The sequence below is a fragment of the Rahnella sp. PCH160 genome (assembly GCF_047784855.1).
GTDB lineage: Bacteria > Pseudomonadota > Gammaproteobacteria > Enterobacterales > Enterobacteriaceae > Rahnella.
This window is the reverse complement of sequence record NZ_JBLOGT010000001.1, coordinates 4,197,550-4,425,013: the sequence shown is the minus strand read 5'-3', so window position 1 is coordinate 4,425,013 and position 227,464 is coordinate 4,197,550. Positions and strand designations below refer to the sequence as shown.

Genomic DNA, 227,464 nt, shown 5'->3' with positions numbered 1-227,464 from the left:
TGAGTTTAATTAAAATAATGCATTATTTTAATCTTAAAAGTTTGATAATAATCAAATAACAAAGATAAAAATTAGCGTTCAATAAAACCCGAAAAGAAATTAACGCGAAAAGATTTTAATTGGTAATGATTAAGCTTAAATAAATAACTAAGTTATATGTGTTATTTCCCCATCCATTAAACGGACGTTTGTATCACTTATAAGGAAATAGGATGTCCCGATCAGGAACGCGTTTCACGTTTGAAATAGACGGTCTGCCAGCTGAGACCTTTACGGTGATGGATTTCCACCTTTCCCAGTCCTATTCCTCACTCTTTGCCCTTAATATCAGCCTTGCCAGCGCTGAACAGGCCATACCCTTTGAAGATATTCTTGATGAAACCGGCGTACTGACAATCTGGCAAGGCGAACAGCCTCAGCGCCGGGTAAAAGGCGTGGTGACCTGCTGTGAGCAGGGCGATACCGGCAAACATCAGACCGTGTATCAGCTGAGCGTTCGTCCGTTCCTGTGGCGGAGCAGCCAGCGCAGGAACTGCCGCAGTTTTCAAAACACAGATCCCAAAGGCATCATCGGCAAGCTTCTGACCGAAATGGATACCGGCAGTCATGATGAACTGTTTCGTAATCCACATCCGCAGCGTGAGTTTTGCGTACAATTTATGGAAACGGATTACGCTTTTATTTCACGCCTTGTTGCTGAAGAAGGGATCTTCTTTTACGAGCAGGAAAACCTGGAAGGCGACGATCAGCAACTTGTATTCGCCGACGACCGTGCGGGATTACAGATGCTGGAGCCACTTCCGTATAACCCCAACGCCGCTTCCGAAGCTGAAACGTACTGCATAAACTATTTCCGCCGCAATGCTCAGATCAGCCCGGCGAAGGCCACGACCAAAGATTATACCTTTACGGCACCAAACTGGCAGGCCGAGTACCAGCAGGTACCGGAACGCATGCCTTATCAACGCCCTGACTATGAGTTTTTTGATTATCCGGGCCGTTTCAAAGATGAACAGCATGGCGCAGATTTTGCCCGTTACCAGCTGGATGGCTGGCGTAATGAAGTGGATTTTGTCGTCGGTGCCTCTAACTCGCCGCAGCTCCAACCGGGCGTCTGTTTTCCCCTGACCGATCATCCGCGCGAGGATTTAAATGACCGCTGGCAGGTTATTTCGGTTGATATGCACGGGGAACAACCGCAGGCACTGATTGGGCAGGGTGGTCAGGGGACGACCTTAAATACCCGGTTTAAAGCGATCCCGTGGAGCCAGACCTGGAGGCCAGAGCCTTTGCCCAAACCACGTGTCGATGGCCCGCAAATTGCGCTTGTGACCGGCCCGGCGGGTGAAGAAATCTATTGCGATAAACATGGCCGCGTGCGGGTGAAATTCGCCTGGGACCGATACAACAACGCGGATCAATCAAGCTCATGTTGGGTGCGTGTTTCTCAGGCATGGGCCGGAACGGGGTTCGGTAATATCGCGATCCCCCGGGTGGGTCAGGAAGTCATTGTTGATTTCCTTAACGGCGACCCCGACCAACCCATCATTACCGGCAGAACGTATCACGCCGCCAACCGTGCGCCGGGCAATCTTCCCGCGACTAAAACGCAGACAGCCATTCGCACAAAAACCTATAAAGGCGATGGCTTTAACGAACTGCGTTTCGAAGATGCCCCCTCTCAGGAAGAGATTTATATTCACGCAGAAAAAGACATGAACCACATTATCAACAACGACAGAACCAGCCTGACGAAACGACATTCGGTCGATAAAGTGCAGGGGAACAGTGCGACGTTGGTGACCCAAAATAATGTAGTTCATGTGGATGGAACCCAAAATACTTTTGTCGGTGGCAACTGCGTTTGGTCAGTCGGTAAAGCTTTTGGAGACGGATTCCGAAATATGGATTTGTCGAAATATCACGATGGGGCTGCATATCATTTAAAAAATTTGGCGTTTTCTGCGGGTGTACATGGCATTGTGCCGGGAAGCGGAAATATGATTTTACGGGTAGAAGGCAGCCGGACCGAACACATCAATATGACTGATACGAGTTCAACATTAGGAGCCAAAACAGTCAATGCAGGAGGAATTATTACTCTGAATGCCGGAACAATGATGAATTTATTTTCCGGTGAGAATAGCAAAGAAGTATGCGGAGGAACAAAAATAATTAAGGCGAGTGAAAATATTGAGTTTCACGCAGGCGCTTCCTCAATATGTCTGGGTAAGGATGGGCACATTTCTATCAGAGGTCTCTCTATCTCAATTGAAGGTAGTGAAGTCATTATTTTAAAATCCAAAAAAATAGAATTGGAAGGATAAAATGGCGCAAATAAAAAAGAAAATTGCTTTAGTATTTTTTGTTTTATTTCTAGGCGTAATTTCTATCGAAGGCGGAATGAGGTTCGCCATATGGCGGTCTTTAAGAGAGGTAGTTCCTGAGAAGGCCTCATACACATTGTTGATAGAAAAGTTTGAAGTGCTGGACATGAGTATTGGTTGTATTACAAAAGGAGACTCTAATTATTTAGGTTTTTTTTATACTCCTTGGATACTATCAAGCCTCAAAGCGAAAATTATTTGCAGATATACTAGTGAACATATGCAACTTAGAATTTTTACAAATGAACGGGTTATAGATTATCACTGGAGTTTTTCATCACTTAGTTTCAAAGAAGATCTTTATAATTAAATTTGAGGTGGGTATGTTTAATATATTTAGTGAAAATAAAGATGGAGTTTTTGAAAATTGGATTCTTAGCATAGAACTAGATTATGGAGATGAACCTGCACCTAATAATTTTGACTTTGGTAAAGATCTAATCATAATAAACTACTGTTTGTATAACAGTAGTGAACATGCACAGAAATTCTCAGTAAAAATAAATATTAGAGATATAACTTCAATGAAAAAAAAACTCCATTATGTTCGACAGTCAAGGGGGACTTGCGTGGCAAATTGCTGAGCAATTCACCAACCCGCTTGAATTCCCCATCACTAAAAAACAATATGAAGAGGCTTATTCGTTAGTTATCTGGGCTGATCCCTTTGGGAGTGCTGCATTTTTTGGCAATGGTTACTGGAAAGGAGTGCAGATACTTGAGGGATTAAGTATTCACAAAACTGAAAAAACGATTGGTAGCAACAAGACTAATATTATTTCAATAAAATTAAAAGTTGCACAAAGTGTCATTTCCTACTTTATAGACCTGGTTGAAAAGTACACCACCTCAAATTTACCAGAACTTAAAAAAATACACGATGCTTATAAAAGTGGAGATAAGAATGCGCTAGGGAAATTAGGCGTAATGGGGCCTTCAATAGGTCAAAACGATAGCATTTATAAAGCATATAAGAATGATTCTGGAGAATTTTTTTTAGGAGAGACAGGGATTGATCTCTACGATAAAGATTACTGGCGGGAGGAAAGAAAACGAGCAAAAGACCACTCAGATATTAAATGGGGAGATTCCAATATTAGTATCTATGATTTCAAAGCACCGATTAAAAAACTCTACTCCGAAGTAATCCGAATTGGCAATGATAGCCGGATGTATAGTAATGAAGGCTTTTCCAATCTGAACTGGGGTATTGTCGGCTACCAGTTGGAACTAGGTCCGGAAAGAATGATTGAATTTGCGCATATGGATCCTTTTTCAGGCAATCAAGATCATGATGATGCAGCGACCCGGGACGGGCAACGTGCGGGTGAAATTGCTGGTGAGACTCAGAGCGACGTTACCGAAAACCAAAAAAGTTTCCCGAGACCACTAGATCGCAGGAAGCTATTTTTGTTTATCACAAAAGTCCTCAGTGAAAATGATTTATATACTTATCTTGGTGTTTTAATGCATCAAGAACATTTAGCTGAATTACTTCGTAAAAAAATAAGTGAGAATCTATTGAAATATGGAAACCAAGATTTTTCTTCGTTCTGATAATGAAGTTTATATTTCAATTGCAAAGGGTAAATATGCGTAAAATTATTGTAAAATCCAGCCCCACCTCCACCGGTGGTAAAGTAATAGAAGGTATTGAGACGATTACTATCGACGGTTTTGGTACAACGCTAATTGGTATGAAGGCATCATGTCCAGCTTGTTTGAAACGTGTAGGTAATATTGTTGCCAAAGGACCTCATCAGCAATTTATTATGGATATACCTATTGCACTTGAAGGGGATATCGTTGCCTGTGGATGTCCTGAGGGAGCGAACGTCTTGATACCGTTAACACCAACAGTCGGAGTGAAATAATAGGGGTTAGCGAATCGCTTTGTTCCAGTTGCTGTTGGATTATCGTTATCGGATTTGTTTTGAATAGATTTACTGTATGAATTTAAAATTCCCAAAGAGGATGTATGGATACCAGAAGGAAATGGAATAAATTTATAAAAATTATTTTGTCTGTCATTTTTATAATCGTGATTCTTTTAGAAGGTTCGATGAGGTTTGCCATTTGGCGTGCTTTGAAAGAAACGATCCCTGAGGGGGTTGAATATGAATTAAAGGTCTATTATGCAAACAATAGTGACTATTATTGCAAAATAGAGGCTCATGATAACTACATGACCTTTATTTACACAATAGGGATTTTAACCACTCTACAATCAAAGATGTTTTGTAAGTGGCAATCGGAACATATGACTCTTTATATCGATGATTACAATACTCCAACTGGGCGGAAATATCAGGAGAATTATTATTGGAGTTACCGCGCTTTGAGTTTTATTAAGTATTGATTTCAGTGACGTAAGAAAATTAAATGTGTTTAGTAACTGCAGTACTTAGAAGTTAGAGTATCGGATTTCTAAAAATCCCTCTGGGTGGTGGATAATAATTGCTAAATATTTTTCCTCCAAAATAAATTACATTTTAGTAAATTACAACATGAAAATAGATTAGCTAAAAAGTGACGTTAAATGTTCCTTTAACATTAAAAAATCTACTTCATCTAACTGCGAGGGCGTATTAACATGGAGTATTTCTTATAAAACGCACCTGATATTTTACTTGCCAATCACATAAAATATATTAAGAGACCTACTCTCTAATCGGGACAATGCCAGTTCACTTCACAACCGACACTGTCCCGCAATAATTACTTCACACTCACATCAATATCGCCGAAATATTTATTCGACAGCGTCTTCACTACGCCCTCTTGCTGCACTTTTGCGATGGCGGTGTCGAGTTTTTCTTTCAGCGCGGCATCACCTTTGCGCAGGCCAAATGCGATACCGCTGCCGAGGATTTTATCGTCGCGCACGGCGTCGCCGACAAAGCCGTAATCCTTGCCATCAGGACGTGACAGGAAACCGCTCTGGCCCGCCGGAGCCAGCACTAACGTGCCGTCCAGACGCCCTGAGGACAAGTCCAGATACACCTGGTTCTGATCCTGATACGAAACAATATCCACGCCCTTCGGTGCCCAGTGCGCCTGCGCGTAACTTTCCTGAATCGACCCCTGCAACACGCCGATGTGCTTGCCTTTCAGCGTTTCAACAGTGGGCAGCAGGCCGGAATCTTTTTTGGCAATCAGCTTCGTCGGTACGCGGTAAATCACGTTAGTGAAATCAATCGCCTGGCGACGTTTTTCGGTCACGTTCATGGCGGAGTTGATCGCATCGAATTTACGCGCCTGAAGGGCGGCAATCAGGCCATCGAAAGAGGTGTCGAACCATTCGCATTTCACGCTGGCGGCGGCGCAAACGGCGTTACCCAAATCGATATCAAAACCCTGCAATTCGCCGGTGGCACTTTTGGATTCAAACGGCGGGTATTGCGCCTCGAGGCCAAACTTCAGTGTGGAACCGTCTGCCAGCGCAGAAAAAGACGCCACGGCACAACCTAACAGCAATGCGATTTTCAATTTTTTCATTATTCACAATTCCCCTGCGGTATCAGAAAGTAGGTTCAGACGCGACACAAACGGCGCGCGCCTTCGTACAACGTGTCGTTATCTTTGGCAAAGCTCAGGCGGATAAGCCCGGTGGGTTTGTTATTACTGTAAAAGGCCGACAGCGGGATGGTGGCAATCTGGTGATCCCGGATCAGGCTCAGCACAAATTCATCGTCGGTCAGCGGGCTGAAATGACTAAAACGCGCCAGCATAAAGAAACTGCCACGGCTTGGGAGTAATTCAAAGCGGGATTCGCTGAGTGCGTCGGCCAGCAAATCGCGTTTTTGCTGATAGAAATCCGCCAGGCCGAGATAGCTTTGCGGATCGGCCAGCGCTTCGGCAAACGCAACCTGCATCGGCGTGTCGGCGGAGAACACCATAAACTGATGTACTTTGCGAATTTCATCCATCAGTTCCGCCGGTGCCAGGCAGTAGCCCACGCGCCAGCCGGTCACGTGATAGGTCTTGCCGAACGACGACACAATGACGCTGCGTTCGGCCAGTTGCGGATGGCAGGCCATGCTTTCGTGGCGCTCGCCGTCGAAAACCACGTGCTCATACACTTCGTCCGACAAAACCACGATGTCAGTGTCCTGAGTCAGCGCCGTCAGGCGTTCGATATCGAAATCAGTGAAAATCGCGCCGGTCGGGTTATGCGGGCTGTTGATGATGATCATGCGCGTGCGGCTGTTGATGGCGCTCGCAACCTGATCCCAGTCGATGCTGAAATCTTCCATCGACAGGCCGATCGCCACCGGTTTTGCACCCTGTAAGCGGACAATGGGCGCGTAGCTGTCAAACGCCGGTTCGAAATAAATGACTTCATCGCCAGGATGCACCAGCGCGCTGATGGCGGAATACAAGCCTTCGCTGGCACTGGCAATCACGGTGACTTCGCTGTCGGCGTCATAATGGCAGCCGTAAAGCGCTTCGACTTTGGCGGAGAGCGCATGGCGCAGCGCGGCCACGCCGCTCATTGGCGCGTACTGGTTATGACCGTCGCGCATGGCTTTGGCGACGCTGTCGATAAGCGCAGGCTGGCAGGAAAAATTCGGTGCGCCCTGCGACAGATTCAGGGCATTGTGCTCGGCGCTCAGCTGGCCAATCACAGTAAAAATAGTGGTGCCGACATCCGGTAATTTGGACTGCGGCGACATCGCGCTTTTCATAGCATTTTCCCCAAAGGAAACAGGCCGGGTGGCCATGAGAAGGTTAAAACGGGTGTTTAACGATTAAGCAGCAGTTCGCCTGTGCCGACAATGGAAAATTTGTCATACTCGCTATGATCAGCCGTCATGGCTCAATGCTGAATTTACCGGGGGCTCCGTGGCACTTTCGCCTGAATTGTCGTATCTGAATGCACTGAATTTACCGTCGCTCAACGTGCTCAAAACTTTTGCCGTCGTCGCACAAACCCTGAATCTGACGCATGCCGCCACGTTGCTGCACATTACGCAGGGTGCGGTCAGCCGCCAGATAACCGGGCTGGAAACGTCGCTGGGGTATCCGTTGTTTTTACGTCAGGCCCGCGGGCTGATGCTGACGCCGCGCGGTGCGCAACTATTACCGCCGGTGCAGCAGGCGTTATCGCTGATGGGTGATGCGCTGAAACGTGTCGGTTCGCACCCGGATACGCTGCGGATCAAATGCCCGACCTGTTCGATGCGCTGGTTATTGCCGCGTGTGATCCAGCTGCAAAACGACCGGCCTGATATGCGCATCGAACTGACGGCCTCGATTGCGCACGGCGTGGATTTTAGTAACGAGCATTTTGACGCCGCCGTAATTTTCGGGCGGCCACCGGAATCGCAGCGCCGCGCGCACCATCTGTTTGACGAAGTGCTGACGCCGGTTTGTACGCCGGATTTTCTGCCCCGGCACAAAGGGAAAACCGCCGTCGCCGATCTGGCCGATAAAACGCTGCTGCACCCGACGCGAGACCGCCGCGACTGGCTTCTGTGGCTGCGGGAAGAGGGCGTACAGGGGCTGCCGTCGGAGAAATCACAGCATTTCGATACGCTGGATCTGGCGATTAATTCGGCGCTTCAGGGGTATGGCGTGGCGATCGGCGATCTGACGTTAATCGAAGATGATTTGCAGGCGGGCAGGGTGATTGCGCCGTTCCCGCTGTGCGTGGCGAGCGGCGCGTCTTATACGTTGTTGTATCCGGAAAACCCGACCCCCGCGCTGAAAGTGGCGATTGATTTTCTCAATGAACAGGCGCGTCTCAGCCGGGAAAAACTGAGCGCGCTGCTATCGTCGTCACACCGGCTGGTCAGTGCCGTGTGATCAATAGAGTGCGCCGAGTGCGCTGGCAATCGCGCCGGTCAGTTTACGGAGATCTTCCGGCGTGATGATGTACGGCGGCATCAGGTAAATCAGCTTGCCGAACGGGCGGATCCACACGCCCTGTTCCACGAAATGTTTTTGCAGTTGTGCCATGTTGACCGGCTGGCGCATTTCCACCACACCAATCGCGCCGAGCACGCGGACATCGGCCACCGCCGGATGTTCGGCCAGCGGCAGTAATTCATTTTTCAGCTGCTTTTCGATGTTCAGCACCTGTGCCTGCCAGCGGTTTTCTGACAACAAACGCAGGCTGGCACTGGCGACCGCGCAGGCCAGCGGATTGCCCATAAACGTCGGGCCGTGCATGAAACAACCCGCTTCGCCGTTGCTGATCACTTCCGCGACATGTCGCGTGGTCAGCGTCGCGGAAAGCGTCATATAGCCGCCGGTCAGCGCTTTGCCCAGGCAAAGAATATCCGGCGAGATTTTCGCGTGGTCGCAGGCAAACAGCTTGCCGGTACGGCCAAAACCGGTGGCAATCTCATCGGCAATCAGCAGCACGCCGTACTGGTCACACAGGTTACGCACCCGTTTGAGATACAGCGGATGGTAAATCCGCATTCCGCCCGCGCCCTGAACCACCGGCTCTAAAATCACGGCGGCAATTTTGCGGTGGTTTTCATCGAGCATTTTGGCGAACGGCGCAATGTCCGCTTCGTCCCATTCACCGTCGAAACGGCTCTGCGGCGCGTCGGCAAACAGATGCTGCGGCAGGTATCCCTGATACAAACTGTGCATCGAATTTTGCGGGTCGCAGACCGACATCGCGCCGAAAGTATCGCCGTGATAGCCGTTGCGCAGCGTCAGCAACGTCTGACGTTTCTCGCCGCGCGCCTGCCAGTACTGCATCGCCATTTTCAGCGCGACTTCCACCGCCACTGATCCTGAATCCGCCAGAAACACACATTCCAGCCCGGCAGGCGTCATCTCCACCAGACGGCGCGACAGTGCGATGGCCGAAGGGTGCGTGATGCCGCCGAACATCACGTGCGACATTTTGCCAATTTGCTCCACCGCGGCCTGATTCAGCTGCGGATGGTTATAGCCGTGGATCGCTGCCCACCACGACGACATGCCGTCCACCAGCTCACGCCCGTCGGCCAGATGTAAAAGCACGCCAGACGCCGATTCCACCGGATATGCGGGCAGCGGTTTGGTCATGGACGTGTACGGATGCCAGATGTGGCGCTGGTCGAATTCGATATCGGCGGGGCTCATAAAGGATTCCTGCGGGCGGCAAGTTGTAAACTAAAAAATAATTTTAACGTTGACGGTAAACTAAAACAAATAAAGAATGGTTGACGGATGACGAAAAAAATTAAACCGAATACTCTTTGAAGGAGTCGCAATGACTACCCGCACCCCCTGGACGCTTGAAAAAACGCAGGCACTGTTTTCCAAACCTTTTCTTGAGCTGATGTTTGAAGCCCAGCAGGTTCACCGTCAGCACTTCGATCCGCGTCAGGTTCAGGTCAGTACGCTGTTGTCGATCAAAACCGGTGCCTGCCCGGAAGACTGTAAATACTGCCCGCAGAGTTCCCGTTACAAAACCGGGCTGGAATCTGAGCGTCTGATGGAAGTCGAGCAGGTGCTTGAATCCGCCCGTCAGGCCAAAGCCGCCGGGTCGACCCGTTTCTGCATGGGTGCAGCGTGGAAAAACCCGCACGACCGTGACATGCCGTACCTCGAGCAAATGGTGCAGGGCGTCAAAGAAATGGGCATGGAAACCTGCATGACGCTGGGTTCGCTGAATACGTCGCAGGCGCAGCGCCTGGCACACGCCGGTCTGGATTTCTATAACCACAATCTGGATACCTCGCCAGAATTTTACGGCAGCATCATCACCACCCGCAGCTATCAGGAACGTCTGGATACGCTGGCGGAAGTGCGCGGCGCGGGCATTAAAGTCTGCTCCGGCGGGATTGTCGGTTTAGGTGAAACCGTCAAAGACCGTGCCGGCCTGCTGATGCAACTGGCGAACCTGCCGGTGCCGCCGGAAAGCGTGCCGATCAACATGCTGGTGAAAGTGAAAGGCACGCCGCTGGCCGATAACGACGACGTCGATCCGTTTGATTTCATCCGTACTATTGCCGTGGCGCGCATCATGATGCCGCAGTCGTATGTCCGCCTTTCCGCCGGTCGCGAACAGATGAGCGAACAGACGCAGGCGATGTGCTTTATGGCCGGTGCCAACTCCATTTTCTACGGGTGCAAACTGCTGACCACGCCGAACCCGGCGGAAGATAAAGATCTCATTCTGTTTGGCAAACTGGGGCTAAACCCGCAGGTATTCGAAACAGAAATGGGCGATAACCAGCAACAGGCCGCGCTGGCCGAACAGCTGGTTCATGCCGATACCGCACAGTTCTACAACGCTGCCGTCTGAACATGAGCTGGCAAACGCGAATTAACGACGCCGTCGGCGCCCGTAAAGAAGCGGCGGCTTTTCGTGTGCGTCAGCCGAACAGCGGCGGCAGTGCGCGATTTCTGATTCAGGGCGACAAACGGTATCTGAATTTTTCCGGTAACGATTATCTCGGTCTGAGTCAGGACGCCGACGTCATTGCCGCGTGGCAGAAGGGCGCTGAAAAATACGGTGTGGGTAGCGGCGGTTCAGGGCACGTCACCGGCTACAGCGTGGCGCACGCCGAATTCGAACAGCAACTGGCGCAGTGGCAGGGCTATCCGCGCGCGTTGCTGTTTATTTCCGGCTTTGCGGCGAATCAGGCCATTCTTGCCGCGCTGATGCAGGGCGACGACCGCGTGCTGGCGGATAAACTCAGCCACGCTTCTTTACTGGAAGCCGCTGCTCATGCGCCTTCGCAACTGCGGCGCTTTCATCACAATCAGCCGGATTCCCTGCAACGTTTGCTGGAAAAACCGGTGGCCGGTGAAACGCTGGTGGTGACCGAAGGCGTGTTCAGCATGGACGGCGACGCCGCACCGCTGGCGGAACTGCATCGTCTGTCTCAGTTGCATGAAAGCTGGCTGATGGTAGACGACGCGCACGGCGTGGGCGTCACCGGTGAAGAAGGGCGAGGCAGTTGCTGGCAGCAGGGTGTGCGGCCTGAACTTCTGGTGGTCACATTCGGTAAAGCTTTCGGGTGCAGCGGCGCGGCGGTGCTGTGTGATGATGCCACCGCGGATTACCTGTTGCAGTTCGCGCGCCATCTGATTTACAGCACGGCGATGCCTGCGGCGCAGGTTTGCGCGTTACAGGCCGCGCTGGCACGAGTCCGGCAAGACGACGGTCTGCGTGATAAACTGGCGGCCAATATTGCCCGTTTCCGCGCCGGAGCCACCGGATTACCTTACCGGCTGACCGGTTCCCAAACGGCCATCCAGCCGGTGATCGTGGGTGAAAATCAGCCTGCTTTAGATCTGGCGGCGACATTACGTGAACGCGGGTTGTGGGTCAGTGCCATCCGTCCGCCGACGGTGCCTCCGGGCAGCGCGCGGCTGCGTCTAACGCTGACGGCGGCACACAGGCCGGAAGATATCGATTTTTTGCTGGAGTCCCTTCATGGGTGCAGTCACTGAATTAGTGAACAAACAAGCGGTGGCCGACGCGTTCAGCCGAGCCGCCGTCAGTTATGAAAACGCCGCACAATTGCAGCGTGATGTGGGTGAAACGTTGCTGTCGCTGGCAGAACCCTACCTGAAAGATGCAGGAAAAACGGTTGTCGACGCCGGTTGCGGGACGGGCTATTTCAGCCGTTACTGGCGCGCGCAGGGTAAAAACGTGATTGCGCTGGATCTCTCCGAAGGCATGCTGAACCGCGCCCGTGAACTGGATTCTGCTGATGACTATGTGCCGGGAGATATCGAGCGTTTACCGTTTGCCGATAATTCGGTCGATATCTGTTTCAGCAATCTGGCGGTGCAGTGGTGTAACGCGCTGCCACGTGCGCTGGAAGAAATGCACCGCGTCACCCGCAACGGCGGGCTGGTGATTTTCTCCACGCTGGCCGAAGGTTCGCTTAATGAGCTGGCCGCCGCGTGGATGAAAGTCGATGGCCGTCGCCACGTGAATCAGTTCCTGACGCCCGACAAAATTGCCGAAGCTTGCGCGCCGTATCGCCATGAAGTGACTTTCAGCGATTACGTCGCCGAATTTCCGGACGTGATGTCGCTGATGCGCTCGCTCAAAGGCATCGGCGCGACGCACATCAAAAATGGCCGCCTCGGTGGGCTCGGCGGGCGCGAGCGTCTGCAATTGCTGGAAAAACATTACGTCCGCCGCAACGGCGTTCTGCCGCTGAACTACCGGCTGGTCTACGGCATTTTGCAGGTGGAAGAACTCATTCCCTGCTGATTTACTCCTCCCTGGTTGAAGCAGGCACGATCAGCTCCCTCCCCTGCGAAGGGGAGGGTTGGGTGGGGTATTAATGGCAGGCACGTAGTCGTTTGTAAAACCCCCTCCCGGCCTCCCCTTCGCAGGGGAGGAGCAGGCCAAATCTCAGCACGGGTGTGGTTACCTAAACCAAAACCAGGCTTCAAATGAAAAAATACTTTATTACCGGCACCGATACTGAAGTCGGGAAAACCGTCGCCACCACGGCATTTTTACAGGCGGCAGCCCACGCAGGACACAAAACCGCGGGATATAAACCCGTGGCTTCAGGCAGTGAGATGACGGCTGAAGGGCCGCGCAACATCGACGCGCTGGCGCTTCAGGCTTACAGCACCGTCGGGCTGCGATATGACGAAGTGAACCCGTGTACGTTTGTCGAACCGACGTCGCCGCATATCGTCAGCGAGCTGGAAAATCGCCCGATTGATCCGCAGGTTTTATCCGCCGGATTGCGCCATCTCGAACCGCTGGCCGACTGGGTGGTGGTGGAAGGGGCGGGCGGCTGGTATACGCCGCTGACCGCTGACTATACCTTTGCAGACTGGGTGATCGCCGAACAACTGCCGGTGGTGTTAGTGGTAGGCATGCGGCTGGGATGCATCAATCACGCCGTGCTGACGGCACAGGCTATCGCGCAAAGTGGCTTGCATCTGGCGGGCTGGATTGCCAATGACGTGCAGGAAACGGGGAAGCATCATCAGGCTTATATGGCAACGCTCACGCGTATGCTGCCTGCGCCGCTACTGGGCGAGATCCCGTTCCTGAGTGCAGGTCTGGACGTGAATCTGGGGCACTATCTGCATCTCGAACGCCTGCTTGCGCATGAGGCGTAAAGCGCGGCGTCAGACCGTCAGATAATTTTTGATTAACGTCTCGTCGAGCTGCGCCAGCGTGCCCTGCGCCACGTCGCGCCCGCCGTCCACCAGACAAAACCGGTCAGCGACGCTGCGGATGAAGGGCAATTTATGCCCGACCAGAAGCAGCGTCAGACCGAGGTCACGGTTCAGACGGTGAATAATGTTGCCCATATTGGCCGCCATCGACGCACTCGTGTGCTCGGTCGGTTCATCAAGGATCAGCAGTTCAGGCTCCTGCACCAGGGCGCGGCTGATCGCCAGTTGCTGCTGCTGGCTCTCATCGAGCTCTCCCGCTTTGCGTGCGCCCATCTCCTTTAATGTCGGAAACAGGTCATACACCTGCTCAGGCACGCGCCGCGTCTTATTTCTGCTGGACATCATGGCGATTTGCAGGTTTTCATCAACACTCATTTGCGAAAAAATCTGCCGGCCCTGAGGCACATAACCAATACCGATTTGCGCGCGTTTTTCCACCGGCAGATTTAACAGGCTCTGAGGCTCTTCATCGCGTGATTGCCAGGAAATCGCCCCGCTTTTCACCGGAAGATGGCCCATGATGCAGTTCACCAGCGTGGTTTTTCCCACGCCATTTCGCCCTATAAGGCACGTACATTGACCGCGGTACAGTTCGAGATTGATATCCCACAGAATATGTTTTTGCCCATAATACTGATTAACTGATTTTACACTTAACATCAGACCTCCCTCCCTCACGGAGTATTCCGCTGAACTGCGCTTTGACCGCCATTGTCATATTTCTGACATTTATGTTCCGCTGCTAATGCCGTAACACAGAATTAAATCCCGTTGCTTACCGGCCAACCTCACAGCATCAATTACAGATAAACAGCCATTAACCAGTGATAAATGGGGTTAACCGCTTTTTCCTTGCATTAAAAATGACTTTGCTTAGCAAAAAACAGGGTAATCATCAGATTTCACTTTCAGGTTAAAAAAGCGATTCCGGCTGCACGAAGCGCTTCCTACAGTGACACTGCAACTCTCAGGCCAAGTTTGTGAAAGTGCCGGGGAAAAGAGAAGTTACAGAGGTGTTAACAGCGGGACGGGCGGGGATTTAGGATTATTCATTAGAGTTGTTGAGGATTTGTGATAAACAGTCCGACGCGGAAAAAAGGGAACTGCACTTTGCCAGTGCTGCTCTCTCTGATTTTGGTGCAAGCCGGACGACATCAGGACGCTAAAAAATCCTGACGAGATGTCCTTTTTGATTTTGCAAGGAACATCCGCCCGAAAATCTAGGCAAAATAGGCATAAATAAAGTCTGAAAAAAGGGAAAAAATAACTAAAAAAGATGCTGATCCCCTCTCCGGCGTCCGAAGTGCACTTTTTGCCAACTCCCGCAGCGCGGGGCGCGCTGAGACTTATCCACTATTCCTGTGGATAACCATGTGCATGAGCGTGAGAAAAGTAGCTACAGACGAGTCAGGGCGCGGGTTGTGCTTACTTTGCCCGTATTCGCAGCTTTTTAATGATGTCGTTTATAATCAGTCAGTTAGTTAAAAGCAATACGCCCGTGATTCGTTCGTCATAGTTGTGTCAGAATTCGTCAACCTGTGGTCAGAAAGTTAATGGATGAAAAATTTTGGGGATAATTGTCATCTGATGGTGAGAATTATTATTCGCAATAACCTAAAAAAGTGCAGATGTAGCAACCTGTTAAATCCCCGGCGATTTTTATCGATTGGAGGCTGGTTTTATATACAGTATTATAAGGCGGTAAAATCAAGGCTGGCAAAATTCACGGAGTCTTTCATACTGTTTTTCCGTGAGCGCCCGATGTCCGGCCTTATGCGTTTTCATTTCAGCCAGGTAGCCCGTCATGAGTAAAGAGTTCAAACTGCATTCTGAATTTCAGCCTTCAGGCGATCAGCCTGAGGCCATACGCCGTCTGGAAGAAGGGCTGGAGAACGGTCTGGCGCATCAGACGTTGCTCGGCGTTACCGGTTCCGGTAAGACTTTTACCGTGGCGAATGTGATTGCTGACCTGAACCGCCCCACGATGGTTCTTGCACCGAACAAAACCCTCGCGGCGCAGCTGTATGGTGAAATGAAAGAGTTCTTCCCGGAGAACGCCGTCGAATATTTTGTTTCTTACTACGATTACTATCAGCCCGAAGCATACGTGCCGAGTTCGGACACGTTTATCGAAAAAGATTCCTCGGTGAACGAACACATCGAGCAGATGCGGCTTTCGGCCACCAAAGCGCTGCTTGAGCGCCGTGATGTCATCGTGGTGGCGTCGGTTTCGGCGATTTACGGTCTGGGTGATCCGGATCTGTATCTGAAAATGATGCTTCACCTGACCAAAGGGATGATCATTGATCAGCGTGCGATCGTGCGCCGTCTGGCCGAGCTGCAATATGCCCGCAACGATCAGGCTTTCCAGCGCAGTACTTTCCGCGTGCGCGGCGAAGTGATTGATGTTTTCCCGGCAGAATCGGACGATCTGGCGCTGCGCATTGAGCTTTTTGATCAGGAAGTCGAGCGGCTTTCCCTGTTTGATCCGCTGACCGGCCAGGTTCAGCATGAAGTGCCGCGTTTCACGATTTACCCGAAAACGCACTACGTCACCCCGCGCGAACGTATTTTGCAGGCGATGGAAGAGATCAAAGTCGATCTGGCCGAGCGCCGTAAGGTGCTGCTGGACAATAACAAACTGCTCGAAGAGCAGCGCCTCAGCCAGCGTACACAGTTTGACCTCGAAATGATGAATGAGCTGGGCTATTGCTCGGGTATCGAAAACTATTCACGGTATCTGTCCGGGCGCGGCCCCGGCGAGCCGCCGCCGACGCTGTTCGACTATTTGCCCGCCGACGGTTTACTGATCGTCGACGAATCCCACGTCACCATTCCGCAAATCGGCGGGATGTACAAAGGCGACCGCTCGCGTAAAGAAACGCTGGTGGAATATGGTTTCCGCCTGCCATCGGCGCTGGATAACCGCCCGATGCGCTTTGAAGAATTTGAAGCGCTGGCGCCACAGACGATATATGTGTCCGCCACGCCGGGTAAATATGAGCTGGAAAAATCCGGTGATGACGTGGTCGATCAGGTGGTACGTCCGACCGGATTGCTTGACCCGATCATCGAAGTGCGTCCGGTCACCACGCAGGTGGATGACCTGCTTTCAGAAATCCGCAAACGCGTGGCCGTCAATGAGCGTGTGCTGGTCACTACGCTGACCAAACGCATGGCTGAGGATTTGACCGAGTATCTGGAAGAACACGGAGAGAAGGTGCGTTACCTGCATTCTGATATCGACACCGTCGAGCGCGTGGAGATTATCCGCGATTTGCGTCTCGGTGAATTCGATGTGCTGGTGGGCATCAACTTGCTGAGGGAAGGGCTGGACATGCCGGAAGTTTCGCTGGTGGCGATACTGGATGCAGACAAAGAGGGCTTCCTGCGTTCTGAACGTTCGCTTATCCAGACCATTGGCCGTGCGGCGCGTAACCTCAACGGGAAAGCCATTTTGTATGGCGACAGAATTACCAACTCGATGGCCAGGGCGATTGAAGAAACCGAGCGTCGTCGTGCGAAACAGGAAGCCTACAATCTGGAAAACGGCATTACGCCGATGGGCCTGAACAAGAAGATTTCCGATATTCTGCAACTGGGCCAGCCGAAGACCAAAAAGAACAAAGACAAACGCGATGCCGAAGCGGCGCAAACCTACAAATCGCTTACGCCAAAAGCGCTGGAGCAACGCATCAAGGAACTGGAAAGCAAAATGTATGCACACGCCCAGAATCTGGAGTTCGAAGAAGCGGCCAATACCCGCGACGAGCTCCACGCCCTGCGCGAGCAGTTTATTGCCCTGTCCTGAGTAAACCCCGTCATGCTTCGCATTGAAGTATGGCGGGAAGATTAGTGATAGACTGCGCGGCCAAATTTATAACGATGAGTGAGCCAATGACTGATACACCACAAAATCCCGGCGCGGCGAAAGATCCGCTGCACGGCGTCACGCTGGAAAAACTGCTGACAACGCTGGTGGATAATTTTGGCTGGCCAGCACTGGCCTCGCAGGTCAATATCAACTGTTTTAAAAGCGATCCGAGCGTCAAGTCCAGCCTGAAATTTTTGCGCCGCACGCCGTGGGCGCGCAAGGAAGTGGAAACGCTGTATCTGGATTTCATCGAAGGCCATTTGCGTTCCGACCTGACGCGCAGTAAACGCCGCACACCGTTATCCGCCGAAAAACCGCAGAAACCGAAAGTCAGCACCGCGACTCCTGCCGCTGACAGTCCGTGGAATAATCATCCGCTGACCAAAAAATAACAGCCGTTTCCACCGGTTTTTTGAACTGCGAAAAAGCCCCGCGATCTGTACAGTGAAGCGGGGCTTTTTCATTGTGCTGAGGGAAATGTGGCAGAACAAAATGTACTGATCGTGGTGGATATGCAAAACGGCGTGTTCGCGTCGCCACGTTATGACCGCAGCGGGCGTGCCGCGCTGATTAACCAGTTAATTGACCGGGCGGGGCGCACTGTATTTATCCAGCACGCCGAAGGTGAAATGACCGAGGGCAGCGAACACTGGCAGGTTTTGCCTGAACTTCATCAGCCGGCAGATGCCATTTCCGTCACCAAAACCGCCTGTGATTCTTTCTACCGCACCCGGCTTGACGATGTGCTGAAAGATCTCAATGCGACGGGCTTTACGGTGTGCGGTTGCGCGACAGATTACTGCGTGGATACCACCATTAAAGTCGCCGCCAGCAAAGGCTACGCGGTGACCGTTGCTTCCGACGCGCATACCACCGGCGACAGAACGCACGCCACGGCTCAGCAGCTGATTGGCCAGCACAACGAAGTCTGGCGCGAATTATCCGTGCCGGGAAACCCGGTGACCGTGAAAACCACCGCAGAGATCCTGGCAGACTGGTAATCAGTTTCGCATTTCGTCTGTAACAGCAAACGTAAAAAAGGCCGCATCGCGCGGCCTTTCGTCTTCAGGTTTATTAGAATCAGGTTTCTCATAACCCGATTTCTCCGTTTCAGTGCATCTTTTGCAGCGCTTCTTCTACCGCCAGACGCAGTAAATCGCGGTCATGACGGTAAGGAATATCGCGGGCTTCCAGCGGGCTTTGAATAATCAGATGCGCCTGGGCGCTGTCGCCCAGCGTCACTTTCGGGCCGACAATCGCCGCATCCGCGCGGCGGCCAATGCGTTTTTCAATCATGTCCAGTTTGTCGTCAAGCGTCAGGGACGCCGCCGCCACGCTCAGCTCTTTCCCCAGATTTCCGACATACACGATGTGCGCACGGCTGCGGCGCAGGGCGGTGGTGAGATCTTCCATCAGCAACAGGGGCATCAGGCTGGTAAAAAAACTGCCGGGGCCGATCAGAATAAGATTCGCTTCGGCAATCGCCTGTAACGCTTCGCGTGTGGCCGGAACCTGTGGCTCCAGCAGCAATTCGCGTGGGATCTGTGTCAGTTTATCGACATTCACTTCACCGTGAACCCGCTCACCGGCGGCATCAATCGCCGCTAAATCCACCGGCTGTTCGGACATCGGAATCAGCTCGGCGTCCACTTTCAGCAGACTGCGCACCAGATTGATCGCTTCAAGCGGACGGACGGTCAGGTGATCCAGCGCGCGCAGCATCAGGTTACCCAGGTTATGCCCGTCCAGTTCGCCCTGGCCGCTGAAGCGGTATTCGAACATCGCTGAAGCTAAACTTGGTTCGGTGATCAGCTGATTAAGGCAGTTGCGCATATCGCCCCAGGCAATGCCGCCCACCGAGCGGCGGATTCTGCCGGTCGAACCGCCGTTGTCCGTGGTGGTCACAATGCCGGTCAGGCGCGGGCCCAGCGAGGAAAGAGAAGACATCACGCGTCCCAGTCCGTGGCCTCCACCTAAAGCCACCACCCGGTCGAGGTCAGCTAATGTTCGATTACGCATAAAGATCCTTGTGAAGCGGCCAGAGGTGAGAGCAGAGCGTGCGTTGGGCACAATAAATAATGTAGCGGATAATAATTTTGCAGGGGGATTTTACCCAATTTTGCAACAGGATGTTATCACTTCTCAGCACGCTCAGCGCATTCAAAACCAAGCGCTTTTATCGTTGAAAATGCGCACTTTTGTCGCGAAAAAACGTTATATATCAAAATGCATAACGAAAAACCATCTTGGCGATCCGGACTTTGGAGCGCTAAACTGTAGGCCGTTACCCGAATTCTTCGTCGTTCTGCACTGAACGTGTTGAATCAACTCCTAGCCTTTGTTCCTAAGTTGCCTTTCTGACGTTGTTCCCACAGAAACAATATGGAGCTCTGGCCGTGACAATCAGTCACCAGGGTGCATGGCAGAAATGCCAGCATCTCCCGTATTTGGAAAGGTGTTTAGGTGCTTCAACTTACTGATGCTTTTGCCCGCAAGTTTTATTACTTGCGGCTGTCGATCACTGACGTGTGCAATTTCCGTTGCACCTATTGTCTGCCGGACGGTTACAAGCCGCACGGGCACAGCAATAAAAGCTTTCTTTCGCTCGATGAAATCCGTCGGGTCAGTCGCGCGTTCGCCAATCTGGGAACGGAAAAAGTGCGCCTGACCGGTGGAGAACCGTCGCTGCGCCGCGATTTCAGCGACATCATTGCCGCAGTCCGCGAAAACCCCTCGATTAAAACGCTGGCGGTGACCACTAACGGTTACCGCATGGCGCGTGATATCAGCAAATGGCGCGATGCCGGGCTGACCAACATTAACGTCAGCGTTGACAGCCTTGATGCCCGCCAGTTTCACGCCATCACCGGGCAGGATAAATTCCGCGACGTGATGGCCGGAATTGATGCCGCGTTTGACGCCGGTTTCAGCAAGGTCAAAGTCAATACCGTTCTGATGCGCGATGTGAATCACGCCAGCCTCAGCACCTTCCTCGACTGGATTAAAACCCGCCCGATTCAGCTGCGTTTCATTGAGCTGATGGAAACCGGCGACGGCGGCGAGCTGTTCCGCAAACATCATGTTTCCGGCGAAGTCCTGCGCGAACAGCTTGTCCGTCAGGGCTGGCAGTTGCAGATTCGCTCACGCAGTGACGGCCCGGCGCAGGTGTTCAGCCATCCGGATTATCTGGGCGAAATCGGCCTGATCATGCCGTATGAAAAAGACTTTTGTGTCAGCTGCAACCGCCTGCGCGTGTCCGCGACCGGCAATCTGCATTTGTGTCTGTTCGGCGAGCAGGGCATTCCTCTGCGCGATTTACTGGCCGACGACCTCCAGCAGGACGATTTGATGGAGAGGATCCAGGGCGGTCTCAGCCGTAAAAAACAGACGCACTTCCTGCATGAAGGCAATACCGGTATTACCCAGAACCTGTCGTTTATCGGCGGCTGAGTCCGGCATTAATCGTTTAAGGAGCAAACTGATGAGCAAAGCCAGCAAAGAATTTTTGCCTTTATCTGTCGCGATCATGACGGTTTCCGACCGCCGCACCGACGATGAAGACACCTCCGGCCATTACCTGAAAGAAGCCGTGACCGAAGGCGGCCACCACGTCGTGGCGCAGCAGATCGTTAAAGAAAGCATTTACAGCATCCGCGCCGTGGTTTCTGCGTGGATTGCAGATGAAACAATTCAGGCCATTCTGATCAACGGCGGCACCGGTTTTAATGCCGGAAATAATACGCCGGAAGCCCTGAAGCCGTTATTTGACCGTGAAATTGAAGGTTTCGGCGAGCTGTTCCGCATGGTGTCTTTCGAAGATATCGGCACCTCGACCATTCAGTCGCGCGCCATCGGCGGTATTGCCAATCAAACGGTGATTTTTGCCATGCCCGGTTCAACCCGCGCGTGCCAGACTGCCTGGGAAAACATCATTGAAGCGCAGCTCGATGCCCGTCAGGGTCCGTGCAATTTCACCCCACATTTGAAGAAATAAGCATGTCTGAATTAACCCACATTAATGCGTCCGGTGATGCCCACATGGTGGATGTTTCCGGCAAAGCCGAAACGGTTCGCGAAGCCCGCGCCGAAGCTTTTGTTGAGATGGCTGCCAAAACGCTGGCGATGATCATTAACGGCAACCATCACAAAGGGGATGTGTTTGCTACCGCGCGCATCGCCGGAATTCAGGCTGCCAAGAAAACCTGGGATCTGATCCCTTTGTGTCATCCGCTGTTGCTGACCAAAGTGGAAGTTAATCTGGAGGCGCAGCCGGAACATAACCGCGTCCGCATCGAATCCCGTTGCCGGTTAAGCGGCAAAACCGGCGTGGAAATGGAAGCGCTGACGGCGGCTTCTGTCGCCGCGCTGACCATCTACGACATGTGCAAAGCCGTTCAAAAAGACATGGTGATCGGCCCGATCCGTCTGCTGGAAAAAAGCGGCGGTAAATCCGGGGACTTTAAGGTGGAAAGTAAGGCGGAAAGTAAGGTGGAATTATGATCGACATTTTATTCTTCGCCCAGGTTCGCGAATTAACCGGGACGTCCAGCCTGCAACTGCCGGCTGATTTTTCTACCGTGGAAGACTTACGCCATTCCCTGACCGGACGCGGCGACCGCTGGGCGCTGGCGCTGGAATCCGGCAAATTGCTGGTGGCGGTTAATCAGACGCTGACCACCATGGCGCATCCGCTGACGGCGGGCGACGAAGTGGCGTTCTTCCCGCCCGTGACCGGGGGCTGAGATGGACAGGACAAAAATTGTTGTTGATGCCGCCCCGTTTAACGTTGGCGAAGAGTACAACTGGCTGGCGCAATCGAACGCCGACGGTGCGGTGGTGACGTTCACCGGTAAAGTGCGCAATCACAATCTGGGCAGTCACGTGACGGCACTGACGCTGGAACATTATCCGGGTATGACCGAAAAAGCGCTGGCGGAAATTGTCGGACAGGCGCGTGCGCGCTGGCCTTTGCAAAGTGTTTCTGTTTATCACCGCGTGGGCCCGATGTATCCGGGTGATGAAATTGTGTTTGTCGGTGTCACCAGCGCTCACCGCGGAATGGCGTTTGAAGCCAATGAATTTATTATGGATCAGCTGAAAACGCGGGCTCCGTTCTGGAAGCGCGAGGCGACGGAAGAGGGCGACCGCTGGGTTGATGCCCGTGACAGCGATAAAGCTGCGGCGGCGCGCTGGTAAATAGGGGGTCAACCGCACTGACTCCTCCCATGCTTTTCTCTGTAACTGTGATACGCTTTAAAAATCGGGAGGCTGTTATGGCCTCATTATTGTCCTCCATGCAAAAGGGTAATCATCATGGATCGATATCCACGTAGTAACGGTTCAATTGTTGAACGCGCAAATACGGGCATTCAGGCGTACATGGCGCAAGTGTATGGCTGGATGTTCTGTGGCTTACTGCTGACGGCATTTGTTGCCTGGTATGCTTCCGGCTCCGAAAAAATCATGAGTTTTGTTTTTTCCAGCCAGATTACGTTCTTTGGTTTGATCATCGCCCAACTGGCGCTGGTCTTCGTGATTTCAGGCATGGTGAATCGCCTGAGCGGGACGGTCGCCACCGGCCTGTTCATGTTGTATTCCGCCCTGACCGGTCTGACGCTTTCCAGCATTTTCCTGGTCTACACCGGTGATTCCATTTTCGGGACATTCATCGTGGCTGCGGGAATGTTTGGTGCGATGAGCGTTTACGGTTATGTGACCAAGCGTGATTTAACCGGCATTGGCAGCATGTTGTTCATGGCGCTGATTGGTCTGGTGCTGGCATCGCTGGTCAACATGTGGCTGAAAAGTTCGGGCCTTGCGAACATCATTTCCTACGCAGGTGTGCTGATCTTCGTCGGTCTGACTGCGTATGACACCCAGAAGCTGAAAAACATGGGTGCGCAACTGTCGGCAGATGACCGTGATAATTTCCGCAAGTATTCGATTGTGGGCGCACTGACGTTGTATCTGGATTTCATCAACCTGTTCCTGATGTTGTTACGGATTTTCGGTAACCGTCGGTAATTGTTTTTGATTTCAAACTTTTGAGAGGGGCGCTGATAAGCGCCCTTTTTTTATGACAGTGCCGGGCATTAGCGGCTTGGGGGCTGCGCCTGGGTTTAAAGCAGATCGAGAAAGTTTCGGTTTTTCAATGGCGGTGATCGCTTGACTCGCAGCGCCGAAACCGACCAAAAGAGGCCAGGACGGGCCTCTCTTGGATCTCTCGCGTCTTTTTACTACGCGCTATCGCTCGCTGGGGCGATGGACATGTTCTGGTAGATCGGCTCGTGGCGCGAAACCTTGCCGCTACGCGGTACCTTCCCTACGGGCTTCGAGCCTTGTGGTCTCGAACCCTCGGTCAGCAAAATTTCTGAGCGCGCCAGATAGTATTTTTCAAAGATAACAATCGATTGGTTTGCTCCTCCCCCTGCGAAGGGGGAGGTTGGGAGGGGTTTAGCTGGCAACTGAGTCGTTACAACCAACACCCCATCCCGGCCTTCCCCTCGTGAGAGGGGAAGGAGCAAATCAAAACCAGCCAGCATCCATCACCGCCATTGAAAAACCGAAATCGTCTCGATCAATTTTTAAATCAGAAAGTTTCACCATTTCCAAATGGCTCCAACCCCCGGTCACGGCATCCTCACCCTCCCTGTCGGGACTTGCCGGAAACTCCACCACACCTGCACGGTGTTAAACAGCACCAGAATCGCCGTTACGATAAACACCCAACGGAATCCGAACAGCGCGGAGGCGCTGGAACCAATCAATGGCCCGATAACATTCCCGAGGTACATAAACGACTGGTTATACCCAAATATCCGGCCGGTCACCTTATCGCTGCTGTATTTCACCAGCAACGCCTGTACCGCTGGCATTAACGCGCCATCGCCGAAGCCGAGCATGAAACGCAGAATGCCGAGCTGTATGGGAGTTTTGATCAGCGCCATCAGACAGAACAGCAGGAAACAAAAGACCAGCGCGGCAATGAGTATCCGGTGCGCGCCGATACGGTCGCCGAGTTTACCCAGTTTGGGCGCGGCGAGTAATGCCGAAACGCCGGGAACGGCAGCAATCACGCCGCTGATAAACGCGATATTGCTGGTATCGGAAGAAAGCTCGCGGATAAACAACGTCAGTATCGGGCTGATAGAGCCGTTAGCCAGCTGGATCATCATGGTGGTGACGAACAGGCTGACAATCAGCCACGGGTAGGGCAGCGTGGTAAACACGGCTTTACCGCTCAGACGGTTAGCCTTGGTGACCGGCACTACGCGCTCTTTGATCAGGAAAAAGGTAATGAGGAAACTGATAAACAACATGCCGCTGGTGACGAAAAACACCGTGCGCAGGCCGAGATGGTCAGCCATAAAGCCGCCCAGCAGCGGGCCGATAATGACGCCGGAAACCTGACCAGTTGAAAGCGTCCCCAGCGCCCAGCCGCTTTTATCGCGCGGCACCTGCGAGGCTACCAGCGCCATTGCATTCGGAATGTAACCGGAGGTCAGCCCCATCAGCGTGCGCAAAATGAAAAGCTGCCAGACGTTCGTCGCAAAGCCCTGCAACATCATGACAATCGCCATGCCCAGTGCGGCGCGCAGGAGCATCAGCTTGCGGCCTTTGCGGTCAGCCAGGCTGCCCCACAGCGGCGCAACAATAGCCGAAACCAGGAAGGTTCCGCTGAATACCAGCCCGGACCACAGGCTCAGGGATTCATGAGACGTAACACCCAGCTGTTCGATGTAAAGCGGTAGAAAAGGCAGGATTTGACTCATCGCCATGCCGGTAAAAAAACACCCGAGCCAGACGGAAATTAAGTTTATTTTCCAGGTTTCCATGTTACAGCGGTGCAGCCTTATGGACAGAAGAATGAAAGTGAAAGAAGCATAGCAAGCTAATCCAGGGATTGGGACGCAAAAAGTGGGAAGCCATTCATCAGCTTTATAATTGATTATCCTGTATCAAAGTTTCGGATTATTGCCGCAGATTATGCCGCCAAAAAGCGTCACAGAAGTTTGCTTTTGTCACGTCCGGTTACAGGCCGCAAGCAGATAACTTCGCGCGGCGCGGCGTTCTGTGCTACTATCCGCACAACTGGCGCACTGCAGTTTGTGCCGAATCCTCGTGGTAATGCCTCATTTGCCTCGTCTGATCATCCACTCTTGAAACTGCACCGAACCCCGTTCGGGTTAGAGTGGACTGGAGCTTTTCCTTATATGTCATTTGATTCCCTCGGCTTAAGTGCCGAAATTTTGCGTGCTGTTGAAGAACAGGGCTATCGTGAACCTACGCCTATTCAGCGTCAGGCTATCCCTGTTGTGCTGGAAGGTCGTGACCTGATGGCGAGCGCGCAGACCGGTACCGGTAAAACCGCTGGTTTTACACTGCCGCTGCTGAACATGCTCAGCCATACCAACGCGCAATTCAAAGGACGTCGCCCGGTTCGTGCGCTGATCCTGACCCCAACCCGTGAGCTGGCGGCGCAGATTGGCGAAAACGTCCAGGCTTACAGCAAATACCTGACCCTGCGTTCGCTGGTCGTATTTGGTGGTGTGAGCATCAACCCGCAGATGTTGAAACTGCGCGGTGGCGTAGATGTTCTGATCGCAACGCCGGGTCGTTTGCTGGATCTGGAACATCAGCGTGCTGTTGATTTATCCCAGGTTGAAATTTTAGTGCTTGATGAAGCCGACCGTATGCTGGACATGGGTTTCATCCACGACATCCGCCGCGTGCTGGCAAAACTGCCTGCCAAGCGTCAGAACCTGCTGTTCTCCGCCACTTTCTCAGATGAGATCAAAGGTCTGGCGAGCAAGCTGCTGACTAACCCGGCTTCTGTTGAAGTCGCGCGTCGTAACACCGCTTCTGAGCAAATTGAACAGACCGTTCACTTTGTTGATAAGAAACGCAAAAAAGAACTGCTGTCCCAGATGATTGGCGAAGGCAACTGGAAACAGGTGCTGGTGTTCAACCGGACGAAACACGGTGCCAACCACCTGGCTGAGCAACTGAATAAAGACGGCATCACCGCCGCTGCGATTCATGGCAATAAAAGTCAGGGCGCGCGTACCCGTGCACTGGCCGATTTCAAAGCCGGTTCAGTCCGTGTACTGGTCGCAACCGATATCGCCGCGCGCGGTCTGGATATCGATATGCTACCGCACGTCGTGAACTACGAACTGCCAAACGTACCGGAAGATTACGTTCACCGTATCGGCCGTACCGGCCGTGCAGAAGCCACCGGGGAAGCGGTTTCTCTGGTGTGCGTTGATGAACATAAACTGCTGCGTGACATCGAGCGTCTGCTGAAGCGTGAAATTCCACGCATCGCACTGCCGGGTTATGAGCCAGATTTGAGCATCAAAGCTGAGCCGATCATCAATGGTCGTCAGGGTAGCGGTGGCGGCGGTCGTGGCGCACCACGTCAGGGCCAGCGTCCGGGCGCACCACGCTCTGGTGCTCCACGTTCAGGCGCTCCGCGTCCGGGCGGTAGTGGTCAGCGTGCGGCAAACGGCACGTCTGAAAACCGCGGTTCCGGCGAAAACCGTCCGGCACGTTCGCGTCCTGCACATGCAGGCCAGCGTCGTACCGGCACCGGCGGCACTGGCAACAAATAAGATTTCTGAATCTTGAATCAACCGCCTTTACCGGCGGTTTTTTTTCGCCTGAAATCCGGCTAACGGATCACATATGCACAGCGGCGCGCGCCCTGCAAAATATGCTCGGTGCGCTCGACGTTTGCCTCCAGCACATCACGGAAAACATCCCGTTCGGCGCGGCAAAAACCCTGACAGGTTGTCGCGGCGGCGCAAATCGGGCAGTGGTTTTCGACAAACAGATAGCTGCCGTCCTCCTGCAATGTCCAGTCCGCCATATACCCTTCGCGGGTGCGGATGGCCGTCAGACGTTGCAGCCTTTCTTCCAGCGAACTTGCGCCACTCATGGCCTGCCGGTAATTTGCCAGCGTCTGGCTTTCCCGCGACGTAATCAACTGGTCCAATGCCGATTCGCCCAACGACGTGCGGATTAGCTGAAGAAGTTGTACCGTCAGATCTGCGTGCGCATCGGGGAAGTGCGCATGCCCTTTGGCGGTCAGTTGCCAGTATTGCGCCGGACGCCCGACGCCCTGCGATATCGCGTTGGCTTCCACCAGGCCGTCTTTTGCCAGCTTCACGAATTGCTGCCGCGCTGCTTCGCCGGTCGTGCCCAGCAGATGACCTGCATCGCTGGCCTGCATTTCCCCGCGGGTTTTCAGCAGCGTCATTAAGCGCTCAGCGACGCTTTGCCGGACGTCGCTTTTATTTTCCAAGTTGTTACTTGACATATTGCCTCGCCGGGTTCTAGATTATGTAAAACATATTCCAAGTTGTTTCTTGTTTTAATCATACCATAATCATAACGCGCTTCAATGTGCAGAAAACACAAACCAAAGGGACGAACAGAAATGTCGGAAAGTCAGAGCGGCTGGAAGGATTTATTCAGTGCTGAAAACCGGGGCAGCGCCATCACCCTGAGCGCCGGTGTCGCGCTTTACGCCACAAACAGCTACATCGTGATCACGATTTTACCTTCTGTCGTGCAGGATATCGGCGGGCTGGCGTGGTATGCGTGGAATACCACGCTGTATGTCGTCTGCTCGATTCTCGGCTCGGCGCTTTCGGCGCGGCTGATGCGGACCGCCGGACCGCGTGGCAGTTATCTCATGGCCACCGGTATTTTCATCGCCGGCGCTGCGATTTGTACCGTTGCGCCGAGTATGCCGGTGCTGCTTATCGGGCGTGCCTTGCAGGGGCTGGGCGGCGGTTTCCTGTTCGCGCTGTCTTACGCGATGATCAACCTTCTTTTTAAAGAGTCTCTCTGGCCCCGCGCGATGGCGCTGATCTCCGCCATGTGGGGGATCGCAACGCTGGTTGGCCCGGCGGTGGGCGGCATTTTTGCTGAACTGCACGCGTGGCGCTGGGCGTTTGGCTTGCTCCTGCCGGTCACATCGTTATTTGGTCTGTGGGTCTGGCGGATCCTGCCAAAATCTCAGCGCGATAAACAGCCGGAAGAGCCGCTGCCGCTGATGCAACTGGCGCTGCTGACCGGCGCGGTGCTGGTGGTTTCGGCGGGCAGCTTGTCTTCGCACGGCCTGGTGAATTTGCTCGGGTTTGTGATTGCGGTCGTGATGATGCTTATCCTGCGCCACCGCGAATTTACCGCCGACGTCAGGCTGTTGCCGCGTAATGCGCTGCGCCGCTCATCGCCGCTTTATGGTCTGTATCTGGTGATGTCACTGCTGATTATCGGGCTGGGCTGCGAACTGTTTGTGCCTTATTTGCTGCAACATCTTCACGGGCAGACGCCGCTTGCCGCCGGATATATCACGGCTGCCGCTGCGGCGGGCTGGACATTAAGCGAAGTGGCCAGCTCAGGCTGGACAGGGCGTCGGGCGGATAACGCGATTGTTTCCGGTCCGCTGATTCTGGCTATCGGTTTGCTGTTATTGCTGTTCACCGTACCGGTCGCTTTTGGTGTGCCGTGGCTGAATATCAGCGGTGTTGTGCTCGGGCTGACGCTGGCCGGTTTTGGTATCGGGCTGGGCTGGCCGCATCTGCTGACCCGCGTGCTGCAACAGGCACCGGAAGAAGATCGCGAAAAAGCCGGAGCGTCGATCACTGTCGTGCAGTCTTTCGCCGCTGCCCTTGGCGCGGCACTGGCCGGAACGGTCGCTAACTTCTCCGGCGTGAATCAGGGCGATACGGGCGCTGCCCACGCCGCATTCTGGATGTTCCTGCTGTTTGCTGTCCCGGCGTTTCTGGCGGTGTGGATTGCCCTGCGTTCCGTCAGGGCGCGGCAAAGAAATACCGGCGTGAATGAAACGTTAAACACCGATTTGTCACAGGGATAATTGCCCGAAGGCGAGCCTTGCGGTAATCTTGCGCGTCATTTTTAAGGGTTGAACTGCGATGCGCGTATTACTGGCTCCGATGGAAGGTGTGCTTGATCCTCTGGTTCGTGAACTTCTCAGTGAAGTGAACGACTACGATTTGTGCATCACCGAGTTTGTACGTGTGGTGGATCAACTGCTTCCCGTCAAAGTCTTCCATCGCCTGTGCCCGGAATTACTGCACGACAGCCGCACGCCGTCAGGCACGCGCGTACGTGTGCAGCTTCTCGGGCAATATCCTGAATGGCTGGCAGAAAACGCCGCCCGCGCCACTGAACTGGGTTCTTTTGGCGTCGATCTCAACTGCGGCTGCCCGTCGAAAATGGTTAACGGCAGCGGCGGAGGTGCGACGCTACTCAAAGACCCTGAGCTGATTTATCAGGGCGCAAAAGCCATGCGGGCTGCGGTTCCTGCGCATTTACCGGTGACGGTAAAAGTACGTCTGGGGTGGGATTCTCTTGAACGTAGTTTTGAAATTGCCGACGCGGTACAGCATGCGGGCGCGACAGAACTCACCGTACACGGACGCACCAAAGAAGACGGTTACAAGCCTGAGCGGATTAACTGGCAGGCGATTGGCGAAATCCGCCAGCGGCTGAGTATTCCGGTGATCGCCAACGGTGAAATCTGGGATTACGCCAGCGCGCAGGCCTGTATGCAAACGACCGGTTGTGATGCAGTTATGATCGGGCGCGGCGCACTGAATATTCCCAATCTCAGCCGCGTGGTGAAATACAACGAATCGCGAATGCCGTGGGCGGATGTGATGACGCTCTTGCAGAAATACACCCGTCTGGAAAAGCAGGGCGATACCGGTTTGTATCATGTTGCGCGTATCAAACAGTGGCTGAGTTATCTGCGTAAAGAGTACGAAGAGGCAACCGAGTTATTTACTGAAGTGCGCGTGCTGAAGACGTCGAAGGAAATTGCCGGACGCATTAACCGGTGACCTGAATCCATGTCTTCTCCACGCGGCAACGCTTAAAAATGGAGGAGTATCATGGACAATAAAGACATCGGCCTGAGCCACATTGCTTTTGCCGTTAAAGATCTCGACGCCAGTATCGCTTTCTATCAGCAATTCGCCGGAATGAAAGTCATCCACCGGCGCGGTGAAAAAGGCACCCACGCCCGGCCTGTGGCCTGGCTCAGCGATATGACCCGCCACTTTGCCCTCGTTCTGGCAGAAGACCCGCAATCCACCGACACTAAACTTGGCCCGTTCGGGCATCTCGGTGTTGCCTGCGCCTCGAAAGAAGCGATGGATGTCAAACTCGCCGAAGCGCGCGACGCGGGTGTTTTACGTCAGGAACCGACAGATTCCGGTGCGCCTGTCGGCTATTGGGCTTTTCTGGATGACCCGGATGGAAATACGCTCGAACTTTCTTACGGGCAGGAAATCGGTTATTTAATCGGCCATCAGTAATATTCAGATAATCTAAAAAATAAAACGGGCCGGGCGTTGAAACCCTGCCCGTCGTCGTTTGACTTCGCTCTCATCCTACGCAAGTGTTCACTAACTCGCCATTGCACGGCCTGCGTGTGGTTGTGACAGACTTTGTGACAAATAGATTTGAAAATTGCGAGTGCCAATCCTATTCGCGTCACTTATAATTCCGCCGCTGTCCCGACATAACTTCATGACAACTTTCTTAAATACAGAGCAATGCATGTGAAAATCCGTCTTCTGGTTCTGAGCTTATTCGCCTTAAATACAGGCATGTTGTCTGCACCTGCCGCATTCGCTGCAAAGCACGAGCAGGCGGTCGCCCCTATTGTTCAAATTGCTTCCGGCAGCGCCATGGTGGTGGATCTTAAAAGCCACGAAGTGATTTATTCCCGAAATCCGGATGAGGTGAGGCCGATTGCCTCCCTGACCAAACTGATGACCGCGATGGTAACGTTGGATGCGAATCTGCCGCTGGATGAAGTGATCAACGTTGATATCAGCAATACGCCTGAAATGCGTGGTGTATTTTCCCGCGTAAAACTCAACAGCGAAATTACCCGCCGCCAGATGATTCAACTGGCGCTGATGTCTTCCGAAAACCGTGCCGCCGCCAGCCTGGCCGCGCACTATCCTGGCGGCTACACAGCATTTATCAATGCGATGAATGCCAAAGCCAAATCTCTCGGGATGACGCGTACGCATTACGCTGAGCCGACCGGGCTTTCGCCACGCAACGTCTCCACTGCGCGTGATTTAACGCGTCTGCTGCTGGCTTCCCAGCGTTATCCGCTCATCGGCCAGCTCAGCACAACAGCCGAAAAAACGGCGGTCTTCAGCCATCCCGCCTACGCGCTGCCTTTTCGCAATACGAACCATCTGATCATGAACCCGTCGTGGAGCATTCAGCTGACGAAAACCGGTTATACCGATATCGCCGGGCATTGTCTGGCGATGCGTACCACCATTAACGGCAAGCCGGTCACGCTGGTCGTGATGGATGCGTTCGGGAAATTTACCGCCTTTGCAGATGCGAACCGTCTGCGCACCTGGATGGAAACCGGCAAAACCGTGCCAGTTCCGCAGATTGCGAAGAACTACCGTAAGCAGAAAGAGCAGCAGAAATCTCAGCCATCGATAGAAGAAGCTGACGATTGATCTAAAACGAAAAAGTCCGGCGCAGGTGCCGGACTTTTGTTTTGTGCAGGAACAGACAACGATGCTTAGAAAATCAGTTTAAACACCCCTGTCAGGGTCAGTAAGCCGACGATAAAGATGATGGCGATGATCCACAGAATAATTTTCATGTTTTCTCCTTATCACACCCTTTTGTCGTCATCAGCTAAGCTGGCTAAGCCAATGATTATTCACCTTCAGTATAGCTAATCCTATCATTTGCGCTTTTTCACCAGACTTAAACGGCAACGATCGCTCTCAGGCCGCATTCCGGGCTGGTGAAAGGTTTACCCCTTTGCGTGAACTGCGCCGCGCCGGTCATCGATGCCTGAGCCAGCACAACGGCGGCTGTACCCTCTGCGAATGCTGCGTCAGCCGCAGCGGCGACCGTCTGCAAATACCCTGCTAAATCGCCCTGCTTAAACTTTTCCCAGGCTCCGGCCACCAGACGCATTTCCAGTACGGCGTCGGGGTGTTTTTTCGTCTGTCTGAATAGCTGTTCAGTGGGCCCGAGCGTGGTTTCCACCGCACATAACACCACCACTTTTCCGGCCGTTTTCATCGCTGCTTCGGCCAGCGCCTGATCAACGCGCAAAACCGGCACCTGCGCGCTTTCTGCTGCGGCTTCAGCGGCAGCGCCGAGTGTTGAGCAGGTGAGCAAAACACGGTCGGACTCACGGCTCAGGTCGCGTAACACCTTCGCCGTTTGTTCAAGAATTTCCGGCGTCAGCCCGCCTGCCTGTTCTGCGGCAGCCAGTAAATCCGGACGGGAAATATGGCGGAACTCATGGTGATCTAACCCCAGCTTCTGTGCTGCATTTTCAAAAACCGCGATGTTGCTGTCTGCTGTGTGTAAACAGGTGATGCGCATGGACGTCTCCGGAAGGTGTGATGACTCTACGTTAACGATTTTTCCTTTCCCCGTAGAGGCTTTTCTGCCTGTAAAAATTTGTTAATGAGTGTGCTAACAAAAACCTGAGCGCTTTACCAAGAGTACCCGTAACGGAGCCGCGTAAGCGGCTCTTTTATTTGGTATTTATTCATTTTATCAATGCAATTCCATAAGACATAGATTCATAAATAATCACGCCTTGAACGAGAAAGAAATTGATTTGAGGTGTTTATTTATACAGTGCAGACTGCCCGCAGATTAAGGATGCCTAAACAAGGATTAGCTTACGTGAGGGACAACACATCATGTTTCAGCTCAGGATGCCAGATTGCTGGCCAGTCAACCCAATGCTGTATCTGCCCGGTGCCCTGACAGTGCCGGAAGACTTTAAGGGAGAATGGATTATGGAAGCGTTAATGCAAAGCCAGATTAACAGTATCGAAAAGCAGGGAATCAAAAACGGGGAGGAAATCGCGAGCCTTAATTTGCGGGTGGGAAAGGTTGAACAGCAAGTTGTTCAGCTGGCCGAGGTCGTTACAGATACCCATCTCCGTGTCGGAAAACTCGAACACCAGATGGTCACGCTCACCGATGCGGTGACGGACATCGGCGTTCGCGTGGGGAAAACGGAGGAAAGTATTGTTCGTATCGATAAGCATCTGGTCAGGATCGACGAGCATCTGGTGCAAATTGACGATCATCTTGTTCTCATTGATAAGAAATTTGACCTGGTAGATGAGCGCTTTAACAAAATGGATCTGCGTTTCGATAAAATGGATGCACGATTTAATTCCGTTGAGTCGCAGCTGGCGGTTATTCAGTCGAATTACATGACCAAGGATATGTTCCACCTCTATATTTCAAAACAGACCCATTGGATCATGGGCATGATGGTGGCACTGGCTGGGGTGGTGTTCACCGCAGCCCGTTATATCCACTGACCTTTTCGGGAAACCCCGTTCTCCGGCATCAACATCCTCTGCCACAGTGGGGTGTTGTGCCGCCAGCAAACCGCCCAATAACGACTATAATATACACAGGCTGCCACCTTCTCCTTGCCCTTGTGACCTTTATCAAACTGGCATTCCCGAAGGGTTTATCATCGTACGCCGCTGGCGGCTTTCGGCGCACAAGGGGGTGTTTCATGGCAAATCATATCTGGGGACTGTTATCTCATCCGGGTCCCGAATTGCAGCAAATCCAGCGTGAACGGGAAACCGTTTCACATGTTTATTCCCACCATGTTTTTCTGATGGCGCTGATTCCGGTTGTCTGTTCCTTTATCGGGACAACGCAGCTGGGCTGGAATTTCGGTGACGGCCAGAAGCTGATGGTTTCCATGTTCACCGCGTCCTACATCGCTGTAATCTTCTATGTTCTGATGCTCGCCGCCGTTGCACTGATGGGGCGAATTATCTACTGGATGGCGCGTCGTTATGACAGCCGCCCGACACTCAACAGTTGTATTGTGTTTGCCGGTTACGTTGCCACACCGATGTTCCTCAGCGGGATCGTTGCGCTTTATCCGATGGTCTGGTTATGCCTGTTTGTCGGGCTGATTGGCCTTTGCTACAGCGGATATCTGCTGTACCTCGGTATTCCAAACTTCCTCAACATTGACCACCGCGAGGGGTTCCTGTTCTCCAGCTCGACGCTGGCGATGGGAGTTCTGGTTCTTGAGTTGTTACTCGCACTGACCGTGTTGATGTGGGGTTATGGAACGAAATTGTTCTAACCAATGAGATGAGGTCGGAGTGACGTAGTATCCCTCCCCTGAAAAGGGGAGGGTTGGTCAGAGACACTTCGCAACGTTATTCCTGCCAGTTTTTCAGCTTACTGGTTTTCCCGATCCCAGGGTTAAAACTGTTGGTCGGGTCGGACTGCCGGTAAAATTCCTTAAGATGCGGTTTCGCAACATAGAGATGTCCGACGTTGTGTTCCGCCGGATATTCAGCGCCTTTTGCATCCAGCAATTCGAGCATGCGGTGTTTCAGCGCCTTGCTGTTCACACCTTTTTTAACAATGTAATCCTGATGGAAAACGTGGCACATAAAGTGGCCGTAATAGAGTTTTGCTACCAGCTGATTATCAATATCTTCCGGCAACGTTTCAAACCAGTCGCGATCGTTGCGGCGCAGTGCGATATCGAGCGCCAGAATGTCTTCGACTTCTTTCTCATGCACGGCGTGATAACGAATGGCGGCACCCGCCGCAGCGAAGCGGTGCAGGAAGGCCTTTTTGCCCTCGTCGGCTGAACAGATAAAGAAGTCACCCTGATTTTCGCTGAAGAAACGGGTCAGAAACGTTCTGGCCTCATCTATCCCGGGGCCTGACATTTTTAGCAATAAGTGATGCTCAAACCGGTCGCGATATTGCTTCATGCGGGGCGGTAAATGGTTTGGCAGCGCTTTACTCAGACACTGCATTACGCGGTCGCTGAAGTGTTTCGGCAGGAAAGGCACTTTGCTGGCGTGAGCGTCAAACTTCCCTTTGGCGGTAAACATGTCCGGCATTTTGTCGGTGCCGAGTTTGTCGATCATCAGGAACGTATCTTTGCCGTACACTTCGGTGATATCGAAAATATCCCGGTGCATGTATTCGCCTGCAACCGGCAGGTTCGTGAAATCCCGCAGGATCTGGCGACGTAATTCGGTCAGCACCGCCGTGTCGTTGGTGCCGATATAGAAAACCTGTTGCTGGGTTTCTGCCGGGAAAGTATCGAGGCGGACGGCGAAAACGGCCAGTTTCCCGGCACAGCCCGAGGCTTCAAACAGACGGCGCTCATCGGCGTTAAAGCGTGACGGCGTATCGGCATCCACTTCGCGGACACGCGCCGCATAATCATGGTCGGAAGCCAGTCGCTGGTCATGCAGAATATCGGCTTCGAGATAATCGCCTTTTTCCAGCCGCGTCAGGATCTCTTCCGGCGTCTCACCCAGATTGATCCCCAGATGGTTTACCAGCCGCAATTCTCCCAGCGCATCAATCTGCGCATACAGCGCCATTTCCGTATAAGCCGGGCCGCGTTTCACCAGTGAGCCACCGGAGTTGTTGCAAATTCCGCCGACGACGGAGGCACCAATACAGGATGAACCGATGACTGAATGTGGTTCGCGGTTATAAGGCTTGAGGATTTTTTCCAGTTTATACAACGTGCTGCCGGGGAAACCGATCACCTGATGGCCGCCGTCGAGCAGTTGGATCTGATCGAGTTTAAGGGTGCTGAAAATGACGATGTCGCGGTCGTAATCGTCGCCGCTGGGCGTTGAACCCTCCGTCAGCCCGGTGTTGGCGGCCTGCATGATGACAATTTTGTCGGCGGCGATGCAGGCTTTAAGCAGTTGCCATTGTTGCAGTAATGTTTGCGGGAATACCACCGCCAGTGCCTTGCCACCGCCGGAGCGGAACCCTTTGCGGTAGCGCTCGGTATTGCTGTCGCCAGTGAGGACGTGGCGGCTTCCGGCGATGTCTTTCAGCGTGGTGATGAGTGACTGGTTATCCATTTCATCTTCCTTTTTTGACGTAGGCTCTGCAATCATAGACTTAAATGCCAGAGAACAGGCTACAGATCATTCAGGATAAATACCGAGGGATTCCTCTTAAGTTGCTACATTTTTGTCATACGCAGTCCACTAAATCGTCATTGATGTGTCACAAAACTCGCGCTTAATGAACGCCAGATAACGAAAGCAACCGAGAGACAGCATCATGGCGCAAGCTCAACTTAAGCTGGCACAGGCTGAATATCCTCAGGCCGGGCCGCAACATCTGAACAAAGTACTGGACGTTAAAGGCCTGGTGAAATCCTATAAATCAGGTCAGCGTGTTCTTAATGACATCAATTTCGATCTTCACGCCGGTGAATTTGTTGCGGTCATTGGCCGTTCCGGTGCGGGTAAATCGACGTTGCTGCACGTCCTTAACGGTACGATCCCGTTAACCGACGGCAGCGTGGTGTGTCATTATGAAAACGGTGAGCAGCAGCAACTGGCAGGCCTGACCGGCAAACCGCTGCGTCGCTGGCGTTCAGGTTGCGGCATGATTTTCCAGGATTTCTGTCTGGTTCCGCGTCTGGACGTACTGACTAACGTGCTGCTCGGGCGTCTCAGCCATACCTCTACGTTCAAATCTTTCTTCAACCAGTTTGATGATGAAGACCGCGCCCGCGCCATATCACTGCTGGAATGGTTGCACATGTTGCCGCATGCGCTGCAACGTGCTGAAAATCTTTCCGGTGGCCAGATGCAGCGCGTGGCGATTTGTCGTGCCCTGATGCAAAATCCGAAAATATTGCTGGCGGACGAACCGGTGGCTTCGCTGGATCCTAAAAATACCCTGCGCATCATGAATGCCCTGAAAAAGGTCAGCGAAGAGAACATCGCGGTGATGGTTAACCTGCATTCCGTCGAGCTGGTGAAAGATTACTGCACCCGCGTTATCGGTATTGCGAAAGGGCAGATTATCTTTGACGGGCATCCGGAACAATTAACCGACGGGATCTTGCAGCAGTTATATGGCGAAGAACACGAAGCCATAAACAGTTAAACAAAAACGTTATTAATTTTGCAGTGCTTATTTCTACTTTCTCTCAATCTACACAAGGTCATCATTAAATGAAGAAGTTATTACGTCTGGCGGTCTTTGTTGCAGGTTCCCTTACCGCAATGCACAGCATGGCAGAAGATGCCCCTAAAGAATTGAATTTAGGTATTTTGGGTGGACAGAACGCCACTCAGCAAATCGGTGATAATCAGTGTGTAAAAGATTTCTTTGATAAAGAATTAAATGTGGATACTAAACTGCGTAATTCATCCGATTACTCAGGTGTGATTCAGGGGTTATTAGGCAAGAAAGTCGATATGGTATTAAGCATGTCGCCTTCATCTTTCGCGTCTGTATATATTAATAACCCGAAAGCGGTGGATCTGGTCGGTATCGTGATTGATGACACCGACAAATCTCGCGGTTATCACTCCGTTGTCGTGGTAAAAGCGGACAGCCCGTACCAGAAATTGTCTGACCTGAAAGGCAAATCCTTTGGCTTTGCTGACCCGGATTCCACTTCCGGTTACCTGATCCCGAACCAGACATTCAAGAAAGAGTTTGGTGGTAACACGGATAACAAATACAACAACTTCTTCTCCAGCGTCACCTTCTCCGGCGGCCACGAGCAGGACATCCTCGGCGTACTGAACGGTCAGTTTGAAGGCGCGGTGACCTGGACTTCCATGATTGGTGACCGCGAAACCGGTTATACCTCCGGTGCGTTCAACCGTATGATCCGCATGGACCATCCGGATCTGATGAAGAAAATTCGTATTATCTGGGAATCTCCGTTAATTCCTAACGGCCCGATTTTGGTTCGCAGCGATTTGCCACCGGCATTTAAAGCGAAACTGGTTTCAGCCATTAAGAAACTGGATAAAGACGATCATGCGTGCTTCGTGAAAGCCGTTGGCGGTAAACAGCATATCGGCGAAACGTCGCTGGCGGAATATCAGCAGATTATTGATATGAAGCGTGAATTGACGAAGGGTGGCCGCTAAGTCTTAGCTCCCTCCCCTGCGAAGGGGAGGGTTGGGGTGGGGTATTAATGGCAATTCAGTAAGCGAATGCTTTTATCACTATTGTCGTTTGTAATACCCCCTCCTGACCTCCCCCTTCGCAGGGGGAGGAATAATGATTACCTGAAACCGGAAATATTATTTTGAATAAAGACTTCAACCGTTATTACCAGAATATACGCGGTAAGCAAAAGCGCGAGGCGCTGATCTGGTCAGGGCTGATGCTGCTGTTATATTTATGGTCTGGCAATGTTTCCGAGCTTAATCTGAAAACTATTATTGTTTCAGCACCCAGTTTCTTTGATTATATCGGTCAGACGGTACCGGTTTTGCACTGGTCTTTATTATTTGCAGACGGGCACACCGAAGGTTCTCTGGCTTACTGGGGATACCGTCTCAATATTCAGTTACCGCTGATTTGGGAAACTATTCAGCTGGCATTGTCTTCAACGATTCTGTCCACCGCGCTGGCCGTGGTTCTGGCGTTTCTCGCCGCCAGCAATACGGATTCCCCGAAATGGGTGAAATTCAGTATCCGTACATTTGTTGCTTTCCTGCGAACCATGCCTGAACTGGCCTGGGCCGTGATGTGCGTCATGGCGTTTGGCGTGGGGGCGATTCCGGGCTTTATCGCGCTGACCTTACACACCGTCGGCAGCCTGACCAAATTGTTCTACGAATCTATCGAAACTGCGTCGGATAAACCGGTACGCGGCCTGAGAGCCTGCGGAGCAGGGCGCTTGCAGCGCATGCGTTTCGCCATGTGGCCACAGGTTAAACCTATCTTTTTGTCCTACAGCTTCATGCGTCTGGAAATCAACTTCCGCCAGTCAACCATCCTTGGATTGGTGGGCGCGGGCGGTATTGGTCAGGAACTGATGACGTCCATCAAACTGGATCGCTATGACCAGGTCAGCATGACGTTGCTGCTGATTATTCTGGTGGTTTCCGGCATGGATTACCTGTCGGGCAAATTACGCAAACGCGTGGTAGAGGGCACTTTCTGATGTTAACTGACGCGCTTGAACCTCATGTTATTACCAGCCTGAAACAGCAGCACGCGCATCTGTTTTCCGCGCAGCGCCGTTACCTGCGTTATCTGGCGATTCTGGCTGTTGTGATTGTGTTGTATTACGTCTATTTTTTCAGCTATTTCGGCATTCCGTGGAGCGAAGTTGTGCGCGGCACCCGAGAGGTCGGGCGCTATTTCCTGCGCATGTTCGTGTGGCATAACGTTTCCGAATGGCCGTTTATGTATTACTTCTCGCAGATTGCGATCACGCTGGCGATCGTGTTTGCCGGGACGGTCACCGCCTCCTTCCTCGCGCTGCCATTGTCATTCCTTGCGGCGCGAAATGTGATGACCACGCCGGTTCTGCGGCCGGTTTCACTGATTATCCGCCGCATTCTGGATGTGCTTCGCGGTCTGGATATGGCGATCTGGGGGCTGATTTTTGTCCGCGCTGTGGGCATGGGGCCGCTGGCCGGTGTGCTGGCGATTGTGATGCAGGATTTAGGCTTACTCGGCAAGCTTTACGCCGAAGGTCACGAAGCAGTGGAACGCTCGCCAAGCCGCGGTCTGCGTGCGCTGGGCGCTTCGCCGCTACAGACGCACCGCTTTGGCATCTTCACGCAATCTTTCCCGACCTTTCTGGCGCTGTCGCTGTACCAGATTGAATCCAACACCCGTTCTGCCGCCGTTCTCGGTTTTGTGGGCGCGGGCGGTATCGGTCTGGTTTATGCCGAAAATATGCGGTTGTGGAACTGGGATGTGGTGATGTTTATCACGCTGATTCTGGTGGCTATCGTGATGATGATGGACAAGATATCCGCGATGCTGCGCGCCAAATACATTATGGGCGAAGAGATTGACTTGTTTATGCCGGAAGAGCGGAAAATGAAGCCGCCGGTCGAGTTGTATAAGCCCTGATTTCAGTCGGTTATAAAATCTAAAAGGCGGCATCCAACGGATGCCGCCTTTTGTCATAAACGGGCAACAGAAATATTACTCGTCGAAATACCAGTAACCCTGATTCACCAGATCGGTGAACACGGCCATGAACGCCGGATCCTGCACGGCATCGCCCAGCTCTTTTTTACCAATCAGCATGAAACGGCAAAGCGCATCCGCCGCCTGATGTTGATCGGTTTCCAGCGCTTCACTGTTGACGAAGAAACGGTCGCCGACGTTCAGCACGCGCAGACCGCTCAGCCGGGTCAGACTGTCGCCCTGCATCAGAGCATCGACGATTTCGTGGGTTTCATACGGCGGCTCGGCTGGCGCGATGTCCAGCTCATGGCGCGGCGTTGTCGCGAAACGCCCGAACCACTGTCTGAAGGCTTCCGGCTCATTGATCAGGTCATGCATCATATTGCGCACGCGATCCAGCTCGTACTCTTCCACTTTGCCCACATGATCGCGCAGCGTTAAATCCGGGTCACTGTAGTGGTCGCCACCTAAATCTTTTTCCAGCGCGTAATCGGCAAAGCTGCTGATAAAGTCGCGGGTATTCGGGCCACGGAAACCAACGGAATAGTTGAGGGCGGTTTCATGGGTAAAGCCGTCGTGCGGGAAGCCCGGCGGAATATACAGAATGTCGCCCGGTTCGAGATCCTCATCGATGATCGGCGTGAACGGATCAACATGCAGCAATGCCGGATGCGGGCAGAACTGACGCATCGGTAAGGCATCGCCCACGCGCCAGCGACGGCTTCCCATTCCCTGAATGATAAACACGTCGTACTGATCGATATGCGGGCCAACGCCGCCGCCGGGTACGGAATAAGAGATCATCAGGTCATCGAGACGCCAGTCCGGCAGCACGCGGAACGGGCGAACCAGTTCAGCCGCGGGCAGATGCCAGTGATTCACCGCCTGTGCCAGCAGCGACCAGCCAGTTTCGCCCAGCCCGTCAAAATGCTCAAACGGCCCGTTGCTCGCCTGCCATTCACCATTTTTATGGCTCACCAGACGGCTGTCCACTTCAGGTTCCATCGCAAGGCCGGCTAATTCATCGGGAGTGATCGGATCGACAAAGTTTGTAAATGCTTTTTTTAATACAACAGGTTGTTTCTGCCAGTATTTTTCTAAAAATTCCGGCCAGTCCAGATTGAGTTCATATGCCATGTGATTTACCAGTGGGAAGACAAACGGGCCTGATTATAGAGAGGCTGGCGGGTAGGCCGCTTTGTCATGAATCAAGGGATCACAAAAGACAGGCAGAAGGCGAGAATTTCCCTCTCCGGGCGGAGAGGGAAGGTGTGTTGCGGGGAAGTACAAAACAGAAAACTTAAGACTTAGCGGCAAGCACCACCAGTTTTTGGTTCACAAACTCTTTGATCCCCAGATCTGACAGCTCGCGGCCAAAACCGGAGCGTTTCACCCCCCGAAAGGCAGCTCGGCGGCGGTATCGGTCGGTGAATTGACATACACCATCCCGGTCTCAATCTGGCTTGCCAGCTTACGGGCGCGGTTGAGATCGGTGGTGAATACCGAACCGCCCAGGCCGTAATGCGAGTCGTTGGCCAGTTTCACCAGTTCCTCATCGTTTTTGACGATATAAACCTGCGCGACCGGGCCGAAAAACTCCTCGAAGTAAGCCGGATTATCACGCGTGATGTGCGTGAGGATGGTTGGTTCGAAGAAATTGCCCGGATTTCCGCTGACTTTCTTGCCGCCGAAGTGCAGTTTCGCACCGTGTTTCACGGCATCGTCGACCTGCTTGCTCAGGGTTTTTACCGCGTCGGCAGAAGACAGCGGCCCCAGCGTGGTGGATTTATCCAGCGGATCGCCGATTTTCAATGCCTTAAAGTGTTCAGTGAATTTTTTCAGGAATTCATCGGCCACTTTTTCATGAATGATAAAGCGCTTGGCGGCGGTACAAACCTGCCCGGCGTTGGAAACACGCGCCTGAGCGCCCGCTTTGGCGGCGTGATCGATATCGGCATCATCCAGCACCGCGAAAACGTCATTCCCGCCCAGTTCGAGGGTGGATTTTTTCAGTTTCCCGGCTGCACGCGCTGCCACAATGGCCCCGGCTTTTTCCGAACCGGTCAGTGCGACGCCTTGCACGCGGTCATCATCAATAATTGACGCGACCTGATCCTGCGAAATAAACAGATTGGTATAGGCACCTTTTGGCGCACCGGCTTCAGAAACCAGTTTCTCAAAGGTTTCCGCGCAATGCGGCACAATGCTGGCGTGTTTCACCAGCACGCTGTTACCGGACGCAAGATTTGGCGCAAGCACACGCATCAGTTGGTAGAACGGGAAATTCCACGGTTCGACCGCAAGAATGATGCCAATCGGATGATGCTCAACCCAGGCTTCGCCGAGGTCAGATTTATACGGCACAGGCTTGAGAAATTCCTCTGCGTTTTCCGCGTAGAATTTGGCAATATCCGCGCAAATCTGCACTTCGCCACGGCTCTGACCGATGAGTTTCCCCATCTCCACGCTGACCACTTCTGCCAGTTCATCGACCCGCGAAGCCATCAGTTTGGACAATTTATGCAGCACTTTGACCCGCTGTTGGATATCTCCCTGCGCCCAGTCGGATTTATACAGGGCGTGCGCGGTGGTCAGCGCTTCTTCAACCTGCTTGTCATTGTGCGTCGGGTATTCTTTGATAAGCTTGTTATTGAAAGGATTGATCGTTTGATAGGGCATCTGTTGCTCCTTGTTTTGTGGCGCGCTGTGTAACGTCATCAGCGCGTTGGAATTGAGGTGCGTTCGCCTTACTGCGTTGGGCCAGTTTTATTCACTTGTTTCGTCACACTGCCAATAAGCATAGTCGATAAAACGTGAACTCTGTCTCACAGACATTTCATGCAACACATGCAATCCGGGCTTTTGAGCGGCTTGTTCTCAAGCCTTGTCAGCCGCGGGCTGCCGCCTGTCTCTAAGAACAATCGCCTTTACCTAACTTTGCGGCGAAAGTGTTTTTGAATTGTTTTCAGCAAGCGATTGATAAATTTACCGCTCACTTTTATGCTGGCTTTCCTTCCTTTTCCGACATTGAGAAACTCATGAAGCTTGATGCGATTCCTTTTTGCACGACCGACTGGAACGACGTGACACCGACACAACACCCCGGCGATGTCGGCATGGCGCTGTGGCGCACCCAAAAATTTGGCGATATCCGCGTGCGCGTTGTCGAATATTCAGCCGGATATGAGGCCGATCACTGGTGCAGCAAAGGCCATGTGCTGTATTGCCTTGAGGGTGAATTGCATACGCGCCTGGAAGATGGCCGGACGTTTACCCTGTCGCCGGGCATGAGTTATCAGGTGGCGGATAATGCCGAAGCGCACCGTTCCTCAACCCCTGTCGGGGCTAAATTGTTTGTCGTTGATTAGTCGTACACAGATAAATCGCCGCCAGCGTGATGCCGGCGACAAGGAGCAGCAGGTGAGTAAATTACGGGTAGGCATCATTTTTGGCGGTAAATCGGCAGAGCATGAAGTGTCATTACAATCGGCAAAAAATATTGTGGATGCCATTGATAAAGAACGTTTTGACGTGACATTGCTGGGCATCGATAAGAAAGGCGAATGGCATATTAACGATGCCAGTAACTACCTGATCAATGCTGACAATCCGTCACTGATTGCCCTGAACCGCTCGAATAATCAGGTCGCTCTCATTCCGGGGCAAACTGAAAATCAGCTGATTGAAACGCACAGTGCCAGCGCATTGTCGCAGGTTGACGTGGTCTTCCCGATTGTTCACGGCACGCTGGGCGAAGATGGTTCATTGCAGGGCCTGCTGCGCATGGCAAACATTGCGTTTGCAGGTTCCGGCGTGTTGGGTTCGGCCGTCAGCATGGATAAAGATGTGACCAAGCGTCTGTTGCGCGACGCGGGTTTGTCCGTTGCGCCCTTTGTCACCCTGACCCGTGCAAACCGCCAGAAATATACGTTCGCTGAAGTCTCTGAGCAGCTTGGTTTACCGTTGTTTATCAAACCTGCCAATCAGGGATCTTCCGTCGGTGTGAGCAAAGTGAGTGACCAAGCCGGTTTTCTGATTGCTCTGGAAAAAGCGTTCAGCTTCGACCACAAAGTGCTGGTGGAATCCGCAATCAAAGGCCGAGAAATCGAATGTGCGGTACTCGGCAACGATTATCCGCAGGCCAGCGTATGCGGTGAAGTGATCCTGCACGATGAGTTTTATTCCTACGACACCAAGTACATTAATGAAGCCGGCGCATCGATTGCCGTTCCCGCCGATTTACCGCAGGAAACGCATGATCGCATCCGTGCCATCGCATTGCAGGCATTTCAGGTGCTGGAATGCCGTGGTATGGCGCGCGTCGATGTGTTCCTGACCGAGCAGGGCGACGTCGTTATCAACGAAATCAACACGCTGCCGGGTTTTACCAACATCAGCATGTACCCGAAACTGTGGGCGGCCAGCGGTTTAAATTACAGTGATCTGATCACGCGTCTTATCGAACTGGCCCTGGAGCAACACGAGCAGGATAACCAGCTCAAAAGCTCAGCGAACTGATTTGTAAGATGTGCTGCAAAGAAAAAGCAGGGAGAAACCCCTGCTTTTTGCATTTAAAAACTTATTCGACAACCAGTTTTACCTGCTTGCCGGTCAGGCCGAGCATCATCACCAGCGCATCCAGCGTGAATTTATCCGTTTTCTTGTTTACGACGTCGGAAACCCGCGGGCGTGAGACTTGTAAAACTTTTGCAGCATCGCTCTGACGTAGATTCTGAAGGGCGATCCAGCTTGCGATTTCCGCCATTAGCTGTTCTTTAAGCGCAATCGTCTGTGCAATTTTTTGCTGTGATTCAGCATGCAAAGCCTGTGCTTCATCATCACTAAACCCCAGGTCGGCAAAAACATTCCCTCCGGCCGGGGTAATATGCCGTGAGGTAACATCAATGTAATCTTTCATTTTCTCTCCGTTGACGCTCTGTGATGATTTCCGCATATCGGGCTTTTATAATGGAAATATCTTTCGGGCTGGTTTGCTGCGTCTTTTTTTGAAAACAATGCAGAACGTAGATGGCTTCTTCAAATTTAGCGACATAGACCACCCTGAAGGCACCCGCCAATGCATCGAGTTTTATTTCAATCACACCCGATCCCCAGCTGTTAATCGATTTCCAATCTGTTGGAAAAAGATCTTGCTGAATTTTCTCAAGTTCAAAGCCTGCTCTTTTTCTGGCGTCGGCAGGGAATTCCCGCAAATCGCGTAACGCACTTCCGCGCCAGTCGATATTTTTAGCCACAGCCACTTTCCTTGTGTATAAAATTTTATACCTAATCGTTCCTCATACCAACGCTTTTATACGGGAAGCCAAATTTAAAAAGTCAGTTCGTTGAAATGTTTGCGAGACGCGCCGGAATAAAAGTGTTTTGACGGGATTGTGGGGGGAAAAGCAGGGAGGAATCCCTGCTTTTTGCATTTTAATTACTCCTGATAACGCCAGAATAAAATGGCGACGCCAGCCAGAGTGAAGAGTGAAACGGTATAAAGCGCATGCACTGCCCCCATATTTTGGGCGAGCAAACCAGCGATACCGGTCACGATTGTTGCGACGATAATTTGCCCCCGCCACGCCATCGCACTGGCGCCCGCAACGTGTTCACCGGGAAAATGGCGCAATACGCCATAAGTTCCCAAAGCAAAGACGACATTCGAGGCCATGTGCGCGCCGAAAATTAGCAGGAGCGCACCCGCCGTCCATGTGGAAAAGTGGGGTAAAAGAAAATAGCCAGCGAGAAAGAGCGTCAGGCAGAACAGTAAGCGGCAGTTGCCCGATGAATAACGTTGCAATTTTTCGGCGCTGAGCAGCAAAGGGCCGCAAAGTTGCCCGAGACTCCGGGCAAATAAGAGCGGTAACGCCAACCCGGTGATTTCATCCGGCCTGATTTGCTGGGCCAGTGCAGGCAGTAATGCCATCGCAGGGGAACCTACCGCAGCGAGAGCCGGCAGCAGTAATACGCTGCGTTTTTGTAACGGAGAAAAATTTCGCCATTTCGCCGGTGATTCCGGTGTCATCGGCCGCGTGGCGTTATGATGCAATCGATGAAACACTGCTGAAGTTCCCAGCAGTAAGCTCGCTGAAGCTGTAAAGCTTATTCCATCCAGAGCCAGAAGTGAGAGGGGTGACAAAACATCGAACAGCAAAATGCCTGCTCCCGTGCCGAGCAAAACCTGAGAAGCGAAGATCAGTGTTTCCATCGCCGTCGCAGCAGGCAGTTCTTCGGTGCTCAACCCGCGCTTAAATAAAAGTGTCAGTGCCGGATAGCTCATGCCTGTAAACAGCGCTTCGGCTGACTGCACAGCCAGCAGAGCGGGAATGTTTTGCGAAAGCAAACCATAGAGCGGGAAAATCAGCGCCAGCAATCCGAGCATTTCAGAAAGAATCAGTACCCTGACTGGTGGAATTCTTCTGCAAAGGCGTTCGCCCCACATACTGCCCAAAAAGCCCGGAAGCATTGCAAGAAGATAAGCCAGTGTGAGCGTTGACGGAGAGGCGTGCCAGCGAAGTAGCTGACCAAAAACCACCACTTGGGTCAGGCCGTTTCCCAGGGAAGATAAAATGAAGGCACAACCTAAAAGCCGCAGCCAGCGATGGCTACGCAGTGCGCGTATCAGCGCAATGAATAATGAATTCATGAACGGTATTCTCATCAAAAATAACAGAAATCTCCGTATTACCTGAAGGCAATGCAGAGAAGAAAAAACTGTCAGTGATGAGCGTTCATTACATTGGGAATGCACACTTTTTTGGAAAGAGAACAAAAATGTAGCACAAAGAGAAGGTCTTGTGAGGTCAATTCAAAAATTACCAAATTCCAGACATGAAAAAGGCGGCAAACGCCGCCTCTTCTGCTTACTGCTGAGTGTTCTTATTTGTACAGTTGAGCTGTTCCGTACAGATGGTTGTCACCTGAAGCACCGATGATGCGGTATGAGCTTGCACCGGCTTCACTGGCTTTTGCATTCAGTTTGTTCTGCAGGCTGGATAAATCGTTACCTGAAGAGGCGCTGACCACACCGATTGCTTGCTGACCGGCAGGTGCAGACTGAACTTCAGTCGCTGCCAGAGTCGAGAATGATGCAGTGGCCAGTGCGATGGCGGCGAGAGTCATAGTGATATTTTTCATGATAATTTCCTCGATTTCGTTTGTCTGAGCTTTGCCAGGCGTTGTCATCAACGTTCATTTAATGTGCAAAGCTGTCTTCTGTCCGATACAACATCTAGCTTATTAATCGTTAACTAAATGCCGCTTTACCCTTAATCAAATCGTACTTCGTGCTTATTTATACAGCTCAGCAGTACCGTACAGGTGGTTTTCACCTGAAGCACCGATGATACGGTATGAACTTGCACCGGCTTCGTTCGCTTTAGCGTTCAGCTTGTTTTGCAGGCTGGACAAATTATTGCCTGAAGAAGCACTTACTACACCGATTGCCTGTTGGCCGGCAGGTGCAGACTGGACTTCAGTCGCTGCCAGAGTCGAGAATGAAGCGGTAGCGAGGGCGATTGCAGCTAATGTCATAGTGATGTTTTTCATGATGCTCTTCCTGTATTTATCTGTTTATCAGCAGGTGGTTTAGGTCTGACGTTATTTGTTAACGTTCGATAATTAAATCTTAAACCTGGATCACATTCTGTGCAACTTAATTATTTATTAATCGTTAACTAATTGTGCGGAACAATCTGCTAACGAATGTCTCTGTGCTTATTTGTACAGCTCAGCAGTACCGTACATGTGGTTTTCACCAGAAGCGCCGATGATGCGGTAAGAGCTTGCACCGGCTTCGGTCGCTTTCGCATTCAGTTTGGACTGAAGTGTGGTCAGGTTACCGTTTGAAGAAGCGCTGACAGTTCCGATAGTTTGTGAGCCTGCCGGAGCTGACTGAACTTCAGTGGCTGCCAGAGCAGAGAAAGAAGCGGTAGCGAGTGTCAGGGCAGCGATTGTCATTGCGATAGTTTTCATGATTTGTATTCCTGTTCGTTAATTTTTGTCTGGGATGACGTTCCCGCCAGCCCCGTTATTCGGTCAACGTTATTTATTACTTAACGTTCGATAAGTAAATGGTAAAGGGTGTTGAGAGTTTGTGCAAGATGTTTTTTTAATGAGCGTTAACTAATTGTGCTGTGATGAACATCACACCAAAACGCATTGTTGTTTTTATTTTGTTAAATTTATGTTTTTAAAATGATTCGCGTGAAGGATAGAGTTCAGGCTTATCCAATATTGTGCTGAATGAATCTTTAATGATCGCTAAGTTAATGGTTGGTTCCGGCGGGAGAGGATGTTAAAACTAGGGTCGGCTTAGAAAAAGATAAGGCAGCAAATGCCGCCTTATCGTGATTCCTGCCGTGACTTTCGTCGTCAGTGGCCGGGTTTCCTTAATAGTAAATGGAAGCCGGTTTGTGACCTGAAGTCACCGGTGCAGGTGGCTGAGTCGGAGACGTGGAGATACGGCCCTGTTCGACTTTTTTGTTCGTACAGGTAGCCGGGTTACAGAAGTTACTGTCACCGGTCACATTGACCATCGCGACTTCCTGACTCTGTACTGGCATCATGATAACCTGCTGTGCGGCAACATTGGCAACCGGTACAGCGGTTAATGCCAGAACTGCAAGAAGGATTTTGAAGTTACTCATGATGTTACGTCCTGGGTATTTTGCTTTTAAAAAGCGCTTATAGCTGTGCAGCTTTGCGGGTGTGAGTGATTTTCTTATCGCTCGATAATTAAATCATAAACTCCGCTGGACTTGTGCGCAACTATTTTTAATAATGATCGTTAAGTTATTTCTAAAAACAATTTTTATAACCATTATCACAAGGGTGATGGAAGGAGGGTGTATGAGCACTGAACAGACGGCTTTGGTCCGGAAAAGTCGCGGTCGCCCAAAACAGTTCGATCGTGGAACTGCTCTGAGCAAGGCCCTGAATTTATTCTGGCGCCATGGTTACGAGGCCACGTCATTAGCCGATTTAGTCGAAGCAACCGGTGCAAAAGCGCCAACTTTGTATGCCGAATTCGGTAATAAAGAAGGGCTTTTCCGCGCAGCCGTTGAGCACTACGTTAAAAATTTCTACGAAAAAGGACGCTGTCTGCTGAGCAGACCTGATTTGTCCGTTGAGCAGGCGATTGACCAGTATTTGCGCGCCATCGCAAACCTGTTTACTGATTGCGATACGCCGAGCGGTTGCTTCATGATCAGCGCATCGTCCGGGATGTCTTCATCTTCTGCGGATATTGCCGAAATGCTGCGTGAGCACCACCTGTCGCAGGAACGGACATTGTTCGAATATCTCGAGAAACAGAAACAAAGCGACAACCTGCCCGCTGTCACCGACAGTGCCCTGCTGGCGAAATACCTCGCCTGTACCATTCAGGGTTTCTCTGTCCAGGCGCGTGATGGCGCAACGGCGGCTGAGCTTAATCGTCTCATCGACGTGGTCATGAACCTGTGGCCGGAGCTGACAAAAAACACCGTGCAAATTGCTGCAGCGCACTAACGGATGTTCGATTTTCGTCAGTTGTTAAGAAAGAGAATAGAACGCCAGGTGCTGAGTATTTCTGGCCTGGCGTTAGGCGGTATAGACTTCGAAAATCCGGCGGGCGATCCGGGGCTGTTTGGCCCTGAAAGTGTAACCTGGCGGATCCACGGAGACTTTTCTTCGATGCTTTGCGGCGGTGTCAGTGCCTTGCTGCTGCAAATGCTTCACCCGCTGGCGCTCGCCGGTGTCTGGGATCACTCCTCATTTCGCGAAGACATGCTCGGCCGCTTGCGCCGAACCAGCCAGTTTATTTCCGGTACCACCTTTGCCCCGACCCGTGACGCCACGGCGTTAATCGAAAAAGTGAAATCCATTCATCTGCACGTCACCGGCACCGATGCGTACGGCACGCCTTACGCCGCCAGTGACCCGGATTTACTGGTCTGGGTACACGTTGCGGAAGCGTACAGTTTCCTGCAATCACATCTGCGCTATCGCAATCCTTCGCTCAGTTCAGCCGAACAGGATCGTTATTATCAGGAGTTCTCCCGTGTGGCAGAAAGCCTCGGGGCGGCAAATGTGCCTGACAGCGTTGTGGCGGTAGAAACCTATTTGCAGGCCATGCGGCCACAATTGCGCTGCGATGAAAGAACGCGGGAAGTCGTGCGGTTATTGCGAAATGCACCTGCACCAAGCCGTCTGGCTAAACCCGTTGGCAGCCTGATGATTCAGGCCGGTATTGAGCTATTACCCGGCTGGGCGGCGGAACAACTGGGGATTTCCCTTTCCCCGGTTAAGCGCAAAACCATTCGTTTTGGCACCCGCCGCATTGCAGGCATTTTGCGCTGGGCGGTCAGAAACGGCTCATGGCACCGCGCGATGCGCCGCATGGGCCGCCTGTCTTCCTGAACTTATAAATGCGGATAAACGCCCGGTCCGATTGGTAAACCCAGCAGATACCAGCCAACCAGCATCAGCAGCCACACCACGAAAAACACAATCGGATAAGGCAGCACCAGCGAATAATAGGTGCCGAGTTTCGCCTCTTTGTTGTACCGCTGGAGGAATCCGAGGAACAGCGGCACAAACGGCGACATCGGTGCCAGCGGGATCACCGAGGAATCCGCAACGCGGAACACGATCTGCGCGAAAGCCGGATGGAAGCCTAGCAGCATAAACATCGGCACGAAAATCGGTGCGAGAATCGACCAGATCGCCGAGCCACTGGCGATAAACATACACAGCAGCGCCGACAGAAAAATCAGCCCGAGGAACGCCGGAATACCGGTCATGCCGAGATTTTCCAGCACATCCGTCAGCCCGATTGCCATAAATTTCCCCATATTGCTCCAGTTGAAAAACGCCACAAACTGGGAGAGCGGGAACACCATCACGATAAAACCGGCCATAGACTTCATCGGATCCACCAGCAAATCCGGCACATCGCTGGCGCTGCGGATTTGCTTCGTCACCATGCCGTAAGGCACCGAAATCACGAAGAAGAACATAATGATCAGCGGCACGATGCCCTGAATAAACGGAGAAGGGATGATCCCGCCGGTTTTCGGATCCCGCAGCGGCGCGGCTTCGGGCACCACCAGCAGCGCGACCAGTCCGATGAACACCAGCGCCGCAATTCCGCTCGCCATCAGGCCGCGGTTCTGTTCCGGCGTCAGCTTCTTCATCTCTTCGTTACGTTCGCCGCGATAAACAGGCAGACGCGGTTCGACAAATTTGTCCGTCAGAATGGCCCCGACAATTGTCAGTAAAATTACTGAGGCGGCCATGAAATACCAGTTATCGATAACGCTGACCTGAACGGCCGGATTAATCGCTTTCGCCGCCTCGGTACTCAGCCCGGAAAGCAGCACATCCGTGGTCACAATCAGCAGATTCGCTGTAAAGCCGCAGCCCACACCAGCAATCGCCGCCAGTAAACCGGCCACCGGATGACGTCCGACCGCCAGAAAAATCAGCGCGCCCAGTGGCGGCATCACCACCAGCGCGGCGTCGGACGAAATGTGGCTGAAGAAGGCGATAAAGATCACCATATAACTGGCGTAACGGGCATTCACTTTCGACGCCATTTTATACATCAGGCTTTGCAGCAGCCCGACGCGCTCCGCCAGACCTGCGCCGATCACCAGCGCCAGAATCGAGCCGAGCGGGGTGAATCCGCTGAAATTCTTTATCACGTTCGGCAAAATCCACTGGATACCTTCCACGCTCAGCAGATTTTTAACGTGAATAACTTCGCCGTTACTCGGATTTACCGCCGTAATATTCAGCCACGAAATCACCGCGCTGGCGACCATCAGAATGGCAATCAAATAAACAAATAATAAAAACGGATTGGGAATTTTATTACCTACACGTTCTACCCACTGGAGAAAACCTCCCGGGCTCTGGCCGGAGTCCTGTGCTTCAATACTCATCTCTTAACCCTCTGTCGTGTTTGATTTTTTATATTTATGCCGCCCGTCTCTGCCGGAACGGGGCATGAGCGGGCGGTTTACTCGTCGTGTTTTATTTCAGCGGCGAAGGTTTTATGCCCGCCGGAATAGGGCAGTGATACGGACGACGTTCACGCAGGATGTCGCGCTCTTTCTGGCACGCGGCGAGTAAATCCGGCTGGGTGAACAGTTCGATGGCCGTGGAGGACATCACTTTTGCCGCCAGACACATGCCTTTGTGCGCGATGGACGTGCGGCCCTGCGACACAATCTGCCAGGTGTGCAGTGGCGAACCGACCGCAAAACACGGGCTGAAACACTGCGCCGTCGGCACCAGCCAGCTCACATCACCGACGTCGGTTGAGCCGTAGAGAATATTGTTGTTCGGTGCATAAGGTGCGACGGCGTTGGTGAGGGGTGACGTGCGCAGCGTTTCGGCGAACGCTACCCCTTCCGCGCCGCTGGTGCGGGAGATATTCAGCAGATTGTTATCGATATCCTGGTCCGTCAGCGTGGCGTGAATCGACGCCGCAAACGCCTGCTCTTCTGCCGTGTATTTCGGTGTGCCAAACGCCTGAACGTACTGATACATCGCGCTTTCCAGCGTGCGGTTTGGCACGTAATTGGAACAGGCTTTGTCAAAACGCATCGACATCGTGGTGCCGGTCATCAGCGCCGCGCCTTTGGCGATATCCACCACGCGGTCGAAAATCCCCTGCGCCTGATCCATCTGCGGCGCGCGCACCAGATACAGCACTTCCGCATCGGCCTGCACCACGTTCGGTGAGATCCCGCCCGCGTTGGTGATGGCGTAATGCAGTCGTGCTTCCTGAATAATGTGCTCGCGCAGGAAGTTGGAACCGGTGTTCATCAGCGTCACGGCGTCCAGCGCGCTGCGGCCCAGATGTGGCGCAGCGGCGGCGTGTGAGGACACGCCTTTGAAGCTGAATGACGCCTGAATATTGGCCAGCGTCTGGTTGCTGAACATGCCGCTGTAGGTTTCCGGATGCCACGTCAGCGCGGCATCGACATCATCAAACAGGCCTTCGCGGGCCATAAACGTTTTGCCGGAACCGCCTTCTTCGCCCGGACAGCCGTAAAACCGCACCGTGCCCTGAATGTTTTCACGTTCCATCCAGGCTTTTACCGCCAGCGCGCCACCGAGCGCCGCCGTCCCGAGCAAATTATGCCCGCAGCCGTGGCCGTTACCGTTTTCGATCAGCGGTTGTGCAACGTCACATCCGGCTTTCTGGCTCAGCCCGGCCAGTGCATCGAATTCGCCGAGCAGGGCGATCACGGGTTTGCTACTGCCGAAGCTGGCGATAAACGCCGTTTCCATGCCACCGACGCCGCGCTCAACCGCAAATCCGCTGGCTTCCAGCTTGTCTGCCAGCAATGCTGAAGAGAACGATTCGGCGAAACGGGTTTCCGGGTGATCCCAGATTTCATCGCTGATTTGCGCCAGCGCCGGTTGCTGGTTATCGATAAAATCACTGATGAAATTGACAATATTTTGCTGCGCTGCCATCAGTTTTCCCCTTTGAATTCAGCGATGTTCAGCGCCAGCGCAGCCAGCGTTTTAATGCCCTGCATCATCACTTTTTCATCGAAATCAAACAGCTCGTTGTGATGCCCTGCGCTGAGATCGGTGCCGAAAATCACGTAAGAGGCTTCGCCGCCGCGCGCTTTCACGCGTTCCATCATGTAGGTGGCGTCTTCAGAGCCCGCCGCGCCTTCCTGACGGTCAATAATCTCTTCAAATTCACCGAGTTTTTCCGCCTGCTGATGGATGTAATTCACCCATGCGGCAGTCGGTTTGCTGCTTTGCGCCGCGCCCATCAGTTTGATGTCGAATTTCACCTGATGCATTTCGGCCGCGCCGGAAATCACTTTCAGCGCCTGCTGATAAATGAATTCGTTCACCTCATTGGTGGAACCGCGCGTTTCGACTTTCATCATGGCGGAGGAGGCCACCACGTTACGGCCGGTGCCTGCCTGCAATACGCCGACGTTGACCCGTGAACTGCCGCCGCTGTGGCGGGGAATGGCGTGTAGCCCGAGCGTGGCCTGCGCTGCCGCCAGCAGGGCGTTGCGGCCTTCTTCCGGTTTGCCACCGGCATGTGACGCCACGCCGGTGAAGCGCACGTCGAGCTTGGTGGTTGCCATGAACGTATCGTTGCCGCAGACAATATGATTGGCCGGAACGCCGGTGCCGATATGGACGGCGGTGAAGTAATCGACGTCATCAACCACGCCCGCCGCGACCATGGATTTCGCACCGCGCGTGCCTTCTTCCGCAGGCTGGAAAATCAGTTTGATCGTGCCGCAAAGCTTATCGCGCGCCTGCATCAGCACTTCCGCCAGGCCTAAGCCAATCGTGGTGTGCCCGTCGTGGCCGCAGGCGTGCATCATGCCGTTATTGGCAGAAGCAAATCCTTCGCGGAACGGGCGGTGCGCCTCGTCGAGCACCTCGTTTAAATCCAGCGCGTCCATGTCCACGCGAAAACCCATCACCGGGCCGGGACGTCCGGTTTCCAGCGTCGCCACAATGCCGGTGAACCCGCCGGAGAAATGCGGCATCCAGCGGGCAATTGCGCCCTGTTCCAGTGCACGTTGCTCGTGTTCGGCCAGCACGGCGGCGGAGGGTAAACCCATGCGCGAATCCGCATCGATGACGTCTTTACCCAGTTTCAGCGCGTACCCGAGTTTTTCCAGCCGGTCGGCTACCAGCGTGGACGTGCGGAATTCCAGCCAGCCGGATTCGGCGTATTTATGCAGGTCACGACGTTGCGTTTGCAGGGCAGGGAACAGCTGTTCGACGTGTTCAGAAATCTCATTAACCATCACGGACTCTCTTTTTTTACAGACATGCAGGCTTTCTGCCAGAAGCAGAAAGGAGGAAATCTCGTTTGGGGGAGTGCGCGCCGGAGCACGAAAACAGGCACAACAAACCCAGACCGGCGGGCGCGAAGCGCAAACCAGTAACCCGTAATTTGTTGCCGTTGGGAGGAAAAATCCGCAGGGAAAGGCCCGGCAGAAGGGACTGCATCGCGGCATTTTTGCCGTCGTATTGGTCAGCGTTTTATGACAAACGTCTGCCTTATGTGTTTTTCAATGTACACAAAGCGATCAGGGCATATAAGATGCCAAAATCTTCTTAGTGATAATCAGGGGTTATCAAAGAATCTCATGCCATCACAAATTAAAATGCATCAGCTGCGGGCATTTGTGTCCGTGGCGCGGCAGGGTAGCATTCGTGCCGCCAGCCGTTTGCTTAATCTTTCCCAGCCCGCGCTGACCAAATCGATTAAAGAGCTGGAAGAAGGGCTGGGCGCGAGATTGTTTGTCCGCCGCCGTCAGGGCGTGACGCTAACCGATTGTGGTGACGCGTTTTTTAAACGCGCGAGCCTGATTCTGGAAGAGCTGCGGGTGGCGCAGGAAGACATCGCCCAGCGCCTCGGCGGCACCAGCGGCAGGGTGAATATCGGCGTCGGTGCCAGCATTGCGCGCACCATCATGCCGGAAGTGATCGACCGTTTTCACCGGGAATTCCCCAATGTGAAAGTCCGTATCGCCGAAGGACAACTGGTCTCGATGATCCCCGAACTGCGTCAGGGTGAGCTGGATTTCACCGTCAATACCTACTATCAGGGACCCTTTGATAACGAACTGTTATATGAAAAACTGATGGATAAAGAGTACCGCGTGGTCGCCCGACGCGGGCACCCGATGCAAAATGCGCGCGCGATGAAAGAATTGCTTCACTGTGACTGGACGATGCCGACGCCGCGCGGAAGTTATTACAAACTGCTCAGTGAAGTGTTCAGCGAAATGGACGCAGAGCCGAATATCAGCGTGATTTGCGAGACGTTTATGTCCTGCACCAGCCTGATTGCCAAAACGGATTTCCTCAGCGTGTTATCCGTGGATGTGATTAACGATCCGGTGATCGGCCAGAGCCTGGTGGCGCTCGATCTTGACCTGCCGCTGCCGGCCGCGACGTTCTATCTCATTCAGCGGCGTGATACCACGCTGACGCCGATGGCGGCACATCTGGCGCAACTGTTCCGGCTGTATTGTCGGTAATCAATTCAGCCGGTAAAAAATATCGCCGGTAACCCACAGTATTCGCGAAAAAAGCGCGTCTTTTGATGATTTATCGGGGATTTTTGGGAATATTGCCCGTTATCGGGCTGGCTTATCCGTTCTACACTGACCATCACAGGGAATAATAAGCTTCCTAATATTGCCGAGGTCATATGCGCCAGTCCGACATTGTTGCTGAAGTCAGTAACGACAAACAAACCCTGACCGCGCTGGTCGAACAGGACAACCGCGTGGTGTATTTCTACATTTTTGCCCGCGAAGATCTGCGTGACCGCTTTCCGAAAATGCGTGCCTGCTGGGTGCGTAATCTGATCCCTGCGCCGCTTGGCGACGATACCGATGCGATGGCACAGGGGATTTCTCCGCTGCTAGCCGCGCCTTATTGCCGCAATCTGGAAGGCGAAGCGCCGCTGGACCCGTCACAGATTCAGATCCTGTGGAACGAAAGCGATGATGGCGCGGCATTGTGGTATCAGGGGTTGCTGCTGGCGGTGATCCCCGGCTGGAGTTTGTATATCGATCACTCGGTCTGTTATTCCGCCGGGTGCATCGCGCAGAATCCGCTGATTTTCCCGCTCGGTTCGGCCTCGACCAATATGCAGTGCGAGCTGGCGGAAAAGACCCGTTTATTCTGGCGTGACTGGCAAAACGAATTTACTAATCCGTGGCCGAAAATCCAGCGCAAGTTGCTCGAATCCTACGAAGATCGTTTTGGCCCGTCGTTAAAATATTATCTGATTAATCAGGGCAACTGGCCGCCGATGGCGATTTCGCAGCATGAAGACGATGAGAATTATTACTTCTTCACCGTCGGTATGAGCATCCGCCCGATGCCGCAAATCGACATCATTTTCAACGATGAAGCCGAAAAGCACCGCCGCATTGAACTGGCCTTTTCCGTCGGGAAAGAATACGTCACCGAAGAAAACGCCGTGCAGATGGCAAGTGCGCTTTCCGGTTACGCGCAAATCCCGTGGACCACGCTCAGCTGGCTCGGTGAGGGCCACACGCTGATGTCCCCGATGGCACCGTCAGGGTACGAAGGTCACGTCATTTCCTCCGCGCTGTGCGGCCCGGCGGATAAAATGGACCTGCCGGAAATCTACGGCGACCCGGTGAATCAGTTCTGGGTCAGCCCGATATTTACCAGTGAACTCGAATATGCGAAGGGGAAACCGAATGGCGGAATTGAGCTGGTGGCAGCGATGATCGGGAATGGAATCGGGGTTGTGTTTGCGCCGAGAAGCGCGGTGATCTGAAGTCGAAGGCCACGTCTTTATGGCTTTAAATTCAAAACCTTGGGTTGCCACCCAAACTGGCCTTAAGTTCAAAACCTTGGGTTGCCACCCAAACTGGCTTTAAGAGGCGCCTATCGCCGCGCCTCTTAAAAATCTCCGGCTCTTTCACTGCGCGCTACCGCTCGCTGGCTGTGTTCCAGCAACTCCGGCGAGTGCCGCAAACGCCGCCGCTACGCGGTACTTTCGCTTCGGGTTCGAACCTGCTCGAAAAAAGACTCTCGCCGTTTCTCACCGCTCGCTCAACGTCGTTTTGAAAGCGGCCAGTGGCTATGTAATTCGGAAGATTAATGCTGGTGTTTTTGCTCCTTCCCCTTGGCAAGGGGAAGGCGGGGATGGGGTTCGAAATGGCAACTTTAAAGCTGAGTTGTTTGCAAAACCCCCTCCCAGCCTCCCCCTTCGCAGGGGGAGGAGCAAACCAGCCGCTCATGAAAAACCGAAATTTTCTCGGTCTATTCTTTAGACGTCTCCGGGCGTAACCCGGCGCAATGAGCAGCGATTAAACCGCTGCCTCCGGTTTAATTTCCGGCTGAAAATCCTCTGCATCTACATCATACCCCGAAGGTTCCCACCGTATCGCCGTCAGCACGATAAGCCCCGCCAGCGGCGCTAACGCGATCACCCAAAACACACCTGTGCCTAACGCGGCGGAAAGCACCGGGAACAGGAACAGGGAAACCGTTGAGCTGGAGCGCATCAGCGTCTGGTTGAAACCGACACCCATGCCGCGCAGCGACGTCGGGTAGCTCAGCGAGGCAAAGGTCATGGTGTGCGAACCCGGACCGAAGCCCTGTCCGAACAGGAATAACGCCAGCATCGCGATGGAAATCGCCGCTTCAGCACCGTCAGCCGGACGTCCAACCAGCGCCAGGCCGATCATCGCGACGAGCTGACAGGCGTAACCGGCATAAGTCATTTTCCATGCGCCAAATTTAGACACATAACGCACGGCTATCAGGCCGCCGACAAACGCGAAGCACAGGTTCAGGCCGAGTGAGAACAAAATAGTGCTGATCATCGACTGTTGCAGGAAGCTCGACAGGATCACCGGCAGGCCAAACGCCACGGCGTTGTAGGCAAATGACGATGCGACGGCGGTCACCGTGGCCAGCACGGTGCGGCGCAGATAAACGCCCTGCAACAGCGTGCCGTAGTTTCGCCACGCGGCTTTACGCACTTTCACCTGCGGCGTTTTGTCTGCGTCATCCGCAACCACCGCATTGATGTTGTAGGATTTGCGCAGGATAGCCGCCGCGCTTTGCAGGTCGCCCTGATTCGCCGCCCAGACCGGTGATTCATTCATATAACGGTGACGGATGGCGATAATCAGAATGGCCGGAACCGCGCCAAAACCGAGAATTAAACGCCACAGCCAGTCGGTGTGCGTGGCCGGCAATACCGCGTAAAGCAGCAGAACCAGCAGGTAGGAAACGCTGATGGCGGCGTACCACGTCGGGCACCACATCGCCACGCGCGAGGCTTTATTGCCGCGCCCCTGGAGTTTGGAGAACTCCGCGAGAAACGCCATCGCGACCGGTAAATCGATACCGACGCCGAGGCCCATCACGAAACGTGAGCCGCCGAGCACCCATTCGTTTGGCGCAAATGCACAGGCCAGTGCGGCAATCACGAAGAAGAACATGTCGGCCATAAAGACGCGGTAACGGCCAATTTTGTCGGTCAGATAGCCACCGAACAGGGCGCCAACAATCGCACCGAAGGTGATCGCGGAAGCCACAAAGCCCGCGCCGGAAGGCGTCAGACCGAACTGACGGGTGATATCTTTCATCCCGAAGGCCAGCGCGCCGAGGTCGTAAGCGTCGAGGAAAACGCCGCCCAGTGCGATGGCAATCACGATACGCGCGTCGCTGATTTTGGCCGCGCCCCGGTTTACTAACTGAGTAATATCGGCAGCGGAACGAATCACCACCGGTTTGTCGGACGCAGATTCTGCGCTGTAATCCCCTGAAGAGGCGGCGGGAGAGGCCGCAATTGAATCAGACATGGTTGTGTTTACGCTTTTTGACAAAAAAACCAGCATAGGGGCGAGGTGACGCCGCTCACAAGTCCTGATTCAGAGATACTTAAAAACAAATGGCTATAAGATAAAACAAAGCGATCTAAGTCCGGGGCGCTGCGTCAGGATTAGCGAATTTTCACAAAAGCTTCCTACATTTATTCAGTTCCCGATTGTACCGCTGCCTGTTTTTATAACTCACCCTCCAATCCCTTACCTGAAATTGGACTATCCTTGTTAGCACGCTGTTTTCACTGATGAAAGCCAATTTGAAAGACCGTCGCGCAGCGACAGACGCCTAAAAAATCAATAAGAGGACTTACCATGACTGGAATAACAGGGCGGGTGCGGGGACTGACCGCCGCAATGCTGGCGCTTTCTGCAATGAGTTTTACCGCACATGCCGCAGACGATTCCGTGCGCGTTGGCTCGAAAATCGATACCGAAGGTTCATTGCTGGGTAACATCATTATTCAGGTGCTGGAAGCCAACGGCATTCACACCACCAATAAATTACAGCTGGGTACGACCAAAGTGGTGCGCGGCGCGATCACTGCCGGGGAAATCGATATTTACCCGGAATACACCGGTAACGGCGCGTTCTTCTTCTCCGATGAAAAAGATCCGGCGTGGAAAAATGCGCAGGCCGGTTTCGATAAAGTGAAAAAGCTCGATTACGACCAGAACAAGATTGTGTGGCTCAGCCCGTCTCCGGCGAATAACACCTGGACTATCGCGGTGCGTCAGGATGTGGCGAGTGCGCATGACCTGAAATCGCTGGCCGATTTGGGCAAATTCATCAGCAGCGGCGGGGATTTCAAACTGGCGGCGTCGGCGGAGTTTATCGAGCGCCCGGATGCGTTACCGGCGTTTGAAAATGCCTACGGTTTCAAACTGAATCAGCAACAATTACTGTCGCTGGCAGGCGGCGATACGGCGGTCACCATTAAAGCGGCCGCGGAAAAAACCTCCGGTGTGAATGCGGCGATGGCGTATGGCACCGACGGCCCGGTGGCCGCGCTGGGATTGCAAACGCTGGAAGATCCAAAAGGCGTGCAGCCGATTTATGCGCCTGCGCCCATCATCCGCGAAGCTACGCTCAAAGCACATCCGAACATTCCTGATCTGCTGAAACCGGTCTTTGCTTCGCTTGATACCAAAACCCTGCAAACGCTGAACGCGAAAATTGCGGTGGAGGGTCAGGATGCGAAGAAAGTCGCGGCGAAGTATCTGAAGGATAAAGGTTTCGTCAAAAAATAATCGGGCAGTGACGCCCGGAGCACGGCCTGCGGGTCGTGCTCACTGAAATCAGGTAACGTTTTGGCTCATCATTCTCCCGTTAAAAACCGCGTACTGCTGACGCTGGTTTTCCTGTTATTGCTGGCCGGTTCCGGTCTGGCCTTTCTCAGCCATGCGCCTAACCGGCTGGTGTCGGGGCAGGGCATTTCGCTGGCCTCGCTGCTACACGGCTACACCTTTTTTGTGCTCCTGCCAGTGGTGTTGCTGGTAATCAGTGCCTTTCTCACACTGTATGGCCGGAGTTATTTGCTGGTGATGTTGCTGGCAGAAATTCTGCTGGCGGCGCTGGTCTGGCTGGCCGGACACACCGCGGTGCAACTGACCGGCGGCAACGAAGAGAGTATTGCGCGCACCTCGCTCGGCGGTGGTTTCTGGGCGGCAGCGGCGATGTGCTTACTGATTGCCTCCGACGCCATTTCCCGTTTCACCCGCAATCATACCCTGCGCCTTTTGCTCAATATCCAGATGCTGATCCCGGTGGTGTTGCTGCTGTTTTACGGCCAGCTTTCGGAGCTGTCGCTGCTGAAAGAGTACGACAACCGTTCGGACGTTTTTAACGACGCGCTGTGGCAGCATCTGGGGATTTTGTTCGGCACGCTGGTGCCTGCAGTGCTGATCGGCCTGCCGGTCGGTTTACTCTGTCACCGCAACGCGCGCTGGCGCGGGCCGGTGTTGTCGGTGCTTAACATTATTCAGACCGTACCGTCGATTGCGTTGTTTGGCTTGCTGCTCGCGCCGCTGGCCGGGCTGGCAAAAGCGCTGCCGTGGCTGGCGGATCATGGGATCAGCGGTATCGGGCTGGCGCCGGCAATTATCGCGCTGGTGCTCTATTCCCTGCTGCCGCTGGTGCGGGGTGTGATTGCGGGGCTCGATTCCGTGCCGGAGGCGGTGACTGAATCCGCGCGCGGCATGGGCATGAACCGGAGTCAGGTTTTTTTCCGCGTGCAGATGCCGATTGCGCTGCCGGTTATTCTCACCGGCATCCGCATTGTGGCGGTGCAAACCGTCGGTATGGCGATGGTCGCGGCGCTGATCGGCGCGGGCGGGCTGGGGGCGATTATGTTCCAGGGCCTGTTAAGCAGCGCGCTGGATCTGGTGCTGCTGGGGGTGATCCCGGCGGTTCTGATGGCCGTAGTGGTCGACAGCCTCTTTAAATTCGCAGTCTCAATATTGGAAACTTCACGCAGATGATTCATTTCAAGCAGGTAAGTAAACACTTTGCTGGCAAGGCAGTCGTGCGTGACCTGACGCTGGAAATGGCGAAAGGCGAATTCACCGTGCTGATCGGCACGTCCGGTTCGGGGAAATCCACTACGCTGAAGATGATCAACCGGCTGGAAGAGCACGATCGCGGCGAAATTCTCTTTGCCGGTGAACCGATTGAAAAATTTCGTGCGCAGGATTTACGCCGCCGGATGGGGTACGCCATTCAGTCGATTGGCCTGTTTCCGCACTGGACGGTGGAAGAGAACATCGCCACTGTGCCGCAGTTGCTGAAATGGCCGAAGGCCAAAATCCGCGACCGCGTGACCGAATTACTCGGGCTGCTGAACCTGGATCCGAAACAGTTCCGCACGCGGTATCCGCACCAGCTTTCCGGCGGGCAACAGCAGCGTGTCGGCGTGGCGCGTGCGCTGGCGTCAGACCCGGAAGTCCTGCTGATGGACGAACCGTTTGGCGCGCTCGATCCGGTGACGCGCGCGACGTTGCAGGAAGAAGTGGCGCGTATTCATAAGCTGTCGCACCGCACCATTGTACTGGTGACGCATGACATCGACGAAGCGCTGGCGCTGGCCGACCGCATCGTGCTGATGAATGACGGACAAGTGGTGCAGCAGGGCACGCCGCTGGAATTACTGACCAAACCGGCGACGCCGTTCGTGCGTGATTTCTTCGGCGGCAGCGATATGGGCATCCGTTTGCTGTCCTTGCAGGAAGTCGGTTCGCGCACGCGGCAGGGCGAATTTTACGCGGGCCGCGAAAAACCGCTGATTGCGTCGATGAGCCTGAGTCAGGCGCTGTCAAAATTTGTCGCGCAGCAGGTTCAGCAACTGCCGGTGGTGGATGAGCAGGGGCAGCCGGTGGGCGTGCTGCATTTTGCGGATCTGACGACGACAGGGAACGGCCTATGACACGCGGTTTACGGCGAATCTTCATGGACCCTTTCCCCTGGGTATTGGCGCTCCTGCTGGCGCTGATTTTCGGGATGACGTCACTGGGCAGCCTGTTCCACTGGATGTTCCCCGAACTCAGCAGGCCGGTGTATCAGCAGGAGAGTTTCGCCTCGCTGGTGGACGCGCACCTGTTGCTGGTCGGTGTTTCCAGCCTGATAGCGGTGGTGATTGGCGTAGCGGCGGGCGTGGGCGTGACGCGTCCGGCGGGGAAAGAATTCCGATCGCTGGTCGAAACGCTGGTGGCGATGGGGCAGACGTTTCCGCCGGTCGCCGTGCTGGCGGTGGCCGTACCGGTGATGGGGTTCAGCGAAAAACCGGCGATTATTGCGCTGGTGCTTTACGGTTTGCTGCCCATTTTGCAGGGAACGATTGCCGGTATTGAATCTGTGCCTGCGTCGGCACGCGAAATTGCGCAGGGCGTCGGGATGAGCCGCTGGCAGATGCTGAGAAAGGTCGAAATTCCGCTGGCTGCACCGGTGATTATTGCCGGGATCCGCACGTCGGTGATCATTAACATCGGGACGGCGGCGATTGCATCAACGGTCGGGACATCCAGCCTCGGGTCGCCGATTATTATCGGTCTGAGCGGCTTTAATACGGCGTATGTTTTGCAGGGCGCGGTAATTGTCGCACTGCTGGCGATTTGCGTGGATATGCTGTTTGAACGCTGGAGCCGCTGGCTGCAACGGTGGCAGCAGCGGTCTGGCGGTGAATCAGTGCGCTGACGTCGAAGACGGCGCCGGAACTCCTGAAGGGGCGTCGTTATCGCTCACCGGTTTGGCGTCGTCCTGAATCACCACCGCATAACCCGCGACCATCACGCCGCCAATTGCGCCAATCGCCATCAGGCCGAACAGTGCGATAAATAATTTTTTGCCAAGCGAATTCATGTGCAGTACCTCGGAAATTTGAACGACGAATTATAAATTGTTTACCTCCTCCTGCAACACACTATTCATGCGCTAATTACGTTATCCGCTAACGCCTCTTATTTTTTGTCATATGCAGAAACTTTTTAGCAACATTTTGACGCGATCGCACAGATTCCCTTGCCGGAAATCAGGCGGATAGCGTTAACTGTTTGCCTTCGTTATCACGCTAATAAGTTATTACTATGACTGGTTCTGCTACCCGTTCCCTGCTGCCGTTAATCGCAGCACTGTTTGCGCTGTATTTTATCTGGGGTTCTACCTATTTCGTGATCCGCGTGGGCGTGGAAAGCTGGCCGCCGCTGATGATGGCCGGGCTGCGCTTCTTTGTAGCCGGATGCATTATGTTCACGTTTTTGCTGCTGCGCGGGCATAAAGTGCCGACGCTCAGACAGTGGATGGCTGCCGGTGCGGTGGGCATTTTACTGCTCTCGGTCGGTAACGGTCTGGTCACGGTCGCCGAACATATGCAGGTGCCGTCGGGCATTGCCGCCGTGATGGTCGCCACCGTTCCGCTGTTTACGCTGTGTTTCAGCCGTTTGTGGGGAATGCCCAACAGCCGCCTGGAATGGACCGGTGTGGCGATCGGTCTGTTCGGGATTGTGCTGCTTAATACCGGCAGCAATCTGGAAGGCAATCCGTGGGGCGCTGCGCTGATTTTACTGGCCTCATTAAGCTGGGCGTTTGGTTCGGTATGGAGTTCCCGCCTGACGTTGCCCGCAGGCCTGATGGCAGGTGCGGCGGAAATGATTATTGCGGGCGTGGTATTGCTGGTGGTCAGCCGGATAAGCGGTGAACATCTTGCTGCGGTACCCAAGCTGAGCGGTTTTCTGGCGCTGGGTTATCTGGTGGTTTTCGGTTCGATGATTGCCGTCAGCGCCTACATGTTCCTGCTGAAAACCGTGCGTCCCGCCGTCGCCACCAGCTATGCCTATGTCAACCCGATCGTTGCCGTTTTACTGGGCATCGGCTTTGCCGGCGAATCCCTTTCGCCGGTCGAATGGGTGGCCTTAGGCATCATTCTTTGCGCCGTTCTGCTGGTGACGCTGGGTAAATTGGTCTTCGGCCGCCGCAAAACGGTGATCAAGGAAGTGAAGGTTTAACCCCTTACTTCTTCTCAAAGAACAGCGTCACGCGCGCTACTTCGACGCCGAATTTTCTCAGCGACGTAATGTTAAACAGATGCTGTTCGTCCTGCTGGTAAATCCAGTCGTCGAAGGTCAGGCGGTACGTGCTGCCGCCTGATTTCACGTCCATGACATATTTCCAGTTGAACGCATTCCCCGCCGATTGCCCGGTTGCGGTGCCGATAATATCGCCCGCCGTGCCGGTATAGCGGCCGTCCGCGAGTTTACGGATGCGCCAGACGCGGGTCTGTTTCTCGCCGTCGTCATACACAAAATCTTCATGCAGCGTTAGCGTGTCTGCCACCACATCACCATGAATTTTGGCGGTAAAACGCCGGGTTTGTTTATGGCTGTAATCCTGCACCATGCCGTAAGCCACGGTATCACCGGCAAAATACGCGAAGATATCCAGCTTTGGCTGCGTTTGTGCATAATCTTTGATGCTGGCGCTGCAACTGGTCAGCAGCAGCGCACAGGCCGCCAGCAGGGGTAAAAGCATTTTGCGCAGGACAGTCATAAAACCTCCGGTCGGATAAACGTTAATCGGACGCCGTTGCGCCGATGAGCTTGCTGCGTAAATCAGGATATTGTGTGGCAGGCGAAAGCCATATCGCCAAAAATGCATCGCGGAACGCCGGAGTGAAGGGTTCGCCGATGGCCTGGAACAGCACGCTGTTGGGCGCGCGGCTGTAAAATTGCCCGCCGTTTTCATTGGCCAGAAAAACGATTCCGCTGCCGTTACTGACGTCCGGCCAGGTTTTTTCAACGCTGTTCAGCCAGTCATTTTTCCGCGCCTGTTCCAGCAACCCGAGCGCCTGCCACTGTTCTTCTGTGGCTTTGGTCAGTTCCTCACGGTCGATGCTGCGCAAATAGTTGATCACTAAAGCCTGCGGCCATTTCTGCGCCTGATAGTGCCCCTCCGGTGTCAGCAACTGCGAGTCATAAACGTCAAACGGCCCCCAGCTCAGCGTGGCGTGCCCGACCTGTCGCCAGTTATCCCACGGCGTGGCGGCGAAGGCCGGGAATGAAAACAGCAGCGCGACTGTAAGCATCAATAAACGTTTCATCGGGTTCTCCGCAGCCTGGCATTGGTGAGCAATACCGGCAGGCTGATCAGCGGCAGGAAAATGGCCCATCCGGCGGCAAGCGCCAGCCAGACGTAAACCGGTGGGGCAATAAGCTGCATCGCGCCGAACTGCATACCGAGGTAATACGCCAGCGGACCGCTGACCGCACCGAGCGGGATCAGCCAGTACCACGTCAGACGTATTTCGCCCAGCAGCCACAGCCACCAGGCGCTGAACCCCAGCCAGAGTGCCATCATCCACGGCGGCACGGCCTGTGAGCCCGTAAATTCAAACAGGCCGGCAATACACCACAACGAATCGAGCATGATGCCCAGCGTACAGGCGACCGCCACCCATAAACGGCGAGACGAAGGCGTGAACGCCAGCATCAGAAAACTGCTCAGCACCAGCAGAACGATAAACCGTTCGCGCCCCCAGACGGCCAGCGTCCACCAGACATCAAAGCCCAGCGTCATCAGCCAGAAGCGCAACGGTTTCATCCACGTCGCTCGGCGATAAGCTGCACGGTGCTGATGGTACGGGCACGGAATCCGGCCTCGCAATAGCACAGATAAAACAGCCACAGGCGGCGGAAATGTTCGTCCTGAACCCCATCCGGCTGGGTATTCCAGTAACGCTGAACCCGTTCGCGCCATTCGTGCAACGTGCGGGCGTAATCAAAGCCGATGTCGAACAGGTCGCGGACCACCAGCCCGGTACAGCGGGTCATGGTTTGATTCATGGCGGTAATGGACGGGAGAAATCCACCGGGGAACACGTAGCGCTGGATAAAATCGACGTTGCGGCTGTAGCTGGCATAACGCTGATCGGCAATGGTGATCGCCTGAATCGCCAGCCGTCCCTGCGGTTTTAACAGGGCATTGCAGCGTTTGAAGAAAGTCGAAAGATAGCGCTTGCCGACGGCTTCAATCATTTCGATGGAAACCAGTTTGTCGAACTGGCCGCGCAGGGAACGATAATCCTCAAACAAGACGGTGACGCGGTCGCTGAGCCCGGCTTTTTCAATGCGGTCACGGGCGTACTGAAACTGCTCGCGGGAAATGGTCGTGGTGGTGACTTTGCAGCCGTATTCCCGGGCCGCAAATTCCGCCATCGCGCCCCAGCCGGTGCCGATTTCCAGCAGATGATCGCCCGCATGCAGTTCGAGCTGGTCACACAAACGGCGCATTTTGGCTTCCTGCGCCTGTTCCAGCGTCATCTGCGTTTCCTGGTACCAGGCGGAGGAATAGAGCATCTTCTCATCCAGAAAACCCTGATAAAAATCGTTGCCGAGATCGTAATGCGCCGAGATGTTTTTGCGTGCCTGCGCCAGGCTGTTGCGACGGAAAAAGTGAATCATCTTGTTAAGCGGCGTGCTCAGCCAGCTCAGACGCGCTTCGATTTTATCCACCAGCTTCATGTTTTCTGCCAGCAGTTGCAAAACCGTGGTCAGATTGGGCGTCGTCCAGTCGCCATCAATAAAGCTTTCGCCTGCCGCAATACTTCCGCCGAGCAAAACCCGGCGGTAAGCGCGCAAATCATGGACTTCAATTTCACCCTGCAAAGGCGCGGTCGGGTCGCCAAAAAATACCGCGTCTTCGCCCGGTTCACGCAGCGTTAACCCTGCGCCATTCAGATTTTTTAATACGCCGAGAATCAGTGCGCGTGCAGCCTTGCTGCGCCGGTTCATCGCCCCCTCACGGACGAGTTGCACTTCGGGTTGGCTCATGGTCAGTCCTTATCAACAGGAGGATGAGAATAAATGGGGGCCCGTTTTAGCCACAGTTTTACCGCCTGCCAGTAAATGGTCAGGGCAGTTTTTGCAGTCATGACAGGCAGCCGCCACAACTGCTGGCGCAACGCATCGCGGGTGAGCGGGCGGGCGGTCAGCGACAGGGCAGCATCGAATTCCCGTTCTTTGCGGTGATTTTCGATAGTGATGTGTAATTCTTTTCCCGGGGGTGTCAGACGCCAGTGATAGACCATGTCCATCGGATTGAACGGCGACACATGGAAGGCTTTCGGAACCGGTTGCGAGCCGTCGGGCAGCACGGCGTAGGTGTGGCGTTCGTTCCAGGGCGTGTTTCGCACCTCGGCCAGCATCCAGCGCAAAATTCCGGTCTTATCATAAAGGTAGTAGAAATTGACCGGATTGAAATAACAGCCGAAGTAACACAGCTGGCAGAGCAACATAACCCGCCCGTCGGGACGATCGCCGGTCAGTTCAGCAATTCTGTCCTGCGCTTTGGTTTTGATATCGCCGCCGCCCAGATAGTCCTTGCGGCGAAAGCTGGCGGGAGAAAAGCGCTCAAGCTTAATCCCGACTTCCGGCAGTTGCTCCAGCTCATCGAGATCAATCAGCGGCATGAAAATGTCGTAATCGAAACGGTGATCAACCGGTGTAAACCGGCGATGGCGCACCGTGCCGACGTACAACGTGCTGTTCATGACGCCTCCCGTTCAGCCTGCCCGTGGGTACTTTCGCGGTAAAGTAGCAGGTTCAGTTGTTCGACCACGTCGCGGGCGCTGTTGACGCCATCTTCATGAAAGCCGTTGTACCAGTAAGCGCCGCAGAACCAGGTGCGGTTATGGCCGTTGATCTGGTATCGCTGCTGCTGCGCATGATGGCTGGCGACGTTCAGCACGGGATGCAGGTAAGTGGCGCTGAACAACACCTTGCTGGCGTCAACCGGCGTCAGCGGATTGAGCGAAACGCAGAAGGTTTTCGGCGCATCCAGCCCCTGCAAGATATTCATGTTGTAGGTCACGCTGGCGCGGCGGGTGTTTGATGGATTGCCGTCACGCATGTCCGCGCGCGACGCGGTAACCAGCGTATTGGGCAACTGATAATTCCAGCTCGCCCAGGCGCGTTTTTCGCGCGGCAGCAGGCGGGTATCGGTATGCAGGATCACGTCGTTGGCCTGATAAGGCAGTTCGCTGAGAATGGCGCGTTCATCCCTGGTGGCTTGATCACCCAAAATCGCCAGTGCCTGATCGGAATGGCAGGCGAAAATGACCTGATCGAATTGCGCTTCGCCCTGCGCAGAATGCACAACCACGCCGCACGAGGAGCGGATCACTTTACTGACCGGTGCACTGGTCAGCAGTTTCACGCGGGCGGGTAGCTGCGATTGCATACGATGGATATATTCCCGCGAGCCGCCGGGCACCACCATCCATTGCGGGCGGTTTGTGACATCCAGCAACCCGTGGTTATCGAAGAACCGCAGGAACATCGACAACGGAAAATTCGCCATATCGCCCAGCGAAGACGACCAGATCGCCGCGCCCATCGGCAACACATAATGCAGCGCAAAAAACGGCGAAAAGCCGTTCTGGTCGAGCAAATCGGCCAGCGTGTCCTCGTCATTGTGCGGGTTCAGCAGGCGCGCCTTGCAGAGTTTGTTAAAACGCAGAATTTCTATAATAAAGCGCCAGAATTTCGGCCTGAACAGATTGCGCCGCTGGGCGAACAAACTGTTGAGCGAATGTCCGTTGTATTCCAGTTTAGTCACCGGATTGCGCACGGAGAAACTCATTTCCGTCGGCTGGCCTTCAATGCCCAGTTCTTTGAGCAGCGCGATAAAATGCGGATAGGTGCGTGAGTTATACACAATAAAACCGGTATCGATGGCATAGGCTTTACCGTCCGACATCACATCCTGCGTGGCCGTATGTCCACCAAGGGTTGCCGACGATTCGAAGACCGTAATCTCGCAATCGGGCTGGCTTTTCGCCAGCATCCACGCACAGCTCAGACCTGAGATGCCGCTTCCTACGATCGCCACTTTTGTTGTCATCTTTTACCTTCTTTACGCACAGGCACCATTTTTCGACATAACCACTTTTGCAGGCTGACCGGCAGCAACGACGCCACCTTAAGGAAACCGGCGAAAAGGGGCGGGAAAGCAATTTCGCTGGCGCCGCGCGCCAGCTTTTTACGGATATGCTGTGAAGCCTGCGTGACGGTAATCATCATCGGCATCGGGAAATTGTTTTGCGCGGTTAGCGGTGTTTCCACAAATCCCGGCTGGATGAGCGAAATATGAATCTGACGCGAAGCCAGATCGACGCTCAGTGAACGTGCGAAAAAGGCCAGCGCGGCTTTCGATGCGCCATACGCTTCGCTGCGCGAGAAGGGCAAAAGCCACGCGGTGGAACCCACCAGCGCAACCCGGCTGCCGGGCGCTAAACCAGGAAGCAGGGAGTCGAGACAATTCACCGGGCCGATGAAATTGGTGTTCATGACGCGCATGACTTTTTCGGCTTCCACCACACCGTTATCGATGTACTCGCAGGTTCCGGCGCACAGAATCACTAAATCGGCCTGTACGCCCTGCAATGCCTGACGCGTGGCCTGTAAATCGGTGATATCAAAAGGTAACGGAACGATCAGCGGGCTGGCCGCCGCCGTGCTGATAAGTTTTGCCTCATCGCGCCCGCACGCCGTGACTTCCCAGCCTTCTGCGGCGTAATCCTGCGCCAGTTGCTTTCCGATGCCCGAGCTGGCACCGGTGATCAGTACGTGGCGCATTATTTCAACCTCGCTTTCACAGCGCGGACTGCGCCGCCGAGCAGCGGCAAATGTTCGTACAACATCGCGCCGAGGTCGTAATAATCGCGCTGATAAATAATGCGGTTGTCGCTCAGGCGGACATGGCTCGCACCGTGCAAAAACATGGCCTGTCCTTTTTTCAGTGACGGGTGCGAAAATTCCATCTGCCAGAACAGCGACGCTTCGTCGCCCTGCAGCAGGGGAGACTGAATTTCAAAACGGCAATAATTCACTTTCCTGAGCAACTGCGAAAAATAGCGTTCGAGCGCGTCCACGCCGTCGTAATGAGAAACCGGATCGATAAACACCACGTGCGGATGATAGATGCGCGAAAGCTGGGGCAACTGGCTCATTTCCAGATGACGATAAAATTCGCAAAGCCGCGACAGAACATCGGGCGCTATTGCGGGCTCAGGAAAATGTTTAATCATGATTTTTTCCTTCTTTGTGCAAAGGCTCCCTCTCAGGCGTTGCGAGGAGGTCAGCATGTCGTAAGGCCCCGGCGGCATTAGCGTGTTGGGATTCATTTTCTCCGGCGCTGAGAATAATCGCCGCGCTGCCCAAAAGCGTAATCGACAGGCCCTGTTCCACCCAGCCCAGAAGTCGCTGGCGCTGGATTTGCGTCAGTTTGCCTTCGGACCATAACAATATTTTCGAGCCGCTCAGATTTTCCAGGTGCGGCTCATCGAGCGAAACCGGCAATACGTCCACCTGCATGCCTTCTTCGCAACGCAAAATGGCTTCGAGCCACAGCTCAGTGCTGTCAACTTGCCCCCAGCCGGTGAGCGTTGCCGGCGTTCCGGGCCGTTTGCGTGCAGCATTCATACACATCACGGCGTGTTCAATAATCAGCCCGTCCAGCTGGCTGCGTAGCATCAGCAGCCGTGAATCCCCGCTCAGCCGTTCACGCAAAGGGCGCAGCACGTTATTCACAAACGAGGCGGCCGGATATTCCCGGCCCAGTTCGATAACCAACTGACGCACTTTGCTGCTGCGGCCATCCTGTAGCGCGGTCAGAAGACGGTGTTCCGCCTGCGACCAGCCGCCCGGTAACGCCTCAACTTTGCCTTCCAGCAGAGATTTCACCTGACCGACGGGAATGCCGCGATTGATCCAGCCCAAAATGGTGCGGATGGTATCGAGATCATCATCATTAAAAAGGCGGTGACCGCCTTCGGTGCGCTGCGGTTTAAGCAAGCCATAGCGGCGCTGCCATGCACGCAGCGTGACCGGGTTGATACCACAAATACGCGCGACTTCGCCGATGCTGTAAAGAGACATAGTTAAATCCAAAATATTCACACCACTTATAGGATAACTCTAGCGTCAGATCTGAAAGTTGTACAACTTTATTATTTCTGTACAACTTGGCTCATACTTTCTTCTTACACTCTTTTAACTTGCGAATTTCTCAAATGAGAGATATTTTCCCTTTATTGAGATTTTCGAGGGGCGAAAAATGGACGAAGGACAGGACAGTCACGATCTGCGTCTGGCCGAACGGCTGGCGGAATTACGCATCAGCCAGGGCTGGTCGCTGGAACAACTGGCGCAGCGCACGGGCGTCAGCCGGGCGACGCTGTCGCGTGTCGAGCGGGCAGAAACCAGCCCAACGGCGTCACTGCTGGGCAAGCTGAGTGCGGCCTACGGGCTGACAACATCCCGTCTGCTGATGGCGCTGGAAGACAACCCGCCGGAGCTTATCCGCGCCGCGCAGCAGCCCGTCTGGCACGATCATGAAACCGGTTTTGAGCGCCGTTCCGTTTCACCGCCCGCACCGGGTTTTCGCGCCGAACTGATTTCCGGCACGTTAAAAGCCGGTGCCACAATTGCGTATGACTCCCCGCCGGTGGACGGCCTCGAGCAACATATCTGGATGCTGGAAGGCATTCTGGAGTTCACGCTCGATTCCCGCATTTACCGGCTTGAGGCCGGAGATTGCCTGCGTTTTCATCTTCACGGCACCTCGTCATTCCACGTTCCCGGCCCGGCGGATGCCCGCTATGCCATTGTGATTTCACGTCCTTAAATCTGACAGAGTAAGGTTCATTTTTATGCAAAACGGCAACGATGTACCTGGAAGTGATGTAGTGATAAGTGAAGTGCAGGGCGGTGTATTGCCGGAGGCGGATCTGGATGCGCTGGCAGAAACCCTGATGCAGTCGGTGGCGCTGGGCGCAAGCATCGGGTTCATTCTGCCGTTCGGATTCGTGCAGGCGCAGGCGTTCTGGCAAAAGCTTTTACCGGCTTTTGAGCGGGGCGAAAAACGTCTTCTGGTCGCCCGCGAAGCCGGAAAAATCATCGGCACCGTTCAGCTGGTGGTCGGTCAGCCTGGTAACGGCATCCACCGCGGCGACGTGGTAAAACTGATGGTACATCCCGAAGGACGCCGTAAGGGCGTGGCGAAAAAGCTGATGGATGCGGTGGAAGCGCTGGCGCGCCAGGAAGGCAAAACGCTGCTGGTGCTCGATACGGTGACCGGCAGCCCGGCGCAGACGTTATATGAGAATCAGGGTTTTACGCTGAGCGGGGTCATTCCGCAGTATGCGATGTCGACGGGAGGCGTGCTGGAGTCGACGAGTGTGATGTTTAAGGTGCTGAAGTGAAAGGATTATTTACTCCTCCCCTTCGCAGGGGAGGGAGCTCAAAAGCTACCGCTTCTGTATGTACGTCAACGCCAGCGCCACCGCCAGCACCAATCCTTTAATAATATCCATCGCATAATACGGCACTGATAACATCACCAGCCCGTTCGACAGAACGCCCAGAATGACGGCGCCGAGCAGCGTGCCTAACGCATTCGGTTTGCCGGAACCGGCGAGGGAAAAACCGATATACGCGGCGGCGACGGCGTCCATCAGGTAACCGCCACCGGCGTTTACCTGTGATGACCCGATACGCGACGCCAGCAAAATGCCGCCTGCGCCAGCCAGAACCGAAGAGATTACATACGCAATCACGCGGTAACGCGCGGTGCGGATCCCCGCAAGGCGCGCGGCCAGCGGGTTGCCGCCGATGGCGTACATGCGGCGGCCATGCTTGGTCAGGGACATAAACAGTTGCACCGCGACTGTCACCACCGCCATCACGATCACAATCACCGGCACCTGGCCCAGCAGGCTGAACACCGCCGGGACAGTGCCTTCTGCCATATCGCCGCTCGGCAGCACCATGTTTTCTGTGATCGAACCGCCGTAGCTGTAGGTCATCGCTGCGCCCTGAATGACGAACAGGCTGGCGAGGGTGGCGAGCATGTCAGGGATTTTCAGGATAACAATCAGGAAGGCATTAAACAGACCGACCAGCGTACACAGCGCGAGCGTGATCAGAATGGCTTCGGTGGTGCCAAAGCCGTGCCAGACGAACATCGAAATCACCAGCGCATTGGCGAGTGACGCCGTTGAGCCAACCGACAAATCAAAGCCGCCGACCGAAAGCGAGATCGATACGCCGATGGCAATCACCGTCACGATGGCGATGGAACGCAGAATATTGATGATGTTCGACGGTTCAAGGAAGTTATCCGAGGCCACGCCAAACGCGGCGATCAGCAGCACAACCGTCAGCAACATGCCCCATTTATACAAAAACTCGAACAGCTGGTGACGCCAGGGCTGACCCGCTGCCAATGTACTTTCTTTACTCACCACGGCTTTGCTCACGCGGGGGTTCCTCCGGTTGAATAGACTAATAAGGTTTCTTCGTCGACGTCTGCGGCGTCCAGTTCGGCCACGATGCGGCCATCCCATAACACCAGAATGCGGTCGCATAAACCGACCAGTTCGGCGAACTCACCGGAAGCATAAATAATGCCTTTTCCCTGTTGCGCCAGGCCGTCAATCAGCCTGAACACGTCCGTTTTGGCCTTGATGTCTACGCCTTTGGTCGGTTCGTCAAAAATCAACACCTGACTCTCACTGCGCAGCCATTTTCCGATAGCCACTTTTTGCTGGTTACCCCCGGAAAGCCTCGCCAGCTTCTGCATCGGCCCGGAAGCGCGAATGCCTAAGCGGCTGATAATGTCTTTCGCCCACGACAGCGACTGGCGTTTACTGAAAATACTCCAGCGCGAAAACGAGTCATCGGCGGTGACGCTGAGGTTCATCGGGATATTTTCATCAATGAAAATCCCTTCCTTGCGCCGTTCTTCCGGCACTAACGCCAGACCTTGTTCCACGGAAAGATGCGGTTCTTTCGGTTTCCACGGTTTGCCGTTCAGCTCGCCGCTTTCGACCTGACTGGGCGTCGCGCCAAACAGTGCTTTGCACAGCTCGGTTTTCCCTGCGCCCGCCAGCCCGGCAATACCGAGAATTTCACCCCGGTGCAGACGCAGCGAGATATCGCGCAGTTTGTCTTTGTCGTGCATGCCGTGAATGTGCAGCAGCGTTTCTCCGCTGTGCGGCGGACGGCGTGGCGGATAAATATCATCGAGCTGATGGCCGATCATTTTCTCGATGATCTGCTCGTTGCTCAGGCCGTCCATGCTGTCATCACTGACCAGACGTCCGTCGCGCAGCACCGTCATGCGGTCGCAGATTTCGCGTAGTTCATGAATACGGTGGGAGATAAAGACCACCGCCATGCCCGCATTTTTCAGCTTGCGCACCAGCGCAAACAGGCGGGCGCTTTCTGCCTGATCCAGCGGCGCGGTCGGTTCATCGAGGATCAGGAAACGGCATTTATGCGATAACGCGCGCGCCAGCAAAATCAGCTGTTTCTCGGCCAGCGTGCAGTTTTCGATACGGGCTTTCAGGCTGATGTTCAGGCCAAGCTGTTCTACCAGCAACTGCGCCTGACGGTATAAACGCGGCCAGTTGTGCAGGTGACCGGGCTCGGAAAGCCGGTCCAGCATGATGTTTTCAGCAACGTTGAGCGTAGGCACCAGCGCGACATCGACTTCCTGCTGGACCAGATGAATGCCATGAGCACGCGCGTGGTGCGGGAGTTTGATGTTCACCGGTTCGCCGTCAATGGTGATCTGCCCGGTGTAATGATCGTGCGTGCCGGAAAGGGCAGCCATCAGCGTTGATTTTCCTGCACCGTTTGCACCGACCAGCGCATGGACGGATCCGCCTTCCAGCGTGAAATCGACCTGGCGAAGTGCGGGAAAACCGGCAAATGAAATCGAGATGTTACGCATCTCAAGACGGGAAGCGGTCACTGGACGTTGGCCTTCTAAACGGGGGACGTGGAGCTTCAGACGTTTAGCCGTCTAAAATGTGATGTAGCAGAGTTTTAACATATTGTGTGATTTAATCAACCAATTAAAAGATCTAAGAGATGCAGAAATCGGCATAAGCGCAGGAAGACATTTATTGACGGTGGCTTAACAAAAACATATCACCGTGCAGGCAACTTCACTATTATCTGGATGCCTTACAAAGGCTTATAGATGACAGGGTTATCAGGTTTCAATAATAAAGGGATATTATTTATGGACTTAAATCTCAAGGATCGGCGACCGATTGCCACCCGGGATAAACGTTGGGCCAAAAACAGCGCGGTCTGGTTAAAGAATAAAGGGTTACGCCCAACCAGATTTCGGTGGCCAGCATGGGTTTTGCGCTGGTGTCCGGGCTGTGTTTTCTGCTGGCATTTTATTGCGATACGGCTTTCTGGCGCGGATTTCTTCTGCTGCTGGCGGCGCTGATGATTCAGGGGCGGCTTATCTGCAACCTGCTCGACGGCATGGTGGCGGTGGAAGGCGGCATGGCCAGCCCGGCGGGGCCGGTTTATAACGAATTACCGGATCGCGTTTCCGACACGCTGATTCTGGCGGGTGTCGGCTACGGACTTATCGCGATGCCGGAGGCCGTCACGCTGGGCTGGATTGCGGCGCTGCTGGCACTGATGACGGCGTATTTGCGGTTACTGGGTGGCACCTGCGGGCTGAAACAGCAATTTCTCGGGCCGATGGCAAAGCAGCACCGCATGGCGATTCTGTTTGCGGGCGCGGTGATTGCGATTTTCCTGCCGTCGCAGTGGGGGCAACTTCTGCTGCTGATTTGTCTGGTGATCATTGCACTCGGCGCGCTGCTTACCTGCTGGCGTCGCGGTGCGCGTATTTTGCGTGAACTGCATGAAAAGGCCGGAACTGAGGGAGATAACGATGGAACCTCGCACTAAATTACCGCTGGATGGCCGGCTGGTGGCCGGTTTTCTGGTGCGACTTTGCCGCCTGCTGACCGGCGTCCGCGCCCGCTGGCTGGCACCGTTACCGGATAAACAGGCACGCATTTACTACGCCAATCACTCCAGCCATCTCGACGGCATGGTGATCTGGGCCAGCCTGCCCGGTCATCTGCGCCCGCAGGTTCGTCCGGTAGCGGCGGCAGATTACTGGCTCTCCTCGAAATTGCGCCGCTACATCGCGCGCCGGGTGTTTAACGCGGTGCTGATCAAACGGCGTCCTGCTGAAAAGCAGTCGGAACAGCCGAACAATGCGCTTGAACTGATGAACGACCCGCTGAGAAAAGGCCAGTCGCTGATTATTTTCCCGGAAGGCACCCGTGGCAACGGCGAGGAAATCTCGGCGTTTAAAAGCGGGATCTGGCATCTGGCGAAAATGAACCCGGATGTCGAACTGGTGCCGGTGTATCTCGAAAACCTCAACCGCGTGCTGCCGAAAGGTTCCCGGCTGGTGGTGCCGATCCTGTGTTCGGCGACGTTTGGCGAACCGGTTGAAAGTATCCGGGAAGGGGAAGAGAAAGCGGAATTTCTGCTTCGTGCGCGGGCTGCTCTGGAGACACTGGCACCATGAATTTTCAGGATAAATCGTTAGTTTATTTACTGTGCGGATTGTTTGGTCTGCTGCTGATTGCCAGCATTCTGGGCTATCTGATTGCGCTGGTGAAAGGTAATACGCCGGTCGTCGCCAACCTCAATGCCCGCATCCGCGCCTGGTGGATGATGTGCATTTTGTCGGTGATGGCGATGTGGTTCGGCCCGATCGGCTCGACGCTGCTGTTTGCCGTGATGTCGTTCCTGGCCTTGCGCGAATGCATCACGCTGACGCCCACCCGGCGCGGCGACCACGAAGCGCTGTTCTGGTGTTTCTTCATCATGCTGCCGTTGCAATATTTGCTGGTCGGCGAACGCTGGTACGGCACGTTTGCGATCTTCATCCCGGTCTACGCGTTTCTGTTTATCCCCACCCGTATGGCGCTTGCCGGAGACACGGTCAACTTCCTCGAACGCAGCGCGAAGATTCAGTGGAGCATGATGCTGGCGGTTTACTGCATCAGCCACGCGCCCGCCTTGCTGATGCTGAACATTCCCGGTTACGAAAACCAGAACATCAAACTGCTGCTGTTCCTGATGATTGTGGTGCAGATTTCTGACGTGTTGCAGTACGTGTTCGGCAAGCTGTTCGGCAAACGCCCGATTGCGCCGCGTCTCAGCCCGAACAAAACCCTCGAAGGCTTTGTCGGCGGGATCCTCAGTGCCACGCTGGTCGGGACATTGCTGTGGTGGATCACCCCGTTCGCTCCGTGGCAGGCCGCGCTGATTTCGCTGGTCATCACTCTGCTCGGCTTCGCCGGGGGTTTGTGTATGTCGGCGATTAAGCGTGACCGCGGGGTGAAGGATTTCGGCGCGATGATCGAAGGTCACGGTGGGATGATGGATCGCATTGATTCGTTGTGTTTTGCAGCGCCGGTGTTTTTTCACCTGATCAGGTTTTACTTTACGTAGTTTAATGCCAAGGTTGTGGGCGAGTCGGCCCACAGCGACTTTCGGTTTTTTATGTGCGGTGATCGCTTAACGAAGGTCAAAATCTTGGGTTGCCACCCAAACCGGCCTCAAGGGTGGTCTATCGCCACCACCCTTGAGAATCCCGGGCTCTTAAACTGCGCGCTGCCGCTCGCTGGCTATGTTTCAGGTGCCACCGCTATTGCCGCGAAAACTTGCCGCTGCGCGGTACCTTCACTCGGTGTTACTCGGCCTGCGGCCTCGCCCTTCGGGTCGTCACTTCGTGACGCTGTCTCGCTTCGCTCGGCTCGAGCCACAGGTCTCGAAACTTTTCGCACGGCAAGCTTCTGAAAGCGGCCACGACTATGTAATTCAGCAAGCTTCCGCGAACGACTGGTTTGCTCCTCCCCCTGCGAAGGGGGAGGTTGGGAGGGGGTTTTGCAAACAACTCAGCTTTAAAGTTGCCATTTCGAACCCCATCCCGTCCTTCCCCTTGCCAAGGGGAAGGAGCAAATCAAAACCAGCCAGCATCAATCTTTCGATTTACATACCCCCTGGCCGCATTCAAAACGACGTTGAGTGAGAGGTGAGAAACGGCGAGAGTCTTTTCCGAGCAGGTTCGAACCCGAAGCGAAAGTACCGCGCAGCGGCGGCGTTTGCGGCACTTACCGGAGTTGCTGAAACATAGCCAGCGAGCGGCAGCGCGCAGTTTAAGAGCCTGGGGGTCTTGGGGCGGCGGCGATAGGCCGCCCCCAAGTCGGTGTGGGCCGACGCCCACGACCTTGATGTTGATGTTGATGTTGAATTTATTCTTCGCTAAATCTCACCGCCACCCCCAGTGAATCCGCTGCGCGAACCAAAACCCGGCTGGTTAAGTCACTAAACGAAATTTCCCCCACGCGCAGGCTATTGCGCACGGCATCCAGCGACCTCGTCGCAAATTCTAACCCGATCATCCGCGCACTGCCATTTTCCCCCTCGGGCACGATCCCGAACTCGGCCTGCGCCTGCTCTGGCGTCACAAACCGGACGGTTGCGCGACCGGCGCGCAAAGTTACGCCTTCAGCCCCACTCTGCAAGGCTTCTGTGCCGAACAGTTCACCGTACACTTTTGCGGCGGCCTGCGGGGAGGCAGCGGAAATCACAAAACCGGTGATGTCCGCGACGCCGTTCGGGTGGTTTTGCCACTCGGTGCGCCACACCAGTTCCGGGGTCAGGTGCTGGCAGAAGAAACTGCGGCCATTGGGTACGCGGTCGGCAGCCAGCGGGACGGTGCGGAAACGGGCGTTGGGCGATGTGCCGTCGTTAAGCGCCACCGGACGGAAGAATTCTGCCGGTGCCGAACCCGCAATGTTTTGCTGTTGCAGATGGTCAAACACGGCGTTCGAATTCTGCGTTTTCCACACCAGACCGGTGAGGCCGAGCGGAGCCTGCCAGAGATCTTTACGCGTATGCGCATTGCCCGGCTCGAACCCGAGGAGTTCCAGATAGTTCTCGCCGAAAATCGCCAGATGATTGCTGGAACCGAGCGAATGATGGCCGCGCGGGGTGAGCTGGAAGCCGAGACGGCGGAACTGCTGCTCGGCACCGTTGAGCTGTTCGGCGACGTTAATCACCACGTGATCCAGCTGCGGAACCAAACGTTGAGAAGTCTGTGAATCAGTCATTAAACGGTTCTCCCAGCGTTAACATCAGGCGGTTTGCCCAGGCGAAGAACGCCGCAGACTGCGCCAGATCGACGATTTCCAGTTCGCTCAGACCCTGATCGCGCAACGCCTTAATGTGTTCCGGCGTGGCGACCGGCGGCGTGGCGGAGAGTGCGGCGGCGAAATCAATTTCAGCCTGCCAGCGCGGAGATTGTTCCTTGCTGAGAATGCCGCCCGGCGGGGTGTCGATCAGCCGCTGGACGTCTTCGGTTTGTTTGGAAAGCTGGCTGGCTTTGCGCGAATGCACCGACGCACAGTAAATACAGCCGTTGATTTTGCTGGCCACGGTGGCCGCCAGTTCGCGCTCTTTACGCGGCAGGCCGCCGGACGTGTAGAAAATGCCTTTGTCGGTCAGCGTGCGTTGCTCAAGCACCGGCAGGTTGCGGCCTAACAGACGGAAATAGTCGGAATCGGTATGGCCGAATTTCGCCAGAATTGCCTGCTGGGCTTCATCAAATTCCTCCAGTTTTTTGGACGGGATCCACGGTTCCCAGCCGAGTTCCTCCTGCGTGAAAGCCTGCGGCGCGTCACGGCCACTGTGGGTGTTCGGTTCGGTGCGCCAGAACGCGGCGCCCACTGGTTTATTGCTGCCGTTTTCCACCGGTTTGCCGCCAATCAGACGGTAACTGCGCAGCACGCGGCTCTGGAAACTGACGAAAGCAATCAGCTGCGAAATCGTGACGATGGCATCCACCGACCAGCCGGCTTTTTTGAGTGCCTGCAAATGCGCTGGCGTGGCGCTGGCGGGTTTGAAACTCAGGCGCTCGCCGTGGGTCAGCGCGGCGTCGAGACGGGCGGTTTCGTCGATATCCGGCAAATCCTGCAAACGCTCGGAATAGTGATTGGTCAGCTGCGAATCGCCGTGCCAGCGCGCGACGTTTTGCGCTAAACGCAGGCGCTCGGCCAGCGAGAAATCCACGCCGTCCTGTTCGGTAAACAGCGCATCGTAGCTGCCTTGCGCGTGGCGGGTCGCGGCGTCGCGGGTGTCGCGTGCCTGTTTCAGTTCAGAAGACGGCGCAATGTCAGCCAGTTTTTCCAGCAGGTCAGTCGAATAAGTGGTCATAAGTTGTCCTGTGTAGATGCAGCCTTTGAGAACGTAGGGTCGGCGGATGAGGTGGAAACGTGGCGCAGCGGCGTGCGGCGAACCCAGCCCAGGGCAGGTGCGACGTGACGCGCAATCAGTTCAATGGAGCGCAAAATGTACGGATGTGGCGGATCGATGGAATGCACCTGGAACGCCAGATCGGTGACGCGGGCCAGCGCGGTGTCGGCCTGTAACGTGGCGGTCACCTGTTCTGCGGTGCCGAGATGGACGTCAAACGTGCGGATGTAATCATCCAGCGTGTCGCCCAGAACAATCTGCCCGCTGGCACGGTGATTTTCCGCCTGACGGCGTAAACCTTTTTGTGCCAATTCACGGGCTTCGTCGCCGTTTTCAGTCGCGAATGCCGTGCGTGAGCCCATGATGCGTGGCGCAACGCCTTCCGGCAGCGCGTCGAGATAGGCATCGATAATCGGGTTTTGCAGTTCGTCGAGACGTAAATCTGGCGCATTCGCCGGACGTGGCTGGGTACGCGAAAGCATCAGCCCGTCGCCGGATTTCCCGGCCCGCGCGCCGCCGTCAACCGAGAATGTGGCCTGCCAGACGCGTTTTTCCAGATGCGGTGCCGCCGGATACAACCGGTTATCGGTGCCCGCCAGCGGTTCGCCGCGCCAGGCGGTCAGCAGGGTTTGCAGATTGCTGCCAAACACCGCGCCGCGCTCGCTGCTTTCAAACCCGAATGGCAGGAATGACGACGGCGTTCCGCCGGAGCCCAACCCGACTTCAAGTCGTCCGCCGGAGAGTAAATCCAGCACGGCGGTGTCTTCTGCCACGCGCACCGCATTTTCCATCGGCAGCGTAATAACGCCGGTCCCGAGACGGATAAAGCGGGTGTGTGCTGCAACCTGCGCAAGGAAAACCAGCGGGGCGGGCAGGCCGCCTTCCGCTTCGTGAAAATGGTGCTGCGCGACCCATGCGGAGTCAAAACCCAGCTGCTCGGCGTGAATAATTTGCTCGGTCGCCAGCCGGTAACGCTCCTGCGCGCTGGTGTTATCCAGAAGTCGGGTGAAAAACCCAAGACGTTTGCTGCTCATAATGTCCCTCTTTTCTTTTTCATGTGCTGACTCAGGCGGCGCGGTGGCGGCCGGGAATCGCATCGATCAGCTGCCGTGTGTAATCGCTGGAAGGCAGCGCAAACACGTCTTCCACGTTGCCGGAATCCACCTGTTGCCCGCGGTTGAGCACCGAGACGCTGTGGGAGATTTGCCGGACGGTCGCCAGATCGTGCGAGATAAATAAATAGGTCAGGCCGAGTGAATCCTGTAGCTGCTGGAGCAGGGTCAGAATCTGCGCCTGTACGGTGACGTCGAGCGCCGAGGTCGCTTCGTCGAGCACCAGTACTTTCGGTTCGAGGATCAGCGCCCGCGCAATCGCCACGCGCTGACGCTGGCCGCCGGAAAGCTCACGCGGTTTGCGCCCCAGCAGTTCTTCCGGCAGCGCCACGCGGCGGGCGATATCCAGAACGCGCTCACGGCGTACCGCTGACGGGGTTTTTTCGAAGTTCAGCAGCGGTTCTTCAATCACGCTGAATAAGGTCTGCGACGGATCCAGCGAGGCAAACGGGTTCTGATACACCAGCTGGATTTTACGGCGCACCTGACGCAACGCTTCGCCTTTGAGGCGGGTGATGTCCTGACCGTCAATCAGCACGCGGCCGCTGTCCGGTTTCTGAAAACCGAGCAGAATGCGCGCCAGCGTGGTTTTGCCCGAGCCGGATTCGCCGACCAGAGAATGTGTGGTGCCACGCGGAATGCTGAACGAAACATTATCGACAGCGCGGAATGCCGCCTGATTTTTGCCGCCCAGTGAGAAATCATGAATGATATTTTCGACCACCAGCACCGGTTCAGCGACGGCGGCGATGTGCGCACGGTGACGGCCTGAGAGGGCAGGGACGTCAGAAAACAGCTGGCGGGTGTAATCGCTTTTCGGCGCGTTCAGCACTTCCGCCGTCACGCCCTGTTCCTGCACTTTGCCGTTACGGAACACCAGCAAACGGTCGGCGCGTTCGGCGGCAATCGCCAGATCGTGCGTGACCAGCAAAACGGCGGTGCCGGATTCGCGGCGCAAATCGTCAATCAAATCCAGAATGCGTTTTTGTACCGTGACGTCGAGCGCGCTGGTCGGTTCGTCGGCAATGATCAGCGCCGGTTGCAGCGCAATCGCAATCGCAATCAGTACGCGCTGTTTCATGCCGCCGGAAAGTTCGTGCGGATACTGTTTCGCGCGCTGTTCCGGGTGCGTAAGGCCGACGCGGGTCAGCAGTTCCACCACGCGGGCGTCGCGCTGTACACGCGGCAGGCGCTGGTGGATATCCAGAATTTCGGCGACCTGTGAGCCGATGGTTTTTACCGGATCCAGCGAACTGGTCGGATCCTGCGGGATCAGGCTGATGCGTGCGCCGCGCAGGGCATCAAGGCGGCGCTGCGACCACTGGCTGATGTCGGTGCCGTTCAGGCGGATTTCGCCCTGTTCGATATGACCGTTTTCCGCCAGCAGGCCGATGATCGACTGCGCGGTAGTGGTTTTACCGGAACCAGATTCGCCCACCAGTGCCAGCACTTCGCCGGCATTAATGGAAAACGAGACGTTGTGAACGACCGGTGTGCCGTCGTAGGCAATCGTCACGTTATCCAGCTCAAGAACGGGTGCGGTCTGATGATTGAAAGTTGCCTGTGTGCTCATCGCGTTCTCCTGCGTAATGACTGGCTGATGCGGTTGGCGGATAGCACCACCAGCACCACGACTACGCCGGGGAAGGTGGTCAGCCACCAGGCGGTTGAAATGTAGTTACGGCCTTCGGCAATCAGCAAACCCCATTCCGGCGTCGGTGGCGGTGTGCCGTAACCGAGGAAACTCAGGGTGGAAATCGCCAGAATCGCACTGCCGAATTGCAGCGCAGAGAAGGCAATCACCGACGTCAGCGAGTTCGGCAGAATGTGCCGCCAGAGGATCGAGAAGAAGGTACCGCCGCTGCCGTACGCTGCTTCGACGTAATCGCTGTGGCGCACCAGCACCACTTCGGCGCGGGCGAGACGGGCGAAGTTAGCGACGGAGGTCACGCCGACGGCAATCGCCGCGTGAACCGTGCCGAAGCCGAGCAAAATGATAACGCTCAGCGACAGCAGCAGGCCGGGAATCGACAGCAACACGTCGTTGATGCGCATGACTACCGCGTCAACAATGCCACCGCTGGCACCGGCTGCCAGCCCTAACGCGGTGCCGAACACCAGCCCGAGCGCCACGGCGACCAGTGCGCCGGAGAGTGAATGCGACGCGCCGTAAACGATGCGGGCGTACACATCACGGCCGAGCTGATCGGTGCCCAGCCAGTGACCGGCCTGCGGAGCCAGACGTTGCGCGCCCGCAATGCCTTCGGTGCCGCTGTAACCGGTAAACCAGCCGGGCGCGATTGCCCATAAAATCACGGTGGCGATCACCAGCCAGGCGATGATCAGCCCCGGCTGTAAACGGGCAGGTTTCCAGCGGCGGCGCTGCGTGGCAGGCAGTGAAAGAATGCTTTTACCCAGCGGTAAGCTGCTCATGCGGTGGCTCCCTTTGAGTTTTTCGAGGCGTTCGCTTTAAGACGCGGATCAAGCAGCGGATAAAGCAAATCGACCAGTAAATTGATGCCGACAAAAGCGGCGGCGGAAATCACCACAATCGCCTGTAAAACCGCGACGTCCTGATTGTTCACCGCCTGCTGCGTCAGTTGTCCGAGGCCATTCAGGCCAAATACCGTCTCGGTGATCAGCGCCCCGGCAATCAGTTCGCCAAACAGTAAACCGGCGATCGTCAGCACCGGAAGCAGGGCGTTGCGCGCCACATGACGCCACAACACACCGCTGCGGCTGGCCCCTTTGGCGCGGGCGACGGCGACGAACGGCTGGGTCTGCACCTGATCAATGCTGCGGATCAGGATCTGCGCCAGCGGTGCGGAAATCGGCACGGCCAGCGTCACCACCGGCAAAATCAGCCCGACCCATTCACCCGGATTGATCACCGGGATCCAGCGCAGATGGAAAGAGAAAAACTGAATCAGCGCGATGCCGAGCCAGAAAGTCGGAATGGAGATAAACAGCGACGGCACCGACTGCAACAGGTTTTTCAGCCAGCCGAAATGCAGCAGGCTGGAAGTAAACGCCAGCACAAAGGCCACCACGGCGGCCAGTGCGAAGCCCATCAGCGCCAGCCGCAAAGTTGGCGGAAAGTTGCTGCTGAGTAATTCAGTGACCGGTACGCCAGCCTGAATTGAATAGCCCAGATCCCCGCGCAGGAAATTCCCCAGCGTATGCAGATATTGCTGCACCAGCGGCACATCCGCGCCGTAGGCCGCGCGCATATCCGCGATTTGCGCCGGGCTCAGCCCCATGTCCGGGTTCTGGAATTTAATCAGAATGGCATCGCCCGGCAGCACTTGCAGGAGAATGAAGGAGACGGTAAACGCCGCCCACAACACCAGCAAAGCCTGCCCAAAACGACCGCTAACGTATCGGTTCATGATTCACTCCTGCCTGTTAGTGCTTTTCAAGCCATGCGCCGTAGAAGCTCGGACGGCCAACGGCTTCGAAGCTCACGCCTTTGAAATAAGGTGCACCGGCAAAGACCTGTGGCTCTTCGAAAATCGGAATGACGTAAGCCTGATCGAGCAGGTAGTTCTGCACGTCACCGGCCAGTGCCAGACGTTTTTTCGGATCCACTTCGGCTGAAATCGCCACCAGCAGATCATTCAGTTTGTCGTCACGGAAGCTTTTCACCTTGCTGCTCAGGCCGCCTTTTTGCAGCAGCGCATCGCGGTTAGTGGGGTAGAAGGAGCTTTTGATGACGTCCGGATCGGCGCGGCCGACTTCAACCACGTTCGCCGGCGTTTTTTCCGGATCCAGGTTGTCCGCCACGCGGCTGCCCGCGTCACCGGCCAGAATGTTCAGCTTCGCGCCGACCTGATTCCACTGCTGCGAAACCAGCTGCAAGACTTCTTTGTTCTGCGGCTGCGGCAGGGATTCATAAATGGTCAGTGACAGCGTTTTGCCGTCTTTCTGGCGCAGACCGTTCGGGCCCGGTTTCCAGCCCGCTTCGTCCAGCAGCTTTTTCGACAGCGTCGGGTCGTAGGTCAGTTTGTTGCTCAGATCGACGTAACCGGCGGCGGTTTTGGCGATGACGGAGGTGGCCTGCGGATAGTTTGGCGAGAACAGCGTATCGACCACCTGTTTACTGTTGGTGGCGTGCAGCAGCGCCTGACGGACTTTCAGGTCAGACACCAGCGCGTTATCCGGACGGAACGAAATGCTGTCATTCACGCCTTTGGTTGGCGCGGCATAAATCGGGAAATTCTGGTCTTTGGCCTGTTTTTCGTCATACGCCTGAACCTGACGGATGAAATCTGCCTGACCGGCCAGCAGCGCGCCGATACGCACACTGTCTTCGCCGGTGACGATGACTTTGATGCCGTCGAGATTGGCGCGGCCCTGCTGTTTGAGGTTTTTCGGCCCCCAGTTGTAATCTTTGCGCGCCGTCAGATCGACTTCACGACCAAGCGTTTCCTTGCTGACCACGAACGGGCCGGAACCGATGATGTGCGTCGCATCGCCCAGCGCATCAAAATTCCTGTCCAGCGTGCTCAGTGACACCAGCCCGGAGCCGATGGTTGCGGTGCCTTGCAGGAAGCCCGGTGAGGATTTTTTGAAGTAGAACTTCACGGTCAGCGTGTCAACCACTTCGCTGTGGTCGTAGTTGTTAATCACTTCGGAAACCGGCAGATGGCGTTCTTTGTTGCCCAGCCCGTAGGTGTCGAAGTTTTTCGCTACGGCGTTGGCATCAAGCGGCGTGCCGTCGGAGAAGGTCACGCCCGGACGCAGTTTGAAGGTGTATTCGGTTTTGTCGGCGTTGAAGCTCCAGGATTCGGCAATCCACGGCTCGACTTCCAGCGTTTTGGGGTTCTGATAGGTCAGTTTGTCGGTGATCTGATTCAGGATGCCGCCGTTCGGGTAAAAGCCACCCGCCGGAGGATATAAATTGGTGTGTGCCTGTTGTTCGAGATAAACCAGTGTACCGCCCTGAACCGGCGTGGCGTCGGCGGCAAAAACGGCGGAAGAACTGGTGATCAATACCCCTAAAGCCAGTGCGCGTGTGACCGCGTTTCTCCGGCGAAGAATGTGCATAGTGAGACCCTTTTTATTTTTGGTGATTGCTGGCAGATGAATCACTTCCGGCATGCGTTAGAACGAAAGTGCTGGTTCCATAACAAACCAATTTAAAAGGGAGGTGAACGAAGGAAATGTGCATTGGTTAGCCGAAATCCAGCATAAGCAGGAAAAGGGGACGGAGGAGAGGTTTTTGGAGAAAAGAGATTCAGGAAACAGAAAGAAAAAAACCAGCGGTTACTCCGGACGGGTGGACCGGATAACCGCTGGCGATCATCAAAAATGATGAGCTAAGGAGAAACTGAGGTCGTCAGTGATCTTTTAATGCAGCTTCTGTGCCAGTTTTAATTTCCGGCTGTGTTTCTCCCGGTTTGCTGCGGCTGAGGAAGGCATTGAGCAAAATGGCGCCAAACGTCGCCGTGCCGATGCCGCCCATGCTGAAGCCGCCCAGACTCAGGGTAAAGTTGCCTGCGCCCAGTACCAGCGTGACCGCAACCATAATAAGATTTCCGTTAAGACCCAGATCCACCTGGTTTTGTACCCAGATGCGCGCACCGGCTACGGCAATCAAACCGAACACCACAATTGACGCGCCGCCCAATACCGGACCGGGAATGGTGTGGATCAGTGCACCAAATTTGGGCGAAAAGCCCAACACAATGGCAACAACCGCAGCGGCGACGAAAATCAGGGTGGAATAAATTTTTGTGACCGCCATGACGCCGATGTTTTCTGCGTAAGTGGTCACGCCGGTTCCGCCTGCGGAGGCTGACAATAATGTCGCCAGACCGTCGCCGACAAACGCGCGGCCCATGTACGGGTCGAGGTTTTTACCGGTCATGCCCGCGACCGCTTTAATGTGCCCGAGGTTTTCTGCCACCAGAATCACCGCCACCGGTGCAATCATCAGCATCGCGTGGGTGCTGAACACCGGCGTGGTGATGGTTGGCAGGCCAAACCACGCCGCCTGTGCGACGGCGGTGAAATCCACCGGCGCGCCCAACCCCATGACGTTCGTGACCAGCATGTAAATCAGATACGCCGCCACCAGCCCGAGCAACAACAGCAAACGCTGTACCAGGCCGCGGGTGAAAACGGCCACAGATCCAATACACAGCACGGTGACCACCGCCATCCAGCTGTCAAACGACGAGGCCGAGACGCTGTTAATGGCAATCGGCGCGAGGTTCAGACCAATCGCCATCACCACCGCACCGGTTACGACCGGCGGCATCAGGCGTTCAATCCAGCGGGTGCCGACGGCCATCACCACAAAACCAATCAGCGTATAAATGACGCCGCAGGCAATAATGCCGCCGAGCGCCACGCCGATATTCGGGTTCGCGCCGTGGCCGCTGTAGCCGGTCACCGCAATCACCAGCCCGACAAACGCCGCGCTCGACCCGAGATAACTCGGCACGCGTCCGCCGACCACCAGGAAAAACAGCAGGGTGCCGATGCCGGACATCAGGATCGCCATGTTGGCGTCGAACCCCATCAGCAGCGGCATTAATACCGTCGCGCCGAACATGGCGACGGTATGTTGCAGCCCCATAATCACCGTCGGCCCTAACGGCAGCCGTTCGTCCGGCGCAATCACGGCGCCATCCAGATTGCCTTCTCTTTTACGCCACTTTGGAAACCAGGAGGTATTGGTATTTGCCATGCTGCAATTCCCTAATCAGGTTGAGTTAACAGGCTGACTGCCGCATCAGCGGGTGATAGCGGCGGTCGAAATACACCAGTCCGTGGCGTTCGTCGTTGCGGGTGATCGCAACGGCTTCGCAAAACAAAATATCGTGGGTGCCGACGCGGGTGACTTGCGTGATTTTGCAATCAAACGACACCAGCGCATCGCTGAGGATCGGAGAACCGGTGGAAAGAGATGACCATTCGGCGGCGTCAAAGCGTTGTTCCATCGGCGTTTTTCCGCCGAATAAATTCGACAGCGATTCATGGCAGTCGGCCAGCGTGTTGACGCACAGTACCTGATTTTCGGTAAATGCCGGATACACCGACGCCGAGCGGTTCAGGCAAACGAGCAAGGTCGGCGGCGAGTCGGTGACGCTGCACACGGCCGATGCGGTAAAGCCCGCACGACCGCCGGTGCCGTCGGTGGTGATGATGTTAACGGCGGAACCGAGATGCGCCATCGCATCGCGGAACGCTTGTTTTTCGACGGACGGCATCGTTGAGGTGGCGGTTAATGTTTCGGCCATGTTGTCTCCGTGGGCAGTTGCCGGGAAGGCGCGGCAGGGTTTTGCGATGAATGCCGTTGCAGCCATTCCAGTAAAATCGGGTTAAACGTTTCCGGGTCGGTCACGCTCATGGCATGGCCGCCGTACAGCATTTGTGTGTGTTCGCCGTTCGGCAGGCGTTCGGCGAGATCGGCAGAACGCATCCACGGCACCAGCAAATCATCTTTGCAGCTGAACGCCAGCGTGGGCGCGATAACCTGCCCGAGGCTGGCGGTGAGATCGGACGCCATCAGCGCCTGAAGCCGGTGAAGCAGATTTTCCATCCCCTGAAAATGCGCCACCTGATGCTGGCGCTCTTCCTGAAGTAATGCGTCGTTGGCCGACAGCCAGTCGCCCGGATACAGAAACAGCGGTTGCGCCTGCACGTAGGCATCGACGCCGCTGTTGAGCAGTAAATTCTGGCGGACTTCAAAGCAGCGTCGCGTCTGGTTGTCGAGCTTCGCCCAGCCGTTGATCACCACCAGGCTTTGCAGCAGCGCGGGATAACGTAAAGCCAGATGCAGGCCAATAATGCCGCCGAGCGCGTGACCGGCCAGATGACAGCGGGTGATGTCCAGCGCGTTGAGCAGTCCGGCCAGCTCATCCGCCATGTCTTCCATGCGATAACCGGCGGGCACCGTGCCTTTGCTGACGCCGGTTCCCTGCTGGTCATAAATGATGACGCGAAAATGCGCGCTCAGCATCGCCAGCTGGGGTTGCCAGAAGCTGCCTGAACCGCCGAGGCCGGAGGAAAGCACCACGGTTTCGGCGTCTGCATTATTCTTACCCAATACCTTGTAATACATGATGTTTCCTCAAGGTTTTCAGGAGGGCGGATCCCGGTATTTTACTTGCCGATGTGCGCGATGGTGGCGATTTCAATCAGTGCGCCCGGTTTGACCAGCCCGCACTGAATGCAGAACCGCGCCGGTTTTTCGCCCGGAAAATAGTCGGCGTAAACCTGATTTACGGCGGCGTAATTCGCCCAATCGGTGATGAAAATCGAGTTCATGGTGACGTCATCCATTGTGCCGCCTGCGGTTTCAATCACGCTTTTGATGGTTTCCAGCACATGGCGGGTTTGCGCGGCGGCATCGCCCAGATGCACCACGTTATTGTCTTTATCAAAAGGCAGCGTGCCGGAGACATACACTACGCCGTCGGCCAGCGTTCCCGGAACAAACGGTGCCAGCGGAACGCCGCTGCCAGCCGGAATAATGGCACTTTTAGGCATATTTCTATTTCCTCTTTATAAAGCCGTTACGCGGCGTTTTGTTTAGCGTCATAACCCACGGCGTCGCAGAAATCGCGCACGCTGGAGACCCAGCCAAAGAATGTTTCGATGTTATAAATTGCTGCTTTTTGTGCGAATTCCGGGCCTGCCTGATGGGTGGCGTCTTCAAGCACCACGCCGAAATATTCGAGGAAGAAACCGTCACGCAGCGTGGATTCCACGCACACGTTGGTGGCGATGCCGGTAAACACCAGGTGGTGAATGCCGTAGCTGCGCAGCAGGCTGTCGAGCTGGGTGTTGAAGAATCCGCTGTAGCGCGGTTTTGGCAGCACGATGTCGCCGGGCTGTGGCCGGAGTTCATCCACCAGATCGTAATCCCAGTCGCCTTTTGCCAGTAATTTGCCCATCAGTTCCGGGCGCTTACGCATGGTTTTCAGCGCATTGGATTTGTGGAAATTCGGCGAACCGGCACCGCCAGCCTCGACGTACTGATTGTCCCAGCCGTTCTGGAAGAAGATCACTTTGATGCCTGCGGCGCGCGCGGCGGCAATCGCCACTTTGATGTTGGCGATCACCGGCGCGGTCGCGGAGACGTCAAAACCGGCTAAATCCAGATAACCGCCCTGCGAGGCGTACGCATTCTGCATATCCACCACAATCAGCGCCGTTTGCTGCGGTGTAAACGCAATGGCTTCCGGACGGGCCGTGAGAATGGTTTCCTCACCGGCGTTTTTCGGTTCACGGCGGACAACTGTCTGATTTTCAACAACGTTCATTACGCCACCTCTTTCTGTTGCGTTGCGATGTGCTGGCGGGTTTTCATTAATGGCTGGATGAAACGGCCAAAGTTTTCGATGCCTTCCACGAAGTCGTCGAAGGTCAGCAAAACGCCCCCTGCGCCGGGCACGGTGTCGATTTCATCGAGCATTCTGGCGACGCTGGCGTAGGAACCGACCAGCGTGCCCATGTTGATATTGACCGCCGATGTGGGGTCGGCCATCTGGCGGACATTGGTGTCAGCACCGGATTTGGTATCTTTGCTGCTCTGGTCGGTGAGCCACGCCAGCGCCTCGGCATCGGCACCGTCTTTATACAGTTCCCATTTGGCGCGCGCGGCGGCGTCAGTTTCATCCGCGATGACCATAAAGAGAACGTAAGAGGAGACGTCGCGGCCTTCGGCTTGCGCCGCCGTTTTCATGCGTGCAGCGGTGGGCGCAAACGCAGTGGGCGTGTTAACGCCTTTGCCAAAGCAGAAGTTGAAATCGGCGTGTTTAGCTGAGAACGCCATGCCTGCGTCGCTTTGTCCGGCGCAGATCACTTTCATTTCAGACTGCGGACGCGGGCTGACGCGGCAATCGTCCATCTTGAAGAATTCGCCGTCGAGCGTGCAGTGGCCGGTGCCCCACAGGTCGCGCAGGACGCTGACATATTCGGTCAGATAGTCATAACGGCGGCTGAAATAGTCATCGCCCGGCCACATGCCCATTTGTTCGTATTCCGGTTTCTGCCAGCCGGTGACGACGTTCACGCCGAAACGGCCATTGGAGATGGAATCAATCGTGGCGGCCATACGCGCGACAATGGCCGGTGGCATCACCAGCGTGGCGGCGGTGGCGTAGAGCTGGATGCGGGAGGTCACGGCGGCAAGGCCCGCCATCAGCGTGAACGACTCCATATTGTGTTCCCAGAACTCGGTTTTACCGCCGAAGCCGCGCAGTTTGATCATCGACAGCGCGAAATCGAAATGGTAGTGCTCCGCCTTCTGCACGATGGTTTTGTTCAGTTCAAAAGTCGGTTTGTACTGCGGCGCAGTTTCAGAAATTAACCAGCCGTTGTTGCCGATAGGAATAAAGACACCGATTTTCATAGCTCACCTCAGTTGAAGATTCATATTTCAATACAAGGGCTTGCGAAAATCTCTGCGCGGCTTGAGTGCGTCCTGCGGGTTCCGAATTGCACCGTGCTGAAATTTCCTAACGGGGTGAGTATTGCAAGGGCAGTGCCACTTTTTTAAATATGATGTTTATCAGCAGGTTAAAGGATTTTTCTTGTTTGTGGTGGAGCAATCGGTCTGTTTCAGACCATTTGGTCAAAACAAACTGCACATAAATCAGGCAGGAATGTCCGCAAATGGTGCATTTTTGTTAATCAATGCAATTGTTGTGGTTATTTATTTGTTGTTTAATTGACCTAACTTATAGCGATAGTCGCATTTATCCCTATTTGTTATGATTTCACCCTTGCTGTTTGTTTCAGGAAATCCTTGTGAAGCCATTGGTCGAACCTCCTCAGCCCGCCGCCGGGGAAAGCAAATCCCGCAACGCCGGGGTGAAAGCACCGACGCGCCGCTCGCGGGCGGTCGCCGCCAAACGTGGCAATATCATGGCCGCCGCGCTGGAGTTTTTCTCGCTGTACGGCATCCACGGCACCAGCCTGGATCAGGTCGCCGAGCGCGCCGACGTCTCAAAAACCAATCTGCTGTATTACTTTCCGTCAAAAGAAGATCTGTATATCGCTGTGCTGAAAGGTCTGCTGGATATCTGGCTGGCACCGCTGAAAGCGTTGCAGCGCGATCAGCATCCGCTGGAGGCGATACGCGAATATATCCGCCTGAAACTTTGTGTATCCCGCGATCATCCGCAGGCGTCGCGACTGTTTTGTCTGGAGATGGTGCAGGGCGCGCCGCTGCTGAAACAGGAACTCGGCGGCAGCCTGAAAACGCTGGTGGAAGATAAATCGGATGTGATCCGCGGCTGGATTAAAGATGAACTGATTGCGCCGGTTGACCCGATGCAGCTGATTTTTATGCTGTGGGCAACCACGCAGCATTACGCCGATTTCGGTGTGCAGGTGGAAGCCATCACCGGTAAAACGCTCAACGATCCTGATTTTTTCGAACTGACCGTGAGCAACGTGCAGCGCATTATTACCGAAGGCATACAACTTCGGGCTTAAAGAGGTCAGGATGGATTCGGTTTCACAATTAGTCTTGGGTGCGGCTGTCGGTATCGCGGTGATGGGCAAGCGGACGCCGGTGTGGAAATCCGCGCTGGCCGGTGCGGTTTGCGGAACGCTGCCGGATCTTGATGTCTTTTACGATCACGGCGACGCCATCAGCAATATGACGCAGCACCGCACGGAGACTCACGCGCTGTTGTATCTCACGCTGGTTTCGCCGCTGCTCGCCTGGATGATGGCGAAAATTTTCAGCGCGGGGCAACATTTCAGACACTGGTGGGGCACGGTATGGCTGGCGCTCATCACCCATCCGCTGCTCGATTTAATGACGGTTTACGGCACGCAGCTGGGCATTCCTTTTACGCATTATCCGTTTGCGGTTGGCAGCATTTTCATCGTCGATCCGCTGTATACCTTGCCGCTGATCATCGGCGTCGGGCTGGCGCTGTACCGCGAGCAACAGCGCGGGATTATGTGGAATAACGTGCTGCTGGGCGTGAGCTGTTTGTATCTCGCCTGCACGGTCATCGAGCAGCATCAGGTGACGGTGCACGTCAGCGAGGAATTGCAGCGGCAGAACATTGAAAGCACGCAGGTTCTGGTCACGCCGACGCCGCTCAACTCGCTGGTGTGGCGCGTGGTGGTGATGAATAAAGACAGCTACGGCGAGGGTTTCACGTCGCTGCTGCACCCGGATTCCCCGATTCGGTTCCGCTTTTATCCGCGCGGAGAAGCCTTGTATGAAGCGCATAAAGAGAATGCGTTTCTGGCCCGTGTCGCCTGGTTCAGCCACGGATTTTTCAGTGTGAAAGAGCAGGGCGGACACATTCTGGTGAGCGATCTGCGCATGGGCCAGGAACCGGATTACACCTTTGTGTTTGATCTTGGCGAGATGAAAGCCGGAGAGCCGCCTGAATTACCGGTCAAAGTGGCCTCGGCAAGACCGTCAGCGGTGAAGATGTGGCGACAGTTCAGACAGGCGCTGGAGGTTGAGTAGTCCAGACTCAGGAGCCGAAAAGGCTCCTGAGTTATATTTCCGACCTGGTTAAGCGCGGCGGCTCCGGCTGCGCAGCCAATACCCAATCCCCAAAACCACAAACCACAACGGCGTAACCATCAGCGCCAGTCGGGTGTCATCCTGCAACGTCAGCAGCACCAGCACGAAGGCGAAGAACGCCATGCATACCCAGCACATGATTTTACCGAGCGGCATTTTGTAGATGGACGCTTCGTGCAGTTGCGGACGTTTGCGACGGTAGACCAGATACGAGCAGAGGATGATGGTCCAGACGAACATAAAAAGGATCGCAGAAACGGTGGTGACCAGCGTGAAGACCGTCATCACGTTCGGGATCAGGTAAATCAGCACCACACCGCCGAGCAGGCAGATGCAGGAGAAAGTCAGTCCGTTAGACGGCACGGCGCGGGAAGAGAGTTTGCCGAACGCTTTCGGCGCGTTGCCTTCCTGAGCCAGACCAAACAGCATACGGCTGGTGGAGAAGACGCCGCTGTTGGCGGAAGAGGCAGCAGAGGTCAGCACCACAAAGTTGATGATGCTCGCCGCAGCCGGCAAACCGGCCAGAACAAACAGCTCAACGAACGGGCTTTTATCCGCAACAACGTGGCTCCACGGCGTCACTGACATAATCATGATCAGCGAGAAAACGTAGAACATAATGATGCGCAGTGGGATCGCGTTGATGGCACGCGGCAGCGATTTCTGCGGATCTTTAGTCTCGGCAGCGGTTGTGCCCACCAGTTCAATCCCGACAAACGCGAATACTGCAATCTGGAAACCGGCGAAGAATCCGCTGACGCCTTTCGGGAAGAATCCGCCATCGTTCCACAGGTTACTGAAAGCAGCGACGGTGCCCGTTGGCGTCTGGAAGTGCGTCAGAACCATCACCAGCCCAGCAATAATCAGCCCGACAATGGCGACGATTTTGATCATCGCGAACCAGAATTCCATCTCACCAAACATTTTGACGGTAGCAAGGTTCAGGCTGAGGAGGACCAGAACGCAGAGCAGCGAGGCGATCCACTGCGAGAGGCCGGGGAACCAGAACTGCGCGTAGGCGGTGATGGCAACGACGTCGGCGATACCGGTGACGACCCAGCAGAACCAGTATGTCCAGCCGGTGAAATATCCGGCCCACGGACCGAGAAGGTCAGCGGCAAAATCGCTGAAAGATTTGTATTCCAGATTGGAAAGCAGCAACTCACCCATCGCACGCATTACGAAAAACAGCATAAAGCCGATGATCATATACACGAAGATTATGGAAGGGCCGGCAAGACTGATGGTTTTTCCGGAGCCCATGAACAGGCCGGTACCGATGGCGCCGCCGATAGCGATAAGCTGAATATGGCGGTTAGAGAGGTTTCGCCGCAAACCTTCTGCGTTCTCTTCCCCTGCCTGACTGAGGATTTTTGACTCTTCTTGCATGTTGTATTGATTCCTGTTTTTGCTTTTTGCGTATGAACTCCGCCATATCGCTTTATTTATAAATTGAGCTACCGAGGGCTCTTTTGTCACCCCGTCTGGAACGACAGCGGGATGACCGGTGTAATAGTAATGTTAACTGCGCATTTATTATAACTGGCATGAAAAATGCCGCAGAAAAAAATGTATCGTATTTTTTACAACCTGGATAACTGAGTGTTAATTCATCAAATGTCAGTGAGGAAGGGGGAATAATACCGTTTTTCATCGTGACGGGCTTCACAATTCTCTCTGAAAATAACTGCAAAAAAAGTATGGATAAGCGTTTGACATCATCCCTTGAGAAGAGAATAATCCGTCCCGTTGGGTCGTTAGCTCAGTCGGTAGAGCAGTTGACTCTTAATCAATTGGTCGGCGGTTCGAACCCGCCACGACCCACCAACGTGTTATTAGAGAGTGATAATTTCTTTATTATCTTCTTGATAGATATAATTTTTTAATATGGACTTACTCCCGCCCAAGCTTTTATTGGAATACAAGTTGTAGAAAACCAGATGGAATTAGCCAGCTTAACTGCATATTCCGTAAAGTATGAACACGATATCTATTAATCCCGCCTTATTTACTTAGCTCATCATGCTGTATTTACATTACCCATTATTTTCCATTTTAATTTGGTTTATCTCCGTTGTTTTTTTTGCGTGACACGAGGTAAAAAATACTGTGTTGCAGAAATGCATGCGTTCATATAAAGAAAACAATATCATTGCCGGTTAATCAAAGCATAAGACGTAAGAAGCTGAAGTTACTGACATAATTTAACCGGTGAGTTAGGCTTTGAAGTTATACCTTGAGTTATCGTTAAGTACACAATTTTGTTACATCCTTTTCTCATTTTTCTGAAACAAATGGTTTCTTACTGTAAGTAAAAAATTACATAAAACTGACATTTATTTGCAATCCAATTAGGAGTATTCTTAACCGTAGGAACATATTTCTTTTAAATGGAGAGCGTGAAAGTGAGGAACAGGAAGATTTTTTTGTATGCAGCACCGCTATTGTTAGTTGCAGGTATTGCGTACGGTAATTTTAAAGGCGGCAGTGTACCAGACTATGTTCTGGATGCTCAGACTGCTGTCAGCAATAAAATGTCAAACAGTTACGGCATTACAAAATGTAAGGCCAAGGAACAAGAAGTTAACAAATGGGATATGTCCTGTGTATCTGAAAATACACCTGAAGTTCTCATTTTCTCTGTACAGTCCTCAAAAGAAGCACCTTATGATGTTCCCACATCCTTTTATTTGGTTGCCGGCAACGATGCAGCCAAAAAAGCATCAGGTGAAAGTTTACTGAGTTATCTGATGGTAAACACTAATGCGAAAACCGATGAGGTTCATCAGTTGGTTGCAAACTGAGTTTAGCTTATTCGCAGAAAACCCAAGTGAACCGAACCCTCTCCAGAGGGTTTTTTTAATGGCTTTGCAGACTAAACATATCGTTTTTTTCTGTTTTGCCGCGCCTGTTCAAGGCCCAAAAATCTCTCCTAAAAAGAGTCGGACAAATGCGCGCACGCTGCTATTATTCGTGCATAAACTCAGGGAGATAACGATGAAAAAAACTTTGGTGGCCTTGGCTGCTCTACTTTTAGCCGGGTGTGCGGGTAATCCTTATGAACCGACACTTCAGGTCAAATCGTCGTTCGCCAATGCCAGCACCACGCCGCCGGCGGGGCAGACGCACGTCAGGTTGCACCGAATCGATCAGTGGTCGGTGATACCTTTTGAAAAGACCTGCCCGCTGATTGTGATCGTAGATGGCAAGACCATAGCCTCGCTGCACTTTAATCAGTATGTCGATTTAAATGTGCCAAACGGTATGCGTACTTTTGATGTTCGTCTTGCCTGTGCGCTGACCAAAACTACCGGTTCAATTACTGTGGATGCGAACGGGAAGCCGATCAATCTGGAAACAGATCGCAGTTTCTTCGGCACGTATAACATCCGGCCTAAAACGGGCGAATGACCGAAATGAAAAACCCGCGTTGAAGCGGGTTTTTTTATAACTGTATTTACGCAAACTCTGCGCGGATAAGGATCAGGTGTAGGATTTCGACCATTCCAGTATCTGGTCGTGCTGCAACGGGCGGGAAAAGTAGAAGCCCTGCACGGAATCACAACGAAGTTCTTCCAGACACAGCAGCGTGTCGTTGTCTTCAACTCCTTCTGCCACCACCTGAAAGCTCAGTGCATGCGCCATTTCAATCATGGATTTGACGATCACTTTGCTTTTGCTGTCATTACTGATGCCCTGAATCAGTGACTGGTCCAGTTTCAGCGTATCCGCCGGAATTTTTTGCAGGTAGTTCAGGTTGCTGTAGCCGGAGCCGAAATCATCCAGCGCAATGCTGATACCCATTTGTCTCAGGGCGTCCAGCGACGCCACAGCATGCGGGTTATTCGCCAGTGTCTGGGTTTCCAGACACTCGATCTCCAGCATTGACGGGGAAACCTGATGCAGGATAAGCGCGGTATGAATACGCTGAACTAAATCCTGTTCCACCAGATTATTAGCCGTCAGGTTGATGGAAACCTGAATCTGCGCACCACGTTTTTGCCATTCGGCAATTTGCATCACGGCCTGGGTGATCACCCAGTTGCTCAGCGGCGTAATCAGCGGTGTTTTTTCTGCCAGAGGAATAAATTCTGACGGAGAAATGATCCCCAAAGTCGGATGCCGCCAGCGGATCAGCGCTTCCACACCCTGGAATTTTTTGTCGGCCAGCCGAATTTTTGGCTGATAAACCAGATGGAAATCTTCGCAGGACGCGACGGTCGCCATCAGGTCATTAAGCAGATTGAAAGCGCGTAACTGGATGACATCAGATTCCTGCTGATATGGCATCACCCGTTGGTTATTGCTGATGGCTTCGTGCAACGACGACATACCCTGGCGCAGGGTGGTTTCAGCGCAGGAGGAGGTTGACGAAAAGACGGTATACCCCGCGTGCAGCCGGACATTGATCGGGATATCGCTGGTAATGCTTCGCTGGATTTTAGTGGCGGCAATTTCCAGCTGATTGAAAATTTCTTTCTGCTCATCGAGCCGTTTGATCAGCGCAAAGCGCCCGAGCATCAGGCTGTAAACTTTGTCATTTTCATTGAGTTCGCTGCGCAGAAACGCCCCGACGTCTTTAAGAATGTTTTCGACTTTCGGAATGCCAATCGAGCGCCCGATGTCATAGGCATACAGCGTGTCGAGCGTATCAATCAGGATCAGAAGGTAAGACGTGTTATCCGGCGTTTTGATGAGCTGCGTAATGTCTTCCATCAGCCGCTGGCGGTTAGGCAGGCGCGTAACGATATCCACAAAGCTCATTGAGCTGCGTGACTCGATGATATCAATGACGATAGCAGCCAGATCCGAGAGCATATCCACTTCCTGTACGGAAAAATCTCTCGGCTGTTTGTCCGCCAGGCACAGGCTGCCGACCGCAAAACCCTCACGCGTGATAAGCGGGGCACCGGCATAAAAGCGCATTCCTTCATCCGCAGTGACCAGCGGGTTCTCACTGAAACGCGGATCCCGTGTCGCATCGTTGACGACCATGACAGACGAAGACTGGATGGTGTAATCACAAAAAGCGATGTCGCGCGCCGTGTATTGCGTCGCCATCTGGGTTTTGGATTTAAACCACTGACGATGTTCATCTACCAGAGTAATGATGCAAATGGGAATATCGAAAATTTGCTGAGTCAGCCGGGTAACCAGATCAAGCACTTCATCCGGATTGCCGTCCGTAATTTTGAGTTTTTGCAGCGCCGCAAGCCGTTTTTTTTCGTTTGGATTCAGAACCCTTTTCATTCTGTACGACCTCTGATCGCCGATCTGGACGCGTTTAGTTATGCACTATAGCGTGACTTTGATTCATTTATCATTTTCTTTTGTCCGTTTTGCGGGGGTGGCTGTCAGTTAGCAAGGCGCAGAAAGGTATCGTTTGCGTACCATGGAATTCACGGAGCACAGCAGCTCACTTTATTCCTCAGGAGAATCGTATGTTAAACGACCCGTCACAAAAATACCGTCCATTCCCCCGGTGAATCTGCCGGAGCGCCAGTGGCCGGGAAATACACTCGATAAAGCGCCGCAATGGTGTTCAAGTGATCTGCGTGACGGAAATCAGGCGCTTGCGGAACCCATGGATAATGCCCGTAAGCGTCAGTTTTTTGACCTGCTGGTCCGCTGCGGTTTTAAGCAAATTGAAGTGGCCTTTCCTTCAGCGTCGCAAACCGATTTTGATTTTGTGCGCGGGCTGATTGAAGACAAGCTGATCCCCGACGATGTGGTGATTCAGGTGCTGACGCCGTCTCGCCCGGATCTGATTGCCCGCACTTTTGAAGCGCTGAAAGATGTGCCGCGCGCCATCGTGCATTTATACAACGCTACCGCGCCGGTTTTTCGCGAAGTGGTCTTCAATCAGGATAAGGCCGCAACCCGTGAGCTGGCCGTTCGCGGTGCGCAGCAAATTCGCCAGTTGTGTGAGCAATATTCTCAGACGCAATGGACGTTCGAATATTCTCCGGAAACGTTCTGTTTTACCGAGCTGGAATTTTCACTGGAAGTGTGTGAAGCGGTGGCTAATGTCTGGGAGCCTGGCGCTGAGCGTCCGATGATTATCAACTTGCCCGCGACGGTGGAAGTCAGTACCCCGAATATTTACGCCGATCAGATTGAATGGTTTTGCCGTCATTTCAGCCGCCGTCAGCAGGTTTCCGTCAGCGTGCATCCGCATAATGACCGCGGAACCGGCGTGGCCTGCGCTGAACTGGCGATGCTGGCGGGAGCTGACCGCGTCGAAGGTTGTCTGTTCGGCAACGGCGAACGCACCGGGAATGTGGATATCGTGACGCTGGCACTGAACCTTTATACGCAGGGCGTAAACCCGGCGCTGGATTTCAGTAACTTGCAGGCGATTGTTGAAGCCGTCGAGGAATGTAATCAGTTGCCGGTGCATCCGCGTCATCCTTATGCCGGTGAACTGGTGTTTACCGCCTTCTCAGGTTCACATCAGGACGCCATCAAAAAAGGTTTTGCAGCGCAGAAAACGGCAGAAAGTGATGTCTGGCGTGTGCCTTATCTGCCGCTCGATCCCGCTGATGTCGGGTGCAGTTACGAGGCGGTGATCCGCGTGAACAGCCAGTCGGGAAAAAGCGGCGCGGCCTGGTTGCTGGAACAGAATCACGGGCTGAAACTGCCGCGCGGTTTGCAGATAGATTTCAGCAAAGCCGTGCAGCGCGAAACCGATACACATGGCAAGGAAATGAGCACCAGCGATATCTGGCGTTTATTCCGCGCGCGCTACGGTTTGACAGAACAACCGGTGGTGAAATTGCTGAGTTACGATATCCGCAGCGATGAGCAAAATGTCTGTCATTTCAGTGCACGCATTCGCTACCGCAATGAAGAGCAGCAAATTACCGGCAGCGGCAACGGGCTGTTGTCCGGCGCGGCCGATGCCCTGCGCCGCAGTTTTGACGTGGAACTGGAAATTGGCGATTACCACGAACATACGTTAGGACATCAAAGCCACAGCCGTGCGGTTGCGTATCTGAGTTGTCAGGGGCGTTTCGGTGAAACTTGCTACGGTGTGGGCATCGACAGCGATGTGTCGGGCGCTTCCGTGCAGGCGCTGTTTAATGCGGCTGGCGGGATTCTGACTGATTAAAATATTCACTGGGTGAAACGCCCAGTGAACGGCGGAACATTGCGCTGAAAGCACTCGGGCTGTCGTAGCCGAGTGCCAGCGCGACATCAATCACCGAAAGACCCGCCGCCAGCTGATTAATCGCTTCGAGCAATTTTGCCTGCCTGACCCAGTCGCTGAATCGCAGCCCGGTTTCGCGCTGAAAGCGGCGAGAGAGCGTCCGGCTGCTGATATTCAGACGCTGAGCCACATCTTCAAGCTCCCAGGACGTGCAAAGATCGGCACGAATTTGCTGGCTGATGGTTAATAATTCCGGTTCTTTGGGCTCAGGCAGGTATAGCGGCAACGTCGGTAGCAGGCGAAGTTCGTCGAGCAGCAATTCCATAATCCGTTCTTCACGGCCGCCGGGCAAATAGTCTGGCGGTATCGTCAGAGAGGTCAGAATCAGTTCGCGGAGCAGGGGGGAAATCTGGACCACCTGACACTGCGCGGGTAAATCGGCACGCGCAAGGGGATCGACAAATAACGTTCGGGCTTTTACACCGCCGATAAAACGCAGACTGTGTTCCACGTTTGCGGGCAGCCAGACTCCGCGACCGGGCGGCACCATCCAGGTGCCGAGCGCGGTGTAAACTTCCACAACGCCAGATAACGTGTGGATCAGTTGCGAGCAGTTGTGGCTGTGTGCCGCTTCGCTGTCACCGTGCTGATAATCAATGGCCAGCGGCGCAATGGCCTGATGCGGTGCGAGGAAGTTACGATGCATTGTTCAGTGGTGTTTTTGATTCTTGGCGTCTTCGACGGCCTTTTTGGCCTGTTCAGCTGCTTTTTCGATTTCTTCTTCCGTCAGCAGTTCAGACACTTCAATCAGCTCAGCCAGCCCGTCGCTGACATGCACTTCGTCTGCCTTGCTTTTGTTTTCTTTATTATTTTCGCTCATAACAGTTGTCCTGATGATGTGAATACAGGGCACTATTATAGCAGAATTTAGGTATAGCAGAATTTAAGGCAGAAAGCGCGGAGCCCGCCAGGCGGCAGACTCCGAAATAATCTTACTGGCGGTAGGCGAATTTGATTTGCTGCAGGGAGTTTTTAAAGACTTCGGCCTGTTGCTCATCTTCCATCTGCGCGACAAAACGTTCCATATTCAGCATGACTTTACCCGCATCAGCCTGACCAATTGCTTTCAAAATCAGGGTCAGAGTGGCTTTCAGGCAGGCAACTTCGCTCGCCAGTGTTTCAACGTTTGCTTCAGTCGTAAAATCGCAATTACTCATTATTTAAATCTCCTCAGACAGGCTGTCAGGCAGCACGCCGAATTCTGAACGGTAAAAAGAACAGGGCAAAAAAAGATCCCAGCCGCAATGCCGGGTGAAAAGTGGCAGCATTTTAGCATAGTTGGCATGTTTTAGTGCAGCGCAGGCTTGTTGCCGTTAAAACGGCTAAATAGGATTATTCATACAAAGTATTCGGGCGGTCGTAAAGAATACTAAACGTAATAGTAAACTGAGAACCTTTCATCCTGATAGGCAGACTTATTCATATAAACCATCAGCAATTCGTGCGATCTAAAATAATAATTGGATATATCATAGATATATGAAAGGGTCGCGGTGACGGATAAATAGCCAGCCTAAGAAAATGCCTGTTTTAAGCCTGAAATTTCCGATGTTATTATTTTTGTACTCTTGAAAAGATCGGACCTCTGATCAGCCCTTTCTGTTGATTAGACTGGTTTTTTTAATGAATTATTAATATAGGTGATGGCACTTCTCATTTACATTCAGCAAAGTAGTTTTTTTCAGACATTCCTTGGTCAGGACGGCATGATAGAGTAAAATGCTCTGGCTATAATAATGCTTTATGTCTTCCTGATTAAAACACTGCCGATGAGCGGTAGTAGGGCGAGTTTGTTAATGCTGGCCTCTGATTGCCACCTCCTCTTCGTTTATAAGCGGTCTGAGAACACTATTAATGTTCAGCGTGCATGATTACGTTAAGACCGGCCTGAAGAACCTGACGGTGTGTCGCCCTTATTTTTTGGAGAATTCTCTTTGATTAGCGTTCTTCTTGTTGATGACCATGAACTGGTGCGCGCAGGGATACGACGCATTCTTGAAGATATCAAAGGCATCAAAGTCGTTGGTGAAGTGCAGTGCGGTGAAGACGCCGTCAAATGGTGTCGCGCCAACGATGTTGATATTGTCCTGATGGATATGAATATGCCGGGTATCGGCGGGTTAGAAGCGACGAAGAAAATCATTCGTTTTTCGCCTGACATCAAGATAATCATCCTGACGATTTATACCGAAAATCCTTTACCCGCCAAAGTGATGCAGGCCGGTGCTTCGGGCTATCTGAGTAAAGGTGCAGCGCCACAGGAAGTGGTGAATGCTATCCGCCTGGTTGATTCGGGTCAGCGTTATATTGCGTCTGATATCGCTCAGCAAATGGCACTCAGTCAGATTGAACCCCAATCTGAAACACCGTTTGATTCCTTATCGGAGCGTGAGTTACAGATCATGCTCATGATTACTAAGGGGCAAAAGGTGAATGAAATTTCAGAACAGCTGAACTTGAGCCCCAAGACAGTTAACAGTTATCGTTATAGGATGTTTAGTAAACTAAATATCAGCGGCGATGTTGAGTTAACCCATTTGGCTATCCGACACGGCTTGTTCAACGCGGAGACTTTATCAGGCAGTGAGTGATGAGCATTTCGACCCTAAAGCTTTTCTGAAAACGGTCACCAGCCAGCCGGGCGTCTACAGGATGTATGACGCCAGTGGCACCGTAATCTATGTAGGTAAAGCCAAAGACCTTAAAAAACGTCTTTCCAGCTATTTTCGCGTCCAGGTTTCCAGCCGAAAAACGGAAACGCTGGTCAAAAATATCGCGCAAATCGATGTGACCGTGACGCATACGGAAACCGAAGCGCTGTTGCTGGAACACAACTACATCAAATTATATCAGCCGCGCTATAACGTTTTGCTGCGCGATGATAAGTCGTATCCGCTGATCTTCCTCAGCGCTGACAACCATCCGCGAATAACGGTTCACCGCGGCGCCAAGCACGCGAAAGGGGAGTATTTCGGGCCTTTCCCCAACTCTTACGCCGTGCGTGAAACGCTGGCGTTGCTGCAGAAACTTTTCCCTATCCGCCAGTGCGAAAACAGCGTTTACAGCAACCGCTCACGCCCGTGTCTGCAATATCAGATTGGCCGCTGTCTGGGGCCGTGCGTCAAAGGGCTGGTCAGCGATCAGGAATACAACGATCAGGTGGATTACGTGCGCCTGTTCCTGTCGGGCAAAGATCAGCAGGTTGTTACGCAGCTGGTAAACCGTATGGAAGAAGCCAGCAAAGATTTGCGCTTTGAAGATGCCGGACGGATCCGCGATCAGATTCAGGCCGTCCGTCGCGTCACTGAGCGTCAGTTTGTGTCGGGCAACAGCGAAGATCTGGATGTCATCGGCGTGGCCTTTGAATCCGGAATGGCGTGTCTGCACGTTCTGTTTATCCGTCAGGGCAAAGTGCTCGGCAGCCGCAGCTATTACCCGAAAGTGCCGGGCGGAACCGATCTGGGCGAAGTCGTTCAGACGTTTGTCGGGCAATTCTATTTGCAGGGTAGCCAGATGCGCACGCTTCCCGGCGAAATTTTGCTCGATTTCAGCCTGCCTGAAAAAGATCTGCTGGCGGAATCGCTGAGTGAAATGGCTGGACGCAAGGTCCAGATTCAGAGCAAACCTCGCGGTGACCGTGCGCGTTATCTGAAACTGGCGCGCACCAACGCATCCACCGCCCTGACAACGAAGCTTGCGCAGCAATCTACAATCCATCAGCGTCTGGCAGAATTGGCAAAAACACTCCATCTTGCTGAAATTAACCGCATGGAATGCTTCGACATCAGCCATACTATGGGCGAGCAAACGGTCGCTTCGTGCGTAGTTTTCGACGGTAACGGCCCCGTGCGCTCGGAATACCGCCGCTACAACATCACCGGTATTACGCCTGGCGATGATTATGCGGCGATGGCTCAGGTGCTTAACCGTCGTTATGGCAAAGCGCTGGATGAAAAGAAAATCCCCGATGTCATTTTTATCGATGGCGGGAAAGGTCAGCTCGGTATGGCACGCGATGTTTTTGACTCGCTGAATGTTGAGTGGGATAAATCTAAACCGCTGCTGATTGGTATCGCAAAAGGTGCTGACCGCAAAGCCGGGCTGGAAACTCTGTTTTTTGTGCCTGAAGGTGAGGGGATTGCGCTGCCAGCGGATTCTCCTGCATTACACGTGATTCAGCATATCCGCGATGATTCGCACAATCATGCGATCACCGGCCACCGTCAGCGCCGCGCTAAAGTGCGGACGACCAGTGCGCTGGAAGAAATTGAAGGCGTCGGGCCAAAACGACGTCAGGTTTTACTGAAATACATGGGAGGCATTCAGCCATTACTGAATGCCAGCGTAGAGGAAATTGCACAGGTGCCGGGTATTTCTAACGCATTGGCAGAAAAGATTCATAATGCGTTGAAACACTAAAGGCAATGTAGCAACATACTCATAATATCCACACCGGACAAACAGTTACCTTCGCTATGCAATTTAATATACCTACGTGCCTTACCCTGTTCCGCGTTGTACTGATACCGTTCTTTGTGCTGGCCTTTTATCTGCCTTATCCGTGGGCATCACTGGTTTGCGCGCTGATTTTCGTTTTTGCTGCAATTACTGACTGGTTTGATGGTTATCTTGCCCGTCGTCTGAAGCAAACAACGCGATTTGGTGCGTTCCTGGATCCGGTGGCCGACAAAGTTTTGGTGGCTATTGCGCTGGTGCTGGTCGCTGAATATTTCCACTCATGGTGGATTACGTTGCCTGCGGCAACCATGATTGCGCGTGAAATTATCATTTCTGCGTTGCGTGAGTGGATGGCGGAAATCGGTAAGCGAAGCAGCGTTGCGGTGTCGTGGATTGGTAAAGTGAAGACAACGGCGCAGATGCTGTCCCTGGTCGCATTATTGTGGCGTCCGGATAACATCGTGGTGGGTGTCGGTGTGGTCGCACTTTACATAGCCGCAGTGCTGACTTTCTGGTCAATGTTCCAGTATTTGAACGCTGCGCGCCACGATTTGCTGGAACCCTGATCAAACTGACGTAAAAAACGTCAAACGATCGCATGAACCTGATAATTTTATTGACTCAATCTGTCAGGTCAGTAGAATGCAACGCATCGGAAGGCAGCCCAGTTGTGCGCCAGAAGATAGTTAAAAAAATCAGTACGTTCTGATTAAAGCGGGAATAGCTCAGTTGGTAGAGCACGACCTTGCCAAGGTCGGGGTCGCGAGTTCGAGTCTCGTTTCCCGCTCCAAATTTTATTAAACTGGTTCATGAATTGGTTTAAGTGCAAGACAAGTAGTAAGATTTAAGGCGCGTTAACAAAGCGGTTATGTAGCGGATTGCAAATCCGCCTAGTCCGGTTCGACTCCGGAACGCGCCTCCAATTTTCCCGGAGCCCGGGTGGTGGAATCGGTAGACACAAGGGATTTAAAATCCCTCGGCCTTAGGCTGTACGAGTTCAAGTCTCGTCCCGGGTACCATGGAAAATTAGCTGAACAATCAAAAGCAATAAAGTAGTAATGTCGTTATAGCCACCTTCGGGTGGTTTTTTTATGCCTGAAATTCGGCAAAATGCGCAATGATGTTTTTGGTCCGGGAGGTTGGGGGAAAGAAAAAGGAATTAAAACAGCCCCGAGGGGCGTTTTTAGGGTCAGAATTCACCCGATGAATCAGTGTTGCTCAGTGCCCTGATAGATAAAGGCAGATGGTAGTTAGGCTGACTGGTGAAGAACGCCTGCAGGGCAACGCGTTTCTTCCTGTCTATAGAAATTTCTTCCATAGTTTTGCGGAAGATACTGTAACGGCCACAAGAAGTGCAGGTCACAGTGACAATTTTCGCCGACATATTTACCGACGTCTTATTCGTGCTTTGGCACAACGGACACTCGTCTTGAGCGCTTACAACTGGGGAACTCATAAAACCTCCGGTTTTACTTAGAGCGGGCAGTAGTCTAGCACAAAAAGGCGGCAGTTACTTAACGATAATTTAATTATCAGTGGATTTCAGTGCCAACTACGTGTAAAGAGCGCACAAACCGCTGATGGACGGTGAAAAGTTTCTTATTGGCCGCGTACATTCTTTCCTCCTTCATCTCATACGTTACACTTACAGAATTCACTGCTTTTATGGATTTCAGTTCTGTATGGCTCCTGCTTTGTATCAGCGTATCGATGGCTCGCTCTACCGGCATGTTTACGTCGTGGGAGATTTGCACGGATGTCTCAGCCTGCTGGAGCAGGGACTGGCGAAGATAGAATTCGATCCCAAGCGAGATTTGCTGCTTTCTGTCGGTGACCTTGCCGATCGCGGGCCTGACTGCGTCGGGTGTCTGCGGCTCATCAATGCGCCGTGGTTTTTCTGCGTCCGTGGAAATCACGAACAAATGGCGATTGACGCGATAAATGGAGAAAATGTTCCCCGCTGGCTTCGTAATGGTGGCGACTGGTTTTATGCGCTGGAAGATGAAGTTCAGGAGCAGGCGAAGGCGCTGATTTTGCAGGCAGACAAACTGCCGCACGTTCTCGAACTTACCACGCGCGAAGGCAGACGTATTGTTATCGCGCATGCGGATTACACCTCGGACGAGTATGTTTTTGGTAAGCGGCTGGAGAGTTATGAAATCATCTGGAACCGCGATCGCATCAACTATGCGCTGGCCGGGCGCTTTGGGCCTATATCTGGCGCAGATGCTTTTTATTTCGGACACACGCCGGTCGAACCTGTACTGCAATTCGCCAATCTGTTTTATATCGATACCGGCGCTGTCTTTGGCGGTTATCTGACGATACAACAATTGCAATAAACTCAGGCACCGGGCGGGTTTGCGGTGGTTGAGCGGCAAAGGTATAGTGAGCGGCTGCGAACGGGAAAGACGTGAGATAACACCATGGAAAATAAGCGTGAAGACAGGATCCAGCGTTTATTGCTGGCATTAAAAAAGACCGACAAAATTCATCTGAAAGAAGCGTCTTTATTGCTTAATGTTTCCGAAATGACGATACGTCGTGACCTCAACGCGGAACCTGCGCCTGTGATTTTGCTGGGTGGCTACATTGTGATGGATCCGAAGAACAGTCCGGCGACGCATTACTTTGTCAGCGAGCAGAAAATGCGTCAGGTTGCGGAGAAAAAGCAGCTGGCTGCGCGGGCTGCGAGTCTGATTGAAACGAATGACACGGTGTTTTTCGATTGTGGCACGACAATGCCTTACGTCATTGAAAGCATTCCTGAAACTCTCGCCTTTACGGCCATCTGCTATTCGCTCAATACCTTTCTGGCACTCCAGGAAAAACCGCACTGTGACGTGATTTTGTGTGGTGGTGCTTTTAAATCCAGTAACAGTATTTTCACGCCACTAGGGCGCAGCAGCGAACTGGATTATATTCGACCGGCTAAAGCCTTTATTTCGGCCGCCGGCGTTAGTATCGAGCACGGCGTGACTTGCTACAATTTTGATGAATTGCTGATGAAACATCAGGCGATGGAGCGTTCTGCGCAAAGCATTCTGGTGGCAGACAGCACGAAGTTTGATCAGGTGCGACCGGCGGCAATCGCACCACTTGCCCGATTCAATGTACTGGTCAGCGACGCTGAGCCACCGCGGGCTTATCTCGATTTTTGCAGTCAGTCTGACATTCCGCTTCTGGTCAGTGCCTTCTAGCGGATGGCGGGAATTTTCTCGACAGACTGATAAAGGACAACTTCCCAGATACCACTTTTCGAACCATCACTGAGATAATGTTCGAAACAGGCTTTTCCGTCCGGCCGGTAGTGTGCGCTGGTCAGCAATTGAGCATAAAAATCACGCCAGGCTTTCTCAAAGTTCCCGTCGGCAATGGTGGTGTGATAGGCCGCATAAGTGCCTCCTGGCAAGGTCTGCAGCGACAGGCCTTCCGCTTCATCCAGAATAAAATTATCGGCAACGCAGACGGAAGAATCGGCCCGCAAAGCCTCTGCTGGCGTGGTATCAGGGTTATCATGAAACCAGGTCAGCCATTCGGTGTGCGGTTGCTGATGCCGCGCAACCCATTTGGTCAGTTGCTGAAAGCCGCTGTGGATTGACTCCTGATAAGGACCGACAACCCGGTAGCTCACCAGCTTTTTGGCCGGTCTTTCTACGATTGATAATGCCACGATGATCTCCTTTTATCTGACATAGATTGGATAGTTTCCATGTGGGTAAAACGTCAATGCCAAAATTATCTATAACAGTTAACCGTTTTAGTAACGGTAACTGCTCTACGTGCTATAACAGTTGTCGTGATAAAATTATGTAATCAGATTGCATTATAGTCGTGACGCAGTGAGGTTATGAGATGGACGTAATCAAAAATGTATTAAACAGTGAAATAGATCGAATCAACCGTCAGGAAGGGCGTGACGGTAAGGCGCGCATCAACGGGGAGTTCTTTGTGAACCATCCGTGGTTGTGCCTGGCGATGCTTGTCGGCTATATCGCCGTCGGCGTGGTGATGTATTTTTCACCGTACATGGGCATCGGCTGGTTTATCGGCTTCACCGCATTCTTAGTGTTTATGTCGGCGATGCTACTGCTTGAAATCAAACCAGTTTACCGCTACGAAGACATTGGTGTATTAGATCTTCGTGTTTGTTACAACGGCGAATGGTATTTTAGCCGCGAATTATCTGCGGAGGCGGTGACGCAAATTCTGAGTGCCGGCAGCGTGAGTTCGTGGGTCAAAAATCGCATTGAATCGATCGTGCGCAACAAAGGCTCAATCGACTTTTACGATGTGTATGATCTGGCGCGTCTGGAAAGTCAGCAGCAAAATCCCGCCAGAACAGCACAGTTAGCTCACTGATCCCGCCGTTAAACATGGCTTCTGCCCATGACGTTACCCGGTATGCTCTGATAAAATAGCGGCTGGGTATCATTTTCGTGAATGAATCATACATACGAAAAATGATACCAGGCCGTTACAGGAGCGACAGTGGAACGAATCAAACTCACTATTCATCATCTGCACAAAATCATTTCGGGTGAAAAACAGGATGCACAGGCGACCGCGCGCATTTATGCTGGCGATGAACTGTTGCTGACTGAAACGATGACCGGGCAGGCGACGCATTTTGATCGCTTCATCAAAGCCGAAAATGACAATGGCAAACCCTTACGGGTGGAATGGGACAGCGACGGCAGTGCCGCAATGTCGGTTTCACGCGCCCAGGTGTGCCCATGCTGCGGTGGTGATCCGCTGCACCATTGAATCAATCCGGTCCTGACCGCATGTAAAGTTAAAGCCGAACAGGGGTAAATGATGAAATTTATCAGCAACGAATTTGAATACCGCCAGTGGATCATGGATGAAATATTCCAGGCAAGCGCGGTAGGCGAAACCTCGGAGTTTGCCGATCAGGAAGTGGAAGATTTTATCTTCGACGCCCGTCCGGTAGCTTATCCCTGCGTCGCGGTGATGATTCAGACGCCGGGAGAACCGGGCGTGTGCGAACCCCGTTTTTTCTATAAAGAACAGGTGTTTGAGTGGGCGCACAAAATGGGCTTTGGCTTCGACAGCTGATGCTCGCAGGCGATTATGGCCGTTGCAGGGCACAAAAAAACCGGCACCTTGCAGGAACTGTCTTTATACTGAACGCGATTTTGAACAATTAAGGTGATGAGAATGAGCGACGATATTTTTGATTTTGACATTGATGCTGCACTTGAAACAGCTGAAGTAAAAGCGGCTGAAAAAGCAGCAGAAGTGCCTGAGGCCGTTCAGGACGAAAGTGACTGCGAAGGTTGCAAAATCTGATTTTGCACAACAAAGCAGCAAACAGAAAACCGCTTCGGCGGTTTTTTTGTATCTGTCATTTATTCTTGCTCCGGCATTTTCAGCTGAATCTCCTTTGCTGACAGAGTGTTGCAGTGGCGGTGCCGGAAATCCGCATTGACGCAACTGTAAGGATCGCGTCAGGACATTTTTTTTGGGATAAATTCCTATAGAACAGGAAGATAGCCGGCGGTACTTTGTCATCACCTGATAAGCAGGTCGTGAGGTTCACAATGAAAAAACTGATTTTTGTTCTCGCCGTTTTGCTCACTTTGCCCGCTATCGCACAGGCAGACGTCGAGGTAGGGCTTAATATGCCGGGTCTGTCACTGCATATCGGTGACCGGGATAATCGTGGATATTACTGGGACGGTGGAGACTGGCGTCCGCCAGGCTGGTGGGATGACCATTATCGTGATGAAGGCCGCGGGCATTGGGTGTATTACGAACCGGCGCCGCCGCCGCCGCCGCGCTACTGGCATCACGAGCACTGGCACGAAGGCCCACCTCCGGGGTACTGGCACGATGGCCCTCCGGGACACTGGCGTGAAGGCCCGCCTCCAGGCCGCTGGTAATCACGTTTTGCAGAACAGGTAAGAGTCAGAACACGAAAGAACAGTAACGACAGATTGTGGGAACAGGGTTGGCAGTGGCGATGCGGGGCATCCTCAATGTCAGTTCTGTTCCTTTCGTTTTTAATCGTTTTTAAAACCTCCGCCACTGATAATTTCCTGCTAAATTAACCGCATGATGAATATTTAAAATACAAACTATTCATGGGGATTATATTTAAAGCCAATTTTTGTGAAGAATGACAATAAACACTTCTTTCATAAAATTTTAAGAGAAAGTGCTGCTTGCTAAGCGTGATTGTTGTGTTAATTTCTTGTTATATGAAATCAGCAATGGAAGGCCTGAACGCAATGCGTGCCTGATATCATATTGACTCGTTATGGATTTTTTACTCAGGTGCGCTATATGTCATTTACTGAGATTATCGATATGCGCCTGATTAATAACGATTTTGAGTTCCGTCTCTGGATGTTGGATGCCTATTTCTATCAGGATAAGATAGAAGGCGAGACGTTGCTGACCGACGAAGAAATGGATGATTTTTTATTTGAATGCCGTCCGCAGGAATATCCTTGCTTAGGTACGGTCACACCTTCCAAAGAATGCTCGCTGGAATTTGATATTGCCTTTTTCTATCGTGAGCACATCACTGAATGGGCAAAATCGATGGGATTAATGAATACGAAATAGTCCTTTTTCCGACATTTTAAAAGCGCCTTCTGGCGCTTTTTACATTTTTAGTTTTGCAGAGGGCAGAAAGTTAATTTCCCCGCACTTCCACCATCACCGGGCAGGGTGATCGTGCGATAACCTCAGCGCTGACCGAACCTTTCATGATGCGGCCAAATGCCGAAAGTTGCCGGTGGCCCATCACGATGACCGACGCCTTTCTTTTCACGGCTTCCGCTACCAGCGCTTCTCCGGCGTTACCCACAATGATATTGCCTTTGGCCTGAATTCCGGCTTCCGCCAATGTTTGCAATGCCTGGCCGACCACGGCGCGGGCGGTATTTTGCTCTGCTTCGGCAGGCGGATAATCGATCACTTCGCCGGGCATATCGCCGTTTTCTTCCAGGGCATAAGACTCATCGATACAACAGGTGACATACACCGTTGAGTTGTGGCCGCTGGCCAGCTGGCGGCTTAAATCCACGACAAATTCCGTTTGTCTCGAGCCATCTACGGCTAACAAAATGACGTCAAACATTTTCGTTCCTTATACAGCCTGATTTCTGAGGTTCGTGATTACTTACCAATTTCGCTGGTCAGCGCGTCTTTGCAGTCAAGCAGAGCGGTGCGGATCACGTCCTGTTTGGCGTCAAGGCGCGCAGTGGGAACCAGAACGGAAACCGAGTAGCGGCCCAAAATCGTGTCGATGGCAATCGCGACAGTGGAGACACCTTCCACAGTTTCGCCTGTTTCAATCGAGTACCCGACGCGGCGAACGTCGGCAATGATGTTGAATAACGCGCCAAGTGTGCTGACGGTATTTTTCGTCGCAGGCTCCAGAATTTCTCCGACAATAAGACGAACTTCCTCATCTGTTTTAAGCGCCAGCAGGGCACGGCCAGAAGACGTACTGTAAATCGGCAAATTAAGGCCAACGCGGGGAACAATACGTAATTCTTTTTCCGACACAATACAGTGAATATTGGCAATCTGACGGCCACTGGCGCGGCCAATGGCCACGGTTTCCCCGGTGATTTCGTTCAGCTGGCGAAGGAAAGGAGTGGCGATGGCGATCATGTCGGTGTGTACGGTCGACGCGAGTTTCAGCAGTGTAGGCCCGAGCCGGACACCGCCGTTGCCCTCTGAACGGACCAGACCTTCTTCTGCAAGCGCGGAAACAATACGCTGCACCGTGGAGCGGGGAAGATCCACATCATTCGCGATGGCTCCCAGGCTCATGCCCTGAGGGTGTTTGCCCAGTGCATTAAGAACCGATGCCGCACGCGAGATCACCTGGATCCCACCGCTGCGCTCTTCATCTGCCGGAATATCCTGCGCCATTCTTTTTCCTTATTCATTATCCGGTGTCATCCGCCAACACCCAGTCTTGCCAATGTAATGGCTGAACCGGTGAAAAACAATTCCTAATCACATTGCAATACACTGTACCGTATTATAGTATCTCGGCATGTATCACGATACGATGCATTGCATCGAAATAAAAGTGACGTCAATCACTTTACCCGTGCCTTTCCCGGCGCAGATCTGACTTCTCCCTCTCGGCGCAACATAAAGCGGCGAAGTTAATGAGCAAAATTATGAATCAGCCAATTGCACAGGCACCGGCCGCCAGCAGCGCCGGCACGTCCGGGCCGCCAACGTTTACCGCGAGGCTGGTCACCGGACTAGCGGGCGTTTTGATCGTCGCACTTTGCTCCGGCCTGAACGACCGCGTCACGGATATTGCGCTTGCCGATGTCCGTGGCGCATTAAGTATCAGTAACGATCCCGGTTCATGGCTGATCGGTTCCTATCAGGCGGCCGAAGTGGCGGCCATGATGATTGCGCCGTGGCTGGCAGTGACGTTTTCACTGCGTCGCTTCACGCTGTTCGTCACGCTGGGTTTTCTGCTGGTGGCCGCTGTTTTGCCGTATTCGCCAAACTTGCCGGTGTTTATTACGTTACGTGCCGTTCAGGGGCTCTTTGGCGGGGCAATGCCGCCTTTGCTGATGACGGCAGCGCTGCGGTTTATGCCGCCGCAATACAAACTTTACGGGCTGAGTGCGTATGCGCTGACCGCCACGTTTGGGCCGAATATCGCCACCTCTATGGCAGCAATCTGGACCGATTATGTGGGCTGGAAATGGGTGTTCTGGCAGGTGATCCCGCCGTGCGTGCTGGGCTATTGGCTGATTGGTTACGGATTACCGCAAGATCCGCAGCGTTTCGAGCGTTTCAAGCAGATGGATATTGTCGGTATGGTGACGGGGTGCAGCGGCATTTCTTTGCTGGTGCTGGTTCTGCAACAGGGTGAACGGCTGGACTGGTTCCACTCGCCGCTGATTACCGTCATGTTTTTCGTGTCGCTGGGGCTGTTAACCATTTTTCTGGTCAACGAATGGCATCACCCGTTGCCGCTTTTCAAATTGCAAATGCTGAAACGCCACAATCTGGCGCACGGATTAATCACGCTGTTTGCGCTGATGTCCCTGTTTTTATCCGGCTCGGCGTTGCCTGCGAATTTTATGGAACAGGTCGGTGGATTCCGTGCTGTACAGGTCGGGCCGCTGGCGCTGACCATCGGGTTACCGCAGTTACTTCTGGCCCCGCTGGTGGCGTTTTTCCTGACGTTCCGCTGGGTCGATAGTCGTTGGATTCTGGCCTGCGGGCTCGGGCTGGTGGGGCTTTCGTGCTACTGGGGGACGCATATCACCAGTGTATGGGCGCGTGACAACTTCTATCTGATTCAGATTATGCAGGCTTTTGGTCAGCCGATGGTTGTGCTGCCTGTTTTGCTGGGGGCGACCAGCGTCGTTCAGCCGCAGGAAGGGCCGTTTGCGGCGGCGATGTTCAACACGACGCGCGGAATGGGGAGCATTGCGGGAAGTGCGATTCTGGGCGTGATGGTCAGCGACCGGGAGCAGTTCCATTCCAACGTTTTACTCAATCACATTGGCGGGGTGAATTATCTGCTTTCCCAGCCTTATGGCGGCGGCAGCAGCTTTCTGGCTCCGCTGAACAGTGATGGCACGGCGATTTCAACCGAAGTCATTACGCAGTTTTCTACGCTGGTCAGGAAAGAGGCACTGGTTCTGAGCCTGGCGGATATCTATATGCTGATTATCGGTCTGGCACTTGGGCTGATATTGCTGGCCGCAATCCTGCCCAAACGCACTTATCCGCCTCAGTCTCTGGTTAAACGCCCCTGAATGAAGCATCACCTGAACGAATGAATTTCACTATAAGAAAGTACGAGAGAAAATCATCATGATAAAAACATCGCCTGTCCGCCTGAGCTGGCTGGTTGCCACCGTGGTGGTGGTATTACTGATTGTGATTGCCTTCTGGATGTTATCTTCGCAAAGCGCACCCGAGACCGATGATGCGTTTGTGTCGGCGGATTCCACGCTGGTTGCACCGCGAATTTCCGGCACGATAGCTGATGTGTATGTGCAGGATAATCAGAGCGTTAAAGCGGGCGATATGCTGGCAAAAATTGACGACAGAGATTATCGCAACGCCGTGCTCACCGCAGAGGCCAGCCTCGAAACGGCGAATGCGCAAATGCTCAGCCTGACTGCACAGTTAGCGAAACAGCAGCAGACTATTTTGCAGGCGCAGGCAATGGTCAACGCAGATTCAGCCAGCATTGCTTATGCCCGCCAGAGTGCTGACCGCTATAAACGGCTGCTGCAAAATGGGTCCGGTACCGCCGATGCACGCGATGAATCTGACGCTAATTTGCGGTCAAAGCTGGCTTCTCAGCAAAGCGATATGGCCGCTGCGCAGGCTGCTGAAAAGCAGGTTGATGTGCTGAAAGCCGAACAGGCACAGGCGAAAGCGGCGATTGATTCTGCGGCTACCGCGCTGGCGCAGGCAAAATTGAATCTTTCTTATACCGAAATTACGGCACCGGTTGACGGGGTGGTCGGTCAGCGTTCACTGCGCATCGGGGTTATGTCAGCGCCGGTACACGGGTTTTGGCCGTGGTGCCGCTTCATGATGCCTATATTGTGGCGAATTATCTGGAAACGCAGCTGGGTGATGTGCAGCAGAATCAGCCCGTTGATATCAAAATTGACGCATTGCCGGGTGTAACGCTGAAAGGAACGGTGGACAGTATTTCTCCGGCAACGGGCGTGACGTTTTCACCCATTTCACCGGATAACGCGACCGGTAACTACACCAAAGTGGTGCAACGTCTGGCGGTGAAGATTGTGCTGAACAAAGATCAGGCTGATGCGAAGCGGCTGAAAGTGGGGATGTCCGTGATCCCCGCCATTAATACCGCATCACGCTGATTTTCGTTCGTCAAAGTTCAGCCCCCTGAAAGCAAAAGGGCCATGCCTAACCGCACGGCCCTTTTTGTTTTCGTGATGCAAACAGCGTCAGGACGCCTGATTATGCGGCTGAATGGTGTCCGACGAATCTTTCTTCGCCGGATGCTGCGGTTTACCCGAGAACAGGAATCGCAGAATCGGAATGCGTTTGTGCACTTCGTAAAGCATGAACGCGATACCGAATACAAACACCAGACCCAGCCAGAACCCAAGCCAGTCGCTGTGGATCTTCGGCGTGATTAATGCCCCGTAAATCAGCGTTAACGGGTGGTGAATCAAATAGATAAACAGCGACGAATTCACCAGGTAAGTGATCCACGGTGCCTGGAAGTTGAGCAGGTAATGGCTGAACGAGAACACCACGTTAACCATCAGGATCCCCAGTAAGGTCGTGATGATGGCGTCGATTTCCATCGAGTACAGTTGTGGGGTATTCACATGCTGATTAAACATGTAAGCCGCGAACAGGAAGATGCTTACCACACCGGCCGTGGCTGAAGGCTTCAGGAACAGCTCTTTCAGCCAGGAGAATTTATAAGCAAACGCACCGATGATGAAAAATGGCAGATAAAACAATGTCTGCATAACGATGAAATTAAACGCACCGTTAGAAAGTAAATGAGGTGCAAAAAGATACAGCCCGCGGTTAAACGCCGCGTAAATTAAGCCGATAAATAAAAATAAAATTGAGAGTTTTCCTAGCGTGTTGGTTCGGCTTTTTATTAATTGAATACGATTAGTCTTAATTTCTTTAATGAATTTGAAAAGGTAAAAACAAATGCTCGTCAGAATAACGAGTGTTAACAGGAACCATAAATGGGACACTAATTCCCAGACGGTAATGTTAATCTTTTGATAGAAATCCATATTTCCCCAGTCGGAAAATTTATCCGTGAATTTCATCAAAAAATAAAGCTGTGGGAGGGTGATCAGTGGGAATGCAGCCGCCAGCGGGATGGCAACCCGCTCCAGGCGCACCTTGAGCCACTGGTGAGAGTCGTAGCGCTCGTACAGCATATAAGAAAAATACCCGGAGATGACAAAGAAAACCTGCATCCGGAAGGCATGAATAACATCATTGAATATTGTCAGTCCGTGCGAAGGTATCGCACTGTTTACCGCCCAGATATGACTGGAGTAAATCAATGATATATGGAAAGGAATACCCAGCAGCATCAAATATGCGCGGATAGAGTCCAGGAAAAACTCACGTTGTGGTTTTTGTGGTTTCATTACGTATCCATTGCAAGTGGCTCATCCTAATTTTAGAGCGTAGTTTGTCTTAGAGGTAATTTCTCAGGTAACCAAAAATGACAGTCGTTGACATTAGTTTAGTTTCTCACCTTAAAAGATGCATTGTTATAGGACAAGTTTCCATAGCCGGAGTTTCAACGAATTGATATCCTTGTACCCTGTTGCGCTTAAACGGTTCATCAATGGCTGAACCATCGACTGCTCAAGTTGTCGGAAACCTGACACTTCCCTTAAAATAGTTACAGTGAATGATTGAAGCGCGCAAAGGAGACAAAGTGTCGGATAAAAATTTTTCCATAGGGTCACGTATGATCAAAGTCCGTTTGCTAAGTGCCGCAGTGTTGATGACCATGTTCACCTCATCTGCCTGGGCTTTTTCTATAGATGATGTTGCCAAACAAGCGAAGGCATTAGCCGATAAAGGTTACGAAGCGCCGAAAAGCAATCTTCCGTCTCAATTCCGCGATCTTAAATTCGCAGATTACCAACAAATTCAATTCAATCATGACAAAGCGTACTGGAAAAACCAGAATACGCCTTTCAAGCTTGAGTTCTACCATCAGGGGATGTACTTCGACACTCCGGTAAAAATCAACGAAGTCACGGCTGACTCCGTCAAAGAAATCAAATACAACCCGGATTACTTTAACTTTGGCAACGTCAAGCATGACGCTGACTCAGTCAAAAACCTCGGTTTTGCTGGCTTCAAAGTGCTTTATCCGATCAATAAAGCAGACAAAGATGATGAAATTATGAGTGTGCTGGGTGCCAGCTACTTCCGCGTCATCGGTAAAGGTCAGGTTTATGGCTTGTCTGCCCGTGGTCTGGCTATCGACACCGCGCTGGCTTCCGGCGAAGAATTCCCGCGTTTCCGCGAGTTTTGGATTGAACGTCCCAATCCAGACGAAAAACATTTAATCATTTATGCTTTGCTCGATTCGCCGCGTGCGACTGGCGCCTATCGTCTGGATGTGTATCCGGGTAAAGAAGCGACGGTTGACGTGCAGTCACAAGTTTATCTGCGTGACAAAGTCGGAAAACTGGGCGTGGCACCGCTGACCAGTATGTTCTTGTTTGGGGCAAATCAGCCTTCTCCGGTGATGAACTATCGTCCGGCGCTGCATGACTCCAACGGTTTGTCTATCCATGCCGGTAACGGTGAATGGATCTGGCGTCCGCTGAACAATCCGAAACACCTTGCTGTCAGCCAGTTCTCTATGGAGAACCCGAAAGGCTTCGGTCTGCTTCAACGTGGCCGCAGCTTCTCCAACTTTGAAGATCTCGACGATCGTTACGACCTGCGTCCAAGTGGCTGGGTTGAGACCAAAGGTGACTGGGGCAAAGGTAAAGTTGAGCTGGTGGAAATTCCGACTGCTGACGAAACCAACGACAACATCGTGGCATTCTGGACCCCGGAACAATTGCCGGATGCCGGTAAACCGCTGAGCCTGAACTATCGTCTGCATTTCACCCGTGAAGAAGAAAAATTACATTCTCCTGATCTGGCGTGGGTTGAACGGACTATGCGTTCTACCGGCGATGTGAAGCAGTCAAATCTGATCCGTGAGCAAGACGGCAGCGTTGCCTTCCTGGTTGATTTTGTCGGTCCAAACCTGAAAGCCCTGAAAAGCGACACGCCGGTGGCGTCTCAGGTCAGCGTGGGTGACAACGGTGAACTGGTTGAAAACACTGTCCGCTATAATCCGGTAACCAAAGGCTGGCGTCTGACGCTGCGCCTGAAAGTGAAAGATCCGAAGAAGGCGATCGAAATGCGCGCTTCTCTGGCTAATGGCGATAAAACACTGAGTGAAACCTGGAGCTATCAGCTGCCTGCAAATGAATAAGTCAACGCACTCTACTCATGATTACGTAGAAGCTTTGCCGCTTACTGATGAACAGAAAGCGGCGCTCACTCAGCAGCTTCCCGCTGAAGATGAGCAGGCTTTTGCTACCGCACATCACCGCTTAGGCGGTGATGTGACAGCCTCTGCTAATGCTCCTGACCCCGACGCGCCTTTGCTGTCGGTGAAAGCGCGCGTCGGCGCAAGCTGGCCGGATGCGCTGGCAAACGGCTCTCTGGACGAAGTGGACAACGAAGGACGCACCATCGCCAGCGCAATGCCGCCGGTGAAGCGTTCGAGTATGTTCCCGGATGTCTGGCGTACAAACCCGGTCGGGCGTTTCTGGGACAACATGATGGGGCGCAGCGCGGTTGCCCGTCATACCGTTTCCGATATGCCGGAGTCAGAAAAACGCTGGCGCCATGCCGGTTCGGTGCGTCGTTATATCCTGCTGGTTCTGATGCTGGTGCAGACGGCGATCGCCACCTGGTATATGAAAACCATCCTGCCTTATCAGGGCTGGGCGCTGATCGACCCGAGCGATATGCTGAATCAGAACTGGTTACAGTCGGTTCTGCAACTGCTGCCATACGTATTACAGACCGGTATTTTGGTGTTGTTTGCCATTCTGTTCTGTTGGGTCTCGGCCGGTTTCTGGACGGCGCTGATGGGCTTTTTACAATTGCTTATCGGGCGCGACAAATACAGCATCACGGCGTCGACCAAAGGCGATGAGCCGCTGAACCCGAATAACCGCACGGCGCTGATCATGCCGATTTGTAACGAAGACGTGGAACGCGTTTTCGCGGGCCTGCGTGCCACTTACGAATCTGTTAAAGCCACCGGTGATTTGGATCAGTTTGATATCTACGTTTTGAGCGACAGCTACGATCCGGATATTTGTGTTGCTGAACAGAAAGCCTGGATGGAAGTGTGCCGCGACGTAGACGGTCATGGCCGTATCTTCTATCGCCGTCGCCGTCGCCGTGTGAAGCGTAAAAGCGGAAACATCGATGACTGGTGCCGTCGCTGGGGCGGGGAATATGCCTACATGGTTATCCTCGATGCGGACAGCGTCATGAGCGGTGAGTGTCTGACCGGTCTGGCACGTCTGATGGATGCGAACCCGAATGCCGGTATTATCCAGTCTGCGCCAAAAGCGTCGGGCATGGATACGCTGTATGCGCGTTGCCAGCAGTTTGCGACCCGTGTCTACGGCCCGCTGTTTACCGCCGGTCTGCACTTCTGGCAGTTGGGTGAATCCCACTACTGGGGGCATAACGCCATTATCCGCGTGAAACCGTTCATCGAGCACTGTGCGCTTGCGCCGTTGCCGGGTGAAGGTTCATTCGCCGGTTCCATCATGTCTCACGACTTTGTGGAAGCCGCGCTGATGCGCCGTGCGGGTTGGGGAGTCTGGATTGCTTATGACCTGCCAGGCAGTTATGAAGAATTACCGCCAAACCTGCTCGACGAGCTGAAACGCGACCGTCGCTGGTGTCACGGTAACCTGATGAACTTCCGCCTGTTCCTGGTAAAAGGTATGCACCCGGTTCACCGTGCGGTATTCCTGACCGGTGTCATGTCCTACCTTTCTGCACCGCTGTGGTTTACGTTCCTGGCGTTGTCCACGGCATTGCAGGTGGTGCATACGCTAATGGAACCGACGTACTTCCTGCAGCCGCGTCAGCTGTTCCCGGTATGGCCGCAATGGCGTCCTGAGCTGGCTATTGCCCTGTTCTCGACGACAATGGTTCTGCTGTTCCTGCCAAAACTGCTGAGTATCGTCCTGATCTGGGCGAAGGGAGCGAAGCAATTTGGTGGTGCATTCCGTCTGCTGGCTTCCATGTTCCTCGAAATGCTGTTCTCGGTGCTGTTGGCGCCGGTACGTATGCTGTTCCACACCGTTTTCGTGGTCAGCGCATTCCTGGGTTGGGAAGTGGTCTGGAACTCTCCGCAGCGTGACGATGATGACACGCCGTGGGGCGAAGCGTTCAAACGCCATGGCTCGCAGCTTCTGCTCGGTGCCGTCTGGGCTGCCGGTATGGCATGGCTGGACTTGCGTTTCCTCTGGTGGCTGGCGCCGATCGTCTTCTCTCTGATCCTGTCACCTATTGTTTCAGTGCTGTCGAGCCGTGCAACGCTGGGGATTAAGAGTAAGAAAGCCAAACTGTTCCTGATCCCGGAAGAGTACGATCCGCCGCGTGAGCTTGTCGCGACTGAAGAATATCTGGCGCTTAACCGCGAACGTAAGCTGCAAAACGGCTTTATGCATGCGGTCTTTGATCCGGGCTTCAACGCACTGGCGACGGCGATGGCGACATCCCGTCACCTGCTGCGTGAAACCGTAGAAAACGGTCGTCGCGCGCGTCTGGAACAGGCTCTGAAAACCGGACCAAAAGATTTGGGCAAAGCAGACCGTCTGGTCTTGCTGAGCGATCCGGTGCTGATGGCGCGTTTACACTCTGCGGTGTGGACGCAACCCGATCAGCAGGCGTGGAGCGCTTATTACGACCAGCTTCCGCGTAACGTACAGGCCTTCCCTGTGACGCAAACGCTGGAAGTCAAACCAGCCTGAGTGATCCCGTGAACTGAAAGGGCAGTATGTGAAAACATGCTGCCTTTTTTATATCTTCAATGCCAGGCGTCACAACGGTGATGCCGCCGGAAAGACAACGGGTGACTCTTTAACCCGCAGCGTATAAAGTTTTACTTCCCCTTAACATAAGGGAACACCACGCGCGTGCTAAGGTGAGAGCGCTGTTTAGCGCTTAAGAAAGCGCTTCTTTTGATTCGAATCGACAGGTTGGGTAAGTGATAAATCGGGTAATTCTTCGTGGATGTGTACTGGCGTTACTGGCGACCGTGCTGACAGGTTGCGGCAGCATTATCAGCCGTACCGTGCCGGGGCAGGGACATGGCAACCAGTATTATCCCGGCGTTCAGTGGGATTTACGTGACAGCCCGTGGCGTTATGTCACTGTGATTGATGTTCCGTTGTCTATGATCGTCGATACCTTCATGTTGCCGATTGACGCCCGCCACGGGCCTTACGAGTAAATCAAACAATCACGGTTAGTCGATATCCCGGCCGGGATAATCGTCTTCGTCATCCCATTCTTCAGCTGCGGCTTTACCTTCTTCGGTATCCAGTTGCGGCTCATGCTGGAATTCGCCTTCATCCCATTCGTACAGCGTCGCTTCTTCCTGCCATTCTTCTTCGAGCTCTATCTGATCGTAATCTTCGTCAAAGATAGCCTGCGCGGCCGCGCCACTGCGGAACGTCAGCGCATCGATGGCGTCGCCTTCATCGCTGAGAAATTCTGCCTGCCACATCACATCGCCATCCTGCATGATGTATTTTTGCAGGTTGAACTGATCCGGAACGGGTTCTTCATCGTTCTGAACTCTTTCCTGCGCGGCTTCGAGAAATTCTTCGCGGGCGGCATCAATAGCTTCTTCAAGCGTTGCGTACATGCTCATTGTTGTCTCCTGAGTTGAATGAGAGGGCAATCATCAATAGTCTTAAGAGTAAATAGCGTTAGGAATTAAGTAGTAACAGCCATCTGACAGTAAAAACTCTGATTAAATTATTGTTGTCGATAACTGACAGGATGCAAGTTTTCGGATGAAAAAACAGGCCGCCGTTCTTCTGCTATTCTCAGTGTTTAAATACAGGTGAGCGGTAAACGGAAGGAGAGATTGTTGTTATGGTTTCACGAAATGCAGTACTGAGGGTTGCCCGCCCGACCGATAATCTGGCGCAGATTTCGGCGATGTATACCGAGGGGCTGGGCTTTCAGGTGATTGGCAGTTTCAGCGATCATCAGAATTTTGATGGCGTTCTTGTCGGCCATCCTCATCATCATTACCATCTGGAATTCACGCATCATCACGGCACAACCGTCGGGCGCGCGCCGACGCAGGATAACTTGCTGGTGTTTTATATCCGGGAGGCCGTGCAATGGCAGTCGCAGTGCGACGCAATGCTGCGGGCAGGGTTTATTCCCGTGCCTTCGTATAATCCGTACTGGGATGAAAATGGCCAAACGTTTGAAGATTTAGACGGTTATCGCGTGGTACTGGCTTCGCGGGACTGGTGCGTTTAGAGAGAAGTGTCAGAAGAACTTCAGCTTTGCAAAGAGGGCGGTGGCAGAGGGTAAAAGTTTAGCAAACCGCCAATCCGGGGAGGTATTGACGAGTAGAGTGACGGTGAACTTTCAAGAATAAGGTTACTGTTATGAAGATTCTATCCCGTGCTCTGCTTATGCCACTCTGTGGTCTTGGCCTCTTCGTCAGCGTCGCCGGTATGGCGGCTGACAGCACGCATCCCCAACCGCCAATGGAAAATTCCCGGGGTATGCCGCCGTTCGACCATGAAGGCATGTTGCCTCCATTACCGATGATGATGGGTTTATGCCATCCTGGCGCATTATTCTGTGCAAGCGTGGCCAGCGATAATCCAACGGAAACCATTCAAAAACTGACTTCCGTGCTGCCGGCAACCACCGCAGGTAAACATTATGAAGTCCGTCTGGCCGTCGTTGAAGTGCCGGACCACATGCCGATGCCACCGCAGGCAGAAAAAGCCAAATAAGGTATGTCTTAACGCTGGCCGCGATTAATCAATCATTACCTGATGCGGCTTGCGTTGCAGACACCACCAGGAATACACGGCGTTAAACAGAACCACCAGCGCCGTGACGCAAAATACCGTACGGAAACCGTAGCTCGCCGAAACCGCGGCTCCCAGCAGGGGGCCCGTGACATTCCCGACGTCACGAAATGACTGGTTATAGCTAAAGACCCTTCCCGCCACCTGATTGGTGCAGTTATAAATCAGCAAGGTTTGCACGGCTGGAAGTAATGCCCCATCGGTCGCACCGAGCAGGAACCGCAGAATGCCTAATTGCAGCGGGGTTTGTACGAAAGCCATAGGGATCAGTAAAAGTACCGATAATGCCATCATCGCCACCAAGATCCTTTCAGGCCCGATTCTGTCCCCCAGTTTCCCCAGCCTCGGCGCACTCATCAGCGCTGCCACGCCGGGCACCGACGCAATCATCCCGCTGATAAACGCCAGATTCTGCGTATTACCGGCCAGTTCACGCACGTAAAGCGTCAGTATCGGCGCAATCGATCCGGTCGCCACCTGAATAATCATCGTGGTCACAAACAGACATAACACCAGCTTGGGATTTTTCAGCGAGGCAAAAACCTGTTTGCGGTTGAGCATGTCTTTCTTATTCACAGGAACAAACTGTTCCCGGATGCAGTACAACGTCATCACAAAACAAAGAAAAAGTACGGCTGCGGTGATGAAGAATACCGGGCGTAAACCGTAATTATCAGCCAGCAAACCGCCGACCAGCGGGCCCAGCAAAGCCCCGCTGACGCCACCTGTGGAGAGAGTCCCCAGTGCCCAGCCGCTTTTATTGCGGGGGATTTGCGTGGCGATCAGCGCATTGGCATTCGGCACAAAGCCGCCGAGTAAACCCAGCAGTGCGCGCAGAATCAAAAACTGCCAGATGTTTTGCGCAAAGCCCATGAGCATCATGACAATCGCCATGCCCAGCGCCGAGCGCAGCAGCATGATTTTACGGCCTTTACGGTCAGCCAGGCCACCCCAGAAGGGTGAAGCAATCGCGGAAAACAGGAAGGTAATGCTGAAAACCAAACCTGACCACATGTTCAGGGATTCATGGCCGGTGACACCCAGAGTTTCGACGTAAAGCGGCAGGAAAGGCATAATAAGGCTGAATGCGGCACCGGTGAGGAAGCAGCCAATCCAGGCGACATACAGATTACGTTTCCAGTTTATGGGTTCTGGTGCGGTTTCAGATTCAGGTGCCGGAGTCATAAATTACCGAAAAAAGAAGTCAGATTCGCTCTGGAATGGCCGTTGGGAACAAGGCAGAGCACAAGTAACAATCAATTGGGTGGATAATTATGCGCCTAATTATCATCCGCTTCAATGATGTTAATGAACTGTAACAACGAAAGTAAAATACCGTTTTATCGCGGCAGGCGTGATGAAGGAGATCAACTGAGGGGGCGAAAATGCAAAAAAAAACGGCCAGCGATGAGGCTGGCCGCGACAGACACAGAACTAAAATACAAACCAAAAGACAGACAGAGCAATAAAACAAGGTTTAACGCAGGGCTGCGTTTTTCATTACAGAATAACGGCCGCTGCCCAGGAACATAATCACCAGACCGCCGAAGAAGTACAGTGCTTCGCCTTCCAGACCCCATGCGCCAACCTCAGTGACGGTGAAGAATTTACCGGCAACCACCAGTAAAACTGCCACCAAAATGTTGAATGCCATCACCAGTGCGGCAGGGCGGGTAAAGATGCCCAGAATAATCAGAACCGGTGCAATCACTTCACCGATATAAGCGCCGTAGGCGATAAATCCCGGTAAACCGGCTGCCTGCAACATCTTGGCAATCCAGCCCACGCCATTTTCCATTTTCGCTACACCGTGGAATAAAATGAGAATCCCGAAAGTGAGACGCAACAGTAATTTACCAAAATCAGGATGGTCGGTAACGCGGGTAAAAGCAGTGTTCAGTTTAGCCAGCATGATGGTTTCCTTTTGAAGGTCACAAAGTGGCCACGCGGCTCCCAATAAGTGTGAGGGCAATCACGTGGAGAAATCATGGGGAGAGTATTGGCTTAAACGCGCTGGGATAAAATCTGATAACTTTGAAGAAGTCTGTCAAAAAAACTGTCTAAGCAAATCAAAAATCCGGTTCAGGGATCCTGAACCGGCATGTGAAATTACTCGCTGAGGGCTTTATAAAGCGAAGGCTCGCCCTGTGGACGGGTTTTGAAGCGGCGGTGCAGCCACATATATTGCTCAGGTGCCTGGCGGATTTCGTTTTCCACCACTTTATTCATGTACGCAGCGGCAACCACTTCATCATCGAGCGGGAAGTCAGCCACCTGCGGATGAACAATCATCTCATAGCCTTTTCCCCCGGCAAGACGACGCGGCGTAAACGGAATAATCGCCGGTTTACCCATACGCGCCAGCAGATACGTGCCGGTAGTCGTCGCGGCTTTCTCCACGGCAAAGAACGGCACAAAAACGCTGGCTCGCGGGCCGTAGTCATGGTCTGGCGCGTACCAGATAATGTCGCCCTGTTTCAGGCTGCGGATCATCCCTTTGAGATCTTTGCGATCTAACATCCCTTTATTTGAGCGCATGCGGCCTTTGGTTTGGATCCAGTCCATCAGCTTGTTGTCGTGCGGGCGATAAACGCCGACGCCCGGATTATGAATGCCGAAGATCCGCGCACCCAGTTCCAGCGTAAGGAAATGAACGCCAATCAGCAACACACCTTGTTTATTATCGCGGGCGCGCTGGATATGTTCGAGGCCGCTAACGTTAAACCAGCGCTCGATACGCCAGTCAGGCCAGAACCAGGCCATGCCGGTTTCAAATAATCCCATGCCGACGGATTCGAAATTTTTCACGATCATATCTTCCCGCAGTTCCGTGTGCATGTCGGGGAAACAAAGTTCGATATTGCGCCGTGCGATTTTATAGCGGCGTTTCAGAAAACGCATTGAGAACCGCCCCAGCCCGGTGCCTATGCAGTAAATAAGCGGGTAAGGCAATAATACCAGCGCGTACAATAACCCCAGACCTATCCAGGTAATCCAGTAGCGTGGATGCAATAACGAACGAGTAAAGGTAGGTACCTGAGTCATAGAATCTCTGCGTCAATGGGTCGAAGTAGAAAGTTTATAAGCTCTGTCTAATGCAGCAGCCTGCTACAGGAATATGTCCACATTCCGTTATTTTTTTGTAGCGAAGTGACACAGTGTGACACTTTTTTGGAATGAGGTGAAAACTCACGGCACTAATACCTCATTTTACTTATGGAACGCATGGATCAAAAACAATGTGATTCGTTCGTGAACACCTTTATGTTTTTCCGTTAGTCTCCGAATCAAATATTTGCAGAGAACGCCTTTTTGTCAATGAAACGGGCAGCCCGAGGGCTGCCCGAAATCACGTTTGTGAATTGCCCGGTATTATTCAGGCAGGAATAACCCTTTCACCACGTGGGGTTCGCTGCGCCAGTATTGTTTTGGCGCGCTCACTTTTGCCCCGAGTTTTGCAGCGGCGTGCCACGGCCAGCGAGGGTTGTACAAAATACCGCGTGCCAGGGCGATCATATCCGCCTGTCCGGTGCCGACAATGGCTTCTGCCTGTTCAGGTTCAGTGATCAAACCGACGGCGATGACCGGCATTTTGACGTGCTGTTTAATGCTGTCGGCGAAAGGCACCTGATAATTTGGCCCCACGGAGATTTTCTGGTGCTGACTCAGGCCGCCGCTGGAGACATGAATGTAGCTGCAACCCAGCTTATCCAGTGCTTTGGCAAGTTCAATGGATTGCGCCAGATCCCAGCCACCGTCTACCCAGTCGGTGGCGGAAATACGCACGCCTACAGGTTTGTCCGCCGGGAAGGCCGCGCGGATTTCCTGGAAGATTTCCAGCAGCAGGCGCATACGGTTTTCCAGCGATCCGCCGTACTGATCGGTGCGCTGGTTGGAAAGCGGAGACAAGAACTGGTGCAGCAGATAACCGTGCGCACCGTGCAGTTCCAGCAGGTCAAAACCGAGGCGGTCAGCACGACACGCGCTATCCACATACGCTTTTTTCAGTTCGCTGATGCGTCCGGGAGAAAGCGCCAGGGGCGCTTCTGTTCCTTCGGCAAAGGCTATCGCCGACGGTGCGACCGTTTGCCAGCCACCGGCGGACTGCGGAATTTGTGCGCCGCCTTTCCATGGTGCGGCGTGAGAGGCTTTGCGTCCTGCGTGGCCGAGCTGCAAACCGAGAGGAATGCTGCTGTTTTCGCGCAGGCCGTTGACGAGATCTTTCAGCGCAGTTTCCGTTTCATCATCCCACAGCCCCAGATCCTGGGCTGAAATGCGCCCGACGGCTTCCACGGCGGTGGCTTCGAGGATCAGCAACCCCGCGCCCGAAAATGACAACTGCCCGAGATGCGCGTGGTGCCAGGACGTCGCTTTTCCGTTGTCGGAGGAATACTGGCACATCGGCGCAATAACAATGCGGTTAGGAAGCGTCAGGCCACCTAAAGAAATCGGTTCAAAAAGCTTACTCATGTTTCCTGCCCCTTAAAAAATCACCGTGGTGGATATACCCGTCATACTTCAAGCTGCTTATGCGTTGGCTGCACCCGCTCACCCCAGTCACTTACTTGAGTAAGCTCCTGGGGATTCACGGCTTTGCCGCCTTCAAGCAACTTGAATTATTTTGGGTATAGATCACAAGTATGGATAACATCTCAGAACAGGTTAGCGTATTTAACAAAAGGGCAAGTTGCACCAGGTGTTTTTCTTGTCATGAATTTGCAACGGAAGATGTCGCAGGTGTTGCTTTAATGTATAATCTTGCCGCTTCAAAAGTAGCTAATGGGTTTTCAATAGTTAACCCCTCTGAAAGACAGGAAAGTACACCATGCCAGTGTTACATAACCGAATTTCTAATGAGGAACTCAGGGCGCGCATGTTGGCTGAAACCGAGCCGCGCACGACAGTTTCGTTTTATAAGTATTTCCAGCTCGAAGATCCGAAAGCCTTTCGCGATGCCCTGTATATCAGCCTGACACGCCTGAATGTGTTTGGCCGTATTTACGTGGCAAAAGAAGGGATTAACGCGCAAATTAGCGTCCCGCAGAGCCAGTATGACGCCTTCAAAACCGAGCTGTTTTCCAGCCATCCGGCGCTGGATAACATCCGCCTGAACGTTGCGCTGGAGGATGACGGTAAATCCTTCTGGGTTCTGCGTCTGAAAGTGCGTGACCGCATTGTGGCGGACGGTATCGATGATGAATCGTTTGATCCGTCGAACATCGGCGAGTACCTGAAAGCCGAGCAGGTCAACGCCATGATTGATGACCCGGATACGTTGTTTGTCGATATGCGCAACCACTACGAATACGAAGTGGGACATTTCGATAAAGCGATTGAAGTGCCGTCTGATACTTTCCGCGACCAACTGCCGATGGCCGTTGATATGCTCAAAGAAGATAAAGACAAGAAAATCGTCATGTATTGCACCGGCGGTATTCGCTGTGAAAAAGCCAGCGCCTACATGCTGCATAATGGTTTTAAAAACGTGTATCACGTTGAAGGCGGTATTATCGAATATGCGCGCCGTGCGAAAGAGCAGGGTTTACCGGTTAAATTTAAAGGCAAAAACTTTGTCTTTGATGAACGTATGGGCGAACGTATTTCTGACGATGTGATCGCGCATTGCCATCAGTGTGGCGCGGCGTGTGATAACCACACTAACTGCAAAAATGACGGCTGCCATCTGCTGTTCATTCAGTGCCCGACCTGTGCGGCGAAGTTCGACGGTTGTTGCAGCGAAATCTGTATGACTGAGCTGAAATTGCCTGTTGAAGAACAACGTGCGCTGCGTGCTGGACGTGAAAACGGGATTAAGATTTTCAACAAGTCCAAAGGGCTTTTGCAAACCACCATGCAAATTCCGGCACCGGAAAACGACTGAACCTCTGATCAGACGTAAAAAAGGCCCCGACGGTTATTTCCGTCAGGGCCTTTTGTTTTGGCGATGCGGATTACTTTTCCTGCACACCTTCCACCGAAATGATCAGCTCGACATCCTGCGATGCAGGCCCGAGATCGGTGGTGATCCCGTAATCCTTCAGCGCAATTGTGCCTGCAGCCTCAAACCCGGCGCGATAGCCGCCCCATGGATCCTTACCCTGACCCAATAACTTCGCCTGCAAGGTTAATGGCTTGGTCACGCCATTCAGGGTGAAATCACCGGTTACGGCCAGGTTATCGCCCTCTTTTTTCACCGATGTGGATTTAAATGTGGCCTGCGGATGCTTGCTCACATTCAGGAATTCAGCGCTGCGCAGATGTTTGTCACGCTCGGCATGGTTAGTGAATACGCTGGTGGTATTGATGGTCACGTTGACTTTATCCGCAGTTGGGTCTTTCTCATCGAACGTAAAGCCTCCGTCAAAATCGTTAAAGCTGCCGTAAAGCCAGCTGTAGCCCAGATGTTTGATACGGAACTCAATAAACGCGTGCTGTCCTTCTTTGTCGATTTTGTAATTCGCGGCGCTTGCCGTGCCCGCGGCCAGTAACAGGGACGCCAGTGTCAGGCTCAGCGTGGTTTTTTTCAGCATGGTTATTCTCCATTTATCCATTAAGTGAATCGCAAGGTGAAACAGTTCAGCGCCCCAGCATGCGGGTCAGCGTGCTGTCGCGGTCGATGAAATGATGTTTGAGTGCGGCCAGCGCGTGGAACGCAGAGATAATCACAATTCCCCACGCCATCCACAGATGCACGGTACCGGCGATATCGGCTTGTTGCTCCAGCCCGAACAGCATGGCCGGAATGTCAAACCAGCCGAAAATGCTGACCGGCTGCCCTTCGGCGGTGGAAATGAGATAGCCGCTGAGCAGGATCCCAAACAGGCCAGCAAAGAGCAGAACATGCGCAAGCCACGCGCCGAGGCGGGTTTTGGCACTGTAACTGTCCAGAGGTTTTGGGGGGGCGAAATAAAGCGCCAGGCCAGCCGGAATACCATGACGGCGAAAACCAGCACGCCGATACTTTTATGTATTTCCGGCGCGCGGTGATACCAGGTGTCGTAGTAGCCCAGTCCGACCATCCACAATCCCAGCGCAAAAAGACCATAAACGGCCAGTGCAACAATCCAGTGGATCAGAATAGAAATATTTCCAAAACGCAAAGGCGTATTTTTCCAAAACATAATTTGGTTGCTCATCGTGACAGTTATTTTTGGAAAATAAACATTTTGAAACATTCTGGCAAACTATTATTTTCAAAAGAGTCGAATAATTTAACTTATTCATTATTTTTGAACTTATTTTGATGATCTTGTTCAGTGTGTTCGTTTAAAATTAAGATGAATGTATATTGTGGTCGTAAAGCCAGTCTGGATAAGGGTTTGTCAGGTTTTGTCATTGACGGTAAAGATTACTGTGTTACTAAAAATTTGAGTAAAAAAATTAATTTCACCCGTGACTGTTATTTTTCAATGTTTATTGAAATGAATAGTTTTATCTATTTTTCAGGATGGGTCTGTTTTTGCTATTAATTCTAAATATTCCTTAAATATAACGTAAAGAAATTGCGGGATATTACTTCAGCTGACCGGGATCAGTTTATTGAAAGTCATGATCTCTATAATCTCCGAAAATTCTGATTAGGAATTTTTTTATCAACTGAAACGGATGTTAGCCGGTGCGTGCACTTTCCTGACTTATCAGAACCGGTATCCGACCTGAAATGGAGAGTGACACTATGTTTCCTGCAATGTACCGTCATGCAGTTTTATCCCCGCTGCTGACCCTGTTTTTATTCCTTCCTGTTGCCGCGATTGCGCAGCCTGTTCCGACAGTCACCACGTCGGCTATTACGACGCAAACCGATGGCGTCAGCCGGACTTATCTTGGTCGCCTGGAGGCGGTTCAGGCGGTCAATGTTGTCAGCCGCACGGAAGGTTTTATTTCCAAACGGGCTTTTCAGGAAGGTCAGCTGGTGAAAGAAGGGGATGTCCTTTATGAAATCGACCCGGCGTTGCATCACTCTGCGGTGGCGCAGGCCAAAGCACAGCTCGACAGCGTGAACGCCACCGCGCGACATACGCAGACGCATCTGAACCGCATCCAGCGTCTGGGCGACGCGCGGACGGTCAGCCAGTCTGATGTCGATACCGCACTCGCTGCGCGCGATACGGCCAGAGCCGCAGTGGCGCAGGCGCAGGCCGCGCTCAAAACACAGGAATTACAACTGAGCTTTACCCGCATTACAGCGCCCATTTCCGGGCGGATTGGCGTGAGCCATTTTCACACCGGCAGCCTGGTCAATCCGGCCAGCGGCGTGCTGACCGAAATTGTTCAGCTCGATCCGGTTCGGGTGGTGATCTCGGTGAATGAACGCGATGTACTCAGCGCCAGCCACAGCAGCGGTTCACTCGGGGATGCTTTTTCGGCTGAAAACATGACGCTTTCCCTGCGTTTATCGGATGGTTCGCCGTACCTGAAAACGCCGAAATTTGAATCCTTAGGAAACCGCATTGATACGCAAACAGGCACGCTGCCTGTCAGGCTGACCGTAGCCAATCCGGATCATCGTTTACTGCCCGGCGGAACCGTCAATGTGCTGGCCGCGCCGCGTTCCGGGCAAAAAAGTCCGGTTCTGCCTGCGGCGGCTTTACAGCAGGATGCCTCCGGCCACTTTGTTCTGCTGGTAAATGCGAAACAGCAAATTGAGAAACGCCCGGTCCGGTTGGGCGCGCAGACCGGGCAGGGGTATTTCGTTCTGGATGGTTTGCAGGAAGGGGAAAAAGTGGTCACCGAAGGGCTGCAATGGATCCAGCCAGGGATGAAAGTGAATACGCGGGACGATCCGGCGACGCCGGCAAATAAAGGTTAAGGAATAACGATGCTCGAGCAATTCATAAAAAGACCGCGTTTTGCGGTGGTCATCGCGCTGGTCACGGCGCTGATTGGTGCCGTGGCGCTCAAGGTGATCCCGGTGGAACAATATCCGGACATCACGCCCCCCGTTGTTTCTGTCAGCGCAATTTATCCCGGTGCCAGTGCGCGTGATGTTGCGGAATCCGTTGCTGCCCCGATTGAGGCGCAGGTCAACGGTGTCAGTAATATGTTGTATATGTCGTCGAACAGCGGCAATAACGGCAGTTACTCACTGACCATTACGTTTGCCAGCGGAACGGATCCTGATACGGCGGCGGTGGAGGTACAGAACCGTATTTCTCAGGTCAGTTCACAGCTTCCGCCGGAAGTGCTGAGTACCGGGGTTTCTGTGCGTAAGCAGGCGTCCAATATTTTACTCGGGATCAGCCTGTTATCGCCGAAACACAGCCACGATATGTTGTTTATCAGTAACTTCGCCAGCATTCAGCTGCGTGATGCCTTAGCGCGTATTGATGGCGTCGGGGATGTGAACGTGTTTGGTTCCCGCGACTACAGCATGCGAATCTGGTTAGATCCCCGGAAAATGGAAGCGCTGGATGTCAGCAGCACGGAAATCAGTTCGGCAATCCAGAGTCAGAATGTGCAGGCGGCGGCCGGTCAGGTTGGGGCTTCACCAAGCCCGTCAATGCAGCAACAAACACTGACCATCAGCGGAGCCGGGCGTCTGAGTACGCCGGAAGAATTCGGCAATATTATTGTGCGTAAAAACGCCAGCGGCGGAACGGTGCGTTTGCATGATGTCGCACGGATCGAGCTGGGCGCCCAGGATTATCAGGTCAACGCCACGCTGAATCAGACGCCTTCTGCCTTCCTGTCGGTTTATCCGGCTCCGGGTGCCAATGCGCTGAATGTCGCAAACGCGGTGCGCGCAGAAATGGAACGTCAGGCGAGTTATTTCCCTGATGACCTGACTTACGAAATTAAATTCGATTCCACCCAATTTGTCAGCGCAACGCTGGATGAAATTGCCGTTTCTTTAGCACTGACGTTCATCGTCGTCCTGACGATTGTGTTCCTGTTCCTGCAAAGCCTGCGGGCCACATTCATCGTTGCGTTGACCATTCCGGTCTCTTTGCTGGGCACCTTTGCCGTGCTTTATGTCTTTGGCTATTCGGCCAATACCCTGAGTTTGTTCGCGATCATTCTGGCGCTGACGGTCGTGGTCGATGATGCGATTGTCGTGGTAGAAAATGTCGAGCGGCTGATGGTCGAAGACCCGTCACTCGGGCGTGTGGCCGCAACCCGTCTGGCACTCAAACAAATCGCCGGACCGGTGATTGCCACCACCGTGGTTCTGCTGGCGGTATTTGTACCGATTGCCGTTTTGCCGGGCATTACCGGCGCGCTTTACCGCCAGTTTGCCGTGACGCTTTCTGCGGCTGTAGTGCTTTCCAGTATTAACGCATTAACCCTGACGCCGGCGCTGTGCGCGACTTTACTCAAAGCCCGTCCTGAAAAACCTGTGCGTTTTTTCCAGATCTTTAATGGCGGGCTGGACAGCGTGCGTGATGCCTATGTAAAAGCCGCGCGGGGGATCAGCAAAAATGTGCTGACCAGTGTGGTGAGCGTGATGGTTATCGCCGGTTTGTGTGTGTGGGGTTACAGCAGTTTGCCGAAATCCTTCCTGCCGGATGAAGATCAGGGCTATTTCTTCGTCAATGTGCAGTTGCCGGACGGCGCGTCGCTTAACCGTACCGATGTCGTTCTCGGGCAGATGAAGAGGATTCTCGGAAAAGACGATGCGGTAGAAGATGTCATTGCCATCAGCGGATTTAGTCTGCTCAGTGGCGGGAGCTCACCGAATGCTGCTTTTGGTATTGTTCTGCTGAAACCCTGGGGTGAGCGCAGCAGCGTGGATCAGGTGATCGGACGCTTACAACCGGCGATGGCGGGCATTCCTGCTGCGATGATTATGGCCATAAACCCGCCAGCCATTTCCGGGCTGGGTACGGCTTCCGGGCTGGATTTGCGCTTACAGGCGTTACGTGGACAATCACCGCAGGAACTGGCGGCGACCGGACAGGCGCTGATTCTGGCGGCCAATCAGGATCCGCAGCTGACCCGTGTCTTTACGACGTTCAGTGCGTCTGTTCCTGAAATTGCACTGAGCGTAGATCGCGATCGCGCCGCGCAATTGCAGGTTCCGGTCAGCCGGATCTTTGGCACTTTGCAGACGTCGCTGGGCGGGATTAACGTCAGTGATTTCATTATCAACAACCGTTTGTTTAACGTGCAGATGCAAAATGAGATGGAAGACCGCCAGCGTGCGGATCAAATCTCGACGCTGACTGTACGCAGCGATAACGGTTCGCTGGTCAGTCTGGGGAAAATGGTCAGCCTGACGCCGTCCTTAGGCGCGCCGTTTATTACGCAATATAACCAGTTTCCCTCGCTGGCGATCAGCGGTACCGCCGCACCGGGCTTCAGCTCCGGTGAGGCGATGGAACAAATGGAACATATCCTGAGCGAAAAACTGCCAGCCGGTTATGGTTATCAGTGGACCGGCATGTCGTTACAGGAAATCCAGGCGGGTGGTCAGGCTGTCCTGATTTATGCCGCAGCGCTGCTTTTTGCCTATCTGTTCCTTGTCGCGCAATATGAAAGCTGGAGCATACCTCTGGTGGTGATGATTTCAGTGATTTTTGCGGTGTTTGGTGCCATTGGCGGCCTGCATCTGGCCGGACTCAGTAACGACGTATATGCTCAGATTGGTATGGTGTTGTTAATCGGTCTGGCAGCGAAAAATGCCATCCTGATTGTCGAGTTTTCGAAAGCCAGAAGAGAAGAGGGCGCATCCATCCGTGAAGCGGCGCAGGATGGGGCGAAGCAACGTTTCCGTGCCGTCATGATGACCGCGATCTCATTCATTCTGGGGGTTTTGCCGCTGGTTCTGGCGACGGGGGCTGGCGCGATGAGCCGGCATATTATCGGTGTCACGGTATTTAGCGGAATGTTGTTGTCCACAACCGTGGGGATCCTCTTCATTCCGTCACTGTATGTGCATATACAGCGTTTGCGGGAATGGGTGAAATCGCGTTAAAAAACCGGTCCGCATCAGGAGGAGAATTTGCGTAAAAAGATCGTGACGACTCAGGGACTGAAAATCGTCGTAATGATGGCGATGCTGGTGGTGATTTTCGCGGGGATAAAATCTGCGTCGGACATCATCGTGCCGTTCATTCTGGCGCTGTTTTTAGCCTTTGTTTTGAATCCTCTGATTGTTCTGCTGGGAAAATGCCGGGTGCCGCGTGCACTCGCTGTTTTGCTGGTGGCAACAGTGGTGATTTGTCTGATGGTTTTCCTGACCACCAAATTGCTGGTCACGCTCAATGAATTTGCCCGCACGTTACCGCAATATCGGGGGCTGATTGTTGAGAAACTGAGTTATCTCGAGGCGTTATCCGGCCAAAACGACCTGAGGTTATCCCCGGAACAACTCGCCAGTTATATCGATCCGGCGGCGACGTTAAATCTGGTCAGTAAGTTAATCAGTTATTTATCCAATGCGATGGCGGGCTTGTTTCTGTTACTGATGATGGTGGCTTTTATGCTGCTTGAAGTGCCGCAACTGCCGTATAAAATTGAACAAATGTCGGATGAACCGGGAAAGGGAATGGCAAATGTGCAGCGTGCGCTCGACAGCGTGACGCGCTATCTGGTGATCAAAACGCTGATCAGCGTGGTTACCGGGCTGGCGGTTTGGGCGCTGCTGGCGGCGACTGGGATCCGGTTTGCATTCCTGTGGGGAATGCTGGCGTTTGCGCTGAACTACATCCCGAATATGGGTTCTTTTCTGGCGGCAATCCCTCCGGTTATTCAGGCATTTTTGTTCAACGGTTTCAGTGAAGGGATCATTGTGGCAGGCGGGTATGTTCTGATTAATCTTGTGTTTGGCAGTATTATCGATCCCAAAATTCTGGGGCGCGGGCTGGGGTTATCGACGCTGGTGGTGTTTATGTCCCTGATTTTTTGGGGATGGCTGATGGGGCCGGTGGGAATGCTACTCTCCGTGCCATTGACGATTGTATTGAGAATAGCGCTGGAACCAACCGCTGCCGGGCACAAGATTGCCGTGGTGTTAGGCGATGGAACCGCAGAAAATCGCTAAACCTTATTTTTCTCTTCGATGCGTACTGCATGCGTTTCAATGCTTTGTAAAGAGGCCATCAGTTGCTGGCGTGCGCGTAAATCCAGCCCGTCAAACAACGGGTCGATAGCATCCTGCTTCGGTTTTTTAACCTGCTCTAATGCCTGTTTCCCGGCTTCGGTTAATTCAAGTAATTGCGAACGGCGGTCTGTCGGATGACGTTTACGAACCAGCAAACCATCTCTGTCCATAGCATCAATCGCATCGGTGATGGTCCGGGGGGATTGCTGGAGCACCAGAGCCAGCTCCGCCGGGCGGCAGGTTCCTTCATGTGCAATCGCCGTCAGTAATTTTCCGCGTGCCAGAGAAAGGCCCTGTGCAGACATTGCGGCGTCCACTTGTTTACGCATCAGACGGATTACAGAAAGCAGAGTTTCTGTAATTTCTGTTGGAGTGACATCTTCAGATGCGGTGCGTTTCATTTTATGAGGCTGCTCAAGATAAGGCTGCTAATTTTAAACTTATTGTATGCCTCTGCCAGCAGAGTGCAACCGGGTAATGAACCGGTGCCGGAAAACGTGAAACACAACGGAAAGCAGGATGGCGGGAATATAAAAATGCCCTGATTGTTCAGGGCATTATGAAAACGTTTAGCTGTGTGCTTTGTAAATCATTAACAGATCGTCTTTAATCTGACGGCTAATGGGCGGCGCGGAAACATCGTCAATTGGCCAGAACAAATATTTTATCAGGTTGTAAATAAAACAAAATTCCAGCCGGTCCCTGACTTTTATTTTCTGCGCCAGATGACGCTTATGAACATAAACAGTACGGCTGCTGATATTTAATTTTCGGGCAATCCGGTAGTTCGGCATTTCCGACATCCAGTATCCCATCACCAGAATTTCCTGATCGCTGAACAATGTTCTTGGTATGCCGAAGTTATTCTCTGGCATGAAGGATTCTGGATCAGCGGCAATCTCTTGTAATAATTGTGTCAGTGACTGCTTATTGAGAACGAAAACTTCTCTGGTGATCGCAATAGGTTCATCGCAGTTAGGATAATTCGCATCAACATAACAGTATATCCGGGCGGTATGGCGAAATTCAAAGAAGGCCTTCAATTCCAATGATAATTCAGCGTTATGACAGTGCTGCGTCATATTCACAAGAATAACGTCTGGCTGAAATTCTGTCAGTGAAGTAAGTGCCTGCGAAATATTCACAGTATCAATAATATCGAGATTATTATTCTCAACAAGATAAGAAAAAATTCCTAAGCGGGTAAAGCCACAGGGTTCAATAATAGAGATTTTCATTCGACGTCCTTGTTCAAGCGTATCATTTACGCATTGGAAACCACTCCTGTGATTTCTGCGTGTAGCATAGGTTTTTTTCTATAATGCTGTCAATTCGGAAATACCGGTCTATTGATCTTGTTCAACGTGAAACTTAAAAATGTCTCCTCTGGAAATAAAATGACAACCGTCGAAAGAATATTAACGACGGTTGAAACATCTTTACATTATTTCAACCTGGAAAGGGAAAAAGGCCGGAGTTCGAAAGGAATAGGATGATTGTTAGCGAAATGCGTCACTATTTCACCTAATACGCTGGCAAATTTAAATCCATGACCGCTCAAGCCCGAAATGACCAGCGTATTGTCTCTGCCTGGCAATGTGTCGATAATAAAATCTTCATCGGTAGTCATGTCGTAAGTACATGACGCACCGCGTAAATTCACCCCGACACCCGGCAAGAAGTGGCGGAAAAAGTTGAATGATTCGGTACCGTCCTGGCTGAATCCGCCGAAAGGTTTGCGTTCATGAGGCTCTGTGATCCACTGACCACCATTATGTTTTCCGAGCTTTAAGGCATCTTTTACGGAAGGAAAACCGTAATACTGGTCACCTTGCTGGGTTTCGAGCGTAAAAGCCGGGAAGTGATTTTCTTCGCTGTAGCGGCCATCGGCATGAAACCACGCAAAAACTTTACGCATAGGTTTTACAGGCAGTTCCGGGAGAATTTTGGTTACCCACGTGCCCGCCGTCACGGCCAGTTTTTTGCCACGGTAAACGCCATCAATCGTGGAGACTTCAACACCGCCGTCAACCCAACGGATATCGTCTGCAGGGCAGTTAAACAATTGCGCGCAGCCCGCTTCACGTGCGAGGCGGATATAGGCGCTGATAGCCATCTCGCTTTGCAGATAACCTGACTCAGGTTCGAAAACGCCACAGTAGCCATCAGGCAAAGTGAACAACGGCCATTTCTCGCGGATTTCAGCCGCACTGAGAGATTGCGTATTCAGGTTGTAGGTTTCGGCGCTGTTTTTCACATTGCCGATAAATTCAGAGCCTTCAGGGCCAATATTCAGCACGCCGCTGCGGTGGAACACTTTCTCGCCGCTCAGTTCCGCCAGTTCATTCCAGAGCGTTTGCGCTCTCAGCAACATAGGAACATAGCGGGCTCCCTCGCCATATGCATGACGCATCAGTCGTGTCTCGCCGTGATGGCTGCCTGCCTGATGAGGAGGCATTGCGCTGTCTATCATCAGCACTTTCAGCCCGGCACGCGTGGCGTAATAGCCTGCTGCCGAGCCGACTGAACCGCTGCCGACGATGATGAGATCATATTCCATAACCAAAGCTCCTCTGCCGAAATTTTTTAACAAATTGACTACGGGCATGATAGTGAGTTTACGGCAGGGAAGGCAAGCGGAGCGGCGGCAAAGAAAAAGGCACCAGGATGAAATCGCTGGTGCCTCAGGCTGACAGGGTAAACTTAGTGTTTTCGGTGATCACTGTATTCGTACTCGTTAGATTCTATCTTTTCGATACCGGCTTCGAGAATGTTGATCAGTTGTCTGGCAACGTCGGTAGTTAACCATAAAGTTCTGTCTACCTGAGCATCCTCGGGCGTCTGGTCTTTAGAAGACAGGTAATGAAGACGTATCATCATGGCGTCATAAGAGTCGACGGTACTGATATCCCAACCAACAAGCGGGTGTGTCTGAATAACTTCATCATTTCTGTCCATATAGACCCCTTATTTTGTAGTGACTGACGTGAGTGACTATCTGAGGATCAATGCGGCTCATTATCAGGTGAGCTATTTCAGTATAAACAGTTAAATCATTTTATGGAGAGGTTTGAGGGGTTTTAATTGTAAATAATTTGTATGATTGTCCGTGAGTGAGAATAATCTGGGGATTAACCTAAATTATTTTTTCTTGTGTGTTTTTCATACAAAAAAGACAACGAAAAAACCGGACTGCGACGCCCGGTGAAATACGCAAATAGCCTTACGGCGGGTTTTAAAAAACCTGATTATTATTAATAAGGTATTGAATAAAATCGCGATCTGAGAAAATTCATGCGGTTACTCATCATTTTGATTTGAAAACCATTCATCAGCGCTTTCCCAGGTTTCCTGGAGAATTTCTTCGATAAGATCACGATCTGTTTTGGCTCCACCCAGCACGGACAGGCTATTTGCACCGGCATAGCGAACCTGAATTTTATTTTCGCGGTCGGAAAATTGTTTGTTAATTCTTTTACTCAATTCACCTGATAAGGCGTCTAAAGCGCCCACAGGCAGAGGCTTGGTTTTATCGATTGTGACTTCAACACGCATATGACCTCCTGAATAGATTTGACTGTATATTTATACAGTCAAATCCTGGTCTGTGCAATACAGAGTTGAAGAGAATCGTATTTTAGTACGACGTCACTTTCCAGTTGAGCGTCTGCCCTGCAAGGAATGGCACAACGCACTCGTCGCCCAACGCAATTTCTTCAGGCTGAGTTACCGGAGTACGTGTCAGTTCGATGAAGTCTTCATTGAGCGGTAAACCATAGAAACGCGGACCATTCAGTGAACAGAAGCCTTCAAAATGCTGAAGTGCGTTCATTTCTTCGAAAACCGTCGCGTAGGCGGAAAGTGCCAGAGGGGCGTTGAAGCAGCCCGCACAACCGCAGCTTGATTCTTTACGGCCTTTGGTGTGTGGCGCGGAATCTGTGCCCAGGAAGAATCGGTCAGCGCCGCTGGCAATCACTTCACGGAGTGCCTGTTGATGAACATTACGCTTGAGGATTGGCAGGCAGAACAGGTGAGGGCGAACACCACCGACCAGCATGTGGTTGCGGTTGAACATCAGATGCTGAGGTGTAATGGTCGCCCCGAGGTATTGATTGCCTGACAGAACATATTGCGCCGCTTCTTTGGTCGTGATGTGTTCGAATACGATTTTTAATTCAGGAAACTGGCGGCGTACCGGCTCCATCACTTCATCAATAAAGCGCGCTTCGCGGTCGAAAATATCCACATCGCTGTGAGTAACTTCACCGTGAATGAGCAAAGGCATGCCGATTTTTTGCATGCGCTCCAGCACCGGATAAATCGCCTTAACATCGGAGACGCCGTGCTGAGAGTTTGTCGTTGCATTAGCTGGATACAGTTTTGCGGCCGTGAAAACACCTTGCTCAAAACCTTGAGAAATTTCATCAGGATCCAGAGAGTCGGTCAGGTAGCAGGTCAGCAAAGGTGTGAAGTTATGCTCTTCCGGCAGTGCAGCCACAATACGATCGCGGTAGGCGATTGCCGCTGCGACAGTCGTCACCGGAGGCGTCAGGTTAGGCATAACAATGGCGCGGCCAAAGACTTCACTGGTGAAAGGCAACACGGTACTGAGCATTTCATCGTCACGAAGGTGAATATGCCAGTCATCTGGGCGGCGGATTTTCAAAACTTGCGGTGTGGCAGTCATCAGGCAAAACTCCGGCATTGAGAGACAAGATATTGGGGATCAGGTGCGGTAATGGGAGCATTAACGGCGGGGAACAAGAATAAGCGTAAAACCGTTGTGTTGCATCTGTTAAATCAAAGTTCGCATTGAAATCAACGTATCGAAAGGTTCATAGTGGGCGTAGATTTTAGTCGAAGTGCTTCCAGGTACTGTCAGGAAGCAAGACAAAAAACAACAGGAGAACCAGTATGGAAATCAGAGTTGTTGCCACAATTGTTGCTAAATCAGAGTTTAAAAAACAGGTAACTGAAGCTTTGCTTGACGTTATTGAACCCAGCCGACAGGAAGTCGGGTGCCTGCAGTATGAACTGCACGGGGATCTCGATAAGGAAGGGACATTTGTGTTTTACGAGCGTTGGGCTTCCGAGGACGCGCTAACACAGCACAACAAGACGGAACACTTCCAGCATTTCGCCCAAAGTCTTGAAGGTAAACTGGATGAGCTCACCATCCGCCGTCTGAAAACCCTGGCCTGAAAACGGCGTAATCAGCCAGTCAATATCATTCAATAATAAAAAACCCGCCGAGGCGGGTTTTTGTTTAAAGCATATTCAGCGCATTACTCAGAAGGCATTTCGGGTTTGGTTGCTGGCGCAGTCGCAGTGCTTACTGCGGCGTGACCACCAGCAGAACCTTTACCATCGAAGCCGAATTCAGGACGAACCCAGTCGCTTTGGCGTGCTGCCTCCTGGACATACTGAGGTGCTGGCGCTTTGGTCATCGGTGCAGTTGCATGATGTTTAAAGCGGGGTTCAGCAACAACCGCTTCAGCATTAACAGGCGTTTTCACCTCTGATACGGCTTCTGCAACCGGCTGTGCCGGGGCAACAGGTTCAGCGTTGATTTCTGCTGCTAACGGAGCCTGAACTTCAGGTTCCGCCACAACAGGCGCTGGCTCAACGACGACCGGCTCATGTGCTTGCGGTGCAACTTCTACACGTGCTGTCTCTTCAACTGGCTCTGCAGTTTCAGGTTCAACCAGAACAGGCTCTTCAGCAACAGGTTGTGCAATTTCCGGCACACCGTTTTCTTCTGCTTGCGGTTCCTGCTGAACTGTTTCTACAACAGGTGCAGCTTCAACCGCCTGGGTTTGCTCAACGGGCGCGGCTTCAACTTCAGTTGTTTCGTTCAGTACTGGCGTATTGGCCTGAGCGGTTTCAACCTGCTGTGTCAGCACTTCTGGTGCTTCAGTTTCTGCAAATTGCTGTTCAGAAGACTGCGCTACCGGGTAAGTGATCCAGACTTTACCTGATGCCATTTCCGGAGAAACAAACGCACCGGTCAGAGGCATTGGCGACTGAGTCGGGTAACGCTCATCACGGTAACGGCGACGACGCTGACCGCTTACGCGCAGGTGGCGTGGAGAACGACGTGAGCGACGCGGCATACCGTTTTCACGGTTGTTGTCGTTATGATTCTCTTCGCCTTCGGCAGTATTTGCCGTTTCAGCTTCAACAGGTGCCTGTTCAGCAACTGCCGGAGCCGCAGGACGGGTACCGGTGATCAGCAACTGTGCAGCAGCTTCTGCTTCGTGATCGACTTCTTCAGATTCGAAGCGAACTTTCTGCGTGAGCTGACGACGCTGGCGACGCTGAGCTGGCTGGCGATCTTCCTGGTCCACTTCGTCAAGAACTGGCGCGGCGATTGGCTCAGCAACAACTGCATCCTGAATTTTCTCTTCAGTCTGTGGTTTACGCTTATCCTCTGAACGACGGCGTGAACGCTCACGACGAGGTTGCTGCTGCTCTTCACGCGGAGCAGTTTCAACGTCTTCGCTACTGATTTCATTAACAACCGGTTCCTGGCTGTGGCGGTTGCGGCGTTGATCATCACGCTGCTCGCGATTATTTTCGCGGTTGTCACGGCTTTCGCCACGATTATCACGATTATTTTCACGACCTTCGCCACGGTTCCCGCGGTCAGTACGTTCACCACGTTCGCCGTTGCGATCGCGGCGTCCGCCCTGACGACGCTGGTTACGGCGTTCGTTGTTGCGACGATTTTCTGTTTCAGTGGCTTCAGCTTCTTTTGGTGCTTCAACAGGTTTAACTTCCTGTTGTGGCTCAGGTGCGAACAAGCTTTTCAGCCCGCTCAGCAGACGACTGACGAAACCAGATTTTTCAGCAGTTGGCGCAGCTGGAACATTCACTGTTGCAGTCAGGCTTTTAGCCGGTTCTTCAACAGCAATTTCCTGCTCAAAGCTGGACGGTGGCGCTTCACTTTGCAGAGCAAACGCGGCCAGAGCAGGTTGCTCAGGGCGACGACGCTCAGTTGGCAACTCTTCAGAAGGTTGCAGCATTTCTGCTTCGTGAATTTGTGGCAACAGATAGCTCAGTGCAGAGATTTCTTCGCCTTTGCGAACACGCAGAACGTGGTAATGCGGGGTTTGCATCTGATCGTTTGGCACGATCACTGCGCGCACACCACCCTGACGTTTTTCGATGGCATTCACCGATTCACGTTTTTCGTTCAGCAGGTAAGATGCAATGGGAACCGGAACGATCGCATGAACTTCTTTGGTATTTTCTTTCAGCGCTTCTTCTTCAATCAACCGCAGAATCGACAGCGACAGGGATTCGTTATCACGAACCGTACCTGTACCTGCGCAACGCGGGCAGATGTGGTGCGTTGATTCACCCAGTGACGGGCTGAGGCGCTGACGGGACATTTCCAGCAAACCAAAGCGGGAAATGCGGCCGATTTGAATACGTGCGCGATCCTGACGAACGGCGTCACGCAGACGGTTTTCCACTTCTCGCTGGTGGCGAACTGGCGTCATATCGATGAAGTCGATAACAATCAAACCACCGAGGTCACGCAGGCGTAACTGGCGGGCAATTTCGTCTGCCGCTTCCAGGTTGGTATTGAATGCGGTTTCTTCGATATCGCCACCGCGGGTTGCGCGTGCGGAGTTGATGTCGATAGCCGTCAGGGCTTCAGTGCTGTCGATAACAATCGAGCCGCCGGAAGGCAGACGCACTTCACGCTGGAAAGCAGACTCAATCTGAGATTCAATCTGATAATGACTGAACAGCGGAATTTCACCGACGTAAGGCTTAATTTTGCTGCTGAAATCAGGACGGCCAAGTGCAGCGATGTGCTCTTTTGCCAACTCGAGAACTTTCGGGTTATCGATGAGGATTTCACCAATGTCCGGGCGCAGATAATCACGGAATGCGCGAACGATAACATTACTTTCCTGATGGATCAGGAAAGGAGCAGGGCGGCCTTCAGCGGCTTTCTTGATCGCATCCCAATGCTTCAGGCGGAAAGTCAGGTCCCACTGCAGAGCTTCAGCAGATTTGCCGACGCCAGCGGTACGAACAATCAGGCCCATGCCATCAGGCAATTGCAGTGAAGAAAGCGCTTCTTTCAATTCTGTACGGTCATCGCCTTCAATACGGCGGGAAATTCCCCCTGCACGTGGATTGTTTGGCATCAGAACCAGATAACTACCGGCCAGACTGATAAACGTCGTCAGCGCTGCGCCTTTATTTCCACGCTCTTCTTTATCAACCTGAACAATCACTTCCTGGCCTTCGCGCAACACATCTTTGATGTTCGGGCGGCCATGAGAGGAATAGTTACTTGGGAAATATTCGCGGGAAATTTCTTTCAGAGGGAGGAAACCATGCCTTTCCGCACCGTAATCTACGAATGCCGCTTCCAGACTTGGTTCAATGCGGGTGATTTTACCTTTGTAAATGTTCGCTTTTTTCTGCTCATGGCCCGGACTTTCAATATCCAAATCATACAGTCGCTGCCCATCTACCAAGGCAACACGCAACTCTTCTTGCTGAGTTGCGTTGATCAACATTCTTTTCATCTTAACTTACTCATTATTATTCCATTATTGACAGAACTGCGGGCAAAATCACATCATGACCGGATAAACCGTTGGCCCCGAGTCTTCTCGCAAATCGTCAACCTCACGGCTGTCGCTTGCATAGGGGCGCATTATTTCGGTAAGTCTGCTTTTGCTGTATCAAAGACACCAGCGTTATGAAAGCAGCACTTTTATTAGGGGAATAGCTTCTGAATTTACGTTAACAGATCTCATTCCGTTTGCCGGCCAAGCTGCAACCCGCAGCCCGCTAATTGCTTGATTTCACATTACGTCTTACGCCATTGCTGCGCTTTTGTGCGATCAGGCAAATCTATAATTCCTGCGTTTTCCCTAACTTAAGAGAAACAACGCCGAAAGTGACTTCATTATTCCATTGCAGGCACTCTGATAGCAAGATGACTTTTCCCATGCGGGTAAGATATTTACCTCAATGAGATATGTGCCGCATTGTCTTAACTTTTGTATTCTTTAAAAACAGGTGCAGTGGGAAGGTTTTCCTCGGCAGTTACTGGTAAACTTAAAGTTAAGCACATAAAAATCAGTGGCGCGAACCGTGCCGGATATTTAGAATCGCGAGCCATGAAAACTGAGAATCCAACTGTACAATTAATCCCCATTTCTGAAGATGAAGCCGGTCAGCGCATCGACAACTTCCTGCTCAAAATCCTTAAGGGCGTGCCGAAGAGCATGATCTATCGCATCGTGCGTAAGGGTGAAGTCCGGGTTAATAAGAAAAGAATTAAGCCTGAATATAAGCTATTGGCCGGTGATGAAGTCCGTGTGCCACCTGTTCGTGTTGCTGAACGGGATGAAGCGCCTGTCTCCGCCAAGCTCGATAAAGTGGCCGCACTGACCGATTGCATATTATATGAAGACGATTACTTATTAATTCTGAATAAGCCTTCTGGCACCGCTGTTCACGGCGGGAGCGGTTTGAGCTTTGGTGTTATCGAAGGATTACGCGCGCTTCGTCCGGAAGCGCGTTTCCTGGAATTAGTTCATCGTCTTGACCGAGATACGTCAGGCGTGTTGCTCGTCGCCAAGAAGCGTTCTGCGTTACGTTCGTTGCACGAACAGTTGCGTGTGAAAAGCATGCAGAAAGATTATCTGGCATTAGTACGTGGCGAATGGCCGTCGCATTGCAAAGTCGTGCAGGCTCCTTTGCTTAAAAACATTTTGCAAAGCGGCGAGCGTGTTGTCCGGGTTAATGCAGAAGGCAAACCTTCTGAAACGCGTTTCAAAATTGAAGAGCGTTATGAGTTTGCGACATTGGTGAAAGCCAGCCCGGTCACTGGCAGAACGCACCAGATTCGTGTTCACGCCTTACATGCTGGCCATCCGATTGCTTTTGATGACCGATATGGTGAGCGTGATTTTGACGCAAAACTGACGGGCACAGGGTTGAACCGTTTATTCCTGCATGCAGCCGCCCTGCGATTCGAACATCCGAACACCGGTGAAACGATGCGCGTCGAAGCACCGATGGACGCTAAACTGCGCAACTGTTTAAAAATTCTGCGCAGCAAAAGCGCTTCACGCTAAAGTTTCTGCCCGTTATCACAAGGGGCGCACAGGTTGCGCCTCTTTTCATTCTTATTGACCTACAACAGCGGATTTACGCCGTGCGCGCGCAACAAATCCAGCAAGGCAATGAGCGGTAATCCTATCAATGTATTCGGGTCGCGCCCTGAGAGGCTGTTAAAAAGTGTGATGCCCAATCCCTCAGATTTAAAACTTCCGGCACAGTCGTAAGGCTGTTCACGATGCAAGTAACCAGAAATTTCCGCATCTGATAACTCCCGGAAGACGACATCGAATGTTTCGCACAGCGTTTGTGCCTGACGTTTATGGCTGTCGTAAAGGCTCAGGCCGGTATAAAAAGTGACAGTCCTGCCACTGGCTGCGCGTAACTGGCGGAAAGCATTTTCGAAGGTATGGGGCTTGCCGGTAATATGCCCCTCGATCACGCAGACCTGATCAGAGCCGATAATCAGGTGTTCCGGGTATTCATCGCCCAGTACTGAAGCTTTGGATTGCGCCAGACGTTTAACCAGTTCATCGGGTTTTTCACCCGCAACGGGTGTTTCATCAATGTTTGGCGATGCGCATGAAAATACGAGGCCGGTCTTGGCCAGAAGGGCTTTTCGGTACATCGAAGTCGAGGCCAAAAGTATTTTTTTCGAGAGTGTCTGCATAATTTTTTTTCACAAAGCGTAGCGTTATTCAATCGCACATTTTAAACTGTCGGCCGCTGTGGAAGCGAATATTGGTGAAAGGTGTTTTTTTAAGGCCTTTTTCTTTGACTCTATGTCGTTACAAAGTTAATATGCGCGCCCTATGCAAAAAGTAAAATTACCCCTGACCGTTGATGCGGTCCGCACAGCCCAGAAGCGTCTAGACTATACAGGTGTCTACACAGCAGAACAGGCGACGCGGGTTTCCCAATCAGTGGTTAGTGTGGATTCTGACATACAAACTTCTTTGTCGTTTGATATCGACAATCAGCGCCTGGCTGTGATTACCGGCCACTCCGATGTTGCTGTAACTCTGGAATGCCAGAGATGCGGTAAGACGTTTGAACATCAGGTTCACACAACGTATTGTTTTAGTCCTGTCCAAAACGATGAGCAGGCTGAGGCATTACCGGAAGCGTACGAGCCGATCGAAGTCGATGATTTTGGCGAAGTTGATTTGCTGGCAATGATTGAAGACGAAATTATTCTCTCTCTGCCTGTCGTTCCGGTACATGAATCTGAACACTGTGAAGTGTCCGACGCGGAAATGGTGTTTGGTAAACTGCCTGCAGAGGCGGAGAAACCAAATCCATTTGCCGTATTAGCGAGTTTAAAGAAAAGTAATTAAGGAGTAAGGTCCATGGCCGTACAACAGAATAAACCAACCCGTTCTAAACGTGGCATGCGTCGTTCACATGACGCTCTGACCACTTCCACTCTGTCTGTGGACAAGACTTCTGGTGAAACTCACCTGCGTCACCACATCACTGCCGACGGTTTCTACCGCGGTCGCAAGGTCATCGGCTGATAGTTGCCTGCAACTTATTCACGTGATAAGTGCTGGCAAGGCGATACCTTGACTCGTCTAACCGTCGCGTTAGATGTAATGGGCGGGGATTTCGGTCCTTCCGTCACAGTGCCTGCTTCATTGCAGGCACTGATTTCTAATTCTGAATTAGACCTTCTTCTGGTCGGTGATCCCGACGCAATCACACCTTTCCTAGCCAAAGCCGATCCTTCCTTAACAGAACGAATTCGGATAATCCCTGCCGAATCAGTGATAGCCAGTGACCTTCGCGCGTCGCAAGCTATACGGGCCAGTAAAGGAAGCTCAATGCGTGTGGCGTTGGAACTGATCAAAAGTGGTGACGCGCAGGCGTGCGTCAGTGCCGGGAATACCGGTGCGCTGATGGGATTAGCCAAACTGGTTGTAAAGCCTCTGGATGGCATTGAGCGCCCGGCGCTGATGAGCGTATTGCCCAATCAGCAGCGCAGTAAAACCGTGGTGCTGGATCTGGGGGCCAATGTTGAGTGTGACAGCACAATGCTGGTTCAGTTTGCCGTTATGGGTGCAGTAATGGCCGAACAGGTGGTGGGTATTACTCACCCCCGTGTTGCCTTACTGAATATCGGTGAAGAGGAAAGCAAAGGGCTGGATAACATCCGCGAAGCCGCTGCCATTTTAAAAAATACCGCTCTAATCAACTATATCGGCTATCTTGAAGGCAATGACCTTCTAACCGGTAAGACTGACGTGATGGTGTGTGACGGCTTTGTCGGTAACGTGACGCTCAAGACCATGGAAGGTGTAATAAGGATGTTTTTGTCACTGTTAAAATCCTCCGGAGAGGGCGGCAAGAAGGCCTGGTGGCTGAAATGGCTAGGTCGGATCGTACAGAAGAAATTGCTAAAGCGTTTTAGCCATCTCAACCCCGACCAGTATAATGGCGCATGTTTGTTAGGATTACGGGGCATCGTTATTAAAAGCCACGGCGGAGCAAACCAGCGTGCGTTTGCTGTTGCTATCGAACAGGCTGTGCAGGCGGTGCAGCGGCAGGTCCCTCAGCGGATAGCCGCGCGCCTTAAAGCTGTATTACCCAAGAGTGACTGATCGTACATGTATACAAAGATTCTCGGTACGGGGAGCTATTTACCCGTGCAAGTTCGGTCTAATGCCGACTTAGAAAAAATGGTGGATACCTCCGACGAGTGGATTGTCACCCGCACAGGTATTCGTGAACGCCGTATCGCTGCACCGGATGAGACTGTGGCCACAATGGGCCTGCACGCAGCAGAAAAAGCACTTGAAATGGCCGGCGTCAGCGCGAGCGACGTGGGTCTGATCATTGTTGCAACAACCTCATCTTCACATGCATTCCCGAGTTCAGCCTGCCAGGTGCAGAATATGCTGGGCATCAAGGATTCTGCAGCTTTCGATCTGGCCGCCGCTTGCGCAGGTTTCACCTATGCACTGAGTGTTGCCGATCAGTACATTAAAAACGGCGCCGTGAAATATGCGCTGGTGATCGGTTCTGACGTGTTGTCCCGTAAACTCGATCCTGAAGATCGCGGCACGGTGATCCTCTTTGGTGATGGCGCTGGCGCAGTATTGCTGGGTGCATCCGAAGAGCAGGGCATTATTTCCACGCACATGCATGCAGATGGCCATTACGGCAACCTGCTGACGCTGGCTTACCCAAGCCAGTCAGAGCCTGAAAAACCGGCTTACGTCACCATGGCGGGTAATGAGGTCTTCAAAGTGGCCGTGACTGAGCTGGCGCACATTGTCGATGAAACCCTGACGGCAAATAATCTCGACCGTTCCGAACTCGACTGGCTGGTTCCGCATCAGGCGAACCTGCGCATCATCACTGCGACAGCGAAAAAGCTGGGTATGGGGATGGATAAAGTCGTTGTCACCCTCGATCGTCACGGTAATACGTCAGCGGCTTCCGTGCCAGCTGCACTTGACGAAGCGGTGCGTGATGGCAGAATTCAGCGCGGGCAGTTAGTGCTGCTCGAAGCATTTGGCGGTGGCTTTACCTGGGGCTCGGCGCTGGTACGTTTTTGATTTAACAGGATGATAAAAATGAGAAAAATAGCAGTTGTTTTCCCTGGTCAGGGTTCTCAAACGCTCGGTATGCTGGCCGATTTAGCGACGGCTCATCCGATTGTTGAAGAAACATTTGCCGAAGCCTCTTCGGCGCTGGGGTATGACTTATGGCAGTTGGTGCAGCAGGGGCCAGCTGAAGAATTGAATAAAACCTGGCAGACACAGCCTGCTTTGCTGGCGGCATCTGTCGCTATCTGGCGTGTCTGGCAGCAGCAGAACGGCACTCAGCCTGTTCTGATGGCAGGCCACAGCCTGGGCGAGTATTCTGCGCTGGTTTGCGCGGGTGTGCTGGATTTCAAACAGGCCATTTCTCTGGTTGAACTGCGCGGCAAACTGATGCAGGAAGCGGTACCTGCAGGTACCGGGGCGATGTACGCCATTATCGGCCTGGACAACGATGCTATCGCTAAAGCGTGTGAAGAATCTGCGCAAGGCCAGGTCGTTTCACCGGTGAACTTTAACTCACCGGGTCAGGTTGTTATCGCCGGTAACAAAGAAGCCGTTGAGCGTGCCGGTGCTGCTTGTAAAGCCGCAGGTGCAAAACGTGCTCTGCCATTGCCTGTCAGCGTGCCGTCACACTGTGCATTAATGAAGCCAGCTGCCGATAAACTGGCCGTTGCGTTGGAAAATGTGATCTTCAGTGCGCCACAATATCCTGTCGTAAACAACGTAGACGTCAAAGTTGAAACGTCTGCGGATGCTATCCGCAGTGCGCTGGTTCGTCAGTTATACAGCCCGGTTCGCTGGACTGAATCTGTCGAATTCATGGCAGAACAGGGCGTAGAGCAGTTATTGGAAGTGGGGCCGGGTAAAGTTCTGACCGGTCTGACTAAACGTATTGTAGACACCCTGACGGCGGCCGCTGTGAACGATACGGCGAGCCTGACTGCGGCACTTGAGCAGTAATTAAGAGGATGAGTATGAGCTTCGAAGGCAAAATTGCACTGGTTACGGGGGCGAGCCGTGGCATTGGTCGCGCAATCGCTGAAAAGCTGGTTGCTGGCGGCGCAAAAGTGATCGGCACCGCGACCAGCGAAAAAGGTGCTGAAGCGATCGGCGAATATTTAGGCGAAAACGGCAAAGGTATTATGCTCAATGTGGTTGATTCTGCATCTATTGAGCAAGTATTGGCGACGATTCGAGCTGAATTTGGCGAAATTGATATTTTAGTTAATAATGCCGGCATTACCCGTGATAACCTTCTCATGCGTATGAAGGATGATGAGTGGCAGGATATCCTGGATACGAATCTGACTTCTGTGTTTCGGCTGTCAAAAGCTGTCATGCGGGCTATGATGAAGAAACGGTGTGGACGGATTATTACAATTGGTTCCGTTGTTGGCACCATGGGTAACGCAGGGCAGGCGAACTACGCGGCGGCTAAAGCTGGCTTGATTGGTTTTAGTAAGTCTTTGGCACGTGAGGTCGCTTCACGTGGCATTACTGTTAACGTCGTCGCTCCCGGCTTTATTGAGACGGATATGACAAGGGCGTTGACAGATGATCAACGCGCAGGCATTTTGTCATCAGTTCCAGCCAACCGGTTGGGCGATGCAAAAGAAATTGCCAGCGCCGTTGCTTTTTTAGCCTCTGACGAGGCCAGCTACATCACGGGTGAAACATTACATGTCAATGGCGGCATGTACATGATTTAAAAATTACGAAACTATTTGCGTTTTTTGCGGTAAAAACCGCAAAATAGAGCAAATTCGTGGTTTGACCAGCCTGGATTTAGTTGCATCTTTTTCAACATTTTATACACTACGAAAACCATCGCGAAAGCGAGTTTTGATAGGAAATTTAAGAGTATGAGCACTATCGAAGAACGCGTTAAGAAAATCATCGTTGAACAGCTGGGTGTTAAACAGGAAGAAGTAGTGAATGCTGCATCTTTCGTAGACGACCTTGGCGCTGATTCTCTCGACACCGTTGAGCTGGTTATGGCTCTGGAAGAAGAGTTTGATACCGAGATCCCTGACGAAGAAGCTGAAAAAATCACTACTGTTCAGGCAGCTATTGATTTTATTAACGCTAGCCAACAGTAAGCGTATAGGCTTTAAGTTTAGATAGTTAGGCGGTCATTTGACCGCCTAAGTTTTTTATATCCCACGGTACTACTATTTTTCCCTCCCTGGAGGACACACGTGTCTAAGCGTCGAGTTGTAGTGACTGGACTGGGCATGCTGTCTCCTGTCGGCAATACTGTAGAGTCCACTTGGAACGCTCTCCTTGCCGGTCAGAGCGGCATTAGCCTAATCGACCATTTTGATACTAGTGCCTATGCAACGCGTTTTGCGGGCTTAGTGAAAGGTTTTAACTGTGAAGACTTCATCCCACGCAAAGATGCACGCAAGATGGACGCCTTTATTCAGTATGGTATTACTGCCGGCATTCAAGCGATGCAAGACTCCGGGCTTGAAGTAAATGCTGAGAACGCGACGCGCATTGGTGCGGCGATTGGTTCCGGTATTGGCGGCCTTGGTCTGATTGAAGAAAACCATACCTCACTGGTTAACGGCGGACCTCGTAAAATTAGCCCTTTCTTCGTTCCCTCAACCATCGTTAACATGATTGCCGGTCATCTGAGCATTATGTTTGGGTTGCGCGGGCCGAGTATTTCTATTGCCACAGCCTGTACTTCTGGCGTGCACAATATTGGCCATGCCGCACGTATCATTGCTTATAACGATGCTGACGTCATGCTGGCCGGGGGCGCGGAAAAAGCCAGCACTCCGCTGGGTGTAGGTGGATTTGGCGCTGCACGTGCGCTTTCAACACGCAATGATAACCCCCAGGCGGCAAGCCGTCCGTGGGACAAAGATCGCGATGGTTTCGTGCTGGGCGATGGCGCTGGCATTATGGTGCTTGAAGAGTACGAACATGCCCGCAAACGCGGTGCGAAAATTTATGCTGAGATTGTGGGTTTTGGCATGAGCAGCGATGCTTTCCATATGACTTCACCGCCGGAAGATGGTGCGGGTGCGGCTCTGGCAATGGAAAATGCACTTCGTGATGCCGGTATTTCTGCTTCCCAAATTGGTTATATCAACGCGCACGGAACCTCTACTGCTGCCGGTGATAAAGCGGAAGCGCAGGCTGTTAAGTCTGTCTTCGGTGCGGATGCTAAGAAAGTGCTGGTCAGCTCGACCAAATCCATGACCGGCCATTTACTGGGCGCAGCAGGCGCAGTGGAATCTATCTTTACCTTGCTTGCTCTGCGTGATCAGGTCGTTCCACCTACCATCAATCTGGACAATCCCGATGAAGGTTGTGATTTGGACTTCGTGGCACATGAAGCGCGGCAGGTAAAAGATCTGAACTATTCACTGTGTAACTCGTTCGGTTTTGGTGGCACCAATGGTTCACTGGTTTTCCGAAAAATCTGAGTCAGGTAAACCTGCCCGTCTGCTAAAGGCCCGTTATTGGGCCTTTTTGCTGTCTGCATAAAAGGGCCAGTTTGCGCCAAACGGCAGTTCAACAAAATGCGTGTTCCAGCCCTCTGCGTGGCCCGGTACGATAAAGTAAGAATGCTCCACTTGATGCAACAGGCCTGCTCACGCAGGCTCTTCTGTCAGAGAATCTTAACGCCCGGAGGAAGTAACCATGTGGATTAACGGTGTGGCGCAATCTGCATTGCCGGCAGGAGACCGTTCGGTGCAATTTGGCGACGGCTGTTTTACGACCGCCAGAGTGAAGAACGGCGAAATCCAGTTTCTTGACGCTCATCTGCAACGCTTAGAACGTGCAACCTCTGCCTTGCGGATTGAGGGCGTGGACTGGCAGGCACTCGAGCGCGAAATGGTCCGGGCAGCGCAGCCTCAGCAAGAAGGTGTGGTGAAAACTATTCTGACGCGCGGGCAGGGCGGGCGAGGTTACAGTGCTGCCGGATGTAGCGGCCCAACCCGCATTGTATCAGTGTCAGATTATCCGACGCAGTATCACAACTGGCGTGAACGTGGCGTCAAGCTTGCGCTGAGCCCGGTGATGCTGAGTAAAAATCCCCTGCTGGCCGGAATCAAACATCTCAACCGCCTTGAGCAGGTGATGATCCGAATGCATCTTGACCAGACAGACGCCAATGAAGCGCTGGTGGTTGACACCTCGGGTTGCCTGGTGGAATGCTGTGCGGCCAATTTATTCTGGCGCAAAGGTCATCAGGTCTTTACACCGGATTTATCGCAGTCGGGTGTTAACGGGATTATGCGTCAGCATCTCATCCGGGTGATTGAATCCACGTCTTCCTGGGTTTTGCATCAGGTCAGTGAAACGCCTGCAACCTTATCGGATGCTGACGAAATCCTGATTTGTAATGCACTGATGCCCGTTTTACCCGTGGCGGAAGCCTGTGACCGTCATTATGCCGAGCGGCATTTGTACAATTTCCTGCGCCAGAGCTTTTAAAAAGTGAACAAACCATGACGAACAAAAAAACGAAATTTTTCGCCCTGATTGTCCTGATCCTGCTTGGGCTGGCGGCGTTGAGTTACCAGAAAGTGAAGCAGTTCGCCGATCGCCCGATCAATGTCAGCAGCGAAACCATTTTCACCCTGCCAGCCGGTACGGGGCGTGTGGCACTGGAAACGCTGCTCATTGATAAAAAACTGATTAAATCCAGCCACTGGTTCCCGTGGCTATTGCGCCTTGAGCCTGAGCTGAGCGAGTTCAAAGCCGGGACGTATCGTCTCGAGAAGGGAATGACCGTTCGTCAGATGCTGGAATTGCTGAAAAGCGGCAAAGAAGCTCAGTTCAGCATACGCTTTGTGGAAGGCTTTAAACTGAGCGACTGGATGAAAGTACTGGAGAAATCGGAATATCTGAAGCATGAGCTGGATGGCAAAAGTAGCGAAGAGATTGCTGCGGCATTAGGCATTACCGACACCAAAAACGCAGAAGGCTGGCTCTATCCCGATACTTATCATTACACCGCCGGTATGACCGACATTTCGTTACTCAAACGCGCCCATGTGCGGATGGAAAAAACCGTTGCCGATATCTGGAAAGGCCGTGCGGATTCGCTGCCATATAAAACGCCCGCCGATATGGTGACGATGGCGTCGATTATCGAAAAAGAAACCGCCGTAAAAGATGAACGCCCGGAAGTGGCTTCCGTGTTTATTAACCGTCTTCGTATCGGCATGCGTCTGCAAACTGACCCAACGGTCATTTATGGCATGGGCGAAAACTATACCGGCAATATCACCAAGAAAGATTTAGAAACGCCGACGCCTTACAATACCTATGTCATCACCGGTTTGCCGCCATCACCTATCGCGATGCCGAGCGAAGCTTCTCTACAGGCTGCGGCGCACCCCGCAAAAACGCCGTATCTTTATTTTGTCGCTGACGGCAAAGGCGGGCATACTTTCAGCACTAACCTTGTGAACCACAACAAGGCGGTTCGTGTGTATTTAGAGGCTCTGAAAAACAAGAATGAAAAGTAACTTCATTGTAATCGAAGGCCTTGAAGGGGCAGGGAAGACCACCGCTCATGACGTGGTTGTCAATGCGTTACGCCAGCATGGCGTGGACGAAATTGTGTTTACCCGTGAGCCGGGTGGGACGCCGCTGGCAGAAAAGCTGCGTGATTTGTTCAAACGCGGTGTTGACGGCGAAAAACCTACCGTAAAAGCGGAGGTGCTGATGCTTTATGCTGCCCGCGTCCAGTTGGTGGAAACCGTAATTTTGCCTGCCCTGGCGCGTGGTGCCTGGGTTGTGGGCGATCGTCATGATCTCTCGTCGCAGGCTTATCAGGGCGGCGGGCGTGGTATTGATGCGAAACTGATGAGTTCGTTGCGCGACACTGTGTTGGGCGATTTCCGTCCTGATCTCACACTGTATCTGGATCTGCCACCAGCCATTGGCCTTCAACGCGCCCGTGCGCGTGGCGAACTGGATCGTATCGAGCAGGAAGCGTTGCCATTCTTTGAGCGAACGCGTGCACGTTATCTCGAACTTGCCGCCGCCGACAGCCGGATTAAAACTATTGATGCGTCGCAGACCCTTGAACAGGTGAAAGCCTCAATCGAACTGACGTTGAAAAACTGGTTCGATGAACAAGCGGCAAAAGGCCAGATGTCATGAGCTGGTATCCGTGGCTCAGCGGCCCTTACCGCCAGTTAATCGGGCAATATGAGACCGGGCGTGGACACCATTCACTGCTGATGCATGTCGCGGCAGGGATGGGCGATGACGCACTGGTCTATGGCCTGAGCCGCTGGTTACTTTGCCAGCATAAAGACGGGGGGAAAAGCTGCGGTAAATGTCACAGTTGCCAGCTGATGATCGCCGGAAATCACCCTGACTGGCATACCTTGTTGCCTGAAAAAGGCAAGAACTCGCTGGGTATCGACCCGGTCCGCCAGCTCATTGAAACGCTGTACAATTATTCGCAGCAGGGTGGCGCGAAAGTGGTGTGGATCCCGCAGATGGAATTGCTGACGGAAGCCGCCGCTAACGCCTTGCTAAAAACGCTCGAAGAACCGCCTGCCGGCACATATTTCCTGTTGGGCTGCCGTGAACCTTCGGCGCTACTGGCGACTATCCGCAGCCGCTGTTTCTACTGGCATCTGCCGGTGCCCGAAGAAGCCTTGTCAGTCCAATGGATTAACCGCCAGCTTAACGCGGATCCGGTGGCGATTAAGACCGCATTGCGGCTCACCAACGGCGCGCCGTTGTCTGCGCTGGAACTTTTACAGCCGGAGCGCTGGAAACAACGTGTGGGGCTGTGTCAGCAGCTTTATACGCAATGTCAGCAGCAGGATATGCTCTCGCTACTGCCGCAATTGAATCATGACGACGCCGCTGACCGTTTGTACTGGTTGGCGACGCTGTTACTCGATGCCATCAAATGGCAGCAACAGGCCGGACATTTCATCATTAATCACGATCAACAGCCGCTGATTAGCCTGCTTGCCGGTGCGCAATCCAATGCTTCGCTGCAACAATCCGTCGCCGCCTGGATGCACTGCCGCCAGCAGTTACTCTCCATCGTGGGCGTGAATCGCGAACTGCTGCTGACCGAACAACTTCTGGAATGGGAGCAAATGCTGCGTGGCTCCGTTTCATCCTCATTTTTCAGTTCGCTACTGACGCGCTGAAACCGAATTATCATCAACAGACCGTAATGAGTTAATACTATGTTTTTAGTCGATTCCCACTGCCATCTCGACAGCCTTGATTATAACGAGCTGCACTCCGGCGTTGATAACGTGCTGGAAAAAGCCCGTGAGCGTGATGTGAAATTTATGCTGGCCGTCGCGACGACGTTGCCGGGATACGAGGCGATGGCGCAACTGATTGGCGACCGCCCTGAGGTGGCTTTTTCCTGTGGCGTGCATCCGCTGAATATTGAGGAAGGCTACGATTTTGCAGAGCTGCGCCGCCTGGCTGCCAGCCCGAAAGTGGTGGCGATGGGCGAAACGGGTCTGGATTATTTCTATCAGAAAGAAGCCCATCAGCTGAAATTACAGCAGGATTCTTTCCGCGAGCATATCCGCGTTGGCCGTGAGCTGAACAAACCGGTGATCGTCCATACCCGCGATGCCCGTCAGGACACGCTCGATATTCTGAAAGAAGAGAAAGCCGGTGAATGCGGTGGCGTTCTGCACTGTTTTACCGAGGATATCCCGACCGCAGAATTCCTGCTAGATCTCGGTTTCTATATCTCGTTTTCCGGCATTATGACTTTCCGAAATGCTGAAGCCTTACGCGAAGTAGCCCGTTATGTGCCGCTAGATCGCCTGCTGGTGGAAACCGATTCCCCGTATCTGGCACCGGTGCCGCATCGGGGTAAAGAAAATCAGCCCGCATACGTGCGCGATATTGCCGATTACATGGCTGTTTTGAAAGGCGTCACCGTCGCACAGCTTGCCGAAGCGACGACAGCAAACTTTTCACGATTATTTCACATCGATGCATCCTCTCTGACCTAAGCTTTCGCTTAGTCATATATTCTGGATTTATTTTTCATCTCGTAATTAATCACCTTAATGAGGTATCTTGGCACCGTTTTTAACGGTGTCAGGGGAGCGATTTTCAGATTTTGTGTGGGTAAGTGCGGGTTTTTAATACGGTCTCACTGCATTTTTCAGAAAAACGTGACTGCCATCAAACATTAACAAAGGGAATTATTTTACCCTGCGTAAAAATTAAAAGGGGTGCTTAGACACCCGACAGCAAAAGGCTCTCAGAGCCTTTGCAAAGCGGTTCACTACACAGCGAAATCGCATGAAGTATCAAAAAACATCATTACTCAGGAGCACACTCAATTATGTTTAAGAACGCGTTTGCAAACCTTCAAAAGGTCGGTAAATCGCTAATGCTGCCAGTATCCGTACTCCCAATCGCAGGTATCCTGCTGGGCGTCGGTTCTGCAAACTTTAGCTGGCTGCCAATGATCGTTTCCCATGTTATGGCCGAAGCCGGTGGTTCAGTCTTCGCTAACATGCCTCTGATTTTCGCTATCGGTGTGGCGTTAGGCTTCACCAATAACGACGGTGTTTCTGCACTGGCCTCCGTAGTTGCTTACGGCATCATGGTGAAAACCATGGCGGTTGTTGCACCTCTGGTTCTGCATTTGCCTGCTGAAGAAATCGCAGCTAAGCACCTGGCGGATACCGGCGTACTCGGCGGTATTATCTCCGGTGCGATTGCGGCCTACATGTTCAACCGTTTCTATCGCATCCGGCTGCCAGAGTATCTGGGCTTCTTTGCGGGTAAACGTTTTGTTCCGATCATTTCTGGTCTGGCTGCCATCATCCTGGGTGTGGTTCTGTCCTTTATCTGGCCTCCAATCGGTACAGGTATCCAAACCTTCTCTCAATGGGCTGCTTACCAGAACCCGGTAGTCGCGTTCGGTATCTACGGTGTGGTTGAACGTGCGCTGGTGCCGTTTGGTCTGCACCACATCTGGAACGTTCCATTCCAGATGCAAATCGGTGAGTACGTTAACTCTGCCGGTCAGGTCTTCCACGGCGATATCCCACGTTACATGGCCGGTGACCCAACTGCAGGTAAACTGTCAGGTGGCTTCCTGTTCAAAATGTACGGTCTGCCAGCAGCTGCTGTGGCTATCTGGCACTCAGCGAAACCTGAAAACCGTGCAAAAGTCGGCGGCATCATGATCTCCGCTGCACTGACTGCGTTCCTGACCGGTATCACCGAGCCAATCGAATTCTCCTTCATGTTCGTGGCACCGATTCTGTATGTGATCCACGCGATTCTGGCCGGTCTGGCATTCCCAATCTGTATCCTGTTGGGTATGCGTGACGGTACCAGCTTCTCTCACGGTCTGATTGACTTCATCGTACTGAGCGGTAACAGCAGCAAAATCTGGCTGTTCCCTATCGTGGGTGCGGTGTATGCGGTGATTTACTACAGCATCTTCCGTTTCCTGATTGCTAAACTGGATCTGAAAACGCCTGGTCGTGAAGACACAACCAGCGAAACCACAACTCAGGGTGGTTCTGAAATGTCCGCTTCTCTGGTTCAGGCTTTCGGCGGTAAAGACAACATCACTAACCTCGATGCTTGTATCACCCGTCTGCGCGTCAGCGTAGCCGACGTATCCAAAGTGGATCAGGCTGGCCTGAAAAAACTGGGTGCGGCAGGTGTGGTCGTGGCAGGTTCTGGTGTTCAGGCAATCTTCGGCACCAAGTCCGATAACCTGAAAACCGACATGGACGAGTACATGCGTAGCCATTAATGGTGAGCACGGTCTGGTTCTGAAAGAGGAGGCTTCGGCCTCCTTTTTTCATGCCTGCGGTTTGAGGATAAAGACAGCGCCGCCGTCGGGTGGCGTTTTCTGCGTCAATTAAGCATCAAAAAGCGTAATCAGGTTGAAAGGAATGGAAATTCTAACCCATACTGCGTACAACGCTTTTTACTTTATTAAGGACAGTTAAGATGGCCGAAGAGACAATTTTCAGCAAAATTATTCGCCGTGAAATCCCTGCCGATGTGGTTTACCAGGATGAATTAGTCACGGCGTTCCGCGATATTTCTCCACAGGCGCCAAGCCATATCCTGATTATCCCGAATGTCCTGATCCCAACGATGAACGATGTCGATGCCAGTCACGAGGCCGCTCTCGGGCGCATGATGACCGTGGCGGCGAAAATCGCCGAACAGGAAGGGATCGCAGAAAGCGGCTACCGTTTGATCGTCAACTGCAACCGCGACGCAGGGCAGGAGGTTTACCATATCCACATGCATCTGGTTGGTGGCCGTGCTCTGGGGCCATTGCTGTCACACCAATAAGGATAAACATGCGTGTATTGATGGCGTTATTGCCGGTGGTTTTGCTGATGGGCTGTAGCAGCAAACCGGGTATTGCACTGAATAACCAGCAGCGCGTGGTGATGGAATCTCCCGTCCTGACAGCGGGAATTATTCCAGGTTCGCCATCAGTGTCGGATTCCGGCGGGCAGAAAAAAGCTACCAGCACACTGGATAACAACCAGCCACATCCTGTGACCTTACATTACCGTTTCTACTGGTACGATAAACAGGGGCTGGATTTACTCCCGGTCGCTGAATCGCGGACGGTGACGATTCCGGCAAACAGCCGCGTAACCATCAGTTCGCAAAACGGTAATCTTGATGCGTACAGCGTGCGTGTTTACCTTTATCTCTAATTTTTTGTACGGAGAAGGTTGATGAAAAAGTATTTCCTCATTGTGGCGATGGCCGCACTGATCCTGGGCGGTTGTACTTTGCCAAACCAGCAACAAACGCAGCCGCAGCAGCCTGAACAACCTCAGCAGCCGCAACAACCGCTGCCACCGGTTAATCCACCGGTTCCGGAGCAGCCACAAATTCAGCCAGTTCCGCAGCCTCCTAAACTGGCCAGCGTTGACTGGACGGCCACTGTTGAGCCGTTGCTGGCAAAAATGCTTAAAGCGAATGGCGTGCAGGCCGGCAGCGTTCTGCTGGTGGATGGCGTGAAGAACAGTACCAACGGTTCACTGCAAACGTCCAAAGCCACTGATGCCCTGCGCAGCGCGCTGGCCAATAACACCACGTTCCAGGTAGTGCCTGCCGATCAGCTGGCGTCAGCCAAGCAGTCTCTCGGGTTATCGCCGGATGACAGCCTGGCGTCCGTCAGCAAAGCCATCGGTCTGGCCAATATCGTGAAAGCGCAGTATGTGCTTTACAGCACGGTGAGCGGAGACGTGAAAGCGCCGACAATGTCGATGCGTTTGCTGACTGCGCCGAGTGGTGAAATTGTCTGGTCAGGTCGCGGTGCGGTCCAAAATTAAGGCTGAACTCAGTCCTGAAAATCAGTTACAGCAACTGATTGAGCAACACTATCCGGCAGTGAAAACTGCCGGTTTTCATTTATCTCCGGTGGCCGGTTTGACAGGTGAAAGCTGGAAAATTGTTTCTCCGGCGGGCAATATGCTGGCGCGCCATCAGTCCCGAGAACGTCGACATTCCGGTGTGGAAAGGCAACGCGAACATGCCATTTTGCGGCATATTGAGCGGCAGAGTTTGGGCCCTTGTGTCAGACTCAGTTCACCGCCGTGGCTGCTGGTGGAATGGATAGCAGGCACACCGCTCAGTAATGCGGCCTTTGTTTCCGCTGTGGGGCAGAAAGCCCTAAGCCAGAGTCTGGCGAGATTGCATCTGCTTAAGCCTTCGGGTTATCCGCTGGATTTGCGCCGTCAGTTTACCCGTTACTGGCAGCATGTCGACCGGCGCAGGCTGACGCCGTGCTGGCTGGCGTTACACCAGAAAATGATGCGACGGAAATTACCCGTGCCGCTGAAAATGGCACTTCTTCATATGGATATCCACGCGGGAAACCTGTTGGAAACGGAGACGGGTTTGCGGATCATTGACTGGGAATACGCCGCCGACGGCGATACGGCGCTGGAAATCGCCGCGCTTGTTCGTGGGAACGGTTTGGACCCGCACCATCAGGACACATTTATTCGCGAATATGCAAAAGCGGGCGGTTATCAGGATCTCTCCCTTTTCCGGCAACAGGTTAAACGCTGGTTGCCGTGGGTGGATTATCTGATGCTGCTGTGGTTTGAAGTCCGCTGGGCGCAGACCGCTGATAAGAAATACAGTGAATGGGCGCAGCCGCTGCGGGTCAGGCTGTTTGGCTGCGTCCATGATGAACATGTGAAAACTTAAAAGGAGCGCCATTTTGCTGGGACCTGTAATGCTGGATGTGGCTGGCTACGAGCTGGATGCCGAAGAACGTGAAATTTTGCAGCACCCGCTGGTTGGCGGGCTGATTCTCTTTACCCGAAACTACCATGACGTTGACCAGTTACATGAACTGATCCGTCAGATCCGCGCCGCATCGCACGATCGTCTGGTGCTGGCCGTTGATCAGGAAGGCGGTCGCGTGCAGCGTTTCCGCGAAGGTTTCACCCGTCTGCCCGCCGCCCAGTCTTTCGCCGCGCTCAATGATACACACGAAGCCGGGCGTCTGGCGCAGGAATCCGGCTGGCTGATGGCGTCAGAAATGATTGCGATGGATATCGACATCAGCTTCGCGCCGGTGCTGGATATCGGCCATATCAGTGCGGCTATCGGCGAACGTTCTTTCCACGCCGAACCGCAGAAAGCGCTCGACATGGCGGAGCAATATATTCTCGGTATGCATTCGGCGGGCATGAAAACCACCGGTAAGCATTTCCCGGGTCACGGCGCAGTCACTGCGGATTCCCACAAAGAAACCCCGCGCGATGACCGTCCGCTGAACGTGATCCGTGAGAACGACATGGCCATCTTCCGCGAGCTGAATGCGCGTAAATTGCTGGATGCCGTGATGCCCGCGCACGTGATTTATACTCAGGTTGACCCGCGCCCGGCCAGCGGTTCGCCGTACTGGTTGCAGGAAGTTCTGCGTAAAGAGCTGAATTTCGACGGCGTGATCTTCTCCGACGATTTATCGATGGAAGGCGCGGCGATTATGGGCAGCTATGCAGAACGTGGGCAGGCTTCTCTGGATGCCGGATGCGACATGATTCTGGTGTGTAATCACCGCGAAGGTGCCGTCAGCGTGCTGGATAACCTGTCGCCGGTCAAAGCTGAGCGTGTTGCACAGTTGTATCATCGTGGGCTGTACAGTGGAAAACAGGCCCGTCAGGACCTGATGAATTCGAGCCGCTGGAAACAGGCAAACCGTGAATTAACGACGCTTGATGCCCGCTGGCAGGAGCACAAACAGGTGACCCGTTAACATTTTTCAGTGGGTCTTAGGGTGTCAACGCACATTCAGGATGAGGTAAACGATGATTATTTATTTACATGGTTTCGATTCAACCAGTCCCGGTAACCACGAGAAAGTGCTGCAACTCCAGTTTATTGACCCGGACGTGCGCTTTATCAGTTACAGCACGCTGCACCCACGTCATGACATGCAACATTTGCTGAAAGAAGTCGATAAAGTGCTGCATGAAACCGCCGACAAATTGCCGCTGATTTGCGGGGTAGGGTTGGGCGGATTCTGGGCTGAACGGATCGGTTTCCTGTGCGGTATCCGTCAGGTGATGTTTAACCCGAACCTTTCGCCGCAGGAAAATATGGCCGGGAAAATTGACCGTCCGGAAGAGTACGAAGATATCGCCACCAAATGCATCAGTGATTTTCGCGAGAAGAACCGCGACCGTTGTCTGGTCATTTTATCCCGAGAAGATGGCGTCCTCGACAGCGGCAAAACGGCGGAGAAGTTGCACCATTATTATCCGATTGAATGGGACGAAAGCCAGACCCATAAATTCAAGGATATCTCGACCCATCTGCAACGTATCAAAGCCTTTAAAAATATCATTTGATTAACATTTATCGCTGAAAACCACTGCCACCGTGCGGTGGTTTTTTTATGCCTGAATCCGCGTGAAAAACAATTTTTCCCTCACCCCGACCTCTAACTGCCTGATTTAAAGAAGTCAAAATGGATGCCATTTAACTAAGTGAAATTTACCAAATGAATTTAAATTGACCTACATCAATTTTGGTATGACCAAATCACCACGCATGATATCCTCCGTCAAAGATACCGATTTAACTTAAGCAACCCTATGTAATATAAGGATAATATTTTTACTCTTATATAACAATTGGTTCACATTTGAGGGGGTCATTTTGACATCACCAATGAAGAAAATTGTGATTATCGGCGGTGGCGCCGGCGGTTTGGAACTGGCTACCAGCCTGGGCCATAAACTTGGCCGCAAGAAAAAAGCGGAGATCATTCTCGTCGATCGCAACCACAGCCATTTGTGGAAACCGCTGTTGCACGAAGTGGCAACTGGCAGCCTGGATGACGGCGTGGACGCGCTGAGCTATCTGGCACATGCGCGCAACCACGGTTTTACTTTCCAGATTGGTTCGCTGACCGATATCGATCGCGAAAATCAGACCATCAAACTCGCTGAAATCTGTGATGAAAGCGGCGACATTCTAGTGCCGGTTCGTGATATCGCTTACGACACACTGGTCATGGCGCTGGGCAGTACATCGAACGACTTTGGTACGCCGGGCGTGAAAGATAACTGTATTTTCCTGGACAATCCGCATCAGGCACACCGTTTCCATAACGAAATGCTGAACCTGTTCCTCAAATTCTCTGCCAGCGCTGACAAACAGAAGAAAGTGAATATTGCGATTGTCGGGGGCGGTGCCACCGGCGTTGAGTTGTCTGCCGAGTTGCATAATGCGGTGAAACAGCTGCACAGCTACGGTTTTAAAGGGCTGGACAGCGATGCGCTGAATGTCACGCTGGTGGAAGCCGGTGAGCGCATTCTGCCTGCATTGCCTCCGCGCATTTCCGGTGCAGCGCATCAGGAACTGACCAAACTGGGCGTGCGCGTTCTGACGCAAACAATGGTCACCAGTGCGGATAAAAACGGCCTGAACACCAAGTCTGGTGAATTCATCGATGCTGACCTGATGGTCTGGGCGGCGGGGATTAAAGCGCCTGATTTCATGAAAGACATTGCGGGTCTGGAAACTAACCGCATCAACCAGTTAGTGGTCGAGCCTACGCTGCAAACCACGCGTGATCCCAACATTTATGCGATCGGCGACTGCGCATCCTGCCCGCAGCCTTCGGGTGGTTTTGTGCCGCCGCGCGCGCAGTCTGCACACCAGATGGCGTCCCGCTGCTTCGCAAACATCATGGCACAGCGGAACGGCCAGAGTCTGAAACCGTACGTCTATAAAGACCACGGTTCACTGGTTTCTCTGTCGCGCTTTAGCACCGTTGGCAGCCTGATGGGTAACCTGATGCGTGGCTCGATGATGATTGAAGGGCGTATGGCACGTCTGGTTTATGTTTCCCTGTACCGCATGCACCAGATTGCGCTGCACGGTTACATTAAAACCGGCCTGATGATGCTGGTCGGCGGGATCAACCGCGTGATCCGTCCGCGTCTGAAACTGCACTGATTCTGAACCGCCGGTTTTTTTCAGAACTGGCTGAATCGTTTCATGCCTAAAAGCCTGTTTTTGACAGGCTTTTTCTTTTTACACTGTTTTTATTTTTTCGCAACAGCCTCACGTGAAGTATAAGAGTCCGCTGTTTTAATGTTGTCAGCTAAGAATTCTCTGAAACACCCAGTTCCACCTGCCATTCCTCTCACTTACAGAGTTCGTCTTATTGTTCGCTTACGTTTCCTTGTGCAAACTTGACTCTAAGTTTACAGACGGCGATTCACGCACGCCGGTCCTCAGATGTGTTGCAGTCCGCTGAGGCGCCCCGGAATCGGGGTAATTGCGTGGTAACATTTTCGGAGGAAGTCCTGTGAACAAGTCAATGTTAGCTGGGGTCGGTATCGGAGTGGCTGCGGCGCTGGGCATTGCTGGCGTTGCGAGCATGAACGTCTTTTCATCGGGTCCGCAGTACGCGCAGGTTGTCAGCGCGACGCCCATCAAAGAGACCACCAAAACCCCGCGTCAGGAATGCCGTGATGTGACGGTCACTCACCGTCGCCCTGTGCAGGATGAACATCAGCTTACCGGTTCCGTACTGGGTGCTGTTGCTGGTGGCGTACTGGGACATCAGTTCGGCGGTGGTCGCGGACGTGATGTCGCCACGGTCGCCGGTGCGCTGGGTGGCGGTTACGCGGGTAACCGCGTCCAGAGCAGCATGCAGGAAAATGATACGTACACGACTCAGCAGCAGCGCTGTAAAACCGTGTACGACAAATCGGACAAAACGCTCGGGTATGATGTGACCTACAAAATAGGCGATCAGCAAGGGAAAGTTCGTATGGACCACGATCCGGGCACTCAAATTCCGCTGGATAAAAGCGGTCAATTGCAGCTTACCCGTTCGTAATTTCCTGGTAAGCCTGACAAAAAGCAGCCAGAGGTTTTCCTCAGGCTGCTTTTTTTGTGCACCGAAATCAGCCACTGGCTTAGGTAGTGGCATTTTCCTGCGCGATTCCGTTTTTATGTTTCACCATATCGGCCAGTGCGATTTCAGCCGAGGTTTCTGTAAGTATCTGATCAATCCATCCCAGCGGGTTATGCACATATCCGTAAGGGTTCAACCCGCCCACTAACCCTATCGGATCCGGACTCAGGTATTGCCCCGTTTCACTATCATAGTAACGGTGCCGGTTGTAATGCAACCCGGATTCTTCATCGGCGTACTGCCCGGCAAAACGCAGGTTGCAGGTCGGGCCGTCATCATTTGCTGCCAGGCGGTAGCGGGTTTCTTTACCCCACGTACTTAGTCTGCTTGCCCATGCAACATCGCCTTTTTCGGTCAACAGCTCGCGTGGCGTGCCCATGTGGTCGCTGACGACATAATGCAGCTGACCTTTTTCACGGCGTGCGAGAGGCGTTAATGCCCCCCGGTTCATACAGCCAGTGAATGCTTTCTTCATAAGCCGGGGAGCCGTCGGCGTAAACCGGCGTTTCTTCGATAAGCTGGTCGCCGCTCCATAAATAGTCGTAGCCTGATGGTTTTTTGTGATTGCCACCTTCACGACGTTTACTGATGCGTCTTCCGAAAGCATCGTAGGCGTACTGCCAGCGTTCACCTTCGGGCGTAATAAGCCCGCGTATCTGGTTCTGAGCATCCCAGCGGTAGCGCCAGACCTGCGGGCGGAAGCCGGGTATTTCTGTCTTTTTCTCCTCCAGCCGTCCGGCGGTATCGTAGCGGTATTCGCCATTTCCCCGCCGTACCACCCGTCCTGCGTGTTGCACCTGACTGACCCGTTCCCTGACGTTGTTGCGCATCGGTACGCGCAATAGCAATCAGTTGCCCCCCCTGCCAGCCAAGCTCAACGCGGTAACCGTCGCTGTGTTTCAGCGCAATCAGACGGTCGTTCTGATAAACAAAGTCGATATGGTTACCGGCACGGTCGCGCAGGGAAGTCAGCCGGCGGTGTGAGCCGGATTGCGCGTCAAAGCACAGCGTTTGCTGGGTATGATGATTGAAGATATAAAGCGTGCCGCGGCGGCTGCCGTGTAAATGAAGGTGTGCCTGATGCAGGTTAATCCCGTCCACGTTGTCTTTATCAGCGGCGGAATAGTAGCTGAGGGTGGAACCTTCCTCTGTGGTGAAATGGATTTCATGGTCATCAAGCCGTAAAGACTGCGACCAGTTATCGGCCCATTTATGGCCGAAAATACCTGATGCCGTGGAACGGGAACGGTAGGTGCGGTTGAGCGTCAGCGGCAGCGTACCGGGCAGGTCGATGACTTGCAGGTTTTGCAGGAAATCGCCGGTCGCGATGTCAACGGGATCACCTTTTACGCTGCAGGTGCCGCCGAAGTTGCCTTCTTTATTATCGGAAACAGTTGGCTCGCCATGCTTGCGGGTGGACGCTTTACCGTTGCCTTCGCTGCGGAATTTGACTTTTCCGCCGCCTCCCAAATTAGCAGGCCGTGGAGGATAGGAGTTGGCGGAAGGCATTGAATCTTCCCTGGGTATGATTGAACCTTTTCCCTGCTGCTTCTTTTGCTTTTCAGTGATTGCACCACCGATAACGATGCCAGCAGCCATGAAAACATACTGGTTCTCCATCGCCGTACGAAATCCACGCAACGCATCCGGGCCCGCTGATCCGGCAATGACTTCGTACGATTCAGGGCTACCATTTCGTATAGCACCGGCAGCCAGAAATGCGCCATACTACGCACTGTCGGGCAGTTTCCCGTCAGGTTCATTTTCTTCACCGGTTTCAGGGCTGGCAGCTGAGCTGATTTCCGTCAAAGAAATATTCATCTCCGGCGGCGTTATTAATTATGATGCTGATATTTTGTTTTAATACGGGGGAACAGTTATCTGCACAGGCACTCCCGGAAATAATGATATCGCAGGAGGGTTTATACGGAGTAAGATCGCTTTCCTGAATAACCGATGACGAGTTTACCGCAGCCAGATACTCATCTTGAACGTTGAGTGCAACGGTATCATCGTCGCGGACCCTGACGCGGTAACCTCCGCTTTCATCGGGTTCCAGCCGGTATCCCACTTTCATTACGATCACATCATTTTCATTATCTTCCCGATCGCGCATCTTGAACTGCATCGCCGCAAAGGGCGTAAGATTTCGGAATTCCATTTTAAAAACATCCTTATGTTCGCCTTGTTTAATACCGTGTTTTATTAACCTTGCATTTACCGAAAAGGATATTAAGTTATTTTAATAATTTCACGAATCTGAATAAAAGAATTTGATATTAATTATTGAATTGGATTTTTTATAGATCGCAGGCGCTATAGACGGGTTGGGTTATATTTGCTTTGTGAATGCAATAGGGTGTTTTTAAATGAAAATGGAGACTGATGGCTCATTATTAATTTAATGAGTTATCAATCTCCATTCAGGAAACGATGTAAATCAAACCGTCAGATCAGATGCTCCGCAAATTCTCCGAGCATGTCGCCGACAAACTTCAGGCGTTTTGGCCGGTCGGTGAGATCGAGCATAAACTTCAGTTTGGTCGGGCCGTCAAGGCGATAAACCTGCGGCTGCTTTTGCAGCAAACCAATAAGGAAGCCCGGATCCACACGGTTTTTGTCGCCAAATTCAATGAATCCGCCGCGCTCGTTGCCTTCAATCCGTTTGATGCCCAGCGTTTTCGCGTTCAGGCGCAGCACGGCAATCTGCAACAGATTACGCGCAGCGTCCGGCAGCGCACCGAACCGGTCGATCAGCTCGACACGCAGTTCATCCAGTTCACCTTCGGTTTTCGCGCTGGCGATACGTTTGTACAGCGACAGACGCGTGTTGACGTCAGGAATAAAATCTTCCGGCAACAGCGCAGGCATGCGCATTTCAACTTCAGTCTGGCTGGTGGTCAGGTCTTCCAGCGACGGCTCGCGGCCTTCTTTCAGCGCTTCGACGGCGTTTTCGAGCAGTTCCATATACAGCGAGAAACCGATACTGGTCATCTGCCCGCTCTGGCCTTCGCCGAGCAGTTCACCGGCACCCCGGATTTCAAGGTCGTGGGTCGCCAGCGCAAAACCGGCACCCAAATCCTCGAGTGATGCGATGGCTTCCAGACGTTTATGCGCATCCGCTGACATCGCTTTTGGCGGCGGCGTCAGCAGATAAGCATACGCCTGATGATGCGAACGCCCGACGCGTCCACGCAGCTGATGCAACTGCGCCAGCCCGAAGTGGTCCGCGCGCTCAATAATGATGGTGTTCGCCGTCGGAATATCGATCCCGGTTTCAATGATGGTGGTACACACCAGCACATTAAAACGCTGATGGTGGAAATCATTCATCACGCGTTCGAGGTCGCGTTCGCGCATCTGGCCGTGGCCGATGGCAATACGCGCCTCGGGCACCAGTTCCGCCAGACGCTGCGTGGCTTTCTCGATATTTTCGACGTCGTTGAATAAGTAGTAAACCTGCCCGCCGCGCAGAATTTCACGCAGGATAGCCTCGCGGATCACCAGACTGTCGTACTCGCGCACAAAGGTTTTGACCGCCATCCGGCGCGCCGGTGGCGTGGCGATAATCGACAAATCGCGCATGCCGCTCATTGCCATATTCAGTGTGCGCGGAATCGGTGTGGCGGTAAGGGTCAGAATATCGACGTCCGCGCGCATCGCTTTGATACGTTCTTTATGACGCACGCCAAAGCGGTGTTCTTCATCGACAATCAGCAGGCCGAGATCTTTCCAGCGCAAATCGGTTTGCAGCAATTTATGCGTACCGATAATGATGTCGACTTTGCCTTCTACGGCATCGGCCAGCACCACATTTTGTTCCTTGGCGCTGCGGAAACGGGACATCATTTCAATGCGCACCGGCCAGCTGGCGAAGCGGTCACGGAAATTATCGAAATGTTGTTGCGCCAGCAGCGTGGTTGGCACCAGAACCGCGACCTGTTTATTGTTGGAGACCGCGAGAAACGCCGCGCGCATCGCCACTTCGGTTTTGCCAAAGCCCACATCGCCGCACACCAGACGATCCATCGCCAGCGGCTGCGTCATATCTGTGAGAACGGCGTTAATGGCCTGTGCCTGATCAGGCGTGGTTTCAAACGGAAACGCCTGGCAGAAGAGCTGGTACTGCTCTTTATCATGTTTGAACGCAAAACCGGTTTTGGCTTCACGCTGGGCGTAGATATCCAGCAGCTCGGCCGCCACGTCGCGCACTTTCTCGGCGGCTTTTTGACGGGCTTTCGACCAGGCTTCACCGCCGAGTTTATGCAGCGGTGCACTTTCATCCGCGCCCCCGGCATAACGGCTGATCAGATGCAGGGACGACACCGGCACGTAAAGTTTGTCTTCACCCGCATAAGTCAGAATCAGGTATTCGGCGGTAATCCCGCCTGTTTCCAGCGTGGTCAGGCCAAGATAACGGCCCACGCCGTGCTCAACGTGAACCACCGGCTGACCGGGGCGCAGTTCTGCAAGGTTGCGGATCAGCGTGTCGGTGTTAATCGAGCGACGGGTGTCCTGACGACGACGCGCCACGCGCTCACCGAGCAGGTCACTTTCACAAATCAGCGCCAGTTGCTTATCGGTATCCAGAAAACCGCGTTCACAGGCACCGATCATGATGTAGCGACCGGCGGTTTCAGCTTCTTCAATGCGGGTAATCAGCGTCGGCATCAGTTTGATGCGCGCCAGCAAATCTTGCAGTGTTTCGCGGCGGCCTTCACTTTCCACCGAGAACACCAGGCTGCCTGCAAATGATTCGTTGAACCGGCGCAGGTTATCCATCGGCGCTTTGTTTTGCGGCTGAACGGATAAGTCCGGCAGTTTTTCGTAGCTCAGATTAGTATTGGCGGCTTTCTTCGGCAGTGAATCCGTGCGCAGCTGAACGCGCGGCCAGGCTTTCAGTTCGGCGTGCAGCGCATCGACGCGCAACCAGAGATTTTCCGGCTCGAGCAGCGGACGCATCGGATCCACGCGGCGGCTTTCGTAACGCAGGCAGGTATCCTGCCAGAAACGTTCTGCTGCGGCTTCCAGATCGCCGGTATTCAGCACCAGCGTGTTTTCCGGCAAATAGCTGAAAAGCGTAGTCAGCGGCTGGCTGAAAAACAGCGGCTGCCAGTATTCGATACCGGCGGGGAAGGTGCCTTTGCTGACCTGCTGGTAAACGTGTTCGGCGTCGCGTCGCACTTCAAACTTCTCGCGCCACTGGCTGCGGAACAGTTCGATGGCATTTTTGTCGGTCGGGAATTCGTGCGCGGGCAGCAGATTAATGTGGTCGACTTCGGTCAGCGTACGCTGCGTGTCCACGTCAAAAATGCGCAGGCTGTCGATTTCATCGTCGAAGAAATCTATGCGGTACGGCTCTTCGCTACCCATCGGGTATAAATCGAGGAGGGCACCACGGGTGGCAAATTCACCGTGTTCCATCACCTGATCGACGCTGCGGTAACCCGCCTGTTCCAGCTGAGACCGCAGTTTGTCGCGTGAAAGCTGCTGGCCTTTTTTCATCACCAGCGCATGGCCGTGCAGGAATTCATGCGGACAAACGCGTTGCATCAGCGTATTCACCGGCAGAATAATAATGCCACGTTCCATGGTCGGAAGCTGATACAAGCTGGAAAGACGCGACGAAATAATTTCCTGATGCGGCGAGAAACTGTCGTAAGGCAGCGTTTCCCAGTCGGAAATACTCAGAACCTTATGATCAGTAAATTGTTGAATTTCATCGCGCAGGCGCAGGGCGTTTTGCATATCCGGTGCAATCAGCAGGACCGGACCGGTGTGGCGTTCGCTGATTTGGGCGCATTCAAGCGCGCAGGCGGAGCCTGTAAGCTGCCCTAACTGGCGGGTATCGCCCGGGCGTTCAGGCAGCGAATAACGATAATCTTGAGACATAGGCTGTTTTGCGTTCTCGTTTTTGGCGGCTGTCGGAGGCCAATTAGCAGACCGTATCTTGCTTTGCAGAGGTAATCGGGGTCAACCCGTTGTCTGTATAAAAGGGTCAACGGCGTCACAAACTTAAACCGATTACTTTGGGTTAGTGGTTCCATAAAGCGGTGCTAGCCTTTATTATCCTTGATCACTTTAGTCTGCGCCATGCACTTATTTGCGGCCAAGCACTTAAAACGGAAGTCATGTATCAACCTGTCGCGTTATTTATAGGCCTGCGCTACATGCGCGGGCGTGCTTCGGACCGCTTTGGGCGGTTTGTCTCCTGGTTATCCACCATAGGCATCACTCTCGGGGTGATGGCGCTGGTGACCGTCTTGTCAGTGATGAACGGTTTTGAGAAGGATCTGGAAGGTAACATTCTGGGCCTGATGCCTCAGGCGCTGATCACCGCCCCGAACGGTTCCCTCGACCCACAGAAAATCACGCACGATCAGGTTTCCGCGCTGAAAAGCGTGAATCGCGCTGTGCCGCTGACCACGGGTGACGTGGTGCTGCAAAGCCCCGGCAACGTGGCGGTGGGCGTTATGCTCGGCGTCGATCCTGATCAGAAAGATCCGCTGGCGAAATACCTGATTGGTGTCGCCCAGCAGGAACTGCAACCGGGCAAATACAACATCATTCTCGGCGACCAGCTGGCACAACAGCTTAAAGTCCGCCGTGGAGACCAACTGCGTCTGATGGTGACCAGCGTCAGCCAGTTCACGCCGGTCGGGCGCGTGCCAAGTCAGCGCCTGTTTACCGTGATCGGGACATTCTCCGCCAACAGCGAAGTCGATGGTTACCAGATGCTGGTGAACATTCAGGACGCGTCGCGCCTGATGTTATACCCGAAAGGCAACGTGACCGGCTGGCGTTTATTCCTCGATAAACCGCTGGACGTCGATACGCTGAGTCAGCAAAAACTGCCGGACGGTGCCAGCTGGAAAGACTGGCGCGAGCGTCGTGGCGAGCTGTTCCAGGCCGTGCGCATGGAAAAAAATATGATGGGCCTGCTGCTCAGCCTGATTGTTGCCGTCGCCGCATTTAACATTATTACGTCACTGGGCCTGCTGGTGATGGAGAAACAGGCGGAAGTGGCGATTTTACAAACGCAGGGCTTAAGCCGCCGCCAGATTATGGCGTTGTTTATGGTGCAGGGCGCGAGTGCCGGTGTGATTGGCGCACTGCTCGGTGCCGTGCTCGGCGTACTGCTCGCCACGCAGCTCAACACGATTATGCCCGCTATCGGTCTGATGCTGGATGGCGCATCGCTGCCGGTCGACATTGAACCGGTTCAGGTAGTGATCATCGCCATTGTCGCGATGGCTATTGCTTTATTGTCAACGCTTTACCCTTCCTGGCGCGCGGCTGCCACCCACCCCGCAGAGGCTTTACGTTATGAGTAATTCTTTATTATTGCAGTGTGACACCCTCTGTAAGACTTATCAGGAAGGCAAAATGCATACCGAGGTATTGCGCGACGTGAGCTTCGCGATGCAGCCGGGCGAGATGATGGCGATTGTCGGGACGTCCGGTTCGGGCAAAAGTACCTTACTGCATTTGCTGGGTGGTCTGGATTCTCCGACGTCTGGCGAAGTGGTTTTCAAAGGTAAGTCGCTGAACGCCATGTCTTCTTCAGCAAAATCAGAACTGCGTAACCGCGAACTGGGTTTTATTTATCAGTTCCACCATTTGCTGCCGGATTTTACCGCGCTGGAAAACGTGGCGATGCCGCTGCTGATTGGCAAAAAGAAATCCGCCGAAGTGCAGGAACGCGCAATGGCAATGCTGGAAGCTGTGGGCTTGCAACATCGCAGCAATCACCGCCCGTCTGAGCTTTCCGGCGGTGAACGCCAGCGTGTGGCGATTGCCCGTGCGCTGGTCAATAATCCTTCTCTGGTACTGGCGGATGAACCGACCGGTAACCTGGATCAGCGCAACGCCGACAGTATTTTTGAACTGTTGGGCGAGCTGAATGTGCGTCAGGGCACGGCATTTCTGGTGGTGACGCATGATTTGCATCTGGCGAACCGTCTGACACGTCAGCTCGAAATGCGTGACGGCAAGCTGCAGCTGGATTCGATGTTGCTGGGAGCGAAGTAATGTCAGGCATTCCATTTTCTTTACTGATTGGCCTGCGGTTCAGCCGTGGCCGTCGTCGCAGTGGCATGGTTTCACTGATTTCAGTGATTTCAACGTTGGGTATCGCACTGGGCGTGGCGGTGCTGATCGTCGGGCTGAGTGCGATGAACGGCTTTGAGCGCGAGCTGAAAGAACGCGTGCTGGCAGTCGTGCCGCACGGAGAAATCCGTCCGGTGAATCAGCCGTTTAACGACTGGCAGGCCGTGCTTGACCGTGTGGAAAAAGTTCCGGGGATTGTGGCCGCTGCGCCGTACATTCAGTTCAACGGGCTGATTGAACACGGCGCCAAACTGCGTGCGATCCAGCTGAAAGGCGTGGATCCGCAGAGCGAACCGCGTGTCAGCGCTGCGCCGAAATTTGTGCAGAATAACGCCTGGCAAAACTTCAAAGCCGGGCAGCAACAGTTGATCCTCGGTAAAGGTGTCGCGGATGCGGTAGGCGTAAAACAGGGGGACTGGGTGACCGTGATGATCCCCAACAGTGACCCTGAAATGAAATTGTTGCAGCCAAAACGTATCCGTTTGCAGGTTGCCGGGATTTTACAACTCAGCGGTCAGCTCGATCATAGCCTCGGCATGGTTCCGCTGGCCGATGCGCAGCAATATCAGGACATGGGCACCAGCGTTACGGGCATTGATATCAAAGTGAATGATGTCTTTGCCGCGCAGAAACTGGTGCATGATGCCGGTGAAGTGACGCAATCTTACGTCTACATTAGTAGCTGGATCGGCACTTACGGCTATATGTACCGCGATATCCAGATGGTGCGGGCCATTATGTATATGGCGATGGTGCTGGTGATCGGCGTGGCTTGTTTCAACATTGTGTCGACGCTGGTGATGGCGGTGAAAGATAAAAGCAGCGATATTGCGATTTTGCGCACGCTGGGCGCGAAAGATGGGCTTATCCGCGCTGTCTTCATCTGGTACGGTTTACTGGCGGGGCTGGTTGGCAGCGTCGCGGGCGTGGTGATCGGTGTGATTGCGTCATTCCAGCTCACCAATATCGTCAACGGTTTGCAGAAACTTACCGGCCATCAGTTCCTGTCCGGGGATATTTATTTCATCGACTTCCTGCCTTCAGAAGTTCACTGGCTGGATGTCGGAGGCGTGCTGTTAACCGCGCTGGTGCTGAGTTTGGTGGCGAGCTGGTATCCGGCACGTCGCGCCAGCCGTATTGATCCCGCCCGCGTACTCAGCGGCGGCCAGTAACGATGATTCACGCAACACAATCTTTCAGACACAGAGAGTAAGGAGCACTTCATGCGCACACGTCATCGTCTGTGTCGGTTTCGCAAAAACAAACGTATCCGGCATCAGCGTTTCCGGTCGAATATTTTCCATCGTGATTCGATGGCGGCGGCCTCGCTGAAAAAGCCGTTTGTGGTGGTGCTGACCGGTGCCGGAATTTCCGCTGAATCGGGGATCCGCACTTTCCGCGCTGCCGATGGTTTGTGGGAAGAACACCGGGTGGAAGACGTCGCGACGCCGGAAGGGTATCTCCGTGATCCGGAACTGGTGCAACGTTTTTACAATGAACGTCGCCGCCAGTTGCAGTCGGAAAATCTCAAACCGAACGCCGCGCATTATGCGCTGGCAACGCTTGAAGAAGCGCTCGGGGACAACTTCCTGCTGGTGACACAAAATATCGATAATCTGCATGAACGCGCAGGCAGCTCACGGGTGATCCACATGCACGGCGAATTACTGAAGGTTCGCTGTTCGCAGTCAGGCCAGATTCTGGACTGGCCGGGCGATTTAACCGTCGATGACCGCTGCCATTGTTGCCAGTTTCCTGCACCGCTGCGTCCGCATATTGTCTGGTTTGGCGAAATGCCGCTGGGCATGGACGAAATCTATGATGCGCTGGCGAAAGCTGATTTCTTTGTAGCTATTGGCACCTCCGGGCATGTTTATCCGGCTGCCGGATTTGTGCATGAAGCGCGGATTGGCGGAGCCTGTGCCATTGAGCTTAATCTGGAACCGAGTCAGGTAGAAAGCGAATTCGACATGAAGCATTACGGTCTGGCAAGTGAAGTCGTGCCTGAATTCGTGCATAAATTCCTGACCAAAAAAGATGAAGCCTGGCATTAATCCCCGCAATGCCTGACGTTGCTGCCGCGCTGGCGATGCGTATTTCCCGTCATTTCCGGGAGACCATTGCCAGTTGCGGCGTCGGTAACGTAAGCGTTATTCATCGTTATCGCTAAAATTGAGCCCGCCCCGAAGAGTTATCCCGTTAAACTTGGTGAAAAATGACCTGACGCAATATTCACGGTTTTCATGCTGCGCATAATAAAACCCAGCCGCCAGAGGATACCTATATGGATAAGTTGCTTGATCGTTTTCTGAATTATGTTTCTTTCGATACCCAATCTAAGCCCAATGTTAAACATACGCCGAGCACCGACGGTCAGCTAAAGCTGGCGCAGGCGCTGCGTAATGAACTGACTGAACTGGGATTTTCACAAGTTACGCTCAGCGATAAAGGCTGCGTGATGGCAACCTTACCGGGCAATGTGGCCTGGAAAGTGCCGGTCATCGGCTTCATCTCTCATCTGGATACCGCCCCCGATTTCACCGCGAAACACGTTAACCCGCAGATTGTGGAAAATTACCGTGGCGGCGATATTGCGCTGGGAAATGGCGATGAAGTTTTATCCCCGGTGATGTTCCCGGTTCTGCACCAGTTGCTCGGCCACACGATTATTACCACCGACGGCAAAACGCTGCTGGGGTCTGACGATAAATCCGGGATTGCCGAAATTATTACCGCGATGGTGCGGCTGAAAAACAGCAATATCGCGCACGGCCCGGTACGTATTGCTTTTACGCCGGATGAAGAAATCGGTAAAGGCGCGCAGAGTTTTGATATTCCGGCCTTTGGGGCGGAATGGGCGTATACCGTGGACGGCGGCGGCGTAGGCGAACTGGAGTTTGAGAACTTTAATGCGGCCTCGGCGACCATCAAAATTGTCGGCAACAACGTTCATCCCGGCAGCGCCAAAGGTGTGATGGTAAATGCGCTGGCGCTGGCGACACGTTTCCACAACGAACTGCCGGTGGAAGAAACGCCTGAACATACTGACGGTTACGAAGGTTTCTATCACCTGACCACCATCAAGGGCAACGTTGAGCGCGCGGAGATGCATTACATCATCCGTGATTTTGACAAAATGCAGTTCGAAGCCCGCAAACAAAGAATTATTGATATCGCCCACGTCGTAGGTAAAGGTCTGCACCGGGACTGTTATATCGAAGTGACGCTGGACGACCACTATTACAACATGCGCGACAAAGTGGCTCAGCATCCGCACATTATTGCGCTGGCACAGCAGGCGATGAAAGATTGCGACATTGAGCCGGTCATGAAGCCGATCCGCGGCGGAACCGACGGCGCGCAGTTATCTTTCCGTGGCTTACCTTGCCCGAACATCTTTACCGGCGGCTATAATTTCCATGGTAAACATGAGTTTGTAACGCTGGAAGGCATGGAAAAAGCGGTGTCCGTGATTATGCGTATCGCCGAACTCACGGCGAAAGACGCGCTGAAACACTAAGTTCACGTAAACAATGATCGGGCAAAACGGGCGGAAAAAAAAAGGGGCGATGTCTGATGACATCACCCCTTTTGTCTATGAATCAGCCGTAGTGCTTAGTCGTTAAAGTACCAGTAACCGCTGTTCACCAATGCCGAAAGCAACGCCAGGAATGACGGGTCATCCAGCGCATCACCCAGCATATCTTTGGTTACGGTTTTGTGGCGGGCAATCGCGTCCACCGCACCAATATGCTCCGTGGTCATTGCTTCACCGTTGACATAACAAACGTCACCCACGCGCAGCACGCGCAGGCCGCCCAGACGTTCCAGCGTTTCCCCGGATTCAAGCAACTCGTAAATTTCACCGGCCTGATAAGGCGGTTCCGGCGGAGCCAGATCCAATTCGTGTCGTGACAGGGAAATAAACTCACCAAACCAGCTGTTGAAGTGCGCCGGATTGCCAATCAGATCCAGCATCATGCCGCGCAGTTTATCCAGTTCGGCAGGCTGAACTTCAGCCGGATGTTCACGCTCAGCCAGATCCGGATCGCTGTAACGGTGGCTGCCCAGTTCGCGCGAAAGCACGAAGTCGGCGAAACCGCTGACCATTTCGCGGGCATTCGGTGCGCGGAATCCGACAGAATAGTTGAGGGAGTTTTCCAGCGAATAGCCATCGTGCGGGAAACCTGGCGGAATATAAACGATATCGCCCGGTTCCAGTTCTTCATCGATAATGGCCTCAAACGGCTCAACCTGAAGCAGGTCAGGGTGCGGACAATGCTGTTTCATCGCGACTTTTTCGCCCACGCGCCAGCGGCGACGGCCCGTCCCCTGAATAATAAAGACGTCGTACTGATCCAGATGCGGGCCAACGCCACCACCCGGAACAGAGAAAGAAATCATCAGGTCATCCATCCGCCAGTCGGGAATGTGGCGGAACGGCGTCATCAGATGGGAAGACGGCTCGTGCCAGTGATCAACCGCCTGAACCAGTACCGACCAACCGGTTTCGCCCAGATGATCGTAGCTTTCGAAAGGCCCGTGGCTCACATTCCAGCGTCCGTCCTGATTACTGACCAGACGGCTGTCGACTTCGTTTTCCATCGCCAGGCCTGCCAGCTCATCCGGTGAAATGGGATCGACGAAATTCTTGAAGCCGCGTTTTAAGACAACAGGACGTTTTTGCCAGTAGCGCTGAAGGAAATCGTTCCAGTCGAGGTCGAGTTGATAATCCATAATATATCCATGAGGGGAGGGGACTGTTAAGGATTATAACGGAAGGTGTTGCTGGTGCATTGGGCATTTACCCGCAAATTTAACGTTACGTGCAAGAAAGCAGCGAAATTTGCGGGCGAATGCGGCAGCATTTTGATTTGCGGGCGATTACTCCAGTTCGATACCGTGCTGTAATCCGAAATGAACGTGCATGCTGGCGCCGCCGAGCGGGCTGTCGCCAATGACGATTTTGCCGTCGTACTGCTCGATAATGTCATTCGCCAGCGACAGGCCGAGACCTTGTCCGGGACGCAGCGTATCGGCGCGCTGACCGCGCTGGAAGATCACTTCTCGTTTGCTTACCGGAATGCCGGGGCCGTCGTCTTCAATCAATATCACCAGTTCGTTTTCGGTATGGACGGCGCTGATTTCCACGAACTCCAGGCAGTATTTACAGGCGTTATCGATGACGTTGCCCATGACTTCCATGAAGTCATTTTTCTCGCCGACAAAGGTAAGCTCCGGCGAGATATCCACCGTAATCACCACGCCTTTGCGCTGATAGACTTTGTTCAGGGCTGAACATAATCCGTCGAGGATCGCGGGCACGGAATGCACTTCGCGGATGAGCAGATTTTGTTCCGACCGCAGTGTGGCGCGGTGCAGGTAATAGCCAATCTGCTGAGAGATGCGGCTGATTTGTTCCAGCATGACCGGCTCGGCTTCTTCGATGGTCATCTGTTTGCTGTTACGCAGCGCGCGCAACGTCGACTGCAACACGGCCAGCGGCGTTTTCAAACTGTGCGTTAAATCCGCCAGCGTGGTGCGGTAGCGGTCATAACGGCCACGTTCGCCGTGCAGCAAAATATTGAGGTTTCGCACCAGCCCGCGCAATTCACGTGGAGGATTTTCATCCAGCGATTCACGCTCGTGACTTTCCAGTTCCGCCACCTGGTGGATCAGTTGTTTGATGGGGCGCAGGCTCCAGTACGCGGCCAGCCAAAGCAGTGGAACCACCAGCAACAGGTTTGCCAGCAGAACATAACTGAACCATTCCCAGACCAGATCCGACCGTTGTAATTCCTGCGGGATGGTATCGACCACCACGATATTGAGCGCCGGTAAACGCGCTGTGGCGTTGTACGTATTCACCGCGATGGAGTGTGTCATCGCGTTGGCATCCGTCTCGTCGTAGCTTTTCAGCTTGTCCTGCGCTTTCGGGTTATTGCCCAGCACTTCGCTGCTGATTTGCGTGTCAGTATCCAGTTCGTAAAAGCCCGGTTTATTCATCCAGGCCTTATCGATATGCGCTTCGAGTTCGGGGATCCGCCGTTCTGCCCACAGCAGATTGCCTTCCGCGTCGTAAATGAATACCAGCGTCGGGGAATTAAGATCCAGATCGGGGGGCACATTGATGGTCAGCTTGTTGTCACGCCACTGCGCCAGACTGAAGAATAAATTACTTTCTCCACGCAGCAGGCGGTAGGCGGTTTTGTCGAAACTCACCATGTAACCCACCACCGCCACCAGCCCGTAAGCCAGTGACAGCGCGAGCACGACCGCAGCGGTCGCCATCATAAAGCGGACGCGAAGGGAGAAGGGGTTCTTGGTACGTCCTTTCATGGCGCGTCCTTTCAAAGCGAAAACAGGTAATTACGGGCGGATATCGAAACGATAACCCTGGCCGCGCACGGTGGTGATAACGTCCACCGGATGTTCGGCCTGCAATTTTTTACGCAGGCGCCCCATCAGCACGTCGACCGTGTGGCTTTCGCGCAGTTCGGCGTCCGGGTAAAGCTGAAGCATCAGAGAGTCCTTGCTGACGACTTTACCGGCGTTGCGGATCAGAGTTTCAATTATGGTGTATTCGAAAGCGGTCAGTTTGATCGGCTGTTCGTTGACGGTCAGTTCGCGGCGTGACAGGTCAATCTGGAACGGCTGAAGGGTGATAACCTGCGAGGCGAGGCCGCTGTTGCGACGCATCAGCGCCTGCATGCGGGCCAGCACTTCTTCCAGGTGGAAAGGTTTGGTGACGTAATCGTCGGCACCGGCTTCCAGCACCGCAACTTTGTCTTGCCAGCTTTCGCGGGCGGTCAGTACCAGAATCGGCAGATTGGTCTGATGGCTGCGCCAGCGGCGGATCAGGCTCAGGCCGTCTTCGCCCGGCAGCCCCAGATCGACAATCGCGATATCAGGCGCATGTTCGTGCAGGAAGTAATCTGCCTCTTTGGCGTCTTCCGCCGCATCAACCTGATGACCCATTTCGCGCAGCTGTACCGAGAGGTGGTGACGCAGCAGAGCGTTATCTTCAATGACCAAAATTCGCATGGTAATTCCTTATTCTCAGTACACGGTAAATGATGACAAAATTTATGCGCTTAAGTCTAAATGATCCTGAAATATTTTAATCAACCCAGGCTCAACGCCCGGCGCACAAACCTCAACAAAACATAAACGAATTATAAACGCCCTGAGCCGGCAGAAACATAAAATGTGAGAGGGATCGCTGATTAAAATTAAAGGTACTAAGCCAGTCTGGTGTTGGTCGCCTTTGGATAGACGTACCGCATTACCACGCACATCCGATGGGGCCGTTTTCTTCAAGCCTGGGCACCACCTGCTGACGGGGGGCCATGCTCATGACGTCGGTCTTTTAGTGCGGAGGAAATGGCCTCAATTTTAGAAGGACGGGGATTGTATGTTTTTTTGTTTTGTCTGCTAAATGTGATGCAGGTCGAATATAGACATATCGCTGGCGACAGCAGACATGAATAAGACGTGTCTGCATCACATTTGATTAAAAGCATAAGACATAAATGAAATATCAGAATATCCCGTGCGAAGGGCAGGAATTATAAAGGTGGCAGGATCCTAATTTAATAATAGAGGTGAATGCATGTCAGCGTTAACTGAAAGAATCACCAACAAAGAAAAGCTGGGTTTTGGATTAGGTGATGCGGCAAGTCATATCGTTTTTGATTCCTCTGTTGCCATTCTGGCATACTTCTATACCAATATTTATGGGCTTTCTCCTGCTGTGATGGGCACCCTGTTTTTAGTCGTTCGGGTACTCGATGCCATTACGGATCCCATTATGGGAGCGATCGCCGATCAAACGAAAAGCCGCTGGGGGCGTTTCCGTCCATGGTTACTGATTATTTGTGTGCCGTTTGCGGTGAGTTGTGTGCTGGTTTATTCCACGCCAGATTTCGGGCAAACCGCAAAAATTGTGTACGCGGTTCTGGCTTATATCTTCATGACCATCATGTACACAGCAATAAACATCCCTTACTGCTCATTAGGTGCGGCGATAACGTCCGACCCACAGGATAATCTTTCCCTTCAGTCCTGGCGGTTTGCGATTGCACCGATAGGTGGCGCGATGGGAACGGCTTTAATCCTGCCGCTGGCAGACTTCATCGCACCGGGTGACCGTGCAACGGGTATGCAGTGGGCGATGGGGATTTTCGGCGTCATTGGTTGCCTGATGTTTCTTACCTGTTTCCTGACAACCCGCGAGCGAATTAAGCCAGTGAAAGAGGAGAATATGAATATCCTGCGCGATGTGCGTATTCTCATGAAAAATGATCAGTGGCGTATTCTTTCCGTATATAACCTCGCCATGCTTTGCGGCGTGGTGGTGCGCGGAAGTCTGCTGGTCTATTTTGTGCAATATGTTCTGCATCAGGGAAGCGGTATAATTTCTATATTTATGCTGGCAACCACTGTCGCCTCCGTATTTGGTAGTTTATTTGCAAAATCACTGGGCACATGGATGTGTAAAATCCGCGCTTCTGTATGGGTTAACGTATTAAGTGCATTGATAGGATTATTATTCTTTGTGCTGCCGACGGAATATTGGATCCCCGCGTTTGTGGTGCATATTATTCTGAATTTATTACAGGGTATTAATGCTCCGTTGCAATGGTCGATGATTACGGATGCCAATAACTATGGTGAATGGAAGACACAGCGCCGTATAACGGGAATGAACATCGCAGCGAATATTTTTGTGATTAAACTCGGCGTGGCAATTGGTGGTGCGCTGACAGGTTGGGGGCTGGCTTGGTTTGGTTATCAGGCCGGTATGGAGCAACAATCGGCGCAAGCGGTGCGGGGTGTTCTGATTCTGTTTACCGTATTGCCGGCTATTTTCTATCTGATTACGGCGTTCTCTATCCGTTATTACCGTCTTACCGAAGACCGGATGAACGACATTATTGGCGATTTGCGTCAGAGCAAATTCCAGACCCAGAGTTAGGCATTAGAGCGTGAAGGGTTCACAGACGCGCCGCGTTCCGCAGGCGCGTCTGTGAAAGGTAACGCTTACTTCAGCTCGTCAACCATCGTGGTCGCACGGCCAATGTAGTTACCCGGCGTCATGGCTTTCAGGCGCACTTTCTCTTCTTCCGGCAATTCCAGAGAATCGATGAACGCCTGCATGCCCGCTGCGTCAACGCGTTTGCCACGGGTCAACTCTTTCAGCTTCTCGTAAGGTTTTTCGATGCCGTAACGACGCATCACGGTCTGGATGGGCTCAGCCAGCACTTCCCAGTTGTGATCCAGTTCGTTTGCCAGATTCGCTTCGTTCACTTCCAGCTTGCTGACGCCCTTCATCGTTGCCTGATATGCAATCAGCGCATAACCCAGACCCACGCCGAGGTTACGCAGCACGGTGGAGTCAGTCAGGTCACGCTGCCAGCGGGAAACCGGCAGTTTGCTGGCCAGATGCTGCAATACCGCGTTGGACAGACCCAGGTTGCCTTCGGAGTTTTCGAAGTCGATCGGGTTAACTTTGTGCGGCATGGTGGACGAACCGATTTCGCCAGCAATCGTGCGCTGTTTGAAGTGGTTCAGGGCGATGTAGCCCCAGATATCACGGTCGAAGTCGATCAGGATGGTATTGAAACGCGCCACACAATCAAACAGTTCGGCGATGTAGTCGTGCGGTTCGATCTGCGTGGTGTACGGGTTCCAGTTAATGCCCAGAGAGGTCACGAACTCTTCGCTGAACTTATGCCAGTCCACTTCCGGGTACGCCACAATGTGAGCATTGTAGTTGCCGACGGCACCGTTGATTTTGCCGAGGATTTCGACGTTTTGCAGCTGTCTGAACTGGCGATCCATACGGTAGGCGACGTTAGCCAGCTCTTTACCGATTGTGGACGGTGTAGCTGGCTGGCCATGGGTGCGCGAAAGCAGCGGAATATCACGGTGTTTGTGCGCCAGATCTTTAATCGCATCAATGATCTGTTTCCAGTACGGCAGCACCACGTCCTGACGCGCGGTTTGCAGCATCAGCGCGTGGGACAGGTTATTGATATCTTCAGACGTACAGGCAAAGTGAATGAACTCGGACACCGCGTGCAGGGCAGGGATACCGGCTACTTTTTCTTTCAGGAAATACTCAACCGCTTTGACGTCATGGTTGGTGGTTTTTTCGATATCTTTAATGCGTTGAGCGTCATTCACATCAAAATTAGCCACTAACTGGTCGAGGAAAGCGTTTGCGTCGGAATCAAAAGCAGGAACTTCCTTGATTTCTGCACAGGCTGCCAGTTTTTGCAGCCAACGTACTTCAACCTGCACACGGAATTTCAGCAGGCCAAATTCGCTGAAAATAGTACGCAGCGCGCTGACTTTATCACCGTAGCGTCCATCAACGGGGGAAACGGCGGTCAGTGAGGATAATTCCATCGGTAGCAACTCCTGGGATCTTATTAACAATGAGCGAGAATATTTTTCGCCTGTTCAAACAAGCGATTACGGGAAAACATCAGTTGCAGGCGTCCACCGCCCACCTGGTGCCACAGTACGGCGGAGCGTATACCGGCCAGTAAAATGGCGCGGACTTTCGCCTGAACCTGCGAATTTTGTAAAATGGTCGGTGAGCCGGTGACCTGAATGCGCGGGCCTGCCGGGCTGACGACGTCGACGTAAATCGAGGCCAGCGAGCTTATCATCGTGTCGGATTCGAGCTCGAAATGTGCCAGCTGGCGATCAAGCTGATCGATACGTTCACCGAGCTGATTCATGGCAGCTTTATTGGCATACAGCTTGCGCTCAAGCACCATCAGGCTTAAGGCGTAACGCGTTAACTCAGCGCCCGGCCCCTGACGGTTAGCGTTCAGCACGCCCAGCAGTGTCTCCAGCCCCATCTTCAAATTGGCTTCATTATTACCGTACACCGCCAGCGTGGAGGCCGGATTCATCTCCAGGAGGCTGCGCAGTGACACTGACATTTCTTCCTGAGCGCAATTGCCTTCATGAGCCAGTTGCTGAACCAGGCGCGCTGCCTGACAGATCCCCGCCAACGCCAGCGTAATGTCATAATAATTTTTAGCCACGTTTACTCCTGTAAGCGTTTTGAAACGATGAGACGCAGTGACAAAGAAAATAGCCCAAACTAGTGGCGACAGATCATGCCATAAAACTGCCCCTAAACACAGTTCGGAATCAGTGCAGATCGTCACAGCCGGGCAGAATAAAAGCGGGACGCCCTAAAGCGTCCCGTTTTCATACACCTGATTGTGCAGTATCAGACCTGAAGCGGCAGACGCTGTTCAATGACACCGCCGCCGAGGCAGATTTCGCCGAGGTAAAACACGGCAGACTGCCCCGGCGTGACGGCGGCAACCGGCGCGTCAAAGCGCACTTCGATGCGGTCTTCGCTCAGCGGCGTGACGACGCACGGAATGTCTCCCTGACGGTAACGGGTTTTGACCGTACACGTCAGCGGGGCTGTCAGCGGTTTGCGATCCACCCAATGCAGTTGTTGTGCAATCAGCCCGACGGACATCAGGCGCGGATGTTCATGGCCCTGAGCGACGTAAAGAATGTTATTTTCCACATCCTTTTCAACGGTGTACCACGGCTCTTCGCTGCCTTCTTTCTGGCCGCCGATGCCCAGACCTTTACGCTGGCCGAGCGTGTGGTACATCAGCCCCTGATGTTGCCCCATCACCTGACCATCAACGCTTTTGATCACGCCAGGTTGTGCCGGCAGATAGCGGCCCAGGAAATCGCGGAATTTACGCTCACCGATAAAACAAATGCCGGTGGAGTCTTTTTTCTTCGCAGTGATGAGATCCAGCTCTTCGGCGATGCGGCGCACTTCCGGTTTTTCCAGCTCGCCGACCGGGAACAGACTTTGTGCAACCTGTTCGTGGCCCAGCGTGTAGAGGAAATAGCTTTGATCTTTATTGCCATCGACGCCGCGTAACAGGTGGCTGATGCCGTCGATATCCTGGCGGCGCACGTAGTGACCGGTTGCGATGTAATCCGCACCCAGATCTTCCGCAGCAAATTCCAGGAAGGCTTTGAATTTTATTTCTTTATTACACAGGATATCCGGGTTTGGCGTGCGTCCGGCTTTGTATTCCTCGAGGAATAATTCGAACACGTTGTCCCAATATTCCGCCGCGAAATTCACGGTGTGCAGTTCAATACCCAGCTTGTCGCATACGGCCTGCGCGTCGGCAAGATCGGTGGCTGCTGTGCAATATTCTTCGTCGTCGTCCTCTTCCCAATTTTTCATGAAGAGGCCCTCAACCTGGTAACCCTGCTGTTGCAGAAGGTACGCAGAGACTGAGGAATCGACACCGCCGGACATCCCGACGATCACTTTTTTCTGGCTGTTGTCAGACATAATTGTCCCGAAACACATGAATTAATTGTCCGGTACTGACGGTGTTTTTCTGATGCTTGTCCCACGAGGATGAAGGCCGCGCGCAACAAAAACACCACAGAAACCCGAACAGAGAGGCACTGCGTAATTGCAGAAGCGCAAAATTTTATCACGTCAGACCGGTTGCTGCATCGCAGATTCACAGGACGGCAACAACCGGACGAAAGGCTATTCCTGCGCGGTTACTCTGGCAGATTGAAATTGTGCAGGATTTCCAGAGGGTAACGCGGTGATTCCTGATAACAGCGGATGCTTTCCGCCACCAGCGGCGAGCGTAACTGTGCCGATCCGATGATTTCTTCGGCACTGACCCAGCGGCACTGATCGATATCGTCATCCTGTGGCGCGGTGTCCAGAATTTCCGGCAAATCGATCACAAACGCGAAGCGCAGAAACGGCGTGCCGTCTGGTGCCTGCCACTGATGTAATCCGAGGAAAAACTGCGGTTCAGCGTGAATACCGGTTTCTTCGTACAGCTCGCGTTTTGCTGCGCTGACCAGCGTTTCGTCAGCTTCGAGATGACCAGCCGGTTGGTTCCAGGTTACTTTCCCGTGAATGGTTTCTTCAACGACCAGAAACTTTCCCTGCGCCTGAACGACGCAAGCGACGGTGACGTGCGGTTTAAACATGCGGGATCTCCTTCCATTGGCCGGGTTGTAAGTCGCCGAGGGAAAATTCGCCCATGCTGTAGCGGATCAGGCGTAACGTCGGGAAACCGACATGCGCCGTCATGCGGCGAACCTGACGGTTTCTTCCCTCGTACAACGTGATTTTCAGCCAGGTTGTCGGGATCGCTTTGCGCTCACGGATTGGCGGATTACGCGGCCATAACCATTCCGGCTCATCAACGATTTCAGCGCCTGCCGGCAGGGTGGGGCCATCTTTTAGCGTGATACCGTGGCGTAATGCGCCGACCGCGGCGGCATCCGGCACTCCCTCGACCTGGACGTAGTAAATCTTGCCTGTGCGCTTACCTGGCTGTGTCAGTGCAGCCTGCAGTTTGCCATCGTTGGTCAGCACCAGTAAACCTTCGCTGTCCATATCGAGACGTCCGGCGGCATAAACATCTGTTAATGAAATGTAATCTTTAAGTGTAGCCCGACCCGCCTCATCAGTGAATTGTGGCAGTACATCAAACGGTTTATTGAAAAGAATCACCTTTACCGGCCCTTTTGGGGCAGATTGTTCTTTGGCAGGCCTTTTGCTGAAACGTTTAACGTTGTGATTTTTAAAAGATAGCGGGTTCATAGGCATTGAAGTTAGAGAGAATTAGCGCATTATACTTGAAAAATGTTTCGGATTGGCTAGCGTGAAATATTCGAGTAATATCGTCCGGCATCTTACAAATTTTTAACAAAAATGCGCTCGAAGGAGAGGTTAATGGAAAGCAAAGTAGTTGTTCCGGCTGAAGGTAAAAAGATTACAGTAGACGCTCAGGGTAAACTGGTCATTCCTAATAATCCTGTTATCCCATTCATTGAAGGTGATGGCATCGGTGTTGACGTAACGCCTGCCATGATCAAAGTCGTTGATGCGGCTGTTCAGAAAGCCTACAAAGGCGAGCGTAAAATCTCCTGGATGGAAATCTACACCGGCGAGAAATCCGTAGAACTGTACGGCAAGGACGTATGGCTGCCAGAAGAAACTCTGGACCTGATCCGTGATTACCGTGTTGCTATCAAAGGCCCACTGACCACTCCGGTTGGCGGCGGCATTCGCTCCCTGAACGTGGCACTTCGCCAGCAACTCGACCTGTACATTTGTCTGCGCCCGGTTCGTTATTACACCGGCACACCAAGCCCGGTTAAGCGTCCAGAAGATACCGACATGGTGATCTTCCGTGAAAACTCCGAAGATATCTACGCGGGTATCGAGTGGAAAGCCGGTTCTGCTGAAGCGGACAAAGTCATCAAATTCCTGCAAGACGAAATGGGCGTGAAGAAAATCCGTTTCCCACAAGAATGTGGGATCGGTATCAAACCTTGCTCAGAAGAAGGCACCAAACGTCTGGTTCGCGCAGCGATTGAATACACCATCACCAACGACCGTGATTCACTGACGCTGGTTCACAAAGGCAACATCATGAAGTTCACCGAAGGTGCCTTCAAGGATTGGGGCTACCAGTTGGCGCGTGAAGAGTTCGGCGGTGAGCTGATCGACGGCGGCCCGTGGGTGAAAATCAAGAACCCAAACAACGGCAAAGACATCATCATTAAAGACGTGATTGCTGATGCATTCCTGCAACAAATCCTGCTGCGTCCTGCTGAATACGACGTTATCGCCTGTATGAACCTGAACGGTGACTATATCTCTGACGCCCTGGCGGCGCAGGTTGGTGGCATCGGTATCGCACCGGGTGCAAACATCGGTTCTGATTGCGCACTGTTCGAAGCCACTCACGGTACTGCACCGAAATATGCCGGTCAGGACAAAGTGAACCCGGGCTCAATCATTCTGTCCGCAGAAATGATGCTGCGTCATATGGAATGGTTCGAAGCCGCAGACCTGATCGTAAAAGGCATGGAAGGCGCAATCGCGGCTAAAACGGTGACTTACGATTTCGAACGTCTGATGGAAGGCGCTAAGCTGCGGAAATGTAGCGAGTTTGCCGACGACATGATCGCAAATATGTAATTTCAGTTCGCTGAAAGAGAAGAACGGGAGCCTGATGCTCCCGTTTTTTATGGCTGACTGGCATGAAAGGGAAGTTTAGCTGAGCGGGTTTTGCGTCATATTATCGTCCTTGTCCTGCTGCAGCATGCCTTCGTAGCCCACCAGGAAAAATGCCCTGGACGGATGCTTCGTGCTGGCGGAAAAGAACTCGGCCACCAGCTCTTTATCCAGACTGTATTTACGGGACAAAACGCCCGCTTCAAACGCGGCATTGTTATCATCCCCGGTAATCTGCGCCCGGTTGTGAGCGAATCCCAGCACAAAACCCCGCAGATACTCTTTGCAGTAGCCTGATACTTGCGATGCAGGCCACGCGCTCCCGGCGGTCAGGCCCGCTTTTAGCCCTTTCCCAAAATGGTTTTGCATTCCAAAATCCTCGACCAATAAGCGCTATATAATAAATCATATAGCGATTCTTCAAGCAATGACCTACAGCAAAATAATTAAGGTTTGGTGAAAAGGACGTTCAGCGAATTCACCGGCATATGAGGTTTGTCTAACGTCAAAAAAATATCAACAATTTGAGTTAAGCATTGCAGGTGTGTTGCTTTTTTTTGTCTGGGAATCATAAAGATACGGGTTTATTTTCTCTGTCATATTGTGCATCGCCAGTTGCGGTGTTAAATATGAGCGACTTTTTACCACAGGACGAACCTCTTGTTGCGTTCACTCCTCTCCAGCTCACTGTTTCGTATTGATCTTCGACGCCTGATTCTGATCTTAGCTGTAATGAGCGCCTTCGTGACTTTAGCGAACAGCTTTTATGCCAGCTACCGCGTTCAGCGTCAGTTGCTGATAGATAATACGCTTGAAGAAAATCGCGTTTATGCGACGAAACTGGCGGCCAGCACCGAACAGTTTATCAAAAGCATGCAAAAGCAACTGGCCTACAGCGCGGTGATAGCGGCAAGCCACTTTGACGATCCTGCTGTTCTTCAATCCGAAACCGCCCGCCTCAAATATCAGACGGACAGCTTTAATTCTGTGGTGATCACTAACGAGCACGGGAAAGTCCTGGCAACGTCGCCGGACAGCCTGCAGCTGGTCGGGCATGTTCTCTCGACACAGGGTGCGCTTGAAGCCCTGAAAGAACGGCGACCGCTGATCAGTAAACCTTATATTTCTGCCGCCCAAAATCTGGTTATCGTTATTACAACGCCAGTCATCACTGCGGACGGTAAATACCTCGGATACATTGGCGGAACCATTTATCTGCGGCAGAGAAGCATTTTGAATGAACTGCTGGGCGAACATTTTTATCGTGACGGTTCATACATTACGGTGCTTGATGAGGACCGGCGCATTCTTTATCACCGTGATGCCAGCCGGGTCGGTGAGATTATGCCGCCGCGTCCGATGACCGAAGTGGTCAAAACCGCCACCAACGGCAGCCTGATGGTGGAAGGGGCTGCGGGAGAAATGCTGGCGGGTTATGCTGTCGTGCCTTCCTCCGGCTGGGAGATTGTGACGCTCCGCCCAACCGATGCCACGTTGAAACCGTTGGAAGGATTAATGGTCAAGGTCCTGAAGCACCTGACGCCGCTGGCCGTCCTGACATTGATTGTTGTCTGGTTGTCCTCACGCCTGATTGCCCGCCCGCTGTGGCTGCTGGCCCGTAACGCCAACGAAATGGATAATCCCGATGTGTCTCTCAATATTCGTGAGATACCGTCGTGGTACTTTGAATCTAACCAGTTGAAACGTGCGCTTCTGATTGGCATCAGCCTGCTGCAGAAAAAAATTGGGAAGCTAAAATTTGAAGCGCAAACTGACCCGATGACCGGGTTGTTTAACCGGCGCGGGCTGGCCATGACACTGGAGTCTGTGGCACAGGTGCGTCAGCAATTTTCAGTGATTGCACTGGATATTGATCACTTCAAATCTATCAACGATTCTTATGGTCACGATGTCGGCGATGAAGTGATCAAATCAATGGCGGAACAGATTCGCCACAATGCGCGGGAAACTGACATTTTGTGTCGGGTTGGCGGAGAAGAGTTTCTCGTTCTCCTACCGCGTACGGCACTGGCTGAAGCGGAAATGATCGCTGAACGTCTGCGCGAAAATGTGGAAAGTCTGGTGCTGCCAGATATCCGGCCAATCACGATTTCTCTGGGGGTGGCGCACTGGCACTATCTGCAGGGTGAGCCGGATACGTCGCTGAAAAGGGCCGACGAAGCGCTGTATAAGGCAAAACAGGATGGCCGAAACCGCGTCGTGGTGTCTCTGGAATAATTTTTGAAGTGATATCAGGGCATTAATCTGCCCTGATTTTATGGATTATTTGGCCGCTGCTGCCTGCTTTTTCTTTTCCTGTGCAGCAAGATGATGCCCGACAGCACAACCGGCCACGGCGCCGATGACCGCATGATGTTTCAGATGCCCCGCTGCACCTCCCACGACCGCGCCTGTAAGGCAACCTGCCGCCTGGGCCAATGAGCTCATCAATATCATGCTGCAAATAACGACGCCAAAGATTGTTTTTTTCACCTGATTTCCCCTCAATGAACAATTAATGCTGTCGCAGAAAATGTCATAACAGGCGCTGGCTTGTCATTTTGCTATCTGTAAGCAGGTGCTGCTGATGTTACGCATGGTGCTGCAAAACCCTGCTGGCGTGAGGGAGTTTGGGATAAGGACGGGTTACAACTGCTGAAGCGGTTAACGGCTCATTGAACAACGGTTTACTTTGCATCCCGCTGGTCAGGCTCTTCACTTTTTTTAAGTCTGCTAAACTTAACATCAGTAACCGGCGGAGATTCGTTCTTCGCTGTATCCGGTTATTTTCCACCCGTGAAGAGGATGCCGCTATGACGCATCAAGAACAATTGCAGGCCCTGATGGTTCGCATTGACGCGCTGGAACAACGTGAAAGACAACTGACCTATGCTTCAAATGCTTATCAGGCAATTTTGACCACATTGTTGGGCATTCTCGATAAACCGACGCGCGATCGCGTGATCAGCATGGTTGATCAGGCACACGATCTGGCTTATGCCAAAGCAAATCTGGAGCAGAAAGGGAACATTCTCGGCGCAGATGACATTACTCAGCGCATTTTTTTATTTGCTCAGGGACGTGCAGCGCAGCCTAAGTGACGGTAATAACATGATTTATTCGTGACTCGTTGTCTGAAAAGGCGGCGGGGATTTTGTATGTCTCCCGTTCAGGAACGGCGATCGGTTTTTAACATATTAATGGCAGCGCCAAGTAAAATACGACGCTGAACGCCTGTTGCGCAGGCCAGTTGTTGATCGAGATAACCAATCAGCGCCTCGGCACTCAGAGGCTCCCCTCTGTGACGCATCTGAATCACGCCATCACCGATAATACGCGCCACTTCATCCCAAAGCGGTTGGATCTCACTCTGCGAGAATTTCATAACGGCTCCCGTTTGCGTGATTTACGTACAATCTACCATTTGAGTTGCGTGTGGCAAGTGTGCGGGATGAGATCGGGAAGGGATAAGTAAAGGGTTTCCTTCCGGCACGCTGGCCGGAAGGGAATAAGTACAACGTATTACCGCAACGCGTTAGTGCTTAATGACGTACAAATCTTTGGTGTAGATGTAGTTGAGCAGGCTGTCGTTGAAACCGCCGACGTAAGGTTTCACCAGACGGGTGCTCACGTAGTGATACAACGGGATCACCGGCGACTGTTCCGTCAGAACCTGTTCTGCCTGCTGATAGGCTTTTCCGACATCCGCTTTATCCGTCGCTTTTAGTGCATCATTCAGCGCCTGATCATAAGTGGCATTGGCAAATTTAGGCGTATTTTCGCTGTTGCCGGTACGCAGTGTATTCAGGAACGTTGACGGCTCGTTGTAATCCGCAATCCAGGCGTAACGGACGACTTCATAGGTGCCCTGATGCATGGTATCGAGCATGGTTTTCCATTCCTGATTCTGCAAAACGGCATCCACGCCCAGATTCTTTTTCCACATAGACGCCGCCGCAATAGCGATACGCTGATGCGCTTCTGACGTGTTATACAGCAGGTTGAATTTCAGCGGATGATCGGGGCCAAAACCGGCTTCCTTCAGCAATTTTTTGGCTTCTTCATTGCGCTGATCCTGCGTCAGGCTTGCTTCTTTAGGTTTGGCAAACGTAAAACCGCCGGTGTTATCTGGTGTCAGATGCCAGGCGGGCGTTTGCCCCTGACCCAGCACTTTATCGGCGATAATTGATTTATCAATCGCCAGATTCAGCGCTTTGCGCACACGTACATCGTTAAATGGCGGCTTTTGCGTGTTCATCGCGTAGTAATAAACTGCAAGATAAGGGCTGACATGAACCTGCGAACCCAGCTCTTTTTTCAGCGAGGCAAACAGCGGGGACGGAATAGTATTGGTGATATCAATTTCACCGGCTTTGTAGCGGTTAACATCCGCCGTGCCGGAGGCAATCGGCAGGTAGGTCACTTTGTTGATGACGGTATGTGCGTTATCCCAATACTTATCATTGCGGGTTGCGGTAATACGTTCGTTCACCGTCCAGGTCTCCAGTTTAAAAGGACCGCTGCTGGTGAGATTCCCGGGCTGAGTCCATTTATCACCGAATTTTTCGACATCGGCCTGACTGATTGGAGAAAGAGAAGGGTGCGCGAGCATACCCAGGAAGTAAGAAAGCGGCTGGTCGAGTGTAATTTCCAGCGTATTTTTATCCAGTGCTTTGATGCCTAACTGGTCAGCCGTTTTTTTACCCGCGATGATATCGTTGGCATTAAGGACGTGCATGCTGCCCAGATAGCTTTCGTAAGGTGAGGCAGTTTTAGGGTCAATCAAACGACGCCAGCTGAAAACGACATCCTGAGCGGTAATTGCTGAACCATCAGACCAGACAATGCCGGGGCGTAAATGGAAAACCCAGGTTTTCTGATCTTTAGTTTCCCAGTTACCCGCCAGTGAAGGTTGCGCATCGCCTTTGTTATCAATGGTAATCAGGCCTGCAAACAGATCACTCAGAATATTAAATTCAACATCACTTTCCACTTTATGAGGATCGAGGGAGGCGGGTTCACTCCCGTTATTACGCACGATTTCCTGTTTTGCGGCCAGTTCAACACCCGCGGGAACGGTCGCGGCGTGACTGGCAAAAGGTGCCAGAAAGGCACTGGAAAGAAGGACTGCGAGGGGAAGTTTCTTAAAGCAGCCATAAGTTTTACGTATCGTCATTGCCATTTCCTGCCCTGTTAATATGGTTAAATATCAATGAGTAACAGGGTATTCATACCGCTCTTCTGACACTTTAGCAATCTTTATGAAACATTTTCTCACCGGGTTGTGAAAGCGGACACAGACGCTTAATAACCGGCATTCTCATGAGCAGGGACCCAGTAACCATCAATAAAATCTTCGAGGGGATAACAGTCAGCCTGACGTAAACCTTGCTGGCGCATGGCGGCAGTACATTGTGCCTTTGTGTTAAAGACATCCACGACTAAATCTTCACATCCTCCGCCGAGATAACAGAGGGTCAAAACGAGTGCAAACATCGGGTTCCTCCTTTGCTGACATCTGATTAAGCATAGAAGGAATGTCCTGGTAACGACATAAGGCGGGATTTTTTTGCTGCTTCTCTCTCCAGTTCTGGCGATGTAAAAAGCCCGAAAAGAGAGGATAGAGAATTTCATCTGAGTGCGTGATATTCTCGCAACCATAATTTTTTTGAATGGCTTTTTGTGGGAGGAGTATCTGATGTCCGATTCTTTAAACAGAGAACAGGAAATTGAATCTGATCTGGTGGCATGCCAGCTGGTCATCAAACAGATTCTGGATGTGATTGAAATTATTGCGCCAGCCGAAGTGCGCGAGAAAATGTCTCACCAGTTGAAAAGCATTGATTTTAGTAAACATCCCGCCGGAGCCGATCCGGTCACTAAGCGCGCTATCGAAAAGGCTATTTCGCTCATTGAGTTGAAATTCACCCGACACGACAGCTGATGCTTTTGTTATGCCCGCCGTCGGGGTGGGCATAACAAGGCAAGCTTTTCTCTACTTAGTATCAACCACTTCGCCGACCTGCTTGAAGATCGGGCAATTAGCTACACCAATCACGCCGCTGTCAGAATGAATATATTGCGAGCTGACAATCCCGCGAGCGGTCAGATACTGACACTTCAGGCCAAGGCCCGCTGCGTTTTCACTGCTGCCGACAGTCACACCGTATCCGGAAAAAAGAAAAATGGCGTAAATAACGGCCAATACAATAATCGTTTTAATCGTACTCATCCCAAATACTCCCTCATGTTCATCCTGACGCTTCAGGATCTTGATAAGACTAGTAGAAGTTATTTCTAAGTAAATGTCATTCCAGCCTATTCTGAATCGTGGCGATCGGGTTGAATGCAAAAAAATTGGCCCCTGAAAAGGGGCCAATCGATGACAAAACTCTGTCTTGGACACAGAGCGGGCAAAAATTACCAGCGGTATTTCATACCCACGTTTGCAGCCCACGGCTGGTCAACATCGCTGCCGCCCAGGTAGTTAGCACCTGCATACATGGTGAAGTTTTTGCTCATATCGAACTGACCGCCTAAACCAACGCGAACTGCTGAACCGTCGATGCCGTTATCGATACGGTCACCGTTGATATCTGCATCGTTGTTCGCATCTTCATAGACATATGCCAGTGTTGCGTAAGGGCTGATAGCCTGATCGCCTGATCGGCACCCAGATCGAAGGTGTAACCGATGTTGGTACCCAGTTCGTAACGCATGCTGTCATAAGCCTGATCGCTGACGCGCATGTTGTTGCTCATGCTGTAGTCGTCATCACCGATGAATACGCCAGTGATGCTAGCGTAAGGTGTCAGGTAAGCCTGCGGTGCGAATTTCCAGTCATAACCGGCTTTCAGACCGAAGCCCCATGCGTCGGTGGAATTATCACCAGACACTTGCTGACCGTTGCTCATGGTACTGTCAGTGGAGTTGTTGAAGTGGCTGTAGCTCAGAGACGAATCAATGAATACGCCATTTTTGAAGTCCAGGCTTGAGTAAACGCGTGCTGACTGGCTGTCAGTGTCTGCATCTGCATTATCCATAGACAGGCTGGATTTCGCGAAGCTGGCTGCCATACCGACCAGCCATTGACGATCGCCGCCACCTTCAGTGACTTTATCCAAACCGACCATGATGCCGTTAACGTCCTGATCGTAATCAACAACGCCATTGTCGCCGTTTTGCTGACCGCCAAAGTAGTTAACCCATACACCGCCTTTGTCATCACCCTGGGTGTGACGCGAGCTGTCCATACGGTTGCTCAGAGTATCCTGCTCCATGTGCCAGGTTGCAGCATTAGAAGAAGGCAGGCTCAGCGCCGCGTTAGCGGTAGATGTGATGCCTTGTTTAGCCAGAACGACGGTATCGCCAACTTGTTCTGCCTGATACTTATAAGCACCCAGATCTGCGGTATTCGCGTGAGTGAAGGCTGCATTGCCACCGTAAGTGCGGATCAGCTCTTTGTTCTGGTAATCGGCAACACGGCCTTCGCCAGTCGCGTTATCGATACGAACCTGATAGTTACCGTTAGTCACGCCGTTAACCGCCAGGTGGCCATCAGAATTCATACCGATAGTACCGCGGTCGTAAACGTAATCCGCAGCCGTTTTGTCGCGGGCGTTATTCATGTCGGAGTTCAGAACATACTCACGGCTGCCAACGTTGAAGGTACCGTCATCAGTCAGCACCATGTTGTGAGTATCAACCTGACCTGCGCCTAAGTTCAGCTGAGAACCGTTACCTACAGTAATGGTGTTCGCGTACAGAGAAGCGGTTTCTTCAGTCAGGGAAGCAACGCTGCCGGAGTTCAGGTTCAGAGCATCTGTATAAACGTCACCGTGGGCAGCAATTTTGAGGCTTGATGCATTAGTCAGAGAGATATTGTCTGCAAGCAAACCAGACTCAACAACGTTAACTTGTGACCGGTTGTTCACTGTCAGATTATCAATGTTGGAATCTTTAGTAGTATCCCACTCAGAACCATTGTTCAGAGCAACATTGAACAGACCGCTCTGATAGATCTGATCACCACTCAGATAACCTGTTGTAGTATTGAATACTGAACCAGGCCAGATGCTATTAGTGCTACGGTCGTACAAACCTGAGTCTGCCTGAACGTTAGAGATCGCTGCGCCTACCCATTTACTGCCATTATCCAGGGTCAGGTTAAGTTCGTCGGTATCATCCCAGCCGTTGGTGTCAAGTACGCCATCGCCGTTGTTGTCGTGACCGCCAACATAGTAATTATGATCAAAGCTGCTTTCGAAATAGACGTCGCCGGAGATTGTTGAATTATTGAAAACAGCTGTTGTTTTCATTGAGTTATCAGCGGCAGAGTTCGCAATTACGGAAAGTGCGATATCGTCAGCTGCGGTGCCCGAAGCACTAATATTACCGTAGTCACTTGGTTTGTCTGACTGCCCGTAGAAACCAGTGGTTTCTAATTCAGTGTATGAGCCTGAAGTCAGTACCGAATCATTCACTGTCAGGGTATTATCAAAAGTATTACCGTTGTTAACATCAGTATCTACCCACTGATAGCCTTGTGACAGCGCAATACCGGCAACGTGAGAGTTGTTCTGGATAAGAATATTACTTTCCTGATCCAACGTAACCGCAACGCCCATATCGTAGGTGCTAAGGTTGTCATGGTCACGGACTTTATTTGCATCAGTTACGTCATAATCAAAATGTTCGTAAGTGTCATTGATAGTAGAATTATCAATATTCAGCTGCAAAGGAGACTGGTCATAATCATTACGTGCATCGCCACAGTCAGTTGTCATGCACTCAGAAGTGATCATTCCGTTCACGGTGGTGTTCGTAATGTTCAGCGTATTGTTAGTGCCGTTATTAAAGCCCAGATAGTAGGTAGAAAGAACGCCGTTAACGACAGCATTATTGATAGAAGAGTAGATGTCTCCGCCAACATAACCGTTGTTTGCGCCATCATTATCAACATAACCACGATAGCCGATATGACTGGTTAAAGTGGAGTCGTGATAGAAGGTATCGTATACGGTGCCGGAGATGTCAGCTGACATCGCCGCAGGTGCTGTTACTGCAACAGCGCAGGCCAGCGCTATTTTAGAAACGAAGAACTTTTTATTCCATGCATGCATTTATTAATCCCTCAACAAAAAATAGTCAGCATGAATCAACTGAAATAATTCCAGTCACTATGCTTTGATTTATATTACCGAAGAGACAGAAGAACTGTTCGACGGCGGGATGATATTTTAATATATGGTGTTATTCAATAAATAAGTTCAGGCGAAATTGAAATAAAAGTGAATGAATTCCCTCTATTCTTAACTCTGCTTTTAATTTATTCGGAATGTTTTAAATAATATCTTTCTTTATGGTTTCTGAATAAAACCCTTTTAATTGCAATTGCAAGCTCATTCCGGGTTACATCAGAGAGGCCTTGTGGCAGCGGTGCTCTGCGAGAACATGAGGCAATTACCACAAGGGGGAGGGGCCTCCTCCGTAATGAGTGAGTTTGTTTTAGTAAAATGCAAAGGATATTCAATTTAATACGGATGCATTATCAAGAGGTTTTATTTCCGCAACCGTGAAATACGTTTGTTAAACGGGTTTATTTATAGGAAACTTTTTTGTGTAGTAAAATGGGGAGGTGGTACGCAGGAAATGTTTATTTGTTTGATGCAGATCAACCGGTGCGGAGAGGTATTTATTGATAAGGATTATGCATTGTCATGTATGATTTCTGTAAGTGATAATTGCGCACAATGCCGAGTCTCAAAGGCGAGACTTCGTTATATCGCTGTTTAAGATTTACGTCGTACTATGGGTTTCTGTTCTGCTATGTTTGGACTATACCTTTGAGCCCTGATCGACGCTTTTTAAACCAAAAGAGACCTGCCATCAAATTGAAAAAGCCTGTTTTCAGCGTCAGGAGGATCGTGATGTTCGTCCTTTTCCTGCTCATCTGTATCGGTTTGTACCTGCTTGCTCTCAACAGCTATTGCGATCAGGGCGGAAACTTTGACCTTGGCGTTTGTTCGGTCACCTCCTTTATTCCTTTCTGAGTGATACCGCTCTGACGGTTTTGCTGACTCCCGTGATTCACCAGCAGTTAAGATGACCCTGTTTTTTTGCGAATGGCTTCCCTGGCCTGCCGGGGATGGTAAGATGACGGCTCTGAACATTCAGTGGTAGGGTCGTCAATGTTTGATTTCGCAATGGGCCAAAACAGCCTGGCTTCATTGGTGCTGTGTGCACTCTCAGCGCTGTTATTTCTTCTGGTGTGGTTTTTCGTCAGCCGCGCCAGCGTCAGGGCGAATGAGCAAATCGCTTTGTTGCATGAGATAGCTGAGCAGCAACGCCAGCAAACCGAGTTGCTCAAGGTTCTGGCTGCACAGGCAAGAGGCGCTGTGCCCTCCGTTGAGGCAGAAGATGATTCTGCTCTCAGCCTGCGCGGATTTATTCCTGAACGATAATTCCGTTTTGTTAACCCGCCGTTAGGCGGGTTTTTCATTTAGGCTTTTCATTCACAAAAATGTCTTAATCTTCCGGTAGTCTCCACGCATGTGCCCTGCAGGATGGAAGAACAGATGATCAAATGGTCTGAAGAAAACGACAGCGAAGTAAACCACAACATTGCTTTACTGACCGGAGAGGAGCCCGAGAAGTGGTATCCCTATGGCGGCATGAAAGGCAAAGATTATTGCAACAATCCCTCTGATGCGTGGCCGATTATTTGCGCCAACAGAATTAGCATAAATTTTAAAGAGTTACAGAGTGACCCTCTCTGGCTGGCTGAAATTAGCAGCCCGAACGGTCAGTGGCAGTCGCAGAGCAAGCGGCCTCTTCGTGCAGCAATGGTATGTTTCCTGCTTAGTAAAACTTGCGCATAAGTAAAAGCGCAGAGATACTCAGATTGTGACAAGGTTTTGCAGAGAAGTGATTCGAATAAGCGTCGCATAAAGCGATGCGTATCAAGTGATTAATGTTTCCTCATTTTGACAGTTGTGTCTAAGGCGGAGTCCATTATGAAGCGCATCATTAAAGGTGATAAAAATCTTTCCCATCTTGTGGTTGCTCATGCAGCTATCGACAGTCATGAAAAAGCCTACGGCAAACGTCGTCAGGGCTGGCCTTCTACCTACCTCATTAAATACAAAGATGCGCGTGTTGCGGTCGAAGTCGTGACCCGAAGACAATCCTATGTGGCAACTCTCATGATCGGTGCAAGAAATCTGACTAAACTTTGTGGTATGCCTGCCTGATAAGCAGGGCGACAGGTCACAAACGTAAAACCGTGCCGGAGTTTCCGGCACGGTTTTTCTTTATACCGTCTTGGTTGACAGGCGGGTCTGATTTAAACCGCCGCGCGGGAAGGGGCGTTTGACAAGCCTGAGCATCAGGGAAATGAGATCCATCATCAGCAGCAATGTGCCCGTGATTGCCAGCACCAGGAGTCCGGCAAACGCCAGAATGATCAATTTCAGTGCCGGTGGCAGCGTGAGGCGGCGAAAGCGGGAGCGCAGCCACAGGCGTCCATACTGTGTCTGGATCTGCATAATGTGAGTCAGTCGTGCAGTAAACGACGTGCGTTTTTTTGTTGTGTTCATTGTCATAAAGCGTCTCCATTCAGAACATCCTCAGTACAACACAGAGTTATTAAGATTTTCTTAATGCCTGCTGAGCGTTCATTTGCCACATTATTTTGCACTTTCTGTCTGTGGCGTACCCCGCAAGTATGCTAATTATTCAATATTGCAGACCTGAACCGCCATTTCACGGGAGCCTTATGCCTGGTAAAAATCCGTATTATGATCCTTCAAAAGCTCACCATACGCCCGAGGGTTTCACGAATGCCGAAACACAAGACCGGCAAGAGGGTGACCTTAAGCGCTGGAGAAAAGAACGCAAAGAGCAGGGATTGCCGGTTCCCCCGGAAAAAGGGTATGAACATTTTGTCAGCCAGTGGTGGCAGGCGGCTGATTTCAGTGGAACTGATGACCGGTTATGGTTTTTAGGCCATGCTTGCCTGCTGCTTCGTGTGGACGGGCGTTACATTCTGACCGATCCGGCGCTTTCCGACCGTGCTTCGCCACTGAGTTTCTATGGCCCGAGAAGGAAAACGCCCGTTGCTGCGCCTGTCGATAAATTGCCTGAAATCGACGTTGTTCTGTTTTCGCATAATCACTACGACCATCTGGATAGCGCGACTGTTCGCCGTCTGTTGCGGCGCTTCCCTGACGTGCAGTTTATGGTGCCGCTGGGAATGAAACCCTGGCTGACGCGGCGCGGCGCAAAGTATGTTGAGGAACTGGACTGGTGGGAAGATCGTCCGTTTGGTGATCTGACAATCTCAGCTGTGCCAGCGCGCCACTGGAGTATGCGTACGTTGTGGGATCGCAACCGCTCGCTGTGGTGTGGCTGGGTGGTGAGTCACCCTTCGTTAAAGTTCTACTTTTCAGGTGATAGCGGTTACAGCAACCAGTTTGAAAAAATCGGACAACGGCTGGGCCCGTTTGATTTTGCTGCGATCCCGGTTGGCGCTTATGCACCAAGATGGTTCATGAGCGCGCAGCACATGGATCCTCAGCAAGCTGTCGACGTGTTCAAAGAATTGCGTTGTCATAAAGCGGTGCCCATACACTGGGGTGTTTTCGAATTAGCAGATGAATCACTTGATGAGCCTCTGCGGGAATTATCGCAGGCTGTAAGTCAAAGTGATTGGCCGGAAATGGAATTTAAACCATTAAAAATAGGCGCAAGCATATCTAAAGGCTGAATTTCATTTTTCGGGGGGCAAACAGAGGTGAAAAGAAAATATTTTCACCATTAAATGAGAAGTATTATCAATTAAAGTGTTTCTTTCTTCATAAGGCCTACAAATCAAAGGGGTTAAGAAGATGTTAATTACCATCCCGATGCAGATTCGTTCTTCAATTGAAGTGGCATCTCTTCTCAGAATAATGGTGTGACGAAGCATCCGAAACGCGTTGTTTTTAGCGTTAAGCGCAATTTTTACAGGTTATACAGTGGATTATACGGCACTACAGTGCGGGGCGGGCAACAGGCAGCAAGTTGCAGTCGCCGCTTTTTCTCGCGAAGGATTGAATCGGGCTATGTGACGCATATTTGTGATGGATAAATCTAAGATGGGATTCAGATCACGGTATTTAATATTTATTTTTTATAACGATATTTAATATTTGAATAAGTCTGCGTCTGATGTTTATTAACTGTTATGCCGATTTAACCAAGTCGCAAACTTTAATTCATTATAATGTCAAAAAGAGGGAGGGGGCAGAAAACGATGTATATATATGCTTCGGTATGAAATTGAATTCGCTCTGGTGGCAGCGTGTCGATGTATTAACCAGCGGTGATAAAGGCGCACGGTTTAGGTGCATTTATTCCTTTCTCCGCCTTTGTTTTGCACCATTTTATCCGTCTATGGCGTAATTGATTATTGCATAACCAGTCATAATGTCCGAGTATGCCCCCGCCAGTGTGCCCGTTCTGTCGGACAAGTGTTCAACTCGCCCGCCAGACAGGCTATCTCCCGAGTGTTGCCTGCAGGCAGGTGCCGAACTGTCACGCAGAATCGCAGCTTCCGGAAACAGTTTGCTATATGCGCCGCAATAAAAATTCAAATAAAGATGAGTTTTACGCTTACTGTTCTGCATTAAATGATCAATAATCGAAACAGGTCGTTATTGTTTTGTTTGATATGCAGGTAAAACTGCAAAGCAGAAAAAAGCATGTCTATCAACATATTTCAGCATAACTGAACACGAAGTGCCTTTAACCGGCTCAAATATGTGCGACATGTCCATCACTGATTAAAAATGGCTTGCCATCGAATTCAGAGTATGTGATAACGCATCTGGGTAAAACGAGGTACAGTTCTGTATATGTGTGGCATTTTCAGTATAGAAGTTCTGAGTAAAGACGTTCACGTTGAATACCGCTTCTCTGCCGATTCTTATCTTAGTGCCTCAAGCAGTAACGACTCTAGTTTGTCTATGTAACGCCCTCGGGCGGTTAAAACAATCCAAAGGAAATACTCAAGATGGCAAAGATCAAAGGTCAAGTTAAGTGGTTCAACGAGTCTAAAGGTTTCGGTTTCATTACTCCTGCTGACGGCAGCAAAGACGTGTTCGTACACTTCTCTGCAATCCAGGGTAACGGCTTCAAAACTCTGGCTGAAGGCCAGAACGTAGAGTTCGAAATCCAGGACGGCCAGAAAGGCCCGTCAGCAGTTAACGTAACTGCAATCTAAGCAGCGCTTAGCTGTTAAAAAACCCGCCATGCGCGGGTTTTTTTGTGCCTGTTAATCCGGCGTTGTTCAGGATCACAGGATAATAATGCCGGATTGCTGGTTGCGGCCCCTGATCCCCTGATGCGTCGGGTCTTTTGCCCGCTGGTGGCTGTTGCGACGAAAGCTGGTGTATTTGAACCCGTTTCCGGCAGGCGCTTCAGTACAAATAGTGCAACTTCCCGCCTGGTCAACGCCCGCAAAGCCCAGAGCATGAAGTTTGGCGCGCGCAATCGCCGCCAGATCAAGATGGCGGTGGCGGGGCGAAATCAGAGAGGGGGGCAAACCGAGACGTTGCAGGAAATCATCAACCAGCTCCTGGCTTACTTCATAACAGCAGTTTCCTGCTGCCGGACCAATCGACGCAAACCAGTTTGCCGTATCGCCGCTATGATTAATCCGCTCAGCCATTTTTTCAAGAATACCGTCGATGAGCCCTCGCCAGCCTGCATGTATCGCCGCAACTTCCTTGCCATCTTTATGGCAGAAAATAACCGGCAGGCAGTCAGCCGTGAAAACCGCCAGCAGAATTCCCGGTGTTGACGTAATAAACCCATCCGCCTCACCGCAGTTTTGTCCGGGCTGTATGACATTCACAATACGTGTGCCGTGAACTTGTTTCTTTTCAGGACGGGTGGCTTCATAAGCTTGCAGGTGGGCGGGGAGCAAATGTTCTTTGTCGCCGAATCCATGCAAAATACCGGGGACAGAACTGAGTAAAGCTGAGTAGTCACTCATCTCGTTTCTCGGTTAGAAAAATTTTATCGCCTCATTGTAGCCGTCTTTGAACCGGACTTTCCAGCAGTTGCAACAACTGTACGCCTTCTTTAGACTTACCCCTGTTGCGAATTTTCGCCCTTTCAGACTTCCTTGCAGGTTTCCCGCATGACTTATCAATGTCCACTTTGTTTCCAGCCGCTAGAGCTGACCGGCCAGCAATGGCGATGTGCCGCTAATCATCAGTTTGATAATGCAAAAGAAGGCTACGTCAATCTGATGCCTGTGCAGCATAAGCGTTCGAAGCAACCGGGGGACAGCACCGAAATGATGGTGTCACGCCGTGCGTTTCTCGATGCCGGACATTACCAGCCGCTGCGTGACCGCTTAGCGGATATTCTGGATAATGTGCTGCCGGAAACCGCAGAAACGTTGCTGGATATTGGCTGCGGGGAAGGGTATTACACCACTGCGCTGGCAGAGCGTTTAGCTCAATGTCGCAAAATGAGTATCTTCGGGCTGGACGTGGCGAAAGTGGCTATCCGTTATGCGGCTAAACGCTATCACAACGCGTCTTTTTGCGTCGCCTCCAGCCATCGCCTGCCGTTCGCCGACAACTCGCTGGACGCCGTGGTCCGCATCTATGCGCCGTGTAAAGCTCAGGAGCTTTTCCGTGCAGTCAAATCCGGAGGTTTGATACTGACTGTCGCCCCCGGACCACGTCATTTATATCAGCTCAAGGGCATGATTTATCAGGATGTTCAGCTGCACGCTGAGCTCGATGAACAGCTGGAAGGTTTTGAGCGCGTCAGCACAGAAACGCTGGCTTATGACATGCGCCTGTCAGGCACTGAGGCGTTTGATTTGCTGCAAATGACGCCTTTTGCATGGCGGGCGACGGAAGAGGTAATGGCGAATTTAAAATCTCAATCTGCATTCGAATGTGAGACTGATTTTGTGATCAGACTCTACCAGCGGAAGTCTGATTAATAGATTCGTTTTTTGCTAAATCAGCCTAAGTAGCCCAGATGCTCCAGCAGGATACTCAGGCCAATCCCGATCAGCACCACGCCTCCCAGCACTTCGGCCCATTTCCCCAGCAACGGGCCGATAAACCGCCCCAGCATGATACCCAGTGTAGACATAATCATCGTCGCCATTCCGATAAACAACGCGGTATGGATGATGTTCACTTCCAGAAACGCCAGGCCCACCCCGATGGCTAAAGCGTCCAGGCTGGTTCCTACGGCCGTCGCGGCGAGGATCCAGAAACTGTGGCGACTGGCCGGAATACGGTCTTCTTCAGGTTTTTCTTTCAGACCCTGAACAATCATCCGCGCGCCGAGAATAAACAGCAGAATAAAGGCGACCCAGTGATCCCATTCCATGATGTATCGGGTGGTAAACAGCCCCAGACACCAGCCGATAAGCGGAGTGATAGCTTCGATGACACCGAAAATAAGACCTGTGCGAAAGGCTTCGCGAAAGCGCGGGCGGTGAAGGGCTGCTCCTTTGCCAATGGATACGGCGAAAGCGTCCATGGACATGCCAAAAGCAAGAATGAGCGTAGCGGATAAGTTCACGAGAAGAGCCCCGGCCGGGTATTCCATATGCACGTAACCCACCCCCCAACCTCTCGATGGTGATACGTGTCTATGGTCTCGCCAACCTTACGGATACCCGCACCACGTTTCAGAATATAAAACGAGTATGTTGATACGGGCGTTTTTGAATGCGCGTTATTAAAACTGATTCAAAAACCGGCTACTCCCCAAATGACGACGCAACCTTACCACACTGTTTTTATTCGGGACAACAACAAATAAAATAAGGGTTTCAAATGAAATCGAGAATTACCTCGACAAAAGGTAAATAATTCTAAAAACCGGCTGAAATAACAACGGTGTTGGTAGGGGATTAAACAACATTGTTATTGATAAGGTTAAGTGATGTTGTCGTAAATATGCAGAGGGCTATAATTGATATACAGGGGTGTAAATTCAAATTATTGATTATTAACCATTATTTCATAGACTCTTTCCAGATCATCCAGTTTGTTTACGCGAATTAATAATTTTTTTTGTTCTAACTCAAATACCAGGACACCATCTTCGGAAAGGTTCATGCTCCGGATCCTGTCATAGGTAATGAACGTATTGGCAAAATAAAAACCCTGAGGTTTGAACAGCATTTTTGGCCAGCGAATAAACGACAAATAGAAGGCAATCAGGCCTAAACCAATTAACAGATAATTCGTTATCGCCGTGCCGTTTGAATGGATATTGTTGTACAGAAGAATTGCCAGCAGGCCAATGAAAATAATGGAATCCAGTCTGTTGCGACGCCTCAGGTTCACCCGTAACTGCGTTTTACCTTTTTGGGTGTCCATGATGAATTCGTCGTAGATGGCGTAAGCAAGCAACAGAAGGGTAAACAGAGCGAGAACAATATCGGTAACAGACATGAAAAACTCCAGCTAACAGCCATCAGGCAAAACAAGATAAAAACACAGAAACTCGCAAAATACAGCGATAAAAAAACCGGGGGATTGCTCCCCGGTTTTTAAGGTTATCAGAGACCTAACAGGCCAATCCAGTAACCGAAGATACCGATGGCGAAGAAGCCAACGATAATCCACAAGGCATTCACTTTCTTACGCAGCAGCCACATACAGCCGAAGGTCAGCAGTAGTGGCACCAGGCCTGGCATCAACTGGTCCAGAATCGTCTGTACCGTGGTGACCGTGGTATGGCCCGTCTGGTCGGTGATTTTGGAGACCACCAGCGGAATGTTAACGTGCGTCCACTTGTTAACCAGAGCCCCCATGACAAAGAGGCCGAGAATAGACGCCCCTTCAGTCAGTTTTTGCAGGAAGCCGCCGCCCATATCGCTGACGATATCGACACCTTTTTTGTAGCCATAAGACACGCCGTAGTAACGGGTCAGCAGGCGTACAAGGTTAAACAGAACGAAGAACAGCAGTGGGCCCAACAGGCTGCCAGTCATCGCGATACCTGCGCCAAGTGCCGCAAATACCGGACGAACAGTACCCCAGAAGATTGGGTCGCCCACACCGGCCAGCGGGCCCATCAGACCGACTTTCAGGCCGTTGATGGCCGCGTCGTCGATAGGTGCGCCGTTAGCACGCTGTTCTTCCATCGCCAGCGTTACACCCAAAACAGGCGCTGCAACGTAAGGATGGGTGTTGAAGAATTCCAGGTGGCGTTTGATGGCCGCTTTGCGATCGTCGTTATTTTCAGGATAGAGACGACGAATTGCAGGCACCATACAGAAGCAGAAGCCTAACGCCTGCATACGTTCGAAGTTCCATGACCCCTGGAAAAGGTTGGAGCGCAGAAACACACCGCGAATATCGCCGGCCGTGAGTTTTTTAACTTCAGTTTGATCAACCATGTCCTTCACCCTTAATCCAATTCGTTGTCGAGATCGTTAACACCCGGTGCAGCTGCCGCTTGCGCAGATTTGTTGTATTTCGGGCTCAACTGGATGTAAAGAATCGCCATCACCACACCAATCACACCCAAGGCAACCAGGTTGAAGTTGGTGAATGCAGCAGTAACGAAACCAAGGTAGAAGAACGGCATCAGGTAGCCAGCGCGCATCATGTTGATGACCATGGCGTAACCGACAACGACGATCATACCGCCGGCGATGTTCAGACCGTTGGTGACCACTTCAGGGATGGATGCCAGCAAATCATGAACGATGGCAGTACCCACAGAAACCGCAACGATGACAGCAGGGATTGCGATACGCATGGCCTGCAGAACCAGCGCCGAAACGTGGATCCAGCTAATCGCGCTCAGGTTCCCTTTTTCAGCAGCCTTATCGGCAGCGTGCTGGAAGGCAACGGTGATAGTACGAACGATGATGGTTAATACCTGGCCGGCCGCAGCCAGTGGGATTGCCAGTGCGATACCTGCACCAACAGACTGCCCGCCTGCGATAACCAGAATGGTGGAAATAATAGAAGCCAGAGCGGCATCGGGTGCAACTGCGGCACCGATGTTCATCCAACCCAGAGCGATCATTTCCAAAGTACCGCCGATGATGATCCCGGTTTTAACATCACCCAGAACAAAACCGATTAAGGTACAAGCAACTAACGGACGGTGAAACTGGAATTCATCCAGGATCGAACCCATCCCTGCAATACATGCAACAATAAATATCAGCACAATTTGTAGTGTGGTGATCTCCATTGCACTTCTCCTATGACCAAAGGACGCTGAGTGTAAACAGGCACATCAGGCAGATAACGTTGAGGGAATCTGCAAAATACGATGTGGCTATTAATTCATCTTATTAATGAGATCCATCATCTTGAGGCGTGAGTCTGTAGAGACTTTACGCACTTCAAGTTCGATACCTTTTTCATTCAATTTCTTGAACGCTTCGATATCTTTTTCGTCGACGGACACGGCGTTATTCACCTGAGTTTTGCCCTGACGGAAAGCCATACCGCCGATGTTTACGGTCGTGATTTTCACGCCACCCTCAACCAGACGCAGTACGTCAGTTGGGTTGGTGAACAACAGCATGACGCGGTCGTTGGCATATTTCGGGTTGTCCCAGACGCGAATGGCTTTCGCGACGTCGACAACGTGTGCGGTAACACCAGGAGGAGCAACCTGAGTCAGCAGCGTTTTACGCACGGTATCGGCAGCGACTTCATCGCTGACAACAATAATGCGGGTCACGTTGGTTTCTTTGGTCCAGCGGGTCGCTACCTGGCCATGGATCAAACGGTCATCGATACGGGCAAGGCCGATTTTCATATGGTCGTTCGGACCGGCAGGTTTCGCCGGGGCGGCTGCTTTTGGCGCAGGGGCGGCAGCAGGGGCCTGAGGCGCAGTCTCTGGCGCTTTCAGTGCTTTCACACCGAGCCGGCCAGTTTCTACTGCAATGGCAACCAACTCTGCAAAAGAGGGGTTATCATCACGTGCCATGAAAGTCTCTGCCAGCATCGGGATGTTTACACCGGTGACAACTTCGTAATTTTCTTTATCGACAACAATGCGGCTGGCGGCGTTGAACGGGCTGCCACCCCATGTATCGACCAGGAAAAGAACGCCGCTGCGGGTGTCTAAACCCCCCAACTTTGCCGTGTACTTTTCGATCAGGGTTTCGGCGTTTTCGCCGGGAACGAAATCAATGAAGGCGACATTATCCTGTTCGCCTAAAATCATTTCCGCTGTTTTCAGCAACTGCTCGGCTGCTGACCCGTGCGTACCGATGATAATAGCAATACTCACTCGCTACCTCCTCTGTTAACTCTTGGAAAGAGTTATGCACATAAGTAATGGTGCTGATGATGTCCGTCCGTTTTTATTCCTGAGACGGACAGGGCACTCCCTGCGTAACTGATCTTTCCTTAACTTCTGATAAGACGGCTAAACAGTAAAACTGCAGAACCTCAACAGGTTCTGCGACGTGATTTATTTTAGTGTGCGAAAAAATAATTTTTGTGACGACTGTCCGTTATTCAACGACGTAATGTGAATACGCTTTCACGTGGGCAATAAAACAGCATAGTTGTTACAGGATGATGCTGAAGGTAAAAAATCATACTTTCTTCATATAATCATTCCTGATAGAGTAATTTTCCCAATAATTGAACAGGAGTACCGGGCCTCAGCCCTCCCTATGGACTGTCACCGACGTCACTATTCTTCGCTTTTTCACCTCATGATCACCGGCATATCCGCCCCAATGGGCCTGACTTTTGCCGCACTGAAACCGCTTTCATCTGTTAATTTTGCAGTCAAAAATGTTTGCCGGGCCACTGACAGCTCAGCGAATTGCGTTTCTTTGCGTCTTTTTTCTTTAACTCATTGCGGAGTCTGACATGGAATTTCTGATGGACCCTTCAATATGGGTCGGTTTGTTGACGCTTGTTGTCCTGGAAATTGTTCTGGGTATCGACAACCTTGTATTTATTGCCATTCTTGCCGATAAACTGCCGCCTAAACAGCGCGATAAAGCCCGTATCATCGGCCTGTCGCTGGCGCTGATTATGCGTTTAGGCCTGCTGTCACTGATCTCGTGGATGGTTAAACTGACCACGCCGCTGTTCAGTATTGCGCAGTTCAGTTTCTCCGGACGTGACCTGATCCTGCTGGTCGGTGGCCTGTTCCTGCTCTTTAAAGCCACGACCGAGTTGCACGAGCGGCTGGAAGGGCATGACGAACAGGGAACGCAGAACCGGGGCTATGCCAGTTTCTGGTCAGTGGTCGCGCAAATTGTCGTGCTTGATGCGGTGTTCTCGCTCGATGCGGTGATTACGGCAGTTGGCATGGTGAACAACCTGGCTGTCATGATGACGGCCGTTGTGATTGCCATGGGCGTGATGTTGCTGGCGTCTAAATCACTGACGCGCTTCGTCAATAATCATCCGACGGTTGTTGTGCTGTGTCTGAGCTTCCTGCTGATGATCGGCCTGAGCCTGATTGCAGAAGGATTTGGCTTCCATATTCCTAAAGGCTATCTGTACGCCGCGATTGGTTTCTCGATTCTGATTGAGCTGTTTAACCAGATTGCGCGCCGCAACTTCCTGAAAAGTCAGTCGAACCGACCGATGCGTGAACGTACCGCCGAAGCAATTCAGCGTCTGATGGGCGGGAAACGCCAGAATCAGAATGAAGATGAACCAGCGGGTGATGTGTTACCGGCGGGTGAGACGTTTGCGGAAGAAGAACGGCATATGATCACCGGCGTGCTGACGCTGGCCTCGCGAACCCTGCGCAGTGTAATGACGCCGCGAACCGAAATTTCCTGGGTTGACTGTGAAAAGTCACCGGCCGAAATTCGCAGCCAGTTGCTGGATACGCCGCACAGTTTGTTCCCTATCTGCCGCCATTCTCTGGATGACGTAATCGGGGTCGTTCGTGCGAAGGACCTGCTGGTTGCGCTGGAAAATGGTGAAAACATTGTGGCATTTGCGGAAAAAACGCCGCCGATTGTGGTGCCTGAAACCATGGACGTCATCAATCTGCTTGCCGTGTTGCGTAAAGCGAAAGGCCGTCTGGTGGTGGTGAGTAACGAATTTGGTGTGATTCAGGGGCTGGTGACGCCACTGGATGTACTTGAAGCCATTGCAGGTGAGTTCCCCGACGAAGATGAAACACCGGACGTTATTGCTGACGGTGAGTCGTGGATTGCCAAAGGTGGCACGGATTTGCACCTGTTACAGCAAGTCCTCGATGTGAATACGCTGGTCAGCCCTGATGATGATTTCGCTTCGCTTGCAGGCTTTTTGCTGTCGAAGTCCGGGCAGATGCCGGTGACAGGTGAAGTGATCGAAATGGCTTCGCTGCGGTTTGAGATTCTGGACGTATCGGAATATCGCATCGAGCGTGTGCGCATTAGCCGTATCAAATCAGAAGATGGGTGGGAGCAGGGACAGTAACCGGTTCTGCTTGCGTGAAAACGGCGACTGCGGTCGCCGTTTTTTATGGGTTGAATTTAGCCACAGCACATCATACCGGTTTGGTTTCTTCCGGCAACGTTATGATTTGGGTCGATTTGTTGTAGCGCTCAAGCCAGATAGGGAATACTTCAATCGGCATCGGGCGGGCAAAATAGTAACCCTGTAGGGAATCGACTTTGCGCTCCCGCAAATAATCTACCTGCTCACGCGTTTCCACGCCTTCAGCAATAAGCTTCAGATTCAGGCGTTGCGCCAGCGTAATAATAGTGTCGGTGACCGTTGCGTTGATCGCGTCCGTACCAATCGACGCGGTGAAAGCCTGATCAATTTTGAGCACGTCAGGGTTCAGCGTTTTAAGATAACTCAGCGAGCTGTGACCGGTACCGAAATCGTCAATCGCCAGCAGAATGCCCATTTCTTTCAGTTGTGAGATTTCAGCAGCGCGTAGCTCCTGCAAACGGGTTCGTTCGGTCAGTTCCAGCATCAGGGAAACCGAAGGCTGGGCCGGAAGCCACAGCTTGCGGATGTCATCCACAATTTCCATGTTATTGAAGTGCTGCGCCGCAACATTAATACTGACGTAAAACCCTGGCGTAGCAGGGAACACTTCCAGATTATTGGCAACGGTCTGAATCAGATATCGCGTGAGCGAAATGATTAACCCATGCTGCTCGGCAAGCGGAATAAAGACATCGGGCGAAACCCATTCCTGACGTCGGTTTTTCCAGCGCATCAGCGTTTCCACGCCGATACAGCGGCCATCGGTACTGTTAATGATCGGCTGGCAATACACCTTAAATTCGCGGTGTGAAATACCATGGCTGATCGGGTAGGCCAGACTGATCCGGCTGCCGGAAAGCAGATAAACGGCGGTGGCGGTGAGCAGGCTGATCAACAAAGAGAGCGGGAGGTGAGAAAATAGCTCATTCCAGGCTAAATCGCTGGCTTCGTCGCCATAGAGTGAAACGGAAAAATCGTACTTATCAGAGCTGACGCTCAGCAGCACAGGTTGCGGAAGGTGACGGGTCTCCACAATGGTATCACTGCCGTATTCGAGGTTTTTATTTCCAACGTTTAACACGATGTGGGTGGCGTAGGGCGGTTGTGGCTCAAGGAGGAAGTTCGACAAAATACCAATGTTATAAACAAACAGCTCACCGTTGAGATTATCCGGTGTTGTCGGTTGCCAGAGTACCAGCGTCGGGGCATCCACCCGGCTCCATTTGGACGCGTGCAAATCAAGCTGCGTTTTCCCCTGTGCCAGAGAAGGCAGTGTTTTATTGAAATTAACATCCAAAGCACCAATCAGGCTTGAACAGATGATGGTGCCGTTACTGACCAGGCTGATGGAGCGCAACGTTTGCATACGGGCGACCGCTTGTTGCATCACCGGTTGCAGTGCGTTGCAGGTAAGTGTCTGGTCGATAGGAATCGCTCTTCCGGCTGGCGAGGCAGGGTCGAGTAATTTCTCCAATTTTTCAACGGTGTGAATAGCCACGCGTTGTTGATCTTCGGCAATAACCTGAGCTTGTTCGTAAATACGAATGCCCAGCGTCAGAAGCAACGTACATAGCCCCATTGCGCAAGCGAGCGCAATGCGATAGTAACGATACCTCGCAAGTCCGGTCTGGGAGAACAGCATCGTTCTAATCCTTGTATCCCGTGTAAAGTGCAGGCTCAAAATTATTTTTTTTAAAGGTTTACCGATGCGTAACAGCCGTTTTGTTATTATTGATAGTAGCTGCAAATCCCCGTGCGCTCTGCCTGAGTTGTAGAAAACTCCCTATTATTCACTGTAAAAAACAAAGAAAATCCGTCTTGGTGACGTTGTCACGCATGTTTTTTCCCGCACATCACCGGCATGTATTTTCGGGGTGTTAGAGAGGTTCTCTGAACGGGAAAATCAGGCGGAAATCAGCATGCCGTACCTGCAGGGTATAATGCAAGTGTTGGGACCATTATGTATTGATAATACAACAGGTTGTTGTTAACGAAGGTTTTATTACTACCTGCTCCCACCCGAGGGGTATTTCCTGCGGCAAACGGGCAAAAAAGGGGTCAACCCGCCCGCCACAGAAACACGAAAAATCCCGAAATGGATCAGTCGCACTGTACCTTAATGGCTAAACCGCCACGGGACGTTTCGCGGTACTTCGCGTTCATATCTTTGCCTGTTTCATACATAGTCTCGATCACTTTATCCAGCGAAACACGAGGTTCACTGGTCCGGCGTAAGGCCATGCGTGCGGCATTGATGGCTTTCACCGAGGCAATCGCATTACGTTCGATGCACGGAACCTGAACCTGTCCGGCAACCGGGTCACAGGTTAAACCGAGATTGTGTTCCATGCCGATTTCAGCTGCGACACACACCTGTTCCGGGCTGCCGCCCAGCAGTTCTGTCAGACCCGCTGCCGCCATGGAACAGGCCACACCGACTTCGCCCTGACAACCGACTTCGGCGCCAGAAATTGACGCATTCATTTTGTAGAGAATGCCAATCGCGCCGGAGGTCAGGAAATAACGCAGGTAGATATCCGGGCTGACGGACTGTATATATTTGTCATAGTAGGCCAGCACTGCCGGAACAATCCCGCAGGCGCCATTGGTCGGCGCGGTTACGACACGTCCTCCGGCGGCATTTTCTTCGTTTACCGCCAGCGCAAACATGTTCACCCAGTCGATCACATTCATCGGATCTTTTGAGAGTTGATCGTTTGACACTAACATTCTGCGCAGGGCAGACGCGCGACGCGGAACGCGCAGCGGGCCAGGCAGAACGCCTTCGGTGTTCAGACCCCGGTCAATACAGGCCTGCATGGTGTGCCAGATCTTCTCGAAATACTGTTCAATGTCCTGTTTGCTGTGCTGCGCCAGCTCATTCTTCATCATCAGGCCGGATAACGAAAGGCCGGTTTCCTTGCACTTTGCCAGCATTTCGCTGGCGGAATTAAAGCTGTAAGGCACCGTCACTTCATCCAGCACCGGCTGACCGAAATGCTCGTCATCGACAATAAACCCCCCACCGACCGAGTAGTAGGTTTTGCTGTAAATCATTTTATCGCCAGCAAATGCATGAATTTGCATGGCATTTTCATGACGCGGCAAATTCTCGCCGCGAAATACCATGCCGGTGTCACGGGGAAAATCGACTTCATGCTGAGTTTCACCCAGCGGTAAACGCTGACGCTGCTCAACGTCGCGAATAAAATGGGGAATGCCGTCGATGTCGACGGTATCTGGCTGGTTACCCGCCAGACCTAAAATAATGGCGATATCTGTGTGGTGGCCCTTGCCTGTCAGAGACAGAGAACCAAAAACGTCCACGGCGACACGCGTAACGGCAGGCATCATGCCCTTTTCGAGCAGGTCATCAGCGAACTGTTTCCCGGCTTTCATCGGGCCCAAAGTATGGGAACTGGAAGGGCCAATCCCGACCTTGAACATGTCGAAAACGCTAATCACGTCGAATACTCCTGTAATGAATTACGGCAGGGAACGGGACCCTGACAGCCACAACTGAACTGGTGGCTCACTCTATAGTTTAAAAGGCCTGCGGGGCAAAAGTTTCATTTTTCGCATGAAATAAACTTATTTGATGCAAAACTGTGATCGGAATGTAATCTGCGAGGTCAGACTTCAACCTGCCGGGCAAGCTGACGAATGATCGCCGCCGTGAGTCCCCAGACAAATTGCTGCTGATACCAGGATAAATACACCCGGTGATGTGTGCCTCTGCGATGAATATCCAGAGGATGATAACGGGCAAGGTCAAACGCTTCCTGCAACGGCATTTCAAACAGCTCGGCAACTTCATCCTCCGCCGGATGGAATGACACATCAACGGGCAACAACCCGACAACCGGCGTCACCTGAAAACCGCTGCTGCTGTCCTGCGGTGAAAGCGTGCCTAAAACGTGAACCTGTTCCGGCTCGATAGCGACTTCTTCCTGTGCTTCGCGCAGCGCGGTGGCAATGATTGAGGCGTCAGTTGCATCAGCCGCACCGCCGGGAAAAGCGACCTGACCGGGATGTTTGCGTAATTGATCGGAACGCCGTGTCAGCAGAATTGTCGGTTCTTTCCGGCAGATAATCGGAATCAAAACGGCGGCATGACGGGTTCCGCGCAATGCAGGCGCGGGCATACGCGGTTGCTGCAACTGAAAGCGCAGGATGAAATCTTCAACGGCGGGTGAAAAAGTCTGCAAGGGTGCGCGTTGTTCCAGCAAAGTCACGGCTGAACGTCTCCTAACTGTGGCAGTATGCGGGCAATTTTATCAAAGGTTTCCTGATATTCGGCCTGTTCCTGACTGTCAGCTACAATCCCGCCGCCTGCCCAGCAGTAAATTTTCCCGTCAGCCGTCAGCAACGTGCGGATGGTGATGTTGCTGTCCATCGTGCCACAGCAACTGATGTACGCAATGCTGCCGCAATAGCCGTTACGCCGTTGGGGTTCAAGTTCTTCGATGATTTCCATCGCGCGGACTTTCGGCGCGCCTGTTATTGAACCGCCGGGGAAACAGGCGCGCAGCAACGCGCTGGCGTGGCAATCGTCCGGTAATTCGGCAGTTATCGTGCTGACCAGATGATGAACCGCAGGGAACGGCTCGACTTTGAATAGTTCGGGAACGCGCACGCTGCCCGGCGTGGCGACGCGGCCAATGTCATTTCGCAATAAATCGACAATCATCAGATTTTCGGCACGGTCCTTTTCCGATGCCGCCAGCCGTTCAGCCTGACGTGCATCTTCGGCAGGATCGTCATTGCGCGGTAGTGTGCCTTTAATTGGCCGCGTCTGGATTTGTTTATCTTTTAGCCAGATGAAACGCTCAGGCGACAGGCTGATCACCGTGTTTTCGGGTAAACGCAGAAATGCCGAGAAGGGCGCACGATTTGCTTTGTTCAGCCGTAAAAATGCCTGCCATTCGTCGCCTGAATATTGCGTCGAAAACCGCTGTGCGAGATTAATCTGATAGCAATCGCCGCTTTGAATATATTCCTGAATCTGCCGGAATTTTTCACCGTATTCTTTGCGGGTCATGTTGGATTGCCACGGTGCTTTCAGGCTGAATGGCTGCACGGTGGCGGCCTGGTGCTGCTCCAGCCAGTGCAGGCGGTCAGCAATATCAGAGTGGCAAACCAGCGTCAGACGTTGCAGATGATGATCGGCAATCAGCGCCCAGTCATAAATGCCAACCGCCATATCCGGCAGGGTAATATCTTGTTTTGCGGTGTCAGGTAATGTCTCAATGCGCCGCCCTAAATCATAGCCAAACAGCCCCAGCGCGCCGCCCAAAAACGGGAAATCAGGCGAGCTTTCCGCCTGCAAACCGGATGCTGACAGGTATTCTTGCAGCAGGCCAAAGGGATCGTCTCTCCGGGATACTATTTCTCCACCTTGTTCAACCTGCGTGATATCACCGCGCGTCGTCAGCGTGATCAGCGGATCCGCGACCAGAATATCAAAACGATTGTGCTGATGCTGCGCAGCACCGGAATGCAAAAGCATGGCCCACGGCAACGCTGAGAGCGCAGAAAATTGCTCAGACAGCGCATCAGGATGATAAGGCAAAGAATGAAAATTCACGCAGCGAATGGATTGCATGGCAGGTATGAGCTTCTCGGGCGCAATAAAACGGAGTATGGGGTCGATCCTAACATAGATTCTGCTGCCTGAAAGCAGCGCAGGCGATTTGCATCAATAAGGCGTATACTGTGCAACCCCGCAGCCTGCGGGCCGGTTTAACGTACAACAGGAATCTCCCATGCTGACAGGTATGCCTTCATTATCACATTCCGAACAAGAACAGGCCGCCGATCGTATCCGCCAGTTAATGGAAAACGGGATGAGCAGTGGCGAAGCCATTGCAACCGTAGCAGCAGAAATCCGTGAAACGCACAAAGGCGATCGCGTGACCGTTATCTTTGATGACGAAGACGAATAGATATCTGCCCTGATAAGACCTTGTCAGGCATAAAAAAACCGGACCCTTTGCGGAGTCCGGTTTTTTTTGAGATTTTTCAGGTATCAGCCTTTAACGACAACCGCCGCCGCCGCCTGTTTTGCCTGCTCAACAGCGTCTTCGACGTTATCGGCAATCGCCAGCGCCACGCCCAGACGGCGTTTACCGCTGATTTCCGGCTTACCGAACAGACGGATCTGGTTGAAACCGGTCAGCGCGTTTTCCAGTCCGCTGAAAGAAACATTGTTGCTGGTCAGTTCCGGCAGAATAACGGCGGAAGCCGACGGCCCAAACTGGCGGATTCTCCCGACCGGCAGGCCTAAGAACGCGCGAACGTGCAGGGCGAACTCGGACAGATCCTGAGAAATCAGCGTGACCATACCGGTATCGTGCGGACGCGGAGAAACTTCGCTGAAAATCACTTCATCGCCGCAGACAAACAGTTCAACGCCAAACAGGCCTTTACCGCCCAGCGCTTTCACCACTTTCTCCGCGATATCTTTCGCGTGCTGCAATGCCCGTTCGGTCATCTGCTGTGGCTGCCAGGATTCGCGATAATCGCCCTCTTCCTGACGGTGCCCGATTGGGGCGCAGAAATGAATGCCGTCAATGGCGCTGATGGTCAGCAGCGTAATTTCAAAATCAAACTTCACCAGACCTTCAACAATGACGCGTCCACCACCGGCACGGCCACCTTGCTGGGCATAATCCCACGCCGTCTGTAACTGTTCGGCGCTGCGGATCAGGCTCTGGCCTTTACCGGATGAACTCATTACTGGCTTGATGATGCACGGGTAACCGATTGTATCGACAGCCTGACGGAAAGACGCTTCGTCATCAGCAAACTGATAGGTCGATGTCGGGAGTTTCAGGGTTTCTGCGGCCAGGCGTCGAATACCTTCGCGGTTCATGGTCAGGCGCGTCGCTTCGGCGCACGGCACCACGTTATGGCCCTGTTTTTCCAGTTCCACCAACATGCTGGTGGCGATGGCTTCAATTTCCGGCACGATAAAATCAGGGCGTTCACTTTCAATCACGGCTTTCAGCGCATCGCCATCGAGCATGTTAATGACATGGCTGCGGTGAGCGACCTGCATCGCTGGCGCATCCGCGTAGCGATCGACGGCGATCACTTCCAGACCCAGGCGCTGACATTCGATCGCCACTTCTTTACCCAGCTCGCCAGAGCCTAATAACATGACGCGGGTGGCGCCGGTGCGCAGTGCAGTACCAATGGTTAACATAGCTTCGTACCCAGATCTTTGATGAAGGAAAGTAAGAATTTCGGGGAGCAGTATATCTGAAATTATTGGCGACGAAAACGATTGCGCGGCGTGTTTGAAAAATTCTCTGCGTGTCAAAGAAGGGGATTTACAGGATTTTTTAAGTCGGTTTTCTGCTGTTTAAGGCAGTCTGCGGGCGTCTCTGTTATCATTTAGCAAACCATGGCGCCAGATATCCTGCCGCTGCCCCGATTTTTGCCTCACATAAAGAGTTATCGCCTTGAGCACGCATTCCTTTTCTGCCCTGACATTGCCCTCCGAGCAACTTTCCAACCTGAATGAACTGGGTTACACCGAAATGACCCCGATTCAGGAAGCCGCTTTGCCCGCTATCCTGCAAGGTCAGGACGTCCGCGCCAAAGCCAAAACCGGCAGTGGTAAAACAGCCGCTTTCGGCATCGGTTTGCTGAACAGCATCACCGTTTCACAGTTTGTGGCGCAGGCGCTGGTGCTTTGCCCGACGCGCGAGCTGGCCGATCAGGTCAGTAAAGAATTGCGCCGTTTGGCGCGTTTTACTCAGAACATCAAAATCCTGACCCTTTGCGGTGGTCAGTCCATCGGCCCACAGAACGAATCGCTGGTTCGTCAGCCGCACATCGTGGTCGGCACGCCGGGACGTATTCAGGAGCATCTGCGCAAAGGCTCGCTGAAACTGGACGATCTGAAAGTGCTGGTGCTCGATGAAGCCGATCGCATGCTTGACATGGGTTTCAGTGAAGACATCGAAGATGTGGTGAGTTATACGCCGCAAACCCGCCAGACGCTGCTGTTCTCCGCGACTTACCCGGACGGCATTGAACGCATCAGTTCCAAATTCCAGCGCGAGCCGCTGAAAGTGGAAATCGAAGGCGAAGATGACGTGGCTGATATTAAACAGGTCTTCATCGAAGCCGATAAACATCAGCGTTTATCCCTGCTGGCTGGCGTGTTGTACCTGCATCAGCCGACATCCTGCGTGGTGTTTTGTAATACCAAACGCGACTGTCAGGACGTCTATGATGCCCTGAGCAGCAAAGGGATCAGCGCGCTGGCGCTGAACGGCGATCTCGAACAGCGTGACCGTGATCGCGTACTGGTGCGTTTCTCCAACGGCAGTTGCCGTGTGCTGGTGGCGACTGACGTTGCGGCGCGCGGGCTGGACATCAAACAGTTAGGTCTGGTCATCAACTATGAACTGTCTTTCGACCCTGAAGTTCATGTTCACCGCGTAGGCCGTACAGGTCGTGCGGGAACCAGCGGTCTGGCTATCAGCCTGGTGACGCCGCAGGAAATGCCGCGCGTCACCGCGCTGGAAGATTACACCCGCCAGCGGTTCACCTGGCAGCCTGCCGCACAGGCGCTGGCGGCAACGCCGGTGGCGCTGGATCCAGAAATGGCCACGCTGTGTATCGACGGTGGCCGTAAAGCCAAAATCCGCCCCGGCGATATTCTCGGCGCGCTGACCGGCGACGCCGGGCTGACCGCGGCAGAAGTCGGTAAAATTGATATGTTCCCAATCCACGCTTACGTCGCCATCCGCCAGAAGAGCGCGAAGAAAGCCCTGCAACGTTTGCAGGAAGGCAAAATCAAAGGCAAAAACTGTAAAGCGATTATTTTGCGCTAAAAGATTACCGTCACGTTTTACGTTGCGCGTCTGATTGTTAATGTTGTGTTATTGGCTTGTTGATGATTATATTGTCTGACGCAAGCGATGACCTTGTGCTAAGCATGGATATTATTCCGGCAAGGTCACCCGTAATAAAAGACAAAGACTGGGAAGACGAACGATGAAAAAGATAATCTTGAGCGCAGTAATGGCTGTCGCAGGAATGAGCGGTCTGATCCAGACCGCTCAGGCTGATGAGCCTGAAGTGAGAACGGCGACGGTCACACCGTGCGCTAACGCAACGAAAGATGAACTGGCGGCGATGGTCAAACGCGATTTTCTGCAAAATCGCATTCCGCGCTGGGATGCGGATAAAAAAGCACTCGGAACATCAACACCGGTCGCGTGGGTTGATGCGGGCAGCATCAGCGGTGATAACAAAAAATGGGATATCCCGCTGAAAGTGCGCGGCGATCATGCCGACAAAACCTACGACGTCACGCTCAACTGCCAGCTCGGTGAAATCACTTACAGCACACCGGTCTGAGTTCTTACCCTGCGCCCGCACCCCCTGACGGGCGCGCACATTTCCGCTAATTCCCGCACATTCAGTCTCTTGGTTTCCCCGTCTAAACCTGTCACTCTTGTCACACCATAAAGAGGACAAAGAGATCCGAGATGATGACACCTCCAAAGGCTGAAAAACGCCCGCAAACCCTGAGCGTGCACGGCGATGACCGTGTCGATAATTACTACTGGCTGCGTGACGATGACCGCGCCGACCCTCAGGTTCTGGCTTATCTGACGGCAGAAAACGAATACACCGATCAGGCCATGCAGCCACATCAGGCGCTGCGTGAAACGCTTTACGGGGAAATGGTCGCGCGTATTGCGCAGCAGGATCACTCCGTCCCTTACGTCAAACACGGTTACCGTTATCAGACCCGCTATGAACCGGGAAATGAATACGCGATTTACCTGCGTCAGCCCGCCGCTGAACACGAGAACTGGCAAACGCTGATCGACGGCAATGAACGCGCCAGCGACGGCGAGTTTTATACGCTCGGCGGTTTAGATATCAGCCCGGACAATAAACTCATGGCCGTGGCCGAAGATTTCCTGTCCCGCCGCCAGTACGACATTCGCATCAAAAAGCTGGATGACGAAATCTGGACCGATGATCTGCTGAAAAATACCTCCGGCAGCAGCGAGTGGGCTAACGATTCTCAGACCCTGTATTACGTCCGTAAGCACAAGAAAACGTTGCTGCCCTATCAGGTTTACCGCCATGTAGTCGGCACAGATCCAAAGACGGACAAACTGGTTTACGAAGAGAAAAACGACACGTTTTATGTCGGTCTGGATAAAACCACGTCAGAAAAATACATTCTGATCCATCTCGACAGCACCACAACGTCCGAGATCCTACTGCTGGATGCCGATGATCCGCAGGCGACGCCGAAAGTGTTCCTTTCGCGCCGCAAAGATCATGAATACGCGCTCGATCATTATCTGGGCCACTTCTATATCCGCTCGAACAAAGACGGTAAAAATTTCGGTCTCTATAAAAGCGAAAACGGTACCGAGGCGCAGTGGCAGACGCTGATCGCACCGCGCATTGAAGTCATGCTCGAAGGTTTTAGTTTATTCCGCGACTGGCTGGTGGTGGAAGAACGCCATCAGGGGCTGACGCAACTGCGCCAGATCCACTGGACCAGCGGCGAGGAAAAATCACTGGCGTTTGATGACCCGACGTACACCACCTGGCTGGCTTACAACCCGGAACCGGATACGTCGTTGCTGCGTTACGGCTATTCGTCTATGACCATGCCAAGTTCGCTCTTTGAGCTGGATCTTGACACGCACGACCGCACGTTGCTCAAGCAGCAGGAAGTGAAAGATTTTGATGCCGCGAATTATCGCAGCGAACGCGTCTGGGTTACCGCGCGCGACGGCGTGAAAGTCCCGGTTTCACTGGTTTATCGCCGCGAGTTGTTCAGGCCAAATACTAATCCGTTGCTGGTCTACGGCTACGGCTCTTACGGCAGCAGCATGGATCCGGCGTTCAGCGGCAGCCGCCTGAGCCTTCTCGACAGAGGCTTTGTTTTCGCTCTGGCCCATATCCGTGGCGGTGCAGAACTCGGCCAGCAGTGGTATGACGACGGCAAACTGTTCAACAAACTCAATACGTTCCACGATTTCATCGATGTGACCAAAGCGCTGGTGGCTGAAGGCTACGGCGATGCAGGGCAGGTTTACGCGATGGGCGGCAGCGCCGGCGGATTGCTGATGGGCGCGGTGATTAATCAGGCGCCAGATTTGTTCCACGGCATCGTTGCGCAGGTACCTTTTGTCGACGTCGTCACCACCATGCTTGATGAATCTATTCCGCTGACGACCGGCGAATATGACGAGTGGGGCAATCCTAACGACAAAGCGTATTACGACTATATGCTGCAATACAGCCCGTATGATCAGGTTCGCGCGCAGGCATATCCGCACATGCTGGTGACTACCGGTTTGCATGATTCACAGGTGCAATATTGGGAACCGGCGAAGTGGGTTGCGAAACTCCGTGAGCTCAAAACTGACGACAATCAGTTGCTGATGCACACGGACATGGATTCCGGCCATGGCGGCAAGTCTGGCCGTTTCAAAGCTTACGAAGATATTGCGTTGGAATATGCCTTTGTTCTGTCGCTGGCGGCGAAGAGCTGATCCGGACCCGGTAAGGAATTTTTCCCATAAAAAAACCCGCGTTCAGCGGGTTTATTCTACGAAGGGCTTAATCAGGCAGATGCTTTCTTGGCTTTTTTGTCAGCCTTCTTCTCAGCAGGAGTCTTCAGTGGCTTTTTCTTCGCATTTTTTTTGCTATCCATTCCTTTACTCATAATAGCCTCTCTTTAAAACATGTGGATTGGGTTGCTTTCCTATTTAGTGTCAAATTCGCATCAGTTGCAAGCGGCTCATACGTTTTTATTTTGCAACGGCGCTGTTTTATTGTTTCAGTCAGTAAACCGGAAAGCAAAATTGCGCGATAAGTATGCGAACAGTATGTGAAATAACGATTTTTAGTCATAACAACTTGTCGTGGCTGAACCGATGCGCTGTTATGAACATGCTCGCACCTCAATCAATACACTGGCCGAATAGAACAGGAAATGTCATGCCAAAATTAAAAGGGTTGTATCCGCCTCTGGAAGCCTATGCCAGTGGCATGCTTGATACGGGCGATGGTCACCAGATCTACTGGGAACGCAGCGGAAACCCGGAAGGTAAACCCGCGGTATTTCTGCACGGCGGGCCGGGCGGGGGGTGCTCATCGGTTCACAGACAACTGTTTGATCCCAATGATTATAACGTCATGCTCTTTGACCAGCGTGGCTGTGGGCGTTCAAAACCTCATGCCAGCCTCGACAACAATACGACGTGGCATCTGGTCGAAGACATCGAACGTCTGCGCAAATTAGCTGGCGTGGATAAATGGTTGGTATTTGGCGGTTCGTGGGGTTCTACGCTTGCGCTCGCGTATGCCGAAACGCATCCGGAACATGTCAGTGAAATGGTTCTGCGCGGTATTTTTACGCTGCGTAAACAGGAACTGACGTGGTATTACCAGGATGGCGCTTCCCGTTTCTTCCCTGAAAAATGGCAGCGCATATTGTCGATTTTATCGGATGAAGAACGCAAAGATGTCATCGCCGCCTATCGTGCGCGCCTGACGTCGGAAGATCGCGCTGTCCGGCTGGAAGCGGCGAAAATCTGGAGCCTTTGGGAAGGAGAGACGGTCACACTTCTGCCTGCGGAAGGTTCATCATCTTTCGGGGAAGATAACTTCGCGCTGGCGTTTGCCCGCATTGAAAATCATTACTTCAGCTATCAGGGTTTTCTGGACAGCGATGATCAGCTTTTGCGAAACGTTGAGCGCATTCGCCACATTCCCGCTGTTATTGTCCACGGGCGATACGATATGGCCTGTCAGGTACAAAACGCCTGGGATCTGGCACAGGTATGGCCGGAAGCAGAATTGCACATCATCGAAGGTGCCGGGCACTCGTTTGACGAGCCGGGGATCCTCGATCAGCTCATCCGCACCAACCAGCGCTTTGCCACCCGGCGTTAACGGCTCCAGTGCTCCCGTTTGCCGGCGAACGCGCGGCTTATTTTTGCTTCGGTTCGTAAGGCAGACGGGAGAATTTATGTGATTCCCCGCGATAAAACATAACCCGCTCACGGAAGTAAGTGCGCAGATGCGCAGGCTGTTCACGCTCGGCCATCTCAGCCACAACGGGCATATTGTAACGTTCCTTGAAAGCGACGGCTGACGCGGCGAAATCGACGTTAATGCGGTCCATCTCTTCTTTACTGATTTCGGCCAGATTGATACTCATTTTTGTTTCCCGCTAAACCATTTCACCGCATTGTACCCGACCCAATCCGTGGGGTGAATGTTGTCTTTTGAATTTTTATGATGGCTGATGATATGCGTGAGATTGAGAAGT

General features: G+C 52.6%; 218 protein-coding genes, 4 tRNA genes, 1 other RNA gene, 7 pseudogenes and 2 riboswitches. Of the genes and pseudogenes, 125 read left to right on the top strand and 105 right to left on the bottom strand.

Going from position 1 to position 227,464, the window contains the following annotated elements:
- Window positions 1-212 precede the first annotated feature (212 nt).
- The 5 genes from tssI to ACM5QY_RS20610 all read left to right on the top strand — a co-directional run bounded on the left by tssI (window position 213) and on the right by ACM5QY_RS20610 (window position 4,746).
- Complete coding sequence (gene tssI, locus ACM5QY_RS20630; protein ID WP_416122478.1) at window positions 213-2,327, top strand: type VI secretion system tip protein TssI/VgrG; 2,115 nt, start codon at window positions 213-215, stop codon at window positions 2,325-2,327.
- Window position 2,328: 1 nt separating this feature from the next.
- Window positions 2,329-2,697, top strand: coding sequence for a hypothetical protein (locus ACM5QY_RS20625; protein WP_416122477.1), 369 nt, complete (start codon window positions 2,329-2,331; stop codon window positions 2,695-2,697).
- Between the two features lie 233 nt (window positions 2,698-2,930).
- Window positions 2,931-3,944: a hypothetical protein gene (locus tag ACM5QY_RS20620; protein WP_416122476.1), complete on the top strand. Its 1,014-nt coding sequence runs from the start codon at window positions 2,931-2,933 to the stop codon at window positions 3,942-3,944.
- Window positions 3,945-3,979: 35 nt separating this feature from the next.
- The gene (locus ACM5QY_RS20615; RefSeq protein WP_416122475.1) at window positions 3,980-4,261 is read left to right on the top strand and encodes a PAAR domain-containing protein; all 282 of its coding nucleotides are present in this window, start codon (window positions 3,980-3,982) and stop codon (window positions 4,259-4,261) included.
- A 104-nt stretch (window positions 4,262-4,365) separates the two neighbouring features.
- Window positions 4,366-4,746, top strand: coding sequence for a hypothetical protein (locus tag ACM5QY_RS20610; RefSeq protein WP_416122474.1), 381 nt, complete (start codon window positions 4,366-4,368; stop codon window positions 4,744-4,746).
- A 359-nt stretch (window positions 4,747-5,105) separates the two neighbouring features.
- Here the strand turns inward: ACM5QY_RS20610 and ACM5QY_RS20605 are convergent, their stop codons facing one another.
- Window positions 5,106-5,885, bottom strand: a complete 780-nt coding sequence (locus tag ACM5QY_RS20605; RefSeq protein WP_416122473.1) for an ABC transporter substrate-binding protein — start codon at window positions 5,883-5,885, stop codon at window positions 5,106-5,108.
- A 35-nt stretch (window positions 5,886-5,920) separates the two neighbouring features.
- The gene (locus tag ACM5QY_RS20600; protein ID WP_416122472.1) at window positions 5,921-7,075 is read right to left on the bottom strand and encodes a methionine aminotransferase; all 1,155 of its coding nucleotides are present in this window, start codon (window positions 7,073-7,075) and stop codon (window positions 5,921-5,923) included.
- Window positions 7,076-7,232: 157 nt separating this feature from the next.
- Between ACM5QY_RS20600 and ACM5QY_RS20595 the strand changes: the two genes are divergently transcribed.
- Window positions 7,233-8,195: a LysR substrate-binding domain-containing protein gene (locus ACM5QY_RS20595; RefSeq protein WP_416122471.1), complete on the top strand. Its 963-nt coding sequence runs from the start codon at window positions 7,233-7,235 to the stop codon at window positions 8,193-8,195.
- On the opposite strand, the gene bioA is transcribed toward ACM5QY_RS20595, so the two are convergent.
- On the bottom strand, window positions 8,196-9,473 hold the full coding sequence (bioA, locus tag ACM5QY_RS20590; protein ID WP_416122470.1) for an adenosylmethionine--8-amino-7-oxononanoate transaminase: 1,278 nt from the start codon (window positions 9,471-9,473) through the stop codon (window positions 8,196-8,198).
- Between the two features lie 130 nt (window positions 9,474-9,603).
- Between bioA and bioB the strand changes: the two genes are divergently transcribed.
- From bioB to bioD, 4 genes are all read left to right on the top strand, one after another.
- Entirely contained in the window at window positions 9,604-10,641 is a 1,038-nt protein-coding gene (gene bioB / locus ACM5QY_RS20585) for a biotin synthase BioB (protein WP_416122469.1), read from the top strand.
- A 2-nt stretch (window positions 10,642-10,643) separates the two neighbouring features.
- Complete coding sequence (gene bioF / locus ACM5QY_RS20580; RefSeq protein WP_416122468.1) at window positions 10,644-11,795, top strand: 8-amino-7-oxononanoate synthase; 1,152 nt, start codon at window positions 10,644-10,646, stop codon at window positions 11,793-11,795.
- On the top strand, window positions 11,779-12,570 hold the full coding sequence (bioC, locus tag ACM5QY_RS20575; RefSeq protein WP_416122467.1) for a malonyl-ACP O-methyltransferase BioC: 792 nt from the start codon (window positions 11,779-11,781) through the stop codon (window positions 12,568-12,570). The genes bioF and bioC overlap by 17 nt, the downstream gene beginning before the upstream one ends.
- 185 nt (window positions 12,571-12,755) lie before the next feature.
- On the top strand, window positions 12,756-13,442 hold the full coding sequence (gene bioD / locus ACM5QY_RS20570) for a dethiobiotin synthase (protein ID WP_416122466.1): 687 nt from the start codon (window positions 12,756-12,758) through the stop codon (window positions 13,440-13,442).
- A 9-nt stretch (window positions 13,443-13,451) separates the two neighbouring features.
- Here bioD and ACM5QY_RS20565 read toward each other — a convergent pair whose 3' ends face one another.
- Entirely contained in the window at window positions 13,452-14,162 is a 711-nt protein-coding gene (locus ACM5QY_RS20565; RefSeq protein WP_416122465.1) for an ABC transporter ATP-binding protein, read from the bottom strand.
- A 1,144-nt stretch (window positions 14,163-15,306) separates the two neighbouring features.
- On the opposite strand from ACM5QY_RS20565, the gene uvrB reads away from it, so the two are divergent.
- The 3 genes from uvrB (at window position 15,307) to ACM5QY_RS20550 (ending at window position 18,377) form a co-directional block, all read left to right on the top strand.
- Window positions 15,307-17,313: an excinuclease ABC subunit UvrB gene (gene uvrB / locus ACM5QY_RS20560; RefSeq protein WP_416122464.1), complete on the top strand. Its 2,007-nt coding sequence runs from the start codon at window positions 15,307-15,309 to the stop codon at window positions 17,311-17,313.
- Window positions 17,314-17,399: 86 nt separating this feature from the next.
- On the top strand, window positions 17,400-17,768 hold the full coding sequence (locus ACM5QY_RS20555; protein ID WP_416122463.1) for a VF530 family protein: 369 nt from the start codon (window positions 17,400-17,402) through the stop codon (window positions 17,766-17,768).
- Between the two features lie 87 nt (window positions 17,769-17,855).
- Window positions 17,856-18,377 (top strand): isochorismatase family protein, encoded by a 522-nt coding sequence (locus ACM5QY_RS20550; protein ID WP_416122462.1) that lies wholly within the window; start codon window positions 17,856-17,858, stop codon window positions 18,375-18,377.
- 109 nt (window positions 18,378-18,486) lie between these two features.
- Here the strand turns inward: ACM5QY_RS20550 and ACM5QY_RS20545 are convergent, their stop codons facing one another.
- The gene (locus tag ACM5QY_RS20545; RefSeq protein ID WP_416122461.1) at window positions 18,487-19,395 is read right to left on the bottom strand and encodes a gluconeogenesis factor YvcK family protein; all 909 of its coding nucleotides are present in this window, start codon (window positions 19,393-19,395) and stop codon (window positions 18,487-18,489) included.
- Between the two features lie 297 nt (window positions 19,396-19,692).
- A riboswitch (molybdenum cofactor riboswitch) is annotated at window positions 19,693-19,850 on the top strand.
- Here ACM5QY_RS20545 and moaA point away from each other — a divergent pair.
- From moaA to ACM5QY_RS20515, 6 genes are all read left to right on the top strand, one after another.
- Window positions 19,840-20,826 carry a GTP 3',8-cyclase MoaA gene (gene moaA, locus ACM5QY_RS20540; protein WP_416122460.1) on the top strand — a complete coding sequence of 329 codons (987 nt, stop codon included), beginning with the start codon at window positions 19,840-19,842 and terminating at the stop codon, window positions 20,824-20,826. Its footprint overlaps the riboswitch before it by 11 nt.
- Before the next feature lie 31 nt (window positions 20,827-20,857).
- Entirely contained in the window at window positions 20,858-21,370 is a 513-nt protein-coding gene (moaB, locus tag ACM5QY_RS20535) for a molybdenum cofactor biosynthesis protein B (protein ID WP_416122459.1), read from the top strand.
- A gap of 2 nt (window positions 21,371-21,372) precedes the next feature.
- Window positions 21,373-21,876: a cyclic pyranopterin monophosphate synthase MoaC gene (moaC, locus tag ACM5QY_RS20530; RefSeq protein WP_416122458.1), complete on the top strand. Its 504-nt coding sequence runs from the start codon at window positions 21,373-21,375 to the stop codon at window positions 21,874-21,876.
- On the top strand, window positions 21,873-22,118 hold the full coding sequence (gene moaD / locus ACM5QY_RS20525; RefSeq protein ID WP_416122457.1) for a molybdopterin synthase sulfur carrier subunit: 246 nt from the start codon (window positions 21,873-21,875) through the stop codon (window positions 22,116-22,118). The genes moaC and moaD overlap by 4 nt, the downstream gene beginning before the upstream one ends.
- A 1-nt stretch (window position 22,119) precedes the next feature.
- A complete protein-coding gene (gene moaE, locus ACM5QY_RS20520; RefSeq protein WP_416122456.1) occupies window positions 22,120-22,572 on the top strand; it encodes a molybdopterin synthase catalytic subunit MoaE in 453 nt (150 codons plus the stop codon).
- A gap of 117 nt (window positions 22,573-22,689) precedes the next feature.
- Window positions 22,690-23,400 (top strand): Bax inhibitor-1/YccA family protein, encoded by a 711-nt coding sequence (locus ACM5QY_RS20515; RefSeq protein WP_013576373.1) that lies wholly within the window; start codon window positions 22,690-22,692, stop codon window positions 23,398-23,400.
- A gap of 605 nt (window positions 23,401-24,005) precedes the next feature.
- Here ACM5QY_RS20515 and mdtG (ACM5QY_RS20510) read toward each other — a convergent pair.
- On the bottom strand, window positions 24,006-25,211 hold the full coding sequence (gene mdtG, locus ACM5QY_RS20510; RefSeq protein WP_416122455.1) for a multidrug efflux MFS transporter MdtG: 1,206 nt from the start codon (window positions 25,209-25,211) through the stop codon (window positions 24,006-24,008).
- A 378-nt stretch (window positions 25,212-25,589) separates the two neighbouring features.
- On the opposite strand from mdtG (ACM5QY_RS20510), the gene rhlE reads away from it, so the two are divergent.
- A complete protein-coding gene (gene rhlE / locus ACM5QY_RS20505; protein WP_104922819.1) occupies window positions 25,590-26,990 on the top strand; it encodes an ATP-dependent RNA helicase RhlE in 1,401 nt (466 codons plus the stop codon).
- A 59-nt stretch (window positions 26,991-27,049) separates the two neighbouring features.
- Here rhlE and ACM5QY_RS20500 read toward each other — a convergent pair whose 3' ends face one another.
- Window positions 27,050-27,697, bottom strand: a complete 648-nt coding sequence (locus ACM5QY_RS20500) for a helix-turn-helix transcriptional regulator (RefSeq protein ID WP_416122454.1) — start codon at window positions 27,695-27,697, stop codon at window positions 27,050-27,052.
- Between the two features lie 120 nt (window positions 27,698-27,817).
- On the opposite strand from ACM5QY_RS20500, the gene ACM5QY_RS20495 reads away from it, so the two are divergent.
- From ACM5QY_RS20495 to pbpG, 4 genes are all read left to right on the top strand, one after another.
- Window positions 27,818-29,263 (top strand): MFS transporter, encoded by a 1,446-nt coding sequence (locus ACM5QY_RS20495; protein ID WP_416122453.1) that lies wholly within the window; start codon window positions 27,818-27,820, stop codon window positions 29,261-29,263.
- A gap of 58 nt (window positions 29,264-29,321) precedes the next feature.
- Window positions 29,322-30,251: a tRNA dihydrouridine(16) synthase DusC gene (gene dusC, locus ACM5QY_RS20490; protein ID WP_416122452.1), complete on the top strand. Its 930-nt coding sequence runs from the start codon at window positions 29,322-29,324 to the stop codon at window positions 30,249-30,251.
- A 51-nt stretch (window positions 30,252-30,302) separates the two neighbouring features.
- A complete protein-coding gene (locus tag ACM5QY_RS20485; protein WP_416122451.1) occupies window positions 30,303-30,728 on the top strand; it encodes a VOC family protein in 426 nt (141 codons plus the stop codon).
- A gap of 240 nt (window positions 30,729-30,968) precedes the next feature.
- Window positions 30,969-31,907, top strand: coding sequence for a D-alanyl-D-alanine endopeptidase (gene pbpG / locus ACM5QY_RS20480; RefSeq protein WP_416122450.1), 939 nt, complete (start codon window positions 30,969-30,971; stop codon window positions 31,905-31,907).
- Window positions 31,908-31,972: 65 nt separating this feature from the next.
- On the opposite strand, the gene ACM5QY_RS26515 is transcribed toward pbpG, so the two are convergent.
- Window positions 31,973-32,056: a small membrane protein YohP gene (locus tag ACM5QY_RS26515; RefSeq protein ID WP_019105993.1), complete on the bottom strand. Its 84-nt coding sequence runs from the start codon at window positions 32,054-32,056 to the stop codon at window positions 31,973-31,975.
- A gap of 107 nt (window positions 32,057-32,163) precedes the next feature.
- Window positions 32,164-32,796 (bottom strand): aspartate/glutamate racemase family protein, encoded by a 633-nt coding sequence (locus tag ACM5QY_RS20475; protein ID WP_416122449.1) that lies wholly within the window; start codon window positions 32,794-32,796, stop codon window positions 32,164-32,166.
- Between the two features lie 326 nt (window positions 32,797-33,122).
- On the opposite strand from ACM5QY_RS20475, the gene ACM5QY_RS20470 reads away from it, so the two are divergent.
- The gene (locus ACM5QY_RS20470; protein ID WP_416122448.1) at window positions 33,123-33,758 is read left to right on the top strand and encodes a hypothetical protein; all 636 of its coding nucleotides are present in this window, start codon (window positions 33,123-33,125) and stop codon (window positions 33,756-33,758) included.
- 203 nt (window positions 33,759-33,961) lie between these two features.
- Window positions 33,962-34,552, top strand: a complete 591-nt coding sequence (locus ACM5QY_RS20465; RefSeq protein WP_416122447.1) for a Yip1 family protein — start codon at window positions 33,962-33,964, stop codon at window positions 34,550-34,552.
- 76 nt (window positions 34,553-34,628) lie between these two features.
- On the opposite strand, the gene dld is transcribed toward ACM5QY_RS20465, so the two are convergent.
- Window positions 34,629-36,320 carry a D-lactate dehydrogenase gene (gene dld, locus ACM5QY_RS20460; protein WP_416122446.1) on the bottom strand — a complete coding sequence of 564 codons (1,692 nt, stop codon included), beginning with the start codon at window positions 36,318-36,320 and terminating at the stop codon, window positions 34,629-34,631.
- Window positions 36,321-36,525: 205 nt separating this feature from the next.
- Here dld and phnC point away from each other — a divergent pair, with 205 nt between their 5' ends.
- The 4 genes from phnC to phnE (ACM5QY_RS20440) all read left to right on the top strand — a co-directional run bounded on the left by phnC (window position 36,526) and on the right by phnE (ACM5QY_RS20440) (window position 40,311).
- Window positions 36,526-37,362 carry a phosphonate ABC transporter ATP-binding protein gene (gene phnC, locus ACM5QY_RS20455; RefSeq protein WP_416122445.1) on the top strand — a complete coding sequence of 279 codons (837 nt, stop codon included), beginning with the start codon at window positions 36,526-36,528 and terminating at the stop codon, window positions 37,360-37,362.
- A gap of 68 nt (window positions 37,363-37,430) precedes the next feature.
- A complete protein-coding gene (gene phnD, locus ACM5QY_RS20450; RefSeq protein WP_416122444.1) occupies window positions 37,431-38,363 on the top strand; it encodes a phosphonate ABC transporter substrate-binding protein in 933 nt (310 codons plus the stop codon).
- A gap of 161 nt (window positions 38,364-38,524) precedes the next feature.
- Window positions 38,525-39,388, top strand: coding sequence for a phosphonate ABC transporter, permease protein PhnE (gene phnE / locus ACM5QY_RS20445; protein ID WP_152325506.1), 864 nt, complete (start codon window positions 38,525-38,527; stop codon window positions 39,386-39,388).
- Complete coding sequence (phnE, locus tag ACM5QY_RS20440; RefSeq protein ID WP_416122443.1) at window positions 39,388-40,311, top strand: phosphonate ABC transporter, permease protein PhnE; 924 nt, start codon at window positions 39,388-39,390, stop codon at window positions 40,309-40,311. Before phnE (ACM5QY_RS20445) ends, phnE (ACM5QY_RS20440) begins: the two co-directional genes overlap by 1 nt.
- A gap of 75 nt (window positions 40,312-40,386) precedes the next feature.
- Here phnE (ACM5QY_RS20440) and ACM5QY_RS20435 read toward each other — a convergent pair whose 3' ends face one another.
- Together ACM5QY_RS20435 and ACM5QY_RS20430 are read right to left on the bottom strand one after the other, a co-directional pair.
- Complete coding sequence (locus ACM5QY_RS20435) at window positions 40,387-41,508, bottom strand: ribosomal protein uL16 3-hydroxylase (protein WP_416122442.1); 1,122 nt, start codon at window positions 41,506-41,508, stop codon at window positions 40,387-40,389.
- A 163-nt stretch (window positions 41,509-41,671) separates the two neighbouring features.
- Window positions 41,672-43,050, bottom strand: a pseudogene (locus tag ACM5QY_RS20430) (NAD-dependent succinate-semialdehyde dehydrogenase).
- Window positions 43,051-43,409: 359 nt separating this feature from the next.
- Between ACM5QY_RS20430 and ACM5QY_RS20425 the strand changes: the two are divergent.
- On the top strand, window positions 43,410-43,739 hold the full coding sequence (locus ACM5QY_RS20425) for a DHCW motif cupin fold protein (protein WP_416122441.1): 330 nt from the start codon (window positions 43,410-43,412) through the stop codon (window positions 43,737-43,739).
- A 52-nt stretch (window positions 43,740-43,791) separates the two neighbouring features.
- Window positions 43,792-44,889 carry a D-alanine--D-alanine ligase gene (gene ddlA / locus ACM5QY_RS20420; protein WP_416122440.1) on the top strand — a complete coding sequence of 366 codons (1,098 nt, stop codon included), beginning with the start codon at window positions 43,792-43,794 and terminating at the stop codon, window positions 44,887-44,889.
- 61 nt (window positions 44,890-44,950) lie between these two features.
- Here ddlA and ACM5QY_RS20415 read toward each other — a convergent pair whose 3' ends face one another.
- The 7 genes from ACM5QY_RS20415 to ACM5QY_RS20385 form a co-directional block, all read right to left on the bottom strand.
- Complete coding sequence (locus ACM5QY_RS20415) at window positions 44,951-45,289, bottom strand: helix-turn-helix domain-containing protein (protein WP_416122439.1); 339 nt, start codon at window positions 45,287-45,289, stop codon at window positions 44,951-44,953.
- On the bottom strand, window positions 45,273-45,626 hold the full coding sequence (locus ACM5QY_RS20410; protein ID WP_416122438.1) for a type II toxin-antitoxin system RelE/ParE family toxin: 354 nt from the start codon (window positions 45,624-45,626) through the stop codon (window positions 45,273-45,275). The genes ACM5QY_RS20415 and ACM5QY_RS20410 overlap by 17 nt, the downstream gene beginning before the upstream one ends.
- Before the next feature lie 182 nt (window positions 45,627-45,808).
- Entirely contained in the window at window positions 45,809-47,020 is a 1,212-nt protein-coding gene (locus ACM5QY_RS20405; RefSeq protein WP_416122437.1) for an MFS transporter, read from the bottom strand.
- A gap of 233 nt (window positions 47,021-47,253) precedes the next feature.
- A complete protein-coding gene (gene bhsA / locus ACM5QY_RS20400; protein ID WP_416122436.1) occupies window positions 47,254-47,511 on the bottom strand; it encodes a multiple stress resistance protein BhsA in 258 nt (85 codons plus the stop codon).
- A 153-nt stretch (window positions 47,512-47,664) separates the two neighbouring features.
- Window positions 47,665-47,922, bottom strand: a complete 258-nt coding sequence (bhsA, locus tag ACM5QY_RS20395) for a multiple stress resistance protein BhsA (RefSeq protein ID WP_416122435.1) — start codon at window positions 47,920-47,922, stop codon at window positions 47,665-47,667.
- Between the two features lie 168 nt (window positions 47,923-48,090).
- Window positions 48,091-48,348 carry a multiple stress resistance protein BhsA gene (gene bhsA / locus ACM5QY_RS20390; RefSeq protein ID WP_416122434.1) on the bottom strand — a complete coding sequence of 86 codons (258 nt, stop codon included), beginning with the start codon at window positions 48,346-48,348 and terminating at the stop codon, window positions 48,091-48,093.
- A 416-nt stretch (window positions 48,349-48,764) separates the two neighbouring features.
- Complete coding sequence (locus ACM5QY_RS20385) at window positions 48,765-49,022, bottom strand: hypothetical protein (RefSeq protein ID WP_104922794.1); 258 nt, start codon at window positions 49,020-49,022, stop codon at window positions 48,765-48,767.
- 202 nt (window positions 49,023-49,224) lie between these two features.
- On the opposite strand from ACM5QY_RS20385, the gene ACM5QY_RS20380 reads away from it, so the two are divergent.
- Together ACM5QY_RS20380 and ACM5QY_RS20375 are read left to right on the top strand one after the other, a co-directional pair.
- Complete coding sequence (locus tag ACM5QY_RS20380; RefSeq protein WP_416122433.1) at window positions 49,225-49,884, top strand: TetR/AcrR family transcriptional regulator; 660 nt, start codon at window positions 49,225-49,227, stop codon at window positions 49,882-49,884.
- A 3-nt stretch (window positions 49,885-49,887) separates the two neighbouring features.
- A complete protein-coding gene (locus ACM5QY_RS20375) occupies window positions 49,888-50,775 on the top strand; it encodes an oxygenase MpaB family protein (RefSeq protein ID WP_416122432.1) in 888 nt (295 codons plus the stop codon).
- Between the two features lie 2 nt (window positions 50,776-50,777).
- On the opposite strand, the gene abgT is transcribed toward ACM5QY_RS20375, so the two are convergent.
- The 3 genes from abgT to ACM5QY_RS20360 form a co-directional block, all read right to left on the bottom strand.
- Entirely contained in the window at window positions 50,778-52,301 is a 1,524-nt protein-coding gene (gene abgT, locus ACM5QY_RS20370) for a p-aminobenzoyl-glutamate transporter (protein WP_416122431.1), read from the bottom strand.
- Window positions 52,302-52,392: 91 nt separating this feature from the next.
- A complete protein-coding gene (locus ACM5QY_RS20365) occupies window positions 52,393-53,847 on the bottom strand; it encodes a M20 family metallopeptidase (protein ID WP_416122430.1) in 1,455 nt (484 codons plus the stop codon).
- A complete protein-coding gene (locus tag ACM5QY_RS20360) occupies window positions 53,847-55,163 on the bottom strand; it encodes a M20 family metallo-hydrolase (RefSeq protein ID WP_101077292.1) in 1,317 nt (438 codons plus the stop codon). Before ACM5QY_RS20360 ends, ACM5QY_RS20365 begins: the two co-directional genes overlap by 1 nt.
- Before the next feature lie 345 nt (window positions 55,164-55,508).
- Between ACM5QY_RS20360 and ACM5QY_RS20355 the strand changes: the two genes are divergently transcribed.
- Both ACM5QY_RS20355 and ACM5QY_RS20350 read left to right on the top strand, forming a co-directional pair.
- On the top strand, window positions 55,509-56,405 hold the full coding sequence (locus ACM5QY_RS20355; protein WP_416122429.1) for a LysR family transcriptional regulator: 897 nt from the start codon (window positions 55,509-55,511) through the stop codon (window positions 56,403-56,405).
- Between the two features lie 173 nt (window positions 56,406-56,578).
- The gene (locus ACM5QY_RS20350) at window positions 56,579-57,685 is read left to right on the top strand and encodes a suppressor of fused domain protein (protein WP_416122428.1); all 1,107 of its coding nucleotides are present in this window, start codon (window positions 56,579-56,581) and stop codon (window positions 57,683-57,685) included.
- A gap of 535 nt (window positions 57,686-58,220) precedes the next feature.
- On the opposite strand, the gene ACM5QY_RS20345 is transcribed toward ACM5QY_RS20350, so the two are convergent.
- Entirely contained in the window at window positions 58,221-59,726 is a 1,506-nt protein-coding gene (locus tag ACM5QY_RS20345; protein ID WP_416122427.1) for an MFS transporter, read from the bottom strand.
- 336 nt (window positions 59,727-60,062) lie between these two features.
- Here ACM5QY_RS20345 and osmF point away from each other — a divergent pair, with 336 nt between their 5' ends.
- The 4 genes from osmF to ACM5QY_RS20325 are packed head-to-tail and all read left to right on the top strand — an operon-like array spanning window position 60,063 to window position 63,936.
- Window positions 60,063-60,998, top strand: a complete 936-nt coding sequence (gene osmF, locus ACM5QY_RS20340) for a glycine betaine ABC transporter substrate-binding protein OsmF (protein ID WP_416122426.1) — start codon at window positions 60,063-60,065, stop codon at window positions 60,996-60,998.
- Between the two features lie 60 nt (window positions 60,999-61,058).
- Entirely contained in the window at window positions 61,059-62,228 is a 1,170-nt protein-coding gene (locus ACM5QY_RS20335; RefSeq protein ID WP_416122425.1) for an ABC transporter permease, read from the top strand.
- A complete protein-coding gene (locus tag ACM5QY_RS20330) occupies window positions 62,225-63,169 on the top strand; it encodes an ABC transporter ATP-binding protein (protein WP_416122424.1) in 945 nt (314 codons plus the stop codon). Before ACM5QY_RS20335 ends, ACM5QY_RS20330 begins: the two co-directional genes overlap by 4 nt.
- Entirely contained in the window at window positions 63,166-63,936 is a 771-nt protein-coding gene (locus ACM5QY_RS20325) for an ABC transporter permease (RefSeq protein WP_416122423.1), read from the top strand. The genes ACM5QY_RS20330 and ACM5QY_RS20325 overlap by 4 nt, the downstream gene beginning before the upstream one ends.
- A gap of 63 nt (window positions 63,937-63,999) precedes the next feature.
- Here the strand turns inward: ACM5QY_RS20325 and ACM5QY_RS20320 are convergent.
- Window positions 64,000-64,101, bottom strand: a pseudogene (locus tag ACM5QY_RS20320) (hypothetical protein); the annotation flags it as partial.
- Between the two features lie 224 nt (window positions 64,102-64,325).
- Between ACM5QY_RS20320 and yedA the strand changes: the two are divergent.
- Window positions 64,326-65,243 (top strand): drug/metabolite exporter YedA, encoded by a 918-nt coding sequence (yedA, locus tag ACM5QY_RS20315; RefSeq protein ID WP_416122422.1) that lies wholly within the window; start codon window positions 64,326-64,328, stop codon window positions 65,241-65,243.
- Window positions 65,244-65,247: 4 nt separating this feature from the next.
- On the opposite strand, the gene ACM5QY_RS20310 is transcribed toward yedA, so the two are convergent.
- From ACM5QY_RS20310 to ACM5QY_RS20270, 9 genes are read right to left on the bottom strand one after another with little or no spacing between them, the layout of a single operon-like run.
- On the bottom strand, window positions 65,248-65,784 hold the full coding sequence (locus ACM5QY_RS20310) for a DUF3833 domain-containing protein (RefSeq protein WP_416122421.1): 537 nt from the start codon (window positions 65,782-65,784) through the stop codon (window positions 65,248-65,250).
- Between the two features lie 22 nt (window positions 65,785-65,806).
- Window positions 65,807-66,334: a hypothetical protein gene (locus ACM5QY_RS20305; RefSeq protein WP_416122420.1), complete on the bottom strand. Its 528-nt coding sequence runs from the start codon at window positions 66,332-66,334 to the stop codon at window positions 65,807-65,809.
- Window positions 66,331-66,834 (bottom strand): DUF2878 domain-containing protein, encoded by a 504-nt coding sequence (locus tag ACM5QY_RS20300; protein WP_416122419.1) that lies wholly within the window; start codon window positions 66,832-66,834, stop codon window positions 66,331-66,333. Before ACM5QY_RS20300 ends, ACM5QY_RS20305 begins: the two co-directional genes overlap by 4 nt.
- Window positions 66,831-68,063 (bottom strand): class I SAM-dependent methyltransferase, encoded by a 1,233-nt coding sequence (locus ACM5QY_RS20295; RefSeq protein WP_416122418.1) that lies wholly within the window; start codon window positions 68,061-68,063, stop codon window positions 66,831-66,833. Before ACM5QY_RS20295 ends, ACM5QY_RS20300 begins: the two co-directional genes overlap by 4 nt.
- Window positions 68,064-68,065: 2 nt before the next feature.
- Window positions 68,066-68,782 (bottom strand): DUF1365 domain-containing protein, encoded by a 717-nt coding sequence (locus tag ACM5QY_RS20290; RefSeq protein ID WP_104922772.1) that lies wholly within the window; start codon window positions 68,780-68,782, stop codon window positions 68,066-68,068.
- Entirely contained in the window at window positions 68,779-70,134 is a 1,356-nt protein-coding gene (locus tag ACM5QY_RS20285; RefSeq protein ID WP_416122417.1) for an NAD(P)/FAD-dependent oxidoreductase, read from the bottom strand. The genes ACM5QY_RS20290 and ACM5QY_RS20285 overlap by 4 nt, the downstream gene beginning before the upstream one ends.
- On the bottom strand, window positions 70,131-70,868 hold the full coding sequence (locus ACM5QY_RS20280; protein WP_416122416.1) for an SDR family NAD(P)-dependent oxidoreductase: 738 nt from the start codon (window positions 70,866-70,868) through the stop codon (window positions 70,131-70,133). The genes ACM5QY_RS20285 and ACM5QY_RS20280 overlap by 4 nt, the downstream gene beginning before the upstream one ends.
- Window positions 70,868-71,320, bottom strand: a complete 453-nt coding sequence (locus tag ACM5QY_RS20275; RefSeq protein ID WP_416122415.1) for a nuclear transport factor 2 family protein — start codon at window positions 71,318-71,320, stop codon at window positions 70,868-70,870. Before ACM5QY_RS20275 ends, ACM5QY_RS20280 begins: the two co-directional genes overlap by 1 nt.
- Window positions 71,313-72,170, bottom strand: a complete 858-nt coding sequence (locus ACM5QY_RS20270; RefSeq protein WP_416122414.1) for a MerR family transcriptional regulator — start codon at window positions 72,168-72,170, stop codon at window positions 71,313-71,315. Before ACM5QY_RS20270 ends, ACM5QY_RS20275 begins: the two co-directional genes overlap by 8 nt.
- A gap of 178 nt (window positions 72,171-72,348) precedes the next feature.
- On the opposite strand from ACM5QY_RS20270, the gene ACM5QY_RS20265 reads away from it, so the two are divergent.
- Window positions 72,349-72,918 carry a helix-turn-helix domain-containing protein gene (locus ACM5QY_RS20265; protein ID WP_416122413.1) on the top strand — a complete coding sequence of 190 codons (570 nt, stop codon included), beginning with the start codon at window positions 72,349-72,351 and terminating at the stop codon, window positions 72,916-72,918.
- Between the two features lie 25 nt (window positions 72,919-72,943).
- Window positions 72,944-73,495, top strand: a complete 552-nt coding sequence (locus tag ACM5QY_RS20260) for a GNAT family N-acetyltransferase (RefSeq protein ID WP_416122412.1) — start codon at window positions 72,944-72,946, stop codon at window positions 73,493-73,495.
- A 45-nt stretch (window positions 73,496-73,540) separates the two neighbouring features.
- Here the strand turns inward: ACM5QY_RS20260 and ACM5QY_RS20255 are convergent, their stop codons facing one another.
- Together ACM5QY_RS20255 and ACM5QY_RS20250 are read right to left on the bottom strand one after the other, a co-directional pair.
- The gene (locus tag ACM5QY_RS20255; RefSeq protein WP_416122942.1) at window positions 73,541-74,536 is read right to left on the bottom strand and encodes an ABC transporter permease; all 996 of its coding nucleotides are present in this window, start codon (window positions 74,534-74,536) and stop codon (window positions 73,541-73,543) included.
- 11 nt (window positions 74,537-74,547) lie between these two features.
- Complete coding sequence (locus ACM5QY_RS20250) at window positions 74,548-76,029, bottom strand: sugar ABC transporter ATP-binding protein (protein WP_104922765.1); 1,482 nt, start codon at window positions 76,027-76,029, stop codon at window positions 74,548-74,550.
- A 413-nt stretch (window positions 76,030-76,442) separates the two neighbouring features.
- On the opposite strand from ACM5QY_RS20250, the gene ACM5QY_RS20245 reads away from it, so the two are divergent.
- Genes ACM5QY_RS20245 through ACM5QY_RS20235 form a run of 3 tightly spaced genes read left to right on the top strand, consistent with a single transcriptional unit; the run spans window position 76,443 to window position 78,581 of the window.
- The gene (locus tag ACM5QY_RS20245; protein WP_416122411.1) at window positions 76,443-77,015 is read left to right on the top strand and encodes a CDP-alcohol phosphatidyltransferase family protein; all 573 of its coding nucleotides are present in this window, start codon (window positions 76,443-76,445) and stop codon (window positions 77,013-77,015) included.
- Entirely contained in the window at window positions 76,999-77,649 is a 651-nt protein-coding gene (locus ACM5QY_RS20240; protein ID WP_195814082.1) for a lysophospholipid acyltransferase family protein, read from the top strand. Before ACM5QY_RS20245 ends, ACM5QY_RS20240 begins: the two co-directional genes overlap by 17 nt.
- Window positions 77,646-78,581, top strand: coding sequence for a phosphatidate cytidylyltransferase (locus ACM5QY_RS20235; protein ID WP_195814081.1), 936 nt, complete (start codon window positions 77,646-77,648; stop codon window positions 78,579-78,581). The genes ACM5QY_RS20240 and ACM5QY_RS20235 overlap by 4 nt, the downstream gene beginning before the upstream one ends.
- Before the next feature lie 242 nt (window positions 78,582-78,823).
- Here ACM5QY_RS20235 and ACM5QY_RS20230 read toward each other — a convergent pair.
- The 14 genes from ACM5QY_RS20230 to rutA form a co-directional block, all read right to left on the bottom strand.
- A non-coding RNA gene (locus ACM5QY_RS20230) (RtT sRNA) lies at window positions 78,824-78,912 on the bottom strand.
- 472 nt (window positions 78,913-79,384) lie between these two features.
- Entirely contained in the window at window positions 79,385-80,245 is an 861-nt protein-coding gene (locus ACM5QY_RS20225) for a VOC family protein (RefSeq protein WP_416122410.1), read from the bottom strand.
- Entirely contained in the window at window positions 80,238-81,347 is a 1,110-nt protein-coding gene (locus ACM5QY_RS20220) for an alkylhydroperoxidase domain protein (protein ID WP_416122409.1), read from the bottom strand. Before ACM5QY_RS20220 ends, ACM5QY_RS20225 begins: the two co-directional genes overlap by 8 nt.
- Window positions 81,344-82,420 (bottom strand): putative FMN-dependent luciferase-like monooxygenase, encoded by a 1,077-nt coding sequence (locus tag ACM5QY_RS20215; RefSeq protein ID WP_416122408.1) that lies wholly within the window; start codon window positions 82,418-82,420, stop codon window positions 81,344-81,346. Before ACM5QY_RS20215 ends, ACM5QY_RS20220 begins: the two co-directional genes overlap by 4 nt.
- A 31-nt stretch (window positions 82,421-82,451) precedes the next feature.
- Window positions 82,452-84,071: a dipeptide ABC transporter ATP-binding protein gene (locus tag ACM5QY_RS20210; protein WP_416122407.1), complete on the bottom strand. Its 1,620-nt coding sequence runs from the start codon at window positions 84,069-84,071 to the stop codon at window positions 82,452-82,454.
- Window positions 84,068-84,931 (bottom strand): ABC transporter permease, encoded by an 864-nt coding sequence (locus tag ACM5QY_RS20205; RefSeq protein ID WP_416122406.1) that lies wholly within the window; start codon window positions 84,929-84,931, stop codon window positions 84,068-84,070. The genes ACM5QY_RS20210 and ACM5QY_RS20205 overlap by 4 nt, the downstream gene beginning before the upstream one ends.
- Window positions 84,928-85,887, bottom strand: a complete 960-nt coding sequence (locus tag ACM5QY_RS20200) for an ABC transporter permease (protein ID WP_416122405.1) — start codon at window positions 85,885-85,887, stop codon at window positions 84,928-84,930. Before ACM5QY_RS20200 ends, ACM5QY_RS20205 begins: the two co-directional genes overlap by 4 nt.
- A 16-nt stretch (window positions 85,888-85,903) precedes the next feature.
- The gene (locus tag ACM5QY_RS20195; RefSeq protein ID WP_416122404.1) at window positions 85,904-87,544 is read right to left on the bottom strand and encodes a TIGR04028 family ABC transporter substrate-binding protein; all 1,641 of its coding nucleotides are present in this window, start codon (window positions 87,542-87,544) and stop codon (window positions 85,904-85,906) included.
- Between the two features lie 292 nt (window positions 87,545-87,836).
- On the bottom strand, window positions 87,837-89,192 hold the full coding sequence (gene rutG, locus ACM5QY_RS20190; protein ID WP_416122403.1) for a pyrimidine utilization transport protein G: 1,356 nt from the start codon (window positions 89,190-89,192) through the stop codon (window positions 87,837-87,839).
- 25 nt (window positions 89,193-89,217) lie between these two features.
- Window positions 89,218-89,745, bottom strand: a complete 528-nt coding sequence (gene rutF / locus ACM5QY_RS20185; RefSeq protein WP_416122402.1) for an NADH-dependent FMN reductase RutF — start codon at window positions 89,743-89,745, stop codon at window positions 89,218-89,220.
- The gene (gene rutD / locus ACM5QY_RS20180; protein ID WP_416122401.1) at window positions 89,730-90,569 is read right to left on the bottom strand and encodes a pyrimidine utilization protein D; all 840 of its coding nucleotides are present in this window, start codon (window positions 90,567-90,569) and stop codon (window positions 89,730-89,732) included. The genes rutF and rutD overlap by 16 nt, the downstream gene beginning before the upstream one ends.
- 41 nt (window positions 90,570-90,610) lie before the next feature.
- Window positions 90,611-90,997: a pyrimidine utilization protein C gene (gene rutC / locus ACM5QY_RS20175; protein WP_104922751.1), complete on the bottom strand. Its 387-nt coding sequence runs from the start codon at window positions 90,995-90,997 to the stop codon at window positions 90,611-90,613.
- Window positions 90,998-91,023: 26 nt separating this feature from the next.
- Window positions 91,024-91,773, bottom strand: coding sequence for a pyrimidine utilization protein B (gene rutB, locus ACM5QY_RS20170; RefSeq protein ID WP_416122400.1), 750 nt, complete (start codon window positions 91,771-91,773; stop codon window positions 91,024-91,026).
- Window positions 91,773-92,864 carry a pyrimidine utilization protein A gene (gene rutA / locus ACM5QY_RS20165; RefSeq protein ID WP_416122399.1) on the bottom strand — a complete coding sequence of 364 codons (1,092 nt, stop codon included), beginning with the start codon at window positions 92,862-92,864 and terminating at the stop codon, window positions 91,773-91,775. The genes rutB and rutA overlap by 1 nt, the downstream gene beginning before the upstream one ends.
- Window positions 92,865-93,262: 398 nt before the next feature.
- Here rutA and rutR point away from each other — a divergent pair, with 398 nt between their 5' ends.
- Together rutR and ACM5QY_RS20155 are read left to right on the top strand one after the other, a co-directional pair.
- Entirely contained in the window at window positions 93,263-93,952 is a 690-nt protein-coding gene (gene rutR / locus ACM5QY_RS20160; protein WP_416122398.1) for an HTH-type transcriptional regulator RutR, read from the top strand.
- Between the two features lie 10 nt (window positions 93,953-93,962).
- Entirely contained in the window at window positions 93,963-94,952 is a 990-nt protein-coding gene (locus tag ACM5QY_RS20155) for a metal-dependent hydrolase (protein ID WP_416122397.1), read from the top strand.
- 48 nt (window positions 94,953-95,000) lie between these two features.
- On the opposite strand, the gene cycA is transcribed toward ACM5QY_RS20155, so the two are convergent.
- On the bottom strand, window positions 95,001-96,401 hold the full coding sequence (cycA, locus tag ACM5QY_RS20150) for a D-serine/D-alanine/glycine transporter (protein WP_416122396.1): 1,401 nt from the start codon (window positions 96,399-96,401) through the stop codon (window positions 95,001-95,003).
- Window positions 96,402-96,763: 362 nt separating this feature from the next.
- On the opposite strand from cycA, the gene ACM5QY_RS20145 reads away from it, so the two are divergent.
- The 3 genes from ACM5QY_RS20145 to ACM5QY_RS20135 all read left to right on the top strand — a co-directional run bounded on the left by ACM5QY_RS20145 (window position 96,764) and on the right by ACM5QY_RS20135 (window position 98,423).
- Window positions 96,764-96,839 (top strand) — tRNA-Lys (locus tag ACM5QY_RS20145).
- 599 nt (window positions 96,840-97,438) lie between these two features.
- Window positions 97,439-97,816: a hypothetical protein gene (locus ACM5QY_RS20140; RefSeq protein ID WP_416122395.1), complete on the top strand. Its 378-nt coding sequence runs from the start codon at window positions 97,439-97,441 to the stop codon at window positions 97,814-97,816.
- 193 nt (window positions 97,817-98,009) lie between these two features.
- Window positions 98,010-98,423 carry a hypothetical protein gene (locus ACM5QY_RS20135; RefSeq protein WP_416122394.1) on the top strand — a complete coding sequence of 138 codons (414 nt, stop codon included), beginning with the start codon at window positions 98,010-98,012 and terminating at the stop codon, window positions 98,421-98,423.
- A 72-nt stretch (window positions 98,424-98,495) separates the two neighbouring features.
- Here ACM5QY_RS20135 and ACM5QY_RS20130 read toward each other — a convergent pair whose 3' ends face one another.
- Window positions 98,496-100,262, bottom strand: coding sequence for a sensor domain-containing phosphodiesterase (locus tag ACM5QY_RS20130; RefSeq protein ID WP_416122393.1), 1,767 nt, complete (start codon window positions 100,260-100,262; stop codon window positions 98,496-98,498).
- Window positions 100,263-100,453: 191 nt separating this feature from the next.
- Here ACM5QY_RS20130 and leuA point away from each other — a divergent pair.
- A pseudogene (gene leuA / locus ACM5QY_RS20125) lies at window positions 100,454-102,123 on the top strand (2-isopropylmalate synthase).
- On the opposite strand, the gene ACM5QY_RS20120 reads toward leuA, so the two are convergent.
- From ACM5QY_RS20120 to ACM5QY_RS20110, 3 genes are all read right to left on the bottom strand, one after another.
- Complete coding sequence (locus tag ACM5QY_RS20120) at window positions 102,092-102,868, bottom strand: AraC family transcriptional regulator (protein ID WP_416122392.1); 777 nt, start codon at window positions 102,866-102,868, stop codon at window positions 102,092-102,094. The pseudogene leuA and the gene ACM5QY_RS20120 overlap by 32 nt on opposite strands.
- 3 nt (window positions 102,869-102,871) lie before the next feature.
- Window positions 102,872-103,042 carry a hypothetical protein gene (locus ACM5QY_RS20115; protein WP_416122391.1) on the bottom strand — a complete coding sequence of 57 codons (171 nt, stop codon included), beginning with the start codon at window positions 103,040-103,042 and terminating at the stop codon, window positions 102,872-102,874.
- 112 nt (window positions 103,043-103,154) lie between these two features.
- Window positions 103,155-103,379 (bottom strand): DUF2594 family protein, encoded by a 225-nt coding sequence (locus ACM5QY_RS20110; protein WP_416122390.1) that lies wholly within the window; start codon window positions 103,377-103,379, stop codon window positions 103,155-103,157.
- 777 nt (window positions 103,380-104,156) lie between these two features.
- Between ACM5QY_RS20110 and uvrY the strand changes: the two genes are divergently transcribed.
- The 8 genes from uvrY (at window position 104,157) to deoR (ending at window position 109,880) form a co-directional block, all read left to right on the top strand.
- On the top strand, window positions 104,157-104,813 hold the full coding sequence (uvrY, locus tag ACM5QY_RS20105; protein ID WP_104922741.1) for a UvrY/SirA/GacA family response regulator transcription factor: 657 nt from the start codon (window positions 104,157-104,159) through the stop codon (window positions 104,811-104,813).
- Window positions 104,806-106,641 (top strand): excinuclease ABC subunit UvrC, encoded by a 1,836-nt coding sequence (uvrC, locus tag ACM5QY_RS20100; protein ID WP_416122389.1) that lies wholly within the window; start codon window positions 104,806-104,808, stop codon window positions 106,639-106,641. Before uvrY ends, uvrC begins: the two co-directional genes overlap by 8 nt.
- 56 nt (window positions 106,642-106,697) lie before the next feature.
- Window positions 106,698-107,246 (top strand): CDP-diacylglycerol--glycerol-3-phosphate 3-phosphatidyltransferase, encoded by a 549-nt coding sequence (gene pgsA, locus ACM5QY_RS20095; protein ID WP_416122388.1) that lies wholly within the window; start codon window positions 106,698-106,700, stop codon window positions 107,244-107,246.
- A gap of 148 nt (window positions 107,247-107,394) precedes the next feature.
- Window positions 107,395-107,470: transfer RNA gene (locus ACM5QY_RS20090), tRNA-Gly, on the top strand.
- A gap of 58 nt (window positions 107,471-107,528) precedes the next feature.
- Window positions 107,529-107,602: transfer RNA gene (locus ACM5QY_RS20085), tRNA-Cys, on the top strand.
- An 11-nt stretch (window positions 107,603-107,613) separates the two neighbouring features.
- Window positions 107,614-107,699 (top strand) — tRNA-Leu (locus tag ACM5QY_RS20080).
- A 663-nt stretch (window positions 107,700-108,362) separates the two neighbouring features.
- On the top strand, window positions 108,363-109,022 hold the full coding sequence (locus tag ACM5QY_RS20075) for a metallophosphoesterase (RefSeq protein WP_416122387.1): 660 nt from the start codon (window positions 108,363-108,365) through the stop codon (window positions 109,020-109,022).
- An 84-nt stretch (window positions 109,023-109,106) separates the two neighbouring features.
- The gene (deoR, locus tag ACM5QY_RS20070) at window positions 109,107-109,880 is read left to right on the top strand and encodes a DNA-binding transcriptional repressor DeoR (RefSeq protein WP_416122386.1); all 774 of its coding nucleotides are present in this window, start codon (window positions 109,107-109,109) and stop codon (window positions 109,878-109,880) included.
- Here deoR and ACM5QY_RS20065 read toward each other — a convergent pair.
- Complete coding sequence (locus ACM5QY_RS20065) at window positions 109,877-110,353, bottom strand: GyrI-like domain-containing protein (RefSeq protein WP_416122385.1); 477 nt, start codon at window positions 110,351-110,353, stop codon at window positions 109,877-109,879. The two genes, deoR and ACM5QY_RS20065, sit on opposite strands and share 4 nt — an antisense overlap.
- Window positions 110,354-110,535: 182 nt before the next feature.
- On the opposite strand from ACM5QY_RS20065, the gene ACM5QY_RS20060 reads away from it, so the two are divergent.
- From ACM5QY_RS20060 to ACM5QY_RS20035, 6 genes are all read left to right on the top strand, one after another.
- A complete protein-coding gene (locus ACM5QY_RS20060; RefSeq protein ID WP_416122384.1) occupies window positions 110,536-111,042 on the top strand; it encodes a YlaC family protein in 507 nt (168 codons plus the stop codon).
- A 129-nt stretch (window positions 111,043-111,171) separates the two neighbouring features.
- Window positions 111,172-111,447 carry a hypothetical protein gene (locus ACM5QY_RS20055; protein WP_416122383.1) on the top strand — a complete coding sequence of 92 codons (276 nt, stop codon included), beginning with the start codon at window positions 111,172-111,174 and terminating at the stop codon, window positions 111,445-111,447.
- A 48-nt stretch (window positions 111,448-111,495) separates the two neighbouring features.
- Window positions 111,496-111,759, top strand: coding sequence for a hypothetical protein (locus tag ACM5QY_RS20050; protein WP_226790063.1), 264 nt, complete (start codon window positions 111,496-111,498; stop codon window positions 111,757-111,759).
- Between the two features lie 102 nt (window positions 111,760-111,861).
- Complete coding sequence (locus tag ACM5QY_RS20045) at window positions 111,862-111,993, top strand: hypothetical protein (RefSeq protein WP_013576285.1); 132 nt, start codon at window positions 111,862-111,864, stop codon at window positions 111,991-111,993.
- 251 nt (window positions 111,994-112,244) lie between these two features.
- On the top strand, window positions 112,245-112,586 hold the full coding sequence (locus ACM5QY_RS20040; protein ID WP_104922732.1) for a DUF2502 domain-containing protein: 342 nt from the start codon (window positions 112,245-112,247) through the stop codon (window positions 112,584-112,586).
- A 403-nt stretch (window positions 112,587-112,989) separates the two neighbouring features.
- Window positions 112,990-113,274, top strand: a complete 285-nt coding sequence (locus tag ACM5QY_RS20035; RefSeq protein ID WP_416122382.1) for a hypothetical protein — start codon at window positions 112,990-112,992, stop codon at window positions 113,272-113,274.
- 70 nt (window positions 113,275-113,344) lie between these two features.
- Here ACM5QY_RS20035 and ACM5QY_RS20030 read toward each other — a convergent pair whose 3' ends face one another.
- Complete coding sequence (locus ACM5QY_RS20030) at window positions 113,345-113,791, bottom strand: universal stress protein (RefSeq protein ID WP_416122381.1); 447 nt, start codon at window positions 113,789-113,791, stop codon at window positions 113,345-113,347.
- Between the two features lie 38 nt (window positions 113,792-113,829).
- Window positions 113,830-114,594, bottom strand: coding sequence for an IclR family transcriptional regulator (locus ACM5QY_RS20025; protein ID WP_416122380.1), 765 nt, complete (start codon window positions 114,592-114,594; stop codon window positions 113,830-113,832).
- A gap of 257 nt (window positions 114,595-114,851) precedes the next feature.
- Between ACM5QY_RS20025 and ACM5QY_RS20020 the strand changes: the two genes are divergently transcribed.
- A complete protein-coding gene (locus ACM5QY_RS20020) occupies window positions 114,852-116,462 on the top strand; it encodes an MFS transporter (protein WP_416122379.1) in 1,611 nt (536 codons plus the stop codon).
- Window positions 116,463-116,520: 58 nt separating this feature from the next.
- Window positions 116,521-117,554 (top strand): annotated as a pseudogene (locus ACM5QY_RS20015) (HlyD family secretion protein).
- 87 nt (window positions 117,555-117,641) lie between these two features.
- Here ACM5QY_RS20015 and mdoC read toward each other — a convergent pair.
- Complete coding sequence (mdoC, locus tag ACM5QY_RS20010; RefSeq protein ID WP_416122378.1) at window positions 117,642-118,826, bottom strand: glucans biosynthesis protein MdoC; 1,185 nt, start codon at window positions 118,824-118,826, stop codon at window positions 117,642-117,644.
- 329 nt (window positions 118,827-119,155) lie between these two features.
- Between mdoC and ACM5QY_RS20005 the strand changes: the two genes are divergently transcribed.
- The 3 genes from ACM5QY_RS20005 to ACM5QY_RS19995 all read left to right on the top strand — a co-directional run bounded on the left by ACM5QY_RS20005 (window position 119,156) and on the right by ACM5QY_RS19995 (window position 123,748).
- Complete coding sequence (locus ACM5QY_RS20005; protein ID WP_416122941.1) at window positions 119,156-120,691, top strand: glucan biosynthesis protein G; 1,536 nt, start codon at window positions 119,156-119,158, stop codon at window positions 120,689-120,691.
- A complete protein-coding gene (gene mdoH / locus ACM5QY_RS20000) occupies window positions 120,684-123,266 on the top strand; it encodes a glucans biosynthesis glucosyltransferase MdoH (protein WP_416122377.1) in 2,583 nt (860 codons plus the stop codon). Before ACM5QY_RS20005 ends, mdoH begins: the two co-directional genes overlap by 8 nt.
- A 236-nt stretch (window positions 123,267-123,502) precedes the next feature.
- Window positions 123,503-123,748 carry a YceK/YidQ family lipoprotein gene (locus ACM5QY_RS19995; RefSeq protein ID WP_416122376.1) on the top strand — a complete coding sequence of 82 codons (246 nt, stop codon included), beginning with the start codon at window positions 123,503-123,505 and terminating at the stop codon, window positions 123,746-123,748.
- Window positions 123,749-123,763: 15 nt separating this feature from the next.
- On the opposite strand, the gene ACM5QY_RS19990 is transcribed toward ACM5QY_RS19995, so the two are convergent.
- The gene (locus ACM5QY_RS19990; RefSeq protein WP_416122375.1) at window positions 123,764-124,171 is read right to left on the bottom strand and encodes a MysB family protein; all 408 of its coding nucleotides are present in this window, start codon (window positions 124,169-124,171) and stop codon (window positions 123,764-123,766) included.
- A 227-nt stretch (window positions 124,172-124,398) separates the two neighbouring features.
- On the opposite strand from ACM5QY_RS19990, the gene ACM5QY_RS19985 reads away from it, so the two are divergent.
- A complete protein-coding gene (locus tag ACM5QY_RS19985) occupies window positions 124,399-124,797 on the top strand; it encodes a VOC family protein (protein WP_416122374.1) in 399 nt (132 codons plus the stop codon).
- Window positions 124,798-124,928: 131 nt separating this feature from the next.
- Window positions 124,929-125,285: a hypothetical protein gene (locus tag ACM5QY_RS19980; RefSeq protein ID WP_416122373.1), complete on the top strand. Its 357-nt coding sequence runs from the start codon at window positions 124,929-124,931 to the stop codon at window positions 125,283-125,285.
- 24 nt (window positions 125,286-125,309) lie between these two features.
- On the opposite strand, the gene mdtG (ACM5QY_RS19975) is transcribed toward ACM5QY_RS19980, so the two are convergent.
- From mdtG (ACM5QY_RS19975) to ACM5QY_RS19960, 4 genes are all read right to left on the bottom strand, one after another.
- Window positions 125,310-126,548 (bottom strand): multidrug efflux MFS transporter MdtG, encoded by a 1,239-nt coding sequence (gene mdtG / locus ACM5QY_RS19975; RefSeq protein WP_416122372.1) that lies wholly within the window; start codon window positions 126,546-126,548, stop codon window positions 125,310-125,312.
- A gap of 292 nt (window positions 126,549-126,840) precedes the next feature.
- Entirely contained in the window at window positions 126,841-127,275 is a 435-nt protein-coding gene (locus ACM5QY_RS19970; RefSeq protein ID WP_416122371.1) for a DoxX family protein, read from the bottom strand.
- A gap of 197 nt (window positions 127,276-127,472) precedes the next feature.
- On the bottom strand, window positions 127,473-128,408 hold the full coding sequence (locus ACM5QY_RS19965) for a Kdo(2)-lipid IV(A) acyltransferase (RefSeq protein WP_416122370.1): 936 nt from the start codon (window positions 128,406-128,408) through the stop codon (window positions 127,473-127,475).
- 327 nt (window positions 128,409-128,735) lie between these two features.
- Window positions 128,736-129,833, bottom strand: a complete 1,098-nt coding sequence (locus ACM5QY_RS19960; protein WP_416122369.1) for an NADH:flavin oxidoreductase/NADH oxidase — start codon at window positions 129,831-129,833, stop codon at window positions 128,736-128,738.
- 355 nt (window positions 129,834-130,188) lie between these two features.
- Here ACM5QY_RS19960 and trhO point away from each other — a divergent pair, with 355 nt between their 5' ends.
- The gene (gene trhO / locus ACM5QY_RS19955; RefSeq protein WP_416122368.1) at window positions 130,189-131,244 is read left to right on the top strand and encodes an oxygen-dependent tRNA uridine(34) hydroxylase TrhO; all 1,056 of its coding nucleotides are present in this window, start codon (window positions 130,189-130,191) and stop codon (window positions 131,242-131,244) included.
- 70 nt (window positions 131,245-131,314) lie between these two features.
- Here trhO and ACM5QY_RS19950 read toward each other — a convergent pair whose 3' ends face one another.
- Window positions 131,315-131,893: a YceI family protein gene (locus tag ACM5QY_RS19950; protein ID WP_416122367.1), complete on the bottom strand. Its 579-nt coding sequence runs from the start codon at window positions 131,891-131,893 to the stop codon at window positions 131,315-131,317.
- A 46-nt stretch (window positions 131,894-131,939) separates the two neighbouring features.
- Window positions 131,940-132,484 (bottom strand): annotated as a pseudogene (locus ACM5QY_RS19945) (cytochrome b).
- 554 nt (window positions 132,485-133,038) lie between these two features.
- On the opposite strand from ACM5QY_RS19945, the gene ACM5QY_RS19940 reads away from it, so the two are divergent.
- From ACM5QY_RS19940 to ACM5QY_RS19930, 3 genes are read left to right on the top strand one after another with little or no spacing between them, the layout of a single operon-like run.
- Window positions 133,039-134,172, top strand: coding sequence for an efflux RND transporter periplasmic adaptor subunit (locus ACM5QY_RS19940; protein WP_416122366.1), 1,134 nt, complete (start codon window positions 133,039-133,041; stop codon window positions 134,170-134,172).
- A gap of 9 nt (window positions 134,173-134,181) precedes the next feature.
- Complete coding sequence (locus ACM5QY_RS19935) at window positions 134,182-137,277, top strand: efflux RND transporter permease subunit (RefSeq protein ID WP_416122365.1); 3,096 nt, start codon at window positions 134,182-134,184, stop codon at window positions 137,275-137,277.
- Window positions 137,278-137,304: 27 nt separating this feature from the next.
- Window positions 137,305-138,345: an AI-2E family transporter gene (locus ACM5QY_RS19930; RefSeq protein WP_416122364.1), complete on the top strand. Its 1,041-nt coding sequence runs from the start codon at window positions 137,305-137,307 to the stop codon at window positions 138,343-138,345.
- Here ACM5QY_RS19930 and ACM5QY_RS19925 read toward each other — a convergent pair.
- The 6 genes from ACM5QY_RS19925 to pyrC all read right to left on the bottom strand — a co-directional run bounded on the left by ACM5QY_RS19925 (window position 138,342) and on the right by pyrC (window position 143,092).
- Window positions 138,342-138,806: a MarR family winged helix-turn-helix transcriptional regulator gene (locus ACM5QY_RS19925; protein ID WP_416122363.1), complete on the bottom strand. Its 465-nt coding sequence runs from the start codon at window positions 138,804-138,806 to the stop codon at window positions 138,342-138,344. The two genes, ACM5QY_RS19930 and ACM5QY_RS19925, sit on opposite strands and share 4 nt — an antisense overlap.
- Before the next feature lie 168 nt (window positions 138,807-138,974).
- Window positions 138,975-139,643: a LuxR C-terminal-related transcriptional regulator gene (locus tag ACM5QY_RS19920; protein ID WP_416122362.1), complete on the bottom strand. Its 669-nt coding sequence runs from the start codon at window positions 139,641-139,643 to the stop codon at window positions 138,975-138,977.
- Between the two features lie 206 nt (window positions 139,644-139,849).
- Complete coding sequence (solA, locus tag ACM5QY_RS19915; RefSeq protein ID WP_416122361.1) at window positions 139,850-140,965, bottom strand: N-methyl-L-tryptophan oxidase; 1,116 nt, start codon at window positions 140,963-140,965, stop codon at window positions 139,850-139,852.
- A gap of 143 nt (window positions 140,966-141,108) precedes the next feature.
- The gene (bssS, locus tag ACM5QY_RS19910; protein WP_013576258.1) at window positions 141,109-141,363 is read right to left on the bottom strand and encodes a biofilm formation regulator BssS; all 255 of its coding nucleotides are present in this window, start codon (window positions 141,361-141,363) and stop codon (window positions 141,109-141,111) included.
- Window positions 141,364-141,705: 342 nt separating this feature from the next.
- Window positions 141,706-141,960 carry a DNA damage-inducible protein I gene (gene dinI, locus ACM5QY_RS19905; protein ID WP_416122360.1) on the bottom strand — a complete coding sequence of 85 codons (255 nt, stop codon included), beginning with the start codon at window positions 141,958-141,960 and terminating at the stop codon, window positions 141,706-141,708.
- Window positions 141,961-142,042: 82 nt separating this feature from the next.
- A complete protein-coding gene (pyrC, locus tag ACM5QY_RS19900) occupies window positions 142,043-143,092 on the bottom strand; it encodes a dihydroorotase (RefSeq protein WP_416122359.1) in 1,050 nt (349 codons plus the stop codon).
- A 227-nt stretch (window positions 143,093-143,319) separates the two neighbouring features.
- Here pyrC and ACM5QY_RS19895 point away from each other — a divergent pair, with 227 nt between their 5' ends.
- Window positions 143,320-143,607, top strand: a complete 288-nt coding sequence (locus ACM5QY_RS19895) for a putative quinol monooxygenase (protein WP_416122358.1) — start codon at window positions 143,320-143,322, stop codon at window positions 143,605-143,607.
- A gap of 83 nt (window positions 143,608-143,690) precedes the next feature.
- Here ACM5QY_RS19895 and rne read toward each other — a convergent pair whose 3' ends face one another.
- Window positions 143,691-146,957 (bottom strand): ribonuclease E, encoded by a 3,267-nt coding sequence (rne, locus tag ACM5QY_RS19890; RefSeq protein ID WP_416122357.1) that lies wholly within the window; start codon window positions 146,955-146,957, stop codon window positions 143,691-143,693.
- 600 nt (window positions 146,958-147,557) lie between these two features.
- Here rne and rluC point away from each other — a divergent pair.
- Complete coding sequence (gene rluC / locus ACM5QY_RS19885; RefSeq protein ID WP_416122356.1) at window positions 147,558-148,520, top strand: 23S rRNA pseudouridine(955/2504/2580) synthase RluC; 963 nt, start codon at window positions 147,558-147,560, stop codon at window positions 148,518-148,520.
- A 59-nt stretch (window positions 148,521-148,579) separates the two neighbouring features.
- Here rluC and ACM5QY_RS19880 read toward each other — a convergent pair whose 3' ends face one another.
- Window positions 148,580-149,173: a Maf family protein gene (locus ACM5QY_RS19880; RefSeq protein WP_416122355.1), complete on the bottom strand. Its 594-nt coding sequence runs from the start codon at window positions 149,171-149,173 to the stop codon at window positions 148,580-148,582.
- A 142-nt stretch (window positions 149,174-149,315) separates the two neighbouring features.
- On the opposite strand from ACM5QY_RS19880, the gene yceD reads away from it, so the two are divergent.
- From yceD to ACM5QY_RS19770, 22 genes are all read left to right on the top strand, one after another.
- Window positions 149,316-149,840, top strand: a complete 525-nt coding sequence (yceD, locus tag ACM5QY_RS19875; protein ID WP_416122354.1) for a 23S rRNA accumulation protein YceD — start codon at window positions 149,316-149,318, stop codon at window positions 149,838-149,840.
- A 12-nt stretch (window positions 149,841-149,852) separates the two neighbouring features.
- A complete protein-coding gene (rpmF, locus tag ACM5QY_RS19870; protein WP_013576249.1) occupies window positions 149,853-150,020 on the top strand; it encodes a 50S ribosomal protein L32 in 168 nt (55 codons plus the stop codon).
- A gap of 48 nt (window positions 150,021-150,068) precedes the next feature.
- Window positions 150,069-151,103 (top strand): phosphate acyltransferase PlsX, encoded by a 1,035-nt coding sequence (gene plsX, locus ACM5QY_RS19865; RefSeq protein WP_416122353.1) that lies wholly within the window; start codon window positions 150,069-150,071, stop codon window positions 151,101-151,103.
- 6 nt (window positions 151,104-151,109) lie between these two features.
- Complete coding sequence (locus tag ACM5QY_RS19860) at window positions 151,110-152,063, top strand: beta-ketoacyl-ACP synthase III (RefSeq protein WP_416122352.1); 954 nt, start codon at window positions 151,110-151,112, stop codon at window positions 152,061-152,063.
- An 18-nt stretch (window positions 152,064-152,081) separates the two neighbouring features.
- Window positions 152,082-153,011, top strand: coding sequence for an ACP S-malonyltransferase (gene fabD / locus ACM5QY_RS19855; protein ID WP_416122351.1), 930 nt, complete (start codon window positions 152,082-152,084; stop codon window positions 153,009-153,011).
- 14 nt (window positions 153,012-153,025) lie between these two features.
- Window positions 153,026-153,760, top strand: coding sequence for a 3-oxoacyl-ACP reductase FabG (gene fabG / locus ACM5QY_RS19850; protein WP_013576245.1), 735 nt, complete (start codon window positions 153,026-153,028; stop codon window positions 153,758-153,760).
- A 153-nt stretch (window positions 153,761-153,913) separates the two neighbouring features.
- The gene (acpP, locus tag ACM5QY_RS19845) at window positions 153,914-154,150 is read left to right on the top strand and encodes an acyl carrier protein (RefSeq protein WP_015690190.1); all 237 of its coding nucleotides are present in this window, start codon (window positions 153,914-153,916) and stop codon (window positions 154,148-154,150) included.
- 99 nt (window positions 154,151-154,249) lie between these two features.
- Complete coding sequence (fabF, locus tag ACM5QY_RS19840) at window positions 154,250-155,491, top strand: beta-ketoacyl-ACP synthase II (RefSeq protein WP_416122350.1); 1,242 nt, start codon at window positions 154,250-154,252, stop codon at window positions 155,489-155,491.
- A gap of 217 nt (window positions 155,492-155,708) precedes the next feature.
- Complete coding sequence (pabC, locus tag ACM5QY_RS19835; RefSeq protein ID WP_416122349.1) at window positions 155,709-156,506, top strand: aminodeoxychorismate lyase; 798 nt, start codon at window positions 155,709-155,711, stop codon at window positions 156,504-156,506.
- A gap of 14 nt (window positions 156,507-156,520) precedes the next feature.
- Window positions 156,521-157,546 (top strand): endolytic transglycosylase MltG, encoded by a 1,026-nt coding sequence (gene mltG, locus ACM5QY_RS19830; protein ID WP_416122348.1) that lies wholly within the window; start codon window positions 156,521-156,523, stop codon window positions 157,544-157,546.
- Window positions 157,536-158,186 carry a dTMP kinase gene (gene tmk, locus ACM5QY_RS19825; protein ID WP_416122347.1) on the top strand — a complete coding sequence of 217 codons (651 nt, stop codon included), beginning with the start codon at window positions 157,536-157,538 and terminating at the stop codon, window positions 158,184-158,186. Before mltG ends, tmk begins: the two co-directional genes overlap by 11 nt.
- Window positions 158,183-159,202: a DNA polymerase III subunit delta' gene (gene holB, locus ACM5QY_RS19820; RefSeq protein ID WP_416122346.1), complete on the top strand. Its 1,020-nt coding sequence runs from the start codon at window positions 158,183-158,185 to the stop codon at window positions 159,200-159,202. The genes tmk and holB overlap by 4 nt, the downstream gene beginning before the upstream one ends.
- Window positions 159,203-159,241: 39 nt before the next feature.
- Window positions 159,242-160,036 (top strand): metal-dependent hydrolase, encoded by a 795-nt coding sequence (locus tag ACM5QY_RS19815; protein WP_416122345.1) that lies wholly within the window; start codon window positions 159,242-159,244, stop codon window positions 160,034-160,036.
- Between the two features lie 338 nt (window positions 160,037-160,374).
- Entirely contained in the window at window positions 160,375-161,808 is a 1,434-nt protein-coding gene (gene ptsG, locus ACM5QY_RS19810; RefSeq protein WP_104922694.1) for a PTS glucose transporter subunit IIBC, read from the top strand.
- Between the two features lie 200 nt (window positions 161,809-162,008).
- Complete coding sequence (gene hinT, locus ACM5QY_RS19805; RefSeq protein ID WP_104922693.1) at window positions 162,009-162,362, top strand: purine nucleoside phosphoramidase; 354 nt, start codon at window positions 162,009-162,011, stop codon at window positions 162,360-162,362.
- 8 nt (window positions 162,363-162,370) lie between these two features.
- Window positions 162,371-162,739 carry a YcfL family putative periplasmic lipoprotein gene (locus ACM5QY_RS19800; protein WP_416122344.1) on the top strand — a complete coding sequence of 123 codons (369 nt, stop codon included), beginning with the start codon at window positions 162,371-162,373 and terminating at the stop codon, window positions 162,737-162,739.
- A gap of 21 nt (window positions 162,740-162,760) precedes the next feature.
- Entirely contained in the window at window positions 162,761-163,363 is a 603-nt protein-coding gene (gene lpoB / locus ACM5QY_RS19795; protein ID WP_416122343.1) for a penicillin-binding protein activator LpoB, read from the top strand.
- Window positions 163,347-164,246 carry a phosphotransferase gene (locus ACM5QY_RS19790; protein WP_416122342.1) on the top strand — a complete coding sequence of 300 codons (900 nt, stop codon included), beginning with the start codon at window positions 163,347-163,349 and terminating at the stop codon, window positions 164,244-164,246. The genes lpoB and ACM5QY_RS19790 overlap by 17 nt, the downstream gene beginning before the upstream one ends.
- 16 nt (window positions 164,247-164,262) lie before the next feature.
- Window positions 164,263-165,303 (top strand): beta-N-acetylhexosaminidase, encoded by a 1,041-nt coding sequence (gene nagZ, locus ACM5QY_RS19785; RefSeq protein ID WP_416122940.1) that lies wholly within the window; start codon window positions 164,263-164,265, stop codon window positions 165,301-165,303.
- A gap of 52 nt (window positions 165,304-165,355) precedes the next feature.
- Window positions 165,356-165,898, top strand: coding sequence for an alpha/beta hydrolase YcfP (gene ycfP, locus ACM5QY_RS19780; RefSeq protein ID WP_416122341.1), 543 nt, complete (start codon window positions 165,356-165,358; stop codon window positions 165,896-165,898).
- A 310-nt stretch (window positions 165,899-166,208) separates the two neighbouring features.
- Window positions 166,209-167,513 carry an NAD(P)/FAD-dependent oxidoreductase gene (locus ACM5QY_RS19775; RefSeq protein WP_416122340.1) on the top strand — a complete coding sequence of 435 codons (1,305 nt, stop codon included), beginning with the start codon at window positions 166,209-166,211 and terminating at the stop codon, window positions 167,511-167,513.
- A gap of 355 nt (window positions 167,514-167,868) precedes the next feature.
- Window positions 167,869-168,405, top strand: a complete 537-nt coding sequence (locus ACM5QY_RS19770; protein ID WP_416122339.1) for a glycine zipper 2TM domain-containing protein — start codon at window positions 167,869-167,871, stop codon at window positions 168,403-168,405.
- A 163-nt stretch (window positions 168,406-168,568) separates the two neighbouring features.
- Here ACM5QY_RS19770 and ACM5QY_RS19765 read toward each other — a convergent pair.
- The 4 genes and pseudogenes from ACM5QY_RS19765 to mfd form a co-directional block, all read right to left on the bottom strand.
- Window positions 168,569-169,121 (bottom strand): annotated as a pseudogene (locus ACM5QY_RS19765) (RHS repeat-associated core domain-containing protein); the annotation flags it as partial.
- On the bottom strand, window positions 169,111-169,992 hold the full coding sequence (locus ACM5QY_RS19760) for a DUF6531 domain-containing protein (protein WP_463366400.1): 882 nt from the start codon (window positions 169,990-169,992) through the stop codon (window positions 169,111-169,113). The pseudogene ACM5QY_RS19765 and the gene ACM5QY_RS19760, both read right to left, overlap by 11 nt.
- Before the next feature lie 268 nt (window positions 169,993-170,260).
- On the bottom strand, window positions 170,261-170,644 hold the full coding sequence (locus ACM5QY_RS19755; RefSeq protein WP_416122337.1) for a DUF2169 domain-containing protein: 384 nt from the start codon (window positions 170,642-170,644) through the stop codon (window positions 170,261-170,263).
- A gap of 287 nt (window positions 170,645-170,931) precedes the next feature.
- The gene (gene mfd / locus ACM5QY_RS19750; RefSeq protein ID WP_416122336.1) at window positions 170,932-174,375 is read right to left on the bottom strand and encodes a transcription-repair coupling factor; all 3,444 of its coding nucleotides are present in this window, start codon (window positions 174,373-174,375) and stop codon (window positions 170,932-170,934) included.
- Between the two features lie 239 nt (window positions 174,376-174,614).
- Here mfd and lolC point away from each other — a divergent pair, with 239 nt between their 5' ends.
- The 5 genes from lolC (at window position 174,615) to pepT (ending at window position 180,112) form a co-directional block, all read left to right on the top strand.
- Window positions 174,615-175,817 (top strand): lipoprotein-releasing ABC transporter permease subunit LolC, encoded by a 1,203-nt coding sequence (gene lolC / locus ACM5QY_RS19745; RefSeq protein ID WP_416122335.1) that lies wholly within the window; start codon window positions 174,615-174,617, stop codon window positions 175,815-175,817.
- Complete coding sequence (lolD, locus tag ACM5QY_RS19740; RefSeq protein WP_416122334.1) at window positions 175,810-176,514, top strand: lipoprotein-releasing ABC transporter ATP-binding protein LolD; 705 nt, start codon at window positions 175,810-175,812, stop codon at window positions 176,512-176,514. Before lolC ends, lolD begins: the two co-directional genes overlap by 8 nt.
- On the top strand, window positions 176,514-177,764 hold the full coding sequence (gene lolE / locus ACM5QY_RS19735) for a lipoprotein-releasing ABC transporter permease subunit LolE (RefSeq protein ID WP_416122333.1): 1,251 nt from the start codon (window positions 176,514-176,516) through the stop codon (window positions 177,762-177,764). Before lolD ends, lolE begins: the two co-directional genes overlap by 1 nt.
- A gap of 51 nt (window positions 177,765-177,815) precedes the next feature.
- Window positions 177,816-178,646 (top strand): Sir2 family NAD+-dependent deacetylase, encoded by an 831-nt coding sequence (cobB, locus tag ACM5QY_RS19730; protein ID WP_416122332.1) that lies wholly within the window; start codon window positions 177,816-177,818, stop codon window positions 178,644-178,646.
- 230 nt (window positions 178,647-178,876) lie between these two features.
- Window positions 178,877-180,112, top strand: a complete 1,236-nt coding sequence (pepT, locus tag ACM5QY_RS19725; RefSeq protein ID WP_416122331.1) for a peptidase T — start codon at window positions 178,877-178,879, stop codon at window positions 180,110-180,112.
- 95 nt (window positions 180,113-180,207) lie between these two features.
- On the opposite strand, the gene ACM5QY_RS19720 is transcribed toward pepT, so the two are convergent.
- The 3 genes from ACM5QY_RS19720 to phoP form a co-directional block, all read right to left on the bottom strand.
- Window positions 180,208-181,329 (bottom strand): ribosomal protein uL16 3-hydroxylase, encoded by a 1,122-nt coding sequence (locus tag ACM5QY_RS19720; RefSeq protein ID WP_416122330.1) that lies wholly within the window; start codon window positions 181,327-181,329, stop codon window positions 180,208-180,210.
- Window positions 181,330-181,476: 147 nt separating this feature from the next.
- On the bottom strand, window positions 181,477-182,931 hold the full coding sequence (gene phoQ, locus ACM5QY_RS19715) for a two-component system sensor histidine kinase PhoQ (RefSeq protein WP_416122329.1): 1,455 nt from the start codon (window positions 182,929-182,931) through the stop codon (window positions 181,477-181,479).
- A 30-nt stretch (window positions 182,932-182,961) separates the two neighbouring features.
- Window positions 182,962-183,636, bottom strand: a complete 675-nt coding sequence (phoP, locus tag ACM5QY_RS19710; protein ID WP_095921366.1) for a two-component system response regulator PhoP — start codon at window positions 183,634-183,636, stop codon at window positions 182,962-182,964.
- Window positions 183,637-184,204: 568 nt separating this feature from the next.
- Here phoP and ACM5QY_RS19705 point away from each other — a divergent pair.
- A complete protein-coding gene (locus ACM5QY_RS19705) occupies window positions 184,205-185,569 on the top strand; it encodes a glycoside-pentoside-hexuronide (GPH):cation symporter (protein WP_416122328.1) in 1,365 nt (454 codons plus the stop codon).
- A gap of 65 nt (window positions 185,570-185,634) precedes the next feature.
- Here ACM5QY_RS19705 and purB read toward each other — a convergent pair whose 3' ends face one another.
- From purB to rluE, 5 genes are all read right to left on the bottom strand, one after another.
- A complete protein-coding gene (gene purB, locus ACM5QY_RS19700) occupies window positions 185,635-187,005 on the bottom strand; it encodes an adenylosuccinate lyase (protein ID WP_416122327.1) in 1,371 nt (456 codons plus the stop codon).
- A 23-nt stretch (window positions 187,006-187,028) separates the two neighbouring features.
- Complete coding sequence (gene hflD / locus ACM5QY_RS19695; RefSeq protein WP_416122326.1) at window positions 187,029-187,655, bottom strand: high frequency lysogenization protein HflD; 627 nt, start codon at window positions 187,653-187,655, stop codon at window positions 187,029-187,031.
- A 191-nt stretch (window positions 187,656-187,846) separates the two neighbouring features.
- Window positions 187,847-188,956, bottom strand: a complete 1,110-nt coding sequence (gene mnmA, locus ACM5QY_RS19690; RefSeq protein ID WP_416122325.1) for a tRNA 2-thiouridine(34) synthase MnmA — start codon at window positions 188,954-188,956, stop codon at window positions 187,847-187,849.
- 221 nt (window positions 188,957-189,177) lie between these two features.
- Window positions 189,178-189,624 carry an NUDIX hydrolase gene (locus tag ACM5QY_RS19685; protein ID WP_416122324.1) on the bottom strand — a complete coding sequence of 149 codons (447 nt, stop codon included), beginning with the start codon at window positions 189,622-189,624 and terminating at the stop codon, window positions 189,178-189,180.
- The gene (rluE, locus tag ACM5QY_RS19680; RefSeq protein WP_416122323.1) at window positions 189,617-190,243 is read right to left on the bottom strand and encodes a 23S rRNA pseudouridine(2457) synthase RluE; all 627 of its coding nucleotides are present in this window, start codon (window positions 190,241-190,243) and stop codon (window positions 189,617-189,619) included. Before rluE ends, ACM5QY_RS19685 begins: the two co-directional genes overlap by 8 nt.
- Window positions 190,244-190,375: 132 nt before the next feature.
- Here rluE and icd point away from each other — a divergent pair, with 132 nt between their 5' ends.
- A complete protein-coding gene (gene icd / locus ACM5QY_RS19675; RefSeq protein ID WP_056778851.1) occupies window positions 190,376-191,629 on the top strand; it encodes an NADP-dependent isocitrate dehydrogenase in 1,254 nt (417 codons plus the stop codon).
- A 75-nt stretch (window positions 191,630-191,704) separates the two neighbouring features.
- On the opposite strand, the gene ACM5QY_RS19670 is transcribed toward icd, so the two are convergent.
- Window positions 191,705-192,034 carry a DUF2623 family protein gene (locus ACM5QY_RS19670; protein WP_416122322.1) on the bottom strand — a complete coding sequence of 110 codons (330 nt, stop codon included), beginning with the start codon at window positions 192,032-192,034 and terminating at the stop codon, window positions 191,705-191,707.
- Between the two features lie 363 nt (window positions 192,035-192,397).
- Between ACM5QY_RS19670 and ACM5QY_RS19665 the strand changes: the two genes are divergently transcribed.
- The gene (locus tag ACM5QY_RS19665) at window positions 192,398-193,903 is read left to right on the top strand and encodes a sensor domain-containing diguanylate cyclase (protein ID WP_416122939.1); all 1,506 of its coding nucleotides are present in this window, start codon (window positions 192,398-192,400) and stop codon (window positions 193,901-193,903) included.
- 45 nt (window positions 193,904-193,948) lie between these two features.
- Here the strand turns inward: ACM5QY_RS19665 and ACM5QY_RS19660 are convergent, their stop codons facing one another.
- Complete coding sequence (locus ACM5QY_RS19660) at window positions 193,949-194,158, bottom strand: hypothetical protein (RefSeq protein ID WP_416122968.1); 210 nt, start codon at window positions 194,156-194,158, stop codon at window positions 193,949-193,951.
- A gap of 320 nt (window positions 194,159-194,478) precedes the next feature.
- Between ACM5QY_RS19660 and ACM5QY_RS19655 the strand changes: the two genes are divergently transcribed.
- Complete coding sequence (locus ACM5QY_RS19655; protein ID WP_416122321.1) at window positions 194,479-194,766, top strand: hypothetical protein; 288 nt, start codon at window positions 194,479-194,481, stop codon at window positions 194,764-194,766.
- 68 nt (window positions 194,767-194,834) lie between these two features.
- Here the strand turns inward: ACM5QY_RS19655 and ACM5QY_RS19650 are convergent, their stop codons facing one another.
- The 3 genes from ACM5QY_RS19650 to ACM5QY_RS19640 all read right to left on the bottom strand — a co-directional run bounded on the left by ACM5QY_RS19650 (window position 194,835) and on the right by ACM5QY_RS19640 (window position 197,161).
- Complete coding sequence (locus ACM5QY_RS19650) at window positions 194,835-195,050, bottom strand: hypothetical protein (RefSeq protein ID WP_416122320.1); 216 nt, start codon at window positions 195,048-195,050, stop codon at window positions 194,835-194,837.
- A 150-nt stretch (window positions 195,051-195,200) separates the two neighbouring features.
- Window positions 195,201-196,841: an ABC transporter substrate-binding protein gene (locus tag ACM5QY_RS19645; protein WP_416122319.1), complete on the bottom strand. Its 1,641-nt coding sequence runs from the start codon at window positions 196,839-196,841 to the stop codon at window positions 195,201-195,203.
- A 128-nt stretch (window positions 196,842-196,969) separates the two neighbouring features.
- Entirely contained in the window at window positions 196,970-197,161 is a 192-nt protein-coding gene (locus tag ACM5QY_RS19640) for a YdfD/YebW family protein (RefSeq protein ID WP_416122318.1), read from the bottom strand.
- 202 nt (window positions 197,162-197,363) lie between these two features.
- Between ACM5QY_RS19640 and ACM5QY_RS19635 the strand changes: the two genes are divergently transcribed.
- Window positions 197,364-197,609, top strand: a complete 246-nt coding sequence (locus ACM5QY_RS19635) for a DUF2766 family protein (RefSeq protein ID WP_104922661.1) — start codon at window positions 197,364-197,366, stop codon at window positions 197,607-197,609.
- 51 nt (window positions 197,610-197,660) lie between these two features.
- On the opposite strand, the gene ACM5QY_RS19630 is transcribed toward ACM5QY_RS19635, so the two are convergent.
- Window positions 197,661-197,897, bottom strand: a complete 237-nt coding sequence (locus ACM5QY_RS19630; protein WP_416122317.1) for a YobH family protein — start codon at window positions 197,895-197,897, stop codon at window positions 197,661-197,663.
- 188 nt (window positions 197,898-198,085) lie between these two features.
- A pseudogene (locus ACM5QY_RS19625) lies at window positions 198,086-200,787 on the bottom strand (autotransporter outer membrane beta-barrel domain-containing protein).
- Window positions 200,788-201,594: 807 nt separating this feature from the next.
- Between ACM5QY_RS19625 and mgrB the strand changes: the two are divergent.
- The 4 genes from mgrB (at window position 201,595) to ACM5QY_RS19605 (ending at window position 202,917) form a co-directional block, all read left to right on the top strand.
- Entirely contained in the window at window positions 201,595-201,717 is a 123-nt protein-coding gene (mgrB, locus tag ACM5QY_RS19620) for a PhoP/PhoQ regulatory lipoprotein MgrB (protein ID WP_463366391.1), read from the top strand.
- Window positions 201,718-201,855: 138 nt separating this feature from the next.
- Window positions 201,856-202,128, top strand: coding sequence for a YebO family protein (locus ACM5QY_RS19615; protein ID WP_416122316.1), 273 nt, complete (start codon window positions 201,856-201,858; stop codon window positions 202,126-202,128).
- Between the two features lie 114 nt (window positions 202,129-202,242).
- On the top strand, window positions 202,243-202,545 hold the full coding sequence (locus ACM5QY_RS19610) for a phage protein NinX family protein (protein ID WP_416122315.1): 303 nt from the start codon (window positions 202,243-202,245) through the stop codon (window positions 202,543-202,545).
- 135 nt (window positions 202,546-202,680) lie between these two features.
- Window positions 202,681-202,917, top strand: a complete 237-nt coding sequence (locus ACM5QY_RS19605; RefSeq protein ID WP_104922655.1) for a DUF4060 family protein — start codon at window positions 202,681-202,683, stop codon at window positions 202,915-202,917.
- A 60-nt stretch (window positions 202,918-202,977) separates the two neighbouring features.
- Here ACM5QY_RS19605 and ACM5QY_RS19600 read toward each other — a convergent pair whose 3' ends face one another.
- Complete coding sequence (locus ACM5QY_RS19600) at window positions 202,978-203,268, bottom strand: hypothetical protein (protein ID WP_416122314.1); 291 nt, start codon at window positions 203,266-203,268, stop codon at window positions 202,978-202,980.
- 173 nt (window positions 203,269-203,441) lie between these two features.
- Here ACM5QY_RS19600 and ACM5QY_RS19595 point away from each other — a divergent pair, with 173 nt between their 5' ends.
- From ACM5QY_RS19595 to cspE, 3 genes are all read left to right on the top strand, one after another.
- Window positions 203,442-204,431, top strand: coding sequence for an MBL fold metallo-hydrolase (locus ACM5QY_RS19595; protein ID WP_416122937.1), 990 nt, complete (start codon window positions 203,442-203,444; stop codon window positions 204,429-204,431).
- A gap of 1,129 nt (window positions 204,432-205,560) precedes the next feature.
- Window positions 205,561-205,677 carry a DUF2627 domain-containing protein gene (locus ACM5QY_RS19590; protein WP_072158134.1) on the top strand — a complete coding sequence of 39 codons (117 nt, stop codon included), beginning with the start codon at window positions 205,561-205,563 and terminating at the stop codon, window positions 205,675-205,677.
- A gap of 41 nt (window positions 205,678-205,718) precedes the next feature.
- Window positions 205,719-205,928 (top strand): transcription antiterminator/RNA stability regulator CspE, encoded by a 210-nt coding sequence (cspE, locus tag ACM5QY_RS19585; RefSeq protein WP_002221949.1) that lies wholly within the window; start codon window positions 205,719-205,721, stop codon window positions 205,926-205,928.
- A gap of 72 nt (window positions 205,929-206,000) precedes the next feature.
- On the opposite strand, the gene pgeF is transcribed toward cspE, so the two are convergent.
- The gene (pgeF, locus tag ACM5QY_RS19580; RefSeq protein WP_416122313.1) at window positions 206,001-206,702 is read right to left on the bottom strand and encodes a peptidoglycan editing factor PgeF; all 702 of its coding nucleotides are present in this window, start codon (window positions 206,700-206,702) and stop codon (window positions 206,001-206,003) included.
- A gap of 147 nt (window positions 206,703-206,849) precedes the next feature.
- On the opposite strand from pgeF, the gene rlmA reads away from it, so the two are divergent.
- Window positions 206,850-207,671 carry a 23S rRNA (guanine(745)-N(1))-methyltransferase gene (gene rlmA, locus ACM5QY_RS19575; protein WP_416122312.1) on the top strand — a complete coding sequence of 274 codons (822 nt, stop codon included), beginning with the start codon at window positions 206,850-206,852 and terminating at the stop codon, window positions 207,669-207,671.
- A 20-nt stretch (window positions 207,672-207,691) separates the two neighbouring features.
- Here the strand turns inward: rlmA and mntP are convergent, their stop codons facing one another.
- From mntP to manX, 5 genes are all read right to left on the bottom strand, one after another.
- Window positions 207,692-208,264: a manganese efflux pump MntP gene (mntP, locus tag ACM5QY_RS19570; protein WP_416122311.1), complete on the bottom strand. Its 573-nt coding sequence runs from the start codon at window positions 208,262-208,264 to the stop codon at window positions 207,692-207,694.
- A 9-nt stretch (window positions 208,265-208,273) separates the two neighbouring features.
- Window positions 208,274-208,467, bottom strand: a riboswitch (yybP-ykoY riboswitch).
- A 219-nt stretch (window positions 208,468-208,686) separates the two neighbouring features.
- Window positions 208,687-209,145 carry a DUF986 family protein gene (locus ACM5QY_RS19565; protein WP_416122310.1) on the bottom strand — a complete coding sequence of 153 codons (459 nt, stop codon included), beginning with the start codon at window positions 209,143-209,145 and terminating at the stop codon, window positions 208,687-208,689.
- Window positions 209,146-209,252: 107 nt separating this feature from the next.
- Window positions 209,253-210,095, bottom strand: coding sequence for a PTS mannose transporter subunit IID (locus ACM5QY_RS19560; RefSeq protein ID WP_104922649.1), 843 nt, complete (start codon window positions 210,093-210,095; stop codon window positions 209,253-209,255).
- Between the two features lie 11 nt (window positions 210,096-210,106).
- Window positions 210,107-210,904 (bottom strand): PTS mannose/fructose/sorbose transporter subunit IIC, encoded by a 798-nt coding sequence (locus tag ACM5QY_RS19555; RefSeq protein WP_104922648.1) that lies wholly within the window; start codon window positions 210,902-210,904, stop codon window positions 210,107-210,109.
- 90 nt (window positions 210,905-210,994) lie between these two features.
- The gene (manX, locus tag ACM5QY_RS19550; RefSeq protein ID WP_416122309.1) at window positions 210,995-211,957 is read right to left on the bottom strand and encodes a PTS mannose transporter subunit IIAB; all 963 of its coding nucleotides are present in this window, start codon (window positions 211,955-211,957) and stop codon (window positions 210,995-210,997) included.
- Between the two features lie 593 nt (window positions 211,958-212,550).
- Between manX and ACM5QY_RS19545 the strand changes: the two genes are divergently transcribed.
- Window positions 212,551-214,110, top strand: a complete 1,560-nt coding sequence (locus tag ACM5QY_RS19545) for a TerC family protein (RefSeq protein ID WP_416122308.1) — start codon at window positions 212,551-212,553, stop codon at window positions 214,108-214,110.
- A gap of 70 nt (window positions 214,111-214,180) precedes the next feature.
- On the opposite strand, the gene ACM5QY_RS19540 is transcribed toward ACM5QY_RS19545, so the two are convergent.
- The 4 genes from ACM5QY_RS19540 to pabB form a co-directional block, all read right to left on the bottom strand.
- Window positions 214,181-215,773: an EAL domain-containing protein gene (locus ACM5QY_RS19540; protein WP_416122307.1), complete on the bottom strand. Its 1,593-nt coding sequence runs from the start codon at window positions 215,771-215,773 to the stop codon at window positions 214,181-214,183.
- 458 nt (window positions 215,774-216,231) lie between these two features.
- A complete protein-coding gene (locus tag ACM5QY_RS19535) occupies window positions 216,232-217,596 on the bottom strand; it encodes an L-serine ammonia-lyase (protein ID WP_104922644.1) in 1,365 nt (454 codons plus the stop codon).
- Window positions 217,597-217,763: 167 nt separating this feature from the next.
- Entirely contained in the window at window positions 217,764-218,366 is a 603-nt protein-coding gene (locus ACM5QY_RS19530) for a CoA pyrophosphatase (protein ID WP_416122306.1), read from the bottom strand.
- Window positions 218,363-219,736 (bottom strand): aminodeoxychorismate synthase component 1, encoded by a 1,374-nt coding sequence (pabB, locus tag ACM5QY_RS19525; protein WP_416122305.1) that lies wholly within the window; start codon window positions 219,734-219,736, stop codon window positions 218,363-218,365. Before pabB ends, ACM5QY_RS19530 begins: the two co-directional genes overlap by 4 nt.
- Before the next feature lie 160 nt (window positions 219,737-219,896).
- Here pabB and ACM5QY_RS19520 point away from each other — a divergent pair, with 160 nt between their 5' ends.
- The gene (locus ACM5QY_RS19520; RefSeq protein ID WP_104922641.1) at window positions 219,897-220,076 is read left to right on the top strand and encodes a YoaH family protein; all 180 of its coding nucleotides are present in this window, start codon (window positions 219,897-219,899) and stop codon (window positions 220,074-220,076) included.
- A gap of 83 nt (window positions 220,077-220,159) precedes the next feature.
- Here ACM5QY_RS19520 and purT read toward each other — a convergent pair whose 3' ends face one another.
- Window positions 220,160-221,338: a formate-dependent phosphoribosylglycinamide formyltransferase gene (gene purT / locus ACM5QY_RS19515; protein ID WP_416122304.1), complete on the bottom strand. Its 1,179-nt coding sequence runs from the start codon at window positions 221,336-221,338 to the stop codon at window positions 220,160-220,162.
- Window positions 221,339-221,597: 259 nt separating this feature from the next.
- Here purT and dbpA point away from each other — a divergent pair, with 259 nt between their 5' ends.
- The 4 genes from dbpA (at window position 221,598) to pip (ending at window position 227,085) form a co-directional block, all read left to right on the top strand.
- On the top strand, window positions 221,598-222,980 hold the full coding sequence (gene dbpA, locus ACM5QY_RS19510; RefSeq protein ID WP_416122303.1) for an ATP-dependent RNA helicase DbpA: 1,383 nt from the start codon (window positions 221,598-221,600) through the stop codon (window positions 222,978-222,980).
- 163 nt (window positions 222,981-223,143) lie between these two features.
- Complete coding sequence (yebF, locus tag ACM5QY_RS19505; protein WP_416122302.1) at window positions 223,144-223,509, top strand: protein YebF; 366 nt, start codon at window positions 223,144-223,146, stop codon at window positions 223,507-223,509.
- Between the two features lie 131 nt (window positions 223,510-223,640).
- A complete protein-coding gene (locus tag ACM5QY_RS19500) occupies window positions 223,641-225,680 on the top strand; it encodes a S9 family peptidase (RefSeq protein ID WP_416122301.1) in 2,040 nt (679 codons plus the stop codon).
- A gap of 448 nt (window positions 225,681-226,128) precedes the next feature.
- Window positions 226,129-227,085, top strand: a complete 957-nt coding sequence (pip, locus tag ACM5QY_RS19495) for a prolyl aminopeptidase (protein WP_416122300.1) — start codon at window positions 226,129-226,131, stop codon at window positions 227,083-227,085.
- A gap of 37 nt (window positions 227,086-227,122) precedes the next feature.
- On the opposite strand, the gene ACM5QY_RS19490 is transcribed toward pip, so the two are convergent.
- Complete coding sequence (locus tag ACM5QY_RS19490) at window positions 227,123-227,353, bottom strand: DNA polymerase III subunit theta (protein WP_416122299.1); 231 nt, start codon at window positions 227,351-227,353, stop codon at window positions 227,123-227,125.
- Between the last annotated feature and the right edge of the window lie 111 nt (window positions 227,354-227,464).

What these genes read in the sequence shown, in the direction of transcription:
- tssI (WP_416122478.1), top strand. Translation starts at nt 213, where the DNA reads ATGTCCCGATCAGGAACGCGTTTCACGTTTGAAATAGACGGTCTGCCA.
- ACM5QY_RS20625 (WP_416122477.1), top strand. Translation starts at nt 2,329, where the DNA reads ATGGCGCAAATAAAAAAGAAAATTGCTTTAGTATTTTTTGTTTTATTT.
- ACM5QY_RS20620 (WP_416122476.1), top strand. Translation starts at nt 2,931, where the DNA reads ATGTTCGACAGTCAAGGGGGACTTGCGTGGCAAATTGCTGAGCAATTC.
- ACM5QY_RS20615 (WP_416122475.1), top strand. Translation starts at nt 3,980, where the DNA reads ATGCGTAAAATTATTGTAAAATCCAGCCCCACCTCCACCGGTGGTAAA.
- ACM5QY_RS20610 (WP_416122474.1), top strand. Translation starts at nt 4,366, where the DNA reads ATGGATACCAGAAGGAAATGGAATAAATTTATAAAAATTATTTTGTCT.
- ACM5QY_RS20605 (WP_416122473.1), bottom strand. Translation starts at nt 5,885, where the DNA reads ATGAAAAAATTGAAAATCGCATTGCTGTTAGGTTGTGCCGTGGCGTCT.
- ACM5QY_RS20600 (WP_416122472.1), bottom strand. Translation starts at nt 7,075, where the DNA reads ATGAAAAGCGCGATGTCGCCGCAGTCCAAATTACCGGATGTCGGCACC.
- bioA (WP_416122470.1), bottom strand. Translation starts at nt 9,473, where the DNA reads ATGAGCCCCGCCGATATCGAATTCGACCAGCGCCACATCTGGCATCCG.
- bioB (WP_416122469.1), top strand. Translation starts at nt 9,604, where the DNA reads ATGACTACCCGCACCCCCTGGACGCTTGAAAAAACGCAGGCACTGTTT.
- bioF (WP_416122468.1), top strand. Translation starts at nt 10,644, where the DNA reads ATGAGCTGGCAAACGCGAATTAACGACGCCGTCGGCGCCCGTAAAGAA.
- bioC (WP_416122467.1), top strand. Translation starts at nt 11,779, where the DNA reads ATGGGTGCAGTCACTGAATTAGTGAACAAACAAGCGGTGGCCGACGCG.
- bioD (WP_416122466.1), top strand. Translation starts at nt 12,756, where the DNA reads ATGAAAAAATACTTTATTACCGGCACCGATACTGAAGTCGGGAAAACC.
- ACM5QY_RS20565 (WP_416122465.1), bottom strand. Translation starts at nt 14,162, where the DNA reads ATGTTAAGTGTAAAATCAGTTAATCAGTATTATGGGCAAAAACATATT.
- uvrB (WP_416122464.1), top strand. Translation starts at nt 15,307, where the DNA reads ATGAGTAAAGAGTTCAAACTGCATTCTGAATTTCAGCCTTCAGGCGAT.
- ACM5QY_RS20555 (WP_416122463.1), top strand. Translation starts at nt 17,400, where the DNA reads ATGACTGATACACCACAAAATCCCGGCGCGGCGAAAGATCCGCTGCAC.
- ACM5QY_RS20545 (WP_416122461.1), bottom strand. Translation starts at nt 19,395, where the DNA reads ATGCGTAATCGAACATTAGCTGACCTCGACCGGGTGGTGGCTTTAGGT.
- moaB (WP_416122459.1), top strand. Translation starts at nt 20,858, where the DNA reads ATGAGCAAAGCCAGCAAAGAATTTTTGCCTTTATCTGTCGCGATCATG.
- moaC (WP_416122458.1), top strand. Translation starts at nt 21,373, where the DNA reads ATGTCTGAATTAACCCACATTAATGCGTCCGGTGATGCCCACATGGTG.
- moaD (WP_416122457.1), top strand. Translation starts at nt 21,873, where the DNA reads ATGATCGACATTTTATTCTTCGCCCAGGTTCGCGAATTAACCGGGACG.
- moaE (WP_416122456.1), top strand. Translation starts at nt 22,120, where the DNA reads ATGGACAGGACAAAAATTGTTGTTGATGCCGCCCCGTTTAACGTTGGC.
- ACM5QY_RS20515 (WP_013576373.1), top strand. Translation starts at nt 22,690, where the DNA reads ATGGATCGATATCCACGTAGTAACGGTTCAATTGTTGAACGCGCAAAT.
- mdtG (WP_416122455.1), bottom strand. Translation starts at nt 25,211, where the DNA reads ATGGAAACCTGGAAAATAAACTTAATTTCCGTCTGGCTCGGGTGTTTT.
- rhlE (WP_104922819.1), top strand. Translation starts at nt 25,590, where the DNA reads ATGTCATTTGATTCCCTCGGCTTAAGTGCCGAAATTTTGCGTGCTGTT.
- ACM5QY_RS20500 (WP_416122454.1), bottom strand. Translation starts at nt 27,697, where the DNA reads ATGTCAAGTAACAACTTGGAAAATAAAAGCGACGTCCGGCAAAGCGTC.
- ACM5QY_RS20495 (WP_416122453.1), top strand. Translation starts at nt 27,818, where the DNA reads ATGTCGGAAAGTCAGAGCGGCTGGAAGGATTTATTCAGTGCTGAAAAC.
- dusC (WP_416122452.1), top strand. Translation starts at nt 29,322, where the DNA reads ATGCGCGTATTACTGGCTCCGATGGAAGGTGTGCTTGATCCTCTGGTT.
- ACM5QY_RS20485 (WP_416122451.1), top strand. Translation starts at nt 30,303, where the DNA reads ATGGACAATAAAGACATCGGCCTGAGCCACATTGCTTTTGCCGTTAAA.
- pbpG (WP_416122450.1), top strand. Translation starts at nt 30,969, where the DNA reads ATGCATGTGAAAATCCGTCTTCTGGTTCTGAGCTTATTCGCCTTAAAT.
- ACM5QY_RS26515 (WP_019105993.1), bottom strand. Translation starts at nt 32,056, where the DNA reads ATGAAAATTATTCTGTGGATCATCGCCATCATCTTTATCGTCGGCTTA.
- ACM5QY_RS20475 (WP_416122449.1), bottom strand. Translation starts at nt 32,796, where the DNA reads ATGCGCATCACCTGTTTACACACAGCAGACAGCAACATCGCGGTTTTT.
- ACM5QY_RS20470 (WP_416122448.1), top strand. Translation starts at nt 33,123, where the DNA reads ATGTTTCAGCTCAGGATGCCAGATTGCTGGCCAGTCAACCCAATGCTG.
- ACM5QY_RS20465 (WP_416122447.1), top strand. Translation starts at nt 33,962, where the DNA reads ATGGCAAATCATATCTGGGGACTGTTATCTCATCCGGGTCCCGAATTG.
- dld (WP_416122446.1), bottom strand. Translation starts at nt 36,320, where the DNA reads ATGGATAACCAGTCACTCATCACCACGCTGAAAGACATCGCCGGAAGC.
- phnC (WP_416122445.1), top strand. Translation starts at nt 36,526, where the DNA reads ATGGCGCAAGCTCAACTTAAGCTGGCACAGGCTGAATATCCTCAGGCC.
- phnD (WP_416122444.1), top strand. Translation starts at nt 37,431, where the DNA reads ATGAAGAAGTTATTACGTCTGGCGGTCTTTGTTGCAGGTTCCCTTACC.
- phnE (WP_416122443.1), top strand. Translation starts at nt 39,388, where the DNA reads ATGTTAACTGACGCGCTTGAACCTCATGTTATTACCAGCCTGAAACAG.
- ACM5QY_RS20435 (WP_416122442.1), bottom strand. Translation starts at nt 41,508, where the DNA reads ATGGCATATGAACTCAATCTGGACTGGCCGGAATTTTTAGAAAAATAC.
- ACM5QY_RS20425 (WP_416122441.1), top strand. Translation starts at nt 43,410, where the DNA reads ATGAAGCTTGATGCGATTCCTTTTTGCACGACCGACTGGAACGACGTG.
- ACM5QY_RS20415 (WP_416122439.1), bottom strand. Translation starts at nt 45,289, where the DNA reads ATGAAAGATTACATTGATGTTACCTCACGGCATATTACCCCGGCCGGA.
- ACM5QY_RS20405 (WP_416122437.1), bottom strand. Translation starts at nt 47,020, where the DNA reads ATGAATTCATTATTCATTGCGCTGATACGCGCACTGCGTAGCCATCGC.
- bhsA (WP_416122436.1), bottom strand. Translation starts at nt 47,511, where the DNA reads ATGAAAAATATCACTATGACTCTCGCCGCCATCGCACTGGCCACTGCA.
- bhsA (WP_416122435.1), bottom strand. Translation starts at nt 47,922, where the DNA reads ATGAAAAACATCACTATGACATTAGCTGCAATCGCCCTCGCTACCGCT.
- bhsA (WP_416122434.1), bottom strand. Translation starts at nt 48,348, where the DNA reads ATGAAAACTATCGCAATGACAATCGCTGCCCTGACACTCGCTACCGCT.
- ACM5QY_RS20385 (WP_104922794.1), bottom strand. Translation starts at nt 49,022, where the DNA reads ATGAGTAACTTCAAAATCCTTCTTGCAGTTCTGGCATTAACCGCTGTA.
- ACM5QY_RS20380 (WP_416122433.1), top strand. Translation starts at nt 49,225, where the DNA reads ATGAGCACTGAACAGACGGCTTTGGTCCGGAAAAGTCGCGGTCGCCCA.
- ACM5QY_RS20375 (WP_416122432.1), top strand. Translation starts at nt 49,888, where the DNA reads ATGTTCGATTTTCGTCAGTTGTTAAGAAAGAGAATAGAACGCCAGGTG.
- abgT (WP_416122431.1), bottom strand. Translation starts at nt 52,301, where the DNA reads ATGAGTATTGAAGCACAGGACTCCGGCCAGAGCCCGGGAGGTTTTCTC.
- ACM5QY_RS20365 (WP_416122430.1), bottom strand. Translation starts at nt 53,847, where the DNA reads ATGGCAGCGCAGCAAAATATTGTCAATTTCATCAGTGATTTTATCGAT.
- ACM5QY_RS20360 (WP_101077292.1), bottom strand. Translation starts at nt 55,163, where the DNA reads ATGGTTAATGAGATTTCTGAACACGTCGAACAGCTGTTCCCTGCCCTG.
- ACM5QY_RS20355 (WP_416122429.1), top strand. Translation starts at nt 55,509, where the DNA reads ATGCCATCACAAATTAAAATGCATCAGCTGCGGGCATTTGTGTCCGTG.
- ACM5QY_RS20350 (WP_416122428.1), top strand. Translation starts at nt 56,579, where the DNA reads ATGCGCCAGTCCGACATTGTTGCTGAAGTCAGTAACGACAAACAAACC.
- ACM5QY_RS20345 (WP_416122427.1), bottom strand. Translation starts at nt 59,726, where the DNA reads ATGTCTGATTCAATTGCGGCCTCTCCCGCCGCCTCTTCAGGGGATTAC.
- osmF (WP_416122426.1), top strand. Translation starts at nt 60,063, where the DNA reads ATGACTGGAATAACAGGGCGGGTGCGGGGACTGACCGCCGCAATGCTG.
- ACM5QY_RS20330 (WP_416122424.1), top strand. Translation starts at nt 62,225, where the DNA reads ATGATTCATTTCAAGCAGGTAAGTAAACACTTTGCTGGCAAGGCAGTC.
- ACM5QY_RS20325 (WP_416122423.1), top strand. Translation starts at nt 63,166, where the DNA reads ATGACACGCGGTTTACGGCGAATCTTCATGGACCCTTTCCCCTGGGTA.
- yedA (WP_416122422.1), top strand. Translation starts at nt 64,326, where the DNA reads ATGACTGGTTCTGCTACCCGTTCCCTGCTGCCGTTAATCGCAGCACTG.
- ACM5QY_RS20310 (WP_416122421.1), bottom strand. Translation starts at nt 65,784, where the DNA reads ATGACTGTCCTGCGCAAAATGCTTTTACCCCTGCTGGCGGCCTGTGCG.
- ACM5QY_RS20305 (WP_416122420.1), bottom strand. Translation starts at nt 66,334, where the DNA reads ATGAAACGTTTATTGATGCTTACAGTCGCGCTGCTGTTTTCATTCCCG.
- ACM5QY_RS20300 (WP_416122419.1), bottom strand. Translation starts at nt 66,834, where the DNA reads ATGAAACCGTTGCGCTTCTGGCTGATGACGCTGGGCTTTGATGTCTGG.
- ACM5QY_RS20295 (WP_416122418.1), bottom strand. Translation starts at nt 68,063, where the DNA reads ATGAGCCAACCCGAAGTGCAACTCGTCCGTGAGGGGGCGATGAACCGG.
- ACM5QY_RS20290 (WP_104922772.1), bottom strand. Translation starts at nt 68,782, where the DNA reads ATGAACAGCACGTTGTACGTCGGCACGGTGCGCCATCGCCGGTTTACA.
- ACM5QY_RS20285 (WP_416122417.1), bottom strand. Translation starts at nt 70,134, where the DNA reads ATGACAACAAAAGTGGCGATCGTAGGAAGCGGCATCTCAGGTCTGAGC.
- ACM5QY_RS20280 (WP_416122416.1), bottom strand. Translation starts at nt 70,868, where the DNA reads ATGCGCCACGTACTGATCACCGGTGCCAGCTCGGGCATCGGAAAGCAA.
- ACM5QY_RS20275 (WP_416122415.1), bottom strand. Translation starts at nt 71,320, where the DNA reads ATGATTAAACATTTTCCTGAGCCCGCAATAGCGCCCGATGTTCTGTCG.
- ACM5QY_RS20270 (WP_416122414.1), bottom strand. Translation starts at nt 72,170, where the DNA reads ATGTCTCTTTACAGCATCGGCGAAGTCGCGCGTATTTGTGGTATCAAC.
- ACM5QY_RS20265 (WP_416122413.1), top strand. Translation starts at nt 72,349, where the DNA reads ATGGACGAAGGACAGGACAGTCACGATCTGCGTCTGGCCGAACGGCTG.
- ACM5QY_RS20260 (WP_416122412.1), top strand. Translation starts at nt 72,944, where the DNA reads ATGCAAAACGGCAACGATGTACCTGGAAGTGATGTAGTGATAAGTGAA.
- ACM5QY_RS20250 (WP_104922765.1), bottom strand. Translation starts at nt 76,029, where the DNA reads ATGCGTAACATCTCGATTTCATTTGCCGGTTTTCCCGCACTTCGCCAG.
- ACM5QY_RS20245 (WP_416122411.1), top strand. Translation starts at nt 76,443, where the DNA reads ATGGGTTTTGCGCTGGTGTCCGGGCTGTGTTTTCTGCTGGCATTTTAT.
- ACM5QY_RS20240 (WP_195814082.1), top strand. Translation starts at nt 76,999, where the DNA reads ATGGAACCTCGCACTAAATTACCGCTGGATGGCCGGCTGGTGGCCGGT.
- ACM5QY_RS20235 (WP_195814081.1), top strand. Translation starts at nt 77,646, where the DNA reads ATGAATTTTCAGGATAAATCGTTAGTTTATTTACTGTGCGGATTGTTT.
- ACM5QY_RS20225 (WP_416122410.1), bottom strand. Translation starts at nt 80,245, where the DNA reads ATGACTGATTCACAGACTTCTCAACGTTTGGTTCCGCAGCTGGATCAC.
- ACM5QY_RS20220 (WP_416122409.1), bottom strand. Translation starts at nt 81,347, where the DNA reads ATGACCACTTATTCGACTGACCTGCTGGAAAAACTGGCTGACATTGCG.
- ACM5QY_RS20215 (WP_416122408.1), bottom strand. Translation starts at nt 82,420, where the DNA reads ATGAGCAGCAAACGTCTTGGGTTTTTCACCCGACTTCTGGATAACACC.
- ACM5QY_RS20210 (WP_416122407.1), bottom strand. Translation starts at nt 84,071, where the DNA reads ATGAGCACACAGGCAACTTTCAATCATCAGACCGCACCCGTTCTTGAG.
- ACM5QY_RS20205 (WP_416122406.1), bottom strand. Translation starts at nt 84,931, where the DNA reads ATGAGCAGCTTACCGCTGGGTAAAAGCATTCTTTCACTGCCTGCCACG.
- ACM5QY_RS20200 (WP_416122405.1), bottom strand. Translation starts at nt 85,887, where the DNA reads ATGAACCGATACGTTAGCGGTCGTTTTGGGCAGGCTTTGCTGGTGTTG.
- ACM5QY_RS20195 (WP_416122404.1), bottom strand. Translation starts at nt 87,544, where the DNA reads ATGCACATTCTTCGCCGGAGAAACGCGGTCACACGCGCACTGGCTTTA.
- rutG (WP_416122403.1), bottom strand. Translation starts at nt 89,192, where the DNA reads ATGGCAAATACCAATACCTCCTGGTTTCCAAAGTGGCGTAAAAGAGAA.
- rutF (WP_416122402.1), bottom strand. Translation starts at nt 89,745, where the DNA reads ATGGCCGAAACATTAACCGCCACCTCAACGATGCCGTCCGTCGAAAAA.
- rutD (WP_416122401.1), bottom strand. Translation starts at nt 90,569, where the DNA reads ATGTATTACAAGGTATTGGGTAAGAATAATGCAGACGCCGAAACCGTG.
- rutC (WP_104922751.1), bottom strand. Translation starts at nt 90,997, where the DNA reads ATGCCTAAAAGTGCCATTATTCCGGCTGGCAGCGGCGTTCCGCTGGCA.
- rutB (WP_416122400.1), bottom strand. Translation starts at nt 91,773, where the DNA reads ATGAACGTTGTTGAAAATCAGACAGTTGTCCGCCGTGAACCGAAAAAC.
- rutA (WP_416122399.1), bottom strand. Translation starts at nt 92,864, where the DNA reads ATGAAAATCGGTGTCTTTATTCCTATCGGCAACAACGGCTGGTTAATT.
- ACM5QY_RS20155 (WP_416122397.1), top strand. Translation starts at nt 93,963, where the DNA reads ATGGATTCGGTTTCACAATTAGTCTTGGGTGCGGCTGTCGGTATCGCG.
- cycA (WP_416122396.1), bottom strand. Translation starts at nt 96,401, where the DNA reads ATGCAAGAAGAGTCAAAAATCCTCAGTCAGGCAGGGGAAGAGAACGCA.
- ACM5QY_RS20135 (WP_416122394.1), top strand. Translation starts at nt 98,010, where the DNA reads ATGAAAAAAACTTTGGTGGCCTTGGCTGCTCTACTTTTAGCCGGGTGT.
- ACM5QY_RS20130 (WP_416122393.1), bottom strand. Translation starts at nt 100,262, where the DNA reads ATGAAAAGGGTTCTGAATCCAAACGAAAAAAAACGGCTTGCGGCGCTG.
- ACM5QY_RS20120 (WP_416122392.1), bottom strand. Translation starts at nt 102,868, where the DNA reads ATGCATCGTAACTTCCTCGCACCGCATCAGGCCATTGCGCCGCTGGCC.
- ACM5QY_RS20115 (WP_416122391.1), bottom strand. Translation starts at nt 103,042, where the DNA reads ATGAGCGAAAATAATAAAGAAAACAAAAGCAAGGCAGACGAAGTGCAT.
- ACM5QY_RS20110 (WP_416122390.1), bottom strand. Translation starts at nt 103,379, where the DNA reads ATGAGTAATTGCGATTTTACGACTGAAGCAAACGTTGAAACACTGGCG.
- pgsA (WP_416122388.1), top strand. Translation starts at nt 106,698, where the DNA reads ATGCAATTTAATATACCTACGTGCCTTACCCTGTTCCGCGTTGTACTG.
- ACM5QY_RS20075 (WP_416122387.1), top strand. Translation starts at nt 108,363, where the DNA reads ATGGCTCCTGCTTTGTATCAGCGTATCGATGGCTCGCTCTACCGGCAT.
- deoR (WP_416122386.1), top strand. Translation starts at nt 109,107, where the DNA reads ATGGAAAATAAGCGTGAAGACAGGATCCAGCGTTTATTGCTGGCATTA.
- ACM5QY_RS20060 (WP_416122384.1), top strand. Translation starts at nt 110,536, where the DNA reads ATGGACGTAATCAAAAATGTATTAAACAGTGAAATAGATCGAATCAAC.
- ACM5QY_RS20050 (WP_226790063.1), top strand. Translation starts at nt 111,496, where the DNA reads ATGATGAAATTTATCAGCAACGAATTTGAATACCGCCAGTGGATCATG.
- ACM5QY_RS20045 (WP_013576285.1), top strand. Translation starts at nt 111,862, where the DNA reads ATGAGCGACGATATTTTTGATTTTGACATTGATGCTGCACTTGAAACA.
- ACM5QY_RS20040 (WP_104922732.1), top strand. Translation starts at nt 112,245, where the DNA reads ATGAAAAAACTGATTTTTGTTCTCGCCGTTTTGCTCACTTTGCCCGCT.
- ACM5QY_RS20035 (WP_416122382.1), top strand. Translation starts at nt 112,990, where the DNA reads ATGTCATTTACTGAGATTATCGATATGCGCCTGATTAATAACGATTTT.
- ACM5QY_RS20030 (WP_416122381.1), bottom strand. Translation starts at nt 113,791, where the DNA reads ATGTTTGACGTCATTTTGTTAGCCGTAGATGGCTCGAGACAAACGGAA.
- ACM5QY_RS20025 (WP_416122380.1), bottom strand. Translation starts at nt 114,594, where the DNA reads ATGGCGCAGGATATTCCGGCAGATGAAGAGCGCAGCGGTGGGATCCAG.
- ACM5QY_RS20020 (WP_416122379.1), top strand. Translation starts at nt 114,852, where the DNA reads ATGAATCAGCCAATTGCACAGGCACCGGCCGCCAGCAGCGCCGGCACG.
- mdoC (WP_416122378.1), bottom strand. Translation starts at nt 118,826, where the DNA reads ATGAAACCACAAAAACCACAACGTGAGTTTTTCCTGGACTCTATCCGC.
- ACM5QY_RS20005 (WP_416122941.1), top strand. Translation starts at nt 119,156, where the DNA reads ATGATCAAAGTCCGTTTGCTAAGTGCCGCAGTGTTGATGACCATGTTC.
- mdoH (WP_416122377.1), top strand. Translation starts at nt 120,684, where the DNA reads ATGAATAAGTCAACGCACTCTACTCATGATTACGTAGAAGCTTTGCCG.
- ACM5QY_RS19990 (WP_416122375.1), bottom strand. Translation starts at nt 124,171, where the DNA reads ATGAGCATGTACGCAACGCTTGAAGAAGCTATTGATGCCGCCCGCGAA.
- ACM5QY_RS19985 (WP_416122374.1), top strand. Translation starts at nt 124,399, where the DNA reads ATGGTTTCACGAAATGCAGTACTGAGGGTTGCCCGCCCGACCGATAAT.
- ACM5QY_RS19980 (WP_416122373.1), top strand. Translation starts at nt 124,929, where the DNA reads ATGAAGATTCTATCCCGTGCTCTGCTTATGCCACTCTGTGGTCTTGGC.
- mdtG (WP_416122372.1), bottom strand. Translation starts at nt 126,548, where the DNA reads ATGACTCCGGCACCTGAATCTGAAACCGCACCAGAACCCATAAACTGG.
- ACM5QY_RS19970 (WP_416122371.1), bottom strand. Translation starts at nt 127,275, where the DNA reads ATGCTGGCTAAACTGAACACTGCTTTTACCCGCGTTACCGACCATCCT.
- ACM5QY_RS19965 (WP_416122370.1), bottom strand. Translation starts at nt 128,408, where the DNA reads ATGACTCAGGTACCTACCTTTACTCGTTCGTTATTGCATCCACGCTAC.
- ACM5QY_RS19960 (WP_416122369.1), bottom strand. Translation starts at nt 129,833, where the DNA reads ATGAGTAAGCTTTTTGAACCGATTTCTTTAGGTGGCCTGACGCTTCCT.
- trhO (WP_416122368.1), top strand. Translation starts at nt 130,189, where the DNA reads ATGCCAGTGTTACATAACCGAATTTCTAATGAGGAACTCAGGGCGCGC.
- ACM5QY_RS19950 (WP_416122367.1), bottom strand. Translation starts at nt 131,893, where the DNA reads ATGCTGAAAAAAACCACGCTGAGCCTGACACTGGCGTCCCTGTTACTG.
- ACM5QY_RS19940 (WP_416122366.1), top strand. Translation starts at nt 133,039, where the DNA reads ATGTTTCCTGCAATGTACCGTCATGCAGTTTTATCCCCGCTGCTGACC.
- ACM5QY_RS19935 (WP_416122365.1), top strand. Translation starts at nt 134,182, where the DNA reads ATGCTCGAGCAATTCATAAAAAGACCGCGTTTTGCGGTGGTCATCGCG.
- ACM5QY_RS19925 (WP_416122363.1), bottom strand. Translation starts at nt 138,806, where the DNA reads ATGAAACGCACCGCATCTGAAGATGTCACTCCAACAGAAATTACAGAA.
- ACM5QY_RS19920 (WP_416122362.1), bottom strand. Translation starts at nt 139,643, where the DNA reads ATGAAAATCTCTATTATTGAACCCTGTGGCTTTACCCGCTTAGGAATT.
- solA (WP_416122361.1), bottom strand. Translation starts at nt 140,965, where the DNA reads ATGGAATATGATCTCATCATCGTCGGCAGCGGTTCAGTCGGCTCGGCA.
- bssS (WP_013576258.1), bottom strand. Translation starts at nt 141,363, where the DNA reads ATGGACAGAAATGATGAAGTTATTCAGACACACCCGCTTGTTGGTTGG.
- dinI (WP_416122360.1), bottom strand. Translation starts at nt 141,960, where the DNA reads ATGCGTGTTGAAGTCACAATCGATAAAACCAAGCCTCTGCCTGTGGGC.
- pyrC (WP_416122359.1), bottom strand. Translation starts at nt 143,092, where the DNA reads ATGACTGCCACACCGCAAGTTTTGAAAATCCGCCGCCCAGATGACTGG.
- ACM5QY_RS19895 (WP_416122358.1), top strand. Translation starts at nt 143,320, where the DNA reads ATGGAAATCAGAGTTGTTGCCACAATTGTTGCTAAATCAGAGTTTAAA.
- rne (WP_416122357.1), bottom strand. Translation starts at nt 146,957, where the DNA reads ATGAAAAGAATGTTGATCAACGCAACTCAGCAAGAAGAGTTGCGTGTT.
- rluC (WP_416122356.1), top strand. Translation starts at nt 147,558, where the DNA reads ATGAAAACTGAGAATCCAACTGTACAATTAATCCCCATTTCTGAAGAT.
- ACM5QY_RS19880 (WP_416122355.1), bottom strand. Translation starts at nt 149,173, where the DNA reads ATGCAGACACTCTCGAAAAAAATACTTTTGGCCTCGACTTCGATGTAC.
- yceD (WP_416122354.1), top strand. Translation starts at nt 149,316, where the DNA reads ATGCAAAAAGTAAAATTACCCCTGACCGTTGATGCGGTCCGCACAGCC.
- rpmF (WP_013576249.1), top strand. Translation starts at nt 149,853, where the DNA reads ATGGCCGTACAACAGAATAAACCAACCCGTTCTAAACGTGGCATGCGT.
- ACM5QY_RS19860 (WP_416122352.1), top strand. Translation starts at nt 151,110, where the DNA reads ATGTATACAAAGATTCTCGGTACGGGGAGCTATTTACCCGTGCAAGTT.
- fabD (WP_416122351.1), top strand. Translation starts at nt 152,082, where the DNA reads ATGAGAAAAATAGCAGTTGTTTTCCCTGGTCAGGGTTCTCAAACGCTC.
- fabG (WP_013576245.1), top strand. Translation starts at nt 153,026, where the DNA reads ATGAGCTTCGAAGGCAAAATTGCACTGGTTACGGGGGCGAGCCGTGGC.
- acpP (WP_015690190.1), top strand. Translation starts at nt 153,914, where the DNA reads ATGAGCACTATCGAAGAACGCGTTAAGAAAATCATCGTTGAACAGCTG.
- pabC (WP_416122349.1), top strand. Translation starts at nt 155,709, where the DNA reads ATGTGGATTAACGGTGTGGCGCAATCTGCATTGCCGGCAGGAGACCGT.
- mltG (WP_416122348.1), top strand. Translation starts at nt 156,521, where the DNA reads ATGACGAACAAAAAAACGAAATTTTTCGCCCTGATTGTCCTGATCCTG.
- tmk (WP_416122347.1), top strand. Translation starts at nt 157,536, where the DNA reads ATGAAAAGTAACTTCATTGTAATCGAAGGCCTTGAAGGGGCAGGGAAG.
- holB (WP_416122346.1), top strand. Translation starts at nt 158,183, where the DNA reads ATGAGCTGGTATCCGTGGCTCAGCGGCCCTTACCGCCAGTTAATCGGG.
- ACM5QY_RS19815 (WP_416122345.1), top strand. Translation starts at nt 159,242, where the DNA reads ATGTTTTTAGTCGATTCCCACTGCCATCTCGACAGCCTTGATTATAAC.
- ptsG (WP_104922694.1), top strand. Translation starts at nt 160,375, where the DNA reads ATGTTTAAGAACGCGTTTGCAAACCTTCAAAAGGTCGGTAAATCGCTA.
- hinT (WP_104922693.1), top strand. Translation starts at nt 162,009, where the DNA reads ATGGCCGAAGAGACAATTTTCAGCAAAATTATTCGCCGTGAAATCCCT.
- ACM5QY_RS19800 (WP_416122344.1), top strand. Translation starts at nt 162,371, where the DNA reads ATGCGTGTATTGATGGCGTTATTGCCGGTGGTTTTGCTGATGGGCTGT.
- lpoB (WP_416122343.1), top strand. Translation starts at nt 162,761, where the DNA reads ATGAAAAAGTATTTCCTCATTGTGGCGATGGCCGCACTGATCCTGGGC.
- ycfP (WP_416122341.1), top strand. Translation starts at nt 165,356, where the DNA reads ATGATTATTTATTTACATGGTTTCGATTCAACCAGTCCCGGTAACCAC.
- ACM5QY_RS19760 (WP_463366400.1), bottom strand. Translation starts at nt 169,992, where the DNA reads ATGCCTTCCGCCAACTCCTATCCTCCACGGCCTGCTAATTTGGGAGGC.
- ACM5QY_RS19755 (WP_416122337.1), bottom strand. Translation starts at nt 170,644, where the DNA reads ATGGAATTCCGAAATCTTACGCCCTTTGCGGCGATGCAGTTCAAGATG.
- mfd (WP_416122336.1), bottom strand. Translation starts at nt 174,375, where the DNA reads ATGTCTCAAGATTATCGTTATTCGCTGCCTGAACGCCCGGGCGATACC.
- lolC (WP_416122335.1), top strand. Translation starts at nt 174,615, where the DNA reads ATGTATCAACCTGTCGCGTTATTTATAGGCCTGCGCTACATGCGCGGG.
- lolD (WP_416122334.1), top strand. Translation starts at nt 175,810, where the DNA reads ATGAGTAATTCTTTATTATTGCAGTGTGACACCCTCTGTAAGACTTAT.
- lolE (WP_416122333.1), top strand. Translation starts at nt 176,514, where the DNA reads ATGTCAGGCATTCCATTTTCTTTACTGATTGGCCTGCGGTTCAGCCGT.
- cobB (WP_416122332.1), top strand. Translation starts at nt 177,816, where the DNA reads ATGCGCACACGTCATCGTCTGTGTCGGTTTCGCAAAAACAAACGTATC.
- pepT (WP_416122331.1), top strand. Translation starts at nt 178,877, where the DNA reads ATGGATAAGTTGCTTGATCGTTTTCTGAATTATGTTTCTTTCGATACC.
- ACM5QY_RS19720 (WP_416122330.1), bottom strand. Translation starts at nt 181,329, where the DNA reads ATGGATTATCAACTCGACCTCGACTGGAACGATTTCCTTCAGCGCTAC.
- phoQ (WP_416122329.1), bottom strand. Translation starts at nt 182,931, where the DNA reads ATGAAAGGACGTACCAAGAACCCCTTCTCCCTTCGCGTCCGCTTTATG.
- phoP (WP_095921366.1), bottom strand. Translation starts at nt 183,636, where the DNA reads ATGCGAATTTTGGTCATTGAAGATAACGCTCTGCTGCGTCACCACCTC.
- ACM5QY_RS19705 (WP_416122328.1), top strand. Translation starts at nt 184,205, where the DNA reads ATGTCAGCGTTAACTGAAAGAATCACCAACAAAGAAAAGCTGGGTTTT.
- purB (WP_416122327.1), bottom strand. Translation starts at nt 187,005, where the DNA reads ATGGAATTATCCTCACTGACCGCCGTTTCCCCCGTTGATGGACGCTAC.
- mnmA (WP_416122325.1), bottom strand. Translation starts at nt 188,956, where the DNA reads ATGTCTGACAACAGCCAGAAAAAAGTGATCGTCGGGATGTCCGGCGGT.
- ACM5QY_RS19685 (WP_416122324.1), bottom strand. Translation starts at nt 189,624, where the DNA reads ATGTTTAAACCGCACGTCACCGTCGCTTGCGTCGTTCAGGCGCAGGGA.
- rluE (WP_416122323.1), bottom strand. Translation starts at nt 190,243, where the DNA reads ATGAACCCGCTATCTTTTAAAAATCACAACGTTAAACGTTTCAGCAAA.
- icd (WP_056778851.1), top strand. Translation starts at nt 190,376, where the DNA reads ATGGAAAGCAAAGTAGTTGTTCCGGCTGAAGGTAAAAAGATTACAGTA.
- ACM5QY_RS19670 (WP_416122322.1), bottom strand. Translation starts at nt 192,034, where the DNA reads ATGCAAAACCATTTTGGGAAAGGGCTAAAAGCGGGCCTGACCGCCGGG.
- ACM5QY_RS19665 (WP_416122939.1), top strand. Translation starts at nt 192,398, where the DNA reads ATGAGCGCCTTCGTGACTTTAGCGAACAGCTTTTATGCCAGCTACCGC.
- ACM5QY_RS19655 (WP_416122321.1), top strand. Translation starts at nt 194,479, where the DNA reads ATGACGCATCAAGAACAATTGCAGGCCCTGATGGTTCGCATTGACGCG.
- ACM5QY_RS19650 (WP_416122320.1), bottom strand. Translation starts at nt 195,050, where the DNA reads ATGAAATTCTCGCAGAGTGAGATCCAACCGCTTTGGGATGAAGTGGCG.
- ACM5QY_RS19645 (WP_416122319.1), bottom strand. Translation starts at nt 196,841, where the DNA reads ATGACGATACGTAAAACTTATGGCTGCTTTAAGAAACTTCCCCTCGCA.
- ACM5QY_RS19640 (WP_416122318.1), bottom strand. Translation starts at nt 197,161, where the DNA reads ATGTTTGCACTCGTTTTGACCCTCTGTTATCTCGGCGGAGGATGTGAA.
- ACM5QY_RS19635 (WP_104922661.1), top strand. Translation starts at nt 197,364, where the DNA reads ATGTCCGATTCTTTAAACAGAGAACAGGAAATTGAATCTGATCTGGTG.
- ACM5QY_RS19630 (WP_416122317.1), bottom strand. Translation starts at nt 197,897, where the DNA reads ATGAGTACGATTAAAACGATTATTGTATTGGCCGTTATTTACGCCATT.
- mgrB (WP_463366391.1), top strand. Translation starts at nt 201,595, where the DNA reads ATGTTCGTCCTTTTCCTGCTCATCTGTATCGGTTTGTACCTGCTTGCT.
- ACM5QY_RS19615 (WP_416122316.1), top strand. Translation starts at nt 201,856, where the DNA reads ATGTTTGATTTCGCAATGGGCCAAAACAGCCTGGCTTCATTGGTGCTG.
- ACM5QY_RS19610 (WP_416122315.1), top strand. Translation starts at nt 202,243, where the DNA reads ATGATCAAATGGTCTGAAGAAAACGACAGCGAAGTAAACCACAACATT.
- ACM5QY_RS19605 (WP_104922655.1), top strand. Translation starts at nt 202,681, where the DNA reads ATGAAGCGCATCATTAAAGGTGATAAAAATCTTTCCCATCTTGTGGTT.
- ACM5QY_RS19600 (WP_416122314.1), bottom strand. Translation starts at nt 203,268, where the DNA reads ATGACAATGAACACAACAAAAAAACGCACGTCGTTTACTGCACGACTG.
- ACM5QY_RS19595 (WP_416122937.1), top strand. Translation starts at nt 203,442, where the DNA reads ATGCCTGGTAAAAATCCGTATTATGATCCTTCAAAAGCTCACCATACG.
- ACM5QY_RS19590 (WP_072158134.1), top strand. Translation starts at nt 205,561, where the DNA reads ATGTGTGGCATTTTCAGTATAGAAGTTCTGAGTAAAGACGTTCACGTT.
- cspE (WP_002221949.1), top strand. Translation starts at nt 205,719, where the DNA reads ATGGCAAAGATCAAAGGTCAAGTTAAGTGGTTCAACGAGTCTAAAGGT.
- pgeF (WP_416122313.1), bottom strand. Translation starts at nt 206,702, where the DNA reads ATGAGTGACTACTCAGCTTTACTCAGTTCTGTCCCCGGTATTTTGCAT.
- rlmA (WP_416122312.1), top strand. Translation starts at nt 206,850, where the DNA reads ATGACTTATCAATGTCCACTTTGTTTCCAGCCGCTAGAGCTGACCGGC.
- ACM5QY_RS19565 (WP_416122310.1), bottom strand. Translation starts at nt 209,145, where the DNA reads ATGTCTGTTACCGATATTGTTCTCGCTCTGTTTACCCTTCTGTTGCTT.
- ACM5QY_RS19560 (WP_104922649.1), bottom strand. Translation starts at nt 210,095, where the DNA reads ATGGTTGATCAAACTGAAGTTAAAAAACTCACGGCCGGCGATATTCGC.
- ACM5QY_RS19555 (WP_104922648.1), bottom strand. Translation starts at nt 210,904, where the DNA reads ATGGAGATCACCACACTACAAATTGTGCTGATATTTATTGTTGCATGT.
- ACM5QY_RS19545 (WP_416122308.1), top strand. Translation starts at nt 212,551, where the DNA reads ATGGAATTTCTGATGGACCCTTCAATATGGGTCGGTTTGTTGACGCTT.
- ACM5QY_RS19540 (WP_416122307.1), bottom strand. Translation starts at nt 215,773, where the DNA reads ATGCTGTTCTCCCAGACCGGACTTGCGAGGTATCGTTACTATCGCATT.
- pabB (WP_416122305.1), bottom strand. Translation starts at nt 219,736, where the DNA reads ATGCAATCCATTCGCTGCGTGAATTTTCATTCTTTGCCTTATCATCCT.
- ACM5QY_RS19520 (WP_104922641.1), top strand. Translation starts at nt 219,897, where the DNA reads ATGCTGACAGGTATGCCTTCATTATCACATTCCGAACAAGAACAGGCC.
- purT (WP_416122304.1), bottom strand. Translation starts at nt 221,338, where the DNA reads ATGTTAACCATTGGTACTGCACTGCGCACCGGCGCCACCCGCGTCATG.
- yebF (WP_416122302.1), top strand. Translation starts at nt 223,144, where the DNA reads ATGAAAAAGATAATCTTGAGCGCAGTAATGGCTGTCGCAGGAATGAGC.
- ACM5QY_RS19500 (WP_416122301.1), top strand. Translation starts at nt 223,641, where the DNA reads ATGATGACACCTCCAAAGGCTGAAAAACGCCCGCAAACCCTGAGCGTG.
- pip (WP_416122300.1), top strand. Translation starts at nt 226,129, where the DNA reads ATGCCAAAATTAAAAGGGTTGTATCCGCCTCTGGAAGCCTATGCCAGT.
- ACM5QY_RS19490 (WP_416122299.1), bottom strand. Translation starts at nt 227,353, where the DNA reads ATGAGTATCAATCTGGCCGAAATCAGTAAAGAAGAGATGGACCGCATT.